Source organism: Faecalibacterium sp. i21-0019-B1 (assembly GCF_042852915.1).
GTDB classification, from domain to species: domain Bacteria; phylum Bacillota; class Clostridia; order Oscillospirales; family Ruminococcaceae; genus Faecalibacterium; species Faecalibacterium taiwanense.
The window spans coordinates 2,328,729-2,555,692 of sequence record NZ_AP031425.1 but is presented as its reverse complement, the minus strand read 5'-3'; the positions used below and the strand labels follow the sequence as shown (position 1 = coordinate 2,555,692).

The following is a 226,964-nucleotide window of genomic DNA, read 5'->3' as shown; positions in this document are numbered from 1 at the left end:
GTTGCTCACGACTTCCACGGCCATCTGGCACAGTGCGATTACTTTACGGTGGATGCCGTGGAGGGCAGCTTCAAGGATATCTGCGATGATGTTTCCTTTACTTCTCTGCTGATCCTGGAAGGAGAGGGGACCCTGACCGAGACCGCCACCGGCGAGAGCCTGCCCATCCAAAAGGGCGAGAGCTTCTTTATCCCGGCAGGCACCGGGGAATATACGGTGAGCGGCACGGATCTCAAGTGCCTGCGCACCCGCGTGTAAACAAAACTCCCGGATCGTATACACAGTCCGGGAGTTTATGCTATGATATAGCTATCAAGACTGAAACGAAAAGAGGACACTGCCATGGCATCCTACCGCTACGAACGCAACATTTCCCCCGAGGATCTTGTGCCGGAAAAACCCCGGGAGCTGACGCCCGCCGAAGCCCGCGCCAACTGGTGGCATTATCACTGGTATTATGTGGTGCTCATTGCCGCGGCGGTGCTGGCGGTCGGGTATTTTGTGTGGAGCCGTGTCACCGAGGTGAAGCCGGACTATACGGTAGCGGTCGTGGGGCGTATTGACCCGGACGCGGCGTTCCTGTCCGAGGTGGAAACCAAATTGGAAGCTGCGGCCGATGATGTGAACGGTGACGGGAAAGTAAAAGTCAACGTGAAGAGCATCTGGCTTGCGCTGGATTACGATGGACAGGATTCCTCCCTGCGCAAGCTGATGGAATCCAGTGAGGACAAGCTCAATTCGGATTTTTATCTCTGCGAGAGCATGATCTTCATCGTGGACGACCCGGCGGCAATGGAGCAGCGGTACGGCTGTTTCCGTCTGCTGGACGGTACTGACCCGCAGGAGGGCGACAGCCTGAGCGTTTCCGATTTTGCCGTGCTGCTGGACGACACCGCCCTTGCCGGAGTGCAAAGCGAAAGTGGCACAGAATGGTATGTGGCAAGGCGTCTGAGTGAAGGCGTGGAGGAAGAATCCCTCACCACAGGAGATGCGCTGTGGGAGAAGCTCATTTGATTTTCTGAATTCGTAGAAAGTCTTACTTCTACCGCTTTATCGTGATAAATTTTGCGAAACCATCTTGACGCACCTACACTTCCATGATACCCTTTATTCCAAATCCTGCTGACAAAAGTGGTGGTTCTCACCGTGATAACCACCACTTTCAGTGGATGATTGCCCAAAAGAACGTACCGCCCCGCAACACACCCGATTCATTTTGCCGCCGATTCACCCGACAAAATCATCGCTGCGCTACGTGGGCGGTATTTTTCTTTTTCACAAATAAAATCCTATGTGGTTGTTCAATCTTCCAAAACTTGTTTTTGGTTGTTGACCGTACAACCTCAAAGTGTTATTCTTGTGCTTGAAAGAAGCAGGCTGTAGTGTCCACACTGCTCCCGGCTTTCTTCATACCGAACCTTGAATCCTTCATAAGCCGTCTGAACGTGATATCGTGCCATGACCTCACACTTTCTGTGAGCGAGCCGGACAACGCCGCTGCACAAACAGGGGCAGGAACTTCGTTCGGAGCAAACGGTGACCCCATTACATGAGCAGCGGAACTCTCTACTTGTTTTTGCGTCTTAACAATTCGGAAACATTTGTTGAAAATGCGTTTTGAGCGCAGCGGTGGAGGGCAAGAACCGTCCCGTGGCCACAAATTTTCAATTCTTGAAAATGTTGTGCTCCACCGGGACTTCACTTCTTCAATGCATCTGCATTTCCGAAGTGATCTTGTTGGGGCGTGCCTGCCCCAAACCCTGCTCATATTCGCACCTTGCGGTGCGAAAGAACGGCGTGTCGTGCTTACATAGCTTCACCGAGAAGCTAGCAAGACGACAGGAGGTTCAATGAACAAAACGAATGTCAAAGCGAATCCCAGCACGACCCACCGCCACGACACGCCGAACAGCAAAACGCACATCATCAAGTTCCGTGTGACGGAAACTGAAAAGTTGGAACTTGAAAATACCGCAAAACTCCTTCATCTCTCCCTGTCCACTCTCATCCGCCGTGCGCTGCACAATGCAAAAATCGAGCGCACTGTTGTCGTTGCAGGCGGCGGCGAAGAAACCCTGACCGCCGTTTCCACCCTGCTTGCCCAGTGCAGCAAGGTGGGCGGCAACCTGAACCAGCTTGCAAGGCACTTCAATTCTGGCGGTGCGGACACCGAGCAGATCCGGGCGAAAATCCTTGACGAACTTGCAGACCTGACCGCATTTCGGCTCAGCGCCGAGGAAGTTCTGGGTGAACTGTATGGCAACGCTCAAGCATATCGCCTCTAAAAACTCGGACTACACCGCCATCGAAGCGTACCTGATCTACCAGCACGATGAATTCTCCGGCAAAGTAATTCTGGACGAACAAGGCAGGCCCATGCTGCGAGAATCGTATCTGCTCAACACCCTTGAGTGCGGCGATTTTTCGTTTGCAACTGCCTGTCTGCTGGCAAACCGCAAGTACGGCAAGAACACCCAGCATGGTGATATTAAGAGCCATCAATATTTTGACCCCAGAGATGCAGCCGACAACGGCTTGACCATGGAAAAAGCACAGGCTCTCGGCCTGAACTTCTGTAAAGAAAACTTTCCCGGTCATCCTGCCATCGTCTGCACCCACCCGGATGGGCATAACCATTCGGGAAATATCCATGTCCACATCGTGATCGGCAGCATCCGCACACGAGAAGTGGAACGCAAGCCCTATATGCAGAAGCCTCGTGACTGGCGTGAGGGCATGAAGCACTCCAGCACAGCCCAGACCATGCGGCACCTGCGTGTCGCAGTCATGGAAATGTGCGAACACGCTGACCTGCATCAGATCAATCTACTGGAAGCACAAGGCGACCGTATTTCTGAACGGGAATACTGGGCACGGCGGCGCGGGCAGCAATGTCTCGACCATGCCAACGCCAGATTGCTTGCAGAAGGGAAGGCTCCCAAGCAGACTGTTTACCAGACGGAACTGGAAACTCTGCGCAGGCAAATCGACTCCGTGCTGAAGAAAGCCACCACCTTCGATGAATTTTCTGCATTGCTCTTGCAGGAACATGGCATTGCCGTGAAAGAGAGCCGAGGGCGATTGAGCTACTGCCCGTCCAATCGGGTGAAATTCATCACCGCCCGGAAGCTGAGCAAGAAGTTTGAGAAAGAGCAGGTGCTTGCCGCACTCGCTCAGAACATCTGGCTTGCTCCGACCGTCCAGCCCATCGCAGCAGACAAGCCCAATAAGATTCAGAAACTGGTGGACATTCAGGCAAAGCTGAAGCAGGGCAAGGGCATCGGCTACGAGCGTTGGGCGAAAAAGCACAACCTCAAAGCCATGGCACAGACCTTGATCCTCTTGCAGGAAAAAGGTCTGCTTGACGAGGACGCACTCAACCAGAGAATCACAGAGCTTGACACCAAGTTCCACGAATCACTGGCCGTAGTGAAAGACCTCGAAGGTCGAATGAAAGCCAACAAAGATCTGCGCTATCACGTCGTAGCCTACACCAGCACCAAGAACATCGCACAGCAGTTAAAAGCTGCCAAATCCCCCGCAGCCTTTGAAGAACAGCATCGTGCAGCGCTGACAGCGTACCGGGCGGCAGCAGCCTATCTCAAGGCAAACAACATCACCAGCCTGCCCAGCCCGAACAAGCTGGAAGCGGAATACTGCGCGCTGGCTTCCGAAAAGGCACAGTTCTATGAGCAGTACAAGGAAGCTAAATCCGAACTGCTCAAGCTGAAAGACGCAAAGCAGAATGTTGCCCTGTTCTTCCGGGAGGACGAACGGACGCAGCAGGAGAGATAAAGGAGTGTGCGTATGATCAACTTGAAAATCGACCCGGAGTTTCAGAATCAGATTCCGCCGCTGACCGATGATGAATTTAAGCAGCTTGAAGAAAATATCCTCAGAGAGGGCAAGCTGCTCTCTCCTTTGATTGTTTGGAACAACACCCTTGTTGACGGTCACAATCGTTATGCCATCCTCCAGAAACACCCGGAGATTTATTTCTCCACCATGCCGCTCCGATTCGAGAATCGCGAAGAAGCCCTTGCGTGGATTTGCAGAAACCAGTTGGGGCGGCGCAACCTGAGCCCCGAACAGAAGCGTTATCTGATTGGCAAACAGTATGAAGCCGAGAAGAAAGCCGCAAAAATCTTTCGGGGCAACCAGTACACTTTAGCAAAGAAAAGTGGTGGTGCTCACGATGATAACCACCACTCCGGGAAGAAAACCTGCGACCGGATCGCAGAGGAAAACGGTGTCAGCCGTGCCTCTGTTCTCCGTGCCAGCCACTACACGCGAGGCATCGACATCGCAGATAATCTCTCTCCCGGCATCAAGCAGAAAGTCTTTTCCGGTGAAGTGAAGTTCACGAATGAAGAAATGTCCAAGCTCGTGCAGAGCAGTCCTGCCAAACGGCAAGACGTATTTGCCGAGATCATGCACCCGGAAATCACGAAAGCAATGGAGGCTGCAAATGCAGACCCCAAAGCAGACGTGCCGGTTCCGATGCCCACATCCGACCCCGAACAGTTCAAGGGATACCAAGTCCCGGACGAGTGCATGAAGGTCTACAAGACGCTGAGCATGGCCACGGAAATGATGCGAAACACATGGAAGCGAGTGCTCAAAAATAATCAGAGTTATCTTTCTGACCCGGAAAAGCAGAAGGTTCTCCGCTACGCCATGCAGCGGCCAGCCCACTATCTGAACGAGCTGGAAGCCTGCATGGAGCAGATTCTTTCTGAAACAATCGAAGAAGCTGAAAAGACCGCATAACGACAGGCACTTGTAAGCCATCAACAAGCCACCAGCCGCAAGTGCAAGGCAGAAAACTTCCGCGCCCTTGCGCCTGATAAAAATGGAGCTTTGATTTTCTTGCCCGGCTTTGCCATGGTGGGACGATTAAAGGAGCGTGCGTTTGAACAAAAAGAAAAAGTCCACAAACACTTCCCCCTACCCCGATGAAGTCATTGACTGTCTGGCACGGGCATTCTAACCGGCCATCCTTGCCTGCTGGAACAGCGAGGAAGGTCAACGGGAGTTTGCCGCGTGGCAGGCGGAGCAGGCTCATCTCTCCGGCAAAGAGAAACAGGAAGTTCCCGTGGGGGAACTCCCTGCCTTACTTATCGTGTGTGGATTTTGGCAGGGTGCGTCCGGCAGGGCGCACCCTGTTTTTGTGTTCAGTCCTCTAATCCGTGACTTGCAGCCGCATTTCTCAGATACTCCTCCGGCTCACCGTTCAGGATCAGTTCGGCATACGCCAGCGGGTCGTTATAGATGAGGTAGTCCAGTTCAGACCTCTGCGCCATGGTAACGTCCAGCGCATCCTCGACCCCAGTGCAGTCGATGGAAATTTTGTATCCATCTTTGAGCAACAGTTCCACACATCCGGTGTCCATGTTAAACTTGCAGGCTCTTTCATCGTACTTCATAATCATACCCTCCAAAGCTTGTTATTGGTTTACGGTCTATGACAAGGTATCGGAGTTTTGTATCTTCCACGGGAGCCTTCATTGTCGTACCCGAAGAAAATGAAAAATCCGAACCCTTCTCCAATCGGAAACAGGTTCGGATTTTTCTTGTTTGGTGGGCGCGGGTGGATTCGAACCACCGAAGCTGAAAGCAGCAGATTTACAGTCTGTCCCCATTGGCCACTCGGGAACACGCCCATATTCACTTTTTGTGTCCTTCGCCGGACGACTTGTTTATTCTATCATGCAGAAAGGCTTTTGTCAACTGTTTTTTTTACCTTTTTCTTCAAATGCGTTTTCCGTGCAGAGAAACGGCAGGAAAAGCCCTGCAGCCATGCAGGCACGGCAAAGTCGGAGAAAAAAGCCAGCCGGAAGAAATTGATAGGCAAAATGCAAGAAAAACTCGGGACAATATGTGAAAAGTGCAAGACTTTTTGTCTCTGCATTGAAAAACGCAGGAAGGCGTGATATATTAAAAACGCAACAAAGTGCAACAAAATGGATGGCGCTTTTGTCACTCTGTGGCAAACCAGGCGGGATAAGTAGAAAAAGAAAGGCATAGCGACAAACCATGACGATTCAGGAATGTTATAGACAGATGGGCGCAAATTATGAGGATGTGCTCAAGCGGCTTTACAACGAAGGCATGATCTGCAGATTTACGCTGATGTTTTTGAACGACGACAGCTATCCGAAACTGGAGCAGGCATTGAAGGAAGGAAATGTGAAGGAAGCATTCCGTGCGGCACACACGCTCAAGGGCGTGTGCCAAAACCTGGGCTTTACCAACCTGTATCAGCCCACCTACGATTTGACCGAGGTGCTGCGCACAGGCACACTGGAAGGTACCAAGGAGCTGTTTGACAGCGTGACCTGCCAGTACAAAATCACCATCAATGCGATCCGTGCGCTCCAGTAAGCTCCGCATTTGGCTCGATCTCCAAACGGCATCCTTCCTTATAAAAAGGCAGGATGCCGTTTTTTATTGCATTCTGCGCAGTTTTATGATATAATGCCGGACGAACTGAACAGAAAAACAGCAGGTGCCTTTTGCCGATGCACTGCACGGCGGAAAGGGTAAAAGGGAAGCGGGTGCAGATCCCGCACGATCTCGTCACTGTGATAAGGGAGTCCGCATCAGGGTGCTTTGCACCAGCCACTGGAGCTTTTGCTCTGGGAAGGAGATGACGGGCGGCGATCTTTCAGTCAGGAAACCTGCCTGCTGTTGGTACGGGGGTGCAAACCCCAGATCACGAGGAATTGGTTGTACCAAAAAGCCCTGAAACAACAGAGGTCTTTTTGTCATGCCATCCGCAGGACAGAAGGGCCTCTTCTTTCATCTTTCTTTCCTGTACCCTTTGTTTGGTTCAAACCGCAATTTATCCAGCAGGAAAGGACAAGAACAATGAGAAAGATCGAAACCAAAAAGCTGGCCGCAGCTGTTACGGCTCTGGCTCTGTGCGCCGGCGTGCTCACCGGCTGCGGCGGTGCTGCTTCCAGCACTGCATCCAGCACCGCTGCGTCTTCTGCTTCCAGCGAAGCGAGCAGCGAGGAGGCTGACGAAATGGCAGCAAAGAACGTGGCAGACCTGATCGATGCCATCTATGTGCAGGAGCGCAATGAGGATACCGATGCCCAGTGCGAAGCCGCCAAGGCTGCATGGGATGCCCTGACCGACACCCAGAAGGAACTGGTGGAAGGTGAGAATGCCGACCCCGACTACTTTGGCCGTGACACCGGCGATGCTTCCAAGGACGATGCCCGCAATCAGGACGACATTGGCGACAACGAGCTGCTGGTGGTCTCCTTCGGCACCTCCTTCAACGACAGCCGCGTGAAGGACATCAAGGGCATCGAGGATGCCCTGCAGGCCGCATACCCGGATTGGTCTGTGCGCCGCGCATTCACCGCACAGATCATCATCAACCATGTGCAGGCTCGTGACGGCGAAAAGATCGACAACATGCAGCAGGCCATGGACCGCGCTGTGGAAAACGGCGTGAAGAATCTGGTCGTCCAGCCCACCCACCTGATGCACGGTGCTGAGTACGACGAGATGATGGAAATGATCGACACCTACCGCGACAAGTTTGAATCTGTCGCTGTGGCTGAGCCCCTGCTGGGCGAGGTCGGTTCCGATGCCACCATCATCAATCAGGATAAGGAAGACGTTGCCAAGGCTGTCACCGCTGCTGCCGTGAAGGAAGCCGGCTACGACAGTCTGGATGCCGCTGCTGCGGACAAGGTCGCCTTTGTCTTTATGGGCCACGGCACCTCGCACACCGCAAAGGTGAGCTACAGCCAGATGCAGACCACTATGCAGACTCTGGGCTACGACAATGTGTTCATTGGCACCGTTGAGGGCAAGCCGGAAGAGACTGCCTGCGAGAACGTGATCGAGGCTGTTAAGGCTGCGGGCTACACCAAGGTCATTCTGCGCCCGCTGATGGTGGTTGCCGGCGATCACGCCAACAACGATATGGCCGGTGAGGATGCCGACTCCTGGCTGAGCCAGTTCAAGGCTTCCGGTGCTTTCGACAGCATCGACTGCCAGATCGCTGGTCTGGGTGAGATCGAGGATGTCCAGAAGCTGTATGTCGCCCACACCAAGGCGGCGATCGATTCTCTGAACGGTTGATCAAACGAACCCTCTCCGTCTCGCGGCCGCTTTGCGGCATCCGGTGGAGAGGGTTCATTTTTTATCTGAACAATGGTATAATAAAAGCTGATTTTTTATAATGTAGAGGTATTTCCTATGAAACGCGTTTTTTCCTGTGTTGTCGCTGCTTCTCTGGCACTGAGTCTGCTGGTGGGCTGCGGCGCTTCTTCCACGGCATCTTCTGCAGCTTCCAGTGCTGCTTCTTCCGAGGCGGCATCCTCTGTGGCTTCTTCTGCTGCTGAGACCGCCGCTTTGCCGGATGGTGTGTATACCGCCGTGTTTGACACCGACAGCAGCATGTTCCACGCCAACGAAGCCTGCGACGGCAAGGGCACCCTGACCGTGGAGAACGGCCAGATGACCTTCCATGTCAGCCTTGCTTCCACCCATATCGTCAACCTGTATCTGGGCAAGGCTTCCGATGCCGCCGACCACGAGGCCGACTGGCTGCAGCCCACCACAGATACCGTCACCTATTCCGACGGCACCTCGGAGGAGGTGTACGGCTTTGACATTCCGGTCACTGCTGTGGATACGGACTTTGACCTTGCCATTCTGGGCACCAAGGGCAAGTGGTACGACCATATCGTCAGCGTGCGTGATGCCGTGGAAAAGGCTGCGGAAGCCGAGACCCCGGCAGACGGCACCTACACCTGTGAGGTGACGCTGGAAGGCGGCTCCGGCCGTGCTACTGTAGAAAGCCCCGCCGCTTTGACCGTGGCTGACGGCAAAATGACTGCAACCATCGTGTGGAGCAGCCCCAATTATGATTATATGATCGTGGACGGCGAGAAGTATTTGCCCACCAACACCGAGGGAAATTCCACCTTTGAAATTCCGGTATCGGCGCTGGATACCGCACTGGATGTCACCGCCGACACCGTTGCCATGAGCACCCCCCACGAGATCGAGTATACGCTGACCTTTGATTCTGCAAGTCTGAAGGCTAACGATTGAGAATGCCCTCCGCTCACGCTCTGGGCATACTCAGCGGAAAATCAATTTTTTATTTCGCGTTTGTCGCGGCCCCGACGCTTGTCAGGGCAAAGCCCTTCCATCTGCTATCGCAGATCGCTCGCCTGCTTGAAAGACCCACTGGGGCTTTCATTGCTGCGCAACCGCAGGGCCGCTCCAAACGCCTTTTCACAAGAGGGGTCGGAACGACAAACGTCCGGATATTTGAATGAAAATCACTCGCAACCAATTTCTGAAACTGATCTCCGCTGCGGCGCTGACGCTGACCGGCTGCGGCAGCAAGGCTCAGCCTGCCAATATGGAAAGTCTTGTTTTCTCCCATCATTACAAGCTGGACTATGCACGGCAGTTCACAGCGGACTGCTATGAGGGCGGCTATACCATGCTGACCATCGCGGAGTCGGATGCACGGTTCCTTGTTGTGCCGGAAGATGCTGCGGAGGTGGACGGTCTGCCTGCTGATGTGACTGTGCTGCGCCAGCCGGTGGAGAATATTTATCTGGTCTCCACCTCGGTGATGGATCTGCTTTTGCATCTGGACGCACTGGACAGCGTGGCCTTTTCCGGCACCAAGGCCGAGGGCTGGTATCTGCCCGCGGTGCAGCAGGCCATGGAAGAGGGAAAAATCGCGTATGCAGGCAAGTACAGCGCCCCGGATTACGAGCAGATCCTGGCAGCGGGCTGCCGCCTTGCCATTGAGAATACCATGATCCTTCACACGCCGGAGGTAAAGGAGCAGCTGGAGCACTTTGGCATCCCGGTGCTGGTGGAGCGTTCCAGCTACGAGAGCGACCCGCTGGCCCGCATGGAGTGGATCAAGCTTTACGGCATCCTGCTGGGCAGGGAAGAACAGGCCGAGCAGGTGTTTTCCGCGCAGGAGACAGCCGTTCAGCCCATCCTCTCGCAGAAACCCACGGGAAAAAGCTGCGCCTTCTTCTCGCTGACCACCAACAACCTTGCCACTGTGCGCAAGGGCAGTGACTATGTGGCCCGCATGATCGAAATGGCGGGCGGCAGCTATGTCTTTGCGGACCTGACGGACAATGGCAACAGCCTCGCTACCATGAACCTGCCGCTTGAGGACTTCTATGCAGGTGCAAAGGATGCCGATGTGCTCATCTACAACAGCGCCATCGAGGGCATGATCGCATCGGTGAGCCAGCTGACCGAGCGTTTTCCGCTGCTGAACGAATTCAAAGCGGTGAAGGAAGGGCAGGTGTGGTGCACCACCCAGAGCCTGTTCCAGCAGAGCATGGAGCTGGCAGACCTGATCGTGGACATGAACCGGGTGTTTACCAAGGGCACACCTGCCGCCAGTACCCTGAAATTCCTCACCCATGTGGATTAAAGAAGGAAAATTTTACAGAAAGGAAAGCCTATGACCCGTACCAGACGCCTTGCAGCCGCCTATATTGCCCTTGCGGCAGCCGTGGCTGTGCTTTTTGCGCTGAACCTGTTCTGGGGCAGCGTATCCCTTGCACCGGGTTCGGTGCTGACGGCGCTGCTGGGCAAGGGCGGCGATGCGCTTGCGGGGAACATCATCCTGCAGCTGCGCCTGCCCCGCGCGGTCATGGCGGCGCTGCTGGGGGCAGCCCTCAGCGCAGCGGGATACCTTCTGCAGACCTTTTTTGCAAACCCCATTGCCGGGCCATTTGTTATGGGCGTTTCCAGCGGCGCAAAGCTGGCGGTGGCCCTGACCATGGTGGTGTTTCTGGACCGCGGGATGCTGACCAGCTCGGCCACGATGATCGCGGCTGCCTTTGCGGGTGCCATGGCTTCCATGGCCTTTGTGCTGGCGGTGGCCCGGCGGGTGCAGCGCATGAGCATTCTGGTCATCTGCGGTGTGATGATCGGCTATATCTGCTCCGCCATCACCGATATCGTGGTGGCCTTTGCGCAGGATTCCAACATCGTCAATCTGCACAACTGGTCGCAGGGCAGCTTTTCCGGCGTGACATGGGCCAATGTGCAGGCTGCGGCACTGGTGGTGCTGCCGGCGCTGGCGGCATCCTTTCTGCTTTCCAAGCCCATGGCCGCCTACCAGATGGGCGAAGCATATGCCCGCAGCGTGGGCGTGAATGTCAAGCCTTTCTCGGCAGCGCTGGTGCTGCTTTCCAGCCTGCTGGCGGCCTGTGTCACCGCCTTTGCGGGGCCAATCTCCTTTGTAGGCATCGCGGTGCCGCACCTTGTCAAGCAGCTGCTGGGCAGCGCAAAGCCGCTGTATGTGCTGCCGGGGTGCTGCTTGGGCGGTGCGGCTTTCTGCCTGTTCTGCGACCTGCTGGCCCGCAGTCTGTTCGCGCCCACGGAGCTGTCCATCAGCTCGGTCACGGCCGTGTTCGGCGCGCCGGTGGTCATCTGGCTGCTGGTGCGGCGCAATTCAGAGCGGGAGGGCGCATGATGAACGAAAAAGCACTTTGCACTGCGCGGGAGCTTGCCATCGGCTATGGCAAGACACCGCTGCTCTCGGATATTTGCCTCGGGGTGCAGCCGGGGCAGATCCTGACCTTGATCGGGCCGAACGGCGCAGGAAAATCCACCCTGCTCAAAACGCTGGCGGGCCAGCTGGCCCCCATGGGCGGCACGGTGCTGCTGGAAGGCAGAAACCTTGCCGATTACACCGGTACCCAGCGGGCGCAGAAGCTGGCCCTCATGGCCCCGCACAGCCGCCGGATGGAGCTGACCACCTGCTTTGACTTTGTTTCGGCGGGGCGCTATCCCTACACCGGACGGCTGGGCATTTTGTCTGCCGAGGACAGGCAGCAGGTGCACAGAGCTTTGGAGCTGGTGGGCGCAGCACACCTTGCAGACCGGGATTTTAACCGCATCAGCGACGGCCAGCGCCAGCGCATCCTGCTGGCCCGGGCACTGTGCCAGCAGCCGGAAGTGATCCTGCTGGACGAGCCGACTTCTTTTCTGGATATCAAGGGCAAAATTGAACTGCTCACCATCCTCGGAACGCTTGCACACACCCAAAAGCTGGCGGTGATCCTGAGCCTGCACGAGCTGGAGCTGGCCGAAAAAATAGCGGATACGGTGGTGTGTGTTTCGCCCGGCGGTGTTTCTGGCGTGCTGACCCCGGAACAGGCGTTTCAGCCGGAGAACATCCGCGCCCTGTACGGCCTGACCGAACAGCAGTACACGGCTCTGTTCGGCACACCGGAGCCGGAAGCCGAAAAGGCACCCGCCGGAAAACCTCAGTTTGAGCATTACGTCCGCAGCGGGCAGAAGTTGCTGCGCTGCGGCTATACCACCGGCACCTGTGCCGCGCTGGGGGCTGCAGGGGCGGCGCGTCTGCTGCTGACCGGCCGCGAACCGGAAACGGTGGCTCTGCGCACGCCCAAGGGCATTGTGGTGGAGGTGGCTCCCCTCTGGTGCCGCAGCACGGACACAGGTGCCGCATGTGCCATCCGCAAGGACGGCGGCGACGATGTGGATGTGACCACGGGCCTGCCGGTGATTGCATCGGTGGTGCTGGAACCGGATGCCCCCGGCGTGCGCATCTTTGGCGGCGAGGGGGTGGGCCGGGTGACGAAGCCCGGCCTTGACCAGCCCGTAGGGGAAGCCGCCATCAACCATGTGCCCCGCCGGATGATTGCCGAAGCGCTGGAACGGGAAGCTGAAAATGCTGCCTACACCGGCGGCTTTGCGGTGACCATCTCTGTGGAAGGCGGTGCCGAGACGGCAAAGCGCACCTTCAACCCGCACATCGGGGTGGAGGGCGGGCTTTCCATTCTGGGCACCAGCGGCATCGTGGAACCCATGAGCCAGCAGGCCATTCTGGATACCATCCAGCTGGAAATGAATCAGGCCGCACTGCGCGCAAAAAATGCCCCCGGCCCCCGGCGGCTGGTGCTGGCCCCCGGTAACTACGGGCTGGATTATCTGGCCAGCGCTCTGCCGCAGTTCGAGCGGTTCCCGGTGGTCAAGACCTCCAACTTCATCGGGGATACGCTGGATATGGCTGCCACGGCCAAATTTGAGGAAGTGCTTCTGGTAGGCCATGTGGGCAAGCTCTGCAAGCTGGCGGCAGGGGTCATGAACACCCACTCCCACACGGCGGATGGCCGCGCTGAAGTGTTTTGCGCCCATGCGGCGCTGTGCGGTGCCGCGCATGAGGTGTGCGCCGCCCTGATGGATGCCGCCACCACCGATGCCTGCCTTGACATTCTGGACGGCGCGCAGTTGCGTGCACCGGTGCTGGAAAGCATCCTTGCCGCCATCCAGATGCATCTGGACCGACGGGCAGGCGGGGCCTTCCGGGTGGGCGCGGTGCTGTTCTCCAACCAGCACGGCCCGCTGGGCGAGACAAAAACGGCAAAGGAGCTGATGCAGGAATGGCAGAACTGAAAGGTACATTTTACGGTGTCAGCGTCGGCCCCGGCGACCCGGAGCTGATGACGCTGCAGGCTGTGCGGCTCATCCGGCAGTGCCCGGTGCTGGCCGCGCCGCAGACTGCTTCCGGCCAGATGCTGGCGCTGGACATCGCCCGCAGTGCGCTGGGAGAAGCGCTGGACGGCAAGACCATCGTCCCGCTGTACTTTGCCATGAGCCGTGACCCGGCCGCGCTGGCGGCTTCGCACGAAAAAGCCGCCGCCGCGGTGCGGCAGTATCTGGATGCCGGGCAGGATGTTGCCATGCTGAACATCGGTGATGTTTCCATCTATGCCACCTTTGGTTACCTGCAGGAGATCTTGCAGGCCGGGGGTTATGCCACCGCCATGGCGGCAGGCGTGCCCAGCTTTTGTGCAGCGGCGGCGCGGCTGAATGTGCCGCTGACCGGCGGCATGGATACGCCGCTTACCATTGCGCCCGGCGGCTGGACAGACCGCGTGCTGGAAATGCCCGGCACCAAGGTATTGATGAAAGCCGGCAGGCAATTGCCTGTCTTATTGGATACCCTGCAGCAGGCAGATAAGCTGAAAAAAAGCGCACTTGTGTGCAACTGCGGTCTGCCGGACGAGCGGGTCTACCCGGATCTTTCCCTTGAGCGGCCGCAGGAACAGGCCGGTTATTTTGCCACCGTTTTGGTAAAGGAGTAACGTTATGGTACATTTTGTTGGTGCAGGCCCCGGCGCACCGGACCTCATCACCCGGCGGGGCGCGGCCCTGCTTCAGAAAGCCGACTGCATCATCTATGCGGGCAGTCTGGTGAACCCGGCCCTGCTGGGCCTTGCAAAGGCAGATTGCGCCATTTATAACAGCGCTGAAATGACGCTGGAGCAGGTGCTGGATGTGATGCGGCAGATGGAAGCTGCGGGTAAGATCACCGTGCGCCTGCACACCGGCGACCCCTGCCTTTACGGTGCCATCCGGGAGCAGATGGACGTGCTGGACGCCGAGGGCATTCCCTACGATGATACCCCCGGTGTGTCCAGCTTCTGCGGTGCAGCGGCGGCACTGAATGCAGAGTACACGCTGCCCACCGTGAGCCAGACCGTCATCATCACCCGCATGGAGGGCCGCACCCCGGTGCCGGAAAAAGAAAAGCTGGCAAGCCTTGCCGCCCACGGGGCAACGATGGTCATTTTCCTATCCATCGGCCTTGTGGACAAAGTACAGCAGGCGCTTCTGGCAGGCGGTGCCTATACGCCGGATACCCCGGCAGCGGTGGTGTATAAGGCCACATGGCCGGAAGAAAAAACGGTGCGCTGCACCGTAGGTACGCTGGCGGAAAGCGTTCATGCAGCGGGCATCACCAAAACGGCGCTCATCGTGGCAGGCGGCTTTCTGGGCCGGAACTATGAGCGCAGCAAGCTCTACGACCCGGCCTTTACCACCGAGTTCCGCAAGGGGACAGACCAGTGACCCGCGCCTATCTGGCCTTTACGGCAAAGGGCCTTGCACTGGCCCAAAAACTGGCGGCGGCATATCCCGGCAGTGTGACCCGCTGCGGCCATGAAGCCGGGCAGGTGCACCTTGCCGATTGGACGGCCCGCCAGTTTGCCGGGAGCGATGCCCTTGTTTTTGTAGGTGCTGTGGGCATTGCGGTGCGGGCCATTGCGCCCCACTGCCAAAGCAAGGCGCAGGACCCTGCCGTTGTGGTGCTGGACGAGTGCGGCCGCTTTGCCGTGCCCATCCTCTCAGGCCACCTGGGCGGTGCCAACGACCTTGCCCGGGCGCTTGCCGCTGTGTGCGGTGCGGTGCCGGTGATCACCACAGCCACCGACGCAAACGGTGTGTTTGCGGTGGACGAGTGGGCAAAGCACCAGAACTGCACCGTGCTGGAGCCGGAGCGCATCAAGCTTGTCAGCGGTGCACTGCTGGCGGGCAAAACGGTGCAGTTTGCATCCGACTGGCCCATTGCGGGTGCACCGCCTGATGGGATCACGGCGGGAGATGCCCCGGACTTTGCCCTCACCCTCTGCCCGGCGGGGGATGCGCTGCATCTGGTGCCGCGCATCGGCGTGCTGGGCGTGGGCTGCAAACGCGGCACCAGCGCCGAAACGCTGGCCGAAGCCTTTGCAGCTTTCTGTGCCCAGAACCGCCTTGCGCCGCAATGCATCACGGCGGCGGCAAGCATCGACTTAAAACAAAACGAGGCGGGCCTGCTGACCTTCTGTAAGAGCCACAGCTGGCCGGTGCAGTTTTTCACAGCGGAACAGCTGCGTGCCGCCCCCGGCAGCTTTACGCCTTCGGCCTTTGTGCAGAGCGTTACCGGCGTGGACAATGTCTGTGAACGGTCGGCAGTGCTGGCCGCAGGCGGGACACTCGTTTTTCACAAATATGCCCATACCGGCGTGACCTTTGCACTGGCCGTGCGGCCCTATGCCCCGGACTGGAGGTGGCAGAATGTTTGACCCGATGGAATTTGAGATCGACGAACCGGAAAAGGTAGTCTACGTGGTGGGCATTGGCCCCGGAGATGTTTACTACCTGACGCAGGAAGCCCAGAACGTTCTGGAACACGCAGATGCCATCTGCGGCTATAAACTTTATCTTGATCTGATCGAGCCGGAGTTCCCATGTGAGGAATATTATTCCACCGGCATGACCAAGGAGATCGACCGCTGCCGCTGGGCGCTGGAAAAGGCGGATACCGGCAGGCGCGTGGTGATGGTGTGCAGCGGCGACGCAGGCGTTTACGGCATGGCCAGCCCTGTGCTGGAACTGGCGCAGGATTACCCGGACGTTGCCGTAGAAGTGGTGCCCGGCCTTACGGCCGCCCTCAGCGGCGGGGCTGTGCTGGGCGCGCCGCTGGCCCACGATTTCTGCGTGATCTCCCTTTCCGACCGGCTTACCCCGTGGGAGGTCATCGAAAAGCGGCTGGCCTGCGCAGCGCAGGGAGATTTCTGTGTTGCACTCTATAATCCTTCCTCCAAGGGCAGGCCGGACTACCTGCAAAAGGCAGTGCGCATCCTGCGCGCAAACGGCAAGGCGGATGATACCGTCTGCGGCCTTGTGCGCAACATTGGCCGCGAGGGCCAGAGCGCCCGGGTGCTGACGCTGGCCGAGCTGGAAAACACGCCGGTGGATATGTTCACCACCGTGTATATCGGCAACAGCAATACCCGCGCCCTTTCGGGCCGGATGGTCACGCCGCGGGGGTACCGTAAGTGAAGGCGGTCGTGTTCAGCGGCACCACCGAGGGCCGTCGCTTTTCCAAAAAGCTGGCAGAGCTTGGCGTTGCGGTAACGGTGTGCGTGGCAACGCCGCTGGGGGCCGAGGAGCAGGGCGAAATGGCGGGCATCACGGTGCACGCCGGGCGGCTGCAGCCGGATGCCATGGCGGCATTGCTGGCGGGAGCTGATCTCTGCGTGGATGCCACCCACCCTTATGCAGTGGATGCCACCAGGAATATCCGCGCTGCAGCGGTGCAGGCGGGCGTGGAATACCGCCGCCTGCTGCGTGCGCAAAGCCCCTTGCCGCCCGGCTGTGCGGTGTTTGAAACAGCAGCGCAGGCTGCAGAATATCTGGCCGGGACAGAGGGCAATATCCTGCTTGCCACCGGTGCCAAGGAGCTGGCTGTGTTTGCCGGGCTGGAACCGGCGCGGCTTTACCCGCGCGTCCTGCCCACGCCGGAGGGCATTGCCGCCTGTGAAGCAGCCAATGTCCCGCACCGGAACATCATTGCCATGCAGGGACCGTTCAGTCTGGCGCTGAATAAGGCGTTGATAACACAGTTCCAGATCCGGTACCTCGTCACCAAGGACGGCGGCGCAGCGGGCGGCTTTGCCGAGAAGGTGCAGGCCGCTGCCGATACCGGCGCACAGCTGGTGGTGCTGCGCCGCCCGCCGGAAACTGGCGAGACGGAAACACAAATTTTAGCGTATTGCAAGGAGATTTTGCAATGGTCACACTGATCGGCATGGGCAGCGGAAAATGGGAAGCCCTTTCGGCGCAGGCACAGCAGGCTGTGCGCAGCGCGGGCCTTGTGTTCGGTGCAAAGCGGCTGCTGGCGGGCCTGCCTGCAGACTGCACGGCCCGGCAGTTCGCGCTCTACCAGCCCGCTGACATTCTGGAAACGCTGGCACAAAACCCTGGGCAGGATGCTGCCGTGCTTTACAGCGGCGATACCGGATTTTACTCCGGTGCGTCCGGTCTGCTCACGCCGCTGCGGGTGCTGGGCATCCCCGCGCGGGTGTATCCGGGCGTTTCCAGCATCCAGCTGCTTTCAGCGGCGCTGGGCCGACCGTGGCAGGACTGGAAGCTGGTCTCGGCCCATGGCTGCGCCTGCGACCCGGTGGCCGAGTGCATGATGAACCGTTCGGTGTTCTTCCTCACCGGCGGCACTGAAACGCCCGCCTCTCTGTGCCAGAAGCTGACCGATGCCGGTATGGGCGAAGCCCACGGCGTGGTGGGCGAAAACCTTGGCACCGAGGCGGAAGCCATCCGCTACGGCTCTGCTGCAGAGCTGGCGGGGCAGAGCTTTGCACCACTCAGCGTGCTTCTGGTGGAAAACTTTGATCTGCCGCAGCTGCGTGCGCCGGGCTTCCCGGACGAAAGCTTCATCCGGAGCGAGGTGCCCATGACCAAGCAGGAGGTGCGCGCTGCTGCGCTGGCAAAGCTGGCGGTAATGCCCACCGACACTCTGTGGGATGTGGGTGCAGGCACCGGCAGTGTGAGCGTGGAGCTTGCGCTGGCGGCACCCAAAGGCCGCGTTTACGCCGTGGAGTGTGAACCGGATGCCTGTGAACTGATCCGTAAAAACCGGGCAAAGTTCCATGCTTGCAACCTCATCCTCATCGAGGGCCGCGCACCGGATGTGCTGGCAGACCTGCCTGCGCCGGATGCCGTGTTCATCGGCGGCACCAAAGGCGGCATGGAAGCCGTGCTGGATGAAGTGCTCGGCAAGAATCCGAACGCACGCATCTGCATTTCGGCCATTGCGCTGGAAACGCTGGGCGCTGCCATTGCCGCCCTCACGGCCCGGGGCCTGACCGCAGAGGTAACGCAGATCGCCGTCAGCCGCACAAAACCGGCGGGCCGACTGCACCTGCTCATGGCCAATAACCCCATCTTCCTCATTACGGGTACACGCAAATGATGCAATTCCTCATCGCAGCGCCTTCTTCCGGCAGCGGCAAGACCACTGTTGCCTGTGCAGTGCTGGCGGCGCTGAAAAAGCGCGGGGCCGACCCCTGTGCGTTCAAAAGCGGGCCGGACTACATCGACCCCATGTTCCACCGCTCGGCTCTGCAGGTGGACAGTCACAATCTGGATCTGTTTCTTTCCAACAGGGATATGGTGCGGGCCATTTTTGCCCGCTATGCCGCCGGGCATGGTGCCGCCGTGTGCGAGGGCGCTATGGGCTTTTATGATGGTCAGGGCCTGACCACCCGTGCCAGCGCTTGGGAACTGGCGGATACGCTGGGCCTGCCGGTGCTGCTGGTGGTGCAGCCCGGAGGGGCCAGCGTGACGCTGGCCGCGCAAATTCAGGGCCTTATGAACTTCCGCAAAAACAGCCATGTTTCGGGCATCCTGCTCAATGATTGTTCCGAAAAGCTGTATAAAATGCTCAAGGCCCTGCTGGAAAGGGAGACCGGCCTGCCGGTGCTGGGCTATCTGCCCCATTTGCCGCAGGCAGCGGTAGAAAGCCGACACCTCGGCCTGAAGACTGCAGATGAAATTGCCGACCTGCAGGAAAAGATCGCTCTGCTGGCCGATGCACTGGTGCTGGATTGGCAGCGCCTTGCCGTGCTGACCGAAAAGCCTGCGCCGGAAGCTTTGCCGGGAGCAGCTGCACCCACATCCGTCCGCATTGCGGTGGCAAAGGACGAGGCGTTCTGCTTTACCTATGCCGAAACGCTGGACGCACTGCGGGATGCCGGGGCGGAGCTTGTGCTTTTCAGCCCGGTGCAGGATGCGGTTTTGCCGGAAAATATAGGCGGGCTGTATCTGCCCGGCGGCTACCCGGAGCTGTACGCCAAAACTCTGAGTGAAAACAAAACCATGCTGGCTTCCATCCGGCAGGCCGTGCAGGCGGGCCTGCCCACAGCGGCCGAATGCGGCGGCTTTTTGTATCTGGGCCGGAGCCTTGAGGATGCCGACGGTAAGGCGTGGCCCATGGCAGACGTTCTGCCGGGCGATGGCATCCGGGTGGGAAGGCTGGTGCGCTTTGGCTATGCCGAAATGACCGCCAAGGCAGACAGTATGCTCTTCTGCGCCGGAGAAACGCTGCCCATCCACGAATTCCACCACTGGGATTCCACCGCAAACGGCACTGCATTTACGGCCCGTAAAAACGAGAAAATGCAGTGGGAATGCGGCTTTGCAAACGAGAATTTCTATGCGGGCTTCCCGCATTTATACTGGGCGGGCACGCCCCTGCCGGGCCGCTTTGTGCGCGCGGCAGAACGATACAGCAAAACAAAAGGATGACCAAAATGACCGAAACGGAACTGAATGCACTTTTGGCGGGTATCACCCCTGCCAACGAAGCTGCCCGCGCGGCGGCACACGCCCACTGGGCCAGCCTTGCAAAGCCTCTGGGCGGGTTGGGCCGGCTGGAGACCATGCTGGAGGATGCCGCCGCCCTTACCGGCAGTGCGGAGCTTGATCTCTCCCGCCGGGTGGTGGTGGTGCTCTGCGCGGATAACGGCGTGGTGGCGCAGGGCGTGAGCCAGACCGGGCAGGAAGTGACCCGTGCCGTGGCCGAAAACCTTGCCATGCGGCGCACCAGCGTGTGCCAGATGGCCCGCACGGCCCACTGCGATGTTCTGCCCGTGGATATGGGCATGGCAGGCGAACCGGTGCCCGGCGTGCGCAGCTGCCGCATTGCCGCAGGCACGGCGGATTTTACCAAAGGCCCTGCCATGAGCCGGGCTGAGGCGGTGCAGGCCGTTGGGGAGGGCATTGCCCTTGCCCGGGAACTGGCAGAGGATGGCTACAGGCTCATTGCCACCGGTGAAATGGGCATTGGCAATACCACCACCTCCAGCGCGGTGGCGGCAGTGCTGCTGGGCCAGCCCGTGGAGCTTATGACCGGGCGCGGTGCGGGCCTCTCGGACGAAGGGCTTGCCCGCAAGGTGGATGCCATCTGCCGCGGCATCCTGAAGAATGAGCCGGATCCGGAGGACCCGCTGGATGTGCTTTCCAAGCTGGGCGGCTTTGACATCGCGGGCCTGTGCGGCATCTTTCTGGGCGGGGCGCTGGCCGGGGTGCCGGTGCTGGCAGATGGTTTTATCAGCGGGGTGGCCGCGCTGTGCGCCGTGCGGCTGTGCCCGGCGGCGGCAAAGGCTGTGTTTGCAAGCCACTGCTCGGCAGAGCCTGCCGCGCGCATCGTGCTGGAAGCACTGGGCAAGGCACCCATCATTACGGCGGGGCTGCATCTGGGCGAGGGCACCGGCGCGGTGGCCAGCATCCCGCTGTGGGATATGGCGCTGGCCGTATACGGCGGGTGCTACTCCTTTGCGGAGGGCGGCATTGCGCCGTATACGCCCCAATGTTGACGCTGGTTCTGGGCGGTGCGGCCAGCGGCAAAAGTGAATATGCCGAGAGCCTTGTGCTCAGGACCACTGGCCCCCGCTACTATCTTGCCACCATGCAGGTGTGGGATGCCGAGTGTGCCGCCCGGGTAGAAAAGCACCGCAAAATGCGGGCCGCAAAGCAGTTTGTGACGGTAGAGTGTCCCTTGCATCTGGACAATGTGCGCCTGCCTGCGCGGGGCACCGCCTTGCTGGAAGACCTTGGCAACCTTGCCGCCAACGAGCTGTACGACCCGGCGGGAGCAGGGGAAAACGCGGCCAAAGCCATCCTGCACGGGCTGGAAAGCCTTGCAGCCCAGTGCGAAAACCTCATCGTTGTTTCCAACGAGGTGTTCAGCGGCGGGGCCGACTATGCCGGTGACACAGGCCGCTATCTGCTGGCACTGGCGCAGGTAAACAATGCTTTTGCCGCCCGGGCAGATGCGGTGGTGCGGGTGGTATGCGGCATCCCTGTGTACTATAAAGGAGTGGAAAAATGATCGTTTTGCAGACCATTGCGGTGGCCTTTGCCATGTTTTCAGCCATCCCGGTGCCGCAGTTCGACTGGAACGAAAAGAATATGCGTTATGCCATGTGCGCCTTCCCGCTCATCGGTGCGGTGATTGGGGCGGCATGGTGCGTGTGCGGCGCGATGCCCCTGCCGGGCCTTGCCAAGGCGGCGGGCTTTGCGCTGATCCCGGTATGGATCACCGGCGGCATCCATCTGGACGGCTATGCCGACACCTGCGATGCCCTTTCCAGCTACGGCGACCGAGAAAAGAAGCTGGAAATATTAAAAGACCCCCACTGCGGTGCCTTTGCGGTCATCCGACTGTGCAGCTATTTTCTGGCCTATTTTGCCCTGTGCACCTGTGTGAGTTTTACACCCCGCGTGGGTGTGCTGTGGGTTCTGGCACTGGTGCTGGAACGGGCGCTTTCGGGCCTTGCGGTGGCATCGTTCCCCATGGCAAAAAACACCGGTCTTGCACACACCTTTGCCACTGCAGCAGACAAAACTGTGGTGCGCCGGGTGCTGGCGGTGCTGGCCGCAGTGCTGTGCGTGGGCATGGCGGCGCTGGGCGGCTGGGCGCTGGTGCTGGCAGCGCTGGCGGTGCTCTGGCGCTACCATGCCGTGAGTTGGAAGCAGTTCGGCGGCATCACCGGCGACCTTGCCGGGTGGTTTTTGCAAAAGGCCGAGCTCTGGATGCTGGCGGCGCTGTGTGCCTGCCAGTGGGGAGGGCTGCTATGATCTTTATTACCGGGCCGCTCTACAGCGGCAAGCGCACCTTTGCGCAAACACTTCCCGGCAAGCGTCTTTCGGACGTGCAGGTATTGGCTGCCGATGCCGCCGACCTGCCTGCCTTGGCAGACAAGCTTGCCCATGAATACGATATCCTCATCGCCACCGAGGTAGGCGGCGGTGTTGTGCCGATGGATGTCAAACAGCGCGCAGACCGCGAGGCGGCGGGCAGGCTTGCCTGCCTGCTGGCCGCACGGGCAGAGTGCGTGGTGCAGATGTTCTGCGGCATCCCCACGGTTTTGAAAGGAGAATTGTCTCAATGCTGATCTATCTTCTGCGTCATGGCCAGACGGAATACAACGCCCAGAAGCGTTATCAGGGCCAGCGCGATATCCCGCTCTCACCCGAAGGCGCTGCTCAGCTGCGCCGGGCAGATTTTGACCCCGATGTGGTCTATGTTTCCACCTTGCAGCGCACCAGCCAGACGGCGCGCATCCTGTTCCCGGAGGCAAAGCTTGTGCCGGTGGACGGCCTGAAAGAGATGTGCTTTGGCAGCTTTGAGGGCCGCAATTTCATCGAGATGGAAAAGGACCCCGAGTATCAGGCATGGGTGAAGGCCAACTGCGAAAGCCCCTGCCCGGACGGAGAGCGCAAGACAGATTTTTCAGACCGCATCTGCCGCACCGTGGCAGAGCTGATCGATAAAGCTCTTGCCGCAGGCGAAGAGCGGCTGGTCATTCTGGCCCACGGCGGCACCCAGATGGCCGCCATGGAGCGGTTTGCCGTCCCCCACAGGGACTATTACGCATGGTGCGGGCCCAACGCGGGCGGCTTTGTGCTGGATGCAAAGGACTGGACGGAAAAGCATCTGCTGTATCTCGTGAAGACCGTCCAGTACACAAAGGAGAGCAAGGCATGATCCTTCAGGCAGTTGTCGGCGGTTTTGTGCTGGACGCGCTCTTCGGCGACCCGGCGTGGCTGCCGCACCCGGTGGTGCTCATGGGCAGATGCATCTCCCGGCTGGAAAAATTCCTGCGCGCCCGCCTGCCCGGCACCCCGCAGGGCGAGCTGCTGGGCGGTGCCGTGACGGCGTTCTGCCTGCCGGTGGGCACCTTTCTGGTCACGAGCCTTGTGTGTCTGGCGGCGGCAAAGCTCAGCCCGTGGCTGGGCCTTGCCGTACAGATGTTCTGGTGCGGGCAGGCGCTGGCAGCCAAGGGCCTTGCGCAGGAGAGCACAAATGTGTATAACGAGCTGGTCCGGAACGACCTGCCCGCTGCCCGCAAAGCCGTGAGCCGCATCGTGGGCCGCGACACCCAGGACCTGACCGCCGAGGGCGTGACCAAGGCCGCGGTGGAAACGGTGGCCGAAAATGCCAGCGACGGCGTCATTGCGCCGCTGCTGTATATGCTCATCGGCGGGGCACCGCTGGCGCTGACCTACAAGGCTATCAATACCATGGACAGCATGCTGGGCTACAAAAACGAGAAGTATCTTTACTTTGGCCGCGCAGCCGCGAAGCTGGACGACCTTTCCAACTACATCCCCAGCCGCATTGCCGCCCTTTTGTGGGTGGCCGCTGCGGCCTTTACCGGCAACGATGCCAAGGGCGCATGGCGCATCTGGCGGCGGGACCGGCGCAACCACGCCAGCCCCAACAGCGCCCAGACCGAAAGCGCCTGCGCCGGTGCACTGGGCGTGCAGCTGGCCGGCCCGGCTTACTATTTTGGCGAATATTACCCCAAGCCTACCATCGGTGATGCCCTGCGCCCCATTGAACCGCAGGACATCCTGCGCGCCAACCGCATGATGTATGTGGCAAGCGGCTTTGCGCTGGCATGGGGTGCAGCAATACGGGGGTTCCTTGCATGAAACAATTGACCCATGGCGGCGACTGGGCGGGCTACCGCGCCGAGTTTGGCCGCGACCCGCTGGATTTTTCGGCCAATGTCAGCCCGCTGGGCCTGCCGGAAGGGGTGGCAAAGGCCATTACGGCAGCGCTTGCCACGGCAGACCGCTACCCCGACCCGCTGTGCCGGGCCCTGCTTGAAAAACTGGCGGTGGCTGAGGGAGTGCCCGCCGAATGGCTGCTGTGCGGCAACGGCGCGGCAGACCTCATCTTCCGGCTGGCGCTGGCTGCAAAGCCCCGTACCGCCCTTGTGACGGCACCCACCTTCGCCGAGTACGCCACCGCCCTTGAAACGGCAGGCTGCACGGTGGAACGGCATTTTTTGCGGGAAGAAAACGATTTTGCGGTGACGAAAGATCTCCTGAACGCGGTGCACCCGGGTACAAATATGGTATTCCTCTGTCAGCCCAACAACCCCACCGGCCAGCTGGCAGAGCCTGCCCTTGTGGAAGCGCTGCTGCGCAGATGCGAAGCCGTGGGTGCGGTGCTGGCCGTGGACGAATGCTTTCTGGATTTTCTGCCGGAGGGCGAAGGCCTTTCGGCAAAGCATCTGCTGAAAAACAGCAAAAAACTGATTATTTTAAAAGCCTTCACCAAGCTTTACGGCATGGCAGGCGTGCGTCTGGGCTATTGCCTGTGCTCTGATACAGAGCTGCTTGCCCGGATGCAGGCAGCGGGCCAGCCGTGGGCGGTTTCCAGTCTGGCACAGGCGGCGGGCATTGCTGCGCTGGACGAGACGGAATATGTGGCGAAGGTGCGTGCATTGATCGAAGCACAGCGGCCTGTGCTGGCAGACGGCCTGCGGGCGCTGGGCCTGCGGGTGATCGAGGGCCGGGCTAACTATCTGCTGTTCCGCGCGCCGGAAGCGCTGGGCGAAGCGCTGCGCCGCAAGGGTGCAGTACTGCGCAGCTGCGGCAATTATCCGGGCCTTGATGCCAGCTGGTACCGCACCGCCGTGCGCACAGAAAACGAGAACCGGCAGCTGCTTGTACTGCTGGCCGAAACCCTGCCGGAGGTGGCACAATGAGCAAGGCAAAATGCATTATGGTGCAGGGCACCATGAGCGGTGCGGGCAAAAGCCTGCTGTGCGCGGCGCTGTGCCGCATCTTTGCGCAGGATGGCTACCGCGTGGCCCCTTTCAAAAGCCAGAACATGGCCCTGAACAGCTTCGTCACCCGCAACGGTGCAGAGATGGGCCGTGCGCAGGTGGTGCAGGCACAGGCTGCAGGCGTGGAGCCGGATGTGCGCATGAACCCCATCCTGCTCAAGCCCAGCAGCGATGTGGGCAGTCAGGTGATCGTGAACGGCAAGGCCCGGGGCCAGATGTCTGCCGCCGATTATTTCAGGATGAAGCGCAGCCTTATCCCGGACATTCTGGAAGCCTACAACAGCCTTGCCGCCGAGAACGACATTATCGTGATCGAAGGCGCGGGCAGCCCGGCGGAGATCAACCTGAAAGCCGACGATATCGTCAACATGGGCCTTGCAAAGCTGGTGGATGCGCCGGTGCTGCTGGCGGGCGATATCGACCGGGGCGGCGTATTCGCCCAGCTGTACGGCACTGTGGAGCTGCTGGAAGCCGACGAGCGTGCCCGCATCAGGGGCCTGATCATCAACAAGTTCCGGGGCGATGTGGAGATCCTGCGGCCCGGCCTTGCCATGCTGGAAGAAAAAACACACCTGCCCGTGCTGGGCGTAGTGCCGTACCTGCGGGTGGAGATCGAGGACGAGGATTCTCTCTCCGACCGGCTGGATACAAAAGCTGCGGTCAAGCCGCTGGATATCGCCATCCTGCGCCTGCCGCATGTATCCAACTTCACCGACTTTATCCCGCTGGAACAGCACCCGCTGCTGGGCGTGCGGTATGTGCAGCGCACCCGCCAGCTGGGTGCACCGGATCTCGTCATCCTGCCCGGCACCAAGAACACCATGGACGACCTGCGCTGGCTGCGGGAAAGCGGACTGGAAGCGGCGGTGCTCAGGCTTTCGGCAGCCGGTACGCCGGTGCTGGGCGTGTGCGGCGGCTATCAGATGCTGGGCGAACAGCTCTGCGACCCGGCAGGGGAGGAGAGCGGTACCCCCTGCACCCTGCGGGGCCTTGGCCTGCTGCCCACCACGACGGTGTTCGGCACCGAAAAGCACCTGACCCAGACCGCAGCCTGTGTGACCACAGAACCCTTTGCAGGCGCAAAGCTGACGGGCTACGAGATCCACGCAGGCCGCACCGAGGTGCGGGGCAGTGCGTTCTGCATCCTTGCAGACGGCACGCCGGAGGGCTGTGTGCAGGACGGTGTATTCGGTACCTACCTGCACGGCCTGTTCGACACCGGCGAACTGACCGAAAAACTGACCGCATTTTTGTGCAAACGGAAGGGCATCGATCCGGCCGGGGCCGAGCTTATCCCCATGGAGCAGTACCGTCAGCAGCAGTTTGATCTGCTTGCCGATGGTGTGCGTGCGGCACTGGATATGCCCGCCATCTATGCCGCTATGGGAATGCAAAAAGGAGACAACACATGACACCGCAGCATCATCTGCCCGCCGACATTGAACGGACGAGCATCTCCATTATCACAAGGGAATTGGACGAGCTGGGCCTGACCCCGCCGCCGGAGACGGCTGCGGTGGTCAAGCGGGTCATCCACACCACCGCGGATTTCGACTATGCCAAAAATCTGCGCTTTACACCCGGCGCGGTGGAAGCCGCAGTCAAGGCCCTGCACGCGGGTGCTTTCATCGTTACCGACACCAATATGGCGCTGGCGGGCATCACAAAGCCGGGCCTGAAAAAACTGAACGGTGAAGCCATCTGCTACATGGCAGACCCCGCTGTGGCCGAAGCCGCAAAGCAGGCGGGCACCACCCGTGCCGTTGCCGCCATGCACCGCGCTGCCCGGGAGCACCCGGGGGCCATTCTGGCCATTGGCAATGCGCCCACGGCCCTTTTGACCATTGCGGAGGAAATGGAAGCCGGTCTGCGGCCTGCACTGGTCATTGGCGTGCCGGTGGGGTTTGTGAATGTGGTGGAAAGCAAGGAAGTACTGTTTGCCGCCTGCGAGCGATACGGCGTGCCTGCCATCGCCGCCATGGGCCGCAAGGGCGGCAGCAATGTGGCTGCAGCCATCTGCAACGCCCTCATTTACTCTGCCGCCGAAATGCTGGACCCCTCTGCCAGAGGGTGGAACGGATAAGGCGGAAACAGCATAACATCAAAAACCCGGAACCCTTTTTGAGCCGTTTTGGCCGAGAAAAGGTTCCGGGTTTTGTTCATGATTTTTTCAGAGAGCTATTTTGCAACAGCCCCATTTTCACGGAAAAGGTCCGAACCGAGCACGGCATCCACACTGCCGGCATCAGGCTGCGGGGAACGCCTTGTTCCACACTTCGATCACCTTGAACTTCGGGGTCCAGCCTTCGGGCTCAAAGCGGTCGCCCTTGGCAGCCATGGTGCCCTGCTCGGTGCACCACTGTGCGGCCTTGGCCATATCAGGGTCGGTCACATCCGCAAAGGCGGGTGCGCCTGCGGGTTCGGGCCTGCCTGCGGTGTTCCACACCAGCATCGAGCCTTTTGCATTGCTTCCCGTGATTGTAACATTGCGCATACCCGTAATGGTAAGGCCCAGGCCACCGTCCATTCGTGTATCATTGGTGCAGACCAGAACAATATCCGTGCTGTGTCCACCTTGAAAATACCATATTTCACCTTCTTTTTCAATAAAACCTGCGTGAAACGCCCCAAAACCTGCGTGAAAAACGTTTTGCACCGCTGTGCGCGCCTTTGCCCCCTCTTGCAATTTGTGCGCAAAGGGTGTAGAATACAGTCACAATCAAATACAGGGGAGCTTGTGAAGCAGGCTGAGAGGAAGTGCCCAAACTTCGACCCTTTTACCTGATGCGGATAATGCCGCCGTAGGAAGTCAGAATGGATGATTTTTTGCAGGAGGCACCGCGGAAGGTGTCTCCTGTTTTTTTGTTGTGTACCGATTACCATTAAGGAGGATGCCTTGTACTTTTCTGCGGAAGTGCCGCAGCGGGCTGAGGGGGAGCGCCCTGAGCTTTGTGACCGTCAGCGATGGGAAGCCGTGTTCCGGCGTGAGAGGAGACCAGCAAGTCTCGACCGCTTCTTATAGTTCCTGCGCCGGGTCTGGCACCGGGTGCGGGCTGTTTGCGGAGGCGCTGTATGGTTTTTGCTGCTTCCGCAGGTTTGGAAAGGAGCCTTGCCTTATGAAAAAAATCTCTGTGAAAAAGCTGGCGTTGGCCGGCATGCTGTGCGCTCTGTGCGTGGTGGGCAGCGTATTCAGCTTCCCCATGTTCGGCAGCAAATGTGCACCCATCCAGCACATGGTCAATGTGACCTGCGCGGTGCTGCTTGGCCCGTGGTGGGGCGTGGGCGTAGCCTTTGTGGCCTCGCTGCTGCGCAATCTGCTGGGTCTGGGCAGCCTGATGGCCTTCCCCGGCAGCATGTTCGGCGCACTGCTGTGCGGCCTTGTGTACCATAAGACCAAAAACATCCTTGCCACCATGGTGGGCGAGGTGTTCGGCACCAGCATTCTGGGCGGCCTGTGCGCTTACCCGGTGGCCATCTTCCTCATGGGCAAGAGCGCCGGCGACATCGCGTTCTATGCCTACATCGTGCCGTTCCTCATCTCCACTGCAGTGGGTTCCATCATTGCGGGCGTGCTGGTGTACAGCCTGCAGCGCTCCGGCGCTCTGCACAGCATGCAGAAGAGCCTTTCCTGACGGAGGGGCACCCGAATGTTCAAAACAGAATTCGAGAACCTGCGCCGCACCTGCCCGCTCATCCATAACATTACCAACTACGTCACCGTGAACGACTGCGCCAACATGGTGCTGGCCTGCGGTGCTTCGCCCATCATGGCCGACGATGCCGCCGAGGTGGAGGACATCACCACCATCTGCGGCGGGCTGAACATCAACATCGGCACCCTGAACAGCCGCACCATCACCAGCATGCTGCTGGCGGGCAAAAAGGCAAACCAGCTGGGCCATCCTGTGGTGCTGGACCCGGTGGGTGCGGGTGCGTCCCGCCTGCGCACCGACACGGCTTTCCGCCTGCTCCGGGACGTAAAGTTCACCGTGATCCGCGGCAACATCTCGGAGATCAAAACGCTGGCCTCCGGCGCGGGAACCACCAAGGGTGTGGATGCCGATGTGGCCGATAAAGTTACTGAGGAAAATCTGGATTCTGCCGTGGCCTTTGCCAAGGCCTTTGCAGCCCAGACGGGTGCCGTTATTGCCATTACCGGTGCCATCGACATCGTGGCCGATGCCGAAAAAGCCTACTGCATCCGCAACGGCAATGCCATGATGAGCAGCATCACCGGTACGGGCTGCCAGCTTTCGGCCCTGACGGCGGCGTTCGTCACCGCCAACCCCGGTCATCCGCTGGAAGCTGCTGCAGCTGCAGTGTGCGCCATGGGCCTTGCGGGCGAGACCGCCCACAAGCGCCTGACCCCGCTGGACGGCAACTCCACCTACCGCAATTATATCATCGATGCCATTTACAATATGACCCCGGATCAGCTGGAAGAAGGAGCAAACTATGAAGTGCGATAAGCAGAACATGCTTCTGTATGCCGTCACCGACCGCACATGGGTGGGCAAACAGACCCTCTATGAACAGGTGGAGAGCGCCCTGAAGGGCGGTGTCACCTGTGTGCAGCTGCGTGAAAAAGAGCTGGACGACGAAGCCTTTCTGAAAGAGGCTGTGGAGATCCATGCTCTGTGCCAGCGCTACGGCGTGCCGTTCTTTGTGAACGACAATGTGGACATTGCCATCCGCTGCCACGCCGAGGGTGTGCACGTGGGGCAGGAGGATATGGCCGCAGCGCAGGTGCGCGCCCGTGTGGGCGACGGTATGATGATCGGCGTTTCCGTCCACAGTGTGGAGGAAGCACGGGAAGCCGTCAAGCACGGCGCAGACTGCCTTGGCGTGGGCGCAGCCTTTGCCACCCACACCAAGACCGATGTGGATGTTCTGCCCCACGAGACCCTGAAGGCCATCTGTGATGCCGTGGACATCCCGGTGGTGGCCATTGGCGGCATCCACAAGGAGAACATCCTGCAGCTCAAGGGCACCGGTGTGGATGGCGTGGCCCTTGTGAGCGCCATCTTTGCAGCAGACGACATCGAGACCGAGTGCAAAGAGTTGAAAGCCCTGTCGGAGCAGATCATCTGACCGATCCTGCGGCAAACCGGGGACACCACCTTGGGCCGCGTTATAAAATTCATGGAGAAAACCAACATGAAAAGCGTATTTTGCGCAGGTGCCGGCATCCAGAACGTTCTGTTTTTTCTGAATGACGGCTGCCTTTCCCTACCCTTGTATGACCAGCACCCTGCTGTTCAGAGATAAACTGTCATTTGGAGGAACAGAGCGTATGCAGACTTATACTACCCAGATGGATGCTGCCCGCAAGGGCATCATCACGCCGCAGATGGAGATCGTGGCTAAAAAAGAGTATCGCACCACCGAGGAGATCCGCCAGTGGGTGGCCGAGGGCAAGGTAGCCATCCCGGCCAACAAGCACCACGAGTGTTTGAACCCCGAGGGTGTCGGCTCCATGCTGCGCACCAAGATCAACGTGAACCTTGGTGTCTCCCGCGACTGCAAGGACTACAACGTGGAGATGCAGAAGGTGATGAGCGCCGTCAACATGGGCGCCGAAGCCATTATGGATCTGTCCAGCCACGGCAACACCCAGCCCTTCCGCCAGAAGCTGACCCACGAGTGCCCGGTGATGATCGGCACCGTGCCGGTGTACGATTCGGTCATCCACTACCAGCGCGATCTGGCTGAGCTGACCGCACAGGACTTCATCGATGTGGTGCGCCTGCATGCAGAGGACGGTGTGGACTTTGTCACCCTGCACTGCGGCATCACCCGCAAGACCATCGAGCAGATCCGCAAGCACAAGCGCAAGATGAACATTGTCAGCCGCGGTGGCTCTCTGGTGTTTGCATGGATGAGCATGACCGGCAACGAGAACCCCTTCTACGAGCACTTTGACGAGATCTGCGAGATCTGCGCCGAGCACGATGTGACCATCTCGCTGGGCGATGCCTGCCGTCCCGGCTGTCTGGCTGACGCCACCGATGTGTGCCAGATCGAGGAACTGGTGCGTCTGGGCGAGTTGACCAAGCGCGCATGGGCACACAACGTGCAGGTGATGGTGGAAGGCCCCGGCCATGTGCCCCTGAATCAGGTGGCTGCCAACATGGAGGTGCAGAAGAGCATCTGCATGGGCGCACCCTTCTATGTGCTGGGACCCCTGGTCACCGATATCGCCCCCGGTTACGACCACATCACCGCTGCCATCGGCGGCGCTGTGGCTGCAGCCAGCGGTGCAGCTTTCCTGTGCTATGTGACCCCCGCCGAGCATCTGGCTCTGCCCAATGTGGACGATGTGAAGCAGGGCATCGTGGCCTCCAAGATCGCTGCCCACGCCGCCGATATCGCCAAGGGCATCCCCCACGCCCGGGACATCGACGATAAGATGGGCGATGCCCGCCGTGTGCTGGACTGGGATGCACAGTTCGCCTGCGCACTGGACCCGGAGACCGCAAAGGCCATCCGCGATGCCCGCCTGCCGGAGGACGACCACAGCGACACCTGCAGCATGTGCGGCAAGTTCTGTGCCGTGCGCAGCATGAACAAGGCGCTGGCCGGTGAGTACATCGACATTCTGTAAAAATCTTCTGTTTTGCGCGCAGCAGCGCGCATCTTCCTCCGCCGCCCGGTATGACCGCCGGGCGGCTTTTGTTGTAATTCCCAAAAGATTGTGTTAAAATAACAATAAGGCGCTGATTGCAAAATTGGTGGTCATGCTTTCTATCCCGTATCGCTGGTTTTTCTATTTCTACATAGAACAAGCAGAGGTCCGGGAGGAAACTTTTTTTGAAAGTACCCTGCCCGGAGCCTTGAAGGCGAAGGGAGGGATATCGAATGAATCTGCTGGAGACTCTCGCATTGCTCACGTTCATTCTCGCGTTGTTGAGCTTGGTCGTGGATGTGATCCGTCTGACCGTTGAGGTCATGGCAAAGTTTTCCCAGATAAAAAGCGATGATAACAAAAAAGATTGACCGCCTCACAGTTCCCCAACTCGAGCGGTCAATCTTTTTGACTAACGGGATGGAAAGCTGACCTTTGCAGTCAGCGCCCCTTCTGTTTGTAGTATAATCGAAGCTATGTGATTTGTCAAGTTATCCTGTTCCATCGATTATTTCTATCAATATTTTAGATTTTACAATTCTTCTGTACTGTACTATAATGAAGTTATCGTCTTCATTCCATTGATCTACAGGAGGAATCTGCCTTGCTGGTAAATCTTATCGAATCCGTCTATCGCCTGCTGTGGGGCGATCTATTCACCATCCCGCTGGGCGGCGGCATCGGCATTTCCTTCATGGTGGTGCTGCTGTTCACGGCGGGCATCTGGTTCACCTGCCGCACCCGTCTTTTGCCGGTGCGGCTGTTCCGGGATATGATCGCCGCCGTGTGCGAGAAAAAGCAAGGCAGGAACGGCCTTTCCTCCTTCCAGACGCTGGTCATTTCCACCGCCACCCGCGTGGGCATGGGCAATCTGGTGGGCGTGGTGGCCGCTGTTTCTGCAGGCGGTGCCGGTGCGGTGTTCTGGATGTGGGTCACTGCCATTCTGGGTGCGTCCACCTCCTTTATCGAATCCACCCTTGCCCAGAAATACCGCCAGCCCGACCCGCTGTACGGCGGCTGGCGCGGCGGACCGGCCTACTATCTGCATGTGCTGGCGGAGCGCAGGCGCGGCAAAAAGCTCAAACGCTCTGTGGTAGCGGCGCTGTTTGCGGTGTCTGGTCTCATCTGCTGGTGCGGTATCAGTCAGGTGATCTCCAACTCGGTCAGTTCTGCGTTTGAAAATGCGTTCCATATTCCGCCGCTTACTACCACACTGGTGCTCACGGCCATTGCGGCGGTGATCGTGCTGCGCAAGAATGCCACCGTGAAAAGTCTGGATGTGATGGTGCCCATCATGGCGGTGTGCTATTTTGTCATCACCGTGGGCATCGTGCTGTTCAACCTGCCCAAGCTCCCGGCGGTGTTCGGGCGCATCTTTGCGGAAGCGTTCGGTCTGCGGCAGGCCGTGGCTGGCGGCTTTGGTGCTGTGCTGATGAACGGTGTCAAGCGCGGCCTGTTCTCCAACGAAGCGGGCAGCGGTTCGGCACCCTGTGCAGCTGCCGCCGCAGAGTGCGACGATCCGGTCAAGATGGGCTTTGTGCAGGCACTGGGCGTGCTGATCGATACGGTGGTGATCTGCAGCTGCACGGCTTTTTTGATGCTGCTGGTGCCGCAGGAGATTACGGAAGGACTTGCGGGCATGGACCTTTTGCAGACTGCCCTGCAGTACCATCTGGGCGGCTTTGGTGTCGTGTTCATTGCGTTCACGCTGGCGCTGTTCAGCTTTTCCACCTTTCTGGGCGTTTTGTACTATGCCCGCGGCAATGTGGCCTATCTGTGCGGCGACAACTGGTGGAGCCAGACCGTGTATAAGCTGATCGCGCTGGCCATGCTGGTGATCGGTGGTATGCAGGCCTACACGGTGGTGTGGGATCTGGGCGACGTGGGCATTGGCCTGATGACCATTTTCAACATGATAGCCTTGGTGCCCATGGCAAAGGAAGCGCTTGCCGCCCTGAACGACTACGAAAAACGCAAAAAACTGCAGTAAATAGCAAAGGCCCGGCTCCCTGTAACATGGGAACCGGGCCTTTCAGGTTATTTTATTGCAGATCAGATTTGTTTAAAAGCAGCCCGCCTGCAAGCCCGGCCAGCGCAGGCAGCACCCAGCCAAAGCCCATGCTGCCCAGCGGCAGAGCGTTGGCGGCGGCAGATACTGCCCCCAGCGGCAGCGCAGCGGCGATGCTCTGCAGGGCGGTCAGGCCCATGCACAGCGGATACACCGCCCGGTGCTTTTCAAGGCCCGGCATAAAGGAAAGCAGGATCAGCACGATGGCTGCGGGATAAATGGCGTTCAGCACTGGAGTGGACAGCCGGATGATGGCAGCAAGGCCGAGGTTCGATACCAGCATACTGGCCACAGCAAAAAAAGCGGCAAGGGCAGGGTAGGGGATGCGGGGCAGAAGCTGATGAAAATACTGACCCACGCAGGCGATCAGGCCCACGCAGGTGTTGAAGCATGCGATCACAAAAATGGCCGCAATGAGCACAAGGCCCGCCCGGCCGAACAGCTGCTGTGCCAGAGCGGTGAGCACCTCGGCACCGGTGGCAAGGCCCGGATACACCGTGCCGGTCTCGGCCCCGGCGTGGCCCAGCATGGCGTAGACCACCAGCATCAGCCCGCCTGCAATAAAACCGGCCCGGATGGTGCCGCCTTCCACGGCACGGCTTTCTGTGACACCCCGGGCGCGGATGTTCAGGGCGATGACCGCGCCAAAGTTCAGCCCGGCCAGCGTGTCCATGGTCTGGTAGCCGTACAGGATGCCCTGCACAGCGGGCAGGGCTGCGTACTCTGCGCTGGGTGTGCCGTAGTGTGCCGCCAGCGGATGGATGAGACACCCGGCAAACAGCACCACGATGAGCACGATCAGGCAGGGGCAGAGGATGCGGCCCAGCCAGTCGGTAAGCTTTTCCGGCCGCAGCGCCACCAGAAAGGCCGCTGCAAAAAACAGCACCGAGTAGGCCAGCTGCAGCCCGGTACCGCCGCCTATCAGCGGCACCAGCATCTGGAAGGAGGTACTGGCGGTGCGGGGGATGGCAAGGCAGGGCCCGATGGAAAGATACACCAGAATGGTGAACACCATGGCGAACACCGGATGCACCCGGCCGGCAAGCTTGTCCAGACCGCCTGCCCGTGCCACAGCCACCACGCCCGCAATGGGCAGGCCGACGGCGCTGACGGCAAGGCCCGCAAAGGCGGGCCAAAGATTCACGCCCGCCTGCGCGCCCAGATGCGGCGGGAAGATCAGGTTCCCAGCTCCGAAAAACATGGAAAATAGCGTAAAACTGACCAAAAGCAGGCTTTTGCCGGAGAGCTTCTGCATAGGACAGACACCTCATTTCTTTCTTGCATCAAAGATGACAGAGATTTATACAGTTCAGTTTATCGTTTTATTGATTTCATGTCAAGAAAGAAAAACGTGAAGAAAAGTAATGACAGGCATGATAAGCTCTTATGCATCATGATGCACGGGTCATTGGAGTTTGGAAAGAGATATGGTATTATAATGTATAATGTAGAACTGGGCAGGCCATCAGGGCGCTTTCTCCGCGAAATTCGGGGCTTCCAACTCCCGCCCTGTTGCCTTATGGCAACAGGGTCCTATCCTCGGATCATTCGCTGAAGAAACACCCTGCCGTCCTGCATTTATTTGTAATCAGGAGCAGGTAAGTTTATGAAGCGACATAAACAATTTTTTCAGCGGCTGGGCGCTGCGGCCTTCTGGCTGGCGGTGTGGCAGTGCGCTGCCATGGCCGTGGGACAGGAGGTGTTTCTGGTCTCGCCGGTGCAGGCGCTGCGCACCCTTTTGCAGCTTCTGCCGCAGGCAGAGTTCTGGCAGCGGGTGGGTTTCAGCTCCGGACGCATCCTGCTGGGCTTCGGGCTGGGCGTGGTAGTCAGCGTGTTTCTGGCTGCGGCGGCGCAGGCGTGGCACGCGGCAGAGGTGCTGCTGGCACCGGTGCTGCAGCTGGTCAAGGCCACGCCGGTGGCAAGCTTCATCATTCTGGCGCTGGTGTGGGTGCGGGGAGCATCGCTTTCGGTGCTCATCAGCTTTCTGATGGTGCTGCCGGTGCTGTACGGCGCGGTGCGCACCGGCATCCGGAGCGCAGACCCTCAGCTGCTGGAAATGGCAAAAGTGTTCCGCATGCCGTTTGCCCGCCGCTTGCGGGCTGTGTGGCTGCCTGCGGTGCTGCCGGCCTTCCGGCAGGGATGCAGCGTGGCCCTTGGCATCTGCTGGAAGAGCGGTGTTGCCGCTGAGGTGATCGGCCTGCCCAATGGCAGCATCGGCGATGCACTCTACCGGGCCAAGATCACCCTTTCCACCGGAGAGCTGTTCGCATGGACGTTTGTGATCATCCTGCTCAGCGCCGGGTTTGAAAAGCTGTTCCTGCTGCTTCTGGACTGCGTGACCCGCGCCGTGACCGGGGAGGTGCCGCAATGCTGACCATCGAGCATCTGACAAAACAGTTCGGGGAGAAAACGCTGTTCCGGGATCTCTGCCTCACGGTGGAAGGCCCGGCGGTACTGTGGGCACCCAGCGGCTGGGGCAAGACCACATTGCTGCGCATCCTCATGGGGCTGGAAGAACCCACTTCTGGCATAGTACAGGGCGTTGGCCGGGTGGCAGCAGTGTTTCAGGAAGACCGGCTCTGCTCGCAGCTGACAGCTGTGCAGAACGTGACGCTGGTATTGCCCGGCAGTGCAGAACAATACAAGGAGCAAATCATAAAAGATTTTCAACAGTTTGGCATGGATGCTGCCGCACTGGCCCTGCCTGCAGCACGGCTTTCCGGCGGACAGAAGCGCCGCACGGCTCTGCTGCGGGCTTTGTGGGCCGCCAGCGATACGCTGCTGTTAGACGAACCCTTTACCGGCATGGACCCGGACACCCTTGCCGCTGCTGCGGCTCTGCTGCGGGAGCGCTGCGGAGAAAAGCCTGTCTTGCTGGCTACCCACGACCGCGAAGCCATCCGCCTTCTGGGCTGGCCGGTGGTTGAGCTGGAAAATGCCTGAGCCTGCATCTATCCTATAGAATGAAAAATCGGAAAGACCAGAACGGCCTTTCCGATTTTTTGCTGCTTGGAATATTTTACTGAAAAATACGCAGGGGATACGGCGAACTGCATCAGTTCAGCAGCTTTGCCGGGTCAAGGTACTGCTCACCCTGCAGTACTTCCAGATGGATATGCGTCTCCTCGGCGCATTCGTTGGGAATGCTGCCTGCACGGCCAAGTATCTGGCCCACACTCACTTCATCGCCGGTCTGCACCGTGGGGCCGGCAGTGCCGCACACCCGCCACAGGTGCCCGGCGCTGTCCTCGATGCACACCACACTGCCCCAGCGGCTATCGGTGTCCACGGCGGTCACCTTACCGGCGGCGGGAGCACACACCTGCGCATCCTGCGCACAGGCGTAGTCCACACCGTTGTGGGTGCGCCAGTCGCCAAGGGTGCTGCTGTACACCAGCTCATCGCCGCTGTAGGCGTTCAAGACCCTGCCCGAGACGGGCTGCGTGGAGGCAGGCGCAGCTGAACTGCTGGCAGGCGAGGATGCGCCCTGCAGTGCGGAGGGTTCGTGCACCAAACCAGAGCCAGACTGCGCCCCAGAAGAGGACGCAGAGGATGCGGGCTTGGGTACATTTGCCGCAGATTCTGCGGCGTCGGTCACGGGCTGCTGCCATACATCGTCCTCCTGTGGGTCAAGGGTGAGCTGCGGCTCCGGTGCAGGTTCTTCCTGCGGGGTCGTCAGGTCGTCGTAGCTCTTTTTCAGTTCATCCCGCACGGTGCGCACTGCCCACACGCCCGCCGCTGCGGCTGCGACGAGACAGGCCAGCAGTGCCAGTGTAAAGCCCCTGCTGCGCAAAAACTTTTTGATCTGCTCCATTGTCGTTACTCCCATCTGCTGCATTGTGTACGCATTGCTTCTGGGCTTAGTGTGGGACAGCAGGGCAGGTTTTATGCATTCTTTTATTTAAATGCCCTTCGCGTTGCTCTGGGCATATTTAGAGGAAATGATATTTTGTAATATAGCAGCCCAGCCAGACCTGCGGGTCTGGCTGGGCTGCACTTTCACAGGAAGGGCCGCAGCCGGAAAATGCATCTTCCCTCTGTGGCCTTCTGTGTTGATACCCAGAGCGAAGCGGAGGATATTCTAAATGATATTACCAAACAAAAAGGCCCTCCCTTTTCGGGAGAGCCTTTGCGGATCAAAAATCAGTTGCGGCGGCGGCTGTTCATGCCCAGCAGGCGCACAACATACAGGAAAATGTTGATGAAGTCCAGATACAACGTCAGTGCACCGTAAATGGAAGCCTTCTCGGCCAGCTCGCCGTCATAGGCGTAGTAGGAGAACATCTGGCTCAGTTTCTGGGTATCATAGGCGGTCAGCAGCATGAACACCACCAGACCGACAGCGCTGTACAGCACCGTGGTAAGGAAGCTCATGCCGAACAGCATGCCCACAAAGCCGGTGATGATGAGCGCGAACAGGCCCATCATCAGCTTGGGACCCCAGCCGGACAGATCCTTGTGGGTAGTAGTGCCGTAGACCGCCATCAGGCCGAAGTACAGCGAGGTGGCAAGGAAGGCCAGCACCAGGGTGCCCAGATCAAATATCAGGAAGTAGTAGCTCAGCACCATGCCGTTGAGCAGTGCATAGGCAAAGAAGGTGGCTCTTGCACCGCCCACCGACATGTTCTGCACGCGGGAGCTGAGCACATACACCAGCACCAGCTCTGCGATGGTGAACACCAGATACAGCGAGTTGACAACGTACAGCAGCGGGGTAGCGGCTGTAACGAACGCCGCGGCAAAGGTGATGAGCAGGCCTACCGCCATCCAGCGATAGGTGCGGTTCATATAGTCAGCCGAGGTCATGGCAGGCTCCGTGTAGCCTCGATCGTAACCATTGTAATTGTAATCCATATGGGACTCCTCCAGTCTCTTTCTGCCGGAACACTTTTTCCTTGCTCCGGTCTACGGAATATAGTATACTGCATAGAAATGAACGTTTCATGAAAAAGGCTGTGATATTGTATGTCTCTTGGGCTTTATTTACACATACCCTACTGTTTTTCCAAATGCAGATACTGCGATTTCTATTCCCATCCCGGTGAGCGCGGCGTGCCGGATGCCTATGTGGAGGCTCTTTTGCGGGAGCTTTCCCGCTTTGCGCCGGAAGCACCTCTGCAGCCGGACACCCTTTATTTTGGCGGCGGCACGCCCAGCCTGCTGCGCCCGGAGCAGGCAAAACGGCTGATCGATGCGGCCCGGCCGATGCCGGGGGCCGAGATCACACTGGAAGCAAACCCGGAGACGGTGACGGAAGAAAGTCTTGCAGGCTTCCGGGAGGCGGGCGTGAACCGCATCTCCTTCGGGGTGCAGTCTGCCCGGGATACCCAGCTGCGCACGCTGGGCAGACCGCATACAGCAAAGCAGGCGCGGGCTGCCTTTGCCGCCGCCCGGCGGGCAGGCTTTGCGAACATCAGCGGCGACATCATGCTGGCACTGCCCCACTACACCGAAGCTGAGTTTGACGAAACGCTGGAACTGATCGAGGGTGGTGGGGCTACCCATATTTCGGCATATCTGCTGAAGATCGAGCCGGATTCGGCCTTTGGTAAACATCCGCCCGAAGGCCTGCCCACCGGCGATGAAGCCGCCGATTTTTACCTTTATGCAGTGGAACAGCTGGAACACCACGGCTACAAACAGTACGAGATCTCCAACTTTGCAAAGCCCGGCTATGAGGGCAGACACAACCTCATTTACTGGGACTGCGGCGACTATCTGGGCCTTGGCCCGGCGGCGCACTCCTGCATGGGCGGCAGACGGTTCTACTACCCGCCGGACACCGCCGCTTTCCTGAACGATGCCGCCGCCCCGGTGATGGACGGCAGCTGCGGCGCAGAGGACTACCTTATTTTACAGCTGCGTCTGCGCAAAGGCCTTTCGCTGGATGCATACAAAAAACTTTACGGGAAAGAATTTTCCACCGCACAGCTGGCCTTTGTGCAAAACTGCGTCCGGGCGGGCTATGCAAGCTTTGACGGCCGCACCCTTGCCCTGACCCCGGCGGGTCTCATCGTGCAGAACAGCATCCTTGCCCAGCTGTTGTAATTGGCAGAAATACGGCAGAACATTGCTTTTGCGTGTCGATTCTGGTATGATATACTCGTATTATTAGGCGATGGGAGAGAAAACGGATGGCGAAAGTATTGATCGTCGGCGCAGGCGCGGCAGGACTGATGGCGGCGGGTGCCGCCGTGCGGCAGGGGCATCAGGTGACGGTATTGGAACACATGGACAAGCCCGGCCAGAAGATCCTTGTCACCGGCAAGGGCCGCTGCAATGTGACCAACGACTGCCCGGCAGAGGAGTTTCTGCGCCATGTGCGCACGAACCCGCGCTTTCTGTATTCGTCGCTGGGGGCCTTTCCACCGGCAAAGACCATGGAACTGTTCGAGGGCCTTGGCGTGGAGCTGAAGGTGGAGCGCGGCCGCCGGGTGTTTCCAGTATCGGACAAGGCCGAGGAGATCCGGCAGGCTCTTTTGCGCTATGCGCAGGATGCTGAACTCGTGCATGACGGCGCGAAAAAGCTGCTATTGGAAGAGGTAACACCGGAGCCGGAAGCAGCTCCCGCCGCACCGGAAAACCCGCGCCACCCCAAAAAGAAAAAGGCAGGTCCGGCACTGCGGTGCATCGGTGTGCGGGGCACCTCCGGCCGGGAGTACCGGGCGGATGCCGTGCTGGTGGCCACCGGCGGCGTGAGCTACCCCACCACCGGCTCTACCGGCGACGGCTACAAACTGGCCCAGCAGGCCGGGCACACCCTCATCGAGCCGGTGCCCAGTCTGGTCAGTCTTGTGAGCCATGACGCGGACTGCAAAAAGATGATGGGCTTGGCGCTGAAAAACGTCACCCTGACCCTGTTCGAGGACAGCAAGGCCATTTTTGACGAGCAGGGCGAAATGCTGTTCACTCATTTTGGCATCAGCGGCCCGCTGACTTTGAGCGCATCCAGCCATCTGGGCGACATGAAAAAACACAAGTATCATGCGGAGATCGACCTCAAGCCCGCTCTCAGCGAGGAGCAGCTTTATGACCGCATCACGCGGGATTTTGCCCTGCTGGCAAACCACGCGGCGCAGGGCGCACTGGTCAAGCTTTTGCCGTCCAGTATGCAGCCGGTGATGGTGGCGCGCTGGGGCATCGACCCGGCTACCAGGGCAAACCAGATCACCCGGGAGCAGAAGAGAGAGCTGGTGCAGCTGATGAAGCACTGGCGGGTGTCCATTGATGCCCGGGGCGATCTGGCCCACGCGGTGATCACCAGCGGCGGCGTGTCCGTGCGGGAGGTGGACCCCAAAACCATGCAGAGCAAAAAGGCGCTGGGCCTGTATTTTGCGGGCGAGGTGCTGGATGTGGATGCCTATACCGGCGGCTACAACCTGCAGATCGCCTTCTGCACTGCACAGGCATTTGCAAATCATCTGTAATTACAGATAAAACAATTTTAAATGCCCTCCGCGCTGCTCTGGGCATATTTATAGGAATAGATTTTTTTGATTTGTATTTTGAAAACGACTGCGGTCGTTTTCAAAATACGTTTTCACAAAAAGAGTTGTTGCCGGGATAGTCTCACAGACCGCTGCGCAACTGTTCCTGAAGGGAACGAGCAGCAATGCAGTTCTCCGTTACGACCCCATCCGGTGAAAATGTGTTTGGAGCGCTCCGCAGAGCGCAAAAATATTAAAATGATTTTCCGCTGAAGATGGCCACAGCGAATGCGGAGGCCATTTTAAATCGTTCAGTTTAAAAAGGAGAGATACAACATGGTATCTGTTGCGATCGACGGGCCTGCAGGTGCAGGCAAATCTACGTTGGCACGCCGTCTGGCGGCTGAAATGGGCTATATTTATGTGGATACCGGTGCCATGTACCGCGCCATCGGCCTGTATGCCCTGCGCGCAGGCAAGGACCCCAAGGACAACGCAGCGGTCAACGCGCTGCTTCCCCAGATCGAGCTGCGGCTGGCCTCCATTGAGGGCGAGCAGCACATTTATTTAAAGGAAGAGGATGTGAGCACCGCCATCCGCACCGAGGCCGCAGGTATGGCTGCCTCTGCCGTGGGCGCAAACCCGGCTGTGCGCGCCTTTCTGCTGGAACTGCAGCGGGATATGGCCAAAAAGCAGGACGTGCTGATGGACGGCCGCGACATCGGCACGGTGGTGCTGCCGGATGCCACGGTGAAGATCTTCCTCACCGCTACGCCGGAAGCCCGCGCCACACGCAGGTGGAAAGAGTATCAGGCCAAGGGCATCGATACTCCCTATGAAGAGGTGCTGGCCGACGTGAAGCAGCGGGACTATCAGGACACCCACCGTGCCGCTGCACCCCTGAAGCAGGCGGACGATGCCGTGCTGCTGGACACTTCGGAGCTGGATTTTGAACAGAGCCTTGCTGCAATGAAGAAGATCATTGCGGAGAAAGTGAATAAAACGATAAAATGATATTATATTACATCTTAGTGCCCTTTGCGTGGCTTTTGTGGCATATCGGCTTCCGCATCCATGTAGAGGGCCGCGAAAACCTGAAAAAGGTGCAGACAAAGGGCTGCATCCTTGCACCCACCCATGTCTCCGCCATCGACCCGGTGTTTATCGTGGTCACCCGGTGGGGCAGGCGGATGATCGTGTTCGCCAAGAAGGAACTGTTCGAGATCAACGCCCTGCTCACATGGTTCTTCCGCTGCTGCGGCGCGGTGTGCGTGCGCGGCACAAAGGATGAAATGGCTGCCATTGAGCAGACCGTAGAAAAGTGCAGAAACGGCGAAACACTGCTCATCTTCCCGGAGGGCACCCGCGAAAAGGACGGGAAGCTTCTGCCGCCCAAGAGCGGACTGTTCGTCATTGCGGCGGGGGCCGGGGTGGACGTAGTGCCCTGCCGCATCCTGTACGATACGCCGGATGGAAAAATGCACCTGTTCTGCAAAGTACGGGTGATCTACGGCGAGCCGATGCCTGCAGAGCAGTTTGCCATGGAGAGCCGCCGCGACACCAAAAAGCTGCGTGCCAACAAGCAGGCCCTGCTGGATGCGTGGGAAAAGATGGGGGCGTAAAAGATGGAGATCCGAGTTGCCAAAACGGCGGGGTTCTGCTTTGGTGTCAAGCGGGCGGTGGACCTGACCTATGGCCTGCTGAACGAAGGCTGCAAGGTGGCCACCCTCGGCCCGCTGATCCATAACCCGCAGGCTGTGGAGGATATGCAGAAAAAGGGTGCCCTTGTGGCGGATGCCATCGCCGATGTGCCCGCCGGGTACGAGGTGGTCATCCGCAGTCACGGCGTGCCGCGCACCGTGTACGACGAGCTGGATGCGCGCGGCATCACCTACCATGATGCCACCTGTCCCTTCGTGCAGAAGATCCAGCGCATTGCCGCCGAGGCCGAAAAGGCGGGGGCAGTGCTGCTTGTGGCAGGCGACAAGACCCATCCGGAGGTGCAGGGGATCGTGGGCCACACCCGCGGAGAGGTGTTCGTTTTTGCCGATCTGGCCGAGTTGAAGGCATGGAAAGGCCCCTCTGACCCGCAAAAACCCCTGTTTGCAGTTGCACAGACCACATTTCAGGTTACAAAATGGCAAGAAAGTTCGGAGTTTCTCAAAAAAGCCTATACAAACGCCCGAATTTTTGATACAATATGTAATGCGACGTGGGCGAGGCAACAGGAAGCGGAAGACCTCAGCCAAAAATGCGACATCATTGTTGTCATTGGCGGTCATCATTCTTCCAATACCCAAAAGCTGGTACAGGTCGCCGCAAAACACACGCGTGCCGTAACGGTCGAGACAGCGAGCGAACTTCGGCCGGAATGGTTTGCAGATGTTAAAGTGGCGGGCGTGACAGCCGGGGCTTCAACGCCATCGTCTATTATTGAGGAGGTACTTAACAGTATGAGCGCAGAAATCAATGACAGCATGAGCTTTGAGGAGATGCTGAATGCATCCGAGGAAAAGCGTGTTCATGCAGGCAGTATTGTGAAAGGAATCGTGACCAGCATCTCTGCCAACGAGATCCAGGTGGATATCGGAGCGAAGCAGACCGGCTTTGTCAAGCTGAGCGAGCTGACCGATGATTCCTCCGCCAAGGTCGAAGACCTGGTGAAGGTTGGCGATGAGCTGGACCTCATCGTCGAGAAGGTTATGGATCAGGATGGCGTCATCCAGCTCTCCCGCAAGAAGCTCGCATCTCGCAAGGGCATGGAAGAGATCGCTAAGGCCGCTGAGTCCGGCGAGGTCGTCGAGGGCGACGTCACCGAGTTCAACAAGGGCGGCGTTGTGGTCAACGTCAAGGGCGTCAAGGTGTTCGTTCCTCGTTCTCAGGCTACTATGCGCCGTGATGAGGACTACACCGCTCTGGTTGGCCAGCACGTTCAGCTGGTTGTCACCGAGTGCTCCGGCCGCAAGATCGTCGGCAGCATCAACAAGGTGACCGCTGAGCAGAACAAGGCAAAGCGTGAAGAGTTCTGGGCAAACGTTGAGGTGGGCAAGACCTACACCGGCGTTGTCAAGAGCCTGACTTCTTACGGTGCATTCGTCGATATCGGCGGTGTGGACGGTCTGTGCCACATCAGCGAGCTGAGCTGGAACCGCATCAAGCATCCCTCCGAGGTCGTCTCCGTTGGCGATACCATCGAGGTGTATGTGAAGGACATCGACACCGAGAACCACAAGATCTCTCTGGGCTACAAGAAGGCCGAGGACAACCCCTGGGAGCAGCTGAAGAACAACTACCCCATCGGCAGCACCTTCCATGCTCCGGTCGTCTCCCTGACCAAGTTCGGTGCATTCGTCCGCATCCTGCCGGGTGTTGATGGTCTGGTCCACATCAGCGAGATCAGCAATGACCGCGTTGAGAAGGTCTCTGACGCACTGAAGGTCGGCGATATGGTCGATGTGAAGCTGCTGGATGTCGACTTCGACAAGAAGCGCATCAGCCTGTCTATGAAGGCTCTGCTGAACGACAACGCTGAGTAATCAGCCTTTCGTTCGGAAGAAAAGCTTCTGACACAATGCGATCAACAGCCCCGTTGCCGGGAAAACGGCGGCGGGGCTGTTTTTGTTAAGGAGAGAACCCTCTCAGTCACCTGCGGTGACAGCTCCCCCGAAGGGGAGAGCTTTTGGCAAAAGAGGGCAGGCTCGCCGCGCCCGCAATAAAACCTCGCCCTTCGGGAGAGGTGGACGCGAGCAGCGCGAGCGGACGGAGAGGGTTTGACGAACTATGATAAATTTTTTCAAGAAACACTGGGAAGTGCTGAGCTATCTGGTTTTCGGCGTGCTGTGCACCCTGCTGAACATTGTGCTGTATGCGCTGTTCAACAAGCTGTTTGGCTATACAGCCGCCAACAGCTGGGGCAATGTGCTGGATAACATCATCTGCATCCTGTTTGCCTACTGCACCAACCGCGCCTTTGTGTTCCGCAGCAAAACGCAGGGCAAGGCCATGGCGAGAGAATTTGGTGCATTCGTCACCTGTCGTCTGGGTACAATGCTGCTGGACACTGCAATTATGCTGGTGCTGGGCAATCTGCTGGCTGCGCAGGGTGCAGCGCTGATGGACGAGCTGATGCAGGGGGTGCTGAGCGTGGTGGCCCACTGGCTTGGCCCGGATACGGCCATCCAGATGGCAGCCTCCTATGCAGGCACACCGGCGGGGGTCACGGATGGTTCTGCCGCTATTGCCGTCATCGGCGGTGCAGACGGCCCCACGGCGATCTTCGTTACCAGCCGCTACAATGCGCAGGCACTGTGGGGCCTTGCCGTGAAGGTCTTTTCCAATGTACTGGTGATCGTGCTGAACTATGTGTTCAGCAAGCTGATCATCTTTAAAAATCGCAAGTGAGATATTCTCTCCGCCGCAGGCGGAGAAAATATCCAATATAATTTAGGAGGTACGGTTTTATGAAGCGTGGTCTGAAAGGTTTTGCATTTCTGGTCTCCGGTCTGGTGCTGGGCATCATTGGTGCAACGGTCTCTGCAACTGCAATTGCCCTGAGTGCTGTCGGCATGGCAAAGGTGCGCCGTGCCAGCAAGTAAAAAGGAGAAAAAAACATGACTCGTGAAGAAATTCTCTCCCATGTCGATCACACCCTGCTGAAGCCGGAGGCCACCTGGCCCCAGATCCAGACCCTGTGTGACGAAGCCATTGCAAACCACACCGCATCCATCTGCATCAACACCTGCTACGTCAGGCAGGCGGTGGAGTATATGGCGGGCCGCATCCCGGTATGCTGCGTGGTAGGCTTCCCTCTGGGTGCCATGGATACCGCCAGCAAGGCGTTTGAAGCCAAGACTGCCATTGAGAATGGTGCCGCCGAGGTGGATATGGTTATCAACATCGGTCGCCTGAAGAACAAGGAGTACGATGCCGTGCGCGAGGACATCCGCGCCGTGAAGCAGGCGGTGGGCGACAAGGTCCTGAAGGTCATCATCGAGACCTGCCTGCTGACCGACGAGGAAAAGGAAAAGATGTGCGATATCGTCTGCGAGGCAGGCGCGGACTACATCAAGACCAGCACCGGCTTCTCCACCGCAGGCGCAAACTTCCACGATGTGGAGCTGATGGTCAAGGGCGTGCATGGCCGCTGCAAGGTCAAGGCTGCCGGCGGCATTTCTACCGTGGAGGACATGGAGACCTTCCTTGCGCTGGGTGCTGACCGTCTGGGCACCTCCCGCGCTGTCAAAATTCTGAACGGCGAGCAGGCAAAGGGCTATTGATCTTTCTGCGAAAAAATGCAATTATAAATAATATTTCCGCAGAACAGAACCAGAGCGCACGCGAAGGCTGTTCTGGATCGTCTGGTTTTCCCAAGGGCCGCTGCACAAATTGCTGTGCAGCGGCCCTTTTTGATGCCAAGCCTTGCAAGCAGGGCGCGGCAGGGTATATAATACAGATAGATACTGTATAAAACAGGGGCTGTCTGCCTTGTGGGATAAGGCGGGCAGGGGAGGAAATGCAATGAATATACCCGAGATCCTTGTGGCCAATGGCACAGGGGCGGTGCTGGTATGCTTTCTGTTTCTGCTGCGGGTGCGCGGCGAGAGTAAAAACAGTGTTGGAAGTGAGCTGTTCTGCCAGATGCTGGTGGTGACTCTGCTGGCACAGGCGACAGAGACGATCAGCTTTCTGCTGGACGGCGTGCCCGGCGCGGCAAGCCGGTTCTGGCTGTACCTCATGAACACCGTCTGCACCGGCGCTGCCGTGAGCGTGGGCTTTGCGTGGTGTTTGTATGTGGACTTCCGGGTCTACCGCAGCACCGGACGCCTGCGCAGAAGGCATCTGTTTCTGGGTGCGCCGCTGCTGGCTGTTCTGGCGCTGCTGGCGGCGAACCTTTTCGGCACAGGATGGATCTTTACCATCTCCGCGGACAACGTTTACCATCGCGGTCCGCTGAACAGTTTGCTTTACCTGCTGCTGTTCGGCTATTATGCCGAGAGCGTGTGGCAGGTGCATAAGGCCAAGCGCGATGGCGTTACGGTGGAGTTTTTCTCGGTGTACTACTTTGTGATCACCTGTGCGGTGGGCACGGTGCTGCAGGGTGCGTTCTACGGTATGGCCTTCGGCTGGCTGTCGGTGGCCATCGCCTTTGTGTTTGTGGACAGTCAGCTCCGCAGTCTGCGCAGCTATATCGACGAGCTGTCCGGCCTGTTTGGCCGCAAGTACATGAACTACTGTCTGGAGCGCATCCACGCCACGCAGGAAAAGGATATTTACGGCATCATGATGGACGTGAACTGCTTCAAGGAGATCAACGACACCTACGGTCATGGTGCGGGCGACCGCGCCATTCAGGAGATCGGTCACATCCTGTCCGGGGCCCTGGTGGCAAACTCGGTAGCTATCCGCATAAGCGGCGATGAGTTCATGGTGCTGATCCGGCACGGCTCGGAGGAGATCCTGAATAAGATCTGTGCCGCCATCGAGCAGCGGGTGCAGCGCTATAACGCCGCCGCCCCGGCGGGCAGTTTTCAGCTGTCTTTCTCCACCGGTGTGGCAAAGTATGAGGGCGGCAGCGTGGAGAAATTTCTGGTGGAACTGGACGAGCGGATGTATGCGGAAAAGCGCGCCTTCCACGCCGCCCGGAACGGCCATGCCGTACCAGAGCAGGGGAACGCTCCATCAATTTCAGAATAATGTCTAAAAAGAGTGATACTCTTCTTGACAATCTGACGAAGCAATGATAGAATACTGAACGTACCAACTGAATACCGACTTATCAAGAGCGGCTGAGGGGACAGGCCCTGTGAAGCCCGACAACCTGCGCGTGAGCGCAAGGTGCCAAATCCTGCGGGAAACCGAGAGATAAGAGTGCAACGCTCAGAGCTTTCGGGCTCTGGGCGCTTTTATTTTTCGCGCAAAAAAAGCTTGAACGGAATGTTGGAGCAAGAAATACACACCCTGCTGTAAAAACTTTAGGAGGCAAAACAAATGGCAAGACACCTGTTTACTTCTGAGTCCGTCACCGAAGGACATCCCGACAAGATCTGCGACCAGATCTCGGATGCGATCTTGGACGAGATCCTGACCCACGACCCCGATGCCCGTGTGGCCTGCGAGACCTGTGCATCCACGGGCCTTGTGCACATCATGGGCGAGATCACCACCAACTGCTATGTGGATTTCCAGAAGGTCGTCCGCGAGGTGGTGGCAGATATCGGCTACACCCGCGCAAAGTTCGGCTTTGATGCCGACACCTGTGCCGTCATCTCCAACATCGACGGCCAGAGCCCCGACATCGCACTGGGCACCAACGATCAGGTGGGCGGTGCAGGCGATCAGGGCATGATGTTCGGTTATGCCTGCGATGAGACCCCGGAGCTGATGCCTATGCCCATCAGTCTGGCTCACAAGCTGGCAAAGCGCCTGACCGAGGTGCGCAAGAACGGCGAGATGGACTATCTGCGTCCGGATGGCAAGAGCCAGGTCACTGTGGAGTACGATGAGAACAACAAGCCCGTGCGTGTGGATGCTGTGGTCATCTCCAGCCAGCACAGCGACAGCGTCAGCATGGAACAGCTGCGTGCAGACGTGATGGAAAAGGTCATCAAGGCCACCATCCCCGCCGAGCTGCTGGACGAGAACACCAAGTATTACATTAACCCCACCGGCCGCTTCGTTGTGGGCGGCCCGCAGGGTGACACCGGCCTGACCGGACGCAAGATCATCGTGGACACCTACGGCGGCTATGCCCGTCACGGCGGCGGCGCCTTCTCCGGCAAGGACCCCAGCAAGGTGGACCGCAGCGCTGCCTATGCGACCCGCTGGGTGGCAAAGAACATCGTGGCTGCAGGTCTTGCCAAGCAGTGCGAAGTGCAGGTGGCGTATGCCATCGGCGTGGCAAAGCCTGTGTCCATCATGGTGGACACCTTCGGCACCGGCACCGTCTCAGATGAGAAGATCGAGCAGGCTGTGGAGAAGGTGTTCGACCTGACCCCCGCCGCCATCATCCGCGAACTCGACCTGCGCAAGCCCATTTATCGCAAGCTGGCTGCCTACGGCCACATGGGCCGCGAGGATCTGGGCGTGAAGTGGGAGAACACCGACCGCGTGGATGCCCTGAAGGCTGCGGTCGCTGCCCTGTAAGCGGAACACAAAAACGTTTCCCTTCTGGATAGAAGGTAAGTGAAGAGAAGTCCCTCTGCCTGAAAAGGCAGGGGGGCTTTTTTGTGCACAGAGACGCCGGAAAGCAAAGAAACGGTAAAAATTTATAGCCGCAGGCAGAATTATCAGACGATTTTTTGCCAAATGTCAATAAATAGGTAAGTTGTTCTTGAAATACGGGGGGGGGTAGTGATATGATAGAATCAGTACAGCCGGAGAAGAGACGGCACAGCAAAAAGCCGGGGAGGTGAGGCGCAGGCGGGACTGAGATCAGACCGTAGAAGCCAATGAAAATGATAATGAGGAAAGGAATGAACGACTTTGAAACATAAGGGTAAAAATCGGGTATTGGCTGCCCTGCTGGCGGCGGCAATGATGTTTCAGATGCTTCCCCTGATGGTCTTTGCGGATGACGGCGCAGCATCGTCTGATGTGAAGATTGAAGGAAAAGAAGGAACCTATACATCACTCAAAGAAGCAGTGGAAAAAGCCGAAAGTGGCGACACCATCCTGCTGGGTGAAGGTAATTATACGCTGTATGGCATTTCAAGTGACGGTACAACCAAGGATAAAGACCTGACCTTTGTGGGGCTGGGGCCAGATAAGACGGCATGGAACATTGGTGCAAAAGTACTTAACTCCGGTGAGTGCGACACGACGTACAAAGACGACTTTAGCCTGAAAGGCTCAAAAAATGTGACTTTTAAAAATATGACGCTTCGCTCTGGTACGGCAAATTATCTTGGATTTAAGCATTCGAATGATACTGTCGTGGAGAATTGTGCGCTTTATGGGCGAACTACTTACTGGGGATATAATAGTGCAAAGTTTATTGGCAGCACTTTCTATGCACCAAATGGCGATTACGCAATCTGGACCTATTATTGCAAGGAAATGACCTTTGATAACTGCACCTTCAATACCAGCGGCAAGGTGGTCAATGTTTATTCAGACTTTGAGGCGGATCAGCGGGATTATACCATCAATTTCAATAACTGTACGGTGAACTCGACATCTTTTAATAAACAGGCACTGAATATCAATGACAGCAACAAAGGCACTCACAAGAACACAATCAATATCAATAACAGCACAGTTACTGCCGCCAGAGACCGGATTACCTGCTCGCAGATATTTGGCTTCGGCGAAAAATCTAAGTATAATGCAGGCAACACAGACGTTTATCTGAACGGCAAACTCGTGTGGAGCGAGGGCGAGATGAAGACCCATGACTACACCGACGGCGAAAAAGACAATGCATATACGATCGATCCTGTTTCTGAGTGGGAGAACAAGGGCGACCACTTCGAGCGCAAAGTGACCAAGACCTGCAATTACTGCAAACGCCAGTTCCCCAACGTAACAGAAAAGGGCTATCAGCTCAGTTATGACCTGAACGACGGCACCGGCGCAGCAGGCGTAGATTACGAAAGCAAGATCTACCCGGAAGGCGAAAAGGCCACCGTGGCAGCAGCCCCGGCGCTGAACGGCTACCGGTTCGTAGCCTGGCAGGATGAAGCCGACAACCGTTACCCCGTCGGCATGGAGCTGACCTTGACCGCCAACACAACGCTGACCGCGCTGTGGGAGTCTGTGGACAAACCAGAACCCGACCCGGGCCCCGGCCCCAGCCCTGACCCCGATCCGGAGCCGGGCGACGACGGCAGCGGCGCTGTGATCGGTGTGGTCATCGGCGGCGCAGCAGTCATCGGCGGCTATGAGCTCGCCACCCGCCTGTACCTGAAGCACCTCATCGGCGTGGTGCCCTCCACCCGCGGAGAGCTGGCCCTGCTGATGTGGGAGCACGCAGACAAGCCCGAACCCAAGACGGCGTTCACCTACAGCGACATCGATGAGGATGACACCGACCTGCAGAAGGCTGCACAGTGGTGCGTCGAGAACGAATATCTCCATGTCCGCGACAACGACAACGACCGCTTCCATCCCAACGGCTGGGTGCCCAAGCTCAAGGTCATTCAGGCCTGGGACAAGGCCTTCGGCCTGCAGGCAAAGGCGAATGCGGACAAGTAAAAGCGTCTCTTCATAAAGCTTCATCAACCATTGGAAAAAGCGCCCTGCCGCGAAAACGGCAGGGCGCTTTTTTGTGCAGAGACGCCGGAGAGCCCTCGGGGGAGCTTTCCACGCAAATGCAGCGGGCCATTCCATTGCCCGCCCTCCGGATCATTTGCTCAGGAAGCTCCCCGGGGGCTTGCGAAACGACTTCAAAAGTCCTACTTTTCTTGCAAAATCAGACGAAAATTGAGAAATGGCAAAGAATCGGCTGTCTTTTTGTCGAAAACACACATTCTCTTTGAGAAAAAAGAAAAACAGCTGTGCAAGGCGCAGAAAATCCTGACATGAAACAAATTGATATGGCAGAATCGACGAAATGTGATAAAATAAAACTAGATATGCGCTCTTGTGTGCATGATACGGATCGTAAACAGCAATAAGGAGTTATGACTATGTCTATTGAAATTTCCCCGAAGTCGTTCTTTGAGCAGCCCAGCGTGGCAGATATGCGGCTGATCTCCTGCCCCGGTGCAGAGGAACTGACCGGCCTGATCGACAAGCATCTGGTCCGCTGGGCCAAGGCTGCCGGAATTGACAAAGAGACCTTCATTATTCCTTGCGACTGCCCCCGCTTCCAGAGTGGCGATGCCAAGGGTCTGGTGAAGGAGTCGGTGCGCGGCGACGATATCTTCATCGTGGTCGATCCCGGCAACTACAGTGTGACCTACAAGCTGTTCAACTACGAGAACCACATGTCTCCGGACGATCACTTCGCCAACCTGAAGCGCTTGATCCAGGCAGTGGCCGGCAAGGCACACCGTGTGTCGGTCATTATGCCCAGCCTGTACGGCGGCCGTCAGCATCGCCGTGTGGTGCGCGAAAGTCTGGACTGCGCTGTGGCCCTGCAGGAGCTGCAGACCATGGGTGTGCGCAACATCATCACCTTTGATGCTCATGACCCTCGCGTGCAGAACGCTGTGCCGCTGATGAGCTTTGATAACGCAATGCCCACCTATCAGGTGCTGAAGAGCCTGCTGAAGAAGGACCCGGACCTGTCCTTTGATAAGAGCAAGTTTACCGTGGTCAGCCCGGACGAGGGCGCCATGAACCGCAACATGTACTTCTCCAGCGTGCTGGGCTGCAATCTGGGCATGTTCTACAAGCGCCGCGATTACACCCGCGTGGTGAATGGCCGCAACCCCATCGTTGCCCACGAGTATCTGGGCGAGAGCGTGGAAGGCAAGACCGTCTTTATCGCAGACGACATCATTGCTTCCGGCGAGAGCATGCTGGAGGTCGCCAGCAACCTGAAGGAGCGCGGCGCTGCCAACATCATCGCCAACGCCACCTTCCCCCTGTTCACCAGCGGTCTGGAGAAGTTCGACAAGGCTGTGGCCGAGGGCAAGCTGACCTATGTTGTGGGCACCAACCTGACCTACCGGATGCCTGAGCTGCTCACCCGCGACTGGTATGTGGATGTGGATGTTTCCAAGTACGCTGCATACTTTGTGGTGGCTCTGAACCACGACATGTCCGTTTCCAGCATTATCGACCCGCTGAAGAAGATCGAGAACCTGCTGGCAAGCCGCAAGTAAGTTTAATACGAAAAAGGCTCTGCATCCTTGCGATGCAGAGCCTTTTTCGTATCACAAATCAAATAAAACGATCATAATTCGTCTCCATGGCTGCGCAGATACCGAACCAGCATGGGCAGCTCGTAGAGCAGCATGACGACCCAGCCCACCGCATAGCTGTAAGGCAGAGCTTCGATCTCCATTTTCCACACCAGCACGAACACCGCAGCTGCCGCCACACGGAACACCATGTTGAAAGTGCTGGACACCAGCGTGACCTTCAGATCGCCAATGCCGCGGAAGAAGCCCTGAATGCCATTGGTGGCTGCGGGCATCAGGTAGAACAGGGAAACCGTGCGCAGGAAGCGCACGCCCAGATGGACGACCTCCGGGTCGGTGACGAACAGCTTCATGATAAAGGGCGCACCGGCAAAGCATGCAACGGCGATCAGCACGCCGTAAGCGGCTTCGATGCGCATACCGCAGTGGAAGCCCTGTTTCACACGGTCGTGCTTGCCGGCACCCCGGTTCTGCGCCATGAGGGTGGTCATGGCGTGGCCGATGTTCTGCTGCGGGGTATAGGCAAAGTCGTCAATGCGGGAAGCAGCGGTAAAGGCAGCCATGGCGTTGACACCCATGGTGTTCACGATGGCCTGCACCGCGATCTTGCCCAGCTGCACGGTGGCTTGCTGCATGGCGCTGGCCCAGCCGTAGCTGACCGTTTTGCGCAGCAGCTTGCCATCAAACACCAGCCAGCGCCTGCCCAGCTGCAGGATGGGCACCTTCCAGCGGATGTACAGTACGCACAGCACGCAGCACAGTGCTTCGCTGACCACGGTGGAAAGGGCGCAGCCGTTGCTGCCCCAGTTCAGCACCTGCACAAAGAACAGGTCGCCGCCGATGTTCAGCACAGAGCTGATCATCAGGAAATACAGGGCACTCTTGCTGTCGCCCAGTGCACGCATGGTGGCGGCAAGGAAGTTATAGAAGAAGGTGAAGATCAGGCCTGCAAACACGATGCGCAAGTAGCTGACCGCAATGGGCAGGATATCGGCGGGCACCTGCATCAGCTGCAGCAGGGGCGTGGCCAGAATGACGCACAGCGCCGAGAATGCCAGCGAGAACACGGTGCCTGCAATGGCGGTGGTGGACACCTGATGCTCCATCAGCTGGGTATTACCGGCACCGAATGCGGTACTGACCAGAATGCCGGCACCCAGACACATGCCGTTGATAAACAGGATGGCCAGAGTCATGAGCGGGTTGGAAGTGCCGACGGCGGCAAGAGCTTCCTCGCCCACGAACTTGCCCACGATGATGCTGTCGGCGGCGTTGTAGGTGAGCTGGAACAGGTTGCCAAGTACCAGCGGAATGGTAAAACGAATCAGGAGCGGTGTAATGGCTCCCTTTGTCATGTCGTTTGTCATGGGAACTCTATGATTTCTCCTTATAATGTATTTACGATCTGCCGTCCGGGCAGGATGGCAAGGGCAGAGCGGCTGGCTCCTACATGGATGAGCTGTGCGGCCGCCTGCAAAACGGCACCGGATGCCACCGAAGCCGGGATGGCATCGGTGCGCAGCACCTTTTGCGCGGCCCGCTGCGCGTCGGTGGTGTTCACCGCCACCACGTTGTCCACCACATAGGCGTTGAAGTTTTCCGGCACAAAGCCGTAGCCCAGATCGCTGATGCCGTGGGGGCCGGTCAGGCCGCCGCCCAGCGCCTGCGATTCGTAAGGCTCCACGGCGGCGATGCGCACATCGTTCGTCCATGCCTTGATGGTCTCGCCCACACCGGTCACGGTGCCGCCGCTGCCCACGCCGATCACGATAGCGTCCACGGCGCTTTTGCCCTCCCGCGCGATGCTCTGCACAATGGCAGGGCCGGTAACGCGGCGGTGGTACTCCGGGTTATCATCGTTGGCAAGCCAGTCCATGTAGTACCAGCCGTTGGCGGCGGCGGTCTGTGCCGCCAGACGGCGGGCACCGTTCACACCGCTGCGGGCCGGGCTGTGGCGGATCTGCGCACCCAGCCGCAGCAGGGTCTCCTGCCGCAGGGCGGGGGCATCCTCCGGCATCACCAGAACCACCGGGTGACCGGCGGTCAGGCCCGCCAGCGTGAGCGCAGCGGCAAACGGGCCGGAGGCCGCTTCAATGATGGGCTGACCGGAGATCAGCTTCTTTTTTTCAATGGCAAGGGCCAGCATCCCTTCGGCAAGGCCGTCCCGGGCCGTGCCGGTGGGGCCTGCAAAGTCCAGATAGGCATACAGCCGTCCCTTCAGCCCGCAGGCGGCAGCATAGCCGCGCAGCTCCACGATGGGGCAGGCGCTGAGCGTCTGGTAAAAATTGGGGTAGATCGGCACGAAGACCCTCCTTTCATGGGATACAACAATATTATCCTAACGCAAAAGGACTGCGCGCGTCAAGATGCCTTTTAGCAAAAACAGCGAATTTTTGGCGGATTTTCTGGAAAAATCTCCGAAAGGCTCTTGACAGGATGCGGTGCATCTGCTATACTTCATCCGTAAAGCAAATGAACTTTACATCACTTCTCGAAAGTACAGGCACAAAACCGGGGGATCAGAGGATGGCAAAAGATCTGGAAATGGGCTATCTGCTGGACTTTTACGGTGAGGTGCTCACCGAGAAACAGCGCGAAATGCTGCGCCAGTATTACAACGATGACCTTTCGCTGAGCGAGATCGGCGAGAACTTCGGCATCACCCGTCAGGGTGCGCGGGATGCCATCAAGCATGGCGAGAACGCGCTGAAGGAGCTGGAGGAAAAGGTCGGCTTTGCGGCGCGTTACCGCCGCGTGCAGCAGAAGCTGGAAGAGCTGGAGCAAATGGTGATCGATGCACGGTTCGAGTGCACCGGCCCGCAGGGCCTGACCACCACCGAGTACGAACACCAGCTGACCAAAATGTTAAAGCTCATCCGCTCCATCGACGAAGCGAACGAGAGCTGAAACCTGTGAAAGGAGCACCGTACAATGGCATTTGAATCCCTTACCGACCGCCTTGCCGGTGTGTTCAAAAAGCTGCGCGGTCACGGCAAGCTGACCGAGGCAGATATCAAGGCCGCGATGCGTGAGGTGCGCATGGCCCTGCTGGAAGCCGATGTCAACTATAAGGTTGCCAAGGACTTCTGTGCAAAGGTGTCCGAGCGCGCCATGGGTCAGGAGGTCATGGAAAGCCTGACCCCGGCACAGCAGGTGGTCAAGATCGTCAACGAAGAGCTGGTTGCCCTGATGGGCGGCAGCGAAGCGGCCCGCCTGAACATCAAGAACAAGGGCCAGACGATCATCATGCTCTGCGGCCTGCAGGGCAACGGTAAAACCACCCACGCCGCAAAGCTGGCAAAGTACTTTATCAAACAGGGCCGCCGCCCCATGCTGGTGGCCTGCGATATTTACCGCCCTGCGGCCATCGATCAGCTGCAGGTGGTGGGCAAACAGGCGGGCGCACCGGTGTTCACGCTGCCGGGCGCAAAGCCGCCGGAAATTGCAAAAAAGGCGCTGGCACACGCCAAGGATTACGGCAATGACATCGTGATCCTGGATACCGCCGGTCGTCTGCAGATCGACGATGTGCTCATGCAGGAGCTGGTGGACATCAAGGAAGCCGTTCCTGTGGACGAGACCCTGCTGGTGGTGGATGCCATGGCCGGTCAGGACGCCGTGAACGTTGCCAAGACCTTCAACGAGAAGGTGAGCATCGACGGCATCATCCTTACCAAGACCGACGGCGATACCCGCGGCGGTGCGGCACTTTCGGTGCTGGCCGTCACCGGGAAGCCCATCAAGTTCCAGGGCACCGGCGAAAAGCTGGACGATCTGGATGTGTTCCACCCGGACCGCATGGCAAGCCGCATCCTTGGCATGGGCGATGTGCTGAGCCTGATCGAGCGCGCGCAGGAGACGGCCGACGAAAAGGCTGCCGAAGAGACCGCCAAGCGGATGATGGAGAACAAGTTCGACATGAACGACATGCTGGACCAGTTCGCACAGATCCGCAAGATGGGCGGTGCAGGCGCGATGCTGAGCATGCTGCCCGGCGGCAGCGGCATCGATCCCAGTCAGGTCGATGAAAAGGCGTTCGACCGCATCGAGGCCATGATCTATTCCATGACCAAGGAAGAACGCGAGAAGCCCTCCATCATCAACCCCAAGCGCAAGCGCCGCATTGCAGCAGGCAGCGGTACCACCGTGGCCGACGTGAACAAGCTGCTCAAGCAGTTTGAAATGATGCAGAAGATGATGAAGCAGTTCAAGAAAAGCCCCAAGGGCTTTGCCCGCCGTCTGGGCGGCATGATGGGCAACCCCAATGCCTTCCGCGGACTGAAATAATTTTTGTGATACAACCCCCTTGCGGGTTTGTACAATATAATCAACATGCGCCCGCAAGGGCCGCACAAAACAATTTTTGGAGGATATTTACCATGGCAGTTAAGATTCGTCTGCGCCGCGTTGGCGCCAAGAAGGCTCCCTTCTATCGTGTTGTTGTTGCTGACAGCCGCTTCCCCCGTGACGGCCGTTTCATCGAAGAGATCGGCACCTACGATCCCAACAAGGAGCCTTCCGAGATTAAGATCGACGCTGAGAAGGCAAAGCAGTGGATCGCCAACGGCGCACAGCCCACTGATACCGTTCGCGTCCTGCTGAAGAAGTCCAACGTTCTGTAAGTAGGGAGGGCTGACTCATGCAGGAGCTGTTGCTGGCAGTTGCCCGCGGTCTCGTGGAGGATAAGGAAGCCGTTAAGGTCACGGTGGACGAGCCTCGCGAGGACGGCACCATCGTCTACCACCTGAGCGTGGCAGAGGGAGATATGGGCCGTGTCATCGGCAAGCAGGGCCGGATCGCAAAAGCCATTCGTGTGGTGATGCGCGCGGCTGCTGTGCGGGTCGATGAAAAGGTCCTTGTTGAGATCGACTGAGCACCCTACAGGCCCTTTGCCCTTGCGGCAAGGGGCCTTTTTGATTATAGGAGCAAGATTATGCAGCAATATCTGGAAGCGGGCAAGGTCGTGACCACCCACGGCGTGCGCGGCGAAATGAAGCTGGAGCTTTGGTGTGACGGCGTGAATTTTCTCAAAAAGGTGGGCAGGCTGTACCCCTCGGCACAGGGCGGCAGGGCCTATAAGATCGTGTCCATCCGCGCACAGGGCCAGATGGCTCTGCTGCAGCTGGAAGGCGTGGACGATATGGATGCTGCCCGTGCGCTGCGGGGGCAGGTGTTCTACTTTGACCGTAATGATGCCACCCTGCCCGCAGGCCGCTGGTATGTGGCCGACCTGATCGGGTGCGAAGTGCGGGATGCCGACACCGGCAGGGTGTACGGCGTTGTGACCAGCGTGAATCACCCCGGTGCACAGGATATCTACACCGTCAAAGCACCGAACGGCAAGGAATACATGTTCCCGGGCGTGGATGCTTTTTTGAAAGAGCGCAACCCGCCGGAGGGCTATCTCCTCGTCACCCCCATTCCGGGCCTGCTGGACGATGACTTTGACAGCGAACGGGAGGAAGAGTGAGCCATGGGAATGCGTGTGGACATCGTGACCCTGTTCCCGGAAATGTGCCAGCAGGTGCTGGATGCCAGCATCATCGGGCGCGCGGCAAAGAAGGGCCTTATTGAGACCCACTGCCACCAGATCCGGGACTACACCCTGAACAAACAGAAGCAGACCGACGATTACCCCTACGGCGGCGGCTGCGGCATGGTGCTGTATGCTCAGCCCATCGCAGACTGTCTGCGTGCTGTGCAGCAGGAAGTGGCTTCACAGGGCCGTCCGGCCCCGCATATCGTGTTCCTGACGGCAGGCGGCCAGCGCTACACCGAGGAGCACGCAAAGCGGCTGGCCCAGTACGATAACCTGACACTGGTATGCGGCCACTATGAAGGCATCGACGAGCGTGTGATCGATGCTTTTGCGGATGAAGAGATCTCCATCGGTGACTACATCCTCACCGGCGGCGAGCTGGCCAGCCTTGTGGTGGCGGACAGTGTGCTGCGCCTGAAGCCCGGCGTGCTGGCTGAGCAGAAGGGCTACGAGGAAGAAAGCTACTGGGACGGCCTGCTGGAGTATCCCCAGTACACTCGCCCCGAGGTGTGGGAAGGCCGCGCCGTGCCGCAGGTGCTGCTGGGCGGCGACCACCAGAAGATCGATGCATGGCGCGGGGAACAGAGCCGGGAGCGCACCCGCCTGCGCCGCCCGGAGCTGTACGAGAAGTGGTGTGAGACTCACCCTGTGACCGAGCTGCCCAAGTGGAAGCGCGGCGAGAACATGCGCCTTGTCAAGACCGACGAGCAGTTTGCTGCTGCCGCCCGCATCTTTGTGGAGGGACGGCGTGCGACCTGTGCCGAGAACTGGACCCCGGAATACTGTGCCAGCCTCAACGAGGAAGAATATCTTTTGCAGCTGCGGCAGGAAAAGGCCGCAGGCTGGGTGTGCTACCTGCACACCACCAAGGATGTGCCGGACGGCATCGTGAGCATCAACCACAAGGTGGGGCACATCGAACATCTGTTCGTCACTGAAAAAGCCCGCGGCAGGGGCATTGGCATGAAGATGCTGGACTTTGCCCGCAGGAAGCTGCCGGAGCACGAGCACCCGGTGCTGAGCGTGCTGAACACCAACACCCGCGCCATAGCGCTTTACACGCGCATGGGCTGGAAGCTGACCAGCGGCACCGAGCTGGAGTTCACGCCGGAGCAATATCCGGCTGTGGTGAAAAAGTGTGCTCTGGTCTGGATGCGGTACGAGGGCAGCGCACAGAAGTAACTCCGGGCGGCAGCTGCAGGTGCATTGGACAGCGAAAAAGGCACGAAAATGGATGCTCGGGCCAGAGGGTATGGTGCTGGAAACGCACAAAAACGGCCGAGATATTGCCCGATGGTCGAAAAAATGTTGAAAACTTTTGTATCTACCCTCTAACCTTCGGGGAATAATTTTATTATCTTTGTATAAATAATGAAAAATGGGCCGCTTTTCATTGGAGAAACCGCCAAAAATGCGCCGGGGGGCTGTACAACCGTTTCGACTTGCGCTAAAATAATCGTAACGCAACAGGCACAGGATACAGATTCTATACCCAAAACGATATTAGATAGGAGCGCTTTACTATGTACGTGAAAGAAGTTACCGTTGAAAATCAGGTTGGTCTGCACGCTCGTCCGGCTACCTTCTTCATCCAGAAGGCTAACGAGTTCAAGTCTTCCATCTGGGTCGAGAAGGAAGAACGCCGCGTGAACGCAAAGAGCCTGCTGGGCGTTCTGTCTCTGGGCATCGTGGGCGGTACCACCATCCGCATCATCGCTGACGGCGCTGATGAGCAGGCTGCTGTTGACGGCCTGATCAAGCTGGTGGAGTCCGGTTTTGCTGAGTAATTTGTGTCTATAAATGGAGCGGCGGGGGAACCTGCCGCTTTTTGTTTTTCAAGGAGAATCCATGACCAAAGCTGAACTGTATCAGAAAGCCTGTATGCTGCCGCTGCTGCCCGGCGTTTATATCATCCGGGATAAGACGGACACCATCATTTATATCGGCAAGGCAAAGCGGCTGCGCATCCGGGTGAGCCAGTACTTCCGCGAGGGCGTGCCCCATGACAACAAGGTCAGCCAGATGATCGCCCATGCCTATGCCTTTGACGTGATCGTCTGCCAGAGCGAGTTTGAAGCGCTGGTGCTGGAAGCCAGCCAGATCAAGGCTCACACGCCGAAGTATAACATCCTGCTCAAGGATGATAAAGGCTACAGCTATATCAAGGTGACAAAGGAGCCATGGCCCAGGCTCTCCTTCGTGCTGCAAAAGGAGGAGGACGATGCTGAGTATATCGGCCCCTATACCTCCAGCTTTGCGGCGCGGCAGATGGCAGAAACCGCCATGGATGCCTTTCTGCTGCCAAGGTGCAATAAGCGCTTCCCGCAGGAGATCGGCAAAGGACGGCCCTGCCTGAACGCCCACATCGGCAAGTGCATGGCAGTGTGCAGCGGCAGGATCAGCTGCGAAAACTACAATCAGGCCGTCAAGAGCGCTGTGCACCTGATCCGCTATGGCAAAAAGGACATCCTGAAGATCCTTAATGAGCGGATGCAGGAGGCCTCGGACCGGCTGGAATTTGAGACGGCGGCGCTGCTGCGGGACCAGATCGCAGCCATCACCAAGGTGAGCGCCGGGCAGAAGGTCATTGTGGACCCGGATGTGGAGATGGATGTGGTGGCGCTGGCAGGCACGCCGGACAGCGTGTGTGCGGCGGTGCTGCGCTTCCGGGACGGACGGCTGACCGATAAGCGGGAGTTTTTGTTCCACGATACTTCGGACATTGCCGCCGTGCGGGAGGAATTTCTGCCCCGATATTATCTGGATGACGAACAGATCCCCAAGATCATTGCGGTGGACGAGCTGCCGCCGGACAGCGACGCTTTGCAGCAGGCGCTGAACGAAAAGCGCGGCAGTGAGGTGCAGCTGTATGTGCCCCAGCGCGGCGATAAGGCCCATCTGGTGGAGATGGCCCACACCAACGCGGTGGAGCGTCTTGCCCGGGAGAGCGGCCGCTATGCCCGGGAGGAAAAGCTGCTGGACGAGCTGGCGCAGGTGCTGGGCCTTGCAAAGCCGCCCCGTGCCATTGAGAGCTACGATATCTCCAACTGGGGCGATGGCTCCAGCGTGTGCGGCATGGTCACCTTCAAGGACGGCAAGCCCTACAAGGCGGGCTACCGCAAGTTCAAGATGAAGACCGTTGCGGGCACTGACGACTATGCATCACTGGCAGAGACTGTCTCCCGGCGGGCGGCAGAGTACGAAAAGTACGCAGAGCTTGCAAAAAAGGGAGAACCCTGTAGCAACTGGTTCGGGCAGAAGCCGGATCTGCTTTTGATGGACGGCGGCAGGGGGCAGGTGAGCGCGGCAAAAGAAGCACTGGCCGGGACTGCCCTTGCGGATGTGCCGCTCTACGGCATGGTGAAGGACGACCACCACCGCACCCGCGCCATTGTGGACAGCGACGGCCGGGAAATTGCCATCAATATGAACCGGGGCACCTTTACCTTTATCACGGCCATTCAGGACGAGACCCATCGCTTTGCCAATGCCTACCGCAAGCAGCAGATGAAGCAGAAGAGCTATTCCTCCACCCTGACGGAGATCCCCGGCATCGGCCCCAAAACGGCCAAGGCGCTGATGGCCCAGTTCAAAAGCGTGGGTGCGGTGAAGGAAGCCACGCCTGACCAGCTGGAAAATACCCCCGGCGTGGGCAAACAGACGGCACAGATCATCTACGCATATTTTCACGCATAAAACCCTCTCAGTCATCGCTGCGCGATGCCAGCTCTCCCGAAAGGGAGAGCTTTTTGCATTCAGATGCAATGAATGTGCAGAGCTGAAAAAACGCGATTGATGCATTTGCCAGTTACGGCCCTTCCCGTGAAAAGGCAAACCCCGGCAGACCGCAGTCTGCCGGGGTTTGCAATATTAAAATAAATTTTTCGCTGAAAATGCCCAGAGCAAAGCGGAGGGCATTCAAATGATTCAGTTCTCCGCAGAAATATCCTGACCGAAATACTTCTCGCTCAGCTCTTTCAGGGTGCCGTCGGCACGCAGCTCGTCGATGGCGGTGTTGATGGCATCCAGCAGGGTGGCGCTGGCATCGCCCTTGCGCAGGGGGATGGCAACGTGGGATGCATCCTCGGTCTGGGCCACCAGCTTGAAATCTGCATCCGGATGGACGTTCAGGTAATCGTAGAAGGAGACATCAGCGTTCAGGGTGGCGTCGATGCGGCCTGCGGTGAGCAGCTGGATGGTCTCCTCCAGCGTGTCGATGCCCTGCACGGTGGCGCCATAGCTCTCGGCCAGCTCCATGTAGGTGGAAGCCAGACTGTTGGCGGTGGTCTTGCCCTTCAGGTCTTCAAAGCTGGTGATCTCGTCGTTATCCTTGCGGACGGCAAGGGCAGTGTGGATGTAGCCGTAGGGCTCGGTGAAATCATAGGTCTTGGCGCGCTCGTCGGTCACTTCCACGCCGTTGCACACGATGTCGTAGCGGCCTGCGTCCAGACCGGCAAACAGGCTGTCCCAGTCGCTTTCGACGTACTCCGGCTCCACGCCCAGCTTTTCGGCAATGGCGCGGGAGACTTCCACATCGTAGCCCACCAGAGTATCGGATTCGTCGTGGTAGCTCCAGGGCTGCCATGCGCCTTCCAGTGCAACGATCAGCTTGCCGCTGGACTGGATGTTGGACAGCTGGTCGCCAGCGGAGGGAGCCACAGATGCAGCAGTACCGGAAGCAGCGGTGCTGCCGGAAGAATTGGAGCAGCCGGACAGAGTCAGCACGCCGGCAGCGGCCATGACGCTCATAAGAGAAATAAAAGTTCTGCGTTTCATAGTTGGATTCCCTTTTCTCTATAAAAATATTTGTGAAATAAACTCCTTCAGGCAAAGAGGGAGACTTTCTGGTTTTGCCAAAGGCCCCATCCCGGAGGGGGCTGTCTGCGAAGCAGACTGGGGGAGTTGGTTAAACCTCACTCGGTGTGAGCGATCTTCCGCAAAAATTCGCGGGTACGCTCCTCTTTGGGGTTGGCGAAAAACTCATGCGAGGGAGCCTGCTCCACTACCACGCCGTTCTCCATGAAAACGGTCTTGGAGGAAACATTGCGGGCAAAGCCCATCTCGTGGGTGACAACCAGCATGGTCATGCCCTCTTCGGCCAGCTGCCGCATCACGGCCAGCACTTCGCCAGTCAGCTCCGGGTCAAGGGCCGAAGTCGGCTCGTCAAAATAGATGATCTCCGGGTCGGAGGCCAGTGCCCGGGCAATGGCCACGCGCTGCTGCTGGCCGCCGGAAAGCTGGCGCGGATAGTAGTCGGCTCGGTCGGCAAGGCCCACCTTTTCCAGCATCTTCATGCCAACGGTATCCGCCTGCTCTTTGGGCATTTTGCGGGCAATGATGAGGCCCTCGGTCACGTTCTGCAGGGCAGTCTTGTTGCGGAACAGATTGTAGCTCTGGAACACAAAGGCCGTCTTTTTGCGCAGCCGGGCAATGTCGGCACGGCTGGCCTGGGCAAGGTCGAACGTCTCACCGTCAAAGGTGAGCTGGCCTGCGTCGGCAGTCTCCAGAAAGTTCAGACAGCGCAGCAGGGTGGTCTTGCCGGAGCCGGAGGGGCCGAGGATGGCCACCACATCGCCCTTTTCCACGGTCAGGTCCACGCCGCGCAGCACCTGCAGCTCGCTGGTCACTTTGCGTGCACCGGGCCGGTGGAAGATGCTTGCCTGCAGGCGGGGCTTTGTGTAGGTGAAAAAGGATTTGTGGACGTTTTTGATCTCTAACATGGACATGGTTGCCACACTCCTTTCTTACTGGAAGCCGTGGGCGTTGAGCCGACGCTCCAGCAGTGCCTGCAGCTTGGTGATGACCGTGCAGAACAGCAGATACACCACGGCCACCTCACAGTAGATGGGCAGGAAGATGTAGGTGCGGGCGGCCACGCGCTGACCGGCCATGAACAGCTCGGCTACTGTGATATTGGACGCAAGCGAGGTGTCCTTGATCATGCCGATGAGCGAGTTGGAGAGGGCGGGCACTGCGGTGCGCAGGGCCTGCGGCAGCACGATGCGGCGCATGATCTGCCACCAGCTCATGCCCACGCAGTAACCGGCTTCCAGCTGGCCCTGCGGCACGCTTTCCAGTGCGCCGCGCATGGTCTCGGCACAGTAGGCACCCTCGTTGAAGGCAAAGGCGATGACCGCAGCAGGGAAAGCGTCCAGCATGATGCCCACGCTGGGCAGACCATAAAAGATGATGAACAGCTGCACCAGCAGCGGTGTGCCGCGGATGACCCAGATGTAGAACCGCGCGATCTGCCGCAGCACCGGCACATTGGCGTACTGCACCAGCGCAACGGCCACGGCAATGATCATGGCAAAAAAGAAGGAGACCAGCGTGAGCGGGATGGTCATGGTAAGGCCTGCCGTAAGGATACGGGGCAGGGCCTCCGCCAGCACGCTGACCGTACGGTTGGAAAGAAATGCTTCAAACATGAAAAATGTTCCCTCAGAACGGTATTCAAATACTCTGTAAATTGTAAGAACAAAGGTATTATAAGGCTTGGAGTGCGCTTGAAGTCAAGGGCTTTTTCTAAAATTCCTACAAAACCTACCAGAATACTATAGCATGAATCCGGATGGAGTGCAAACGGTTTGCTCAAAACGCGTGATGTGTACAAAAACGGACGACCCATCTGGAAAACTTTGTGCAATGCGGCAAGCGGTTGACGGCGCACCGGCTTTCGTGTACAATGAACATAACAACGCGCACCGGGCTTGGCCCGGCACAGGCGCAAATTCACCGCAGAGGGTGCAGTGCCCTTTGCGCGGTGCAGACACGGAGGACACGAACGTGACGAAGAAAAAAATTGGCGTTCTGGGTGCAGGTACCTGGGGCATGGCTCTGGCACGGATGCTGTGTGTCAGCGGCAATGATGTGCAGGTGTGGTCGGCGCTTCCGGCTGAGGTGGAGAACCTTTCCGCTACGCGGGTGCACCCCAATCTGCCGGGCATGAAGATCCCGGAAGAGCTGCAGTTTACCAAGAGCATTGAGGAAGTGTGCACCGGCAAGGATGTGCTGCTGTTTGCAGTGCCGTCGGTATTTGTGCGCTCCACCACGGCAAAGGCCCGGCCTTACATCCCGGACGGCCAGATCCTTGTGGACGTTGCAAAGGGCATGGAGCCGGACACCTTATATACCATGACCGAGGTCATCGCCGACGAGCTGAACCGTGAGGGCGGCCCCAAAGGGGTAAAGCTGGTAGCGCTCTCCGGTCCCACCCACGCCGAAGAGGTGGCGCTGGATCTGCCCACCACCATCGTTTCGGCCTGCCCGGATGAAGCCGCTGCCGAGTATGTGCAGGATGTGTTCAGCAACACCTGTATGCGTGTGTACACCAACGCCGACATCAAGGGCGTGGAGCTGAGCGGCGCGCTGAAGAATGTGATTGCGCTGGGTGTTGGCATCTCCACCGGCCTTGGCTACGGCGATAACGCCCGCGCAGCCCTCATCACCCGCGGCATTGCCGAGATCGCCCGGCTGGGCGTGGCCATGGGCTGCAACATCCACACCTTTGCGGGTCTGGCCGGTATCGGCGACCTGATCGTGACGGCGACCAGTATGCACAGCCGCAACAATCGTGCGGGCATTCTGATCGGCAAGGGCAAAAGCCCGGAGCAGGCCGTGAAGGAGGTCGGCATGGTGGTGGAGGGCATCAATGCACTGCCTGCCGCTATGGAGCTGGCAGCAAAGTACAATGTGGAAATGCCCATTGTGCAGACGGTGAACGCCATCGTGAAGGAGGGCATGAGTGCCAGCGACGCGCTGCGCACCCTGATGGACCGCAACCGGAAGAACGAGATGCCGCAGGGCTACGAAAAAGTCTGAATTTTAAGGGAGAAGGCACAGCTGTCTGCAGATGGCTGTGCCTTTTTTGCTGCGCGGCCTGCCCACTGGCCGAAAACACAAAATAATTCAAATTTTTTACCAAAATCAGACGTAAAAGGGTAGAAGGTCGGGAAACTTTCTGCTATACTGAAACAGAACGCAAAAACCGGGGGACGTTTTGTGCACCCTGTCGGAGAGAAAGAGAGGAATCTGCCATGCCGTCAACTTATGCGCACCGCCGCTTTGGCACCAATGTGCTGGAACATCTGCCGGATGAACTGCGTGCTCAGCTGGAACAGAACCGTGAGCTTTACGATATCGGCCTGCACGGGCCGGACCTTCTGTTTTATTACCATGCTGCCAAGTCCAACCCGGTGGGTGCGCTGGGCAATGCCATGCACGAGGAGCCGGGGCGGGTCTTTTTTGACCGGGCGCGCAGGGTGGTGCACTGCGAGACGGATCTGGATGCTGCGCTGGCCTATGCACTGGGTTTTGTCTGCCACTTTGCGCTGGACAGCACCTGCCACCCGTATGTGGAGCAGTTCACCCGGGAAAGCGGCGTGACCCACTGCGAGATCGAGACCGAGTTTGACAACATGCTGCTGCGCCGGGACGGATACGACCCGCTGAAGTTTTTCACAGCCAGCCATATCCACCCGTCGGAACAGAATGCAAAGGCGATCGCGCCCTTTTACGAGGGCATCTCGGAGCAGGTGGCGCTGGACTCGCTCAAGGGCATGATCTCAGTGCACAGGCTGCTGCAGGCATCCAATCCTGTCAAGCGCTGGGTGGTGCTGACCGGCATGAAGGTGGTGGGCAAATACGACATGCTGCACGGCCTTGTGGCAGATCCGCAGCCGAACCCGAAGTGCGTGGAGAGCGGCAAGCGGCTGGAAGAACTGTATGCGCAGGCGCTTCCGCTGGCAGAAACGCTGATCCTGGAATTTGTGGCAAAGCTGGACACGGACCAGCCCCTGAGCAAGGCCTTTGACCACACCTTCGGGGAGTTTTGAGCGGGCACAAAAAATGAGGGTGCACCGCCCGGCGGTGCAGGGAGAGAGTAAAAATGCAAAGCGAAAAATTCAAGGTGACCCCGCTGGAGCGGTCATGGATCCTGTACGATGTGGGCAACTCGGCCTTTGTGCTGATGATCGCCACACTGGTGCCCATTTTCTTTAATGCGCTGGCCGAGGCCGGGGGATTGAGTCCGGTGAACTATCTGGCCTACTGGGGCTATGCAAGCTCGGTGGTCACGGTGATCACGGCAGTGCTGGGGCCGATTTTGGGCACGCTGGCCGATACCAGAGGCTTTAAAAAGCCCATCTTCATGCTCTGCCTGTTCGTGGGCGTGGCAGGCTGCTGTGCCATGGGCCTTGCTACTACATGGCTGCCGTTCCTGATCATCTTCATCCTTGCAAAGATCGGCTTTTCGGGCAGTCTGGTGTTCTACGATTCCATGCTGGGCGATGTGACCACCCCGGAACGCATGGATGTTGTGTCTTCGCAGGGCTATGCATGGGGCTACATTGGCAGCTGCGTGCCCTTTGTGGTGTGTCTGGCGCTGGTGCTGGGCAGCGGGGCCATCGGCCTGAGCCAGATGACCGCCCTTTCCGTGGCGCTGCTCATCACCGCTGTGTGGTGGCTGGGCACCACCCTGCCGCTGCTGCGGAGCTATAAGCAGATCAACTATGTGGAGGTAGAGCAGCACGCCATCCGGCAGAGCTTTGTGCGCATCGGCCACACCCTCAAGCATCTGCGCGAGGATAAGCAGGTGTTCTGGTTCCTGCTGGCCTTCTTCTGCTACATCGACGGCGTGTATACCATCATCGATATGGCCACCGCCTACGGCACGGCACTGGGGCTGGAGACCACCGGCCTTTTGCTGGCCCTGCTGGTAACGCAGATCGTAGCCTTCCCTTCGGCGCTGATCTTTGGTCGGCTGAGTGCAAAATACCCGTCCAGCCAGCTTATCCCGGTCTGCATCGCGGCCTACACCGGCATTGCGGTGTTCGCCTTCTTCCTGACCAGCCAGTGGCAGTTCTGGGTACTGGCCGTGCTGGTGGGCATGTTCCAGGGCGGCGTGCAGGCACTGAGCCGCAGCCACTTTGCCAAGATCATCCCGGCTGAAAAATCCGGCGAATACTTTGGCCTGTTCGACATCTGCGGCAAGGGCGCGTCCTTCCTTGGCACCATGATCGTGAGCGTGGGCAGCCAGCTGACCGGCAGCGCCAATGTGGGCATTGGGATGCTGGCGCTGCTATTTGCAGTGGGCTTTGTGCTGTTCCGGGTGTCCTGCCGGACTGAGGGTGCAAAACAGGTGTAAAAAATACGATTTAAAATTGCCGATGCTTTCGCTTTGGCAATATCAGAGGAAATATTATTTTATAATTTTGCAAACAAGCCAGCCCTGCGGGGCCGGCTTGTTTCCTTTTTCACGGGAAGGGCGCAATGGCAAACGGCATATTGCTGCTGTCAGCTGCGCAGCAGATAAAGTACAAACTTACCCGTACAGCTCGTCGCGTAAGCGACTCGAAATCGGCGGAACACAAAAAATCCTTTAGCGAAGCGATTTGGATTTTTTGTATGGAGCCTAACAGCTTTGGGGTCTAAAAGGGGCGAGCAGCCCCTTTTTCATGGATCCAGCGCGTTGAAATCGCTGTGACCTTGCTGTGCTGAACACACAGCATTTGCTGCGCAAACCGGTCTGCGGCTTAAAAGCCCCACTGGGGCTTTCATGCCCTGCGGGCACCGCCGTCCTTTCTGGTTCTCTTTTGCAACCAAAAGAGAACATACCTGGCGGTAATGCTTTTTACAAAAGGCATTAAACTCAATCTACGCGAAAACGCTCTGTACGGGAAGCAAATGGTTGAAAATCGTCCTTCTGGTTATTATTAACAAACCGGTAATTGTCTTTTTGAGCGGCGAATGATACAATAGTGTCAAACGATTTCAAAACCACAAAGGAGAAAACGAAATGGAACGATTTCCCGGTTATACCCTCGTGCGTACCGAGGACTGCCCTGAACAGCACGGAACCCTGACCGTGCTTACCCACGATGTGAGCGGTGCCACGGTGCTGCTGGTGGAAAATGAGGATACCAACAAGGCGTTTGGCATCGGCTTTGGCACCTTCCCGTCCGATGACACCGGCGTGTTCCACATTCTGGAGCACTCGGTGCTGGCAGGCAGCGAAAAATACCCGGTGACCTCGCCGTTCTTGCAGCTGCTCAAAAGCAGCATGGCATCTTTCCTGAATGCGATGACCTTCCCGGATAAGACGGTCTACCCGTTCGCTACGCCCAATGAGACCGACTTCAAAAACCTGATGGATGTCTATCTGAACGCGGTGTTCTGCCCGCTGGCCATGGTGGACAAGAGCGTGTTTGAACAGGAGGGCTGGCACCGCAGTGCCGACGGCACCGTGAGCGGAGTGGTGTACAACGAGATGCAGGGCGCTCTGGCTGCACCGGATGCTCAGTTGGAAAATGCACTGGAACGGGCCATGTTCCCGGATACGGCCTACGGCTTTGTTTCCGGCGGCGACCCGGCCAGCATCCCGGCGTTGACCTATGAAAAGTATAAGCGGGTATATCACCGCCACTACAGCGCCGACAACTGCTGCATTACCCTCTATGGCAAAATGGATATGGCTGAAAAGCTGGAACTGCTGGACAGGGATTATCTCTCCAAAATGCCCAAGGGCACCAGCCGTCCGCAGCTGACCGTGCAGCACGAGCAGGCGGGTGCCTGCGTGGAACTGCCCTACTATACCGAAAACCCGGAGCCGGACGAGGTGCAGTGTGCTCTGGCATGGTACACCGGTGCCTTTGCAGACCGGGAGCGGCAGCTGGGCGTGGAGATCCTGCTGGATGCCCTGCTTGGCACCAATAACTCCCCGCTGAAGGCGGCACTGCTGGCCGAAAAGCTGGGCGCAGATATTGACATTGGCTTTGACGACAGCACCCTGCAGCCGGTGCTGGAACTGGTGCTGCGCGGTGCCACCGAGGAGAGCGCTCGCAAGTTTGCTGCCGCTGTGCGCAAGGCGGTGGACGGCATTCTGGCCGAGGGCGTCCCGCAGGAACTGCTGTTGGCTTCGCTGAACGCAGCAGAGTTTGCATCGCTGGAGCGCCCGGGCACCCTACCAGACGGCGTGCTGGATGCCATCAACGCTTCCACCGGCTGGCTGCACACCGGCGACCCCGCCCTGCTGCTGCACACGGACAGGCTGTTTGCTTCCCTGCGGGAAAAGATGGCCGCTGGCTGGTTCGATGAGCTGCTGCGTGAGCTGTTTGCACCGGCTCCGGTGCAGGTGGTGCAGGTGCCCACCCTGCCTAAAAAAGAGGAGGGCGAACCCATCCGCACCGATGGCAAGCTTGTGCTGGAGCACCCGCTGACCGTTGCCGACCTTGGCGACGGAGCAAGGACGGCCCCAGGCGAGCGGGAACTTCTGGCCGGTGCGCAGCTGGTGCATCACCCTTCGGCAGGCAGCCTGTACCTGAACTTCTACTATGACCTCGGTAATGTGAAGCCTGAGGACATGCCGTATCTGGACCTGCTGACCGATGTGCTGGACGAGCTGGACAGCACCGAACACACCGCTCAGCAACTGAACACTCTGCGCAGCACATGGCTGGGCGACAGCCGCACCCAGCTGGACATCTGGACTGGGCGGCAGGAGGGTGCACCCTGCCATGCCAAGCTGAGCCTGTGCCTGAGCCTGCTGGAACGCAGTCTGGAAAAGGCTGTGGAGCTGGGCGGCGAATGGCTGTATGATACCATCCTTACCGGCCCGGCGGCAGAAGCTGCTTTTGCACGGGTGCTGAGCCAGCAGAAGTTGAACATGGAACAGCAGTTCATCCAGCAGGGCAATGTATACGCAGCCACCCGCGCCAGTGCCCACTACACGGTGGACGGTGCGGTGAGTGAACGCTGCAGCGGTGTGAGCTATTACAAGTTCTTGTGCGGCGTGCAGGAGCGCGGCAATTGGGCAGCACTGGGTGAAAAGCTGGATGCCCTGCGCACAGAGGTGCTGCAGCACGCGGAGCTGACGGTCAGCCTGTACGGCAGCGAGGATGCCCTTGCAAAGCTGCGCACTCTGCTGCCGGACAGCCGCTTTGCTGCCGAGGGCCGCGCTGCGGCAAAGCCCTATGTGGAGCCGCTGACACCGCCGGTGAACGAAGCGTTTATCATTGACGGCGGTGTGAACTACGATGTACAGGTATGGCCCATGGAGCGCCGCAGCGACCGCAAGGCGCTGGCCCGCGTGATGAGCTACGAATACCTGTGGCACAACATCCGTGAGGTGGGCGGCGCTTACGGCACCGGAATGCTCTCCTCGGACGGCGTGGAATACCTGTACACCTACCGCGACCCCCATGTAAAGGAAAGCTACGACACCTTTGCAAAAGGTCCGGCAGAACTGGCAGCACGGGAGTACACCGAAAAAGACCTGAACGATTTTATTGTGGGTACTGTGGCCAAGCTGGACACCCCCCGCAAGCCGCGTGCTGAGGCCCGCGAGACGGACCGCCGGTATTTCTGCGGCATCACTGATGAAATGATGGCGGCAGACCGCAAGGCCCTGTGTGCGGTGGATGCCGCACTGCTGAAGGAGCAGGCCGCAGAGCTGGGTGCCGCCATGGCAAACGGCGTGCGGGTGGTGTTTGGCAGCAAGGATGCTGTGGAAGCCGCAAAAGACCTGTTTGATACGGTAGAGACCCTGTAAGCAAAGAGCCTTCCATCCCGCCCGGGACATGCTCTGACAGGATAAAAGTGCCTGATGATACGAAAAATGTCATCGGGCACTTTTACTTTTTGTAAAGAAACGGAAAAATTTAAAAAGCAGGGTTGACGCGGCAAAAAAGCAGTGGTAAAGTAATGGGCGGAAAAGGCAAAAAGTGTCTTTTTACAACAGGAAAACGAGGTGGTTGTCATGGAACCTGCTGGCAGTAGCAGCAGTCTTTCTCCCCGATTATTTTATATGATGGCAGCCGCCGTTTCTGCTTTGCGCAGACCCTGCTGTGTGTGAATGCACACGGTGCGTGTTTGCGTTCCCTGAAAAGAAGAAACGAGAGCTGCCACTGAAAAGGAGGCAGCTTTTTTATGTCTGAAATCTCGATCGATACCCTCAAGACCATGCTGGCAAATCTGGACGATGCCAAGAAATACCAGAGCCTGCGGGATGTGATGGAAACTCTGCCCGCGCCCGACCTTGCGGCGGTATTTGAGGATCTGCCTGCAGAAAAGCTCCCGGTGCTGTTCCGTCTGTGCCCGAAGGATCTGGCCGCAGATGTGTTCACCGAACTGACCCCTGAGACCCAGCAGAAGCTGATCGACGGCCTGACCGATACCGAGCTGAAGGCTGTTGTGGACGAACTGTTCGTGGACGATGCCACCGACCTTGTGGAGGAAATGCCTGCCAACGTGGTCAAGCGCATTCTGGGTCAGGCCGACCCCACCACCCGCCGCATGATCAACGAGCTGCTCAAGTACCCGGAGGACTCGGCCGGCGGCGTGATGACCACCGAGCTGATGGAGCTGCGGCCGGACATGACCGTGGCACAGGCTATGGAGGCCATCCGCAGGAATGGCTTTGACAAGGAGACCATCAACAACTGCTATGTGACCGATGACAGCCGCAGGCTGATCGGCGTGGTGTCCCTGCGGGCGCTGGTGCTGGCAAAGAACACAGAAGAGCCTATCAAGGACCTGATGGATTCCAATGTGGTCAGCGTGAGCACCACCACCGATCAGGAGGATGTTTCCAACCTGTTCGAGAAATACGGCTTTCTGGCTATTCCGGTGGTGGACGCCGAGAACCGGTTGGTGGGCATCGTGACCATTGACGATGCTATCAGCATCCTGCAGGACGAGGCCAGCGAAGATATTGCAAAGATGAACGCAATCGGCCCCTCCGACAAGCCCTACTTCAAGCAGAGCATGTGGGATCTGTATAAGAGCCGTGCGCCGTGGCTGCTGTTCCTGATGATCAGTGCCACCTTCTCCAGTCTGGTCATTCGCGGATACGAGGATGCACTGGCCGCTGTGACCGTGCTGACTGCATACATCCCCATGCTGACCGATGCAGGCGGCAACGCGGGCAGCCAGAGCACCTCCACCATCATCCGCGGCATGGCAGTGGGCGACATCCAGCCCCACGATCTGCCCCGCATCCTCTGGCGCGAGAGCCGCGTAGCCCTGATGTGCGGCGGCACGCTGGCCGTATGCAACTTTGTAAAGCTGCTGGTGTTTGACCGCATCGCGGCTCCGGTGGCGCTGGTGGTGTGCCTGACTTTGATCTGCACTGTTCTGCTCTCGCAGCTGATCGGCGGCATTCTGCCGGTGGCGGCAGAAAAGCTGCATGTGGATCCGGCCGTGATGGCTTCACCCCTGATCACCACCATTGTGGATACCACCACGCTGCTGATCTACTTCAACATTGCAAAGATGCTGCTGCATCTGTAAAAGATACTCGGATCGGGATGCCCGGAGGCTCAGGAAAGCTTCCGGGCATTTTCTTTGCAAAAGGCGGGCGGCAGGAACCGGGAATGACAGGCGATTTTCAGAAAATTGCAGAAATGAAGCGAAAAAATGCGGAAGAACAGGGATGAACTATTCCTGAAAATATTTTTCAAGATATACAAGAAATGAAAAAGCTGCAAAAACCGGACGATGCAACATTTTGTAATCTTTTTGAGAGAAAAATGACATAATTTTTTTGCTTTTGTAGGGAGGTTGCAAATGTATGAAAAATTGTGATGTTTCGAGAAAAGAAATTGGCGGGCCCAAAAAGCATTTGTTGAAATAGCACAAAAGAACTCCTTCAATCTTGTGAACTTGTTCTCTTGAACAGTGGGGTGCTGCAAGGGTATAATACGAACAGGAATTACAGGTGCATGCAAGATTGCTCCTGTGAAAATGCTGAGATACGAATTGAAGGAGAACATTATTATGAAAATGATTTCGCGTCGTGACTTCCTGAAGGCATCTGCTGTTGTGGGCGCTACCGCTGCTATGACCGCTTGCGGCGGCTCTTCCAGCACTTCTACTGCTGCTTCTTCTGTTGCTGCATCTTCTGCTGCTTCCAGCGCTGCTGCAACCAACGGTTCCGCAAACATCGGCGTGTGCATCTATCAGTTTGCTGATAACTTCATGACCCTGTACCGCTCCGATCTGGAAGAGTACCTGAAGGACATGGGCTACTCCGTCACCATCATGGACGGCAAGAACGACCAGAACACCCAGACCGAGCAGATCAACACCTTCCTGCAGCAGGGCGTGGACGTGCTGGTCATCAACCCCGTGCAGACCACTTCCGCACAGACCATCGTTGATACCGTCAAGCCCTCTGAGACTCCTATCGTCTTCATCAACCGTGAGCCCGACAAGAGCGTTCTGGACTCCTACGCAGACAAGTGCTGCTACGTTGGTGCTGACGCACGTCAGTCTGGTACTTATCAGGGCGAGCTGATCCTGGAGACCGAGACTCAGGGCGATATCAACGGCGACGGCAAGATCACCTACATTATGTGCAAGGGCGACCCCGAGAACATCGATGCTCAGTACCGCACCGAGTACTCCATCAAGGCCCTGACCGATGCAGGCAAGGAAGTTGAGTGCCTGTACGAGTACCTGGACAACTGGGATCAGACCACCGCTCAGCAGGACGTTGCAAACGCTCTGTCTCAGTACGGCGACAAGATCGAAGTTGTCTTCTGCAACAACGACGCAATGGCACTGGGCGCTCTGCAGTCCATCCAGCAGGCTAACCGCACCGTCGGCAAGGACATCTATCTGGTTGGTGTCGATGCACTGGCTGAGGCTGTTCAGGACGTTCTGGATGGCAACATGACCGGTACCGTTCTGAACGATGACGTGGGTCAGGCTACTGCAGCTGCTGAGGCTACCAAGCTGTACGTCGAAGGCTCCAAGGTCGAGCAGTACTACTGGGTCGACTATGTGAAGGTGACCAAGGACAACGCTTCCGAGTACGCGAAGTAAGACCAAAGTTTTCCTGAAACAATGCAAGGTGCGCAGTGGACCTTGACGGCTTGAGCAAAGCTATAAAGCGCGTGCGTGCGAGAAATATTCTCCGCGCACGCGCCTTGTTTTGAAAAAAGGTTTTTCTGCGGCCCGATGATAAACGACAAGGAGGCTCTGCGGAATGTCAGAATACCGTCTGGTAATGAAAGGCGTGGTCAAGACCTTCCCCGGCGTCAAAGCGCTGGATCACGCCCAGTTGGAGCTTCGCCCCGGTAAGGTCATGGCGCTGATGGGTGAAAACGGCGCCGGTAAGTCCACCCTGATGAAATGCATGTTCGGCATTTACAAGATGGACGAGGGCGAAATTGAATACGAGGGCGAAAAAGTTACCATCACCACCCCTCTGGATGCACTGAACCGCGGCATTGCCATGGTGCATCAGGAACTGCAGCCGATTCCGGCACGTACTGTGGCCGAGAACATCTGGCTGGGCCGCTACCCCACCAAAAAGTACGGTCCTATTACGGTGGTGGATCACGCCAAAATGTACAAGGATACGGAGGAGCTGCTGAAAAAGCTGAAGCTGGAGATCAATCCCCGTGCAAAGCTTGGCTCTCTGAGCATCGCACAGATGCAGATGGTGGAAATTGCAAAGGCTGTTTCCGCAAACTGCAAGGTGCTGATCCTGGACGAGCCCACTTCCTCACTGACCGCAAACGAAGTTGAGTCGCTGTTCCGCATCATGCGCGAGCTGAAGGCTCTGGGCGTGGCACTGGTCTATATCAGCCACAAGATGGACGAGATCAAGGTGATCGCGGACGAAGTCACCATCATGCGCGATGGCCAGTACATCGGTAAGTGGGACGTTGCCAACATGACCAAGGAAGAGATCATTGCAAAGATGGTCGGCCGTGAGCTGTCGAACCTGTATCCCCCGCTGGAGAACCATCCCTCGGACGAGGTGATGATGAAGGTGGAGGACTTTACATCCATTCATCCGCGCTCCTTCCGCCACTGCAGCTTCGAGATCAAAAAAGGCGAGATCCTGGGCGTGGCCGGTCTGGTGGGCGCACAGCGCACCGAGCTGATGGAAGGCATCTTCGGCCTGCGTGCCCATACCTCCGGTAAGGTGTGGATCAAGGGCGAAGAGGTGAACATCAAGCAGCCCCGCGACGCCATCCAGAAGAGCGTGGCTCTGCTGACCGAGGACCGCCGTGCCACCGGCATCATGGGTGTGCTGAGTGTTGCGGATAACATCTCCATTGCATCGCTGGATGCCCTGCGCAAGGGCCCCATCATGCTGGACGACAAGAAGATCCTGGATCTGGTGGCTACCAACAAGGAAAAGATGGCCATCAAGGTGCCCAGCCCCAAGACCCAGATCAAGAGTCTTTCCGGCGGCAACCAGCAGAAGGTGCTGATCGCCCGCTGGCTGGCCAACAACCCCGATGTTCTCATTCTGGACGAGCCTACCCGTGGCATCGACGTTGGTGCAAAGTACGAGATCTACTGCATCATCGCCGATCTGGCCAAGCAGGGCAAGAGCATTATCATGATTTCCTCTGAAATGAGCGAGATCATCGGTATGTCCAACCGTGTCATGGTCATGTGCGATGGCCGTATCACCGGCTTTATCGACGGCAAGGACGCTACGCAGGAGAACATCATGGCGCTGGCTACCCAGTTCGAGACCGCACCTGACGCAGCTGCGGCAAATCAGTAATTAAGGAGGCTGTCTATCGTGGAAGCTACCAAAAAATTGAATGGCAAGGCTGTGGGCAAGTGGCTCAGCAACAACGCCATTATTATGATGATGCTGGCCATCACTCTGATCGTTGGCATCATGCACCCCAACTTCTTCTCCGGCACCAACATGATCAACCTGTTCAAGAACGTGTCCATCCGCTACATCATCGCGCTGGGCATTTCCGGCTGCCTGATCACCACCGGTAACGACCTGTCGGCCGGTCGTCTGGCTGGTTTTGCCGCCTGCCTTGCCTGCATTTTTGCGCAGACCGAGGGCGCATCCGGTAAGTTCTACCCCAACATGCACACCCTGTCCACCCCCGTGGTGTTCATTCTGGTTATTGCCATCTGCGCCATCGTGGGTCTGTGCAACGGTCTGGTGGTCAGCTACCTGAAGGTGCAGCCCTTCATTGCTACCTTGGGTATGCAGCAGGTGGTCTACGGTATCTGCCTGGTGTACACCGGCGGTACCCCCATCGGCTCTTTGAACAAAAACTTCACCTCTCTGGCCTCCAACACCATCATCGGTGTGCCTGTGCTGATCTGGATCGCTCTGATCGTGGCCGGGTGCTTCTGGTTCCTGTACAACAAGACCCGTCACGGCAAGTACATGTACGCCATCGGCGGCAACGAAGCTGCTGCTGAGGTGGCCGGTGTCAACGTCAACGCCACCAAGATCCGCATCTACATCCTGGCTTCCTGCATGTTCGGTCTGGCAGGCTGCCTGCTGGCTGCAAAGTCCGGCGGCGCATCCGTCAACACCGCACAGGGCTATGAGCTGGACGCCATCGCAGCCTGCACCATCGGCGGTGTTTCCACCACCGGCGGTGTCGGCACTGTGCCCGGCGTTCTGGTCGGCGTTCTGGTCTTTGAGCTGATGAAGGTGGCGCTGCAGTTCATGAACGTGAACTCCTCCTACACCTACATCGTTCAGGGCCTTGTCATTATCGTGGCTGTGGCCATCGATATCCGCAAGTATCTGGCAAAGAAGTAAGAGCTTTTTCTGTGGGTCGTCTGCTTTTGGGCAGGCGGCCCGCTTTTTTTATTTGCATTTGTGTGGTATCATAAAGAAAAACACCATCAGGAGGTACGTTATGGCACAGGAAAAACAGACGCCCGAAGAGCGCGAGGCTGAGCTTGCCCGGCGGGAAGCTGCTCTTGCGGCCCGGGAAGCACAGCTTGCACAGGAGCAGGCAGAGTTGGCCGCGCAGAAGGTGGATTTTGAGGAAGGAAAAAAGAGCCTGCTCAACAACGGCGACAAAAACTTTGTGAATGCGAAAGAAAAGATGTACGATCATTTTCCGCTGACCGTGCACCAGATGGATATTATCATCGGAGTGCTGTTTGCACTGATCGCACTGTTCCTTGTGCTGGGGGTGACCCATACCAGTTTCTTCGGGCTGTTCGGAGGGTAAGTGCATTCCTTTTCTGCAGCAGGTGATTGCATTTCATCCGCAATATGCGTATAATTTAGGGTAAAAGCTCTGCCGCACTGCGGCGGCAGGAAGAGGAGTGGTGATCTTGAAAAAGAAATGGCTCGCGGCGGTGCTGGCCGGAGCTTTGCTGGCAGCAGCACTGCTGAGCGGATGCTCGTCGGTGGAGACCGTTAAACGGCTGCGCTTCGGTGTGGCTGGCGAGGGCGGCATCTACCGGGAGTTCGGTGAGCGGTTCGCAGCATTGGAAAACGAGACGGACAACGGGCAGGTGGAGCTGAAGGCTACCGCCGGTTCCGCAGCGAACCTGCGTCTGCTGGCCGGCGAATACCTGCAGCTGGCCATTGCACAGGCAGACCTTGTGCAGGATGCCTATGATCAGACCGGCATCTTTGCCGACGAGGAGGAAAGCCGGGGCTTTGGTGCCGTGGCGGCGCTGTACACCGAGACCTGTCAGGTGGTGGTGCGGGCGGATTCCGACATCCAGTCCATTGAGGACCTGCATGGCAGGACGGTGAGCATTGGCGCGGAGGAATCTGGTTCGGAGCAGAACGCGCGGCAGATCTTATCTGCCTATGGTCTGAACGACAAGATGGTGAGCATGGTAAACCTGAACTATGAGGATGCCGCTGCCCAGCTGAAGGCGGGCAGGGTGGATGCCATCTTTATGACAGTGGGCGCGCCCAGCCCGGTGCTGACCGCTCTGGCAGGCGAGTGCGGCATCCGGCTGCTGAACGTGGACGGTGCGGCAGCACAGCGCCTGCAGAGCGCTTACAGCGCCTACAGCAGCGTTACGCTGCCGGCAGGCACCTATCCCGGACAGACGGAGAAGGTGCAGACGGTGGGCGTGAAAGCCGTTCTGCTGGCCAGCAACGCGCTGCCTGCAAAGCAGGTGCAGCAGCTGACACAGCTTCTGTTCTCCAGCCGGGAAGGGCTGGAAGAGCAGCTGGGCATCCCGCTGGACCCGGAGGAAAACGCAGTAGAGGGCGTTGGCATCCCGTTTCATGCGGGTGCGGCCGCATATTATAAGGCGGCAGGAATTACGGTCGATGAAGCGGCTGGGAACTGAGGGAAAGTAGAGCAATGAAGATCGAATTGGATATGTATCAGACACTGGCCGTTGCTGTGCTGGTGCTGATGCTGGGCAAATTTTTGCGGGCAAGGGTGCAGGTGCTGGAACGTTTCTGCATTCCGGCTCCGGTCATTGGCGGCGTGCTGTTCGCCATTTTTACCTGTGTGTGCTATGTGACCGGCGTTGCCGAGTTTGCATTTGATGATATTCTAAAGGAAGTCTGCATGGTGATGTTTTTCACCTCGGTGGGCTTCCAGGCAAACCTCAAGGTGCTGAAAAGCGGTGGAAGAGCGATGATCGTGTTTCTGGGCGTGGTCATCGTGCTGATCGTCAGCCAGAACTTTGTAGCCGTGGGGCTGGCAAAGCTGCTGGGCGTGGATGCGCTGGTGGGCCTTTGCACCGGCTCCATCCCCATGGTGGGCGGCCACGGCACCGCCGGTGCCTTTGGCCCGGTGCTGGAGGACTTTGGCATTCAGGGGGCCACCACCCTGTGTACGGCAGCGGCCACCTATGGCCTGATCGCGGGCAGCATGATGGGCGGCCCCATCGGCAAGATGCTCATTGAGCGGCACAACCTGCTGGCCACGGTGGTACCGGAGGATGACAGCCTGCTGGTGGAAGAAGAAATGAAGCACGAGCGCCACACCACCATGTACCCGGCGGCAAGCTTCCAGCTGATCGTCGCCATGGGCATCGGCACGGTGCTGTCCAGACTTCTGAGCCTGACGGGCATGACCTTCCCCATCTATATCGGTGCCATGATCGCGGCGGCCATCATCCGCAATGTGGGTGAGTATGGCGGCGGCTACACCGTGTATATGGGCGAGATCAATGACATTGGCGGCATCTGCCTTTCGTTGTTCCTGGGCATGGCCATGATCACCCTGAAGCTGTGGCAGCTGGCAGAGCTGGCCCTGCCGCTGATCGTGCTGCTGGCCGGGCAGACCCTGTTCATGATCCTGTATGTGGTGCTGGTGGTGTTCAACATCATGGGCCGCGATTACGACGCGGCGGTGATCGTATCCGGCACCTGCGGCTTTGGCATGGGCGCAACGCCCAACGCTATGGCCAACATGCAGGCCATCTGCGATAAATATTCGCCCTCGGTCAAGGCGTATCTGCTGATCCCGCTGGTGGGCAGTCTGTTTGCGGACTTTCTGAACAGTCTGGTCATTACGGTGTTCATCAATTTTATCTGAAGCTGATCTTTACAGTTCGGGCGGGCTTCCGCACCGGGAAAGGAGACGTGCAATGTCGCTTTATCACCATCTGAAAACGTGGCTCGGAAAAAAGCGGGAGCATCCCCATGAGGAAGAAACCGTGGCCGTGCCGGAAATCCATACCGGCAAGGTGGCACATCATACGGATGCGGACGGCACTCCGGCGGCAGATAAGCCGATCCACTATGATAACGTGGCTATCCCGGAAGTGCATATCCACCCGCGGCGCAAATAACCCCGATTGCTAAAAAAGAATAGTTCCACGCCGGACAGCCCGGAGCGAATGCGCAGGCTGTTCCGGATCACAGGAAGCAGAAAAGCTCCCGTCCATCATCAGGACGGGAGCTTTTTTGCTTGCGGTAAGATCAGCGGCTTAGAGGAACACGTACTTGAGGATGAACAGCACGGTCAGCACATACATCAGGGGGCTGATCTTCTTTTCCTTGGCCTTGCCGGTGACGACGTTAATCAGGGTCCAGGAGATAACGCCGATGGCGATGCCCTCGGAAATGCTGTAAGCGGTGGGCATGGCCAGAATGGTCAGGAAGGCGGGGATGCCCTCGCTGGGGTCATTGAAGTCGATCTTGACGGCGGAACCCATCATGTAGAAGCCCACGATGATCAGGGCCGGAGCCGTTGCAAAGGACGGGATGGTGAGGAACAGCGGGCTGAAGATGGTGGCCAGCAGGAACAGGATGCCGGTGGTCATAGCGGTCAGACCGGTGCGGCCGCCCTCGGTAACGCCGGAAGCACTCTCGACGAAGGTGGTGGTGGTGGAAGTGCCCAGCACAGCGCCTGCGCAGGTGGCGATGGAGTCGGCCATCAGTGCGCCCTTGATGTGGGGCAGCTTGCCGTCCTCGTCCAGCATGTCGGCCTTGGAGGCAACACCGATCAGGGTGCCCAGAGTATCGAACAGGTCAACGAACAGGAAGGAGAACATGACGGCAAAGAAGTTCAGGATGCCAACGCCGGAGAAATCGGTCTTGAACACCTGACCAAAGGTCTTGCCCAGCGCGGAGAAGTCGAAGCTGACAAAAGCGGTGGGAATGACGGAGTACATGCCTGCATCGGGGTTGGGAACATAGATGCCGGCGATCTCGCAGAGGATGCCCAGCACCCAGGTGATAAGAATGCCGTACAGGATGCCGCCCTTGACCTTCTTTACCAGCAGGATGGCGGTGATCACGATACCCAACAGGGCAAGGATCGCGCCCATGCCCACGCTGGAGAAGGTGTCGCCCTTGAAGTGCTGGTAGGTGACGAGGGTGGAATCGCTGTTGACGATCAGCTTTGCGTTCTGCAGGCCAACGAAAGCAACGAACAGGCCGATGCCCACGCTGACGGCGCTCTTCAGGGTCATGGGGATGGCATTGAAGATGCCCTCACGGACATTGGTGAGGGACAGCACGATGAAGATGATGCCCTCTACAAAGACGGCCATCAGGGCCAACTGCCAGCTGTAGCCCATGGTGAGAACGACCGTGTAGGAGAAGTAGGCGTTCAGGCCCATGCCGGGTGCCAGTGCAAACGGATAGTTGGCAAGCAGAGCCATAAGCGCAGTGCCAACAAAGGATGCCAGCGCGGTGGCGATCAGAACGGCTTCCGAATCCATGCCGGAAGCAGAAAGGATGTTGGGATTGACCGCAAGGATGTAAGCCATGGTCATGAAGGTGGTGATACCTGCCATGATCTCGGTCTTGACATCGGTGTGGTTCTCCTTCAGATGAAAGATGTTTTCTAACATGAGGAACCTCCTGATTCAGATAAAACATCCCGTCCGTGCGTGGGACGGGAAAGAACAGAACCTATTGTAACATTTTACAAAAGCATTTGTCCACAGAATAAACACACTTTTTTCATTTTCTGTCCAAAAATCGCAAATGAGTATGACTTTGAAGGTTTTCTGCGGGTCTGCCACAAATTTTGATGGAGAAAAAACACTGCTTTTGAAAAGATACGAAACAGCGATGAATTATAAGGGATGAAAGTATACGAATCGGATTCTTAAATTCAAAATATACGCTATGGCCCTGTAAAAGTGCACACTGTCGGGAAAGCAGCACCAGTGGTATCCTTTTGCCATAGCCCAGCACACCAGGGCGGAAAGGAGCTGATACCCAACACCATGGGGCAGACAAAACAGGCCAGAGGGCTGGCCAGCCTGAGCCGAGCCACGGACACCCTGAGCACCCTGCTGGCACAGCAGGTGCGGGAACTGAATGCCCGGCAGAAGGCGGCAAAAAAGGAAGGCGCATCGGGAGCAGGCACCATGAAAGACCTCAAGGAGGCCACGGCGGTGCTCAAGGATCTGGCCGGTGTAGCCAAGACCCTGAACGATCAGGGGGCACAGGCAGAAGGAGCGGAGTGCGGCGTGGTGCTGCTGCCGACGGTGGAGGAAGAACCATGAGCATTGTACAAGCAAGAGTGCCGGTGGTCTGGCGGCCCCAGCCGCGGCAGGCCGAATTTATGAGCCGCCCGGAACCGGAAGCGCTGTACGGCGGTGCAGCAGGCGGCGGCAAGAGCGACGCGCTGGTGATCGAAGCGCTGCGGCAGGTGCACATTCCGCACTACCGGGCGCTGATCCTGCGCAAGACCTACCCGCAGCTTTCCGATCTGGTGGACAAGAGCCAGGTGTACTACCACAGGGCGTTCCCGCAGGCACAGTACAACGCCACGGCCCATGTGTGGAACTTCCCCAGCGGGGCAAAAATTTACTTTGGCTCCATGCAGTACACCAAGGACCGTACCAATTATCAGGGCAAGGCCTTCGATTTTATCGGCTTTGACGAGCTGACCCACTTTGAATGGGAAGAGTACAGCTACATGATGAGCCGCAACCGTCCCACCGGCCCGGGCACCCGGGTGTACATGCGGGCCACCACCAATCCCGGCGGCATCGGCCACGGGTGGGTGAAGGCACGGTTCATCACGCCCGCACCACCCGGTACGCCTATCACCGAAGAATACACGGTAAAGCTGCCGGACGGCACCGAACAGAAGCTGCAGCGGGCGCGGGTGTTCATCCCTTCCAGCATTTTTGATAACCCCGCCCTGCTGGCAAACGACCCCGGCTACCTTGCAAGCCTTGCCAGTATGCCGGAAGCAGAAAAGCAGGCGCTGCTCTACGGCAGCTGGGACAGCTTTTCCGGGCAGGTGTTTACCGAATGGCGCAACGACCCGGCCCGCTACGAAGACCAGCGCTGGACCCATGTGATCGCACCGTTCACCATCCCGAAACACTGGCAGATCTACCGCGGGTTCGACTTTGGCTTTTCCAAGCCGTTCTCGGTGGGGTGGTACGCAGCGGACGAGGAGGGGCGGCTGTACCGCATCAAGGAGCTGTACGGCTGCACCGGCAGGCCGAACGAGGGCCTGCGCATCGACCCGGTGGAACAGGCCCGGCGCATCCGTGAGGCAGAGCAGAACGACCCGCTTTTGCGCGGCAGGGTGATCCACGGCATTGCCGATCCGGCCATCTTTGATGAGAGCCGCGGCGAGAGCATTGCCGCTATGATGGAGCGCAGCCCGAACTTCCTGCGCTGGTCCCCCGGCGACAACACCCGGCTTGCGGGCAAGATGCAGTTCCACTACCGGCTGAATTTTGATGCGGACGGCAGGCCGATGTTTCAGGTGTTCAATACCTGCAAGCACTTTATCCGCACGATCCCGAACCTTGTGTACGACGAAAGCAACGTGGAGGACATCGACACCCGGCAGGAGGATCACATTTACGACGAGTGCCGCTATGTGCTGATGGAGAACCCTATCAGCCCGCCGGTGCGCTGTGCTGCGCCGCCCATGCCCGACGACCCGCTGAACCTGCACAAGCGGGCAAGATTTTACAGAATTTAAAGGAGAAACGCAATGGACGATTACGAGAACGAAGCTTTGCCCGTGGGTGAAGCACAGGTGGCCGAGGCCATGCAGACCTTGCAGCGGTACAAGGCGGGCAAGGCTGCGCTGGACAAGCGTATTGTGGATAACGAGCTGTGGTTCCGCATGGGCCACTGGAAGAACTACCAGAATCCCATGATGCCCGGCAAGGCTCAGCCTTCCAGCGGGTGGCTGTTCAACAGCATTGCCAACAAGCACGCCGATGCCATGGACAACTACCCGGAACCGAACGTGCTGCCCCGAGAGGCAGATGACGAGGACACCGCACGGGCACTTTCCAGCGTTTTGCCGGTGGTGCTGGAACAGGCTGACTACGAGCAGGTGTACAGCGACTGCTGGTGGCGCAAGCTCAAACAGGGCACCGGCGTGACCGGTATCTTCTGGGACCCTGCAATGCGCGGCGGCATTGGCGACATTGCGGTGCGCAGCGTGAACCTGCTGATGCTCTACTGGGAGCCGGGCGTGGCGGATATTCAGGCATCGCCGGACTTTTTCAGCCTGAGCCTTGAGGACACGGCCCGGCTGTGCGCGCAGTACCCGCAGCTGGCAGGACACACCGCTAGCGTGCTGGACGTGCCCCGGTACATCCACGATGAAGGGCAGGACACTAGCTCCAAGAGCGTGGTGGTGGACTGGTACTACAAGCGCCCGGATGAAACGGGGCGCATGGTGCTGCACTACTGCAAGTTCTGCAACGGCGTGGTGCTGTACGCCAGCCAGAACGACCCGGCGCTGGCAGAAAGCGGCCTGTACGACCACGGGCAGTACCCCTTTGTATTTGACCCGCTGTTCGTGGAGGAGGACAGCCCGGCGGGCTTTGGCTACATCGATGTGATGAAGGACTGCCAGACCGCCATTGACAAGATGAACCATGCCATGGACGAGAACGTGCTGCTGAGTGCAAAGCAGCGGTATGTGCTCAGCGATACGGCAGGGGTCAACGAGGAAGAGCTGGCCGATTTCAGCCGGGACATCGTGCATGTGGTGGGACGGCTCAATGACGACAGTTTCCGTCCGCTGCAGACGGCGGGCCTGCAGGGCAACAGCCTGAGTTACCGCCAGAGCCGCATTGAAGAGCTGAAGGAGATTAGCGGCAACCGGGACATGACGCAGGGCGGCACTGCCGGAGGTGTGACCGCAGCCAGCGCCATTGCGGCCTTGCAGGAGGCAGGCAGCAAACTCAGCCGCGATATGCTCAAGAGCGCCTACCGTGCTTTTGCAAAGCAGTGCTATCTCATCATCGAGCTGATGCGCCAGTTCTACGACGAGCAGCGGGTATTCCGCATCGTGGGCGAAAGCGGCGAGAGCCGGTTCGTGCCCTTCTCGGCGCAGGCGCTGCGGGCGGTGCCCGGCGGCAGCGTGGGCGGCGTGGAACTGGGCAGCCGGGAGCCGATCTTTGACATCGTGGTGAGCGCCGCCAAGAAGAGCACCTTCAGCCGCCTTTCCCAGAACGAGACGGCCAAGGAGTGCTATCAGCTGGGCTTTTTCAAGCCGGAAAATGCCGATGCCGCCCTTGCGGCACTGGAAATGATGGACTTTGAAGGCATTGAGAAGGTGCGTCAGAGGGTGCGGCAGAACGGCACCCTTGCCCAGCAGCTGGCTAGGATGCAGCAGCAGATGGCACAGATGGCGGCGGTGATCGCCCAGCAGGGCACCGGGCCTGACGAACCGGCCCGCAGTGCAGGCGGTGCATCTGCGCAGAAGGACGGGCAGGCGGTAAAGCTGGCGGGCCTTGGCAATGCCCTGCCGGTGGCCGCCGCTGCACGTGCCATGGACATCCATTAAAAAGGAGGTGAATTTTATGATGAAAGTTTGTTACAGCGAGATGGATACCCCCGCCGGGCTGAGCTGTCGGCTGGAAGCTGCCGGTCATGCAGGCTATGCGCCTGCCGGGCAGGACATCGTTTGTGCAGGAGCCAGCACCGTGATGCAGGGCCTTGTGTACCTGCTGGCCGGGGAAGAGAACGCCCACAGCGAAGCCTTTGATGAGCCGGATGGCCCGCGTCTGGCAGTGAGCGTGGATGCGCCCTGCGAAGAATGGGTGCGCGGTGCCTTTGAGCTGGCCAAAGCCTGCTTTGTGCTGCTGGCCGAACGCTACCCGGAGAATGTCCGCTTTGCAGATGTGAGCCGCAGAGGAAAGGAGAGCATGATGGATCTGCAGCTGTTTGCAGCGGAGGCGACCGCCGCCTGCGGCGGAAACAGGGAGCCGAGGCTGGGGCAGCGGCCAGCAGAACACGAGTGCCGCTCAAGGCACGAAGTGGACGCTGGGAGCCGCAACCCGTGGGGAGCCTTTATGCTACAGCTCTTTGCAGAGGGAGAAGCCGCTCCCCCTGCCCTGAGCGAAGCGCAGACCCGGCAGGCGGTGGCCTCCGGCACCATGAAGCCGGACGAGGCAAAAGCGCCCGCTGTGCCGCAGGCTTCGGCAGAGAAAACCGTAGAGCTGCAGCCGGAAAAGCCTCGGCAGGAACTGCCTGTGCAGCGCCCGGAACTGCCGCCGCTGTCCAGCTTTGCCCGCAGCACACAGGCTGCTGTGCACAGCCTGCATGCCCGCTGGGCGGCAGAGGAAGCGGCCATGCGCCGCAGCCAGCCGGACTTCGACCTGCAGGACGAGCTGCGCAGCCCGGAGATGCGCCGCCTGATGCAGCTGCCCGGCATGAGGGTGCGGGATGCGTACCGTCTGGCCCACTACGACGAAAACCTGCGCACTGCAGCGCAGGCTGTGGAGCAGGGCGTGGTGGAACGCATTCAGCAGCGGGCCGCACGGCCCACCGAAAACGGCATCCGGCCCGGCGGCGCGGCTACCGTCCGCCCGGATGTAGCCAGCATGACCCGCGCCCAGCGAGAAGCACTGGAACGCCGTGTGCTCCACGGAGCACAGATCGAATTGTGACTATTTTACAAGAGAAAGGAATATGAGCATGAACAAGAATTTCAACATCCAGCTGTTTGCGGAAAACCTGAACACCACCGCTACCATGTCGAAAGAGATGAAGACCTTCTATGAGAAGCGCCTCATCGATCAGGCAGAGCCGCGTCTGGTGCACGACCAGTTTGCGGACTACTACCCTGTGCCCCAGAACGGCGGCAAGACCATTGAGTTCCGCAAGTACGACAGCCTGCCCAAGGCATCCACTCCGCTGACCGAGGGCGTGACCCCGAACGGTCAGGCACTGAATGTGACCACCATCACCAGCGATCTGCACCAGTACGGCGGCTGGACTCCGCTGACCGACGTGCTGCAGATGACCGCCATTGACAACAATGTGGTGCAGGCCACCCGTGTGCTGGCAAGTCAGGCAGGCCGCACCATGGACAGCATTACCCGCGATGTGCTGGCGGGCGGCACCAATGTGATCTATGCGCCCAAGCTGGCCGCAGACGGCACCGAGACTGCCGTTGCCAGCCGCAAGGCACTGGACAAGACCTGCACCCTGACCCCGAAGCTGTTCTTTCAGGCAGCGGCACAGCTGGGCGCGATGAACGCCGACCCCATCGGCGACAGCTACATTGCCATCATCCATCCCTACGCCGCCTACGACCTGAAGACCAGCAAGGAGTTCATTGAGGTGCACAAGTACGCCGACCCGGACACCATGTTCCGCGGCGAGATCGGCAAGCTGGGCAACATCCGCTTCATCGAGACCAGCGAGGCCAAGATCTGGAAGGATTCCACCTGCCCGGACGGTCTGGCTGTGTTCGGCACGCTGGTGCTGGGTGCCCACGCCTACGGCGTGACCGAGCTGGAAGGCGGTGGTCTGGAGCACATCGTCAAGCAGCTGGGCTACGGCGACGACCCGCTGAACCAGCGCGCTTCCGTGGGCTGGAAGGGCATGCGTGCGGCAGAGCGTCTGGTGGAGCAGTACATGGTGCGCATTGAAAGTGCGTCCAGCTATTCCGCCACCGCTGCTGCAAACTGAGGAGGCGTGAGCCATGGCTGAAAAGAAAAATGTGCGCATCCGGCTGTTCAAGGATAACAGCCACTACAAGGGCGATCTGTTCGTGAGCGTGAACGGTGTGAACTATAAGATCCGCCGCGGCGTGGAGGTGGAAGTGCCGCCCGAAGTGGCCGAGGTGCTGGAGCACAGCCAGATGCAGGATGAGCTGACCGCCGCCCGCATTGCGGCGGCAGAGAACGCCGCCCAGTAAACCCGAAACAGACAAAAAGCCCGGCTGGGGAGCCTGCCCGGCCGGGCCTTTATAAAAAGGAGAGTGAACATATGACCGTAGGACAGGCGCTGGAACGCGCCGAAGAGCTGCGCCCGGGCAGCCGCATTGCGCTGGCCACCCGGCAGGCGTGGCTGAAGGAAGCAGACGCGATGCTGCGGGAACGCTTTTTTAAAAACAGCATCACAGATGCATACGACGATGTGGGCGCAGACCTTGCATGGGACGACAGCCTGCAGGACGACGATGTGCTGCTGGCACCGGCACCTTTTGATGCGCTGTATCCGCATTATCTGTGTGCCATGACCGATGCGGCCCTTGGTGAGACCGACCGCTACGTCGGGGAGCAGGCCCAGTACAACAGTCTGCTGGCAGATCTGGCGGCGTGGCTGCGGCGCAGCTACCCGACCCTGACGGGTGCCCAGTGGCGCTGGTAAGGAGGTGAGAGCATGGTTCTGGCAAACAGAGCGAAGCTGCAGAACAGCCGCAGTCTTGTGCGGGTATTCGGCGGGCTGAACGAGACCTATGCCTGCTCGGAAGCAGAGTACAGCGCGGGCGTGAATTTTTCTGCCCGGGATTTCCCGGCGCTGAGCACCCGCAAGCCGCGCCGCAAGCTGAGGGAGTTGACCGGGCTGAACGGCATGTATCACCTGAACGGGCTGCTGACCGTCTGCGGGAAGGATCTGATCTACACGCCGGATGCCGACGGCGCGAACCCGGTGACCTGCACCGAGGCAGTGACCGACGGCAAAAAGGCACTGGTGGGCATTGGTACAAAAATCCTGATCTTCCCGGACAAGGTAGCCTTTGATACAGCGGACGGAAGTGTTTCGGCACTGGGAGCTGTGTGGCAGGCAGAGGGACAGAGCGTGCAGTTTGCACCCTGCGATGCCGCGGGCAAGGCCTACGAGGTGAGCGGTTACGGCAAGGAGGAACCGGAGAAGCCTGCAGACGGACAGCTCTTTTTGAAGGTGGAGGACGAGGAGCACCCATGGGCCAGCACCAGCACACTGGAAGAGTACAGCGCATCCTCCGGCAGCTGGACGGCAGTGCCCCTGGAATACTGCCGCATCACAGCGGCGGGCGCGCAGAGGCTATTTGCCCAGTGGGACACCGTGACCGTGCAGGGCACGGCAGCACAGCAGGCTGGCATGTGGACAAAGCTGGACGGGGATCTGGTAGTTTACGATGTGCTGGAAAACGGGCTGCGCGTGCGGGTAAGCCCGGAGGGAGATCATGTTTACGGCACGCTGGTACAGAGCGCCGAGAGCGCCCAGTGGACCAGCTTGGACGGCAAGGAGACACGCAGCTTTGCGGTGAGCACGCCGGTGCGGATGGAACGCCGCGTGCCGGATCTGGACTACGTTACCGAGTGCGACAACCGGGTATGGGGCTGCAGCAGCAAGGAAAACGTGATCTATGCCTGCCGCTTAGGCGACCCCACCAACTGGTTTTCCTACCGGGGCATTGCGGCAGACAGCTACGCAGTGACGGTGGGCAGCGATGGTGCGTTTACCGGCGCGGCCACATGCATGGGCTATGCGCTGTTCTTTAAGGAGAACACACTGCACAAGCTCTATGGCTCCAAGCCTTCGGATTTTCAGCTCACCTCGCTGCGCTGCCGGGGCGTTGCCAAAAACGCGGCGCGCAGCCTGTGTGTGCTGAACGAGACGCTCTATTATCTTTCGCCGGACGGAGTGATGGCATGGGACGGCAGCATTCCAACAAAAGTGTCCGGCGCGTTGGATTCGGGCCGACTGGCCAATGTGCAGAGCGCGGTGGGCAGTGCGCTGGATGGTCGCTATTACCTGCATGTGGCCCGCACGGCGGCAGGCGAAAATACGGCAAGGCTGCTGGTGTACGATACCGAGCGCGCGCTCTGGAGCGAAGAAAACGTGTGCTCCTACGAGATGACCAGCACCGGCGGACAGCTTTATCTGTGGGACGGGCAGGCACTGTGGGCCGCAGATCCCAGCCGCGAAGCGGACTGGCAGGCCACCGACGGTGTGGAGGAAAAGCTGAACTTTGAGCTGACCACTGGTGACATTGGGCTGGACGGGGCCGAGGACCGGTATCTTTCCCGACTGACGCTGCGGCTGGATGCCGAGTGCAGCAGTACGGTGGAGGTGGCCGCCAGCTATGACGGCGGCCCATGGGAGACGGTGGCAAGCCTGACGGCACAGGACAAGCGGCGCAGCTTTGATCTGCCGTTCGTGCCCCGGAGGCACGGCACCCTGCGGCTGCGCCTGAAGGGCAGGGGACAGATCACCCTGCGCAGCATTGCAAAAACAATGGCCGCTGCCAAGGGCGGCATTGCAGGCGGGGAGGTGTGACGAATGGCAAGCGTGATGGGCATTAACAAGATCGGCCTGCCCAAGCTCAGCGAGAATATGGACCCGGAGGATGCCCGTGCCCTGCGCAGCTACCTGTACCAGATGCAGGAACAGCTGCAGTATGTGCTGAGCAATCTGGACGTTGAGAATATGTCCGACGAGATGCGCACGAAACTGCAGAATTTATAAGGAAAGGATCATATATGGCAAACAGAAAGAAAAAGGACGAAGCGCTTGCCGTTGTGCAGGCGCAGACGGAGGGCAGCGGCCAGCCTGCCGTGCAGAGCGGCTATTCGGCGGCAGGACTGGAAAGCCGCTCGGAGGTGGAAAACGCGCTGGCAAATTCCAGCTACAAGCCCAGCCAGACCGTGACGGATGCCGCAGATGCGCTGAAGGAGTGGCAGGCAAACCGCCCGGGCGATTATCAGAGCAGCTATCAGGAGCGGATCGACCAGCTTTTGAACCAGCTGCTGCAGCGTGAGAGCTTCCAGTACAGCTACACCAAGGATCCGCTCTACCGCCAGTACGAGCAGAACTATTTGCAGAACGCCCACAATGCCAGCGCAGATGCTGCGGCGCAGGCTGCAGCCCTGACCGGCGGTTATGGTTCCAGCTATGCCACGAGCGCCGCCCAGCAGGCGTATCAGCAGCAGATCGGTGCGCTGAGCAGCGCCATCCCCACGCTGTACAGTCTGGCACTGGATACGTATACAAGCGGCGGCAACGAGCTGGTGAGCCAGCTGGATCAGCTGAACAACAGCGAACAGGATGCCCAGCAGCAGTACAACAACAAGCTCTCGGACTACTACACCCAGCTGAAGCAGAAGGGCGAAGCATACAACAACGCCTATGCGCAGGACTACGGCGCGTATCAGGATTATCTGAGCCAGCTGGGCACCCTGCACGATTATTACTCCGCGCAGGAACAGCAGCAGGCAGCACGCCGCCAGCAGGTGTTCAGCAATGTGATGACCGTGCTGGGTGTGCTGGGCGATGCGGTGCAGATCGTTCTCAGCGGCACCACGGGCGTTGGCTCCATGCTGAGCGGCCTGCTGAATACCGGCTACAACATCTACTCCGGCAACCGTCAGTACGAGGCAGACCGTGCGGACACTCAGTGGAACCAGAAGCTGCAGGAGCGTCAGTATCAGGACAGCCTGAACCAGCAGCGCTACGAGAACGAGACGAGCGAGCGGGAGTATCAGGACAAACTCAACCAGCAGAAATTCAACAACGATGTCACAAGCCAGAAGCTGAACATCGCACTGGGCGAGTGGAACCTGAAAAAGTCCAATGCAGCGCAGAAAGCAAGCCGCGCTGGCAGCACGGCGGCAGGCAGTAAGACTGGCGGCACTGGCACGGGCAGTACGTCCTCCGGTACAGCCAACCGCAGCACGGGCACTGCCACCCGTCTGGGCAGTGACACCTCCCGGAATGTGACGGTGCCCTACATGGCCATGCTGATGCGCAGCCAGGGCAAGAGCGATACCAGCATCAGCACCGCACTGCGGCAGGATGGCTATTCCAGCGCAGAGATCGCACAGATCCTGCAGCAGATGAGGCGCTGACCGTTCGGGTGGATACCAAACAATAAAAAGCATGTGCAGAGCACACAGGAGCCGTTCCGGCCAGAGGTGTTCTGCACATGCTTTTTTAGCAGAAAATAATGGTGTGCTGTTCGAGTCCCACTGGGCACCCCGCCAAATAAAAAATCCGCCGATGCAAAGCATCAGCACAGCATTTGTCTTGGTAGACATTCCTACTGATTGGAACCCGCAGGCTAACCAACAGCCCACTGGGCTGTTGGTTGCTCTGCCGCTGATGCGTCAGAGCCGCCTTGTTCGAGCCCAACTGGGCACCCCGCCAAATAAAAAAATCCGCCGATGCAAAGCATCAGCGGATTTTTTGGTGGGGTGCCCAGTGGGACTCGAACCCACGGTCTCCAGATCCACAATCTGGCGCGTTAACCGACTACGCTATGGGCACCACATAGATGCGCCCGAAGGGACTCGAACCCCCGGCCCACTGCTTAGAAGGCAGTTGCTCTATCCACCTGAGCTACGGGCGCACGTTGTAATCCCATGGGTTCCATTATGGCGGCAGCTGTGTGTCGGCACACGCTGCGAGAAGTATAATACCATACAGGCCCCATTCTGTCAAGCAAAAAATGCAAAAATCTTTTTTCTTTTTTCAAAGCCCGCAAAGCACTGCTTTACAGCAGCCACATGCCCGCAAAGCCCAAAGCAAAGCCAAGCGCGGCTCCGCCCACGACATCGCGGATATGGTGCACGCCGGTCAGCACACGGCCAACACAGATGAGCACCGTGATGCCCACCATCACCCAGCCCGCCTTCGGGTAGAAATACATCCATGCCATGGCCAGCACGGAAGCGCTCAGCGCGTGGCGGGATGGGAAGGAGTGTCCCCGGGTCTCCTTGTGCCGCAGCGGTTCAAAGCCGGGCTGTTCATAGGGACGCGGCAGGTTCAGCCTGTCCCGCAGGATGGTGCCGCCCCAGAAGGTAAGCCCCGGCACGAACACCGTCCGCGCAATGACGGCGGTGAGGTCCAGCGCGGCTTGACGCTGACTGCCCAGCAGCCGAAACAGCCGGACGTTCAGCAGGCAGAGAAGCACCGGATAACATACAAAAGGGATGAGCGGCAGCCAGCGGTCCAGTGCCACCACACAGCGCTTGGCTGTGGGGTGGGCATCCATCCAGCTGTGCAGGGCGTGATAATGTTCTGCGGTCAAAAAAGATCCCTCCGCATCGAGCACCTGAAAAATTAAAAGCAGGTGTCCAGATAATTTTCCACATCAAAGGGTTCCGGGGTGGAATCCTTGCGCAGGTACAGCGGGTGGTGGGGGTGGCCCTTTTTGCTGCGCCTGCCAAAGGTGACCCACGGGATCTCCCGCTCCCGCGTCAGGGCCACCATCTCCCGCATCAGGCCGGGCAGATAGTCCCGCTTTTCGATCAGCGTGCCCCACGCTGCCCACATGGTGGGTTCGGTCTGGGCCAGAACGGCTTTGAGCCAGCGCAGGTTTTCGTCACACAGGGCGCGGTCCGGCACACGGTCCATATCGTTAGGGTCGGTGGCGCGCTGGGGATACACGTTGAACATGATCCAGCTGTCAAAGCCGTTGGCGGCGGCAAGGCGCTCCACACTTTTCAAGGTGGGATCCAGCGCACCGGGCTGGGCGGTGCTGGGGTTGATGCCAATGCATACCAGCGGGTGGGTGCCAACGCGGCCCAGTACGTAACGGTAAGGCTGATATGTATGCGGCTCGTAATACCAGATGCCGCCGGGATATTCGTCGGCCTTGAGTACGGGGATCTGTTCGGTCTGCATGGAAAGAATGCTCCTATCATTGTTTGCTTTCTATTATCGTACCTGAAACTGCAGGATAAATCAACTCTTTTGTGCGGAAAATCCTCCCATAAAATCAAATTTCATGGTATACTAAAGAAGGACGCTGCGGCAGCTGGCTGCAGCGCATTGCAGATGAGAAAAAGGAGCAACTATGCTGGAAGATTACAAGAACGCACTGAAGAGCGGCCAGCGTGCTTACCGTGCCTGTGTGGCGCGCGGCCAGTCGCCGTATCTTGCGGTGCTGGACGATATTCTGGTCAATGTGAACATCGTGGCGCAGGAGCCGCTGGGCCTTGTGGAGATCCCGGCGGAAAGCATCGTCGGCACAAAGACCAGCGGCCGTCACACCGCCTTTGCACCGAACTTTATGCCCCTGCTGGAGCCGGACACCGAGTTTGCAGGCAAGTGGTCAAACCTCTGCGATGCACATCTGGAAGAGGGCATCCACACCCCCATCATCGCCTACGAGTTCCTGAACAAATTCTATGTGCAGGAAGGCAACAAGCGGGTATCGGTGCTCAAGTATTTTGATGCGGTCAGGATCGCGGGCACGGTCACGCGGCTCGTCCCGGAACGGAACGACAGTCTGGAAAACCGTATCTACTACGAATTTCTGGATTTTTACAAGCTCTCCAAGGTCAACGATGTGCATTTCTCCCGTCTGGGGGGTTACGCAAAATTGCAGACGCTGGTGTGCAAGGCCAGCGGTGAAAGCTGGACGGATGATGACCGGCTGAGCTTTTCCTCCTTCTATACCATGTTCCGCCAGCAGTTTCTGGCTCTGGGCGGCGACGGACTGAATCTGACTGCCGGCGATGCCATGCTGGTGTATCTGTCGGTCTACCGTTACGCGGATGCCTGCGAGAGCACGCCCAGCCAGATGAAGCAGAATCTGGAAAAGCTGTGGGATGAGGTGAAGGTGCTCACCGAGCCGCAGGCCGTGGCCCTTTCGCTGGAGCCGAAGCAGGGCCCAGGCGAACCGCTGCTGGCAAAGCTGAACATCTTTACAAAGCCCAGCGAGCTGCGGGTGGTGTTCCTGCACGAGCACAACGCCGAAAACAGCGCATGGGTGCGCGCCCACGACAAGGGCATCGAAGCGCTACAGCAGGCGTTCCCGGACCGGGTATTCATCACCCGCAAAGAGAACATCGAGCCTGAGGTGGACGCGGAGCAGGTGCTGGAGGATGTGGCCCACGACAATGCCGACGTGGTGTTCACCTCAAGTGCCCGGATGCATACCGCCTGCCTGAAGGTGGCGGCCCAGCACCCCAAGACCCGCATCCTGAACTGTTCGCTCAACGCGCCGCACCCGCTGGTGCGCACCTACTATCCCCGCACGTATGAAGTGACCTATCTGCTGGGAATGCTGGCCGGCGTGATGGCAAGGACCGACCGCGTGGGCTATGTGGCGGCAAACCCGGTGTATGGCATCCCGGCGGCAGTAAACGCCTATGCGCAGGGTCTGAAGACCGTGCGCCCGGACGCAAAGGTGGTGCTGCGCTGGGCCTGCCTGCCGGACCCGGCACACCCGCTGGACTTCTCTGACCGGCCGGATGTGGAAATCTTCTATGCCCGCGATAACCGCGAGCCGGAAGGCACCCACCGGGATTACGGCCTTGTGCGCCGCATGCCGGACGGCAGTTTGCAGCCGCTGGGCCTGCCCGTGTGGCGGTGGGATACGTTTTATACCGAGATCATCCGCTCCATTTTTGACGGCGCGTGGGACAGCGATGCAGCGGGAGCTAGAGCCGTGAATTACTGGTGGGGCATGCGCAGCGGCGCAGAGGAAATCGATTACAGCAAAGACCTGCCCGCAGGCACTTTACAGCTGCTGGACCTGATGGAAAAGATGCTGCACGAGGATGACCTGCGCATCTTCCCGGAAGACCTGTACGCGCAGGGGCATGTGCTGCACTCGCCGGAGGCTGTGGTCTACAGCCCCAAGGAATTGATGGAGATGGACTGGCTGGACGAATGCGTGGAAGGTGCGCTGCCGCACTACGATGAACTGGATGTAAAAACGCATACGCTTATGGCGATCAACGGCCTCAATACCCTGAAAGGGTTTGTGAAATAAGCGGCCCTCAGGCCGAGAGAGAACGGAGCAAACCGATGTGAAAATTCTTGCAATTTCGGATGTGCCCTCTAAAGCACTGTGGGACTACGGTACCCGCGAACATCTGGAAGGCATCGACCTGATCCTTTCCTGCGGGGATCTGCCGCAGAAGTATCTGGAATATCTTACGAACTTTACGGCTGCGCCCATCTTGTATGTCCACGGCAACCACGACGGCAGTTACAGGGAAAATGAACCTGGCGGATGCATTTGTGTGGACGACAGCGTGTATGTGTGGAAGGGCCTGCGCATTATGGGACTGGGCGGCAGCATCCGCTACAATAACCGGGAGGACAGCTTCCAGTATACGGAAAGGGAAATGCGCCGCCGTGTGCGCAAACTCTGGCGCAAGGCCCATCATGTGGGCGGCATCGATCTGCTGCTCACCCACTCCCCGGCGGCTGGCCTGAACGACAGCACGGATCATGCTCACAAGGGCTTTGCGTGCTTCAATGATCTGATGGATGAATACGAGCCGCAGTGGTTCGTGCACGGCCATGTGCACCTGAACTATGATGCAAAGCTGCCGCGCGTGTGCACCCGCGGCAAGACCACCGTGATCAACGCTACCGAGCGCTATGTGTTCGAGATCCCGGACCCGGACCCCGTGATCCAGCATTATCCGTTCTGGAAAAGATGGTTTGATGTAAAATGAAAAGCTGCCTTGCATTTTTGGATGCAGGGCAGCTTTTTTACGGTTTAAAATGGAGCCTTGTGTGGGAACGGACAACCTGCCGCAAAACAGGTGCGGAGTGCTTTGCAGCAGGAGAAAAGAAGACAGGAAAAGTTACAGCTCCAGCTTGCCGGAGACTTTGTTGATCACGTAATAGGCAGCGTCTTCCTCGGGCTTGACGTATACCTTGCAGGACTGCACGCCAACCTTGTGGGTAGCGCGGTAATCGGCCTTGGCACGGTCAATGATATCGGTCACGTTGTACTGTTTGCCGCTGAACTCCACGTACAGCTCCGGTGCAAGCGGGGGACGGCCGCGGCGTGCAGGGGCCTTGGCAGATTTACGGGTCTTAGACTCCTTGGCCTCAGCGGCAGGAGCTTCCACAGCAGGAGCAGCCGCTGCGGTCTTTTTCTTTTCGGGCATAGATAAACCCCTCCTTGATCGTATTTGGATGCTGCACAGGGGGCTGCACAGCATTGGCTCCATGAAATATATTACTTATATAATATGTTTTTGGAAATGGTTTGTAAAGTCTTTTTTGCAAAAAACTTTCGGAAAAAGGCAGGAAATCGGGAAACAAACTGTCCGGAATGCTTTTTGCGGACGCAGTGCCGTGCAAATGCCGCCAAAGCACAGAAAAAGGCAGACTTTTCACAGCACTTCCGAGGAAGCCGAAAAGTACAAACCTTTCGGGTTAAAAACGCGGTTTCCGGGTGCCGATTTACTCCCGGCAAAGCTTTTGCGCGTGCTGCACTACGGGCAGAAGAAGCTCCTCGTCCCAGTCCTCGGCAAGGGTGAACAGCAGCTGATAAACGGCGGCCTGCGCCTGACCCTGCGGGCGCTTTTGGGCCAGCGCAAACGCGGCAGAAATCATTTGCAGCTTGAGGGTGCGGATACTCTCGGGCGCAGCCCACAGGCGGACAAAATCGTAATCGTTCGTGTTGCCGCAGGGCATGGCACAGGTGGCGCAGCCCGGGGCAACGCGGTGCTTTTCAGTCTGGACGATGGCAAGCATCCGCTGCAGCCTTTCCTCCGGTGCATCCGGCTGCGCGGCAAGGCGCAGACCGGCGTTCAGAACCACGTCGGTGTCGTCCGTTTTGGGCTCGCTGGTGGTGGCCCGGGCAAGCCCCACGAGGGCACCGAGAAGGGTATCTCTTGCCTGCTGAGCAGGGGTGACAGGCGCTTTTAAAAGTTCAGGCATGGCACAGTTCCTTTCAATGAATCTTTCTGCGGAAAGTATAGCCGATTCTGCTATGTTTTACAAGATGAACAAAACGGAAATTAAAAATAAAATATAGGCTGCTTGTGAGTTTGATGCCGTTTGTGGTTATGACCCTATTTCGTGAAAAAAAGTTCTCAAAAAGCCCGCAAGCTTTTTGAGAACCCAATAAAAATAATAATTCCGCTAAAGATGCTCAGAGCGGAGCTTTTAAAATCGTGCTCTGCTCAGATCAGGCCCGGTACTTCTTTGGCCAGCAGCTCCGCCAGCTGTGCGTGGCCCTTGCGGGTCAGGTGCATGAAGTCCACCTGATTGAACTCGCAGTCCTTTGCGTCCAGGAAGTGCACGCCCTGCCGCTCGCAGATGATGCGGAGCTGCCCGGCCACACCGGCGGATTTTTCCACACAGCCATCACCCATCACGGCGTCGTGGAAGCCTGCGCCGATGGGAGGAGGTGCCACCACCAGAATGTTGGGCTGTTTGGTGCCCCAGCAGTCCACGCTCTTGGCTTTGAGGATGAGCCGCTCCATGCCCGCAGCGATGCAGGCGGCGTTGGCACCAAAGCGCTCCTTGACATCGTTCGTGCCCAGCATGATGATGAGCAGATCGACGACTTCGTGGCTCTTGAGCAGGGCATAGATGACGCTGAGGGCATCCATGGATTCGTGGATGGGGTCCACAAATACGGTGGTTCGGCCGGAAAGTCCCTCTTCGGTCACAAGGTATTCGTCGCCCAGCGCCTTCTGCAGGCGGCAGGTCCAGCGCTCCTCTTCATTGAAGCGGATGCCGTGGTCGGCGCAGTCGTTCGGGTCGGCACAGTAGCCGTGGGTGTTGGAATCACCCAGACAGAGAATATGTGTTTTCATATACAATTACTCCTTTTCCATGGTCTGTCGGAAGTAGTACACTGCGCCCACCATACCGGCGTCGTTGTGCAGCTGAGCGGCACGTACTTCCAGCCCCTCTGCAAAGGCGGGCATGACCGATGCTTTCACCTTTGCGGCAATGGGTTCGATCAGCAGTTTCTGCTGCGCGCTCACGCCGCCGCCGATCAGAATGAGCTGCGGGTTGAAGATGTGCACCATGCCTGCAAGGCCCTGTGCGATCTCGTCCGTCCAGTGGTCCAGCAGGGCAAGAACTGTCTCGCTGCCTGCTTCGGCTGCGGCAAAGATGGCGCGGCCATCCTTCCAATCGGGGTCCTTTTCCTGTGCGGCGCGCACCAGCGCGGTGGTGGCAGCGTAGCGTTCCCAGCAGCCCTTTGCGCCGCAGGTACAGTCCACACCGTCCAGTGCGTGGGTGCGGTAGTGGCCCAGCTCACCGCCAAGGCCCCGTGCACCCTCTAACAAATGGCCTCCGGTCAGGATGCCGCCGCCTACGCCGGTGCCAAGGGTCACACCGATCACGTCCGTATAGCCCTGTGCAGCGCCGACCCACACTTCACCCAGTGTCATGCAGTTGGCGTCGTTGGCCACTGTGACGGGCAGGCCGAAGTCCTTTTCCAGCGCAGCCTTGATAGGGCTGCCGATGTAATTGGGAAAGTTGCCGCAGGTACCGGCCACGATGCCCTTGCGGCTGTCGATCTGACCGGTGGCCGAAACGCCGATGCCCGCAAGACTTTCCACCGGGATGGAATTTGCGGTCAAAAACTCCTTTGCGGCCCTGCGCACGGTGGTGAGAACAGGCGTCTGGTAGCCGTCAAAACTGACACTCTCTTCGCCCTTGAGCAGCACCCTGCCGGTCTCATCCACGATGCCCAGCTTGACGGCGGTGCCGCCGATATCAATGCCAAAATACTGTTTCATCCGGCACACTCCATTTTACTTTTTTGCGGCGTTGATGGCACCGGTAAAGCGGGCCGTGATCTCTGCCGGGCGGGTGATGGCACCGCCCACCACCAGTGCGAATGCACCGGCTTCCAGCGCCTTGACCGCCTGCTCCGGGTAGTGGATGTGGCCCTCGGCAATGACCTTTGCCGGGCACTCTGCGGCCAGCTTATGGACAAAATCAAAGTCGATATCGTCAATGCCCTTGGTCTCCGGGGTGTAGCCGCGCATGGTGGTGCCCACAAAGTCGGCACCGGCTTCGGCGCAGGCCATGGCATTCTCAAAGTTGTCGCAGTCGGCCATCACCAGCTGGTCGGGATACTTTGCCTTGATGGTGCGGATGAACTGGGCGGAGGTGGAGCCGTCCGGGCGCAGGGCACCGGTGCCCTGCACGGCAAGAATGTCCACGCCGCACTCCACCAGCTCGTCCACTTCCTTCATGGTAACGGTGATGTACATGGGCGTGCCGGGGTAGTCCTTTTTGATGATGCCGATGACCGGCAGATCCACCACCTGCTTGATCTGGGTAATGTCGCGCACGGTGTTGGCACGGATGCCCACAGCACCGCTCATGGCGGCGGCTTTTGCCATCAGCGGCATCACGCCGCCTTCTTTCGTGTACAGGGGCTCCGTCTCCAGTGCCTGACAGGAGACAATCAGACCACCCTTGATCTGAGCAAACAGCTTTTCCTTATCCATCGTTCAATCCTCCATCCGAATCTTTACAACAGCCTTGCGCACGCCCACACAGCCGTGCTGTACAAGGCCGGGTTTGTGCAGCTCCGTGGGGAAGAACAGCACAAAGCGTCCTTCGCCCAGTGCGCCGGTCACGACACTGGCGCTGTCCTGAAAACCGCAGTCGCCGGTAAAATCGCCGATCTCCCTGCCGGGATTTGTGGTAAAGCCCCAGCCCTCGCTGCCGGTGATGTCGAGCTGCAGGTCGGCGTACTTTTTGTGATATTCCGGGTGGTAGCCGTGGTCGGAATGGAGCGTGGCATCCATCGTGTTGATGAATACCTCCTCGCCATCCACCTCGGTGCGGCCCAGAGGCAGGCTGGCAGGGTCGTGGGTCAGCAGGTAATCAATGGCCGTGTCGAGATTTTTGCAAAGGCCCTTGTAGCGCGTCAGGTGCTGCAGGGTATCACAGATCATAAAACGTCCCTCCAAAAACAAGCGCCCGCTCTCCCCTCTGAAAAGAGACGGAGAGGGGCGCTGCTTCAATTTTACAGCTTTGCGATGGCAGCTTCGATCATGGCCTGTGCTTCGGTCACGATGGCTTCATCTTCCGGGATCAGGCCGGGCATCGGCTCGCGCACGCCGCCCAGCTCCAGACCGTACATCCGGCGCAGGATCTCCTTCTGCACGGCGTACAGGTTGCCGTGGGCTTCGCACATTTTGTAGATGATGCGGTCGGCATCGTACTGGATGGCGCGTGCGGCTTCGATCTCGCCCTTGTTGATGTGGTCGTTCATGGCCAGATACAGCTCCGGCATGACGGCGTAGGTGCCGCCGATGCCGCCGTCTGCGCCGATGACGCGGCCGGAAACGAACTGCTCATCGGGGCCGTTGAACACCACAAAGTTCCCCTCGCCGCGGGCGGCGATGCCGGCATCCTTGAACATCTGGATGTCCTGCGTGGGCATGGAGCTGTTCTTCACAGCCACTACATTGGGGTTCTTGAGCATTTCCTTCAGCAGGCTCATGGTCAGGCCGGTGCCTGCCAGCTGCGGGATGTTGTAGATGACGAACTCGGTGTTGGGAGCAGCAGCGGACATATCGTTCCAGTATTTTGCAATGGCGTACTCCGGCAGGTGGAAGTAGATGGGAGGAATGGATGCAATGGCATCTACGCCCACGCTCTCGGCATGGCGGGCCAGCTCCACGCTGTCGGCGGTATTGTTGCAGCCGACATGCGCAATGACGGTCAGCTTGCCCTTGGCTTCGCTCATCACGGCTTCCAGAACGGCCTTGCGCTCATCCACGTGCTGGTAGATGCACTCGCCGGAGGAACCGCCTACATACACGCCCTTGACGCCTTTGGCGATCAGATGGCGGGTAAGGGCCTTGACGCCCTCGGTGGAAATATTGCCCTCTGCGTCGTAGCAGGCGTAAAAGGCGGGGATGACACCCTGATATTTTTTGATATCTTTCATGTTCCAAACCCTTCTTTAAAAATAGTAATAAATACAGATGAAATGGTTTTGCATCAAGCTCGTACGCTTTCTGTTCCGGGCAGCGGCATCAGCGCCCTCTTGCGGTGCCCTGCATCCGCTTCGGCCCTTGGGCGGGCCTTGCGTCTTGCAGACCGCTGCGCCAAAAATCCCTCCCTGCATGCCCCTTTTTGTCGCTGCGCGACATCTTCCCCCGGCCGGGGGAAGTCTTTGCCCGCAGGCGGCGGTCGGGATTTTAGCCCTTAACAGCACCCATTGCGATGCCCTTGGTAAAGTACTTCTGGAAAATGAGGAAGATGATGATGATAGGCACAGCAGCCAGTGCGGCACCTGCCATGATCAGGCCAAAGTCGGTGCTGTTCTCAGCCTGCAGCTTTGCAATGCCCAGAGAAATGGTCAGGTTGCTGGTGCTGGACAGCATGATCAACTGCATGAAGTAGTCGTTCCAGCTGTTGATGAAGGTAAAAATGGCCAGTGCACCGATGCCCGGCTTGACCATGGGCAGCACGATGTCGATAAAGGTCTTGGCCTCGCTTGCACCGTCGATGCGGGCCGCTTCCAGCATCTCAGTGGGGATGCCCTCACTGAACTGCTTCATCAGGAACACACCAAAGGGCCAGCCCACGATGGGGAAGATGACGGCCCAGATGGTGTTGTACAGGTTCAGGCTGCTCATTTCGCGCAGCAGGGGGATCAGGATGACCTGCTTGGGCAGAGCCATTGCACACACGATGAGGGTGAACAGCAGCTTGCGGCCTACAAAGCGCTTTTTTGCCAGTGCATAGCCGGCCATGGCGGCTGTGATGCAGGTGAGGATCATGGACATGACGGCCATGAACACGGTGTTGATCATCCAGCGGATGGCAGCGGGAGCGGTGGGGCCTACCGAGAAGTAGATGGGCTCGCCGTTAGCGCTGAACTTGGAGCCAAAGGGCACAGCCAGCTGCCACAGCGGGGCGCTCTTGCCGGAGAACAGCTTCTGATAGTTGGTCAGCACCCACTGGCTGGGCCACCATTCGGGGGTGGTGGCGTTGATGGCGGCACCGGTCTTGAAGGAACCGGTGATGATCCAGTACAGCGGGAAGGCGAACAGCACCGCAACGATGCTGATGAGGATCAGCGTCAGGATCATGTAGGCGCTCATTCTCTTGAGCTTGCTGGGGTGACGCTTCAACGGTTTTTGCTTTTTTGCAGCGGCATTTGCACTCATTGTCCGGCACCTCCTTTAATTATCCTGGTTGCCCAGCTTGAACTGGACAGCCGACAGAATGGCGATGATGACTGCCAGCACCACACCCATTGCGTTGCCGTAGCCGTAGCGGTACAGCTTGAAGGCGGTGTAGTAGATGTAGTACATGATGGTATCGGTGCTGTGGTTGGGGCCGCCGGAAGTCAGCAGCTGGATCAGCGCAAAGCACTGGAAGGAGTTGATGGTGGTAATGACCAGAATGTACAGGGTGGTGGGCATGATGGCGGGCCACTTGATCTTCCAGAAACACTGGAAATCGGTGGCACCGTCCACTTCTGCGGCTTCCACGATGGACTGGTCCACATTGCCCAGAGCGGAAACGTACAGCACGATGGGCTGGCCCACAGAGGTGGTGAGCAGGATCAGGATGATGCAGCCCAGAGCAAAGCGCTCATCGCCCAGCCAGTTGATGTTTTTGTCAATGAGGCCCAGAGTCTTGCCCAGATAGTTGAAGATGCCATAGTAGTTGTTGTACATCCACTTCCACACCACGGTAACAGCCACAGAGCCGGTGACCACGGGCAGGTAGAACACGCAACGGAAAAGGCTGGTAGCCCACTCGGGCAGGTCTACGATGGCAGAGGAGACCCACAGCGAGAAGGCGCAGGTGACGGGCACGGACACCACCACGATAATGAAGGTGTTCTTTAAGGCACCCAGAAAGATGGGGTCTGTGAACAGTTCCTTATAGTTTGCAAGGCCCACAAAGATATCGGCACGGTTCATGGTGGAATCGAAGAAGCTGGTCACCACGCACAGCACCATGGGATAGATGACGAAGCCCAGAAAGAAGATCAGGCTGGGCAGCAGGAAGCAATAGGAAGCGAAGGTCTCGCGCCGTACCAGCGCACTGCTGCGCTTAGGCTCTTTGATCGCCGTTTTTGCAGCCAAGAGGATCACCGTTCCTTTCGGTTATGATTTTTTTTTTACAAATAAAGCCCCTCCCTCGTCGGGATCTTCGAGGAAGGGGCGAAGCGTCAATAATTATCTGCCCCCGGCAGAGTGGATGGGCTTATGCCTGTGCGGCAGCGTTTGCGTTGTCCACAAAGGTCTTGACGGCAGTCTCGACATCCTCACCGGAGCCGACGCGCTGCAGCATGTTCCACCACTCGGTACGTGCGGTTGCCCAGCCCGGAGTGATCTGGTAGTAGTCGCCCAGATAAGCCATGAACTTGCTGTACTCGCTCATGATCTCGTTGTCGGCGTAGATATCGCCCACGCTGGTGCGGACCGGGAAGTAGGTGGAAGCCAGCACACTGTCCTTGACCTGATCGGGGTCGGCAGCGATGAAGTCGATGAAGGTCCTGGCTGCTTCGATCTTGGCCTCGTCGCCGTTATCAAAGATGCCGAAGCCCCAGATGCCGCCGCACAGCTTCGGGTCGCCGCTGTCGGTGGGGAAGGCCATGGGGAAGATCTCGTCGCCATCGTTGGTCAGACCGGCGGCGTTGTTGTCGCTGTTGGCCTGCTGTGCAATGTTCCAGCAGAATGCCATCTGCAGGGTGCCGTTGCGGAACAGGGTGATCTCGTCGCCGCCTGCGATGGAAGCGTCAAAGTTGATGCCCTTGGTGTCGTGCAGGGTCTGGATCGCCTTGATGTTCTCGGCGGAGTCGGCAGTGTACTTGGTGTGGGCTGCATCGGTAAAGGTGCCGCCGTACATGTTGTTGATGATGGCGCGGGTGCCCTGGTCGCCGCCCTGACCTGCGCAGTAGATGGCTGCAACGTTCTCGTAACCGCCGTTGTACAGGGCATCAACGGTCTTCAGGAAGCCGTCGGTGCTCCAGGTATGCTTGTCGGTATCAATGTACTGGTCAGCGCCCACTTCCTTGACCTTGGTCATGTTCACGGCCATGCAGTGTGCGGTCATGCACAGGGGATACTCGTAGTAGTTGCCGGCAGTGTCCTTGCAGGCGGACTCAACGGACTCGTAAATGTCCTTCTTGGCATCGTCGGTCCACAGGTCGTTCAGCGGAGCCATAACGCCCTTTGCGCCCCAGTTTGCAACCAGACGCTCGGGACCTTCCATGATCAGATCAGGTGCGCTGCCACCCTCGATGGCGGTGTTCACCTGATCGTCGCCGTTGGTGTAGTCCAGATACTCCACAGTGACCTTGATGTCAGGATACTTTGCGTTGAAGCTGGAAACCAGACCCTGAACGGTCTCGTCATTGCCCCAGCCGCCGATGGGGTATGTCCACAGCTTGATGCTGGTGGAAGAAGCAGCTGCGCTTGCAGCGGTAGAACCTGCGGTGGAAGCAGCAGTGCTGGTGCTTGCAGAAGAGCCGCCGCATGCGGCCAGAGCGCCGGCTGCGCCCAGAATGCCAGCGGCCTTCAGGAACGAACGGCGGGAAATGCAGTTTTTCATAGTAGTTTCTCCTTCGCATTCAAGATGCTTCACGTTGTTGGCGGCCTGCCGTGCCAGCGGCCGCTCTTGATGGCTCCATTATAGAAAAATATTTTCATTTTGTCCATTCATGGTTTTCATAAATTTTCAGAATGACAGTGTGCATTGTGCACAAAAGTGTGGGATATATGTTGAAATGCAAAGAAAATCTTGCTTTACTCTTCTGAAACTATTACAAAATGGTACAAACCCACAAAAACGATAGTGAAAATGTTTTTCTAAACAAAAATGTAAAATTGAAAGATATTTTCACAAAATGGCCGTTTTTTCCGCCAAAACTGTGTGCTCTGCACAGAACTGCGGGCCAAAATGTGGGCAATGCGTCTCTTGCGAAGCGGGGACGATTCTTTTATACTTTTTATAAAGGTGAATGAAACGGTCGGCAGCTGATCCGGGTCGGTGGACTGCTGCGCCGGAAAAGAGGAAAAAGAAAAATGGCAACGAATTTTTGGGAGCTGCTGCAGCAGCATCAGGGCGACCTGACAAAATCGGGCCGCACCGTGGCGGACTATCTTGTGCAGCACGCGGCAGAGGCACAGTATCTGTCCATCTCCTCGCTGGCAAAGGAGTGCTGTGTGGCAGAGGCAACGGTGTTCCGCTTCTGCCGGGCGCTGGGGTTTGAGGGCTATCATGAAATGCGCATTGCGCTGGCGCAGGCCAACGCCACCGGTGCACTGGTCAACCAGCATGTGCCGGAGCCGGATGCCGACACGGCAACTTTGTGCGAGCACGCCAGCGCCCTGCTGATGACTACTATCAACGGCACCCAGAACAATCTTTCGCCGGAGGCGGTGGACAAGGCTTCGGAGCTGATGCACAAGGCCCGGCAGGTGTACTGCCTTGGTCAGGGCGGCAGCATGTATATTGCAAATGATATCTGCGCCCGCTTTGCCTGCATCTCCACCAAGTTCCGCACGGCAGGCGACAGCCATATGCAGCTGATCACGGCCAGCCTGATGACCCCGGAGGATGTGGTGCTGTTCGTTTCCTATTCCGGCGCTACCCGCGATATGCTGGAAACGCTGCGTGCGGCCAAGGCGGCGGGCGCAAAGATCATTCTGCTCACCCATTATGAGGATTCGCCCGGCGCAAAGCTGGCGGATATCGTGCTGCTGTGTGGTGCGCAGGAAAGCCCGCTGGACTCCGGCAACATCCCGGTCAAGGTGGCGCTGCTGTATGTGGCTGAAGTGCTGGTGCTGCGCTACACCATGGACGACCCCGAAAATGCCAACGCCGCACAGGATCGCACCAGTGAAGCACTGGCGGTCAAAATGCTGTAAAAATATTGCCCGCAAGGCCCCTGCAGATCCCGTGTTCTGTGGGGGCCTTGGCATATCCGGCAAAGGGTGCGTAAAATCTGTTTCTGATCTTTTTCTTCAAAAAAATAGACCTCATCTTTTTGATGAAGTCTATTTTTCTTTAGCCTCTTAACTTAACGGCATTGGGCGAATGCCTGATGGGCTTTTATGCCGGTGGTGGGGGTCTCCCGCGCACTGAGCAACAGCCCGCAGGGCTGATTGCTCCCCTGCTGTGCAGGGTCGAACCCACACGTGTTATTAGCACAAGGGATTTTGAGTTTTGAGGAGGGTTTTCCATTTGGTGTCATCTGGTGCCCGACTTTAAAGCGGAAAAGCAACAGTACATCGAATGAATTTTTGATAAATCTACGATTTTTCGTTACGTTTCCCCTCGGCTCCGATTTCTCGATTTGGAAGGCAAAAAAGGAAATTGGAGGGATGTTCAGGAGGAATGCAGAGCCTGCCATGCAGGACTGTGCACACAGGCTTTTTTCTTTTTTTGGAAAATATTTCAAACCCGTGCAATTCCGGGGGGCGGCTCATTCGTATCCAGAATGTAGCAACGAAAACCGGGTGCACACCCCGGCAGCGATCACACAATAAGCGGAAACATTTATTTTGATATTGCAAACAAGCCAGACCGGCGGGTCTGGCTTGTTTGCTGTTCCACGGAGTGGGCGTGGAGGAAAAGTGCTCCTGCGTTTCCAGCAGCTCGCCGATGGTATCGCACGCCGGAGGTGGCACGGCTGGGGTCCAGCTGGTGGGCGATCTTGTTGGTGCGGTTATAGAAAGCATCGTCATCCACGCTCTCGTTGATGTGCACGCCCCACAGGATGATACTGGGGTGATTGCGGTTCTGCAAGATTATCTCTTGTAACATTGCACAGGCAGCGTCTTTCCATGCAGCATAACCTCAAAGCTGTGAGCCTTTTTATTTGACTCGTCCCTTTCTCTGCTGTCACTCTGCCTGTATCTCTTCCACCAGCGGCAGATAGTCGGCACAGTATTTCCGGTATAGCGGCTGCACCAGCTGCCGGAAGTTCTGCATTTCTTCTTCGGGCAGCGGCAGTTCCTGGCACCCGCCAGCCAATGCCGCTTTTCGGGCAGCGGTTTCCTCCTGTGCCCAGAGTTGGCGCTCGTACTGCGCCGATGCCCGGGCGCATGCCTGCAGGGTCTTCCGGTATTCCTCCGGCAGTGCATCCCATGTGCGGCCGGAAGCCAGCTGCACCTCCGGTACGCGGCTGTGCTCATCGGCCATGTAGTACCGTGCCACCTTATAGTGCTCCATGGAATAGTAGGCCGGCCAGTTGTTTTCGGCGGCATCGATCTGCCCGGTCTCAAGCGCCGAGTAGACGTCGCTGTACGCCGTGGTCTCCGGCACTGCACCCAGCAGGCGGATCATGTCGATCACGATCTGCGAATCCTGCACGCGGATGGTCTTGCCCTGTAAATCGTTCAGGCTGCGCACCGGCTGACGGGCATAAAACGAGCGGGCACCCGCGTCGTACCAGCTCAGGCCTACCCGTCCCTGCGCGGTAAAGTCCTGCAAAAACTCAGCTCCGATGCTGCCGTCCAGCACGCGCCACATGTGGTCGGCATCCCGGTAGAGATACGGCAGCAGCAGCACGTTGAGCCGGGGCAGGTCGTCCGTGACCACCGAGAGCGACACACGGGCAAAATCTACGCCGCCAATGGCAAGCTGTTCCCACACCTGCTGTTCCGAGCCGTACTCGCCGTTCGCCTTGACCTGAATGACCACCTTGCCCCCGGTCTGCTGCTGCACAAGGTCTGCAAAATACTGCGCGCCCTGCGTAGTGGGGTACCCGGCGGGCTGGTTGTCGGCATAGGTCAGCACATAGTCCGGTGTGGTCTGCGGCTTTGCGGCACAGCCTGCCAGCTGCAAGGCTGCAAAGCCAAGCCCGGCTAAAAAAGTCCGTCTGCGCATGGTGCCTCCCTCCCTTTGCAGATAGTATAGCGCACAAGGCTGCCTTTGTGCAAGAGACAGAAAAAGGCGGTGCCCGCCGCAAAGCAGGTACCGCCTTTTTTAGGAGAAGAAGGGAATGTCTCAATTACATCAGGCCCATTGCCTGCGGCAGTGCGGTAGACACTGCCGGGATAAAGGTGACCAGCAGCAGGCCGCCGATGATGGCCACATAGTACATAAGCATGTACGGCATGACCTTGGAAAGCGAGGTGCGGCCCACCTTGATGCCCACGAACAGTGCGTTGCCCACAGGCGGGGTGATGTTGCCGATGCACAGGTTATACACGAGGATCAGACCGAACTGGATGGTGCTCATGCCAAAGCTCTGGCAGATGGGCAGGAACAGCGGGGTGAAGATGAGGATGGCCGGAGTCACATCCATAAAGGTGCCGGACACCAGCAGGATCACGTTCATGATGAGCAGGATGATGTACTTATTGCTGGTCAGGCTCAGCAGGGCTGCTGCCACAGCATCCGGGATCTGCAAAAAGGCCATGACCCAGCCCAGAATGTTGGAAACGCCTACAAGGAACACCACCATGCCGGACATCTTGGCAGAGTCCACGAGGATCTTCCACAGGCTTTTCAGGTTGATGGAGCGGTAGCAGAAGGCAAGGATCAGAGCATAGGCAACGGCAATGGCAGAGCCTTCGGTGGCAGAGAACACACCGCCGATGATGCCGCCGATGACCACGATGATCAGGGACAGCGAAGGCAGGGCGCGCAGGGTGCAGATGCCGAGATTTTTCCAGTCAAACTTGCCGGGGGTGCCTTTATAGCCCAGCTTGACCGCCAGCAGCACGCCCACCACGCAGCAGCACAGCGCCCAGATGATGCCGGGAATGTAACCGGCCATGAACAGCGCAGCCACAGAGGTGCCGCCGGATGCCAGAGAGTAGGTGATCAGGGCGTTGGACGGCGGGATCAGCAGGCCGGAGCAGGAGGAAGCGGCGTTGGTGGCAGCGGTCACGGCGGGGTCGTAGCCCTGCTCCTCGGCACCGTCGCGGATCATGGAGCCAACGGCAGCAGCCGCAGCGGATGCAGAGCCGGAGATGGCGCCGAACAGAGCGTTGGTGCCGATATTGGTCACCAGCAGTGCGCCGGGCATCTTGCCCAGAATGGCCATGACGAAATCCACCAGACGCTTGGCGATGCCGCCCTGATTCATGATGTTGCCGGCCAGAATAAAGAACGGGATGGCGGTCAGGCTGAACTTGCTCATGCCCACAAAGGTGCGCTGGGCAGCGGTCAGCACGGCTACGTTCAGATCGATGGAAGAAAGGATGGCAGTCAGAGAAGAGACTGCAATGGCGTACGAGATGGGCACGCCGAGAAACAGCAGCACCAGCAGCACTGCCAAAATTACGAGTAACGCTTGAATTGCCACAGCTTAGTCCTCCTTATTTTCCTTGTCGGCATCGGCAGCCATTTCGGCTTCCACTTTTGCAAAGTCTACATCCTCCGGGGTATCCAGACAGATGGAGCCGTTGGCAATGCCGATAATGTTCAGCACGGAATACACCAGAATGATCACGCCGCAGATGGGCATGACCCAGTAGAATACGCCCACGGCTACGCCCAGCGAGGAGGTCTGCTGTCCCATAGCCAGCTGGGACACCTGAAAACCGCCGAACACCAGAATGGTCGCAGAGAAGATGAAGGCGATGACCTCAGCAAAGATGTGGAACGCCTTGCGCATGGTGGGGTTGAACCGATCCACCAGCACGGGGATGTTCATGTGGCCGCGTTCGCCAGAGACGATGGTGGCACCCAGCATGGTGCTCCAGCCGAACAGATAGCCCACCAGTTCCTCCGACCATGTGGAGGGAGAGTTGAAGATGTAACGCACGATGACCTGATAGGTGGTCAGCACCACCATGACCGTCATGCTCAGACCTGCCAGCAGGTTGAGCACCTTGTTCAGGGTATTTCTCAGTTTTTCCATGATGCTCCTCCTCAGTCCGCAGTGTGGGCAGCGTTGTGCTGCTGGATCAGGTCATAAATGGGCTGCAGTTCCGGGTTTGCTGCCAGCACGGAATCGTGCAGGGGGGCCATAGCCTCCTGAAACGGTGCAGTGTCCGGGTAAATAAAGTTGACGTGCTGCTCGTTCTCGGCCTTATCTTTCGCCTCAGCCACAGCATCCTCCCAAGCATCCTGCTCGGTGCGCTTCACGATCTGGAAGCCCTCTTCAAAGATCGCGCGCTCCTCGTCGCTGAGCTCGTTCAGGAAGGCGTAGTTTGCAACCAGCAGATCCGGCACCATCTGGTGCATATCGTAGGAGTAATACTTGCAGATATCGCCGTGACCGTTATCGGTCAGAGCCAGCTCGTTGTTTTCGGCACCGTCCAGAATACCGGCCTGCAAGGCGGTGTACACATCGCCGAAGCCCATGGGCGTAGCGGTGCCGCCCAGCAGACGCATCATTTCCACGTTGGTGGGCGACTGCTGTACGCGGATCTTCAGACCCTTTAGGTCGGAGGGCTGGTTGATGGGGGTCTTGATGGTGTAGAAGTTGCGGGTGCCGGCATCCAGCCATGCCACCGTTTCCAGACCGGCCTTGGAAGTGGTCTTGAAAATGGGGTCCGTCACCTCGGGGTCGTCCATCGCCTCGTGGTAGGCTTCTACGCTGGAGAACAGGTAAGGCAGGTTGAAGATCTGGTATTTGGCACTGAAGGTCTCCATGATGGCAGTGGATGCCACCACAAAGTCGATGGCACCGGTCTGGGTCAGCTGCACCATTTCGGTCTGGGAGCCCAGCAGCTCGCTGGGGTACACCTCCACACGGTACTTATCGCCCAGCTTCTCGTTGATGTAGTTGGCAAAGGCTTCCAGTCCAAGATGATCCGGGTGGGTCTGGGACTGCACATGGCCGATGCGCACGATCTTGCGGTCGTCACCGGAGCCGGCACCGCAGCCGGTAAGCATCATGCTGCTGGTCAGTGCCGCCGCGCCCATCAGCGACAGAAACGTTCTTCTCTTCATGAATGGCATCCTCTCTTTTCACGTTTTTTCTATGATTATATTTTAACAACTCGTTCATTTTTGCGAAACCGGATTATTTTGTGAAACGTAGTACGATTTTGTCTTTGTTGTATCCAAGTACAATTTTTGTGTTTTTTGGACGAAAAAAACTGGCAAAAACAAAAAAGCACCCGTTCCTCTCCTGTTCACAGGCAGGAAAGAACGAGCGCTTCTTTTGAATCCGATTTATCCTTGTGCCGCTTTTTCCGCTGCGGCTACGCGGTATTCCGAAGGGGTCTGGCCGGTCAGGCGCTTGAACACCCTTGTAAAATAGTTGGCGTCGCTGTAACCCACAGCAGCGCCGATATCCTTCAGGCTCAGGCGCGGGTCCAAAATCAGCTGGCGCGCCTTGTTCACCCGGTATTCGTTCAGGTAGGCCGAAAAGTTTACCCTAAAGCACTGCTTGAACAACTTGCAGAAGTAGGCGTCCGAGTAGCGCAGCGCAGCGGCGGCATCCTGCATGGAGATATCCTCCCTATAATGAGCGTCGATGAAGCGGCTGATCTCGGCACGGATGATGGCGGTGCGCATATCCTCGTCCTCTTCCCGGCGGAGAGGCTCTGCAGGCGCAGGGGGCTGTGCCGGGCGGGCAGGCAGCGGCACCGACACCTGCCGGATGGCATCCTCCACCGCGAATACCAGTTCCTGCTCGTTGTAAGGCTTGAGCAGATAGTCCATCGCCCGCACAGAGATCGCCTGCCGTGCGTAGTCGAACTTATCAAAGCCGGTCAGGAACAGGATGGCGCAATTTTTGTCTGTTTCACGGATCTTGCGCGCCACCTCCAGCCCGGTGAGACCCGGCATTTCAATGTCCAGCACAGCCACCTGCGGCGCTTCGCGGGCAAAAATTTCCAGCGCTTCCCTGCCATTTTTTGCTTCGTACAGGCAGATCAGGTCTCCCAGATACTTCTGCAAGGTCCGGCACAGCACTTTGCGCTCGATCAATTCATCCTCTGCCACCAGCAATTTGCACTTCACGAGAGCGTCTCCTCCTTTTCTTCCGGCTGCTGCGTTTGCGGGAGCTCAAACCGCACCACAGTACCGCAGTCTGCGCGGCTGTATACCTGCATTTTACCGCCCGGATACAGCATCCCGATGCGGCGGGAAATATTGCCTAGGCCAATGCTGCGTCCGGTCTGCTCGCTCTGGGCAATTTTAGTTTGCACAGCGTCCAGTTCCTCTGGGGTCATTCCCTTGCCGTTGTCCGCGACCGTGAGCACCAGCACCTTGCCCTGCATCCATGCCCGCAGCAGGATGCGTCCGCCTTCCTCGCAGGACTTGAGCCCGTGCGAGTAAGCGTTTTCCACCACTGGCTGCAGCATAAAGGACGGCACCAGCACCGCCGCAGGCTGCACCCGGATGCTTTTTTCTACGGTAATGCGTCCGTCGAACCGCATTTGCTGCAAATAAATGTAGTCCTCCAGCCCGTCCAGTTCCTCCTCCAGCGTGATCTGCTGGCGCTTGGTGCGCAGATTGTGCCGGAACAAACTGCCCAGATGAACGATCATCTGGTCGGTGGTGGCAGCATCCTCCAGCCGTGCCATACAGGAGATCATGTTCAGGGTGTTGAACAGAAAATGCGGATTCACCTGACTTTTGAGCACCTCCAGCCGGGTGTGCTCCAGATCCTTTTCCAGTGCAAGGTTCCGCACCTCTTCCCGGTGCAAAGCCTGCTGGGTGGTCAGCTGCTGCGCCATGGCGTGCTTCATCTGGTTAAAGGTTCCCGTCAGCCGCCCCACCTCGTCGCTGCTTTTCACCGGTAGGTCCGGTCTGGAAAAATCGCCCTCGGCAATGCTGCGGGAAGCCTGCGCCAGCCGCAGCAGCGGACGCACAACAGCGCGGCTCAGCACCCGGATGAGCAGCAGCATTAGCGCGGCTGCCGTCAGGAACAGCCCCAGATACAGCCACGGCAGATGCCGGATGTGAGCCGCCGTGCTGCTGTAAAGGGCGTTTTCCTGTTCCAGCGTGGCCTGTGTCAGACGTAGCGCATACTCGGCAAGGTAGTCCTGCAGTGCCATCACATGGTACATCTGTTCAATATAGGTATCTGCCGAGGGGGAAAGCTGCAAAAAGGCATCCCGCTCCTGCCGATAGCCCGCATACCCTTGCAAAAGGTTCCATGTACGGGCATAGCGCTCCTCGCCGATGCGGGCATAATCGAAGGGCAGGGCCGCAAGGCTCTGCTCGGAAGCGGTGCAGGCGGCGGTATAGGCCTGTTCGGTTTCAGAAGTAGGCTGGCGCACATAGCGTGCAAAGGCCTGTGTTTCGTCCTTGAGTGCGTTCTGCATCGTGTAGCAGACGGCGTTGTCGGCCAGCAGCGTATCAAAGGAGCGTACCGTCCACTGACCTGCCATGGTAGCAATGCCAGTGGAAAGCATGGTGACCAGCAAAATCGCGGCAAGCCATGCCGTGACCTTGCGGCGCAGGGAGATACCACCCTGTGCGGTTTTGTTCCGTGCCATACGCTTTCCCTCCTGTCCTTGCAGCACCCGGCCTTTTTTATAAGTATAATAATCTCCCGGGGAAAGTGCAACTGCAAAAAAGCACCGGCTTTCGTAAGGGAGCCGGTGCTTGCAGGCAATGTGCCAGGCTGTCAGCGGGTCAACAACTGAAAATGATTCCGCATCTTCCCAGAAAACACCAAAGTATAAGAAACTGAGCAGAAAAAGAAAAGCAGCCCAAAACCTTTCGATTTCGAGCTGCTTGCTATGCCGGTGGTGGGGGTCTCCCGCGCACTGAGCAACAGCCCGCAGGGCTGATTGCTCCCCTGCTGTGCAGGGTCGTGCTGTTCGACCCGCTCACACGCCGCAGATAAAAAGAAAGCCCCCCAGACAAGCTGGAGGGCTTCCTTTTTATGCCGGTGGTGGGGGTCGAACCCACACGTGTTATTAGCACAAGGGATTTTGAGTTTTTATCCTCATCTTCCATCTGGTGTCATCCAGTGATATCTAGTGATATCTGGTTCCCACTGTGCAAAGGCAAAATTCACGCCTCAACGAACAATAATTTGAAATATCCACGATTTTTCGATGCGTTTTTCCTCTACTCTGTTTTTTCGGTTTGGACCGCCCAAATGGAAATTGGAGGGATGTTCAGGAGGGATGCAGGGCAAAACGCTCCTCTGCTTAGGCACAAAACGAAAGGAAAGTCAAGGATAATGAATCAAAATCAAGCAAAAGAGTATTATAAAAAATTATTTGTGAACTATCCTGATGTGCTGTCTGTCGAAGAAGCAACAACTTTACTCGGTTTCAAAAGCCAGACTGCCATCATCAGAAGAATCCATCAACATAGAATTCGCTGCCTGAAAGTCGGACGATCTTTCATGATTCCGAAAGAATATCTCATCGACTATCTTTTGGATAGCTAAATTATATAGCCATTATATTACATAGCGCACCACTTTTCAATAAGAAAAGAGTGCGCTTTTTATTTTCAAACGAAAGGCGGTTGATTTTTTGAACACAAGCTGGAGCAAAACGTTGAAAAAGCCACATGACCCTTGACTACTTTTACGGACAAGCCGGAGAACTGTTTTCATTCTACCGCATTCCCAAGGCTCTTTTTCAGGAGCCACGGTTCCAGAGTCTGTCCACCGATGCAAAAACCCTGTACGGCATCCTGCTGGACCGCATGAGCCTGTCTGTGAAAAACGGCTGGCTGGACGAGCAGAACCGGGTGTTCATCATCTTCACGATAGAGGATGTCAAGAGGGCGTTGTGTTGCGCAGACAACAAAGCGACCAAGCTGCTCCGGGAACTCGAAAAGTTTGGTCTGATTGAACGAAAACGCAGAGGTCTGGGAAAGCCAAGTTTGGTGTATGTGAAGAACTTTTCGGCAGAATCGTCAAAATCAATATTCCAAAATCGTGATTTTCACGATTCTGGAGGCTTCAAAAACGCAAGTCAAGACCCTTCAAAATCACGATGTAATAAGACTAAAGAGAATGATACTGAAATGAGTGAGACTGATCCATTCAATTCTGAAGAAGCGGATGGGATGAGCAAACGCACCCAACTGGAAGAATATTTTTCTCAGTCTTTGGAGATAGACCTTTTGCTCCGGCTCTGCCCGGATGACAAGGACATTATCTACCAGATCGTAGACTTGCTGGTGGACACCTGCGCTACCAACCGTAAGCTGCTGCACATTGCTGGGGACGATAAGCCCGCCGAGGTGGTATGCAGTCGGTTTATGAAGTTGAACGCCGACCACATCCGCTTTGTGCTGAAGTGCTTTGCAGAGAACAGCAGCCCGATCCGTAACATGAAACAATATCTGCTCGCTTCTCTGTACAACGCGCCCACCACCATGCAGCTTTCCTACCAGAACCAAACCAACCACGACTTAGCGAATCGGAGGTGATGAAAATTTCAAAGAAAGCAACCACGATAGCCATCGTCAACCAGAAAGGCGGCACCGGCAAGACCACCACCTGTGAAAATCTGGGCATCGGGCTGGCGATGGAGGGCAAAAAAGTTCTGCTGGTGGACACTGACCCGCAGGGCAGTCTTACCATCAGCATGGGCTGGCAGCAGCCGGACGAGCTGCCTGCCACATTGTCTACTCTGATGCAGAAAGCCATGAACGACCAGCCTATCCAACCCGGTGAGGGCATCCTGCACCATGCAGAGGGCGTAGACCTCATCCCTGCCAACATCGAATTGGCAGGATTGGAGGTGGCTCTGGTAAACAGCATGAACCGGGAAAAGATGCTCAAACAGGTGTTGGACGGAGCAAAACGGGAGTACGATTATATCCTGCTGGACTGTACTCCCTCCCTTGGTATGCTCACCATCAATGCACTGGCGGCGGCAGACACTGCTTTGATACCCGTACAGGCTCAATATCTTTCTGCCAAAGGTCTGGAGCAGCTTTTGCAGACAATCTGTAAGGTACACCGGCAGAAAATCAATCCGAAGCTGAAAATCGAGGGCATCCTGCTCACCATGACGGACAGCCGCACCAACTATGGAAAGCAGATCGACACTTTGATTCGTCAGGCATACGGTAGTAAAATCAAGGTGTTCGACCAGACCATTCCCCGGTCTGTTCGTGCTGCTGAAACCAGTGCCGCCGGCAAGAGCATTTTCCAGTATGACCCCAAGAGCAAGGTGGCAGAAGCCTATCAATCTCTTGCGAAGGAGGTGTTGGTGGATGCCGAAAAGCGGCTTAAACGTAGCACTGAAAGGTCTCGATGATATTTTTTCGACCGAAGAATCCCGGCAGGAAGAACAGCGGGAGCAGGTACAACAGATTCCCGTCAGCGAACTTTTCCCGTTCAAAAACCACCCGTTCAAAGTTCTGGACGATGATTCCATGACCCGGACGGTGGAAAGCATTTCGCAGTTCGGTGTGCTTGCGCCGCTGATTGCCCGCCCCAGACCAGAGGGCGGCTATGAGATCATCTCCGGGCATCGTCGGAAACACGCCGCAGAGCTTGCAAATCTGGACACCGTGCCTGTCATTGTGCGAAATATGGAGGATGATGCCGCCACGATATTGATGGTCGATTCCAATTTGCAGAGAGAACACATCCTGCCCAGCGAGCGGGCATTTGCGTACAAGATGAAGCTGGATGCAATAAAAAATCAAGGTGCTAGGTCAGATTTAACTTCGTCCCAAGTTGGGACGAAGTTGAGAGCCGATGAAAAAGTAGCAAAAGATTCAGGCGAAAGTCGCAATCAAGTCCAGCGTTTTGTGCGTCTGACGAACCTTGTCCCTGAATTGCTCGACATGGTGGACGAGAAAAAAATCTCTTTTAACCCTGCGGTAGAACTGTCCTATCTGGACGAAAAACAGCAACAGGATTTTTTAGAAGCAATGGATGCTTCCCAGAACGCACCATCTCTTTCACAAGCCATTCGGATAAAAAAGCTGGCGCAGCAGGGTGAGTTTGACTATGATGCAGTCTACAACATTATGAATGAGGAAAAGAAAAGCGAACTGGACACCGTGACCATCAAAAACGAAACCCTGCGGAAATACTTTCCACGCAATTACACGCCCCGGCAGATGGAAAGCATCATCATCAAGCTGCTCGACCAGTGGCAACTAAAAAAGCAACAGGCAAAACAGAAGAAGCAGGAAGAAGCGCGCTGATCGCAGACTGAACCAAAAGACCCAGTTCCGGGTCTTTTATTTTGCAAAAATTTTGGAGGAAACGTCTATGAACTTTACTACCACTCACATCCGTTCCGAGAAAGTCACCATTGATACTCGCATCTACACGATTCTGAACGGCAGAAAAAAGCCTGGTGAAGTCTATCTCGCTGCCATTGCCCCGGATATGGAGCTGACCATCATCACGCTGGACGAGGCTCCCGGCATCCTGCCCTGCTTTGAGGAGGATGATGCCTGCCTGAACCTTCCCAACACCTCGCTGCTGCTCTGCTACAACCCGGCGCAGGTGCTGAAGATGGGCGGAAAGCACTACCTGACCGGCCCGGTGATTCTTGTTCGCACCAACATGGACGGCGAGGTCATCTCGCTGACCATCGATGAAGTCTACCTGTTCCAGAAGTATCTGGCAAGCCACAGCATCACCCTGATGGCAGACGACCAGAAGCTTCCCTGCATCTGCATGGAGTGAGGTGTGCCATGCTGAACTTTTTTATCGGTTTCGCATTTTTTGAAGCCGGCGCTTTTTTCGGCTTCTTCGTGGCAGCTCTGTTGAACGCCGCCCATGCCTGGCAGGAGATCTCTATCAAATTCGAGGAGGACGATAATGGAACAGAACGAGAACACCTTGTCGGTGCTGAAAATTGCACCGGGACAGTATCCGCAGCAGGTCGAGATTGACAACAACCTGAAAGCCTTGCAGGAGGCGGTGGGCGGCACGATTGCTGCTGTTTACCCCTTTGCAGACCCAGTGGCTATCATCTGCAATGACGATGGTAAGCTCATGGGTCTGCCCCTGAACCGTGCTCTTCGGGATGAAAACGGAGAAATGTATGATGCCATTGCCGGAGACTTTCTAGTGGTGGGATTGGGCGAGGAGGATTTTGCATCCCTGACCCCAGAACTGGCGCAGAAGTACGAGCAGCTTTTCCATCAGCCGGAAGCCTTTCTGAAGCTAGGCAACCGTCTGTTGGTGCTGCCGGTGCCTGATGAACCTCCCGCAGAAAAGCCCCGCACCAAGCCCCCGGCAGAGCATGACCGCTAAAATCACCCTGCTGCACGGGAGGTGATGGCATTGCAGGAAGAAATCGAACAGAAGTCATTCAACATTATGATCTCCACCACAAAGCTGTCTGCCCGGACTGTCCTGCGGGCGATAAAAGCAGCGCTTCGGCTGTACCAGTCCAAGGCATCCCAAGGCAAGCAGAGCGTCCGCACCCTGTTACGGCAAAACCGGGGCGTGTCCAGCGTGGAGATCAGCAAGACCGGCATCCGTGGTCTGGAACGCTACGCCAAAAAGTACGGCATCGACTACGCCATCCGCAAGGACACCTCCGAGGTGCCGCCCCGGTATCTGGTCTTTTTCAAAGCCCCGGATGCAGAAGCGTTTCAATCGGCGTTCAAGGAGTATTCGGCTTCGCTGCTGAACAAGGATAAACGCCCCTCGGTGCTGGCACGATTGCATGAACTGGTGCAGGCGGCGGCAGAACTCCCCGGTAAAGTCCGGCACAAGGAACAGGAGCGTGGACTGTGACCACAAAAAAGCTGACAAAGCTGCTGGCTCTGTATCTGCCCTATATTTTGCTGGGATTGATTGCAACCAACTTTGGCGAAGCGTGGCGGCTTGCAGAGGGCAAAGAGTTGGGCGATAAGATCATGTCCATGATGGGCACCATCCCGGTAGCGTTTGCAAACCCGCTGCCCAGCCTGCATCCACTGGATTTGCTGGTGGGCTTGTGCTGCGGCGCAGGGCTGCGGCTGGCAGTTTATTTGCGTGGTAAAAACGCCAAGAAGTACCGCCACGGCATGGAGTACGGCTCTGCCCGGTGGGGTACACCCAAGGATATTGAGCCGTTCATGGCTCCAAAGTTTGCCGACAACATCATCCTGACCAAAACGGAACGTCTGATGATGTCCAACCGTCCGCCTGACCCCAAGAATGCCCGAAATAAAAACGTGCTGGTGGTGGGCGGCTCCGGCAGCGGCAAGACGAGATTTTGGCTTAAACCCAACCTTTTACAATGTCATAGTTCCTATGTGGTCACTGACCCGAAAGGTAGTATCGTGGTCGAGTGCGGGAACGCACTTCTGAAAAACGGTTACAAGCTGAAAATCCTGAACACCATCAACTTCAAAAAGTCCATGCACTATAACCCCTTCGCCTATGTCCACAGCGAAAAGGACATTCTCAAACTGGTCACAACCCTGATGACCAACACCAAGGGTGAAGGGTCCGGCGGGGACCCATTCTGGGAAAAATCGGAGCGTCTTTTGCTTACTGCCCTGATCGCTTATCTGCACTATGAAGCCCCGGTGGAGGAGCAGAATTTTGCAACACTGTTAGAAATGCTCAACACCATGCAAGTGCTGGAGGACGACGAGGAATACCAGAACCCTGTGGACTTGCTGTTTGAGGATTTGGGCAAGAAAAAGCCAAAATCCTTTGCCGTGCGGCAGTACAAACTTTACAAGCTAGCTGCCGGCAAAACGGCTAAGTCCATCCTTATTTCCTGCGGTGCCCGGCTCGCCCCCTTCGATATTCAGGAAGTCCGGGATGCCACCATGTACGATGAGCTGGAACTGGACAAGCTGGGCGACCGGAAAACGGCGCTGTTTCTCATCATGAGCGATACGGACAGCACCTTTAACTTCCTGATTTCCATGATCTACACCCAGCTTTTCAATCTGCTCTGCGACAAAGCCGATGATGTGTACGGCGGTAAGCTGCCTGTCCATGTCCGCTGCCTGATCGACGAGTGCGCCAACATCGGGCAAATCCCCAATCTGGAAAAGTTGGTGGCGACCATCCGCAGCCGTGAGATCTCTGCCTGCCTTGTTTTGCAGGCGAGAAGCCAGTTGAAAGCTATCTACAAGGACAACGCAGATACCATCGTGGGCAACATGGATTCTCAAATTTTTCTGGGCGGCTCCGAACCCACCACCCTGAAAGACCTGTCGGAAATGCTGGGAAAAGAGACCATCGACGCATTCAACACCTCGGATACCCGTGGCAACAGCCCCAGTTACGGCACTACGTTCCAGAAGATGGGGCATGATGTGCCATAATAACTCGTGATGAATTCAGTTGCCCTAAATTCATACGAGCAGGGACACGACCAACTGGATTCAGAGAATGAATACATACAGGAGGTTCTAGTATGAACAAACTGCTTTCTTGCCATTATAACATGGACACCAACCGAGTGGAAGCCCGGTTCGCAGATGGCACTACCCTTGCCATTGACTGCATCGCCATCGAGGATGAGTACGGAAACACTCCCGCACAGCGGGCAGAACTGGACTGGCTGCTGTATAATAAGCCCCTGGAGTATGCCCAGCTTGTGCTAGGTGGAGAGATTGAGCATTATCTCTTGCTCGGCTGTGACCACGGCAGACTGGAAGATTGATCTTTAATTAAAATACCCGAAGCAAAACAACAACCCTCTACTTGCAGTCGTTGCAGATAGAGGGTTATTGTTTTGATTTGATAATTAGTATTCTTTCAGGTTCAAATGAGATATACTTGCTTGATACTCAAGAAAACGAATCGTCCGATGTTCGATATCAAAATCACTTACTCCTCTTGCGATGGTAAGTTCCCACTGGAGTTTAGCACAATTAGAAACCATATAACCTGTTTCCTGTTCAAAAACCACATATATGTATGAATCTGAATCTGGAATATTGTAATATGGCGCATTTTGATCGGTATTTCGCAAATGATACAAACGAAACTTCAATTGGGTAGAATCAGTTATAGCTCCATTATTGAGAAGACAATTTAGTGCATTGTAGTTCAACATCTTGGCAAAAGCATCTGAAAAATCCGTCAATTTCACTTCTTCTATATCTGCTTTTTTGTTTAGCCATTCTTGAAGTTCGCCAACACTAAGAACATTATGATTAGAAGCCATCGTTATTTAACCCAAACCATTCCAGAAAATTCGATGCTTGACTGCCATGTCGCTTTGGTTAAGTTATAGGCTTGTAAGCTAGAAGACTTGACAATGACTTTGTTTATATCGCTGCTCAGTTTGAAATCACCAATTTTAACACTTCCGGTCATTCCCGCAGTCGCGGGACGTGTCACAAAATGTCTTCCCGTACCAAAAGTCGCATACGGTTTTTCATCACCCAACATACTAGTAGTTTTTACCGTTATTTGCTTATACCGGAATGAACTATATACAGCGTTTCCATCCCACTCGATATATAGTTCGCAGTCTTCACTACTTCCGCTTCGAACAACGGCTGCAGAGATAACGGCATTTCCATTTGCATGAGTGGAAACATCCGACTTCAACTGATTAAGATGCCGTTCATACGCTTCCGCACTATCAAAGTATAGCGTAGGAATTTCAACTGTGGAATTTTCTGCTGTTCTACTATCAAATGCAGCTGATGCCGCCAAAGCAGTAGAGATAGCCAGAACAATGGCCATAAGTGCCGATAAGAATTTCTTCATATTGATTTCTCCTTTTAATTTTTTAAACATATTTGAAACTTTGTAATAAAATCTCATTACCATGCATCGAGGAACATACCAACGATAAGCATTAACATTCCCAGAATAACTCGTGCGCCAAAAAGAGCACCATCTGCTTCATTTTTGTCGGTACTTTTAATTGCTTTCACTAAAAAACCGGGGAACATTGCGCCCAAAATTGCCATTAAAACAACTAAAACGTAGTGCATGACTTTCCTTTCTATGATATAAGTCAAACCGTTCCAGCGGTCTGATACCCTTGGCCGTTATATTTAAACGTTGCATTGCCTCTTGCAATAATTGTTGTCTTTTTTTGAGGAGTAAAGTTTATCGACATTCCAACTTGTTTCCACTGAAGCGCAACATCAGCGGAAAACGTTACGCTTACAGTTGAATGTGCATATGCAACGAAAATCTGAATTGTTTCCATATTTGAAGAATTCGATTGAGTACCCACGCCAACGGTTCCACTTATATGTTTTCCATAGGTAGATGTGTTCTGGTGATTGATAATAACAGGAGTTCCAACAACACCCCCACTTTGGCTTGTGTCCATATCCACACTACTGCTCAATCCAGCACTGTTTCCCGTGCTTGCGTAACAGTAGGATACTTCGCCTACAGCACTAGCCGTTTTCGTTGCAAGTTGATGTGAACTAGAGTCAGCTGCTATCCAACCGATGCCAAAACTATCAATGCCTACGTAGATAGGTCTCTCCGACCATTTTATATCATATGCAATTGTTACCTTCTGCCGACTACCACTTCCTGCAAGACCATAAAGGAACTTGACTGTTGCACTGGATCTTGCAATACCGGTTCTTTCATTTGGCGCATACAAATAATCAAATGCGTCTTCGATGCCATCGTACTCTTCAATTATCGCAATTTGCGATTCAGAGAATCCTCGCTCAACCAGTACGGAACTTGGCTGCTCAGCTAATTCAAGCAAATGTTGTTTCAAGTCCTGTGGCGTGAGTTCTCCAGAAGAAAGCATCTCCTCAATCATATCTTTTTCCGAGCCAAAGACTTCTTGAACATCATCAACATATTGTGTTATATCCGTGTTCTCAAAATCGAATATTCCGTCTTTGAGCAAAGGATAATCCGACAAATCTGTTGCCGATGCCGATGCGATAGGAAGTGACTGCAAAATTGGGATAGAAGCACTTACGCCGACCAGTTTCAAAAAATTCCTTCGTGCAATTTTTTTCATAGGAATACCTCATAAAAATTTGTCCCAATAGATGGTCTCACTTACATATTTTTGCTTTCTGCATCGGTAACACCTACTTTCAACCTAACTTTATTTTTTAATGTGTAGTCGTAGATGTGATAGTTTCACTCCGTCCATCAGAATAATTAAATGTTGCGGAATACTCCAGCTTGTAAGATTTTCCCGGTTTGGTATTGTAGTTACTGCTTGCCATGCAGTTCGAGGTCGTGCTTGTATTTGAACAGTTGCTTACTCTCTGCCATGTTCCAAAGGTTCCTTTTTCATAGAGAGTACCGGAAACGCTGATACTTTTTATGCCAGTTCTCGTTTGAGCATCAACCTGATAGTAGGTCTGGTAGATTGAACCGTTAACTGTGCTGTTTCCAATATACCGACCAGACTGCCCTACAGCCAAGGCAGAGCACGCTAGGCTCAAGATCATCACCGCTGAAAGAACAATAGACAAGAAACGTTTTTTCGACATAGACAATGTACCTCCAATTTTTTGCTCCCAATAGGAGCTTTTGCTTAGTCAACGTAATTCGCCTTGTATTTGTGACAGCTTTTTTGAAAAATTTTCTGGTTTTTGTTACATTTGTACACTTATATAAAAAAGCTCCATGCTATTTGTTAATTTCGACAAACAGCATGGAGCTTCATATTAAAATATGTTTTCAGCGATTCTCACGATCTCATCTCGTGAGATGTTTCCCATAATCGTGTTTGAAACGCCTCCTTGCTCCCAGCTTAAAATATAAACGGTATCTCCGCTTTCTCCTACGCTCGTTCCCAAAGTTGCGTCTGCATCTCCAACTTTTACATTCTTATATGTTGTATGCTCATTGTCAAATGAGGACTGTTGCCCCGGCTGTATAATGGAGCATCGAACGGTATATCCCTCACCGCTTTCTTTTGACGAGTAAACGTGCAAAAAGTTTTCAGCTCTTTCAAATTCCTGCTCACGATCTCGTTCAAATCCATCCGGCACATAATGGTCGCTGTATCCATTCGGGAGCTGTTCCAACGGCTCGCCATCTACCTGATATGTCAGCTGCATCTCAATGGGCAGGAACTTCTGAATCATCGTATAAACTGCCTTGCGGAAGTCTGCGCTTACTGCAAGCGCACCGAGGGTCAGAATTACCAGCGTCAGGGCCGCAACAAGCACTCGTTTTAGCACAGGGCGGCGTTTATGCAACGCCGCTTGCAGGCGAGCATCCCATCGGGAAGTATCCGGGTAGCGTTCTTTAAGCTGTGCCGGAGTTGGCAGCTCGTCCAGTTCTTTTTGTGCATCTGCACGGAGTGCCATCATCAACGCTGCATCAAAAGAAACTTCTGTCTGCTCACTCATGGCTGTTCAACTCCTTCCACAATAGTTTTCTTCCACGGAAAAGCCGCATCCGAACCACTTCATCCGTCAGTCCAAGCGATTCGGCAATCTCCCGGTTGGTATAGCCCATTGCCAAAAGGCGCAGTGGATCACGGTACATCGGTTTTATCTGCCCAATCAGTTCTGTCAGATGTTGGATGTTATCGGTGCTGACTACGGCATCATCCGGCACCGGGGCATCATCTGGTGCGTCCGGAACTTCTTCCAGTGGTTCTTCTCGCTGCTTGCGAAGCATATCGTATGCACGGCTTCTACTACAACTAACGAGATAAGCAGCGAGTTCGTGACAGTTTTCTCGATGAATTTTAGAAAAATTTTTGGCAACGTATAAAAACACCTCTTGCAGCACATCCTCTGCCAGATACGAATCGCCCATAATTTTGTAAGCGGTATGATAGACCAGCCGCTTGTAGGTATTATATACATCTATAAATTGTTCTTCATTGCTTTGATCGTCAAGAACAGCTAAGTACAGGGAAAGCAACACAATCACCTCTAACGGATTCGCATGGAATGGATGTAGTGTACCATGAACCAACAAAAATGTCGAATGCTATCCCTCAAAAATAGCAGAAGTCTTTTTAAGTTACTTGTGAATTATGTCAAGAGGGCTGGCACCGTCCAGCCCTCTGTCTTTTTGCCAAAGTTTTGGAAATGTTTTCTTGCACTCTGCCGAAAGTAGCGGATTTTCAAATTTTCTTGTTGACACGGCACGAATTTTATGGTAATCTATCCCAACAATTTAATATAACATATTTACTTAGAGTTTCAGCTCGGCTCCTGAAGGAGCCGGAGCAAGTTTTTAACTTTCTATCGCTACATAACGAACCCGAACCAAGGCCATCCCGGAAGGGATGGTCAGGTTTAGGTTGTTGTGTGGCGTTTTTTTATTGCCAAATCCAGCACCGAACCTTGACAACCGAAAGACCGTCTGCATGGGATACACGGCGATGACCCCGCAAGGGAGAGCCGGAAAACGTCGCCGAAAGGGGGCTGGAAAGCCATGCAGGGAGAACGGCACACTCAATATCAAGTGGTCAAAATGACCACCTGATTGGGGGAATAACACAAAACGTCATTCACCAGAAACATCTTCTACGTTACAGCTCATACCATGTGGACATTTTGACCACATGGAGTGAACTGACGTAGCCCAAGTCAATGTGTTCAAATTGAACACATTGACTCCATCCGTGTTACGCTTAACCTCGACTTGACATTTTGCCAAGCCACGGTCACTCTGTGCTGGGTTACGAAAACCGTAACTCACCACTTTTTTGAGGTAAAGTGGTAAGTGGACAAACTGTCCAGATACCACCTATCTGTAACGCGTAAATTTAGTTGGTGGTCATTTTGATCACCAACCAGACAATCGTAACGCTTTATTGTGTGAAAGTGGCCGTTACCATTTTGATAACCGCCACGCATCTGTAACATTTGGGGCGAATAATGCTTTTCATTATCCACCACACACCCGTAACAGCCAAAGGAGGATGCCTATGACAACTGAACAATGGGAACACGAAAATCAGGACACTCTGATGGAATATTTCATTGATGGCGACCCCAGTGTGCGCAGAATCCAGTGTGAACACTGCCGCAAAATTATCTACACTCAGACCCGAAACCGCAAATATTGCAGCTTCCAGACCTGCGGCCACAAGATGCTGAACTTACGCAAAAGCATCCGAAAGCGTATTGAGCGCGGAACGTACACCTGCCCTTGCTGTGGGGAGCAGTTCCTACCAATTCGGGCAGATGCCAGATATTGCAGCAATGCCTGTCGGCAGAAAGACTACCGCCAGCGCAAAACGAAGAGATACTCTGGCAACTGACAATTTTTGTCACTTGCCAGATTTCATGCTTCTCTTTGAGGAACTTGATAAAGATTGTCAAGTTCCTCACCCACGCTTACTTTTATAAAGTAAAGTGGTACTTCCCATTTTGGGAAGTACCAAAATACCGTAACGCTTAAATTTCTTGTTCCCAAATCCTCAAAATGGGAATTTGGGCTGCGCGGCTGAAATCAGGTTACGCTTTCCGTAACTTGATTTTAGCCGTATCAAAATCAGGTTATCAAAATGATAACTTGATTTCGTCCGTAACGAAGCCACCGGAGTTCTCATTTTGATAACTCCGGTTCTATCCGTAACACGGCAGCTTACACTATCGTAAAAATCAGGTTGCCAAGAAGACAATCTGATTCCATCTGTAACGCTTCAAGGTCTATTGGAAATCAGGCGCTGCCACCCGGCACTTGATTTTACCCGTAACAAAACCAGTGGGTCAAAATGGCCCACTGAAAAAGCCGGACGAGCTGATGGCAGGGATTCGCAAATCTTTGCTTGCCCGGTGCAGGAGTGCAGAGGGTGCAGCCCTTTGCCCCAGTGATATGATGCTGTGCGTCATACCCTACTGGGTATTATCTGGCGCAAAAAGGCGGCAGATTCAGCAGCTTCGCTGCTGCGTTCTCCCCGCCAAGATGTTGAAACGGAGGGATGTCTATCTGAAATTGACACGACACAACGGACGAGCCGGAACCCATGGCACCTATAACCCCAAGCACAATGACCGGAGTTTCAACCTTGCCAACAGCGAACACATCGATCAGGAACGCGCCAAGGGCAACATCTACTGGGACTGCTTCCACGGCTTCCGCTCGGTTCTCGCTCCACCCGACCCGGATGATCTGGCCGCGACCTTTTCGGATGTGGAACGGCGATTCTATGAAACCCACTACACGGCGTTTGTCGAAGGGCAGAATGAACGCAATGCCAAGAATCGGCACACAGAGCGCAACCGTTCCATTCCCGATTTGCTGTCCAGCCGCAAGACCTGCCCGGAAGAAACCATTTGCCAGTTGGGAACGCTGGATGAACACGCTTCGGCAGAGGATTTGCTGAACATCGTCACCGAGTTCATTGACGAGTTCAAGGCCAAGTTTGGCGACCACGTTCATGTGCTGGACTGGGCGTTGCATCTGGACGAAAGTACGCCCCACATCCACGAGCGTCATGTGTTCGACTGTGAGAACCAGTATGGCGAAATCGCTCCCCAGCAGGAAAAGGCACTGGAAGCGTTGGGCTTTGAGCTACCTGACCCGGCCAAACCTCTCAGCCGCCGCAACAACCGCAAGATCACCTTTGATGCTGCCTGTCGGAAAATGCTGTTCGAGATTGCCAAGCGGCATGGGCTGGATTTGGAGGAAGAAGCGGAGTACGGAAACCGCAAGTATCTGGAAAAGCAGGACTTCATCCTTGCCAAGCAGAAGGAGCAGCTTGCCGCCCAGCAGAGCAAGCTGGACGAGTTGACCCTCAAGGTCAACGACATGGAAACGCTGATTGACGAGGTTTCGGCTGCGGCCTACGACAAGGCGGTAGAGGTCGTGACGGACGTAGTGCGCACCGAGACCCGCAAGGAAGATATGAGGATGATCGAGGACACAAAGAAGTGGGTGCTGTCCCCGGAACGAAAGGCTGCACAGTCCACGAGAGAATATGCGGCTCATCGTCTGGACGATGTTCTGAACAAGTTTCTCAAGACCATGCAGACCACCGCCACCCGCTTGCAGGATAAGCTCCTGAAGCCGGAAGTCCGGCAGAAAGGCAAGGAACAGGTCAAGGAAAAGGCGCGGGATTCTGTTCTGCAACTGCTGAACCGTTTGCAGGCAGAGCAGATACAGCGAAAGCCATCTGTGCCACCCGTTGCCGAGAAATCAGAAACACGAGGTGATGTTTATTGAGCAAAGAAGTCAATCAGGAAGAATACGCGCCCCGAACCATTGCGGACGTGAAAGAAATGCTGAGCAAGCACTCCAACGGAGAAATTCAACGTACCATCAGAAACTGTGAATTGATACTGCAAAACGACCATGTGCTTGCCAATGCCATCCGGCTGAATCTGTTGAGCGAGCGCATCGACATTGTAAAGCCTGTGGGCTGGCCGCGTTCCGGCAAGGCGTTGAATGACACCGACATGAAGTATATCCTGCGGCGGATGGAGAAATACGGCATATCCAGCGAGAAGAAGATTGAATCTGCCATCCGCATTGTTGCCAATGAGAACCGCTACCACCCCATCAGGGACTATCTGAACAGCCTGAAATGGGATGGAACAGAGCGGATAGCCCACGTCCTGCACCATTTTCTCGGTGCTGCGGAGGACGATTACACTTGCGAGGCAATGAAGATATTCCTGCTGGGAGCCATCAAGCGTGTGTTCCAGCCGGGATGCAAATTTGAGACCATGCTCTGTCTGGTGGGCGGTCAGGGTGCTGGAAAGTCCACCTTCTTCCGGCTATTGGCAGTCAAGGATGAATGGTTCTCAGATGACCTGCGGCGGCTGGACGATGGCAATGTGTTCCGAAAGCTGCAAGGACACTGGATCATTGAAATGTCGGAGATGATCGCCACCGCCAATGCCAAGAGCATCGAAGAAATCAAGAGTTTTCTCAGCAAACAGAAGGAAACCTATAAAATCCCCTACGAAACCCATCCTGCCGACCGTCTGCGCCAGTGTGTCTTTGCTGGCACGACCAATCGGCAGGATTTTTTGTCCCGTGACCGCACAGGCAACCGCCGCTTTATTCCAATCCCGGTGGACGCGGAACTGGCCGAAGTTCACATTCTGGACAACGAGGATGAATCCCGCGCCTATATCGACCAGCTTTGGGCGGAAGCAATGACGATTTACAACAGCGGCAACTACAAGCTGGCATTCAGACCTGCCATGCAGGAAACACTGCAAGCCCATCAGCAGGACTTCATGCAGGAGGATGCGCAGGCTGGCATGATTTACGCCTTTCTGGAGGACTATGCAGGTGATCGGGTGTGTTCCAAACAGCTTTACGCGGAGGCACTGGGCAACACCAATATCCCGGCAGAATGGGAGACCCGTGCTATTTGCGAGATCATGAACACCGGAATTTCGCGCGGCGACATCCAAGGCTGGCAGGCTCATAAGACCGCCAAGCGTTACCCGAAGTACGGCGTTCAGAAAGGCTGGGAGCGCGTAACCAGCCCCGAAACCGGGGCTGAAGATTTCTCCGAAATAACGGATGCAGAAGCTCAGCAGATGGGCTTTCCCTTCTGACAGTCAGCGGTTACACGACTGGTTACAGATTCGGTTACGTTCCAGTTACGGCGAAAAATCCGCACAACTGCTGGATTTTCCGCTTTCTGTAACCATGTAACCTTAAAAGAACAAGAAAAAGTATAAAACGCACCGGATGCTCTGTGTGCAGAAAAAGAGAGTTTTCCTGCACGGTTACAGGCGTTCGGTTACAAGGATATGGAGGTCTGCCTATGAGCAATACGCCTGCGCACACCACGAAGCAGCAGACGAAGAAGAAATTTATTGTTTCCCGTGAGTTTTCTGGAAATCAGTCCATGCGGGAAGCCTTTGAACAGCTTATTGAGCGTCAGTCACACTCCCATTTTGAGGAGTGGCTGGAAAAGAAAGCAGGATAAGTTCAATTTGACCGTTGAAAGGCTCGCAGGGACATGGTATTATAATGGTGTCGTGTCCCTGCTCATAGAATAGGAGAAAAAACTATGAGCAGAAAGAAACAGAATATCCAGAAAATCACTGCCCTCTATTGCCGCCTTTCTTTGGAAGATGGGCGCGAAAATGAGAGCATGAGCATCAGCAACCAGAAGTTGATGCTGAAGGACTTTGCGGAAAAGAACGGAATGTTCCGCTACGAATACTATGTGGACGATGGCTACACCGGGCGCAATTTCAATCGTCCGGCGTTCCAGCGGATGATTGCCGACATCGAAGCCGGGAAAATCGACTGTGTTATCACGAAAGACCTTTCCCGGCTTGGCCGCAACTATATCGAAGCTGGCAGTTATATCGAGATTTTCTTTCCGAAACATCATATTCGATATATTGCTATCACGGATGGTGTGGACAGTCTGACCCGGCAGGAAATGGACATTACCCCGTTCAAGAACATCCTGAACGACATGTACAGCCGTGACATTTCCAAGAAAGTTCTGGCTGGCATCATGACCCGTTCCCGGCAGGGCAAGTTCTGCGGCGGCACTCCTCCCTATGGTTTGATGCGCGACCCGAAAGACAAAGGGCATCTTATCATCGACCCGGATGCAGCACCCGTTATCCGCAAAATTTACGACTACGCCCTTGACGGGATGGGCAATATGAGAATTGCCAAGAAGCTGCTGGAAGAGAAAATCCCCATTACCCGTGTGAAAGCAAATACAGCACTGGATGCCAACTACTACACATGGGGTACAGCAAGAATCGGCCACATCCTCCGCAACCCGTTTTACAAGGGCGCACACCTTGTGTGCCGGACACACCAAACGGGCATCCGTTCCGGTTCGTTCAAGTTCATCCCCCGTGAGGAATGGGAAATTATCGAAAATTGCCATGAAGCAATTGTGACCCCGGAAGAATGGGCGAAGGTACAAGAACTGATCGACCGCCGCCCGACCATTATGACGGGCAATGACTGCCCATACTACAACATCTTCCACGGCATCATTTACTGCGCCACCTGTGGGAAATCCATGCAGGCACGGTATGAAAAAGTCGGCAGAAAGGATGTCAACCGAACTACCAAGAAGAAGCGTGAACCCATCGACAAAGCATTTTTTACCTGTCAGACCTATAACCGAATCGGTTGCAAAGTATGTTCCAGCCACAAAATCGAAGCCCGTGACCTGCATGAGCTGGTTCTGAATGATATTCAAGAGTTGGCTGCACAGGCCATGAAAGATTCGGATGCTTTTTATCAGCGGTTGAGCCGCCGCATGGAGAACCAATACCGCACGGATACTTCTGCGGTTCGGACAGAGATTCGCCGTTTGGAAGAACGGAATCAGGAAATTGATGATGTGTTTCTGAATCTTTACACGGATAAGAGCAAAGGCATCATCTCGGAACAGCGTTTTCTGAAACTGACGGATGCTATGGAACAGGAGCAGAACAGCAACAAGGCGCGTTTAAGCGAATTGAATCTTCTTCTGCACCAGTCGGATGAACAGGAAAGCGATGTTCATGCCTTTATCGAGGAAATCCGCAAGTATGCCGCCATCAAGGAGCTGGACGAAGTTGTACTGAACCGTCTTATCAAGAAAATCATGATTGGCGAGGTTCAGAAGGTCGATGGGCAGAAAATTCAGGAAGTCAAAATCATCTACAATTTTGTTGGAGAAATTTCCGCCTAATCTAAAATTGAAAATTCACACGATATAACATTGATTATAGTGACCCTTCTCGTTTTTTTGACGGGAAGGGTCTTTTCTTTTGCGAATTCATCACTTGACTTTACGGCAGGGAACTTATGAGCCGGGATGAGCTGGCGGTGCTGGATGGCGGCAAGTGCATCTTGCAGCTGCGCGGTGTAAGACCCTTTCTGTCGGATAAATACGATCTGACCCAACATCCGAACTACAAAATGACATCGGATGCTGACCCCAAAAATGCTCTGGATATTGAAAAATATCTGAGCCATAAAGAAAAAATCCGCACGGACGACCAGTTCGTCCTCGTGGATGTTGATTCACTCCCGCCCGCCTGACAAAGACGAGCGGTTATTTTTTATCCTGACCCAAAAGGCGCACCAGAAAATCAGCCCTTGCCGCAGTTTACGGCAGTTCACAAGTAGGTTTCGGGTGTGCGCAGGGTCACTTTTTGCCAAACAAAGGAGACGAAATATGGAATTTTTCAATAGTGCAGTGGACGTTCTGAAGACTCTGGTCGTGGCACTGGGTGCCGGTCTGGGCGTGTGGGGTGCTGTCAACCTCATGGAAGGCTACGGCGGCGATAATCCCTCCGCAAATGCTCATGTACGGTAAAGAAGCAAGCAACCGAAAACAATAGATAGACCGCCAGCACTACACTATTCCGAACCAAAGACCAAAAGATAAGCATTTTGAGAAAATCTAAACTTTTGGATTTTCCTACAATGCCGACTACGGCGGAATCCCTCCCACTCCTTATATATTTCTTTCTGTATACATTGAATTTGTATTTAGTAAAATGCAGACAACACCACGGATCGGCTTTTGGCTGGACAATTCCAACCAAACACCGCAGCAGACAGTAGAAACCATTCTGAACGTTAGGAAGCCGGTATGATTGTTACATATAAGGGGAAGAAAAATTTCTTTTAGATACTTGTTTTCCTAAAACTGATGTGATATAATAATTCAATTCCAGAAAAGGAGTAAAAAATATGCGGCAAGGTATTCTTAAATAAAACTATAATCAAATAGTGGGAACAAAGGATTATGATAGTCCCTTTTGTAGGGGCTTAGTTTTTTGTACCCAATTTAAGAATACTTTTGCCTTATCAATTTTGACATATCCCCAAAAACAGCACTCACAAACAGGTGTATGCTGTATATGTGTATGTCCGCAAATTATCATCCCCAGTGGTAAAAGTATTTTACTGCTGGGGATTTTTATGCCCTTCGGGGCAGTAAAGGGAGGACAATCACATGAAAATAATCAATATTGGAATTCTTGCCCATGTAGACGCTGGAAAGACGACCTTGACGGAGAGCCTGCTATATGCCAGCGGAGCCATTTCAGAACCGGGGAGCGTCGAAAAAGGGACAACGAGGACGGACACCATGTTTTTGGAGCGGCAGCGTGGGATTACCATTCAAGCGGCAGTCACTTCCTTCCAGTGGCACAGATGTAAAGTCAACATTGTGGATACGCCCGGCCACATGGATTTTTTGGCGGAGGTGTACCGCTCTTTGGCTGTTTTAGATGGGGCCATCTTGGTGATCTCCGCTAAAGATGGCGTGCAGGCCCAGACCCGTATTCTGTTCCATGCCCTGCGGAAAATGAACATTCCCACCGTTATCTTTATCAACAAGATCGACCAGGCTGGCGTTGATTTGCAGAGCGTGGTTCAGTCTGTTCGGGATAAGCTCTCCGCCGATATTATCATCAAGCAGACGGTGTCGCTGTCCCCGGAAATAGTCCTGGAGGAAAATACCGACATAGAAGCATGGGATGCGGTCATCGAAAATAACGATAAATTATTGGAAAAGTATATCGCAGGAGAACCAATCAGCCGGGAAAAACTTGTGCGGGAGGAACAGCGGCGGGTTCAAGACGCCTCCCTGTTCCCGGTCTATTATGGCAGCGCCAAAAAGGGCCTTGGCATTCAACCGTTGATGGATGCGGTGACAGGGCTGTTCCAACCGATTGGGGAACAGGGGAGCGCCGCCCTATGCGGCAGCGTTTTCAAGGTGGAGTATACAGATTGCGGCCAGCGGCGTGTCTATCTACGGCTATACAGCGGAACGCTGCGCCTGCGGGATACGGTGGCCCTGGCCGGGAGAGAAAAGCTGAAAATCACAGAGATGCGTATTCCATCCAAAGGGGAAATTGTTCGGACAGACACCGCTTATCCGGGTGAAATTGTTATCCTTCCCAGCGACAGCGTGAGGTTAAACGATGTATTAGGGGACCCAACCCGGCTCCCTCGTAAAAGGTGGCGTGAGGACCCCCTCCCCATGCTGCGGACGTCGATTGCGCCGAAAACGGCAGCGCAAAGAGAACGGCTGCTGGACGCTCTTACGCAACTTGCGGATACTGACCCGCTTTTGCGCTGCGAGGTGGATTCCATCACCCATGAGATCATTCTTTCTTTTTTGGGCCGGGTGCAGTTGGAGGTTGTTTCCGCTTTGCTGTCGGAAAAATACAAGCTTGAAACAGTGGTAAAGGAACCCACCGTCATTTATATGGAGCGGCCGCTCAAAGCAGCCAGCCACACCATCCATATCGAGGTGCCGCCCAACCCGTTTTGGGCATCCATCGGACTGTCTGTTACACCACTCCCGCTTGGCTCCGGTGTACAATACGAGAGCCGGGTTTCGCTGGGATACTTGAACCAGAGTTTTCAAAACGCTGTCAGGGATGGTATCCGTTACGGGCTGGAGCAGGGCTTGTTCGGCTGGAACGTAACGGACTGTAAGATTTGCTTTGAATACGGGCTTTATTACAGTCCGGTCAGCACGCCGGCGGACTTCCGCTCATTGGCCCCGATTGTATTGGAACAGGCATTGAAGGAATCAGGGACGCAACTGCTGGAACCTTATCTCTCCTTCACCCTCTATGCGCCCCGGGAATATCTTTCCAGGGCTTATCATGATGCACCGAAATACTGTGCCACCATCGAAACGGTCCAGGTAAAAAAGGATGAAGTTGTCTTTACTGGCGAGATTCCCGCCCGCTGTATACAGGCATACCGTACTGATCTGGCCTTTTACACCAACGGGCAGAGCGTATGCCTTACAGAACTGAAAGGGTATCAGGCCGCTGTCGGCAAGCCAGTCATCCAGCCCCGCCGTCCAAACAGCCGCCTGGACAAGGTGCGCCATATGTTTCAGAAGGTAATGTAAAGATACATAATCGTCAAGACGGCAACAATCAGAAGTTATGGAGGGTAACAATGGAATATAGTAAGGAAGATTTAATGGAAGCAAAAAAGCAAATTTGGGGAGTGGGAGAGAACATGGGAACAGAGGAAAGTAAAAAAATCTGGGAGGAGAACGCACAATTTTGGGATAATGCAATGGGTGACGAATCTAATGAATTTCACAGAGAGGTAGTGCGTCCCAAAGTAACGGAACTTCTATCTCCTAATCCTGCGGATTACATTTTGGATATTGCGTGTGGCAATGGAAATTATTCTTCGTATCTTGCACAAAGAGGCGCTTCGGTTGTCGCTTTTGATTACAGCAAAAAAATGATAGAATTGGCTAAAAGACGGCGATCACAATATGCAAAACAAATTGAATTTTGTGTGGCGGATGCGACCGATAGAAAAAGTATATTAGAATTAAAAAGAAATCGAGCCTTTACGAAAGCAGTTTCTAATATGGCAATTATGGATATTACGGATATTGAACCACTTCTTATGGCTGTTTATGAACTGTTGGAGGAAAGCGGAATTTTTGTCTTTGCAACGCAACACCCTTGTTTTGTCACGTTGACTGAAAAATATATGACACCGCACAGTTACTATGATATAGCGATTGAAGGGCAACCGAAAGAGCAGATTTATTATCATCGTTCCATACAAGATATTTTTAACCTTTGTTTTAGAGCTGGATTTGTCATTGATGGATTTTATGAAGAATGTTTCAAAAACAACAAAGAAATTCCTATGGTAATGATAGTAAGGCTTAAAAAGGTAAAACGTGATAGCTTAAAATAAATTCAAGTTTGCCGGATAAATAGCAAACCTGGCCGAGCCAGTCAACGGTCAAGATGAACGGGCTTCGCCCGCCGTTGACAGCCCCGCCCGGTTTTGCAGTTAGGCAGTCAAGGAGCGACAGCCTAAAGTGCTGCCGCCCCTTACTATCATAAAAAGCAACTACTAACCAGCCACAGCCCTTTTGGGAGGAAAGGGGGATTTTCCATGACCTGTACAGAAGAATATCGGGAACATATCGAGTACACTTTCCATGCCTTTTGCAAAGTCGTTATCCGAAATGCAACGATCAACGCAGCGAGGACACGGAGCAGGAAGCACAAAAGAGAAATATCCCTTGAATACCTCACAGACGAAAAGCACTACCCTTTAGGCACGACAGATGAATATTTCCAAGCCCCGGAGCCGGACGAGGAATACATACTTACCCTTTGCGGCGATACGGTCATTTTCAGCAGCGGCTTACTTGCGGAAGCCCTGTCACGGCTGGACGAACGGGAGCGGGAAATGATTTACCTGTCCTTTTTCAAGCGTATTCCACAGCACGAAATTGGCAGACAGTACGGGCGCAGCCGCAGCACAGCGGGCTACCATATCCGAAAAGTCCTACGGCAGCTCCAAGCGGAAATGGAGGGAATGGCATATGAGAAATAATAGGCTTCTCCCCTATGAAACAATCGTCCAAGCCACCAGCGGGGAGCCGGAAGCGGTGGGAACTGTATTGCAGTATTACCGCCGCCGCATACAATGTGCCGCCCGTGTGAATGGACGGGTAGACCAAGATACAGAGGACTACATCACCCAGACGCTTCTCACAGCTATTTTCAAGTTCCGCTTTGGGAGATAGCCCTACCGCCTACAACTGAATAACCGCCGCTTCGCCGGCAACCAGAAAGCAGTAAATCTATTCAACAGATTTGCTGCTTTTTTTCGTTCCTGTTTGGCATTTTTGAAAATCCCCAGTATGAAAAAACAAAAGGGAAAATTGCCGCCGCAGTTGGCAAAATCCCTTACTTATCCGTGGAGGGTATCAAAGAAAAAAATACTGCCATTGTCCGCCTTTTTCGGCTTGCGTGGTGTTGTAGGGAATAAGGGGAAATTCTAAAAATCTCCGTCCATTTTGCTTTGCGTGGTGTTGTAGGTAGTGAAAGGAAAATTTTCAAGATATGCCGGAATAGCGGGTAGCAAAGCCCTTTTGAAACGTCTTGTTAGCGGAAAGTACGGAAGCCGGGGAACGCCGGAGTTTTTCAGAGCAAGATTCTACCGCAGTACCAAAATTCGCTTATCGCTCATTTTGCCCCTGCGGGAATCTTGTTGGGGAGTGCCTTCCCCAAACCCTGCTTATGCGGCTTACGCCGCTGGAAAATCCCTCAAAATAATTTTTCGGATTTTTCAAAAACAGTTCCGCTTTACACCCTGTTTTTCTCCTATTAGTGAGAGGACACCACGCACAGCCGAAGGAGGTTTTACCATGCGAAAACGATATAACACGCCGCACCGCAGCCGGGTAGTCAAGACACGCATGACCGAGGAAGAATACGCCGAGTTTGCGGAAAGGCTTTCTGCTTACAACATGAGCCAAGCCGAGTTTATCCGGCAAGCCATAACCGGGGCAGCCATACGCCCCATCATAACCGTTTCCCCCGTCAATGACGAGTTGCTTGCCGCTGTCGGGAAGCTGACCGCCGAATACGGCAGGATCGGCGGCAACTTAAACCAGATAGCCCGGACGCTGAACGAGTGGCACAGCCCCTACCCGCAGCTTGCCGGGGAGGTACGGGCGGCGGTTTCCGACCTTGCTGCCCTAAAGTTTGAAGTCTTGCAGAAAGTGGGTGACGCTGTTGGCAACATTCAAACATATCAGCTCTAAAAATGCGGACTATGGCGCAGCGGAAGCCTATCTCACATTTGAGCATGACGAGTTTACCATGAAGCCCACCCTTGATGAAAACGGGCGGCTGATACCGAGGGAGGATTACCGCATTTCTTCCCTCAACTGTGGGGGCGAGGATTTCGCTGTTGCCTGTATGCGGGCTAATCTCCGCTATGAGAAAAACCAAAAACGGGAAGATGTGAAAAGCCACCACTATATCATCAGCTTTGACCCACGGGACGGGACAGACAACGGCTTGACCGTAGACCGGGCGCAGGAGCTGGGCGAGCAGTTCTGTAAAGAGCATTTCCCCGGACACCAAGCCTTAGTCTGCACCCACCCGGACGGGCATAACCACAGCGGCAATATCCATGTGCATATCGTCATCAACTCCCTGCGGATTTATGAAGTCCCGCTTCTGCCCTACATGGACAGACCAGCCGACACACGGGAGGGCTGCAAGCACCGCTGCACCAACGCCGCTATGGAATATTTCAAGAGTGAAGTCATGGAGATGTGCCACCGGGAGGGGCTTTACCAAATCGACCTCCTAAGCGGCAGCAAGGAACGGATAACCGAACGGGAATACTGGGCGGCAAAGAAAGGACAGCTTGCCCTTGATAAAGAGAACGCTGTCAGAGAAGCCGCAGGACAGCCGACCAAGCCCACCAAGTTTGAAACGGACAAGGCGAAGCTGCGCCGGACGATACGGCAGGCACTTTCCCAAGCTGGCAGCTTTGACGAATTTTCTTCCCTTTTGCTGCGGGAGGGTGTGACCGTCAAGGAGAGCCGGGGGCGGCTTTCCTACCTCACGCCGGACAGGACAAAGCCTATCACAGCCCGGAAGCTGGGGGACGATTTTGACAAGGCTGCTGTCCTTGTCCTGCTTACGCAGAACGCCCACAGAGCCGCCGAGCAGACCGCAACCGTACCCGAATACCCCCGCAACATAAGGGAGCGTTTGCAGGGTAAAAAAGCTGTCCAAACCACCCCGGAAAAGGACGGTATTCAGCGCATGGTTGACCGGGCGGCAAAACGAGCGGAGGGAAAAGGCGTGGGCTATGACCGCTGGGCGGCAGTCCACAATCTGAAACAAATGGCGGCTACCGTTGCCGCCTACGGGCAGTACGGCTATTCGCCGGAGGAGCTGGACGCAGCCCTGGTATCTGCCAATGCGGATTTACAGGACAGCACCGCCAAGCTGAAAGCCCTGGACGCTGCTATCCGGGAGAAAAAGGAGCTTCAGACACAGGTGCTTGCCTATGCCAAGACCAAGCCTGCCCGTGACGGTCTGAAAGCACAGAAAACGGAGAAAGCCCGCAGCACCTATCGGGAACGGCACGAAAGCGATTTTATCATAGCGGACGCAGCCACCCGTTATTTCCGGGCGCATGGCGTTTCCAAGCTGCCAAGCCATAAAGCCCTGCAAGCGGAAATCGAGCAGCTTACCGCCGAAAAGAACGCCCATTACAACGAATACCGGGAGAAAAAAGCCCGTGTCAAGGAGCTGCATACCGTGAAAAGCAATCTTTCTCAAATCCTGCAAGGCGAGAAAGACAGAGAGAAAAAGCACGAACATGAGCGTTAAAAACCGCCCCGAAACGATACCAAAACAGGGATATGCCCTGCACCCTATCCGCAATACTGCCCACCTTTGAAACGGGGCGCACAGCGCAGGAAATCCCCGAAAATGACACCGAGAAACTACATTTTTACCGACCTATCCGCTTATACCAGCGGAAACGGCAGAAAGGAGCGAGAAATGCCACGTATGAGCAAAAAGCGGCGGTTGGAATGGAGCTTTTTCCTCAACCACCGAAACCGTATTACCTACAATGACCTTTGCCGGGGCTGCACACACGGCTGCAAGCAGAGCTTCCGGGCGATTATCGTCCTCTGCCCCCGGTATTTCTCTAAGAGATGGAAACACAGGGAGGACACCGCCAATGGCAGATAACCGCAAATATTACTACCTCAAACTGAAAGAAAACTTCTTCGACAGCGATTCCATTGTGCTGTTGGAGGACATGAAAGACGGGATTTTGTATTCCAATATCCTCTTGAAGCTGTACTTAAAATCGCTGAAAAATGGCGGCAGATTGCAGCTTGACGAGCATATCCCCTATACCGCCCAGATGATAGCCACGCTGACCCGTCACCAAATCGGGACGGTGGAACGGGCATTAGCCATCTTCCAGCAGTTAGGGCTTGTGGAGCAGCTTGACTGCGGGCTGCTTTATATGACCGACATCGAGCTGATGATCGGTCAATCCTCTACCGAAGCGGAACGGAAACGCGCCGCAAGGCTTGAAAATAAGGCACTTTTGCCGCCGCGGACAAATGGCGGACATTTGTCCGACATTCGTCCACCAGAGATAGAGATAAAGAAAGAGATAGATATAGAGTTAGAAAAAGAGGAAGAGTTAAAGGGACAAGCCCTCGCCCGCAGCTATGGCAGATATGAGAATGTATTTCTGACTGATACGGAGCTTTCCGAACTGCAAGCGGAGCTGCCCGAAAAATGGGCGTACTATATTGAGCGGCTTTCCGGCTATATCGCGTCCACGGGCAAGAAATATAAAAACCACGCCGCCACTATTCGCAGATGGGCGGCAGACGATACCGCAAAGGCTGCCCCGAAACAGGGCATACCCGAATACACCTGCAAGGAGGGCGAGAGCTTATGAGTAATCTGTTTACAGAACGAGTTTTGAATATGACGGCTGTTACCCCACAGCCGGAGGACTACATGGGCGAGGACGGACTGCTTTACTGCGGCAAGTGTCACACTCCGAAAGAAGCCTACTTCCCGGAAAAGCAAGCCGCCTTGTTTGGGCGTGACCGCCACCCGGCAGAATGTGACTGCCAGAAAGCCCAGCGTTTGGAGCGTGAAGCCGCCGAACAGCGCAGAAAGCACCTTGACACCGTGGAGGACTTGAAACGCCGGGGATTTACCAATCCTACCATGCAGGAATGGACTTTCGCCAACGACAACGGGAAATGCCCGCAAATGGAGATTGCACACTTCTATGTGGAGCATTGGGAAATCATGCGCGAGGAAAATATCGGCTATCTGCTATGGGGCAAGGTCGGCACAGGAAAAAGCTATTTTGCCGGTTGTATCGCTAATGCCCTCATGGAGCAGGAAGTCGCTGTCCGCATGACGAACTTCTCTGCGATTTTGAATGACCTGACCGCCAGCTTTGAGGGGCGCAACGAGTATATCGAGCGTCTTTGCCGTTTTCCTCTGCTTATCATTGATGATTTTGGAATGGAGCGCGGCACAGAGTACGGTTTAGAACAGGTCTACAATGTGATTGACAGCCGCTACCGCAGCCGCAAGCCCTTAATCGTTACCACCAATCTGACATTGGACAGCCTGCAAAATCCGCTGGACACCGCCCATGCCCGGATTTATGACCGCCTTTTGGAAATGTGCGCCCCTATCCTCTTTACGGGAGAGAACTTCCGCCGTGAAACGGCGCAAGCCAAGCTGAACAGACTAAAAGAATTGATGAAATGAAAGGAGTTGCCTATGGCAGAGAACAAGCAGAACACCACCCCGGAACGCCGCCCGGACTGCGTGACAGAGATCCGCATGGGCAACACCGTCCTTATCGTTTCCGGCTTTTTCAAAAAAGATACCACCGACACCGCAGCCGATAAGATGATGAAAGTGCTGGAGGCGGAAGCCGCCGCAGGACACAAAGCCCAGCTTTCGCCCTAACGCTACAAGCCGCACAGTAAAAAATCGTCATTTTGACAGGCGGTAAAGAAGCAGAAGCCGCTATACAGACAGCCGCCCCATGTGGTATAATCGAAATACGGAATAGTGGGGCTGGCTGTCGGAAACGGAGGATTTTATGTTAAGACAGACCACCCAGAAAATCACTGCCCTTTATCCAAGACTATCCCATGAGGACGAGCTGCAAGGCGAAAGCAATTCCATTTCCAACCAGAAGCGTATTCTTGAAACCTACGCAAAGCAGAACGGTTTTTCCAATCTGCGCTGGTACACGGACGATGGTTATTCTGGTGCGAACTTTGTTGAGGTAAGATAACGATACCTTTTTTGCAGAGGGTGTTATCTTACCTCTTTTTGATGTATGTTAGATAGCATAACTCTTTACGTCGGCTCCTATCTGTCTGAAATAGGAGATACTTTCGGTAGGCTTGTCACCTGTATCAACTCTGCCGACAAAGCTATAAAAGATTTCGATTTTGCGGGTGTTCGTTTCCTTATCCAGTTCGTGAATAAGAATACGGTCAATAAATTCATGGACGTTTTCGTAGGTCAGTTCTTCAATCGCTGTGTATCTGCGTACCAGTGCGACAAACCTTTTTACGTCCGCGCTGCGCTCGGTGGCGTTGTCGATTTCCTGTGACAGCTCCGCAATCCTCCGGGTCAGCGTCTTTTTTTCTTCATCATAGCCGGAAGTCAGAAAAGCAAATTGTTCATCTGAAAGTTTCCCTAAAGCGTTGTCCTCGTAGAGCTTGCGGAATAAGATGTTCAGCTCGTTAATACGGTTCTGCGCCTTGTCAAGCTCTTTCCGCTGCTGTGTCAGCGTCTTTTGTACTGCCTTTGCGCTGCACTCGTTGGCTGTTTCGATAAACTCCTGTTCATGCTCTTTCACATAAGACGTTACTCGCTGCAAGTCTGCAAGGACAAGTTCTTTCAATACGCTTTTGCGGATATAATGCGTAGTGCAGAGCATATCATTTCTTGCCCGGTTGCGGTAGTTGCCGCAAGTGTAGGCGTGTTTCCGTTCAAGCGTCCCGGCTCCGCGTACTGCATACATTTTGTAGCCGCAGTCCCCGCAAAAGAGCAGCCCGGAAAACAGGTCAATTTCATCAACCTTTGTCGGGCGTTGCCGGGTGGCAATCCGCTTCTGTGCAAGTTCAAAGGTTTCTTCATCAATCAAAGGTTCGTGAGTGTTGGGGAAGAAATACCTTTTTTCCTCCGGGTTCTTTTTCGTCTTTTTCGACTTATAAGATACCTTGTAGGTTTTCCCGGTTATGGTATGCCCTAAATATTCTTTCCTTGTCAGAATGTCGTACAGCGTCTTATCCGGCCAGTTGTACCATGCGTTGAGCTGTGGGCGGGGGTGGCGTTTGCTCCCTGTCCTGCGGTAGCGCAGTTCCCCGACGGTCAGTATTTCATTGTCCCGCAGCCAGTTCTGGATTTCACACATACGGTCGCCCCGTACATACATTGCAAAAATCTGTTTTACGACGTGCGCCGTTTCCGGGTCGGGTATCAGATGATTGCGGTTATCCGGGTCGATAAGGTAGCCGTAAGGAGCTTCGCCGTTGACGCGCTCGCCTTTCTGCGCCTTTGCCTGTTTGACAGCCCGGATTTTCTTTGAGGTGTCGCGGGCGTAAAACTCGTTGAACCAGTTCCGCAGAGGGGTAAACTCGTTATCTTCCCTTGCTGTGTCTACACCGTCGTTAATGGCAATGTAGCGCACTTCATATTCGGGAAAGACAATCTCTATCAGCTCCCCGGTTTTCAGATAATTACGTCCCAGACGGGAAAGGTCTTTTGTTATGACGGTCGCCACGTTCCCGGCTTCAACCTCATGCAGCATGGCTTGAAGCCCCTCACGCTCAAAGCTCACGCCGGAAAATCCGTCGTCTACGAAAAAGCGCGTGTTGAAAAAGTGGTGTTCGTCAGCATACTTTTGTAAAATCAGTTTTTGGTTCTGTATGCTCTCGCTTTCCCCGGCTTGCATATCTTCCTGGCTCAATCTGCAATATAAAGCGGTAATCTTGTCTGTCTGTAACATTTTGTCCTCCTTTCCGACGACAGACAAGCATGGTATTTGTACTGTCTATATTATACCACATACCGCTGCCTGTGTCATGTATAAAATGTGAAGAAACGCCCTATTTCCGGGCGTTTGCGGGGTTCAGTTCCATGTCTTTGCGAATGAGTTTTTTTATCTTTTTATCCAGTGTGTCCGTTGCGCGTTCACTTGCGGACGAACATACAAGGTAAGTAACTTTTCCTATTTTATGCTCCGTTGTGGTAACGGGCGTTTGGTTTTGCGTCAAAGAAAATCCCCCTTTCTTTCGCAAACATATAATATAGTCTATGAATAGCAGCAAGTCCACTATTCAATAAAACAAAGGCTTTAATCGGACGGTTATTAGCATAACCTCATGGGAATTTCACCCCGGCATGGTTCTCATGCCGCCCTACCCATTGCCTGCGACGCTCTTAACGCTCGGACTGTGGCTGTAAGGAAGTATCATTGTATATTCTGCGTGTCGTCGCCCGCAAGCCGCTACACTTGCTTTCCGGCGCGGTGTTGGTCGCTCGGCTGTCCGGGCGGGGATAACCTCACCCGGATAGCGTCATGGCGCACCCGCCGTATGGCTCGGCGCAAAAGGAACGTATCCGATTTGCCCTATGCTGCGCCGCCGTTATCTTGCGCCGCTTTCTTTGTCAAGGTTCAGAATGGCTTTGCTGCCGCGTCAGCAGCGGAACGGAAAAGGGGGAGAGAGAAAGCGTCCCGCCGCCGCTGCGGTTTATTCCTCTGCCTTAAAGGTGAGGACAGCCATCATCAGTTTTGCTTGCAGCCGTTCCCGAATGTCGTGGTCTACGCCAAAATAGACGTTCCCGCGCTCGTCGTACAGCTTCCGCATGGAGAGGCGGGCTATGTAGCCGCTGAAATGCTGCAAGACAATCTTCATGGCGTCCGGGTCGCCCTTTGTCGCTGCCACAATGACAGGATAAGGAACAAGGGCATTTTCCGGGTAGCCGGGTTCGTTACCATTCGTCCCATTCATCAGCATTTTCCTCCAGATATTTTCTTAATTTCTCAAAAGAGCTTGTCCGCCTGTACTGTATCGTGCTTCTCGACGTGTTGAACAGCTCCGCAATCTCGGTATCGTTCATTCCCTCGAAGTAATACAGCAATATGGCTTTGCGCTTTTCTTCCGGCAAAGTACGGATTGCTTCAAGAAGCAGCTTTGGCGTGATTTTCTTCCCGGCTTTCTCAAAGACGGTTTCGGCGGCTTCACGTTTGAAATATTCATCAAACGTATGAAGCTGCCGCGCTTCGTCTAAGGTCATGTCGGAAAAGGTCACTTCCTTTGCCTTGTGTCTGCGAAGTTCTCTATGGGTGTCGCAAGCTTCATTGTGCAATACCGTATTACAAAACTTCTGAAAAGCACACTGTTTGTAAAACTCCCTGCTATTAGGTTCCACATTCTCACCTCCTTTCTCGTTGGAAAGTTGGTGGTGCTTCCCCCCTTTTCGCGGGGCAATACGGCGTTTTTCAAAAACGCCGAAGATTTTTTGAAATTTCTTCAAAAATTTTTTGAACGTACAAAATGCGCCCGTCCGAAAAGCCCGGACGGGCGCATAGGCATTGTAAGCAGTATCCAGATGATTAGACAGTTCATATATATAAGCGTAGTTTCCCCCGGTGGTGGGCGGGCTTTTTTTGATAAGTCAATAACTGTCGGATTTTGTCGATATGCTTTTTGCTTCATGGCGGCTACCTCCTTTAGCCGCCGATTTCAACAGTGATACCGCGTCATTTCATTAGAAGATAAAAAGAAACGGCGGCTTTGATTTTTCAAAGCTGCTGCGGAAATCAAAGAACGACAAGCAACAGTTCTGATTTTGCTCCAATATGGTTATTAGGGGCACAAATTAAAATCAAAAAAGAGCCGATAACAGCAGTATTTCAAACTGCATATTATCGGCTCTGCGTCTGTGCGTCTGGCTCTTTTAATTAAATTATTTCTGTTGTTTTTTGGCTTTATTATATGTATTAGCTAACTGTCCACAAGCTGCTTTAATCTCTCTACCATGAGAAACTCTCATGGTAACTTCAAGTCCTGTTTGCTCTAATTGATGTTTGAACGCAACCATTTCTTGTTTTTGTGGTGCTCTAATTTTTGAATTACTCGTCGGGTTGTATTGCAGCACGTTAATCATAACATTTTTGCCCTTAAACCATTTTGCAAGTTGCCTTATATCTGAGGAACGGTCATTTATACCTGGTAAAAGCAAATACGCAAATACCACTTTTCGATTATGCCTTTGAGAATAGGACAATGCTTGCTTAACAACATCTTCAATAGCGTACATGTGCATATGAGGAATGATACAGTTTCTCGCAGCCTGTGTTGCTGCATGTAAAGATATTGTCAACTGAATTTTTAGATGTTCTTCGCGCAATTTTTTTAATTGATTAACTGGACCAACTGTTGATACGGTAATGCCGTCGGTTGGAAAGTTAAGTCCATTTCTATCTCGAAGAATATGGATTGCTGCAATCAAGTTGTCGTAATTGAATAAAGGTTCTCCCATTCCCATAAAAACGATACGATTTACTTTTTGACGTATCAATACAACCTGCTGCACAATTTCAGACGGTGTTAGATTACGAACAAAACCATTGCGTCCGGACTCACAAAAAATACAGCCAACAGAACAACCAACTTGCGTACTTACGCAAACAGTCCCACCATCTCGCCGTTTAATAAAAACCGTTTCAATATACCTGTTATCTTTCAATTCATAAACATACTTTTCAGTATCGCTACTTTTATAGACTTTTTTTGTTGATATTGATAGATTTTCTTTGTGAAATGGCTGTTTATACAATTCCGTATATAAGGCTCTTGCTTTATCCTCTCCAATTACTTCCGACATTTCTTTGTAAGTAAATCCGTATGGGTCATTCAATATTTCCGTAGGTGTACTTTTAGGTAAGTGTTTCATTTAAATATCCTTCCTTTTCAAAATTAAAAAGTTTGTTTTTCAGAGTTTTTGATTATGATTTCTAGTTTTTCAACATCAACGATATGCGTTAATTTACATTTAGGGCAGAAAAGAGGAAAATTTCTTAATACCGTATTATAAAATACTTGAACCCTCGTCTTTCCGTTACAAATTGGACATTTTATCCAATATTTTTCAAGCATAATATTTCTCCTTTTGCGCAAAAAAATGCAGGTCAATTCTCAACATGAGCATTGACCTGCATTTATACATATAATACTACAACAAAATTAAGGCATAGTTTTTATACTATGTCTATACGTCGTTAGTTTTGTTGTATAGCATACGCAAAATAAGCATGACAAAAAAGCCCATATTGAAAATGGGAAAAATCTTTTTTGATTTCAATGCTTATCGAATACGCATGCTATGTAACATAAACATTCCCCCCCTTTTATATAATATTATATACAAAAGCAGCTTGTTGTCAACATATATATATATGAATTATTTTGGCTAACTGATAGAACTACGTAGACATATCCAAGAAGAAAGGGGAACAGTAAAATGTAATAGGGTGAATAACTATGGCAAAAAGACCAGTACCACGATACGACTTTAAGGCTTTTGGGGCAGCGATAAAGGCAGCGCGTGAGGGATGCAAGGAGAGCCGCAAGAAAGTAGGCGACGAAATGTTTATCTCGCCGCGCTACCTTGCGAACATTGAGAACAAGGGGCAGCACCCAAGTTTACAGATATTCTTTGAGCTGATACAGCGTTACCATATATCCGTAGACCAATTCCTTTTAGAAACGCCGCCGGAGAAGAACACGCAGCGGCGGCAGCTTGACGCGCTTCTTGACGGTATGAGCGATACAGGCATACGGATTGTAACCGCAACGGCAAAGGAGATTTCCGAAGTCGAAAAAGAGGGCGAATAGGAATGTCCGACTTAAAACTGAACAGGATTTAGAAAGCGTTGTAATCTTTTTTGAGGTTGCAGCGTTTTTCTTTTGCGTAAGTTTGGCAAAATCGCTTTTTCTCCGTAGTAGGTGATAAGAGCCTAAAGGATAAAAACATTCGTAGCAAGCATAGGAAGCGGGTACCACTTCCGTATTTTCGCCCTCCCGCGCTGCGGCGCGTCGGTTGAAAATTGCTTGTTGGGAAGTGTCCCAAACCCTCGGAACGGAAAGGAAAGGAGCGAACACATGGACGGACGCAAAAGGACAGTGCAAATCAAATTCAGAGTGACGGAAGCGGAACGGGATTTAATACTGGAAAAAATGAAGCTCGTACCCACCCGGAACATGGCGGCGTATCTGCGGAAGATTGCCATTGACGGGTATATCATTCAGATAGACCACGCCGATATAAAGGCTATGACCGCAGAGATACAGAAAATCGGTGTCAACGTCAACCAGATAGCACGCCGCGTAAACGCGACGGGGAACGCATACCAAGAGGACATAGAGGAAATAAAGGGGGTGCTTGCGGAGATATGGCGGTTACAAAGATTAAGCCTATTAAAAGCACTCTAAGCAAAGCCCTTGACTATATCGAAAACCCGGACAAGACGGACGGGAAAATGCTTGTGTCCTCTTTCGGTTGCTCCTATGAAACGGCAGATATTGAGTTTGAATATACCCTGTCGCAAGCACTCCAAAAGGGGAACAATTTAGCCTTTCATCTGATACAGTCCTTTGAGCCGGGGGAAGTCGATTATCAGAAAGCCCATGAAATCGGAAAGCAGCTTGCCGACGCGGTAACAAAGGGGCAGCATGAGTATGTACTCACGACGCACATTGACAAAGGACACGTCCATAACCATATCATTTTTTGCGCGGTGAACTTTGTAGACCACCATAAATACAATTCCAACAAAAGGAGCTATTACGGCATACGGAACATGAGCGACAAGCTGTGCCGGGAAAATGGCTTGTCCGTTGTCGTCCCCGGCAAGGGCAGCAAGGGAAAGAGCTATGCGGAGTACCAGGCAGAAAAGACGGGTACAAGTTGGAAAGGCAAGCTGAAAACCACTGTTGACGCGCTTATCCCCCAAGTTTCCAGTTTTGAGGAATTGCTAACGCGGTTACAGGCGGCGGGCTATGAGATAAAGCCGGGGAAATATGTATCATGCCGCGCCCCCGGACAGGAACGCTTCACCCGCCTTAAAACCCTCGGCGCAGACTATACAGAGGAAGCCGTAAGGGAACGGATAGCGGGCAGACGGACAAAGGTGGCGAAAGCTCCCAGAGAGCAGCGCGGCGTGTCGCTGCTTATCGACATTGAGAACAGTATCAAGGCAGCGCAGAGTAAGGGCTATGAACAGTGGGCGAAAATCCACAATCTGAAACAGGCAGCTAAAACAATGAATTTCTTGACGGAACATAAGATTGAGCAGTACGCGGATTTAGTCAGCCGGATTGAGGAAATGGCAGCGGAAAGCGGACAGGCGGCAGACGCATTGAAGAACGCCGAAAAGCGGCTTGCGGAAATGGCGGTGCTTATCAAGAATGTTTCCACCTATCAAAAGACAAAGCCTGTCTATGACGCATACCGCAAGGCAAGGAACAGGGAGAAGTACCGCGCCGGACAGGAACAGGCAATTATCCTCCATGAAGCCGCCGTAAGGTCACTGAAAGCGGCGGGCATTGCGAAGCTCCCGAACCTCGCCGCGCTGCAATCGGAGTATGAAGCCCTCCAAGCGCAGAAAGAAGCCCTTTACGCCGACTATGGAAAATTGAAAAAGAAAGTCCGGGAATATGATATTATCAAGCAGAACATTGACAGCATTTTACAGGCAGACAGACAGCCGGAACGGGAAAAGGAAACAGAACGCGGATAAGGATAGCAAAATCCCCGCCGCTGTGCTATGATAGGGCTATCAAAAAGCAGAGGAGCGTTGAGCATGGAAAACCAGAAAATGCCGGAATATGAAACCATACGCGCCGCCGTTGCCGGGGAGAAATGGGCGGTGGAGAAAGTCGTGGATTGCTACAAGGACGAAATCGACAGGCTATCGACGGTAGCGGTCAGACAGCCAGACGGAAGCACGAAACAGGAAATCAACGAAGATATGCGCCAGTCTATCACAAAGAAGCTGATAGAAGCCCTCCCGCAGTTCCCGCTTGAAGAAATGGAAAAGGGAAATGTCAGATAGGCAAAAAAAGAACAGGGCGCGGAAGCCAGTATATGACTTCCGCGCCCTGTCTTTTTATGGGTGCTGTTTTCGTGAATGTTACGCAGTAGAACGCCATTTTCGGGGGTAAAGGTATAAAGTATCGCCTATCCGATTTTCACGCCCGGAAAGCCCTGTAAATCAAGGGATTTTCCGCACCTACTGCGTAACAGGGGTGCGTCTTTTCCTCATGCGCTCGGCAGCTTGTCTGCGGGTGATACGCTTCCGGCAGACGGGGCAGTATTTGACACTGTTAGAGGTTGACGCAAAGAACGCGCCGCACTCGGTACACTTCTTCTTGTCCCCTGTCTGGTAAAGCTCCGCATAGAGTAGCCTGTCGGCGGGAAGCACCGCAGCCCGGAACCACTTGCAGAGAAGCGAATAGGAAATGAGCTGCGGACAAACGCACTCGTCCCCGTCGTCCAGTAAGATACAGTTCCCGTTATCATAATTGCAGCACGTCCGGCGCACAAGGGCGTTGACTTTCCGGCTCTGGGGCGGCGTCAGCCGCTTAACCCCGTTCATACTTCATCAGCGGCGTAAATGGGAAGCTCTGCAAATTCCGCTTCGGTCAAAGCGTCCACTTTGGAAAGGGTGCGCTTTGCAAGCTCCCGCATATCCGCGTCCATGTAGGGCAGCGCGGCGTTGACATTCTCAATCAAAGCCCGCTTGCCGCCCTCGTTGTAAATGCTCAAAAGGTTTGTTTCTTCAACAGTCAGTCTAATCATGCTCATACCTCCATATCGTGATTTTTTGTTTTTGCCGCCGCCTTTTTCGGGGCGGTCTTTGCCTTGTCTGCTTTAAGCTGCGCCCGGATAGAGGGGCGGGGCTTCCTTATCTTCCTGTCCCGGTTCTCCCCCTTGTCAATCAGCGCATACGTCCCATGTCTGCCCTCGATTTTGGAAAAGGCAAGGGTCTTGTAGGGCAGCATGGAGAAAAGGCGGTCAGTGTCCTTTGTGGCTGCAAGCTGCATGAACGCCGGGGAAAGCTCTACCATGAAATGGGTCTTGTTGGGGCTGTTCGGCGTGTCGTGCCGCTTCATTTCCCGTACAATGCGCCGCGCTTCCGTTTCAATCAGCCCGTCCCGCAATGCGGCGATATGCGCCTTGAAATCCCCCGGCGGAAGCTGCTCCCGGCTGCGCCGTTCTTCCTGTAAGAGCGATTGCAGCGCGTCCGGGTCGTTGGGTACGGCTTCAAAGCGTTCAAACTTTCCAAGCTCATAATCGGGATTGCCGTTGAAAAACTGTCCGGCGGGTATCTCCCGTTCCCCATGCTCATAAATCAGCTTCACCGTATCGGCGGGCAGCTCCTTTTCCTTGACGCGCTCATAATGTTTAGCGTAGTCCAGTTCGTACAGATTGCCCTTGATTTTCCCGCGCTCCGTCCCCGTTAGCTCGATTGCATAGGCAAGGACGCGGTCGCTCGTCTGCTCCATGTAGAAACGCCATGTGTTGTGGGGCGCGGTGTCTTTGAGGAAAACGTCGCGCTCCCGGAAGCAATGCGTCCCGGACGGGCGGCAGAACCACAAAAGGGTCTTGTCCTCCTTGCGGGGGCTTGCCGCCGCCTTTGCGATAATCTCCTTGTCAATCTCCAAGTCGCTCTGGTAAAAGCCTGTGTTCTGCTTCATAACCGCATTGAGGGAAGCGAACAAATCCACGTTCTCAAATTTACTCTGTTTCGGCATGGGTCAGCTCCTTTCCAAATCCTGTAATTTCTGCTTTGCGTTTTTCTTCTGCGCCTTTTCCTTGTCAGCCCTAAGCTGCGCCCGGATAGAGGGCTTCTTTTCCGGCTTCGCTTCCTTGCCGCGCTCTTTGTCGGCTTTGACCGCGTTAGCCAGGTCAACAAGGGAAATTGTTTCTCCCGCCTTAACCTTTGCTTCCAGTTCGTCAACGGTAGGGGTGTTGTTGATGATACCGTCAAAGTTGTTGTCGTTCTGCTCTACGGTGTCCTCGATATGCTTCAAGGGGTTTGCCTTTTCCGGCTGCTCTGCGGCAACAGCAAACGCCCGCGTCCCGTTCCCCATAATCAGATACTTTCCGTCGTCCGACTGGTGGTGAAAGCCATATCCGGCGGCTTCTATCTGCTCCCGGCTCATGGCGGTCACATGGAAAGTCCCCCTCGGTGTCTGGATTGTTTCGCCCGTTGTCAGCTCGTCCGGGGTAAGCTGCTTCTGCTCCTGTAAAAACTCCGGCACTTGCCGGAAGCCTACGCTGTCAACGTAATGCGCGGTGTCCTGTCCGTTCTGATGAAGCACTACCACGTCCGAAACGGAAAGGCTGTGTCCCTTAAAATCTTTTGGGTGGTCGATATTGAAGCGGGTATAAATATCTTCAAGGGAAGTTTCCGGCGCAAGGGGCGCGGAATAGACAAGCTCATAGTTCGCTTTATCAACCACATTTCCCGCCGCCTGCAGGCGGTCGTAAGGCTCAAAGCGGAAGTCCCTTGTTTCGTCCCCGCCCTTTATCTGGTAAATGGAAAAGGTGTCCTTGTCCTGTCCGGTGGTCTGCGCCGTTTCCTGTGCCTTTGCGTAAAGCTGCTTTACGTCGCCCTCGGTCAGCTCGCCGCTTTTGAGCTGCCCCATAAGCTCGCGGCATTTCTCCGGCGTTCCCGTATAAAGCACGTCGCCCATTTTCGCCCGCCCGTTCTCCTGTGTCACATAGGCTTGCAAGAGGTGGCTGTTTTCCCGGCTGTCGCTGTAAGGGTTCCGGCGCACTCTGTAAATCGTTTCCGGGGTAAAGGCTTCTTTCGGGGCTGCTTCCGGCTTTTCTTTCCCGGCTGTATCTGCTTTTTTCGGGGCTTCCGGCTGTGGCGCGGCTTCTTGTCCCTCTCTGGTGGGCTGCTCCTGTCCGGCGGTCTGCTCCTTGTCCTGTGCCTTTTGCAGCTCCGCAAAATTCGCGTCTATGGAATTGATAATCTCGGCGGCTGCGCTGCGTATCGTTTCAAGGGAGCTTTTCAGCTCGGACAGCTCCCGCCCGCTGCTCCACCCGGCGACATAGCCGAAAGAATAGTCCGACGTGTCAAGCCCGTAATGTTGGCAGACGGTATAGGCGACGCTTTCCGCTTCGACTTCGCGGGTGCGGCGGTCAACGCGGGGTTGCTCGTCCTTTGGCGCGTTGAGGTCAATGTCGTGCAGCTTCGCATGGGCGATTTCGTGAATGGCGGTCTTTAAGGTCTGTAATTCGCTCATGCCCTCGTTGATAGCAATGCGCTTGTCCTCCAAGTGGTAGTAGCCATGAGAGCCGCCCTCGATATTCTCAAAGGCGATAGGAACGGGGGAAGTCTTTTCAAGGGCTGCGAAAAAGTCCTTATAGCGGTCAACGTCGCCTGTCAGTTCGTCAACGGCAATGTCCGGCAGTTCCTTTCCCTCGGTCTGGGAAACGTCAAAGACGGATACCACCTTGTAGGCGGGTATGGTGATTTCCTTTTCCTCGGTGACGGGCTTTCCGTCCTTGCCGATTATGGGCTTCTGCGTGTGCGGGTCGATTTTCTGCATTTCCTGTTTGATTTTATAGGGCGACGGGGCAATGATTTTAATTCCCTTTTGCCCTCTCATCACATTTCGCTCAAAGTTGTTCTTCCAAGCGGAAAAGCCCGCCAAAAGGGAAGCGTCCGGCTTCTGCATGGCGATAAGGACGGTGTTTCGGAAGCTGTAATTATGGAATTTTGACATGACTTTCAGATATTCCTTGTAACGCTCGCTGTCAAAGAGTTCCGTAATGCCCTGTTCCAGACGGTCGGTAATCTCTTTTAATTTCTCGGCGGGCTTCCCGGCTGTCAGCACGATAGGGATAACCGGGTGCGGCTCCTGTGGCTGCTCTGCGGCGGTTCGGGCGGTCTGCTCTGTGGCGGCTGCGTCCATAAAGGTCTTGTCCTGTCCGCCGCGTTCCGGCTGTGGGAAGCTCATAACGCGGTATTCTTTGGGTATCTCGTTTTCCGTTCCCCGATACCATTCGGTAAAGGTGTTCTGATTGTTATAGATATAGCCCTGTTCGGTAAACTGCCCCTTATCCTTGCTAACTGCGTCCCGCCCGTATTCTTCATACTTGAAATATTTCTTTGCTTCTTCGGGAAGCTCCAGCTCGTCCAGTTCGTCGATAAGATAATAACCGTAATCTTCTTCGCTGCGGACAGTGGGATAGAGCCAGTAACAGTCAAGGTTTTGTGCAAGGTTGATAAGGTCTTTCATGCTTCCGGCATACTCGCCATGTGTAACCGCCGCCGCAAATTTATCCTTGTCCCCGTCACTCTGCATTTCCAGAAGTTTTCCAAAATAATTCAGCTCGTCCATGCTTGCGCTTTGGATAACGGAAAGCGGCAAGTCAAAGGGGCAGTCCTCCGTAGAAGAATACCCGTTGATGAAAAAATCCTGCGGATTGTCTGCGGTAATGCCGACGCTTTCCATAGCCGCATGAAGCTGCTCTGTTGTGGTCGGCATGGGAAGCCACACGCCGCCCGGTTTGCCTGTTTCAAAGCGGCTGCGGCTGTCGATAAGAATTGAAAACTGCTCGTTTATGGTTTCACGCTCCTTTCTCTGTTCGGTGTCCTGTGGCGGCTCTGCTGTGGTGGGGGCTGCTTTTTCAGCGGTAGGCTGCGCCCGTTCCTCGCCCTCGATAGCATAGCCCGGTAAAAGCTGCCCGTTTACTTTGAAATGCTCTGCATACTCTGGCGGGATAGGCGGCGATACCTCGGTGAATAAATGCTGATAGGCTTTGATACGCCCATTCAGATATTTTTCCATAGCTGCCTTGTCTGCAAAGACTTTCCTTTCCTGTCCGGCGATTTTTGCCTGTCCGTAATTGTGGGGGCTGTTGGTGTAAATACTCCATGAAAGCGTCCACGAATAGGGAATGGATTTCTCTTTTTCCCTGTCATACCGGGTATTCTCGGATATGTGGTAGCGCATTTGGTAGACGCGGTTGCTGATGTGCTTCCCGTAGTCCGTAGCTTCCCACTGGTTCGCGGTATGCGTAGCTTCGGGTGTCCTCACATACTCAATGGCTTTGTCAATGGCAAGGGTCTTTCCCGCCTGTTCGTCCCATGCCGCCGCCTGTTCTTGCAAGGCTTCAAAAGCTGCCTGTTCAGCCGCCGCGTATTCTTCCCGCAATGCCTGTAACTGTTCTAAGGGCAGGGCGGTAAGCCCGGAAAGGTCAGCGGTCTGTTCCTCAAAATAAATATTTCGCTCTATCCGCATACTGTCAGCCGGGTCTAACTTGTCACGCTCAAACATGGAGTAACCTTTTTTCTTTTCCATTCATTCGCTCCTTTCTGAAATGGCGGCGCACCGCCGCGCTTTTGGGGTTCGCCCCGTACTACGGTGGGCTGTGCGTTATGCCAACAATTTTTTCATTTTTTTAGAGGGTTTGGGAAACTTCCCAACAAGCAAAATCCCCGTCCGGCGCGTCAGCGGCAGGACAGGGATTTACGGAAGTGGGTACCCGCTTCCTATGCTTGCTATTCAAGTTTTTAGTTCTTCTGTACTTCGATACGGTAGTTGACGTATTTCCCGCCAGTGTCAGCCAGAACGATAGTTCCGTCATAGGTCTTGCCTGTTTTCGGGGAATAGAGCTTCTTCACATTCACTTTGCCGGATTTAAGGAGCGCGGCGGCAATCTTCGCGGAAAAAGCGGTCTTGCGTTCCTCGAAAAAGCGGTCATTCTTCCACATGACAAAGGCACATTCTTTGTTGCTGCAATAATAGTTTTTCTTCCCCTCATGGACGGGGGAACCGCAACGGGGGCATTTGCCGACAGAGGGCTTTTCCTCCCGGAACAAATCCTTTTTCCCGTCCAGTGCTGCGGCGTGTGTCTGCACAAGCTCCCGCGCCATAGCTTCAATGCCGGACAGAAATTCGCCGGGGTCTGCGGCTCCCTTTGCTATCTGCGTCAGATTGTTTTCCCATTCTGCGGTAAGCTGCGGGGAAGTGAGCATATCCGGCAAGACTGATATAAGGGCGGCTCCGTTCTGCGTGGGGATAAGCTGCTTCCCCTTGCGCTCTGCAAAGCCGCCCTTTACCAGTTTTTCAATGACGGCGGCGCGGGTGGCGGGAGTGCCAAGCCCCCGGCGTTCCGCGTCCGGGTCGGTGTCCCCGTTCCCGGCTCGCTCCATAGCAGAGAGAAGCGACGCTTCGCTGTGGGGCTTCGGCGGCGTTGTGGTATGCTCCGTTACTTTTGCGGCGGGGTTAGGAAAGTTCTGTCCCTCGGAAAGCTCCGGCAGCGTCACGCCCTCATTTTCCCCGTCCTCTGCTTCGGGCTTATCTTTCAGCGTCGCCCGGTATCTGCGTTCAAGCTCTTTCCAACCCTCCGCAAGTACGGTCTTTCCCCTTGCGGTGAAGTCTGTCCCGGCGCATGAGAAAACCGCCGTAACCGCTTCATAAATATGCGGCTCGGCGGTGGCAAAAAGCAGACGCGCCCCCGCAAGGGTAAGGATATTCTTCTCGCTTTCCGGCAGCGCGTCCGGGTCAGCCTTTGCAAGCTCCATAGTGGGAATGATTGCGTGGTGGTCTGATACTTTCTTGCTGTCTAATACCTTTGCAATCTCCGGCGTGAAGTCCGCGCCCGCCATAAAGGGGAGCTTTTCGCAAAGCAGCGCGATAATGTCCGCTGCGGTGCCGCCCATGTCGTCAGTAAGAAAGCTGCTGTCCGTCCTCGGATAAGTAAGGAGCCGCTTTTCATAAAGGGATTGTGCAAGGTCAAGGGTCTGCTTTGCGGTGTAACCGAAAATGCGGTTCGTTTCCCGCTGCAAAGAGGTAAGGTCAAAGAGCTTTGGCGGGGCTGCGGTTTTCTTCTCTCTGGTAAGGGAAACGCATACCGCCTTTCCCGCTTCGCAAGCCCCTTTCAGCGCGTCGGCTTCTGCCTTGTCCGAAATCCTTTCGCTTGCCGCGTCCGCGCCGGATAAATCAAGGCGAACATGATAATATTTTTCTTTCTGGAAATGGGAGATAGCCGCGTCCCGGTCGGTGAGCATTTTTAAGGTCGGGGTCTGGACGCGCCCCACGTTCAAGGTCTTTCCATACAGGCAGGAGAAAAGCCGGGTGGCGTTAATGCCGATAAGCCAGTCAGCCTTTGCGCGGCAGAGGGCGGACGCAAAGAGCGCGCCATAGTCCCGCCCGTCTTTGAGGGAAGCAAAGCCCGCCTTAATCGCCCCGTCCTCCATTGAAGAAATCCACAAGCGGCGCATGGGCTTCTTGCAGCCCGCCACTTCGTAGACAAAGCGGAAAATCAATTCACCCTCGCGCCCCGCGTCACACGCATTTACCACTTCGGAAACGTCGGCGCGGTGCATAAGCTCTTTAATGGTTTTGAATTGCTTCCCCTTGTCCGGGTCAACGGCGTACTGCCATTCCTCCGGCAGAATGGGTAAGCTGTCAAAACTCCATTTTTTATATTGCTCCCCGTAGGCGGCAGCTTCCGCAAGCTGTACCAAATGCCCGACGCACCATGAAATGAGGTAGCCGCCGCCCTCGATATACCCGTCCTGTTTCCCCTTAATGCCAAGCGCGGCGGCGATAGTCTGCGCCACGCTCGGCTTTTCTGCAATCACAAGTCTAAATGCCATGAAAAAATCCTCCTTTCAGCGTTCCGGCGCGGTGTGCTTCTTCTCCTGTGCCTGTTTCAGACAATAGCCGATACAGGGGGATTGCGCCTTATAAGGGCAACGCATACACGCCGGGGATTTTGGAACGGGCGGCGCACTGTCACGCCGCCCGGTGGGTCTTTGTACCATCATTTTTTCTAAAGGGTTTTCGGTAAAAAGCGTCATGCTTCCTCGTCCTCCTGTTCTTCATCAGAAAGCCCGTCCCCCTCGTCCTCGTCGTAATCGTCAAAATCGAAATCTTCAAGGTCGGTGTCGCCCTTGACGTTCTGCTTTGGCTTCATAAACTTAAAATAATAGAACGCGCCCCCGCCGCCAAGAAGTGCCACGACAAGGAAAAGCACAAGCCCGCCTGTATTGCCTTTCTCTTTGGGCTGCTCTGTTGGTTTCTCGGTTTCCGGCTCCGCTTCCTTGCCGCTGCAAGCGGTCATGTTGTCCTTGCAGACAGGGCAGCTCACATTTACCTTTCCGGCTTCGCATTTATCGGTGCAACTGCAAACGGCGGGCGGGGCTGCTTCGGTGCTTCCGTCCTCCATGAGTGCCATAAGGTCGGCTTCGTCCACTTGATTAAGGAAATGTACGGTGTCCTCGCCCTCGTCGTCCCGGTCGATAAGGATATAAAAGTAATTGCCGTTTTTGGTCGTCACTGTGATAAGCTGCTTGTTGCCGCCGAAATCGTCTACAAGGGTCGCGTTCCCGTCCGGGGTAAGGGGTTCTTCCTTTTCGGGTTCCTCATAGACAACGCCGCTGTCGTCGGTCGCGTCCTGTCCCTCCGGGGTCTGTGCAAAGGCGGTGACGGAAAAGCCGCCCGTCAGCATGAGGGCGGCGCAGAGTGCGGTCAAGGTTCTAAGGATTTTCTTATTCATTCTCGGTGTCCTCCATTTCTTCGGTGTCGTGGTCTGCGGGTTCTGCGGGGTAGCCCGGCGCGGCTTCCATGCCCGGAATACCGCCGCCGGAAAGCATAGCGGAAAGCTCATGCGGGGAAAGGCGCATGGAGCGCACAAGCTGTACGATTTGCAGGTTTTCCGCTTCGGTTTTCTGCGCTTCAAGCCCCCTTAATCTGTTCTGGTACTCGGTGATTTTCTCGCGGGTCTTTGCAATCTCTTTGTCGATACGTTCAATTTTGTTCATAGCCATCAATAAATTTCTCCTTTCTTTGCTCAAAAATATGTTAATTCCAGTTCATCAGCCCATAGCCTTTGATACAGGAGTAATTGACGGGGTAGCTCTTTATCTTGCAGGCGTCGCCGGAATTGCCCTCGACGGTATAGACGCGCTCCCCGTCCGTTCCGATAACAAGCCCCACATGGTCTGCGCTCCCGTCCCCGTCCCAGTCGAAAAAGATAGCGTCGCCGGGGGCGATATTCTCATAGCCCCTCGCGCCCCATTGCCCGCGTGACTGGAACCAGGGTACGCCCTGTGACTGGCACCCGGCAAAGCGCGGCTCGCTCTTTCCGGCTTGATTGTAGCACCATGAAACGAAACAGGCGCACCATTCCACGCGGCTGTTAAATCCGTACCAGCTCCAAAAGGGTCGCCCGCCCACGTTGCCGACTTGCCGCTTCGCAAGGTCTACAACGGCGGTGTTGCCGGGGCGTGTGCCGTTTACAAGCTGTACGCCGCTTAAATCCTCGGACGCGCCCATATCGGGGGAGCCGCCGCCGAAAATCAGCGGTTTGTTTCCGCTTGTTTCCAGATAGACGCGGTACATTTCAAGCTGCTGTGGCGTTAGAAGTTCCTCCGCAATCTCGGAAATGGGCTTGTTCGTCAGCTTCACGTTGAGGATATGGTACTCGTAGGGTACTTCCTCGGTGGTTGTTTCCCCTGTTTCCGGGTCTGTGCTTGTTTCTGTGCGGTAGCGGATTTCCGTTTCTTCTGTCAGCGTCAAAGTGTACTGCATGGCAAAGACGCGATTTAGCTCTGCCTGTGCGCTCTGCGGGGTGTAGGTCTGTAAAAGGGCGGTGAGGTAGGACGCTAACTCATGGGGGTTATGCCCGATACTGTCAAGGTCATAGCGGTATTCGTCATAGCCGGGGTGGGTGCTTTCGATATTGTCAATCTGCTGCTGAAGCTCGTTTTCCTTTGCGGCGTAATTGTTCTCCGTCGCCACAAGGTCGCTGTCCTCCGACGTGTAGGAAGTCCCAAGTATGCCGTTCATCAAGCCGGAGAACATGGAACCGCAAGAGGAAAGCCCCGCCGATACCATGATGAATAAGAGTAGCGCGGCAACGGCGATACATACGCCCGCCGGGTGCCGCCCTACAAAAGCGATTGCCTTTTTTGTTTCCTCGGCGGTCTTTTTTGCCGCCTTGCGGGTGTTCTCTGCGGCTTTCTGCGCCGTTTTTGCGCCGCCTTTCCTTGCCGACTTTGCATACTGCCGCTTGATTTGCTGCTTCTGCATGAAGCGGGAAAGGGGATTGCCCGCAATCTGCGGATTGTCATGCAGGGCTTTATGGTACTGAAAATCCACATTCGCCTTGAACGCCGCTTTCTCTGCCTTTGCCGCCGCCCGGTAGGGTTTGAGCTTGTGGCTGTGGTAGCCCTCCTTGACTTTCCGCGCCCCGTACTTTGCGCCGCGCTCTGCCAGTTCTTCGGATTTGTGCGCCCCCTCAACGCCGGAATTGTCCTTTTCAACGGAATGTATCTTGTTGTGGACGAAAATACCCGCTTCCTGTGCGGGGCGGGATAGCGGGTTATTGTGGGGCTTATTCTTTCCTATGGGCTTTTCCTGTTCCTCAAAATGTAGGCGGGTCTTGCCTTTCCCGGTGGCTTCATCAAAGGTGCGCTCCCGTACAAGTTTCTTTTCTTTGGGGATAGCCGCCTTTGCCGCGTCCAGACGGTCGGCTGCTTTGTCCGATTTTCGGATATACCTTTCAAGCTCCGGCGTTGCCCGTTCCTCGTCGGTAAACTGCAAGCGGGAAGATTTTTCTTTTGCTGTGGCTTCTGCCTGTGCTTTCCTCGCCGCCTTTTTGCTCGCCTTTCTGGTACGCGCCCCGTCGATACGTTCCAAGACGCGCTCGGCTGCTGCGGTGTCCTGTTCCCGTTCTGCCCCCGGCGCATGGGGAAGCGGCGGCGTGTCGGTTAAGGGCGGGGAAGTTGCGCCGCCCGGTAGGGGCTGCGCTGCCTGTTCCGGCTGCGGTGGGGCTTCGGTCTTTGCAAAGTCCGCGTCCCTTATCCGCTTGCTGATACGTTTCTTTTTCCCGGTAGCGGCGTTTACCTCGACAGCCCCCTCGCGGGTCATTTTCTGCGTGACTTTTTCACGCGCCTTATATTGTTTTATGTGTCTGTCCCTCCAATCCGCGCCCTTGCAAGGGCGCAATACTCGGCGTTTATCTCAATGCCTATATAATGCCTGTCAAGCTGCTTTGCGGCTGCCCCCGTCGTGCCGCTGCCGAAAAAGGGGTCAAGCACAACGCCGCCTTTCGGACAGCCCGCCTTGATACAGGTTTCGGCAAGTTTTGGCGGGAACGCGGCGAAATGCCCGCCCTTGTAGGGAACGGTATTGATAAGCCACACGTCCCGCCTGTTCCGCATGGTCGGCATGAGGGCTTCGTCGTAGTAGCTGCCGCTTCGCGCCCGGTTAAGCCCCTGTACGTTCCCCTGTCCGGGTACTTCGTCCGCATATTTCTGTCCCGCGCTGCGCCCGGTGCGGTACCGCGCCGCCGTTGTGGGGGCTAACGGCTCGGCTATGGCGGCTGCGTCATAAAAATACTTCTTTGACTTCGTAAGCAGAAAGATATGTTCATAGCAGCGGGTAGGGCGGTCTTTCACGCTCTCCGGCATGGGGTTTTCTTTCTGCCAGATAATGTCGCTCCGTAAATACCACCCGTCAGCGCGTAGGGCAAAGGCTAAAAGCCAAGGGATACCGATTAAGTCCTTTTGTTTGCAGCCGGAAACGCGGTTGTTTCTTGCAATCTGCTGTCCGTTTCTGCCTTTCGGGTTCTTCGGGTCTGCATGGTAGCCTTTATTTCCTGTGCCGCAGTAGGTGTCCGCGATATTCAGCCAGAGCGTACCGTCAGAACGCAGTACCCGGCGCAGCTCGCGGAAAACCTCGGTCAGCCTGTCAATGTACTGCTCCGGCGTGTCCTCCCGCCCAATCTGCATATCAAGCCCGTAATCCCTAAGCGCATAGTAGGGCGGGCTTGTGACGCAACAGTGTACGCTTTCCTCTGGAAGCTCCCGCAAGGCATAGAGCGCGTCCCGGTTGATGATTGTGTCAGTTTTCAGCCCGTTCATGCTTCGCCCACTTCCTCCGGCTTCGTCGTCATTACCCGGTAAAGCTCGGTGTCTTTCGGGAAGCGGTCTACAAAGGGCAGCACCACGTTCCCGTAGAAGATAAGCCCCTCGCCCGCTTCGGTGTGGGTGACATACTTCATCTGCTGCGGGGAGATGTTGAGCTGCTTTGCAAGGATAGCCCGGTCGCCCGCCGCCTGATTGAGCATGAGGACAAAATCAGAGTTTTCAAAGATATTCTCCACTTCGCGGGAAGCAAGCAAATCTTTGACGTTCTGCGTGATTGCTGTGGGTATGCCGCCCCATTTTCTGAAACGCTTCCAGATTTCAACGGAATAGGCGGCGGTCTGTTCCTCTTTCAAGAGAAGATGAAATTCGTCCATAAAATACCGGGTGGATTTCCTTTCTGCCCGGTTGACGGTGACGCGGTTCCATACATGGTCCTGCACAATGAGCATACCTAATTTTTTGAGCTGCTTCCCAAGCTGCTTGATGTCAAAGCAGACAAGGCGGTTTGAAAGCTCTACATTCGTCCTGTGGTTAAAGACGTTAAGGCTCCCGGAAACATAAAGCTCCAACGCCGCCGCGATACGCGCCGCTTCCGGCTCCGGCTGCTTCAAAAGCTCGTTGTAGAGGTCGCCCAAGATAGGCATTTTCTCCGGGTCGGGGTCTGCAAGGAAAGGGCGGTACACGTTCCTAACAGCGCGGTCAATGACGGTCTTATCGACGGGCTGCAAGCCCTCCTTGCCGCCTATGACAAGCTCGCAGAGGGAGAGGATAAAGTCGGATTTCAGCGCAAGGGGGCTGTCGTCCTCGCTGTAATTGAGGTTAATATCCATAGGGTTCACATACTGGGGCTTCCCGTCAATGCCCTTGCCCGTAGGCGATAACCGTATCACTTGCCCGTCAAGCCGCTGCACAAGGGAAAAATACTCTGCTTCCGGGTCGCAGATAATTATGTCGTCGTCGGTAATGAGGAAAGCGTTTGTCATTTCCCGTTTGGCGGCAAAGGATTTCCCGCTTCCCGGCGTACCCAAGATTAAGCCGTTGGGGTTCTTTAGCTGCTTGCGGTCGCAGAGTATCATGTTGTTAGACAGGGCGTTTAAGCCGTAATACAAAGCCGCGCCCGTCTGAAAAAGCTCCTGCGTGATAAAGGGGATAAAGATAGCGGTGCTTGACGTGGTAAGCCCTCTTTGAATGGGGATAAGGTTCTCCCCAAGCGGTACAGAGGACATAAGCCCCGCTTCCTGTTGGTAGTCAAGGCGGGTTAAGGCGCAGTTGTTCTTCTGTGCAATGCCCGCCGCCGCGAATACGTCATTTTCCAGTTTCCTTTTTGTGTCTGCCATGTTCACCACAAGGAACGTCAAGAGGAACATTCTTTCATTCCGGCTCTGCAAGTCCTGTAAGAGGTTCTTCGCTTCGCTGCCGAAAGTGGCAAGGTCGGACGGGATTATATCCATGTCGTAGCCGCTGCGTACCGCTTTTTTCTGTTCTTCGATTTTCATTTTGTCAAGGTCGGTGATTTTCCGCTTGATTGTCTTTATGGCTTCGGTCTGGTCGATACTGTGGATATGCAGATTGACGATAACGCCCGTTTCCAAGTCCAGAATGTCAGATAAGATACGGTCGTTTAATTCCGGCGCAAGGATTTCAAGGAATGAAACCGCGCCGATTTTGCGCCCCATGCGGAAATACCGCCCCTCGCCAAAACGGAAAGAGGACGGGGCGATAAAGTCCTTTGTGGAAAGCCCGGACGGGGCAAGCCATGAAAAATCAAAGGCAAACTGCCCGCCCTCCGGGTGGAAAATGCCATGCAGCATTTTAAGGCGTTCATAGCCTGTCATGGGGCGGGCAGACACGCCCAAGAGCTTAAAGTTGTTGAGTACGTCCGTTTCGATACGGGCAAGGCGGGATTTCGCCGCGCCCAGACTGTCGGCTTCAATGGCAAAGGTGATATATTTTGCTTTGACAAGCCCGTTGTTGCCCTTTGCAAGCTGGTTTTTCAGCATATCCCGGTATTCTGTGCGGATAGAATTGAAAGCGTCCTCCTGTGCCGGGATATTGACCGCCTTTTCCGCTTCGCCGCGCTGCGTCCCCTGATTGATGAAAGAGAGCTGCACCGAAACGGAAGCGTCAAAGTAGTTGAGGAAGTCGCACCAGTTCTCAAAAATGGCGGTCTTGTCGTCTGCCTGTGCAAGCTGATAGTTAATATCTTCAAAGGCGACGGTCTTTGAGTATTTCCGTCCCGTAACCTTGCAGATACCGTCCGGGTACATCTGGATATAAGGGATTGTCTGCTGCGCGGTGTGCGCTTTCCCGTCGCCCTTTGCCTGTCTGATGATTTCCGCAATCTGCTTTTTCTCGGCGCGGGTGAGCTTGCGGGGCGGGTTAGGCTTTGCGCTTCCCGCCGCGCTGTTTCTTCGTGTTTCCTTTTGCAATCGCTGATACCTCCTTTTCAAGTTTTCTCTGCCGTTCTAAGACGGAATAAAAGTTGTCTGTCCTGTATGGTCGTTCTTTGGGGGCTATGAATTTCGTCTGAATGATGTTCTTCACCACCACTTCAAGGGGCTGTCCATGCTTCTCATACATGGCAAAGAGGAAACAGGGCAGCATGACGGCAATCATAGCCATAGACGCAAGGCTTGTGCCTGTGCTGTCTTTGAGCAGAAAGAAAAGCGGCAAGCCGAACAGGAGAGCCGCCGCAAAACATACAATCTGCCGTTTGGTAAGGTTGAACGCTACTTTTGTCTTGACTTTGGATAAGTCTTTGGGTACGGGTACATACGCCAAGTGAAAACCTCCTTTCTCTGGGTTTGGTGTTGCTGTAACTTCCCATAAGGGTAATCAAGGCAAAGGTCAATCTATGCCCTTTGCCCGCCCGTATTATATGGGGGTTATCCGCGTCAAGGTCGGGTCGTATTTTCGCCGCTTCGCTCTGAAAATCTCCACCCTGCCCTTGACACGCCGCTAATGCGCGGAGAATATCGACTTCGCCAGTGCGCCGGATTTGAACAGGGAGAAACAGAGGATAACGGTATAGGCTGCAAGGGAGAATATCGCGCTGTGCAGATTGTCCGCTATTATCATGTTGTTTACCAGAACCGCGTAAATGCCGACGCATATCATAATGAGGAAGCCTTGAAAACCGATAGCGAACAGGGATTTGAGGTAGTTGTTTCCTATCTGCCCCCATTCCCGGTTCGTCATTGTTGCAAACGGGATAGGCGATACCGAACAGTAAAGGTAAATCTCTATCATGCGCCCGTAGAGGATAACGGTTATCAGTACGGACATGATTTTCATGCACAAGCTCACAAGGCTTGTTTCCATGACAAGTAAGAGCAGTTCGGGGATTTCCATAGCGTCAAGCCCGTCCTGCATGGAAGCAAGGGCGGCGGCAACATCAATCTCTGTGCTGCCGCCGATTACCCCCGCCGCGCCGGAAACAACGTGCTGCGCCATATCGAACACCGCCATAGTGATGTCAAAGGTGTGCGTCACAAGGTAGACTGCCACAAACGCCTTGAACACCCACTTGAAGAACATGGAAGTGTCAACGTCGTGCATATTGTTCTTTTCCGTTACCATGCTGATAAGCTCATAGCATAGGACGTAGGTAATGACAAGCCCCGCAATGGGTACGATTACATTCTCACTAAGGGTCTGTATCATGGAGAATATATTTGCGTTCCACCCTTGCGGGGTCTGCCCTACCTCTGCGGCGATAGTGCCGACTTTCTCGTTTACGTCCCCGAACATAGTTGACAGATTACCGTTTATGGCTCCTATGAGGATTTCCTTTATCCATTCGTTAATCGCGTCAAGTATGCTCTGCATAAGCCTTTACCCGCGCTTCTTAACCGAACAAGCCGGAAAGCAGCGGTACAAGGGTCATGCCGATAAGGGCAACGCCGCCGCCCGCCATAAGCTGCTTCATGCCCTGGCTCTTCGCGCCCGGATTGTCGTTGCCGTAGCCCTCCATGAGATTGATAACGCCCCAGATACCAAGCCCGGCTCCAAGTGCTACAACAAGGGTCTGCAAAACGTCTACTGCGCTATTGAAAAATGCCATAAATAAATCCTTTCTGCCGCGTCTGCGGCTGTCCGGCAAGCGGACAAAAGGCGGTCAGCGTATGCCGCCGCATAAAAAAACCGCCCTCTGGTAAAGGCGGCTGTCCCCGCGCTGCGTAAGTTCTGCGGCGCGGCGGTATTCAGTTGTAGGGGGGTGCGGCTCCTGCCGCTGTGTGCTGCGCCGGAAAGTAGGGGCGCGTATCATGTAGCCGATATTGATATATGTGATTGCTTCGATTCCTCCTTTCGGTGTCCCGCTGTGCTGCCGGACGGGTATTATTCAGACTTGCGGGAAGTGAATAGCTTGCATAGCAAGGTGTTCGCTTCCCGCAAGTTCACAAAGGGGTAGCTGCCGCAAGGCAGCGTAGGGGAAGTGTAGCTTCCCCTGTCCCCCCCTCCCCGGCGGTCTGCCATGCTGTCACTGTTGAGGGATAAGCCCCCGGCGCGTGACATACTCCGTTGCAAAACGGCGGTGTTCCGCTTCCTTTTCCCGCCAATACTCCCATAATGCAGCGTCGGCGGCTTCCGCAACATTCATTAAAAACCGTTCAAGCTGCTTTTGTTTTTCCTCTGCGCTACGTTTCCTCATGGTCTGCGTCCTCCTGTAAGTCTGCTGCGTCAATCTCGTAATAGTCAAAAACCTCGTCGGGCTTGACAATGGCGGGGCGGCGTTTAAGGTGCTTTTCCATGTCAAAGGCGTTCTTCGGGTCTGCGTCGGATAGGTACTTGTATTTCGGGTGTTTCGTTATGTCGAATTTGTCCGAAAAGAACGGGCGCACCCCGCGTAGCTGCAAGATACATTTCCCTCCGTCCATGACTGCGATTTCATCTTCCGTCATAAGCTGCTTTCCCAATTTCTGATAGTTCAGCCCATGCGAAAGCTCCCGCCCCCTTGTTTCGGAAGTGTTGAAGCTGTCTATCGTTTCCTTGCCTAAAATCTCCGATATTTCTTTGAGCGTGGTTTTTTCCTTGCCGCCCAAGAAAAGCGTGGTGTCGCAGTTGCCGACTATGGTATCGGCGTTGTCCTTGTAGATTGCCTTTAGCTGTGACTGGCTCTGCAAGATGATTGACGCGGAGATTTCCCGGCTCCGTATGGTTGCGATTAGTTTCTCAAATTTGGGGATTTGCCCGATATTCGCAAATTCATCAAGTAAGCACCGTACATGGACGGGAAGCCGCCCGCCGTATTCATCATCTGCTTTGTCGCACAAGAGGTTGAATAGCTGTGTGTAGAGAATACTCACGACAAAGTTAAAGGTGTCGTCGGTGTCGCTGATAATCACGAAAAGGGCGGTCTTTCTGTCACCTATGGTGTCAAGCTCCATTTCGTCGGTTTCCATAAGCTCCCGCAGCTCCTTAATGTCGAATGGGGCTAACCTCGCGCCGCATGAGATAAGTATGCTTTTTGCGGTCTTGCCCGCCGCCAGTTTGTATTTTTTGTACTGCTTGACTGCAAAATGTTCCGGGTCTTTTTCTTCCAGACGTTCAAACATGAGGTCAACCGGGTTCTGGAAATCCTCGTCGTCCTCGCGGGCTTCCGACGCATTTATCATTTCAAGCAGCGTCGTGAAGTTCTTCTCGTCCTCTGGGGCTTCATACCAGATATAGCCGATTAGTGCGGTGTAGTAGAGCTTTTCCGCTTTCACCCAGAAATCCTCGCCGGATTTTTCCCCGTCGCCTTTGGTGTTGGCGATAATGGTATTGACTAATTTCAAAATGTCCTTTTCGCTCCGCAGATAGGCAAAGGGATTGTATTTCATGGATTTTTTGAAGTTAATCGTATTTAGCACTTTGATACGGTATTTGTACCGCTGCAACATTTTCCCGGTTTCCAAAATCAGTGTTCCTTTCGGGTCAGTGACGATATACGACGTTGGAAAATCCTTTGACGTACATTGCATGAGCGACGGTTTCACAAAGAACCGGGTCTTGCCGCTGCCGGAACCGCCGATTACAAGAATATTTTTGTTTCTTGCGTATTTCGGCTGCTTCGGGCGGCTGTTCATGGTGAGCCGTTCCGTCTGCGTTAAGGGGATATTGTTCTCAAATACCGGGTCTGTGTACGGCTTTATGTCGTCAGCCCCGCCCCAACGCGCCGAACCGTATTCTGTCCCGCGGCGGTATTTCTTCGCGTTCTTGCCTTTGGTGTAGATAATCAGCCGGACAATGACCGCCCCCGCAATGCCGATAAGTAAGTCTGCCGGGTGGAAGCTCGGCGCGATACTGGAAAAGGCGGTGGTAAAACCGTCCCCAAGATGTAGCAGCTTTGCGCTTGCGTCCGCGCCGGGGGATAGACGGACAGCCGCGCCCACTTTATCAAAGAGCCAGACAAAGAGCAGATACGGGAGATTTAGGATAAGCAGCTTCTTGATTTCCGGCTTCATAGCGATACCTCCCTGTCTTTGTTCTTGACCTTTGCCCGTTCCGCGTTCTTGCCCTGTGCAGCTTCTTTGAGGGTAGAGAGCAGCTTTCGGATTGAGGGCTTTTTCTCCTGTGTCAGCTTTTTTGCGGAAAATTCCTTAAAGGCTGCGGTCAGCACGTCCGCGTCCCGCCCCTTGAAGAAAACCAGATAGCGGGGCGGGCTTTCCGTCGCGTCCTTTTTCAGCGCAAAGTCGATACCGTACTTTTTCGCCGTACTCTCAAAGGCTTTGATATTGCCCTCGGTAATCTCAATGTTGGAAACGCCCGCGTTCTGCTTCATAAGCTGCTTTAAGCTCTGCTTGCCCTGTGGCGGTTTGGAAAGCTGCTTTTTTCCCTTTGACAGTATGGCTTTCATTGCCTTTTGGAGCGTCTGCGCGGTCAGCTTCCCGGTCTTGATGTAAAGGGCTATGGTCTTTTCGTTTACTTCGTCCTGCAATTTGTCGCGTCCTCCTTTCGCGTTTCTTTATGGGGCGGCGGTCAGATACGCACCCGCAGCCCGTTCAAGTCCTCGGCTCTGATACCCACAAGATACCAGTTGTCGCCGTACTCAATCCGGGTCGGCTTCCACTTGCCCCGCACGAATACGTCAAAGCACTCGCCGCAATGCAAGCCCCCGTAGTAGCTGTTTAAGTCAAAGCGGATGTCGTAACGGTCGGTGCGCTCGTCAAATACCAATGCTCCTGTCATTTTCTGTGCCATAATAAAATCCTCCTTTTGTTGTTTTACAGGCTTTCGCCCGGTTTGAATGAATAATAGTCCGGGTCGCCGTACTGCGGCTTCTTCGGTGACAGTGCGCCGCTTGCCATGTCATGGGCGACAAGGGAAGTGTAATAATTGCCGATAGTGGACGGGGCGTTGAAAAGGGCTGCTTTCAGATATTGCTTGATGTTGCGGATTTTCGTTGTGTTCTCCCGCATACAGTCAAGCACAAAGCGGATATGCTCGCCGTCCAGTTTCATAAACTTAGATTTCACAAGCTCTGCCGGGTAGTCGTCCCCCGCAATCCGTACCCGCTTTCTGGCGGTGCATACGGTTTCAAGCATGAGGTCTACAATCTCGTCAAGCCTGTCACTGTCAAACTTCATGTCCTGTTTGAGAATGTCGTAGTCGATATTGTCCTTGATGATTTCCCGGTATATATCAACTGCGCTCTGTGTTGTCGCTTCCGTTCCTTTCCGTTCCGGCGGCGCAGCCGCTTCTCTGCAAGGAGAGGGGTTAGGGGAAAGGATAGGAATGGAATGGGTACTTGATAAATCTGTATTTGATTTTTCTTTTTTTGGTAAGTCAGTTCTTTGTATATCTTTATTTAATTGCGTTGGATTTTCCAACGTAGGTTTTTCCAATGTTGGTTTTTCCTGCGTTGGATTATCCAATGTTGGATTTTCCAATGTAGGTAAATCCGGCGTAGGCGGCTGCGGCTGCTCGAATATCACATAGTCCGCGCCCCGCAAGCGTCCTTTCTCGTCGCGCTCCCTTGACCGAACGATATACCCGGCGCGTTCAAGCTCCTTAATGGCTTCGCGGATAGCGTCTATCTTCTCCCGGTTGATAAGGGATAAGCCTTTCAAGGTGTAGTCCCAATCTTCGGGGAGTGACAGCATTTGCGACAACAGCCCTTTTGCCTTTAAGGAAAGCTCCTTGTTGCGTAGGTGGTGGTTGCTCATTACGGTGTAGCCCTTGTTCCGTTCCACTCTGAAAACTGCCATAGTAAATCACTCCTTTTGCTGTGGATTTGTTACGCAGTAGAAGCGCGGTTTCGGGGGATAAGGTATAAATCCCTTGCCGCGCCAGATACGCGCCCGCAAAATCGCTTGTAGCAAGGCTTTTTCTGCCCCTACTGCGTAACAAAGGGCATAAAAAAGCGGCGTTCCTGTTCTCCCATGTAGAGAGTAAGAAACGCCGCTTCTGCGTCGTATTCAGTTTTTAGTACAATACCCTGCTTGTCCGTCGCTCGAAAAACCTTGATTTTCCAGTGTTTTCAAAAGTATCGTTATCTAACGTCAGCTTTCCAAAGACCGGGCTTTCAATCCATGCTTGCGGATATTGAAGCCGGGAAAGTGGCTACTGTTATCGTAAAGGATATGTCACGGTTAGGGCGAAACTACCTGCAGGTGGGAATGTATACCGAGATGATTTTCCCACAAAAAGGCGTCCGCTTTATCGCCATAAACGATGGAGTGGACAGCGCACAGGGCGACAATGATTTTGCCCCTTTGCGGAACATTTTCAACGAATGGCTGGTGAGAGATACGAGCAAGAAAATCAAAGCCGTAAAACGGTCAAAAGGCATGAGCGGCAAGCCTGTTACGAGCAAACCCGTGTACGGCTACCTCATGGACGAGGACGAAAATTTCATCATTGACGAGGAAGCCGCACCCGTAGTCAAGCAGATATACCGTCTGTGCCTTGCCGGGAACGGTCCGACCAAGATAGCCCGTATGCTGACCGAGCAGGAAATCCCAACGCCGGGAACGCTGGAATACCGCAGGACGGGCAGCACACGCCGCTATCACCCCGGCTATGAGTGCAAATGGGCGACAAATACCGTGGTGCATATCCTTGAAAACCGGGAGTACATGGGCTGTTTGGTGAACTTCAAGACGGAGAAACCGTCCTACAAGACCAAGCACAGCATAGAAAATCCCATTGAGAAACAGGCAATTTTCGAGAACCACCATGAGCCTATCATCGACACCCAGACATGGGAGCGTGTGCAGGAATTACGCAAACAGCGCAAGCGTCCGAACCGCTATGATGAAGTGGGCTTGTTCTCTGGTATGCTCTTTTGCGCGGACTGCGGCAGCGTCATGTATCAGCAGCGTTACCAGACCGATAAGCGGAAACAGGACTGCTATATCTGCGGGAACTACAAGAAGCGCACCCATGACTGCACCGCACATTTTATCCGCACCGACCTTTTGACTGCGGGCGTTCTCTCCAATCTACGGAAAGTGACGAGCTATGCGGCAAAGCATGAAGCCCGGTTTATGAAGCTGCTGATCGAGCAGAACGAGGACGGCGGCAAACGCCGGAACGCCGCCAAGAAAAAGGAACTGGAAGCTGCCGAAAAGCGTATCGGTGAACTTTCCGCTATTTTCAAGCGGCTGTATGAGGACAGCGTAAGCGGTCGCATTTCTGACGAGCGTTTCACGGAGCTTTCGGCAGACTATGAAGCCGAACAGCAGGAATTGAAAGAGCGTGTTGCCAGAATACAGGCGGAGCTTTCCAAAGCACAGGAAGCTACCGTAAACGCAGAAAAGTTTATGAACATTGTCCGCAAGCACATGAACTTTGAAGAACTGACCCACACCCTCTTGCGTGAGTTTGTAGAGAAAATCGTTGTGCATGAGTGCAGCTACGATGAAAACGGCACACGCAGACAGGATATTGAGATTTACTATTCTTTCGTCGGCAAGGTGGACTTGCCCGAATGACCGCCCGCCCTATCCGATACCAAAGACAAGTATCGGATAGGAAAGGCAAAATTTTTTACACTTCTATTACTTCTTTATCACACATAAGCAAAGAGTCAGGGGATGAAGCAGCTCATGGCTGGCGGCGGTGTTGCCCTGATTGGCATCACCCTGATCCCCCTGCTGAGCGGTCTGTTCGGCTGATCTTTTCCGGGCGGCGTTTGCCGCCCCGTACATATTTACTTGCAAGCATTTCCAGCCCCTCCGTGGCAAACGGATTCTTATTATAAAGAGGAAACGCATTGCAAATCGAATATTCACCTTTATTTTGAAAGGATGGTGCTATTATGCAGATTCTGACTCACCTTATTTTTCTGCTCAACCTGCTCAAGACCCTTATCAACCATTTTTCTTGATGGGTGGTGGCGCTGAGTGGAAACTGTTCTCAAAGCAATCTCCGATTGGATCAAGTCACTGCTGACAGCGGCGATCATGTCCAATCTCTCCGGCTTGTTTGATGACGTCAACACCCAAGTGGGCAACATCGCACAGCAGGTCGGCACCAAACCATCCAATTTTGAACCGCGCGTTTTCGCTATGATCGAGGCGTTGTCCCGGAACGTAGTGCTTCCCATTGCAGGCGTGATTCTGACCTTCATCGCCTGTTATGAGTTGATCGAGATGATCACACAGCACAACAACATGGCACAATTTGAGCCTGCGCTGCTGATAAAATGGATCTTCAAAACTACCATTTCGGTCTGGATGATCTCCAACACTTTCGATATCATCATGGCGGTGTTCGACGTGACTCAGCAGGTGGTGGCAAATTCCAGCGGCATCATCAGCGGCAACACAAGGGTCAACGATATCGGCTTGTCGATGCTGCAATCCAGCATGATGCAGATGGACGTAGGACCCCTGTTCGGGCTGTTCTTGCAGTCCTTCTTTATCGGCATCACTATGCGCATCCTGGCCATCGTGATTTTCGTCATCGTCTACGGAAGAATGATTGAGATCTACATGATGGTCAGCCTTGCCCCGGTGCCCATGGCAACATGGGGCAACCACGAGCAATCCCATGTGGGACAAAACTATTTGAAATCCCTATTTGCATTGGGGTTCCAAGGTTTCCTGATTCTGATCTGTGTGGCAATCTACGCGGTTCTGCTTCAGAATGTTGCCATATCCGGGGATGCCATCAACTCGATCTGGAGCATCGTGGGGTACACGGTGCTGCTCTGCTTCTCGCTGTTCAAGACCAGCTCTGTCGCCAAAACTCTGCTGGGTGCCCATTGATTCGGAGGTGAAATTTTGGCAGCTTATATTTCCGTGCCGCGCGATTTCAGCAAGGTGAAGTCCAAAGTAGCCTTCAATTTGACCGCCCGGCAGCTTATCTGTTTTGGTGCAGCGGCAGTCGTAGGCGTGCCGCTGTTCTTTATTCTGCGGGATACCGCAGGCAATTCCGGCGCTACCCTCGGCATGATGGCGGTCATGCTGCCCATGTTCTTTCTGGCCATGTATCAGAAGAACGGTCAGCCGGCTGAAAAGATCCTGCGGTACTACTTTCAGGCGCGCTTTGTTCGCCCGAAGGTGCGTCCGTACCAGACCCTCAATTACTATGCACTGCTTATGAAGGGAGATGACACCCATGATTCCGTTTCTGAAAAAGAATAAGGACGGCAAAAAGCCACCCAAGTCCACGGTGCCCCGCACGGCACAGGAGAGCATTCCGTTCCAGCGGATGTTTGAGGACGGCACCTGCCGTGTCCGTCCCGGTTACTACACCCGCACCATCCAGTATCAGGATATCAACTATCAGCTTGCGCAGCAGGAGGACAAGACCGCCATCTTTGAGGAATGGTGCTCTTTTCTCAACTTTTTCGACAGCTCTATCCACTTTGAACTGTCTTTCGTGAATACCGCCACCGATTCGGCAGACTTCGAGAAGTCCATCCGCATCCCGTACCAGCAGGATGGCTTTGATGATGTGCGAGCCGAGTACAGCCAGATGTTGCGGCAGCAGCTTTCCAAGGGCAACAATGGTCTGACCAAGACCAAATTCCTGACCTACGGCATCGAGGGCGACAGCATGGCGCAGGTCAAACCTCGGCTGGAGCACATCCAGAACGACCTGATGAACAACTTCCACCGGCTGGGCGTTCTGGCAAAGCCGCTGGACGGTACGGAACGTCTGCGGCTGATGCACGGGATGTTGAACATGGACGGTGCCAACAAGTTCCACTTCAACTGGAAAGACCTTGTGCCCAGCGGCCTGTCCGTAAAGGATGCCATTGCCCCCACTGCACTGGCGTTCAAGAACAGCCGTACCTTTCAGATGGGCGGCATTTTCGGGGCGGTCAGCTTCCTGAATATCACGGCTTCTGACCTGAGTGACCAGTTGCTGAAGGATTTTCTGGACATGGATTCCAGCCAGATCGTTACCATGCACATCCAGTCTGTTGACCAGAACAAGGCCATCAAAACCATCAAGCACACCATCACCGAACTCGACCGCAGCAAGATCGAAGAGCAGAAAAAAGCTGTTCGCGCCGGATACGACATGGACGTGCTGCCGTCTGATTTGGCGACTTATGGGCGGGACGCAAAAGCCCTGCTGAAAGAATTGCAGAGTCAGAACGAGAGAATGTTTTTGGTGACGTTCCTTGTCCTGAACACCGGCAAGACTGAGCAGGAACTGGAAACCAACGTGTTTCAGGCGGTCAGCATTGCGCAGAAGCACAACTGCGAATTATGCCGCCTTGATTTTCAGCAGGAGCAGGGGCTGATGAGCAGCCTGCCGCTGGCAGACTGCCAGATCGAGATCCAGCGCGGCCTGACCACCAGCAGTACGGCAATTTTTGTGCCGTTTACCACGCAGGAACTGTTCGATAACGGCAAGGAAAGCCTGTATTATGGCTTGAACGCCCTGTCCAACAACCTGATTATGGTTGACCGCAAAAAGCTGAAGAACCCCAACGGTCTGATTTTGGGCACTCCCGGTTCCGGTAAATCCTTCAGCGCAAAGCGTGAGATCTGCAATGCGTTCCTCGTGACGGACGATGATATCATCATCTGCGACCCGGAAGCAGAGTACGCTCCGCTGGTGGAGCGTCTGCATGGGCAGGTCATCAAAATCAGCCCCAACAGCACCCAATTTATCAACCCCATGGACATCAATGCCAACTACTCCGAGGAAGATAACCCGCTTTCCCTGAAAGCAGATTTTATCCTTTCCCTCTGTGAACTGGTGGTGGGCGGCAAGGAAGGTCTGCTGCCGGTGGAGAAAACCGTCATTGACCGCTGTGTGCATCTGATTTACCGCAAATATTTTGCGGACCCCTGCCCGGAGAATATGCCCATCCTTGAGGATCTGTACAACGCCCTGCTCCAACAGGACGAAAAAGAAGCCCACCATGTTGCTACGGCGTTGGAAATCTATGTGAAGGGCAGTCTGAACCTGTTCAACCACCGCACCAATGTGAACGTCAACAACCGCATCGTCTGCTATGACATCAAGGAACTGGGCAAGCAGATGAAGAAGCTCGGTATGCTCATCGTGCAGGATCAGGTCTGGGGGCGTGTCACGGCAAACCGCAGCAGCGGCAAGTCCACCCGATATTATATGGATGAGATGCACCTTCTCTTAAAAGAGGAGCAGACTGCGGCGTATTCCGTGGAGATCTGGAAGCGTTTCCGCAAGTGGGGCGGCATCCCGACTGGTTTAACGCAGAACGTGAAAGACCTTCTTTCTTCTCGTGAGGTCGAGAATATTTTTGAAAATTCAGACATGATCATCATGCTGAATCAGGCGGCAGGAGATCGGCAGATTCTCGCAAAGCAGCTCAACATCTCGCCCCATCAGCTTTCCTATGTCACCCACTCCGGTGAGGGCGAGGGACTGCTGTTTTTTGGCAATGTCATTCTTCCCTTCGTTGACCGTTTCCCCACCGATCTGGAACTCTACCGCATTATGACCACCAAGTTGGGTGAAGTTTCGGAGGGGCAGAAATGAGCAAGCCGAAACTGAACATCAAAGAGGAAACGTCTGCCAAAAAGACCCGTTCGCCCCCGAAAAAAGCCAAGGTGGAGCAGTCGGTGCCCAGAAAGAAGAAGCTGAAAACCGATGCAGATAAAGCTGCGGAAAAGGCACAGCATCTGCGGTTCGGCAAGGCAGAACTGACCCCGGACGAACTGAGCCGGTTGAGCAAGGCACAGAAGCGGGAAATGTACGCCGCCCATGCCGCCCGGTCTGCGGTACACAGGGAGGTTGACCAGTACGAAGATGACAATGTGGGCACACAGGCTCTGAGCGAGGGCGAAAAAGCGGCTGGAAATGTCCGGGATATTTCCAAGAGCAGATACGCCCGCAAACTCAAGAAGAAAGCCAAGATGCAGGGCAAAAAAGGCACCAAAACCGCTAAATCTTCCGCATCGGAGCCAACTGCGGCACAAGATGCAGGTGCATCCGGCACCGGCGAGGGCGGCTCCAACTGGCTCTCCCGATGGCGGCAGAAACAGGACATCCGGCAGAGCTACTATGCCGCCGCCCGGTCGGGCACGGCGGCGCAGACCGCAGGCGGCAAAGCGGCATCCAACGGTGCATCTGCCGCCCGGTCCGGCATGGAACAGGCGGTGGAGAAAGGCAAAACTGCCGTCAGCACCGCTGTGAAAGGGCTGGCGAATGCCGCCAAGAGCAACGCACACGTTCTGGTGATTGTGGGCGTTTTTCTTTTGCTCATTCTCATGGTCATGTCCGGCTTTTCCTCCTGCGGCATCCTCTTTTCCGGCGGCACACAGGTGTCCGGGCAGACCATGTATTCTGCTGAGGACCGGGACATCCGGGGCGCAGAACAGGACTACAAGAAGCTGGAAAAGGAACTGGACAAAAAGATCAAGCGCACTCCCACCGACCACCCCGGCTACAACGAGTACCAGTACCACCTCGACCCCATCGAGCACGACCCGTGGCAGTTGACCTCTTTTCTCACGACTCTGTATGACGATTACACCCGGTCAGAGGTGCAGGGCAAGCTGAAGGAGACCTTCAAAAAGCAGTACCAGCTGACCACATGGGTGGAGGTGCAGATACGGTATAAGACCGTGTGGGTCATCAGTCCGGCAGGAATCCCAGTTCCCACACAGGTGCCTTATGAGTACCGCATTTTTCACACAAAGCTGGTGAACCGTGGCTTGGAAGTGGTCATTCGGGAAGAACTGAATAACGACCAATGGAGACGTTACGAGATTTTCCAAGATACCTTGGGCGGTAGACCTTATCTATTCAACGGCGGATTGCCGCCCGGTGGTTCTGACGGCTCCGGCGCACCGGGTATTGATTATCAGGTTCCGGCAGAAGCCCTGACCGACAGCGAATTTGCCGCCATCTACAAGGAAGCCCAAAAGTATGTGGGTACGCCCTACGTCTGGGGTGGCTCCACCCCGGAAACCGGTTTTGATTGCAGCGGTTATGTCTGCTGGGTCTACAACCAGAACGGCTACGATGTGGGGCGCACCACCGCCAACGGTTTGTGGAACAAGAGCCAGCACATCAGCGAGGCAGAGGCAAAGCCCGGTGATTTGGTCTTTTTCAAAGGCACCTACGACACCCCCGGCATGAGCCATACCGGAATCTATCTGGGCAACGGCATGATGGTCAGTGCCGGAGACCCCATCAAGTACGCAAACATTCACTCGTCCTACTGGGAGAAGCATCTCGCTGGGTTCGGACGGCTTTCAAAATGACTGGAGGAGTTTTATGAGCGAAAAATCGGATAAGCTGCGGGCGATGCTGAAAAAAGAGAAGGAGCGCCGCATCAAATTGAACAACCGCATCGAGATTCTGGAGCGGCGCATTCAGGAGGAGGATTCCGCCGAGGTCAACGAGATGGTACGGACTGCAAAGGTCACGCCGGAACAGCTTGCCGCCCTGCTGCGGCAGTCGGCAACCGCCACCCCGAACCCGGCTGCGCTGTCTGCCGTGGGTGCAACTTTTGAGAAGGAGGTCGATGCTGATGAAGATTAAGAAACTGGGTGCGCTGCTGGTATCGGCGGTGCTGTGCGCTGGCATGGCAGCTCCCGCTTTTGCCTTTGAGGGCGAAGCCACCCCGGTGGAGCAGCCTATCCTGCCGGAGGTGGTGGAGGATGTTGTCACCGTCACGGATGAAACTTCTGGTGCTCTGACCCCGGAGGGCAACCTGACGCTGGTGGACGATTACCACACCGACTATTCCGATGGCAGCGGACAGCAGTTTATCACGTTGGTCAGCAAGTCGGGCAATACGTTCTATCTGGTCATTGATAGGAACAGCAAAGGGGCGCAGACAGTCCACTTTATGAACCTTGTGGACGAAGCTGATCTTCTGGCTTTGATGGAGGAAGAAGATGCAGATGCTTATACCGCTGAAAAGGAAGCGGCAGCGCAGGCGGAACAGGATAGGCTGAAAGCCGAGAAAGAAGCCAAGAAAGCTGCGGAAGAAGCGGCGGCATCTGGCACGGAACAGCCCAAGGAAAACAAGGTCACCAAGATCGCATCCGGCTTTCTGGGCGTGGTGGTGCTGATTGCGTTGGCAGCAGGCGGCGGCTTCTATTTCTATCGCCAGCAGATGCAGAAGAAAAAAGCCGAAAAAGAAGCCCTTGACCCCGATGCAGATTACACCGAGGACAAGGGCGATTTTGAAATTCCGACCGATGTGCCGGACGAGGACGAAGCCCCGGACGAGCAGGACACCGAACCTATCTGATTTTAAGGCGGCGTTTGCCGCCGTACATATTCAAATGAAAACAGATTGGAGGGAACGCTTATTTCAATTCTAGTTGTAGCAGAAAAATCCTCGGTTGCTATGTCCTATGCAAAAGTCCTTGGCGCAACCAGCCGCAAAGACGGCTACCTTGAGGGCAACAGCTATCTCGTCAGCTGGTGCGTGGGTCATCTGGTGGAGCTGGCTCCACCCAATGTTTACGATGCTAAGTACGTCAAGTGGAGTATCGCTGATTTGCCCATTCTGCCGGAAAGGTGGCAGTATCTGGTGTCTGCCAGCACCAAAAAGCAGTTTGGCATTTTGAAAAAGCTCATGCACCGCCCGGATGTGGACAGCGTGATCTGCGCTACGGATGCAGGGTAGTGCGGTTAGGTGACTCAAGAGAAAGAAAAAAGAGACCTCATCTCGTCAAAAATCAAATTTCAAAATCATTAAAGGAGCTATTCAAATGAAACGAAATCAGAATTTCGACCATAATCACTCTCAAAAACTGCTTTCCTTCCGCTACAACATAGACACCAACCGAGTGGAAGCCCGGTTCACGGATGGCTCTGCCGTCGCCAACAGGATGCCCAACTGCCTCAGAACATCCTCAACCCGCTACTTTACAGTGGGGTTGACACGGAGGATTGAGTGTCATCGTTTTTTCATGGCTACCGCCGAAAATCATTGTAACGTATTTTGTGTTACAAATTGGTCAAGCGAATGATTATGATTAAAATTCTCTTACTCGCACAATAAGTCATTTGATAAACTGGTTAAAATGCCAAATAATTTCAAATCATAGTCCAACACACAACAAATGTGGTATAATAACAATATATTTAATGCTTTAACTGTGTTTGCAAAAAGGAAAAGAAGATAAGTATGGAGATTACATGGTTGAAAAATGAAGATAATGCCATTCAATACGTCTATGCCTCTGCTGTTCCCCAAAAAATACCATTAGACATTTTTAAAGAAATTGTTCAGAGCAGTAAAGAAAACTGTCTACCTGAATTTTATGTGATATCTGAACAGGGAAAGTATATCGGATATATTTTATTATTGGCCGATAAAAAAGAAGACATCCCTAAACCTTTTACATTTCTTGCATGTCATAATGGCGATACTCTGCCAAAAGAAACTCACAAAAAAATATTGGAATTTATCGGCAAACGGTGTCGTGTAAACAACTGGAATAAACTCGCTTGGTTGGCCGAACAAGAAATCCAGCAATTGTGATATCATCGTTTTTTAAGCTATCTCTCTATAAAAACTCCTTAAAGACATAAAGGCAAACTTGAATAAATAAATTTATCTAAAAGCCCCACCTACAATAGATATTCCAAATCGAAGAATCTACTGCAGGTGGGGCTTGTTCTATGTGATAAGCTATTTTGTAAAAATCAAATACGTAGATTATATGGCAGAATCATTTGGTGACACTGAAAGCTAATGTTGCGCCATCAACGACACTATACATATCGCCGTTAGCCGCAGTAGCAATTCCAGTAAACTCAACCTCCCATTTTCCTTTAGAGAGTCCATATTTTACATCTTCCGTACCGATTGTGCCGTATGCAGAAATGGCATGATCAAAGGTTCCAAAGGGTGTACCAAGTTTATTGAAATGCAGGTTACCTTCAAAGGAAACAATTACTGCACCCGGAACGGTAATCGTCCATTGGATATACCCTTCAGACAGATAATCAAGTGTACATGAACCAGCATCGCCCCAGAAGGTTTCGCGAGAAATTGGGACAAGTTTGAATGTTGCAGAGTTTACAGTTGTTCCTTTATCAATTTCGATACTAGATTTTTTGGAAGAAAGTGCTACAACGCCTGGTTCAACTGCAACAGCAGCAGGCATCAAAACTGTGTTGAAAACAACCAACGCAGCACTCGTTCCAGCCATTTTAAGGAATTCATTTCGGGTCATCTTTTTCATGTCGATTTGCTCCTTATATTTTATTGACTGTTACAAGTCACCCAGCTACAATTTGGATTCTTTTTCGCTTAATTCTGCACTGGAATCACCTCTTACAAAATTTTAGTATATTGGCATCATCGTGATCAAAAGCAATATCACTAACAGCCACCTCATCACACTATAAAGCCGCAAATTTTCAACTCAGGTGTATGCTCATCGGCAAATAAATGTGAACCATACGAATGCCGCTGTTAAACAACCTGCCAAAACCACTAAAATACAACTTGCCAACTTTGGCTCAATAGCAACTTTTTGATTTTCGCACAGCGCAAATTTCTGAAGTTCCTGAAATGTTGTTTGATTGACATTGCCGTGTATTGCTTTCCATGCAACGAAATGATTTGTAATCAGAAGATAATCTGAAACGATTCCTACAAAAACAATGGCAAAAAATGCTGCGGAAAAGAACCACATTCCATCGCATTGATTCACCGTCAGGATATCCTGAAGGCTTGCTGGCTTCAATGCCCATAAAGCCACAACATATAGCAATACTTCGCAGAAATCTCTTTGGAGTGGCCCTTTTTGCTTAAAGAATCCCATTACATGTTCTCCCTGTTCTTTGAAGTCACTATCAGCCACCAATGGCCTGATAATAATCCGTTTTAGACCGAATCAAAGAGCCATTTGACTTATATTCCTTGACAGTTTGATGATAGCAATGTGTATAGTAGCTATTGTCATAGGAAAATAGGACTTCATACGTAATAGAAGATATTGTCACTTTATAGCAGTCCGAGGACATACTCTGAAGCATCTGATCGAAAATAAACGATGCTGTAGAAGAAATAACTGCTGCTGGTGTGCTTCCCCATGCAGTTGCTAAAATACTGGCTACATCAGATGCTTTTTTGCATTTACGCAAATCACTAGCATAAACCGTATCGGTTGCACTTGTGCCAACATAGCGGTGCTTGAACTGCGACCCTGTCACCTCGCTTCCAGTGAGTGCAGGAATTTGTGCCAGCTGTCCGTTTTTGTAATTTTGCTGATCTTGATAAATTTCATAGAACAAGCTATAGTCACTTCTTGCAGTTGATGTTGTTGATTCACCAGATGCACCTACAACAACAATGTCCATCACATCATTAGGATGCACCGTACGCGTAATTCGTGTGATACCTCCATCACGAATTGTAAGCTGTTCAACAACATCTTTTCCATTCATCGAGTACGAAACAGAATAATTTGATCCTGTCAAAAGAGATTCGCTATTGCCATGATTTGTTGAATCTGCAAAGGCAATGGGCATAATGGAAGCAACACAAAGCAGCACCGCTAACACGCAGGAAATATAACGCAAATATGTTTTTGTTTTCATTTTGTTTTTTCCTTTCATGCATTCCTATAGAACAACGGACTCTCATCTGTGCATCGGAAACACCTCCGAAGTACATTGATTATCGATGCTCTCACTTTTTCAAGAGATATTTTCCAAATGCAAGGACGCCTAGAATATAGAAAAGCTGACGAACAATCAACATAATGAATGAAAGCAGCTCCAACATAATCGAACAGTTCCTTTTAGAAAATTATCAAGAAATATATCCCGTAAGAGTATCGCTATCTTACCTTTCATATGAATTTCAGTCATGCTCAAGCGATTCCGGGACATCCGGCTGATATGCCGTAAAGCCACAGGTGCTGTTCACGCTCAAGACTGCGAGAGCCATTGCCATAATGCAAGTGACCTTGCTCAAGAGCAACATAATCTTTTTCATTTCTGTTACCTCCGTTTGATATTTTTTAGAGCATTCATCTTCTGAAAACACATGAACGCCCTCGTACCTTAGGATATCTTCGCTTGTTTCTGAAAAAACGGAATGATTGCAAAAATCACTAAAACCCATTTTGAAATGTAGTATACCGTTATACTGCGGGTGTCCGGAAGCACATTGAAAATGGCAAACAGGAAATCTATTGACGAAAGAACAGATGCGACCATCTTATAGCTTAACCGCTTCTTTTTGCCTAAAGGCTTATTCGTTGCTTCTATCGGAGAGAAAAAGATAGCGATGCCCATAAGAGCTGCTGTTGTCAGGATACGAAAAAGGTGATTGGCTGCAATTACTTTACTCAGCAAAATGCAGATAAGTGCCAGTCCGGTAAATGCCAGATAGCATCTGGTGTGCGACGTTGCATGATATCCACCAATGTAGATTCTCTGCGGGATAAACCCAATCAAAAATGAAAGTGAGTATCGAACATCACCACACACGGCAGAGACGAGGATGACAAGCAAAACACTTACAACAGACGATATGAGCAACTCGTACCCATAGACATACGCATCCGCTTTTGATTCGTCTACCACTTTTTGTTCGCAGAAAAGACGGACTAATTTCTGAGACAGCGTGCGTTCCCACATTGCAGTTGCGCCACCTTATCTTCTGATTTTTGCTTCACTGTATCATAAATTTCAACAAAATCAAGAGGTTTGGCAAAACTGGTCGTTCTGGTGACAAAAGTGGTAAGTCAGGCTACTTGTAAGGAGCCTTTGCACAGTCTATAATAGTATCAGAACATTATTTTGTGGAGGTTGTCGAAATGCTGAAGTACCACGTTGCAGTCTGCGATGATGAGAAGTCAGACCTTGATGGTATTGTTCAAAGCGTCCAGCGATACGATGTGCAAGGTTGCTTTGACATTGAAACTTACATGGACGGAAACGAACTTCTGAGCGAATTGCAAATGCAGAAGAAATCCTTCGATTTGCTGCTGCTCGACATTGAGATGCCATCCAACGGTTTTCAGCTGGCACAATCCCTGATTCAAATGGAGAAGCATCCCTTGGTGGTATTTGTCACGAAGCGGCACGAGTATGCTGTGCAGGGATATGGCATTGCATTCCGCTACCTTGTCAAACCTTTGGATCAGACGCTGTTCGCTGCGGCGATGGACGCTGTCCTTCAGGAACTGAACTCCAAACATTTCACAATCGAATACGATGGTGTCACCATGTCCTTGGAAACATCAGATATTTACTTTCTGGAAAGCCACGGACATAAAGTTCTGATCCACTGCAAGGAGCAAGACCTTACATTGAGAATGAGCATTCCTGAAGCCTTGGAGCAGCTTCCCAAACGATGCTTCGTGTCGCCACACAAAAGTTATCTTGTCAATATGGAACACATTGTTTACGCTACTGGAACCGCTGTTTTTCTTTCCAGCGGACATCAGCTACCGATCAGCAGGAGGAAGCGTCAGGAGTTCAATCAGAACTTTAACGCTTATTTGGGAAGATGATACTTTATTATTTCGTTGAGTTTGCAGGGAGCTTTGCCAACATCGCTCTGTTGCTGCTTTTTATCGGTCGGCTATTTCCTAAAAAGGAGCCCGTTTCAAAATGGTTCTATGTGTATGTTGTGCTTATGATCGCTGGCCAGTGTGCACTAAGCTTATTCCCGGACTGGGTAACGCAGCGCACGATCTATCTTTTAGTTGGCGGATTTTTCCTCGCACTGCTGTTTTACGAAGTGCGACCATGGCAGGCGGTTTTTGCAAGCGGAGCTTTCTTTACGCTGATTGCTTTGGTGGAAGTGCTTGCAATGCTCCTGATCGGGCTGCGCATCCCTGATACCGATATTCTGATGCAGGCTGGGGCAGCACGGTTGGTTTATGTTGTTTTTCAAACCTGATTCAAGTTCCACTTGTAGTCCTGATCTCACATTTTTTCAGTCGAAAGGGAAATGCTCTGCGCATCCTATGGCTGTTGCCAATTATTGCGATTCAAATCGCAAGCATCGCTGTCTGTTATGTGGCACAGTATCATGCTGCGGATGAGTATTTCCCGGATTATATGGTCGGCCTTATGGCTGTGCTTCTCCTTATAAACATCCTGATCGTGTTCTATGTGGAAGCTCTCCGGGAAAATGAACTGGAAAAATTCAAAGCCAAGTTCAATGAGCAGCAGTACAATCTTCAAATGGAATACTACCAGCAGCTCAAAGAACGTCAGGAAGAAGTCCGTTCTCTACGGCATGATGTGAAGAAATACATTCTGTCGATGCAGGCAGTTGCAGAACACGGCGATACCGAAGAACTTCACAAGATTGCACAAGCTGCCACGGATATTTTTGAGCGTTCCACAAATGTTTCTGCTGTCGGAAACCCTGTTGTTGATGCTCTTTTGAATTATTACCTACGCATCGCAGAGAAGAATAACATCAAGGTCAAACTGGATGTGACGATTCCTGAAGTTCTGACGATCTCATCGCTGTCTTTGAGCATCATCCTCGGAAATACATTTGACAATGCCATTGAAGCCTGTTGCAGTCTGCCAGCGGAACAGCGAACCATCCATTTACAGCTGCGCAAACAATATCGGAGCCTTTTCTATCGGCTGGAAAACCCATACAGTGATACTTCTCGCGGAATCCGCATCGGAGAACATCATGGTTACGGGCTAAAAAATATAAACCGTATCGTTCAGGAAAACCATGGTGACTTCTACACGAAAAAGAAAGACGGTGTATTTACGGTTCAAGTTCGCTTGAACTGCGAAAATTAAATATGTTTCCACAGCCAAATGATCAGCCTTTATACTGATTGTTTGGCTCTTTATTTTGTAAAGGAGCGTGATGCTATGACCCAGCCCAAATCCGACCTTGCCTATCTCCGCAGCGAAAAAGCCAAAGCGGAGCAGCAGCTACGCTACTACAAGCACCGTGAGAAAATTCTGGAACATCAGATACCGGAGCTGACCCGCAAAGCCCGTGTGCATCGTCTGTGTACCCGTGCCGGAATGCTGGAAAGTTTTCTGATTGCGCCGGAAGAACTCACCAACGATCAGGTGATGGAGCTGCTGAAAATTGCGTTCCGTCAACCAGAAGTTGCGCTGGCACTTGCAAAGATGATTCACGACTTGCAGGAACGCCGCAGCGTTTCAAACCCTTTAGAATAAAGGGCGCAATTATACACCGTTCCGGTGAAATTGCGGTCTTGCAGACGGCTCGATGAAATCGAAGCTGGCGTTTGTGCGCCAGCCCGATTCCATCCCAAAGAAAACTGCATTTTCCTTGCGCTGCTTTGCAGCTGTCCTTTTGCGGCTCCCGCCTAAGACCGAAGCGCACAGCACTCCGTTCCAAGGCGGCGAGCAAAACCGAATACGATTCCAGACCGTTCATCAAGAGCAATCTTGCTGGGCGGTCTTTTTGTTTGGGGGTGATGCCTATTCCGTGTCCGCATTTCAAAATCACCATCGTCAAGCGCAGCCAAGGACAATCCGCTGTTGCCGGGGCCGCTTACCAGAGCGGCGAACGGCTGTTCAGTGAGTACGACCAGAAAACGAAGTTCTACAACAAGAAGAAAGAACTTGTCCACGCCGAAGTCATGCTGCCGTCCCATGCACCACCCGGATTTGCAGACCGTGCAACGCTCTGGAACGCCGTAGAAGCCGTGGAGAACCAGTGGAACTCCCAGCTTGCCCGGCGCATCGTGCTGGCGTTCCCGGTGGAGGTGCCGAAAGAACAGTATCTGAAAATGATTCGGGAGTTTTGTCAGGAGCAATTCGTATCCAAGGGCATGATCGCCGACTTTGCCATTCACGACAAGGGAGATGGCAACCCACACGCCCACATTCTGCTGACGCTCCGGGCAATGGACGAACACGGAAAGTGGCTTCCAAAAGCCAGAAAGGTGTACGACCTTGATGAAAACGAAGAGCGCATCCAACTCCCATCCGGCAACTGGAAATGCCACAAAGAAAACACGGTGGACTGGAACGACCAGAAGTACGCCGAGGTCTGGCGGCATGGCTGGCAGACCATCACCAACCGCTATCTGGAAGCTGCAGGCAGACCGGAGCGTGTTGATCTCCGCTCCTTTGAGCGGCAGGGCATCCAGCAGATACCGACCGTGCATCTCGGTCCTGCGGCACACCAGATGGAAAAGCGTGGAGTGGAAACCTTTCTCGGAAATCTCAATCGGGATATTCGAGCCGCCAACAGCCTGATACAGTCCATCCGCAGTGCGATTCGTGGGCTGCAACGCTGGATCGCAGACCTGAACGAAAAGAAGCAGCTTCTTCTGGACGCTCTGGAAAAGGCGAAAGAACCCACGCTGTCCGACTTGCTGGTGGATTACTTCAACCTTCGCAATGATCAGCGGAGCGATTGGTCGAGCAGGGCGCAGATAAAATGTACTGCCCGTGACCTCAACGAAGTTATGCAGGCTGTTGATTATCTGAAAGCCCATTCTCTGAACATCATCGAGGATTTGGATACCGCAATTTCCAACCTGAACCAGACCATCGCCCCTCTCCGCAAGCAGTTGAAGCAGAACGAGAACCGTATGCGTTCGATTGCTCAAATCAAGGACGCTGCGGCCGTCCATGCCAAGCTGAAACCCGTCCACGACACTTTTATTAAGAAAAACTTTAAGCTGACCAAGGACGCTTACGCCGCCCAGCACAAGGACGAGCTGGACGCATTCAACAAAGCCGTTCGCACCCTGATGAAGCTGAACGGCAGCACAGCGGTGGATTTTTCGGCATTGGATGCCGAATTTTCTGCGCTGCAATCCAGCAGCGCAGAACTGCGTACCCAACTGGAAACCTTGCAGCCGGACATCTCCGCCCTGAAAAATATCCGCAAGTATATCGACATGGTGCTGAATAAGCAGCAGCTTTCCACACCGGGCGGCAAGCCCCCGGAGAAGGAATCGGTGCTGAAACAGCTGGAGCAGCTTCAGCAGAAAAAGTCCAACTACAAAACGATTTCTACCACCCCAAACCGCGAAGAATCGCTCTAAACGATCTTTCTGTCACCGATATGCCGTTGCAATCAGTGGCAGAAGTACATAATTCATTTGTTTTTTGCTGGCTTTTGGCTATTCTCGCTGGCTAGTGAGTAGAGGCGTACTTTTAAGGCAGAAATTTTCTCCAACACCCCCCATTTTAGGCCACTTTTTCTGTTAATAGTAGAAGCGCCTCTTTGAAAGCCGGTCATTTGTGACCTTTTTGTTAATTCTCAAAAAGATGGTTGTCTTTGGGCTGTTTTCGTTGCCTACCTATTGAGAGGATTTTTTCAAAAGCGGAGATTTGGTCTCAAGAATTACAATTCAATTACAAGTTTCTCACCAATGCTACGAAACAGGCGTTCTCGATGCCTACCAAGTGTAGGGCATCTTTTTCAAGACCATTCTCGGACTATTATGACGTTTTGTTTACAAAATTGCTTGCAATGCTACGAAATGGCCTTTTTCATCGGCTACCAAGTAGAAGGATGTTTTTCGTCCGTCAAAGTCCAGAAATCTTCCATATGTTCCTTGACAAGTGAATAGTTCAATCGTCCGGTACTTCACAAAAGGTACTTCTGTAACTCGCAGCCCGGTCATAACGAAGACGGGGTGGCTGAAATGCCAATGGTGCGGTGCAAGCCCGCCGCCGGACGATTCCCCACTCCTAGGGAAGTCGAGGACCAATATGGGAGACCTTAACTTATTAACGCAGTTGAGCACTTGTTTCGTGCTTTTCTGCGACTGGAGAATTGGAACCCTCCAATTCTCGTTACATACTCTTTGTTCCTGATTTCTGCTTCAGCTGGAGGTGATCAACATTTCAGAATATCTTACCACGCAAACTCCGCTGCCGCCGTTTCTCCCATACCCACGCTTCCTTTTGGAACTTGACCTGAGTCAGACTGCAAAAATGACTTATGTGTTGCTACTCGACCGTGCCACACTCTCGCAGAAAAATCTCTGGATAGATGAACGTGGATTCGTGTTTGTCATTTTTACGATTTGCTCTTTGGCTGAGCAGCTAGGGCGCAGCACTGTCAGTGTTTCCAGTGCGCTTAAGGAATTGGACGCTGCGGGATTGATTGAGCGCAGACGAACGCGGTTTTCTTCGCCCAATCACATCTTTGTGAAAATTCCAAATGTTGAATAGTTCTGCGTTTTTCACGATTCAAGAACCGCCAAAATCACGATTCTGTGATGCAGATTCTTAATGGCATCTGCAAAAGATATTTTTCCTATGCAGTATAGCAGCCTTTAAGACTGTATCGAAGAAAACTTTCACCTAACCAACGTAATAAAACAAAAAGAGAAAAACGAATAGAATCCATCCATTCCTTTCCGTATTTGCACCACATGAATGAGGAGGTCTGCCCTTGAACAAAGAAAAATCTGAGAAGAAGCCCACCACACGCAAACGTGCGCCGAGAAGTCCGAAGTCCGTGCGCCTGATCGTGGAACGCCATTATATCGGCAATGTGCCGATGAATACGCTTTTTCAGCGGCTTGTGGAAGAAGAAATTCGTAAAACTGCCGAATCGTATCTCGCCGCTGGCTAATTGGACGTTTTACTGCGGAAAAGGGCTTGCATCGTCACGCAGCATCCGCTACAATGTGATTGATGAGGTCTCTTTTCCATTATGGAGGTACACATGGAAAAGGACAAAAAAGTAACTGCTTTATACTGCCGACTGTCAAAAGATGACGGTTCAAACAGCGAAAGCCTGAGCATCCGCACTCAAAAGTCAATGCTTATGGAGTATGCCACACGCAACGGTTTCGGGAATTGCCAGTACTATGTTGATGATGGTTACAGCGGTACGAACTCTGACCGCCCTGCCTTTCAGGAACTTCTGGATGATATCCGGGAAGGAAAGGTGGCAACAGTCATTACCAAAGACCAGTCCCGACTTGGACGCAACCACATCGAAACCGGAACGTATATGGAAATCTTCTTTCCTGAACACGGTGTCCGCTATATTGCAATCAACGATGGTTATGATTCCAACGAGCAATCTCAGATGGATATTGCCCCGTTCCGAAACATCATCAATGAAATGTACGCCAAAGACACTTCCCGAAAGATCAAGAGTGCCCTTCGGACACGCAAGAAAAGTGGAAAGTATATCTCCAGCGGCGCACCGTTTGGCTACCAGAAAGACCCTGCCGACCACAATCACCTTGTGATCGACCCGAACACCGCCCCCGTTGTTGAGTATATCTATTCAATGGCAGAGGAAGGGCTGGGGCTTCACCGCATCGCCAAGCGGCTCCACGATGAAAAAGTCTTGAAGCCGTGTTACTACAAGAAAGAGATGTTTGGCCGCTTTATTGATGATGAAAAGATGTATGATTGGGACAGTGCCTATATCAGTCAGGTTCTGCACAGCCCAGTCTACGCCGGACACATCATCTACGAAGCCAAGCCCACCGTGTCCATGAAATCCAAAAAGCGGCGTTATATTCCGTTTGAAGAACGCGCTATCGTTCCGAATACACATGAAGCAATCATCCCACAAGACCGTTGGGAGAACGTGCAGCGAATCCTTTACAGCCGTTCCAGTAGTTTTATGTGCGATAAGACCGACTACGACAATATCTTCAAAGGCATCGTCCGCTGTGCAGACTGCGGCAGAACGATGTTAGTCAAGGTCGAGCACAGGCGCAAACGTAACAGTGTTCTGGATCAGACCTTTTATTGTTGCAGCACTTATCGGAAATATGGTGCGAAAGCCTGTGACTCGCATAATTTGGAAGCCCGTGTTCTGCATGAAGCTGTCTTTGCGGACATTCAGGCACACGCAAAGGCCGCTGTGAGCAATCGGGAAGCCCTTGTGAAGAAGATTGCAAATCAGATGCACCTCCGGGTGTCCTCTGACCGGGCGCAGCACAAACGGGATTTGAAGCAGTGTAAAGCACGAATCGCAGAAATCGAAGACCTGTATGCAAAACTTTATGAGGACGTATCAAAGGGACTTCTCCCGGAGAAACGTTTTCAAATGCTTGCAGATCGCTACGACAAAGAACAGGCTGAACTGACCGAGAAGATTGAGCAGTACGAGCGGGAAGGCCGTGCTGAACACGATCAGCTGGACAAGATTCAGGATTTTATTGATGAAGTCAGCAAGTACGCTGGTATCACCGAACTGAACTATAAGATTCTGCATCAGCTGATTGACAAGATTCTGGTATCCAGAGCGGAAAAGGTCGATGGCGAATACGTCCAGAAAATCCAGATTTTCTACCGCTTTATCGGCCCATTGGATGCCATCGAGTAACAAAGTCAGAAAAGTCACCTCCGAGAACTATCCTACAGATGCAGGACGCGAAGGAGAACTGATTTTTCGGCTTGTCTACCAGCAAGCCGGGTGCAAAAAGTCCTTTTCGCGGCTCTGGCTTTCCAGCATGGAGGACAGCGCGATCCGGGAGGGCTTTGCAAATCTGAAACCGTCAACCGAATATGATGCCTTGTATCAGGCTGCACTTTGCCGGGAACGTGCCGATTGGATGGTCGGTATCAATGCTTCCCGGCTTTTTTCGTGTCTGTACGGTCAACCTTTGGCGGTAGGGCGTGTTATGACCCCGGTGCTTGCCATGACGGTGGTGCGGGAAGCCGCCATCGCTGCCTTTGTGCCGGAGAAATTCTACACGGTGGATCTGGAACTGACCAGCGGCTGCACGGCATCCAGCCGCCGCATTCCTGAAAAATCCGTTGCAGAAAACCTGTTGAAAGCCTGCCGAAAGGAGATGGTGGCAACGATCCAGCGCATCACCCGCAAGGAAAAATCCGAGAATCCGCCGTCGCTGTACGACCTGACCACCCTTCAGCGGGACGCCAACCGCCTGCTGGGGTACAGCGCACAGCAGACGCTGGACTATGTGCAGAGCCTGTATGAGAAGAAACTTACCACTTATCCCAGAACTGATAGCTGCTATATCACCGACGATGACGAGGAAATGCTGGAGGAACTGACCGAGGAACTGGAAGGTTTTCTCGACATTACCCCGGAAGATGTGGACGAGGCGGTGCCCCGGACACGGCGCACCGTCAACCAGGAAAAAGTCACCGACCACCACGCCATCTTGCCCACCCGCAGTATGCTGCAAGCCGATTTGGAAGCACTGCCCAAGGGCGAGCAGAACGTCCTGAAGCTCATCATCGCCCGGACGCTGATGGCGGTGAGCAAGCCCTTCCGGTATCTGGAAACCCTGCTGACCACCGAGTGCGCCGGGGAGGAATTTACCGCCAAAGGCAAGGAGATTCTGGAGGAAGGCTGGAAAGCGGTGGAGCGCAAGGTGCTGGCAGACATCCTGAACCGGAAGCAAGAACTCACCGCCCTGCCCAATGCAGCGGAAAACGAGTGCGGCATCCTCAACGCAGAGCTGAAGGAGGGTCAAACGTCCCCGCCGAAGCATTTTACCGAGGACACCCTGCTGCACGCTATGGAAACCGCCAGTGCAGACAGTATGCCGGAGGGCGTGGAACGTCAGGGCATCGGCACTCCGGCAACCCGTGCTGCCACCATCGAAAAGCTGGTGCAGAAGGGTTTTCTGGAGCGCAAGGGCAACAAGAAAGCCAAGGTGCTGCTGCCCACGGATAAGGGAAAAGCCCTCATTACCGTAATGCCCGAAGAGATTCAGTCTGCGGATATGACGGCTGACTGGGAAGCGAAACTGCTGCAAATCGAGCGTGGCGAAATGGAGCCGAGCGAATTTATGACCGAGATCAATACGATGATTACCGAACTGGTAAAGAACACGGAAATGAAAAAAGGAGCGAATGCGCTTATGAAAAACAAAATTATTGGTGTCTGCCCGAATTGCGGTGCAAATGTTGTAGAGCGTGAAAAAGGCTGGTTCTGTGAATCCAACCCTTGCCGTTTCGTGCTGTGGAAGGACAATGCGTTCTTCAAGCGTCTGGGCAAGCGTCTGGACGCTCATGTGGCAGACAAGCTGCTGCGGGATGGGCGTGTCCGCCTGAAGGACTGCCGCAGCGCCAAGGGCAAGACCTACAATGCCACCGTGCTGCTGGGCACCGAACCCGATGGCCGCAGCAAGTTTTCGCTGGAATTTGAAGGGGGCTGCTGATGGAGCAGATAAAAGAAACGGTCTACCTTATCAATGATGAACGCTATCTGCATCTCCGGGAAAACGGTGCAGGGGTCGGCTTTGCCACCTATAACAAGGTAACTGGCGAGCCGCTGGAAAGTGGGCAGATCTCGGAAAAGAATCTGCCGCCAGATGGACAAAACATCATCCCTGCCGCCCGGAACTGGTATCTGTTTGAACTTTCGAACGATGACCGTAAGGCCATCCAACAGGAAAGCGTAAAGATCCTCGAAAACATCCCGCAGGCGGGCATCGGCAGGCGGCGCATCTGGGAGCCGGAAACGCTGCCGAAGGATATTCGTCTCATCAACAGCCACTATGATGACCTCTATCGCATTCCAGATGGCGGCGTGATTCAGGTGGATTACCCGGATGGGCGCAGCTTTACGGCACGGGTGGAACATCTGGATGATTACCACTTTGACATGGGCGGTCTGGGCAATGTGTTCCACATCTGCCAGTTTGCCGAGGTCATGGAACGAAACCATGCAGACTTCTACCCGGAGATTCAGACACAGGACGAGCAGGCTGCATGGGAACTGGGCGGCAAGGGCTATCTTGCTATCCAGTCCTGTGAGGATGGATGGGACTACACCCTCTACCACAGCGATTATTCTGTGATGGACGGCGGGCAGCTGAATGCCCCGGAACTGACCATTCAGGAAGCCCGTGAGCACATTCTGGAAGCACACCACATGGAAAAGGGCCGGCGGCTACTGCAGGACTACGATGCAGTCATGGATAAAGTTGCGGAAGCCGAGGAACTGAGTGCAGACCATCGCCCTTCCACACTGGAAAAGCTGGCAGAACTGGCAGGTGATACGTCTGCGCCAAAATCCTCTGCACATTCTGTACCGGAACTGTGAGGTGGACGATGCAGCAAAAATGGAACCAGAATTTTGACGGTGAACCCATGACGGACATCCCGCAGAAATTTCTGAACGCAGGGTGCGATGTTTATATGGTGATGCAGCTGCGGCATGACGAAAAAATCCTCAATGAAAGATTTGCTTCTATGCGGGAGTTGAATCGTCGAGGCAAAACGCCCGACCCGGAGCATTACGAGGTCACCTACTATGCTGATCTGCCCGCCATGTGGCAGGATGCTCCGAACAATGAAGTTTTGGAAGAGCTGTTTCAGGTGTTCAGCCTCTCTCGTCCGCAGGATTTTGAGGGGCACAGCCTGTCGGTCAGCGATGTAATCGCACTCAAACGCAATGGCGAGGTGTCTGTGCATTATGTGGACAGCATCGGCTTCAAGGACCTGCCGGGGTTTCTGGAAAAGCAGCCAGAACGCCCTTCGGTGCTGATGAATCTTAAAGAGAAGTGTGATGCCCCGGAGTGTAACCCCAGCGGATGTAAAAAAGAAAGGAGCGACCATGAACTTTGACCATGAAGAACTCCTGCTGATGATGCTCTACAATACCGGCACCCGGCAGGGGCTGGTGCGGGAGCTGCGGCTGATGCAGTGCTACCTGATGCCGGATGAAACTGCTTTGCGGGAACTGTCAGAGCAGGTCATTGAAAAGCTGAACCGGCTGACGGATGCCGAGTTTGCAGGACTGGAATTTCCAATGAACTGATTTTTGCCGCCCGCGGGCGGCGTACATAAGCTCTATTACAATGCTATTTAGTATGGTATATTGAACTCGACAACTCGGAACATACAAACTCTTGACAGTAAAACTCCTATATAGTATTATTAAAAAACTACTATATAGGAGCTTTTGCATGAAAACAAATGGCGGATTTCTTGTCACCAAAATAAAACAACTTGGAGACCGGATTTTTGAAAAAATTCTCAGCGAAAAAAATATTGATGCGTTTAACGGAGCTCAAGGGCGTATTCTTTATGTGCTGTGGCAGGAGGATGGTATCCCAATCAGGTCACTCTCGGTCAAATGCGGATTAGCGATAACATCTCTTACGACGATGCTGGAAAAAATGGAAAATCAAGGGCTGATAAGACGTGTTCAGTCTGAAACAGATAAAAGGAAAACACTCTTGTTTCTGACTGAGAAAGCACATTCCTTAAAGGGCGAGTACGATTCTGTATCTGACGAGATGGGAAGTATTTACTACAAAGGTTTTTCAGAAGAAGAAATTGCCCAGTTTGAGGAATACCTCGACCGTATCAGAAAAAATCTTGAGGGTTGGCAGGAATCATGAGCATTTGTATCAAAGATCAGATTCAGAACATGAATATCGTCATCGGCTGCACAGTGGGGTGTGCATATTGCTATGCCCACAATAATGTGAAACGCTGGCATATGATTGATGACTTCGCTGACCCTGAATTCTTTCCGGGTAAGCTCAAGATGATGGAAAAGAAACGTCCGCAGAATTTTCTTCTTACCGGCATGAGCGATCTCTCCGGATGGAAGCCGGAATGGAGAGACGAGGTATTTGCAAAGATCCGTGAAAATCCACAGCATCAGTTTCTGTTTCTGACTAAGCGCCCCGATCTGCTGGATTTTGATACCGAGCTGGAAAACGCATGGTTTGGCGTTACGGTGACGAGGAAAGCAGAACTATGGCGTATCGATGCCCTTCGGAAAAACGTCAAAGCAAAACATTACCATGTTACCTTTGAGCCGTTATTCGACGATCCCGGTGCAGTTGACCTTTCCAGAATCAACTGGATCGTTGTCGGCACCATGACCGGGGTTCAGAGCAGGAAGGTTCATACGGAGCCGGAGTGGGCATGGTCTCTGACGGACCAGGCAGATAAGCTCGGCATTCCGGTGTTTATGAAGGAAGACCTTGTCCCTATCATAGGGGATGAAAATATGATTCAGGAAATGCCAGAAGAATTCAATAAAGTGTTAGAGGTACAGAGATCATGGCAGAAGTAATTGATGGAATCCTCATTCGTGAGGTGGAAACAAAGAACATCATGACCAAGTCCAGTCTGCCGGTAGGCGGTTACTCGGTCAATCCCTATGTAGGCTGTACACATGCCTGCAAGTATTGCTATGCTTCTTTTATGAAGCGCTTTACCGGACACACGGAGGAATGGGGCACTTTCCTTGATGTGAAGCATTGGCCGGAAATTAAGAATCCGAAGAAATATGCCGGACAGCGGGTGGTCATCGGTTCTGTGACAGATGGCTACAATCCACAGGAGGAGCATTTTGGGAATACCAGAAAACTTCTGGAGCAGCTGATCGGCAGTGACGCAGATATTCTGATCTGTACAAAGTCGGATCTTGTGGTACGGGATATTGATCTGCTGAAGGAGCTTGGACGAGTAACCGTTTCATGGTCGATCAACACACTAGATGAAAATTTCAAGAACGATATGGACTCTGCTTCTAGCATTGAGCGCCGTATCGCTGCTATGAAGCAGGTATATGAAGCAGGTATCCGTACAGTCTGTTTCGTATCCCCGGTATTCCCCGGTATCACGGATTTTGAAGCAATCTTTGAGCGGGTAAAGGATCAGTGCGATCTGTTCTGGCTCGAAAATCTCAATCTTCGAGGCGGTTTCAAAAAGACAATTATGGATTATATCGCCGAAAAATATCCTGATCTTGTACCGCTTTACGATGAGATCTATAACAAGCATAACCGCAGCTACTTTGAAGCGCTTGAAGTAAAAGCTGCGGAAATGGCTAAGAAGTATGATTGTCCCTTTGTGGATAATGAAATGCCTTATGGCAGAGTCCCGCAGGGACATCCGGTAATCGTGGATTATTTCTATCATGAGGAAATCCGTGGGACAGAGAATACTGGAAAAAGAAATCGTTAAACAGAAATTAACCGTCTGCTGGAGATGGCAGAAAAGTTTACCGCAAAACACGAATAAAATACCATAGATTCCATAGCGAGTGACCTGAAAAGGCCGCTCGCTTTTTTGTTTACAACGAGATTGAAGGGAGGAACGCTATGCCAAGCAAAACCGAAGAATATCTCGCCCTTGCCCAGCGCACGGCAAATGGCTTAACCCGGTACTGGGAAAGTTGGACGGATTACCTGACCACCGCATCCCGGCTGTACAAGTACCCCTTTGCAGACCAGCTCATGATCTACGCCCAGCGGCCTGATGCCACTGCCTGCGCCAGCTTCGACATCTGGAACAATCGCATGAACCGCTATGTCCGGCGCGGCTCCAAGGGCATCGCACTGTTAGACCAGTCCAGCAGTGTGCCGCGTCTGCACTATGTCTTTGATGTGAGCGACACCGGGGTGCGCCGCAATTCCCGTGACCCGGAGGTGTGGCAGCTCGGCCCCGATCTGGTGCAGCCTGTGTCGGAAATGATTGCCAGAGAGTACGGCGTTTACCATGAAAGGCTCAGCCGGCAGATTTCTGACCTGACGGGCAAGCTGGTGGATTCCTATTGGGACAACAACGGTGGCGACATCCGTGCCATCGTTGACGGTTCGCTCTTGATGGATTATGATGAAGCCGGGGTGGAGATGCAGTTCAAAAGCGCAGCAGCAATGAGTGTCACCTACACGCTGCTGGAACGCTGCGGCTTTGAGCCTGCCGGGTGGTTTGACAAGGACGATTTTCAGGCAATCTACAACTTCTCCACCCCGGATGCCGTCTTTGCCCTCGGCGCAGCAGTCAGCGACATGAGCCGGGAGGTGCTGCGGAACATCGAGCGCACCATAAAAACAACCATTCGCCGCCGCAATGCAGAAAGGAGCCAATATGAATACGAACAGCAGGAACGTGACCTACTCTACCGTCGGGGACTACCAACTCCCGAACCTGACCCTCAGCCAGCCGAAGATTCCGTTGGGCAAGTACGGCAGGATGCGCCGGAACTATCTGAAGCAGCATCACCCGGTGCTGTACAACTCGATGCTCCTGAACGGAACGCTGTGCCCGCACCTAATGGAGGTGGAGCAGACGGCAGAGAGCCGGATGCAGCAGATGATGGCCGAACTGCTGAAGCAGAACCCAGCCCCGGACAAGGAGAAGAACCAGATGAGCTGGGTGAGGCACATGAACAGCCTGCGGGCGCAAACCGAGGAAATCATTCTGACGGAGCTGATCTACAGCTAAGTTTTCTGGATGCCGCCATCCCTACCGAAGCAGAACAGATTAAGAACATCAACCGAGCGGAGAGCGAGAAATCGTCCTCCGCTTTTGTTTTGTCGCAGGCTGAAATCGAGAACGAACTGCGTAAGCATGGTTCTGGGTTTACAGGTGGCAAGCAACGCATTATGGCACTGTACCAGACCCAGCCTGACCGAAAACTCCGTGCCAAGGCGTTGGCAAAGGAGTACGGCATCGGTGGGCATTCCCACGATTTTCTGGACGGCAGTCGAGGCTTTGTCAACCACGACGGGAGAGGAATGGAATTCGACCACTATCCCGACCACAAGAAATTCATCCTGAAATGGGCGCAGGTGGAAAAGTATATCGACCTGATGATCCAGTCCGACCGCTACCTGACCGACAAGGAAAAGGAGCATTATTCGCCGCCTGCGCCGGTCAGCGCAAAGCCGGATGGTGCCTTGACTCATGCCAAAAACCTGATTCGGGATTTCTGTTTGAAAGAATACGATTCCGAGCCGGACTTCTCTGACCTATCCAAGATTGGTATTGCCTACACCAACGCCACCGATGAGGATATTCCCATTCAAGTTAATGTGGATTTGGTGGGATACCGGGTGGAACGGTATCTGGGTGAAGTGCTGATCGACGAGCGGCAGTACGAAAGTCTGGAAGAACTGACCGAAACCGAGCTGGAAGCTTTGGACTTTTCGGAACTGGTCAGCGTCACGGATGAGGAATTGGAGCACTACCACAGCAAAGTGGAGGAACGCCCTGCACTGCTGCCGCTGGATGCCGCCACCGAGTACAATGCCCTGAAGGAGCAGCACCCGGATGCGCTGGTGGGCTTTGAGCAGAACGGACAGTTTGAGTTTTACGCAGATGACGCGCAAAAAGTCAGTGAACTTCTGGGCGGCAAACTGCTGGAAAAAGAAACTGCACTGGGCACCGTCCCGGTCACCGGCTTCCCCAGAGACCAGTGGGCGCACCGTGCCAAGCAGCTGTGGCAGTGTGGTGAGAACGTCTATCTTGCCGGGCTGAACGAGGACGGCACCCATCACCAGACCAAGTACCTGCGCCGAGAGGACTATCTGCCGCTGGGTGCTACCATCCACATGGAAGGGCGGGCTTTCCGAGTGGATACGGTAAACTATGATAGGGGTAGCGTGACCCTGCAGGATGTGGCACTGGCAGAAATGCGGATGCCAGTTTTCCGGGAAGAACCGCTGGCTATTGTCCGGGAGTTGTACGAGGAGCAGGATATGATGGAACCCCCCCTGCCCGATTATAAGGTCGGTGATAACGTTATCGTTGATCTTCCTACCCGAACCATCGAGGGAACCATCGGCTATGTAGGCGAAACGGATGTTCGCATCGACACCAGTGCGCACGGACAGTCGTGGGATAACGAAGTTATCAACAAACGACAATTCGAGGATGGCTTGCGGCAGAATGAACAGGTTACTACGCAGCCAGATGATACTGTAAAAACGGTTGCCATATACCCTGCTGAAGAAAACCGTATGCCTTATGATATTGTGATCCAGACGATTGGCTCAAAATCACCTACTCTGGATGCAGTTGAACCGGAACAATCCACACTTGAACTTGCCGGGAACTTCCACATCACGGATGATGATTTGGGTGTCGGAGGCCCCAAACAGAAATTCGCCCGGAACATCGAAGCTATCCGTACCCTGTTCAAGCTGGAAGAGGAGCACCGGGGTGCCACCGCCGAGGAGCAGCAGGTGCTTTCGCAGTATGTGGGCTGGGGCGGTCTGGCAGACGCTTTTGACCCCGGCAAAGATAATTGGGCAAAGGAATACGCCGAACTGAAAGGACTGCTTTCCGAGGATGAGTACGCTGCTGCCCGTTCCAGCACCCTGAACGCCCACTATACTAGCCCCACCGTCATCCGTAGTATCTACGATGCCGTGGAGCGCATGGGTTTCCACAACGGTAACATTCTGGAACCTAGTATGGGCGTGGGCAACTTCTTCGGAATGCTGCCGAACACCATGCAGGACAGTCGGCTGTACGGCGTAGAACTAGACAGCATCACCGGGCGCATTGCGAAAAAACTGTACCCGCAGGCTGACATTACCGTAGCCGGTTTTGAGACCATCGACAGGCGTGACTTTTATGATCTCGCTGTTGGCAACGTGCCTTTCGGTCAGTACAAGGTCAACGACAAAGCGTACAACAAGCTGGGATTCTCCATCCACAATTATTTCTTTGCGAAAGCCATCGACCAAGTGCGTCCGGGCGGCGTGGTGGCGTTCGTCACCAGCCGCTACACCATGGACAGCAAGGACAGCACCGCCCGCAAGCACATGGCAGAGCGTGCCGACTTGCTGGGCGCGATCCGTCTGCCGAATAATGCGTTCAAGGCGAATGCTGGCACCGAAGTGGTTTCGGATATTATCTTCCTGCAAAAGCGTGACCGCCCCATCGACCATGAGCCGGACTGGGTGCAGCTTGGCAAGACCGAGGACGGCTTTGCCATCAACCAGTATTTTGTGGACCACCCGGAGATGGTGCTGGGCGAGCTGACCACCGAAAGCACCCCATACGGACACGATCTGACCGTTGCGCCCATTGAGGGCGCAGTGCTGGCCGACCAGCTTGCCGAAGCGGTACAGCATATTGAGGGCCAGTATGTTGAAGTCGAGGTGGAAACACCAGATGTTGCGGATGCAGAAGTCGAGCGCAAGACGCTCCCCGCTGACCCGGATGTAAAGAATTTCTCCTATGCCGTGGTGGACGGTGAGGTGTACTACCGAGAAAATTCGATTATGACGCAGGTGGAGTTGTCCGATAATGCCAAAGCCCGTGTCACCGGCATGGTGGAACTGCGGCAGATCGTCAACCAGCTGATTCAGGAGCAGCTGGACGATTACCCGGATGAGGACATTAAGACAACCCAAGCAAAGCTGAACACAGCTTATGACGCTTTTACCGCAAAATACGGTCTGCTCAACGACCGCAAAAATGGGCGTTTGTTTGAGGATGATTCTTCCTACTATCTGCTCTGCTCTTTGGAAAATCTCGATGAGAATAAACAGCTCAAAAGCAAGGCGGATATGTTCACCAAGCGAACGATTCGCCCGGAGCGCACCGTCACCAGCGTGGACACCCCCAGCGAAGCACTGGCAGTGTCCATTGGAGAACATGGCCGTGTTGATCTGCCCTATATGGCGGAACTTCTCGGCTCTCCCGGCGATTATGAGCGTATTACCACAGAGCTGCAAGGCGTGATTTTCAAAGACCCTTCTGCGGATGCAGATGAGCCGGAAGCAGGCTGGCAGACTGCGGACGAGTATCTTTCCGGCAATGTGCGGAATAAACTGCGCATGGCTCAGCTTGCCGCTGAAAGCCACCCGGAGTTCAAGATCAATGTGGAGGCTTTGACCAAAGCGCAGCCGAAGGACCTTGAAGCATCAGAAATCGACATCCGACTGGGTGCCACATGGCTGAATCCCGCCATTGTGCAGCAGTTTATGATGGAGACTTTTCAGCCGCCCTACCGCATCCGCTATAACAACCTGATCCAAGTCCACTACTCTCCATTTACGTCCGAATGGCGCATCGGCAACAAATCTGCCGCCGGAATGTATGATATCATGTCCACCGAAACCTACGGCACCCACCGGGCCACCGCCTACAAGATTTTGGAGGACACCTTGAATTTGCGGGACTGCCGCATTTATGATACCATTGAGGAGGATGGTAAAGAGCGGCGTGTCCTGAACCAGAAGGAGACGATGCTTGCCCAGCAGAAGCAGCAGGCCATCAAGGATACCTTTGCAGGCTGGGTTTGGCAAGACCCGCAGCGGCGGAATCTGTTGGTGAAGCAGTATAACGAGTTGTTCAATAGTACCCGGCCCCGCGAGTATGACGGAAGCCATATCCATTTTGTCGGTATGAACCCGGAGATCAATCTGCGGGAACATCAGCGCAATGCAGTTGCTCATGTGCTTTATGGTGGGAACACCCTGCTCGCCCACGAGGTGGGTGCCGGCAAAAGTTTTGAGATGGCAGCTTCGGCAATGGAATCTAAGCGTTTGGGCCTGTGTCAGAAAAGCCTGTTCGTGGTACCCAACCATCTGACCGAGCAGTGGGCCAGCGAGTTCCTGCGGCTATACCCCAATGCAAAGCTGCTCGTTACCAGCAAGAAAGACTTTGAACCCGCCAATCGAAAGCGTTTTTGCGCCCGCATCGCAACCGGCGACTACGATGCCGTCATTATCGGCCACTCGCAGTTTGAGAAAATCCCTCTTTCTGCGGAACGGCAGGCACGGATCATCGAAGATCAGATCGAGGAAATCGAAAAAGCCATTGCAGAGGCCAAGGAACAGTCCGGTGAGCATTTTACCGTGAAACAGATGGAAAAGACACGGAAAACACTGGAGGTGAAACTGAAAAAGCTACAGTCCACCGATCGCAAAGATGATGTGGTCACATTTGAACAATTAGGCGTAGATAGGTTATTTGTGGACGAGAGCCAGAACTACAAGAACCTATATCTTTACACCAAGATGCGCAATGTTGCCGGCCTTTCTACCTCCGAAGCACAGAAGTCCAGCGATATGTTCGGCAAGTGTCGTTATCTGGATGAAGTGACTGGCGGGCGCGGCGTGATTTTCGCAACGGGAACGCCCATCAGCAACTCCATGACGGAAATGTACACACTGATGCGCTATTTGCAGTACAGCACTCTCCAGCAGAAACAACTGACCCACTTTGATGCATGGGCTTCTACGTTTGGCGAGACCACCACAGCCATTGAGCTTGCGCCGGAAGGAACCGGCTACCGTGCGCGCACACGTTTTGCCAAGTTCTTTAATCTGCCGGAGCTGATGAATATGTTCAAGGAGGCAGCGGACATCAAGACTTCCGACCAGTTGCATCTGCCTGTTCCGGAAGCCAAGTTTGAAACTGTCGTGGTCAAACCCTCGGAAATCCAGCAGGACATGGTGAAATCCCTGAGCGAACGCGCTGCTGAGGTGCATAGCGGTGCGGTTGACCCCTCGGTGGACAATATGCTGAAGATCACCTCGGACGGACGTAAAATCGGCCTTGACCAGCGGCTGATGAATCCGCTCACCCCGGATGACCCGGACAGCAAACTGAATGCCTGCGTCGACAATGTTCTGCGTATCTGGAACGAAACCAAAGAGGATAATCTGACGCAGCTGATTTTCTGCGATATGTCCACGCCCAAGGGAGACGGCTCGTTCAATGTCTACGATGATATTCGCACAAAGCTGCTTGCCGCCGGGGTGCCGGAATCGGAGGTCGAGTTCATCCACAACGCTGATACTGAAGGTAAGAAAGCGGATTTGTTCTCCAAAGTCCGCAGCGGCAAGGTGCGTGTCCTGCTGGGCAGCACTGCAAAGATGGGCGCAGGCACCAATGTCCAGACCCTGCTGGTGGCCGTGCATCATCTGGATGTAGGCTGGCGACCGTCCGATATGACCCAACGCAACGGCCGAATCATCCGTCAGGGCAACAAAAACAAACAAGTTTACGTCTATAATTACGTCACGGAGGGGACATTCGACGCCTACCTCTGGCAAACGCTGGAAAACAAGCAGAAGTTTATTTCGCAGATCATGACGAGCAAATCTCCGATGCGCTCCTGCGATGATGTGGATGAGCAGGCTCTTTCGTATGCCGAGGTCAAGGCCCTATGCGCAGGCGACCCGCGCATCCGGGAAAAGATGGATCTGGATGTGCAGGTAGCAAAGCTCAAGGTGCTGCGCTCGGATTACCAGAACCAGAAATATCGTCTGGAAGATAAGCTGCTCAAGCATTACCCGGAGGAAATTCAGAAAGCGAAGAACCGTATTGCGGCTCTGAAAAACGATGCCCAAATCGCAGACGCACACCCGCAGGATAAGGAGAACTTCTGCGGCATGACGATCAAGGGCATGGTGTTCGATGAGAAAAAAGCAGCTGGTGAGCGGCTGATGCTCGCCTGCAAGGAGATGCCGAATGCGGATATGATGCTGCTGGGCACCTATCGCGGCTTTGAGCTGAACATTCGCTTTGACAGTTTCAAGAATGAGCATCAAATCGTTCTCCGCGGCGAGCTGAGTTATCCGGTACCGCTGGGCGATGACCCTCGCGGCAACATCGTCCGTCTGGACAATGCCATCGGCAATTTTGCCGACCGCATTGCCGATGCTGATGCCGCACTGGATTCTCTGGAACAGCAGAAGCAGGCCGCAGAGGTTGAAATCGCCAAGCCGTTTGCGCAGGAGGAAGAACTGCAAACCAAATCTGCCCGCCTTGCAGAATTGGATGCGCTGTTGAACATGGAGCATCAGTCCAGCCGGACAGAACCCGAAGCGGAAGAAAAGCCGGATGCCCGCCCCTCTGTGCTGGCAGCTCTGGAAGAAAAGGCTGATAAAGTGGAGCCTGTCCGACCATTCAAATCTTACTTGGATAAGGATGGTGATGCCCGGTGACGGAGCGCCGTGACCAGCAGATCCATTTTCGTGTCAGCAAAGTCGAACTGGAACGCATTCGTCAGAAGATGGAAAGTTGCGGTATTTTGAGCATTGGCTCTTATCTGCGAAAAATGGCTCTGGATGGTTACTGCCTGAATCTTGATTTACCACAGCTGCGTCGGATGGCGTACCTTCTTCAGAATTGCAGCAACAACCTGAATCAGGTGGCGAAACGGGCCAGTGAAAGCGGGCAGCTCTATGCCGCCGATTTAGAGGACTTGCGTAGTCGGTTGGATGAGCTGATAGCTATTGGCAAGCAACTTCTCGCCAAACTCACCGAACTCTAAAAAATTTCCCGCAGTAGGAGGCTGCGGGTTTACATAACGGTTGACACCCTTGCAAGGCAAGGGGCGATACCTTTATAATAGGGGCGAAAAAGAAAGGCTGGTGTTTGATATGAGGTTTTTATTCAAGATGATGCTTGCCCCGATCTCTCTGTTCGTGGCTTTTCTGGCTCTGATGGCAAAGTGGCTGCTTACTCTGTCCAGCTATGTTGTCGCGCCGTTGATGCTGTATATCTTTGGCTGCGGCATCTACACCGTCTACCGCCAGACTTGGGATCAATTTCTGATTCTGCTGGTTGCCGAATTTCTCTGCTTTGTCCTTTTTGTCGGCGCAACTGCAATGGTGGAGGGCGTTGAGAAATTCAGCGGTTGGCTCCGGGACCTGATTTGATTTTGAATCTTCTTGCCGCCTTCGGGCGGCTTTTTCATTTAGGAGGTGATCTGCTCTGGCTGCTACTCGTCTGATCGCACTGCATCAGCACAAAGGAAAATCTATTGCCGCCTGCCTGAAAGACCGCACCAACTATGCACAGAATCCTGACAAGACTGAAAAAGGCGAACTTGTCAGCAGCTATCAATGCAGCCCGCTTACTGTGGACGAGGAGTTCATGCTCACAAAAAAGCTGTACGAGCAGGCCACCGGGCGCAGCCAAAAAAGTAACATTATCGCCTATCAGATACGGCAATCTTTCCGACCTGGTGAAATTACGGCTGAAGAAGCAAACCGCATCGGTTATGAGTTGGCCTCCCGGTTTCTGAAAGGCAAACACGCCTTTATCGTTGCCACCCATACCGACCGGGAACACATTCACAATCACATTATCTATAACTCGACCACTCTGGACGGCACAAGAAAATTCCGGGATTTTTTCTTTTCCGGTCTGGCAGTGCAGCGGTTGAGCGACCTGATTTGTCTGGAGCATCAGCTGTCAGTCATTGAAAAGAAGCCTTACCGGGAACGGCAGAAGCGCATCATTTACCCACCAAAGGAAAGCAACCGCGACCGGCTGTGCAGTGTAATCGACGAGATTTTGCAGCAGAAGCCCACCGACTACGAAGATTTTCTGCAAAAGCTGGAACAGCAGGGCTATGAAATCAAACGCGGCAAATACACTTCCGTTAAAGGCGCACGGCAGAAACGCTTTATCCGGTTAAAGACACTGGGTGCCGGGTACAGCGAGGATGAAATCAAAGCAGTCATTGCCGGAAAAGCCGAACACCGCCCACATCAGAAGCAACCTCCCAAAGAGCAGCCGTTCCAGTTGCTGGTTGACATTCAAGCAAAACTTGCCGAGGGCAAAGGTGGCGGCTACGAACGCTGGGCGAAGAAGTACAACTTGAAAGAGATGTCCAAAACGCTGATTTTTTTGCAGGAGCAGAAAATCGGCAGTGCGGATGACCTGAAAGAGCGTGCTGATGCTGCACTTTCTCGCTATCACAAACTGGGCGATTCCATCAAGGCCGCCGAGAAGCGTATGGCAGAAATCGCCGTCCTCCGGGCGCACATCGTCAACTATGCCAAGACCCGGCCTGTATACGATGCTTACCGCAAATCCGGGTACAGCTCCAAATTTTTGGAAGCGCACCGGGAAGAAGTCACGCTGCATAAGACGGCGAAAGCCGCTTTCAATGAATCCGGCCTGAAAAAGCTGCCCAAAGTGAAAGACCTGAATGCAGAGTATTCGGCTTTGCTCACCAAGAAAAAAGCACTCTACCCAGAGTACCGAAAGACACGGGATGAGATGCAGGAAATCGTAAAAGCACAGAAGAATGTGGAACTGTTCTTTGCGGAGGAAAAGGACTCCAAGCAAGTCGAGCAGATCCGATAAAACAATACGGCCCTGAGAACTTTGCCGCTTATCCGGCAGGGTTCTCAGGGCTTTTTTGCTTATTACTCAGTCTGTACTCAGAGCAGCGGTGATTTCAATTTGTTTAGCAATCATGCTTTCCAGTTCCTGCGTGATCGTTGCACAATTTGCAACACGATAATTCCAGAAGTAAGAAACGCCTTCACACTCCTCAACGGACAAATCGCTGTTGACCAAAAGCAGTCGGTCGGAGGTTACTTTCAGCTTTTCGCACAGAGCAGCATATTTTCCATAATCAATGCTTCGGCTGGACGATTTGGCTTCCACCCAGAAGAATTTTCCGTTGATGGAAAACGCAACATCCAGTTCATGCGTGCTCCCTGCGGATGCCGCTTCTGAAAGAATCACATTGGAGCAAAGCGAAACTTCTGCGCCCTGCTCCTCCTGATAGCGATTCAAAATCTGCTGAACCTGATGCTCCACAAAAAGTTCCAGCCACTTCCCGCTCAGGAAATGCCGGACAGTCTCATTTTGCGCAAGCTCATAGACGATATTCTGCGGATAGATCACAATGGATGCAAAAAGTCCCATTTTATCCCACGTCTGAGCGATTTCCGAAAGTGTGGCAAACGAATTCTTGGAAGTACCCTTTGGGATACGAAACGAAAAAGAACCGTCACTCTGCATATGTGTCCGAATAAACTGCAAGAAATCCACCACTACCGGGTCGCAAAGAGCTTCGCCTGTTTTCCATGCCATCCGCTGAACGGCAATCGGCGGAAGTTTTTTCGGTACGACCTGCTGAACGATTCTATACCCACAGCGTTCCAGATGCTCCAATGCGGTCAAAGGCTTCGGAGGGATTTTTTCTTTAACTTCGGACTTTTCTGCACCGGATGTATTCTCAGTCAGATAGTTAAACTTCCATCCGTATTCCCAAGCAGGCGAACGGGTCAACACACCAACTGCATGAAATCCGCTGTCCGGTTCCTCCATCGGAAATGTGATTTTGTTCTTTTGGATATTGATTTGGAGCGTTTTATTTTTCAGCGCTATCTGATAAGCGTCAAGAAGGAATTCCTTTCCCTTATATGTCAGCTCACTGGAACTATTTGCAGAAAGGCCAGCATTTTTTGCCAAAGAGAGAAGCAGACAGGTCGCTTTGGGCAGCTCAAGGATATGCTCCATCTGCGCAGCGTCCGGAATCACTTCCGCATTTGCGTTATCGGGCTGCGGCAATTCGTCTGCCGGAGTCTCCTTTGCTGGTGCAGAAACTTCGGGTGTCATTTTTGAAGCAGCCTCAGATTTTCCAGACTTGGGCAAAGGTTTCGGCTCCGTATAGACCTCAGCAATAAATAATTCATAGGAATCGATGCACGAAAGTTTTCCTGCCGCTGCAAGTCCCACATAAATCGCAGCCGCCCGCGAGGAATCGCCATAATACTTTTTAGAATCCGCTGCGGCAGCAATATCAGAAAAAGCATTATATCGGCTCAGCGGCTCCGCCTTTTCCGGGAACTGCTTCAATGCACGGCAGTAGAGCCATTCAAAAAACGAATCCATGTACGGCTCTGTCGGATACTCGTTTCCTTCCAGCGAGTAACGAAGCAGCTCTCCACTGGTTCTCAGCCGGGTGTCTTTATGAACCTTGGGCGGTTCGCAGGTCAAAAGGTCAGCAAATGGCCCACCATGTTCAAACACTTTGGTGGCTTCAAAAACCGTGCTGATGGGTACATCCTGCGCAACAGAATCCAGATGCAGCAAAAGCCGCAGAGAAGAAACAGCTTCACCCTCCGGCTGAACGGATGCAGAGCTGACTTCCAGAATCGAAACATCAGGGTCTGTTGTATGGACGGCATCATGGACGGCACGGATATTCTGCCGCTTGCTGCCTTTTATCCATGTGAATGTCACCGGCTGTTCTCTGCAATAGGGATAGCCGGATATGGGAAAACAAATGGTTCGTGTTGCCATGAACACCTCCAACTTTTTAGGACAAACAAGTTTATGTAAATCAAGTATAGCACAATCCCGGATGTGCTGCATAGCACTATTTTCTGCTTCCGGGAATCCATCTGTGCAAAAAGTGCCGATACCACAGGCATCGGCACTCAGATTAAAAAGCATTTTTCAAAAATGTGCAGCCTGCATCCACTGGATGCAGAACACAAGGGGTTTGGGCACAGCCCAACAAGCATTTTGAATTTGATTTTTAGAAATCGGATTCAAAAATTGCAAGTTGGTACCAGCTTGCACTGCTTGCCACAACAATGCGTCCTTTTTGTCCGCAATTTGTAATTTTCAGATTGGAGAAAAACGCCATGGCAAAGACGAAGGCTGAAGAACAAGCTCTCAACCTTGATTAGATTTTGTTTAACTGCCGGGATTATCTGCGCGCTGCGCGCAACTCCGGCTCGTTCTTTGAAAAGCGTGATATCCCCCGCAGTACAGCCCCGAAGTTCTCAAAAAGGTCATGGAACAGGTAGAGAACTTTGAGGAGAACAATTAAGCATTTTCTCGTTTTAACGTGGGATTAGATTGCTGTAGACCTTAATACAAAAAGATAGATAATGAAAATCTGGTGTCTGCTGGTACCAAAAAGCAGTTTGGCATCCTGAAAGACCTGATGAACCGCTCCGACGTGGATATCATCGTCAATGCCTGTGATGCAGGGTAGTGCGGTTAGGCGACTTAAGAGAGAAAAAAGAGACCTCATCTCGTAAAAAAGTCAATGCGGTCGTCTGCTTCTGTATTGAAATACAGTGGACGACCGCGTTGATCTTTGATGAGCAAGTACTGCCATGCCCCACACAGCGGGCAAAACTGGATGCGCTGCTGTATAATAATCCTTTGGAGTACGCCCAGCTTGTGCTGATTGGTGAGATTGAGCACTATCTCTCACTTGGTTGTGACCACGGTAGAATGGAAGACTAACCTTTAATTAAAATATCCAAAGCAGACAAAACAGCCCTCTACTTGCAGTCGTTGCAAATAGAGGGCTGTTGCTTAGTTAGCAGTTTAGGTCAGTTTACAAGGAACTACACGCAGACCACGAAACGGGGGGCTGCTGACAACAAATAAAGGCTGAATATCAAGCACCGGGGAAGTGCGAGATATTCAGCCTGTTTTGTTGTTTGGGGTTTCCAAAGGGTACCCCTTTGGCACACGACTTTGCTTGCAAAGTGTAGTGTGTTATACGCTCTGTCGGCGTTGCTGCAAAAATGCGGTTGCCACAGGAAAGGGCAAGAACATTTGAAGCAGCAGGAAAACAGGGCTGTGATTGCGTGGCGTGGAGCCGCAAGCGCAGGACTGGTTTCATCAGCAGACAGGGCGTATATGAATGCCCCCGTCCCTCGTCTTACGCTGGACTATGGGACAAAGTGTCCCAGACGGATAGCCACACTTACGAAAAAGCAGACGGATTTTTCTCTCAAAATTGAAATGGGCGGGAAGCCATTTTAGGGCTTTCCCGCCTTGATTGCCCATCAGCAAAGGCGGGCGGGGCTGTCAATGGCGGCGCATTTGTGCGCCGTTCATCTTGACCGTTGACTGGCTCGGCTGGCTTTGCTATTTTCCCGGTAAGTGAGAATGGGAATAGGTATGTATCATATTATTTTATCATAATTCCATCTGGCAAAATAATATCGCCATCATCTCCACTCACATCAAAAAATCCAACCTTGTGTTTTTGAGCTAAACTACGCATAAGTTCATACGCCTCGTCTGCCACCGACCAAGAAAACGCAGCGTAAATTACATTATACCCAATACTGTAATCAACCATATGCAACTCCAAATTTTCATCGTCATCAAGAGCATCGTCATTCGGTGCATATTCCCCATTCATGGGCGGGAATTTTTCTTTCATTTCCATAAACCAGTTTTGTAAAGCCGGAGAAGAAACACTAATCGTTTGGTAATCATGTTCTTCCTCCCATTCCATTTGCTTTTCATACCATGCCATAAACTCTTTTTTTGTGGTAGGTGCTTTTGTTCTCTCAAAAACCATCAAATCATAACTCATATTGATAACTCCTTTCAGATTTCTTGTTTATCGCTCTCTTATTTTCTCCCCCGCTGCGGGTTTGGATTTTTCAGCAAGTCCGACTTCTGTGCAATCTTTTTCAGCCACTTCTTTTCTTCCTCGGACAGCTTTTTCAAATTCAGCTTGAGCCGCTTACAGATAAACGCCAAAGCCGCTTGCTCCGGGTCGCTGTCTGGACTGGCAGTTTCCTCGGCGGTCTGCAAGAAATCCTCCAGCGGATTGTCCTCCGGAACGCTGAAAAAATCGTCCTTATGGGCTTCCCGCAGGTCAAGGGCTATCTTGTTTATGTCTTGCTGTATCACATAGCGGCAAAAGCTGTCATCGTCAATATGGGCGGCGACAAGCTGCCTTAACTGCGGGTCGGACAAGCCGGGATTGTGCTGCTTCATAATGGTTGCGCTCATAATATCCACAATGGCATTTGCGCTCTGTACCTGCTTGACTGCCGTTCCGTTCACATAGATTTCAAGGTCAGCCATTAGCCGGGGGAAATCCGGGTGTACCGCCAGCTCACACAAGAGGGAAGTATCCACCCGCCCACTTTTCAATAGTTCAATCATATCATCACTCAAGCGCAGGTCTGCAAGATCGGCGTTTGGGTGATTTCTTGTTTGGGACAGCCCCAGCAGATAATCGGCAGTCACGCCGTAAAACTTCGCCAGCTTGATAATGGCATAGTGGCTGATGTCCTTGAAGTCCTTTGCTTCATAACTGCCCAGTGCAGACTTGGAGAGATTTACCTGTTCCTCAAGCTGCTCCAGCGTCAGCCCACGCTCCACACGCAGGTCTTTCAATCGTTCTTGTATGGATAGTTCCATGCTCCCCCTCCTTGTCTGCTTGATAGTCAAAAATATTTCTAATTTTCTCGCAGATAATTCACTGATATTGTCAACTGCTCATTTTACTCGGTAGCACAAAGCTCATTCATTTTTGGAATCAGTAATTTATCCATCCACTGACAAACAATCTCAAAGGTATTATCAATTTTTTCTTCATTTCCTATGTCAAGATATATTTCATTGTCTCTTAAACTGTAAAACAGCGGTTGTGTGTTGAGGTCTGGTTTGGCATAACCATAAGGGTCGTATGGACGAGTGTTGATTATATAGCAAACCTCTATACTTATGCTATCCTTTGTGTTCCCGCCGAATGAGGAAAACGCAATCATATAGGTGAAATTTTTACTGTGCCTCGTAAGTGTTTTGTCAGATTTTTTATACTTAAAGCCTAAATGTCCGTACTTTCCTTGCAACTTGTTTCCAAGTATTTGCATTGCTTCGTTAAAGTTCATTGTGCCTCCTCCATTTTTCCATCGTGAAAATGAATATATCTTTTCAAATATCCATTTATAAAGGCTTTCCTATCTCCTATTTATCACTCATTATTTCTATTCTACCACAATTCCGAGAGCGTGGAAATAGAAAGTTTTCCGGGCTGATTTCCGACTTTATGGATATACGGGGCGGGCGGTCATTTAGGTGTAGACTTATCTTAGTTCATCGATGAGCCGCACCTTGAAAAATGAATGACCGTCCGAAAAGGAATACCCCGGCAGGGGAAGCACCGCTACGAGCCACTTCGGGACAAAATGTCCCGAAGTCCGGGGAGCGTGCCTCGTCGCCACAAGCTGCGTATCATTCGCTTCCGCCAAATGGCGAAAGCTCACTCGCTCCGCTGTGGCTCCTCTCCCCACAAAGTCCAACGACTTTGTGGGGGCCCCTGTTGGGAACACGCCGCAGGAATGGGGCAGGAAGCCTTTTTGGGGAGAACGGCAACAGAAAAATGGAGGGAACACATGAGAGAGAACCCATATAAACGACTGCCGCCCATAGAGCGCAAACCGGACGGCTCCCTCTACCGTATGACGCCGGCGCAGCGGAAACAGGCAAACAGCCTGATACGCCGGGAGTGCTGCTGTTATGAGGACGGGAACTGTATGTTCCTTGACGATGGGGACACCTGCACCTGTCCGCAGACGGTTTCTTTCTCGGTCTGCTGTAAGTGGTTCCGCTGGGCGGTCTTGCCGCTGGACGGGACGCTGGAAGCGGAGATTTTCCGGGATAAGGACTTGAAACGCTGTGCGGTCTGCGGCGGTGTGTTCGTCCCTAAATCCAACCGGGCAAAATACTGCCCCGGCTGTGCCGCCAGAGTTCACAGGCGGCAGAAAACAGAAAGTGAACGGAAAAGGAGGTCTTGTGTGGACAGTTAGGGGCTGAAAAGTCCTTGATTTACAAGGCTTTGCAAGCACAGAACAGGGGCAGGCAATAGAAACTACCGTCTGCCCCCGGAAACGGGCTTCTAACCGTCCACAAAACACGATATGACAAACACTATTTATATCCATCAGCCGGAAAAGGCGGTCAGCTTTACCCGGCTTCCCAATTTCCTTTTTGAAGCCCCCACATTCACGCCACTGTCCAACGAAGCAAAGGTACTGTATGCCTTTATCCTGCGCCGGACAGACCTGTCCCGGAAAAACGGCTGGGCGGACGAATATGGGCGCATTTACCTCTACTATCCCATCAATGAGGTGGTGGAGCTGCTCCACTGCGGGCGGCAGAAAGCAGTCAACACTCTGCGGGAACTGCAATATGCTGGACTGGTGGAGATCCAGAAGCAGGGCTGTGGAAAACCCAACTGCATTTACCCAAAATCCTACGAAGCGGTTCCAAACACCGACTTCAAGAAATCCGGTTATGGAACGCCGGAGGACTGAAAACCGCACTTGACAAGTACGAAAATCAACCCTCTTGGAGTACGAAAACCGGACGGTATATAGAAATACAGAGATTAAAACGATTTTATTTATATCTTATCCATTCCTATCCTATCTGAGATATTTTCTGCGGGATTTTCCTGTGGAAAAGTCCCGGAAAGGAACGGAATGGGGAAAGGAGCAGAATGGCACAACACGCAATTTTGCGGTTTGAGAAACACAAGGGCAACCCGGCAAGGCCGCTGGAAGCCCATCACGAACGGCAGAAAGAGCAATACGCCAGCAACCCCGACATTGACACCAGCCGGAGCAAATACAACTTCCATATCGTCAAGCCGGAGGGCAGGTACTATCATTTTATTCAAAACCGTATCGAACAGGCCGGTTGCCGTACAAGGAAAGACAGCACCCGGTTTGTCGATACGCTCATTACCGCCAGCCCAGAGTTTTTCAAGAAGAAGTCGCCAAAGGAGATACAAGCGTTTTTCCAGAGGGCGGCAGACTTCCTCATCGGGCGGGTAGGCAGGGAAAATATCGTGTCGGCCGTGGTACACATGGACGAGAAAACACCCCACCTGCATTTGGTCTTTGTCCCTCTGACAGAGGACAACCGCTTGTGTGCAAAGGAGATTATCGGCAACCGGGCAAACCTGACAAAATGGCAGGACGATTTTCACGCTTATATGGTGGAGAAATATCCCGACTTGGAGCGTGGGGAAAGTGCCAGCAAGACAGGCAGGAAGCATATCCCCACCCGTCTGTTCAAGCAGGCGGTCAATCTATCCAAACAGGCCAGAGCCATTGAAGCCACGCTGGACGGCATTAACCCGCTGAATGCCGGAAAGAAAAAAGAGGAAGCCCTCTCCATGCTGAAAAAGTGGTTTCCGCAGATGGAGAATTTCTCCGGGCAACTGAAAAAATACAAGGTCACAATCAATGACCTGTTAGCGGAAAATGAAAAGCTGGAAGCAAGGGCAAAAGCCAGTGAAAAAGGCAAGATGAAAGATACGGTGGAACGGGCAAAGCTGAAAAGCGAACTGGACAATTTACAGCGGCTGGTTGACCGTATCCCGCCGGATATACTGGCGGAGCTGAAACGGCAGCAGCGGCAGCATGGAAAGGAAAGGTGATTTTATAAGCAGATTTTTACGCCGTCCCTGTGCGGCATTGTACCTTGAAAATTGAATACAGGAGGTTCTATGGAGCATATCAGATACAAAAAAGAAACAGAGGTCGTGACTTTTCAGGGAAAAGAAATCACGCTGGAAAATCTCTCCCCGGTGTTCACGCCGGATCAGGAAGTGGCAAAACGTCGGGAACTGGAGCAGCAGCTTTATGAGGTGTTCCGCAAATATGCCGATAAGCGGCAGAAAGAGGAAGCCGGGGCGTAAGGTTTTCCGAAGCCATCGTTGATTTGCGGGGCTGCTGGCGGTATAATAAAACTGTCAGCAGCTCCGTTTCTTTTTTGAGAAAAGGAGCGACAATATGAACAATCGAATAGACGCAATCTATGCAAGGCAATCGGTAGACAAAAAGGACAGCATTTCCATTGAAAGCCAGATTGAATTTTGCAAATATGAGTTGAAAGGCGGTAACTGCAAGGAATACACAGACAAAGGGTACAGCGGCAAGAATACAGACCGTCCAAAGTTTCAAGAACTGGTGCGGGACATCAAGCGGGGCTTAATTGCAAAGGTCGTGGTTTACAAGCTCGACCGTATCAGCCGTTCCATTCTGGACTTTGCCAATATGATGGAACTGTTCCAACAGTACAATGTAGAGTTTGTGTCCTCTACGGAAAAGTTTGATACCTCCACCCCGATGGGGAGGGCTATGCTGAATATCTGTATCGTGTTCGCCCAGCTTGAAAGGGAAACGATACAGAAGCGGGTGACGGACGCTTATTATTCCCGCAGCCAGCGAGGGTTTAAGATGGGTGGAAAAGCCCCTTACGGCTTCCATACAGAGCCAATCAAGATGGACGGTATCAACACAAAGAAGCTGGTGGTAAACCCAGACGAAGCGGCAAATATCCGGCTGATGTTCGAGATGTACGCCCAGCCCACAACCTCCTACGGGGACATTACCCGGTACTTTGCCGAACAGGGAATTTTATTCAACGGCAAGGAACTAATACGCCCCACGCTGGCGCAGATGTTACGCAATCCTGTCTATGTGCAGGCAGACCTTGATGTGTACGAATTTTTCAAAAGTCAAGGGACAATCATTGTCAATGACGCTGCCGACTTTACGGGGACAAACGGCTGTTATCTGTATCAGGGACGGGATGTGAAGCCCAGCAAGAAAAACGACTTGAAAGACCAAATGCTGGTGCTGGCTCCCCATGAGGGCATTGTCCCGGCGGATATATGGCTGGCCTGCCGCAAGAAGCTGATGAACAACATGAAAATCCAGTCCGCCCGGAAAGCCACCCATACATGGCTGGCGGGAAAAATCAAATGCGGGAATTGCGGGTATGCTCTTATGAGCATTAACAATCCTGTGGGAAAGCAATATCTCCGCTGCACAAAACGGCTGGACAATAAAAGCTGTGCCGGGTGCGGGAAAATCATCACTTCGGAGCTGGAAGCGGTTGTTTATCAGCAGATGGTGAAGAAGCTGGCAAGCTACAAAACGCTGACGGGCAGAAAAAAAGCGGCAAAGGCAAACCCGAAAATCGCCGCCCTGCAAGTGGAGCTTGCCCATGTGGACAGCGAGATTGAAAAGCTGGTGGACAATCTGACGGGCGCAAACAATGTGCTGCTCTCCTATGTGAATGTGAAGATAGCGGAACTGGACGGACGCAAGCAGGAACTTCTGGCGAGGATAGCGGAGTTGACGGTGGAAGCCATCAGCCCGGAACAGGTCAATCAGATTTCCGGCTACCTCGACACATGGGACAATGTATCCTTTGACGACAAGCGGCGGGTGGTGGATTTGATGATTACCACCGTTGCCGCTACAAGCGATAGTTTGAATATCACATGGAAAATCTGACGGGCGGAACCCCTCCCGTCAGATACCTACCCTGTGTAGTCCCTTGTAAACTGTACTTTAGCCTATTATAGTAATCATCTGAAAATACTGATACTGATATTCGTCTTCTAATACCGCTTGCATTTCTTCCATGTATAGCGGGTCTTTCAACAGTTTGGGATGAAATGCTCGCTCTCTCCAGAGTCGGACTCCAATTTCGGGAAAAATATATTCCGTTCCCAGTTGCAAGTCCTTTTCGTTGCAAATAACGTTGTCCTTTTTCATTAAGCTATCAATAATACACTCGGCGGTTGTATTAAACATATCCATCCCGAACAATTTTATTGATGCCACCTTAGACAAATCTCGCTGGATGCCGATTTCAGTAGCTTTTCCGTTCCGATACTGCACAAGAAAGAACAAATCATTATCCATATATCGTCCGGTTATCAAATTAGGATCATCGGTTTCCGCACAACATTCCATTTGCATTGCTTCATCAGAAGAATTCGACCACTGTTTCTTCATTTGTAGAAGAGCATTTTCTAGCTCATCTGATGTCATGCCTAATTTTAATTGTCCAATTCCAATATCTTGCTTATATTGTATATCGAACATCTGTTCACTTCAAGGATAAAAATTTCATTTGAAAAGAGGTGTTAAAAATCAATAACACCTCTTTTGCGCTATATAAATTCCTGAGCGATTTGCTGCATTTCCGTAATGCACTCTTTGGGAGAGAGAATTTTTATTTTCCCTTTGAATTTGAATATCCAGCCATAAAAAGTTCCACTGGGGTTCACTTCAATTTTGGCTGTGAAGTGTGTATCATCATACCTATCAACAGCAGCATCTTCTCCATAATGATCTATGATTACTCTCATCAATTCGTTTTCACATAGAAGGGTTACTTCCTTCGATGACTCCGATGTAAACATATCAACCATTTTATTTGTATAGGAGGCTACATCAAATCCCTCTATCGGCATAAAGTAAGTTTCCAGATTTTCTACACTTGTTAGCCGATCTACACGGAAGTGAGCAATTTTCTGATGCTTCAGAGAAAATCCAATCAAATAGTAATGGTCATTTTTCCATTCAAGCGCATAAGGATTTACGACATAATAATATCCATCATGCTTTAAGATTTTCTTTTTTTCTTGAGTATATTCATAGTATTGGAACCGAATTTGCTGATGGTTTCCAATCGCTGTTTGGATATTGTCAATGATGTAGTAAACCTTTTCATTATGCGGTTTGACACGGCTGGATAAAGCAGCAAATTTTTGAAGCTGCTTTGCCTGATGTAGACTGGTCAGACGGCATAATTTCTGCACCAGCTCCTCAGACTTCTTGGCAGAAATGATCTTCGAGGATGCTACTGCGTCTGTCAGCATTTTCAGTTCTGGATACTCAAACAGGCGGTTTCCCATAAAATATTGGTTTTGGGTACTCTTGACCACCACAATATCAATCCCTGCATCGATCAGCGCATTGGTATCTGCGTAAACAGTCTGCCGCACTGCCTGAATTCCTTTTCCATTCAGATGGGCAATGATGTCAGATACTGTGGCGGGATGGTTTTCATCGGTCCGCTCATAGAGAAACCGGAGTAATTCCAGTATCCGCATATTTGTTGAATTCTGCATACTTCACCTCCTCGATTCTTAAAATGGCCTATTTTGTATGGTGTCCAGCCCCAAAGACCAGAAGCAGGGCGACAGCACAGAGAAGCAGGCCGATCCAATTTCGATCTATAATCAGCTTGATCACCGCCACAAGCAGAAGTCCGCCTACCAGGAGCACAACGCCATTCATTCAGCGTCCTCCCGAAGCATAGTTTCCCATGTTGATGTCCAGCACCCCTCTGGGCGGCTGGATCAAGGCATCTTCATATTGGCACTTCCACTGGATCTCCCGGCACATCTGGCCATCCGCCACGCCGTCTATGGTTTCCCCATCCTCAATGGGGTTATCATGCTCCAGAATATAGGACGCTGCATTATAGGCGTGGTTTACCACCCAGTTGGGGTCCATGCCGTGGAAGTGGTACTGGAGATCCGGCAAAAACAGGGTGCTCATGCCCACCGTGTCGATGAGCATATCCTCCGTGCCCTCGATGTTGAAGAAACGGACATTGACGCCAAAGCGGATGAACCGATCCGGCCCCTCAATCAGATGGGAGCGCACATCCTCTGCCAGAAACAGCTTACCGCAGTTCTGGAAATAGAACGCCTCACAGGTGGGGTACAGCTCTGCCAGAGCCTCCAGAAAGTCGGCATCCAGGTTGGCACGCTCCAGCGCTGGAAGCGCCGCAGTCAGCATATCGGTGGCCACCACCTGATATTTGCACTCCCGGAAGATCCGGTCACGGTCCTCCTGGCAGTCCCACATCTGGCTCATCAGAAAGGCATCAAAGCCTTTGCCCTTGAACTTGTCGCATTTCATCACCATCAGCTGTACCGGGCACTTGCCGTCCTGAAATTCCGCGACATGATCCAGGGCGGCAAAGCCGGCCATTTTCTTATCATAACAGAAGCACTCTGTTGATCCGATGTGCTTCTCCATTATGGCAGTCATTTTTTCTTTATCCGGCATTTCTACCGGCTCTTTGAACAGCATCTGAATGAGATAGGGACCTCCGGGCTGGGGGCCTTTTTTGTCGTCCAGATTTTGCTGGAAAGCTTTATTGCTCATTTGGTTTCCTCCTTCTTTTCTGGGAACAGTTTCCACCGAAACTCCAGCTCTTTCTGGACAAACTCTTTCGGCAGGCCGCGGGGGTTGGCGATGAGATACCATACCCGAAAGGTGCGCTTCTTCGGATCTGTTTCCTGCCGGTAGAGCTGATAGCCCGCCTCATCCTCCTGTGTCCACTGTCCTGTCTGCCGCTTGGCCTGCACAAAGGGTTCCACCACCTGGTCCAGTTCCTCTCTGGTGCGGCTTGAGGCCCAGGCTTGATCCACATCATTGGCGTGGGAGAGGTGGAACAACATCGAACCCATCCAGTTCTTTGCCTTGTGTCCAGGCGTTCCGCGCAATTCCGCCTGACGGCGGTACTCCTCCATCTGCTCCGCCGTTCCGTACCGTTCCACCATCTGCTCCCGCACATAGATGAACCAGCTGTAGTCCTCCGCCTCGGTGAAGGGGGCGCAGACCGGCTGTAATGCCTCCACGGGGTCTGCCTCGAAGCGGTCGATGAAGTCGAGGTAGTTGGCTTTGACCAGGGGCAGAAAGGTGTCCAGCAGCCCGGTGTTCAGCCGCAGGTCCTCTGTCAGCATCCGAAAGAATGAACCGCCTGTTGTGGGTTCAATTCTGAAAGAGTAGAGGTAGTCATCTCCCTGCTTTATGATACAGCTGAAGCCCACCTCCACATTCCCATGGCCGATTTCGTAGTCTATGTAGTTGTAGCGGCTCCGGTCAAACCAGATCTGATAGGTCAGCCCGTTTTTCATTTTCTTTTTGAAGTCGCCCTTTTTCAGACGCTTCCAGCCCTTTTCTTCCAGGCCCAGGCCGTTCCACAGGTAGTCCAGAAGTTCCTGAATTATATCTGCCGGCCGTTTTTGTTCCACGGTCTCCACCCCTTGACGAATTCTCTTTAATAGTCAAGCAGGATGGGCACCTGCTGTTCCTCGGCAAACCGCATGGCCCGCCAGAACATGGAGAAGGCAAACTTGGCAAGGGATTGAGTGTCATACTGGGTGTGTTCCGGGATGTCTGCCTTGCTGTACTGTCCATCTGAGTCTACGGTTCCGTCTACCGGGTATCCCTCCGTGTCTGCCCAGCCAAGGATAGTGTCCTCATCGGCCTGCCACGCCAGCTGGTTCAGCTTTTCCAGCTCCTTCCGCAGTCCGCCCAAGGTGGCGATAGCGGCGGTGTCATCGGTAGGCAAGGACCCTTGGAACAGAAAGCTGTCAGAAAGAGGGAGCCACCAGGTAGCCCCACGAAACAGGGACCACACCCGCTCCTCATCTGATGCAAGGCGGGCGACCAGAGGATGCTCCCCGAAGATCCAGTCCTTCTCCACGGTGGAAGGCACCGGTTCCTCGTATGTACGACAGGCGGCCACCAGCAGCATAGCGCCGAAGGCATCCCAATCCGGCTTGTCGGTGTAATAAGGTTTCTCATTATCTTCAAGCCAGGGAGCGTAGGGGGGCTGGCCCGGCTGAGAAATGGCGCTCAAGATCTGATCCCGCCAGTTCTCCACCGCCGCCTGGACCTCAGCCGGGGACATTTCTTCCTCGTTATCAGCAGGTTCCCCGTCCGGGGTGATGCGGTTGAAAGAGTATCCGTTTTCCTCCGCCCACTGCTGCACAACAGTTTTCCAGTTGTGAGAATAGTACCGGGTCAGCGTCCCGGCGTAGATGTCAAGTCCCATAGTAATGTCTCCTTTTCTGTTATGCAGTCATTCTTTTGCTGGAGCGAACATCTGGTCAATCTTCTCCAGATCGTATTCCAAAATCCAGTCATGAAATTGATGATAGAGAGGCAATAGCAGCTTCTGTGAGCCGCCCAGCACATCCAGCCCACGGTCATCGTACAAATGGTAGAGGAACGGCCCCGGCCCAGCCAGATAGACGCTGGACACAAAGCCGTTCCAGCCGCCGATGTCCCCCAGAATGATTTCCCGAAGAAGCAGCTCTGGTTGAAAGCTGATCTTGCTGAGATCCCAGTAAAACTGCACTTGTGCATGGGTATCCCCATCTTCATCCTGCTCTGTGGCCGAAAGTTGTTCATCGGGAACTGGGAGGCCCACTCGCTGCCGGATAACGGTCAGCAGGGACTCGGCGGGTTCTTCATCGGGATACCCGTCGATCCGCAGAAGGTCCGGCACCGCCGGAAGTGCCCGATAGATCGCGGCGGCTCGGTCCAGCGCCCCCTGAACATAAGCGGGGTTGGTTTTCAGCTTCGCCGCACGCCTATCCAGATAGATTGGTTCCTCCCCGCCGATCTTAAAACGAATGCCCACCGGTGCATGGTAGAACAGAGGGTGTTCCAGCCCAGCCATGCCCAGATCATGTAAAATGTGTTCAAACCGCTTTGCCAGCATGGTATCCCTCCGTTCTCATGTCATTTCATACAGCAGAGCAGCATCGCCCTGCACCAGTTCCAGATGGGAGCGCAGCGTATTAAGCCCGCTTTGCACCGCCTCGGTGGGCAGATCCCAGTCCGGGGCAATTTCAGCGGCCAGCTCCGGGAGATCCTGCTCCCGCAGAGCTGCCAGCAGTTGAGACGCCAGCTCTCCCTCCAGCAGAGCGCAGTCCAGGGTGTCTTCCGTCTGGGGAGCAGGAAAACGGACATCCAGATCCAGTTCGCTCTCACACCAGTCCCAGATGGCCATATAGACCGCGCCGGAGCAGTCACCGTCGGACAACTCCTGCCGCTGGTTATTTTTTATCAGATAAAAGGACGCGATCTGTGACATGGTGGTTCCTCCTAAATGTTATTCGCTTCCATCAGCCCTTCGGCCTGCAACCGGATCACATAGAAAGCCCGCACCCAGTCCAGTTCCTGCTCCATGGAGTCCTCCAAAGCCAGCAGGCGGCGCTTGCCAAGCCTGCGATCCAGAAGGGCAAAGATACGGACAAGGGGATTCTCGCTGACAAGGCTTTTCTCGATGCTCTGGTTGTCAAAGATCCCAAACGCCTCATAGAACACCTTTTGGTCAAAGGTGCCCTGCTCCAGCGCATAGGCATGAGCCTGATTGATGGCCTCTTTTGCGGAGTCGTGATCTTTCAGCGTGGTGGAGCGCAAGTGATGAAATTTCGTCCACACATTTTCAAAATAGGTGTAGTAGTTGCTCCGCAGCACTTCCACGCCGTCCACACGAATGGCGGCCCGGCCCTCATGGTCGGCGCTTTTGCTGTAACTGGTGGCAAAATACTGGATGTGGCCCCGGAGTGCCGGGCACAGGTAGTCATTCTCCAATTTGTTCCGGATTCCACTCCAAGTGGATACTCTACTGTTTGACATAGGTGTTGTTTCCTTTCTGCTGATTCCTACTGCTTTTGGAGATACTCCCGGAAGCATTCGATGAACTCCCGATTCCGCTTAGGGACATCGAACCCCTTCCGATGGGGGAAGAACCCCTCCTGTTCCACATCGTCCAGCAGCTTGGGCAGATTGGAAAACCGGGCAAAGAATGGTAGTGCATAGTCCTGGATCTGCCCGGAAATTTCCTGGATAGAGCGTTCCCGCTCCAGCAGAGTAGATACCTCATAGCGGGGGAAGTCATCATACCGGTGGGTCAGCCGGGCGATGGAGGTACCCACGATACCATCATAGGTTTCCTCCGTCCCTTCCTGCTCACTGCGCCACTGGGCAATCACCGGGGAACTCACATCGAAGAAGGCAGTAAAAGTGGTGGAGCCAAAGCGGATGGAGGGGGAAAAGTAAAAGGAGAACACAAAGATGCCGTCTTTTTTGTAGATGTCATTTTTGCTCTTGCGGTATTTGTAGCCCAGCGGGTTCAAAGGCTCCGCGATCCGCTCACAGGTATAGACGAAGATCTCACGGGGCTTGGTTCCCTTGGGAAAATCCTTCTTCTCCATGTTGCCACCTCAATCAAAATCCATCCAGACCAGGTGTTTTCCGCAGTGGAGGCACTGGAACAGATAGCATTGCAGATGCCCGCCATTGACGGATTCCTGAATCATTTTCTTCTGTTCGTCATCCCACATGGAATCGTCCAACACTTCCTCGAGCACACCCAGCGCCCGCAGTTCTCTGGCACCCACATGGCCCAGGTAGGCGCAGTAGTCGCCACAGTGGGCGCGCCAGTATTCCTGCTGCCAACCGGAGTAGCCGGGAGTTCGGTGGATGAGCTCGTCCAGCTTCTCTGGATCGTCTACACCATTATCCAGAGAGCAATCGTCCTGGAAGCAGCCGTCATATTTCCGGGCTGCTTCGCCACTGGAGATACACTCCGGGCACAGATACTCAATATCCTCCACAGCGTAAAAGGGGCCTGTATAGAAAATATGGGTCGTCTTGCCGCAGCAGTCGCAGACAACGCCGTCTGCGGATTCCTCAAAAGCCCCAGTTTCCAGAGGGTTTGGGTGATACCGGAAGGCAGGCAGGCCCAGCTGGGCCTGCCGTTCCTTTTCTTTCTGCTTTTCCTCCGGCGTTTTGGGCTTGGGGAGAGCATAATGATTGCCCCAGTTTTCCGCATAGTCCTTCAGCGTGCCCAGCCGCTTGAGGGTCTTTTTATCGGAACGATTTCCGATTTGGCAGAGCAGTTCATAGGCATCCTTCTTGAAGTCCAGTAGATCATACATATCCACCAGCACTTCCTTGGCCTGCTGATCCTCACTCTGCTCAAGTTCTTCCTTGAAGGTATATAGAGCGCGGACATTGTCTGGACCTTCATTGGTCGCAACAAACTGTTTTTTTAGTTCGATATAGGTTTTCTGATATTCTGTCATTGGTCGCACCTCCCATCAATCCCACCAGAAATACCAGACAGTGGACTGCCACAGGACATCTGCCAAGGAGCCAATGCTTCCATCCTCATTCTGATCCAGATCTGGGCAGAAACCATATTGCTCCACAGCCACCTCCATAGCTCTTTCCTTGGAGATCGGAGTTGGAAGTTCAAACTCCAATTCATCGTGGCTCATGGCGGCAGGGATGGCACCATGTTGCTCGAACCAGTATTTCGCCACTGCCATCAGGTCCGGTGTGTCGGGACACTCATTCCAATTTCCAAAGGGCAGATAGGCGAAGATCTCCCAGGGGTTCTTTACCGGAATTTTAGCCAGAATGAGCGGATATGTCATTCCGGTATCATCGTTCCAATAGTTTGCGAAGCGGTCGTTGGGTTCTCCGCCCTCCATCTCGCCCAGGACTTCCTCCTCCCAGTCCAGATCATCGTCCTCGGCTTCTTCCTTGCGCTGGCCGGTCAATTCCTCCAAAATCGCCTTTCCGTCCTTAACAGGAGCGGAGAGCATCTTCTTCCGGTACTCCTCTACCGTTTTGAGGTCAAATTCATAGCAGTCCGCATCATGCTCCGGGTCGGCGTTCATCACCAGACACTCCAACAGCGTTTCATCATCCGCCTTGATGAGCACGGGAACAAAGCCCTCCCGTACCCCCAGCCGCTGGGCGTAGCTGTATGCCGACATGATGGGGTCATCATCTGCCATGGATGGGAAATAGGTACACTCGCAGTCCAGATACTCCATGATGGCCTGAGCAACCTCGGAAGGCTCCAGCGTATCCTCGTCGAAGTCCTGTCCCTGCCAGTTTTCAAAGCGTTCCTCAATCACTTGAGCCATGGTCTGATAGTATTTCTCATCAAATGGGATGAATAAGTATGCCTCCTGTTGAAATTCATTGGAGTGGTATCGGGACGGACCAAAATATTTCAGGGCATAGTCATCAATGTCGGCAGGATAGTAGGGGCTGTCGCCCTCTCCGTAGTAATAGCCTGCAAAGGCACGGCCTTGCTGATTGAACAGCACAGAGAACAGACAGCCGTCCAGCTCATCCCGGATAAACTCCCTCAGATCCACATTGGCAGGATCAGCTTTGACCTGTTTGGTCACTTCGCTGTATTCTTTCAAGAAGTCCTCGCCCATCAGGTCGTGCTCCATACACCAGCGCAGGTAGATGGCCATGTGGTTATAAGCATTGATGGGGTCAATAGGCAGTTCCTTCTCCTCAATGCTCTCGATATGATAGGAAGCGTCGTCCATCTCACCGTCAAAATTATCATTGGAAAGGGTGCCACGGGTGATCGCATTCTGGCGAGTGGGGTTTACAACAAAACTGATCCCCCTCATCTTGTTCAGCAGAGCGTCTACATCATGTTCCAGTTTATAGTCCAACTCGTCCTCATAAAGCGGAATGACCTGATAGAAGTTGACCTCCTCGCCGCCCGGCAGGGTGCAGACCTCGCCGCCCTCCTCTGTACTTTGGGGGCCGGTGAGAATGGCGGCACACAGCTTCGTATTTTCCGCAAAGTTCTCCTTGTTATCCATGGTATGTCCAAAGCCCAGCCATGTATCGCTGGCAATGGGAAGGCGGGCCAAGGATTTCAGCAGGCGGATGGGCCAGTACCACTTTTCGTCTTTCATGGACTCCTGATCCAGCTTCCAGTCCGCAGGCAGGGCAATGGCCAGCTCCGCCCGCTCCAGCTTATATTCCGCCAGTTCCTCCGGCACATTCATCCGGTGAGCGCCCATGCCCATGGTGACCAGGGTGCAGTAGTCCCGCTCCTCAGAGGGCGGCACCACGCAGATGTCCACATGGATGTCGGGAGAAACCAGCTCATGGAACACATTCTCGAACTTGCCGAAATACTGCTCAATGTGCCCCTCGACGGCTTCCATCTCCTCCTCGGTGTAGACTTCGGGATTACTGAATTCTTCCTCATCCTGCGTGTCATCATTGTCTGAGTGGTCGCAGCTGTCATCCTCCGGATCTCCCTTTATAGGCTCGTAACCGATCTTCAGGGTCATCTGTTCCTCCGGCAGGGAGACGCCGGGGCTGCGGGTGATGGTGTGCTTATCGTCCGCAGAAAAACCGATGGTCTCGCCGTCTTGCAGTGTCACATCACACGCCAGCACATAGGAGGCAAGGCTGGCCAAAAAGTCCCGCAGTTCCTCCGGCTCAGCGTCGGTGTTCAACACCTCCATTTCCTCCTTGCCAAACACATCCATGCCGTAGGTGTAGCCGTTTAGGCCCCCCTCGCTCCGGTACAGGCCGAACCAAACCCAGTTGAAGATGGGCAGTTCGTCCTCTTTGAGCATATCGGCAAGGCCCTCATAGAAACGAGGCTCAAATACCACGCCGCTGGTGTAGACACCGGTGGCATATTTCTGCTTGCAGCACACTGCCATCGCCTTAGTGAACAGCTTACCCCGTTCCAGCAGTTTTTCCTCCTCGCCCAATACAGCCACCACGATATGGGCCTTGTGCGCTTTGGCCACCTCTACGGCCTCTGGCCACATATAGTTGTTTTCGGCGTTGATCTCCGCTTCATTGTCCGGGATGTGACCGTGGAAGAGTGTCACGATCAGCATCATGCCGCCGACCCGCATTACCACAGCGTCATCGCTGTTCTCATCATCTTCGTCGCCCTCATCCGGCTCCTCATCTACGATGCCCCATTCTTCCCGCAGATTCCGGATCAACTGCTCCTTGTCCCATTCCGCTTTGGAGAGGAGCACAGACCCGGCAAAGGAGCCCTTACGGTCAGTTTTCTCCTCGTCGGCGTCATCCTCAAGACCCTCTGCATCTTCATCCAGATCATAGAGGGATTCATGTTCCAGTCCACAGATGAATTCCTCAAAGCTGTCTGCCAGATGGGTGATTTTATAGTCATTTTCCTGATCCACATGGACCACCGCAGGCTCTCCCTGGGGGCCGCAGGCACGGTAGTCCAGGAAAA

Annotated in this window: 225 protein-coding genes, 3 tRNA genes, 8 pseudogenes and 3 riboswitches (2 of these 239 cut by a window edge); of the genes and pseudogenes, 150 read left to right on the top strand and 86 right to left on the bottom strand. The window is 54.4% G+C overall.

Annotation, left to right across the window (positions count from 1 at the left end):
• The 5 genes from ACGHP1_RS12765 to ACGHP1_RS12745 all read left to right on the top strand — a co-directional run.
• A protein-coding gene (locus tag ACGHP1_RS12765; protein ID WP_390509568.1) for a type I phosphomannose isomerase catalytic subunit crosses the window boundary here: on the top strand, nt 1-258 show its end. The gene continues 657 nt to the left of window position 1, outside the view; only the last 258 of its 915 coding nucleotides appear in the window; its start codon lies beyond the left edge, outside the window; its stop codon occupies nt 256-258.
• 84 nt (nt 259-342) lie between these two features.
• Entirely contained in the window at nt 343-1,014 is a 672-nt protein-coding gene (locus ACGHP1_RS12760) for a hypothetical protein (RefSeq protein WP_390509566.1), read from the top strand.
• Between the two features lie 836 nt (nt 1,015-1,850).
• Nucleotides 1,851-2,285, top strand: a complete 435-nt coding sequence (locus ACGHP1_RS12755) for a plasmid mobilization protein (protein ID WP_390509564.1) — start codon at nt 1,851-1,853, stop codon at nt 2,283-2,285.
• Nucleotides 2,257-3,795 carry a relaxase/mobilization nuclease domain-containing protein gene (locus ACGHP1_RS12750; protein WP_390509818.1) on the top strand — a complete coding sequence of 513 codons (1,539 nt, stop codon included), beginning with the start codon at nt 2,257-2,259 and terminating at the stop codon, nt 3,793-3,795. The genes ACGHP1_RS12755 and ACGHP1_RS12750 overlap by 29 nt, the downstream gene beginning before the upstream one ends.
• A 12-nt stretch (nt 3,796-3,807) precedes the next feature.
• Entirely contained in the window at nt 3,808-4,770 is a 963-nt protein-coding gene (locus tag ACGHP1_RS12745; RefSeq protein ID WP_390509563.1) for a hypothetical protein, read from the top strand.
• 404 nt (nt 4,771-5,174) lie between these two features.
• Here the strand turns inward: ACGHP1_RS12745 and ACGHP1_RS12740 are convergent, their stop codons facing one another.
• Nucleotides 5,175-5,426 carry a DUF6061 family protein gene (locus ACGHP1_RS12740; RefSeq protein WP_390509562.1) on the bottom strand — a complete coding sequence of 84 codons (252 nt, stop codon included), beginning with the start codon at nt 5,424-5,426 and terminating at the stop codon, nt 5,175-5,177.
• 152 nt (nt 5,427-5,578) lie between these two features.
• Nucleotides 5,579-5,663, bottom strand: a tRNA-Tyr gene (locus ACGHP1_RS12735).
• Between the two features lie 400 nt (nt 5,664-6,063).
• On the opposite strand from ACGHP1_RS12735, the gene ACGHP1_RS12730 reads away from it, so the two are divergent.
• The 22 genes from ACGHP1_RS12730 (at nt 6,064) to ACGHP1_RS12625 (ending at nt 27,339) form a co-directional block, all read left to right on the top strand.
• The gene (locus ACGHP1_RS12730) at nt 6,064-6,384 is read left to right on the top strand and encodes an Hpt domain-containing protein (protein ID WP_338428051.1); all 321 of its coding nucleotides are present in this window, start codon (nt 6,064-6,066) and stop codon (nt 6,382-6,384) included.
• 105 nt (nt 6,385-6,489) lie between these two features.
• A riboswitch (cobalamin riboswitch) is annotated at nt 6,490-6,703 on the top strand.
• Between the two features lie 167 nt (nt 6,704-6,870).
• Nucleotides 6,871-8,103: a sirohydrochlorin cobaltochelatase gene (locus ACGHP1_RS12725; RefSeq protein ID WP_097776334.1), complete on the top strand. Its 1,233-nt coding sequence runs from the start codon at nt 6,871-6,873 to the stop codon at nt 8,101-8,103.
• Between the two features lie 117 nt (nt 8,104-8,220).
• The gene (locus ACGHP1_RS12720; RefSeq protein ID WP_390509561.1) at nt 8,221-9,081 is read left to right on the top strand and encodes an iron transporter; all 861 of its coding nucleotides are present in this window, start codon (nt 8,221-8,223) and stop codon (nt 9,079-9,081) included.
• Nucleotides 9,082-9,307: 226 nt separating this feature from the next.
• A complete protein-coding gene (locus ACGHP1_RS12715) occupies nt 9,308-10,447 on the top strand; it encodes an ABC transporter substrate-binding protein (protein WP_390509559.1) in 1,140 nt (379 codons plus the stop codon).
• A 30-nt stretch (nt 10,448-10,477) separates the two neighbouring features.
• Nucleotides 10,478-11,497, top strand: coding sequence for a FecCD family ABC transporter permease (locus ACGHP1_RS12710; protein ID WP_390509558.1), 1,020 nt, complete (start codon nt 10,478-10,480; stop codon nt 11,495-11,497).
• The gene (gene cbiD, locus ACGHP1_RS12705) at nt 11,494-13,446 is read left to right on the top strand and encodes a cobalt-precorrin-5B (C(1))-methyltransferase CbiD (protein WP_390509556.1); all 1,953 of its coding nucleotides are present in this window, start codon (nt 11,494-11,496) and stop codon (nt 13,444-13,446) included. The genes ACGHP1_RS12710 and cbiD overlap by 4 nt, the downstream gene beginning before the upstream one ends.
• Nucleotides 13,434-14,138 (top strand): precorrin-2 C(20)-methyltransferase, encoded by a 705-nt coding sequence (gene cobI, locus ACGHP1_RS12700; protein WP_097781487.1) that lies wholly within the window; start codon nt 13,434-13,436, stop codon nt 14,136-14,138. The genes cbiD and cobI overlap by 13 nt, the downstream gene beginning before the upstream one ends.
• Before the next feature lie 4 nt (nt 14,139-14,142).
• Nucleotides 14,143-14,904, top strand: coding sequence for a precorrin-4 C(11)-methyltransferase (gene cobM / locus ACGHP1_RS12695; protein ID WP_097775026.1), 762 nt, complete (start codon nt 14,143-14,145; stop codon nt 14,902-14,904).
• On the top strand, nt 14,901-15,896 hold the full coding sequence (locus ACGHP1_RS12690; protein ID WP_390509555.1) for a cobalt-precorrin 5A hydrolase: 996 nt from the start codon (nt 14,901-14,903) through the stop codon (nt 15,894-15,896). Before cobM ends, ACGHP1_RS12690 begins: the two co-directional genes overlap by 4 nt.
• Entirely contained in the window at nt 15,889-16,656 is a 768-nt protein-coding gene (cobJ, locus tag ACGHP1_RS12685) for a precorrin-3B C(17)-methyltransferase (RefSeq protein WP_390509554.1), read from the top strand. Before ACGHP1_RS12690 ends, cobJ begins: the two co-directional genes overlap by 8 nt.
• On the top strand, nt 16,653-17,399 hold the full coding sequence (gene cobK, locus ACGHP1_RS12680) for a precorrin-6A reductase (protein WP_097781490.1): 747 nt from the start codon (nt 16,653-16,655) through the stop codon (nt 17,397-17,399). Before cobJ ends, cobK begins: the two co-directional genes overlap by 4 nt.
• The gene (gene cbiE, locus ACGHP1_RS12675; protein ID WP_154256021.1) at nt 17,387-18,583 is read left to right on the top strand and encodes a precorrin-6y C5,15-methyltransferase (decarboxylating) subunit CbiE; all 1,197 of its coding nucleotides are present in this window, start codon (nt 17,387-17,389) and stop codon (nt 18,581-18,583) included. The genes cobK and cbiE overlap by 13 nt, the downstream gene beginning before the upstream one ends.
• Complete coding sequence (locus ACGHP1_RS12670; protein WP_390509553.1) at nt 18,580-19,917, top strand: cobyrinate a,c-diamide synthase; 1,338 nt, start codon at nt 18,580-18,582, stop codon at nt 19,915-19,917. Before cbiE ends, ACGHP1_RS12670 begins: the two co-directional genes overlap by 4 nt.
• Before the next feature lie 5 nt (nt 19,918-19,922).
• Complete coding sequence (gene cobT, locus ACGHP1_RS12665; protein WP_207698402.1) at nt 19,923-20,987, top strand: nicotinate-nucleotide--dimethylbenzimidazole phosphoribosyltransferase; 1,065 nt, start codon at nt 19,923-19,925, stop codon at nt 20,985-20,987.
• On the top strand, nt 20,981-21,502 hold the full coding sequence (locus tag ACGHP1_RS12660; protein WP_390509552.1) for a bifunctional adenosylcobinamide kinase/adenosylcobinamide-phosphate guanylyltransferase: 522 nt from the start codon (nt 20,981-20,983) through the stop codon (nt 21,500-21,502). The genes cobT and ACGHP1_RS12660 overlap by 7 nt, the downstream gene beginning before the upstream one ends.
• On the top strand, nt 21,499-22,251 hold the full coding sequence (locus ACGHP1_RS12655) for an adenosylcobinamide-GDP ribazoletransferase (protein WP_390509550.1): 753 nt from the start codon (nt 21,499-21,501) through the stop codon (nt 22,249-22,251). Before ACGHP1_RS12660 ends, ACGHP1_RS12655 begins: the two co-directional genes overlap by 4 nt.
• The gene (locus ACGHP1_RS12650) at nt 22,248-22,568 is read left to right on the top strand and encodes a bifunctional adenosylcobinamide kinase/adenosylcobinamide-phosphate guanylyltransferase (RefSeq protein WP_005943245.1); all 321 of its coding nucleotides are present in this window, start codon (nt 22,248-22,250) and stop codon (nt 22,566-22,568) included. Before ACGHP1_RS12655 ends, ACGHP1_RS12650 begins: the two co-directional genes overlap by 4 nt.
• Nucleotides 22,562-23,161, top strand: coding sequence for a histidine phosphatase family protein (locus ACGHP1_RS12645; RefSeq protein ID WP_207698399.1), 600 nt, complete (start codon nt 22,562-22,564; stop codon nt 23,159-23,161). Before ACGHP1_RS12650 ends, ACGHP1_RS12645 begins: the two co-directional genes overlap by 7 nt.
• Nucleotides 23,158-24,111, top strand: a complete 954-nt coding sequence (cbiB, locus tag ACGHP1_RS12640) for an adenosylcobinamide-phosphate synthase CbiB (RefSeq protein WP_390509548.1) — start codon at nt 23,158-23,160, stop codon at nt 24,109-24,111. The genes ACGHP1_RS12645 and cbiB overlap by 4 nt, the downstream gene beginning before the upstream one ends.
• Nucleotides 24,108-25,175, top strand: a complete 1,068-nt coding sequence (locus ACGHP1_RS12635; RefSeq protein WP_332376614.1) for a threonine-phosphate decarboxylase — start codon at nt 24,108-24,110, stop codon at nt 25,173-25,175. Before cbiB ends, ACGHP1_RS12635 begins: the two co-directional genes overlap by 4 nt.
• Nucleotides 25,172-26,668 (top strand): cobyric acid synthase, encoded by a 1,497-nt coding sequence (locus ACGHP1_RS12630; protein WP_390509547.1) that lies wholly within the window; start codon nt 25,172-25,174, stop codon nt 26,666-26,668. The genes ACGHP1_RS12635 and ACGHP1_RS12630 overlap by 4 nt, the downstream gene beginning before the upstream one ends.
• Entirely contained in the window at nt 26,665-27,339 is a 675-nt protein-coding gene (locus tag ACGHP1_RS12625) for a precorrin-8X methylmutase (RefSeq protein WP_097781499.1), read from the top strand. Before ACGHP1_RS12630 ends, ACGHP1_RS12625 begins: the two co-directional genes overlap by 4 nt.
• Nucleotides 27,340-27,501: 162 nt before the next feature.
• Here ACGHP1_RS12625 and ACGHP1_RS12620 read toward each other — a convergent pair whose 3' ends face one another.
• The gene (locus ACGHP1_RS12620; RefSeq protein WP_097776355.1) at nt 27,502-27,783 is read right to left on the bottom strand and encodes a hypothetical protein; all 282 of its coding nucleotides are present in this window, start codon (nt 27,781-27,783) and stop codon (nt 27,502-27,504) included.
• Between the two features lie 190 nt (nt 27,784-27,973).
• Nucleotides 27,974-28,081, top strand: a riboswitch (TPP riboswitch).
• 291 nt (nt 28,082-28,372) lie between these two features.
• Here ACGHP1_RS12620 and thiW point away from each other — a divergent pair.
• The 6 genes from thiW (at nt 28,373) to ACGHP1_RS12590 (ending at nt 33,871) form a co-directional block, all read left to right on the top strand.
• Nucleotides 28,373-28,888 carry an energy coupling factor transporter S component ThiW gene (gene thiW / locus ACGHP1_RS12615; protein ID WP_005943210.1) on the top strand — a complete coding sequence of 172 codons (516 nt, stop codon included), beginning with the start codon at nt 28,373-28,375 and terminating at the stop codon, nt 28,886-28,888.
• 15 nt (nt 28,889-28,903) lie between these two features.
• Nucleotides 28,904-29,725 (top strand): hydroxyethylthiazole kinase, encoded by an 822-nt coding sequence (gene thiM, locus ACGHP1_RS12610; protein WP_207698394.1) that lies wholly within the window; start codon nt 28,904-28,906, stop codon nt 29,723-29,725.
• Nucleotides 29,712-30,347 (top strand): thiamine phosphate synthase, encoded by a 636-nt coding sequence (gene thiE, locus ACGHP1_RS12605; protein ID WP_390509546.1) that lies wholly within the window; start codon nt 29,712-29,714, stop codon nt 30,345-30,347. The genes thiM and thiE overlap by 14 nt, the downstream gene beginning before the upstream one ends.
• A gap of 202 nt (nt 30,348-30,549) precedes the next feature.
• Nucleotides 30,550-31,860, top strand: a complete 1,311-nt coding sequence (thiC, locus tag ACGHP1_RS12600; RefSeq protein WP_044953845.1) for a phosphomethylpyrimidine synthase ThiC — start codon at nt 30,550-30,552, stop codon at nt 31,858-31,860.
• A 254-nt stretch (nt 31,861-32,114) separates the two neighbouring features.
• Nucleotides 32,115-32,252, top strand: a complete 138-nt coding sequence (locus tag ACGHP1_RS12595; RefSeq protein ID WP_294648096.1) for a hypothetical protein — start codon at nt 32,115-32,117, stop codon at nt 32,250-32,252.
• Between the two features lie 233 nt (nt 32,253-32,485).
• Complete coding sequence (locus ACGHP1_RS12590; protein WP_390509545.1) at nt 32,486-33,871, top strand: alanine/glycine:cation symporter family protein; 1,386 nt, start codon at nt 32,486-32,488, stop codon at nt 33,869-33,871.
• Nucleotides 33,872-33,923: 52 nt separating this feature from the next.
• Here the strand turns inward: ACGHP1_RS12590 and brnQ are convergent, their stop codons facing one another.
• Nucleotides 33,924-35,204 carry a branched-chain amino acid transport system II carrier protein gene (brnQ, locus tag ACGHP1_RS12585; RefSeq protein ID WP_390509544.1) on the bottom strand — a complete coding sequence of 427 codons (1,281 nt, stop codon included), beginning with the start codon at nt 35,202-35,204 and terminating at the stop codon, nt 33,924-33,926.
• A gap of 351 nt (nt 35,205-35,555) precedes the next feature.
• Here brnQ and ACGHP1_RS12580 point away from each other — a divergent pair, with 351 nt between their 5' ends.
• Nucleotides 35,556-36,323 (top strand): ABC transporter permease, encoded by a 768-nt coding sequence (locus ACGHP1_RS12580; RefSeq protein WP_390509542.1) that lies wholly within the window; start codon nt 35,556-35,558, stop codon nt 36,321-36,323.
• Complete coding sequence (locus ACGHP1_RS12575; RefSeq protein WP_097781505.1) at nt 36,317-36,892, top strand: ATP-binding cassette domain-containing protein; 576 nt, start codon at nt 36,317-36,319, stop codon at nt 36,890-36,892. Before ACGHP1_RS12580 ends, ACGHP1_RS12575 begins: the two co-directional genes overlap by 7 nt.
• Before the next feature lie 112 nt (nt 36,893-37,004).
• Here the strand turns inward: ACGHP1_RS12575 and ACGHP1_RS12570 are convergent, their stop codons facing one another.
• Entirely contained in the window at nt 37,005-37,763 is a 759-nt protein-coding gene (locus ACGHP1_RS12570) for a peptidoglycan DD-metalloendopeptidase family protein (RefSeq protein WP_390509540.1), read from the bottom strand.
• Nucleotides 37,764-38,092: 329 nt separating this feature from the next.
• Nucleotides 38,093-38,803, bottom strand: coding sequence for a Bax inhibitor-1/YccA family protein (locus ACGHP1_RS12565; RefSeq protein ID WP_097775049.1), 711 nt, complete (start codon nt 38,801-38,803; stop codon nt 38,093-38,095).
• Between the two features lie 111 nt (nt 38,804-38,914).
• On the opposite strand from ACGHP1_RS12565, the gene hemW reads away from it, so the two are divergent.
• The 12 genes from hemW (at nt 38,915) to ACGHP1_RS12505 (ending at nt 53,144) form a co-directional block, all read left to right on the top strand.
• On the top strand, nt 38,915-39,997 hold the full coding sequence (hemW, locus tag ACGHP1_RS12560; protein WP_154258969.1) for a radical SAM family heme chaperone HemW: 1,083 nt from the start codon (nt 38,915-38,917) through the stop codon (nt 39,995-39,997).
• Nucleotides 39,998-40,083: 86 nt separating this feature from the next.
• On the top strand, nt 40,084-41,376 hold the full coding sequence (locus ACGHP1_RS12555; RefSeq protein WP_291012104.1) for an NAD(P)/FAD-dependent oxidoreductase: 1,293 nt from the start codon (nt 40,084-40,086) through the stop codon (nt 41,374-41,376).
• A gap of 336 nt (nt 41,377-41,712) precedes the next feature.
• Nucleotides 41,713-42,390: a (d)CMP kinase gene (gene cmk / locus ACGHP1_RS12550; RefSeq protein ID WP_097781510.1), complete on the top strand. Its 678-nt coding sequence runs from the start codon at nt 41,713-41,715 to the stop codon at nt 42,388-42,390.
• The gene (locus ACGHP1_RS12545; protein ID WP_005944723.1) at nt 42,387-42,998 is read left to right on the top strand and encodes a 1-acyl-sn-glycerol-3-phosphate acyltransferase; all 612 of its coding nucleotides are present in this window, start codon (nt 42,387-42,389) and stop codon (nt 42,996-42,998) included. Before cmk ends, ACGHP1_RS12545 begins: the two co-directional genes overlap by 4 nt.
• A 3-nt stretch (nt 42,999-43,001) precedes the next feature.
• Nucleotides 43,002-44,912, top strand: coding sequence for a bifunctional 4-hydroxy-3-methylbut-2-enyl diphosphate reductase/30S ribosomal protein S1 (locus ACGHP1_RS12540; RefSeq protein WP_390509539.1), 1,911 nt, complete (start codon nt 43,002-43,004; stop codon nt 44,910-44,912).
• 244 nt (nt 44,913-45,156) lie between these two features.
• Nucleotides 45,157-45,777, top strand: coding sequence for a GtrA family protein (locus ACGHP1_RS12535; protein ID WP_154258975.1), 621 nt, complete (start codon nt 45,157-45,159; stop codon nt 45,775-45,777).
• Nucleotides 45,778-45,836: 59 nt separating this feature from the next.
• Complete coding sequence (locus ACGHP1_RS12530; protein ID WP_005944717.1) at nt 45,837-45,971, top strand: hypothetical protein; 135 nt, start codon at nt 45,837-45,839, stop codon at nt 45,969-45,971.
• Nucleotides 45,972-45,986: 15 nt separating this feature from the next.
• On the top strand, nt 45,987-46,652 hold the full coding sequence (gene deoC / locus ACGHP1_RS12525; protein WP_005944715.1) for a deoxyribose-phosphate aldolase: 666 nt from the start codon (nt 45,987-45,989) through the stop codon (nt 46,650-46,652).
• A 241-nt stretch (nt 46,653-46,893) separates the two neighbouring features.
• Nucleotides 46,894-48,069 (top strand): GGDEF domain-containing protein, encoded by a 1,176-nt coding sequence (locus ACGHP1_RS12520; protein ID WP_371289823.1) that lies wholly within the window; start codon nt 46,894-46,896, stop codon nt 48,067-48,069.
• 76 nt (nt 48,070-48,145) lie between these two features.
• Nucleotides 48,146-48,244: riboswitch (SAM riboswitch) on the top strand.
• A gap of 119 nt (nt 48,245-48,363) precedes the next feature.
• Nucleotides 48,364-49,518 carry a methionine adenosyltransferase gene (gene metK / locus ACGHP1_RS12515; RefSeq protein ID WP_005944710.1) on the top strand — a complete coding sequence of 385 codons (1,155 nt, stop codon included), beginning with the start codon at nt 48,364-48,366 and terminating at the stop codon, nt 49,516-49,518.
• Between the two features lie 339 nt (nt 49,519-49,857).
• Nucleotides 49,858-51,567 (top strand): right-handed parallel beta-helix repeat-containing protein, encoded by a 1,710-nt coding sequence (locus ACGHP1_RS12510; RefSeq protein ID WP_390509537.1) that lies wholly within the window; start codon nt 49,858-49,860, stop codon nt 51,565-51,567.
• 434 nt (nt 51,568-52,001) lie between these two features.
• A complete protein-coding gene (locus ACGHP1_RS12505) occupies nt 52,002-53,144 on the top strand; it encodes a ribose-phosphate pyrophosphokinase (protein ID WP_044954082.1) in 1,143 nt (380 codons plus the stop codon).
• A gap of 71 nt (nt 53,145-53,215) precedes the next feature.
• On the opposite strand, the gene ACGHP1_RS12500 is transcribed toward ACGHP1_RS12505, so the two are convergent.
• On the bottom strand, nt 53,216-54,550 hold the full coding sequence (locus ACGHP1_RS12500; protein ID WP_390509535.1) for an MATE family efflux transporter: 1,335 nt from the start codon (nt 54,548-54,550) through the stop codon (nt 53,216-53,218).
• Between the two features lie 20 nt (nt 54,551-54,570).
• Nucleotides 54,571-55,485: a pyridoxal-phosphate dependent enzyme gene (locus tag ACGHP1_RS12495; protein ID WP_097781517.1), complete on the bottom strand. Its 915-nt coding sequence runs from the start codon at nt 55,483-55,485 to the stop codon at nt 54,571-54,573.
• 224 nt (nt 55,486-55,709) lie between these two features.
• Between ACGHP1_RS12495 and ACGHP1_RS12490 the strand changes: the two genes are divergently transcribed.
• The 8 genes from ACGHP1_RS12490 to uvrC all read left to right on the top strand — a co-directional run bounded on the left by ACGHP1_RS12490 (nt 55,710) and on the right by uvrC (nt 62,418).
• A complete protein-coding gene (locus ACGHP1_RS12490) occupies nt 55,710-56,090 on the top strand; it encodes a sigma factor-like helix-turn-helix DNA-binding protein (protein WP_097775061.1) in 381 nt (126 codons plus the stop codon).
• Between the two features lie 24 nt (nt 56,091-56,114).
• Nucleotides 56,115-57,470, top strand: a complete 1,356-nt coding sequence (gene ffh / locus ACGHP1_RS12485; RefSeq protein WP_120080934.1) for a signal recognition particle protein — start codon at nt 56,115-56,117, stop codon at nt 57,468-57,470.
• Between the two features lie 92 nt (nt 57,471-57,562).
• Nucleotides 57,563-57,805 carry a 30S ribosomal protein S16 gene (gene rpsP / locus ACGHP1_RS12480; RefSeq protein WP_005944692.1) on the top strand — a complete coding sequence of 81 codons (243 nt, stop codon included), beginning with the start codon at nt 57,563-57,565 and terminating at the stop codon, nt 57,803-57,805.
• 17 nt (nt 57,806-57,822) lie between these two features.
• Entirely contained in the window at nt 57,823-58,056 is a 234-nt protein-coding gene (locus tag ACGHP1_RS12475) for a KH domain-containing protein (protein WP_005934928.1), read from the top strand.
• A gap of 60 nt (nt 58,057-58,116) precedes the next feature.
• Nucleotides 58,117-58,653, top strand: coding sequence for a ribosome maturation factor RimM (gene rimM / locus ACGHP1_RS12470; RefSeq protein ID WP_390509533.1), 537 nt, complete (start codon nt 58,117-58,119; stop codon nt 58,651-58,653).
• Nucleotides 58,654-58,656: 3 nt separating this feature from the next.
• Nucleotides 58,657-59,904, top strand: coding sequence for a tRNA (guanosine(37)-N1)-methyltransferase TrmD (gene trmD, locus ACGHP1_RS12465; protein ID WP_390509532.1), 1,248 nt, complete (start codon nt 58,657-58,659; stop codon nt 59,902-59,904).
• 341 nt (nt 59,905-60,245) lie between these two features.
• Nucleotides 60,246-60,509, top strand: coding sequence for an HPr family phosphocarrier protein (locus ACGHP1_RS12460; protein WP_005920365.1), 264 nt, complete (start codon nt 60,246-60,248; stop codon nt 60,507-60,509).
• Nucleotides 60,510-60,570: 61 nt separating this feature from the next.
• Entirely contained in the window at nt 60,571-62,418 is a 1,848-nt protein-coding gene (gene uvrC / locus ACGHP1_RS12455; RefSeq protein WP_390509531.1) for an excinuclease ABC subunit UvrC, read from the top strand.
• A gap of 231 nt (nt 62,419-62,649) precedes the next feature.
• Here uvrC and ACGHP1_RS12450 read toward each other — a convergent pair whose 3' ends face one another.
• From ACGHP1_RS12450 to ACGHP1_RS12440, 3 genes are all read right to left on the bottom strand, one after another.
• Entirely contained in the window at nt 62,650-63,498 is an 849-nt protein-coding gene (locus ACGHP1_RS12450) for a transporter substrate-binding domain-containing protein (protein ID WP_390509530.1), read from the bottom strand.
• Nucleotides 63,499-63,635: 137 nt separating this feature from the next.
• On the bottom strand, nt 63,636-64,448 hold the full coding sequence (locus ACGHP1_RS12445; protein WP_223388895.1) for an amino acid ABC transporter ATP-binding protein: 813 nt from the start codon (nt 64,446-64,448) through the stop codon (nt 63,636-63,638).
• Between the two features lie 18 nt (nt 64,449-64,466).
• Nucleotides 64,467-65,150 (bottom strand): amino acid ABC transporter permease, encoded by a 684-nt coding sequence (locus ACGHP1_RS12440; RefSeq protein WP_097775067.1) that lies wholly within the window; start codon nt 65,148-65,150, stop codon nt 64,467-64,469.
• 217 nt (nt 65,151-65,367) lie between these two features.
• Between ACGHP1_RS12440 and ACGHP1_RS12435 the strand changes: the two genes are divergently transcribed.
• The 12 genes from ACGHP1_RS12435 (at nt 65,368) to ACGHP1_RS12380 (ending at nt 81,231) form a co-directional block, all read left to right on the top strand.
• Nucleotides 65,368-66,543, top strand: coding sequence for an NAD(P)H-dependent glycerol-3-phosphate dehydrogenase (locus ACGHP1_RS12435; RefSeq protein ID WP_097775068.1), 1,176 nt, complete (start codon nt 65,368-65,370; stop codon nt 66,541-66,543).
• Between the two features lie 215 nt (nt 66,544-66,758).
• Nucleotides 66,759-67,556, top strand: a complete 798-nt coding sequence (locus ACGHP1_RS12430) for a zinc dependent phospholipase C family protein (RefSeq protein ID WP_390509529.1) — start codon at nt 66,759-66,761, stop codon at nt 67,554-67,556.
• Nucleotides 67,557-67,609: 53 nt separating this feature from the next.
• Complete coding sequence (locus ACGHP1_RS12425) at nt 67,610-68,866, top strand: MFS transporter (RefSeq protein ID WP_154256043.1); 1,257 nt, start codon at nt 67,610-67,612, stop codon at nt 68,864-68,866.
• 651 nt (nt 68,867-69,517) lie between these two features.
• Nucleotides 69,518-72,268, top strand: a complete 2,751-nt coding sequence (locus ACGHP1_RS12420; protein ID WP_390509527.1) for an insulinase family protein — start codon at nt 69,518-69,520, stop codon at nt 72,266-72,268.
• A gap of 377 nt (nt 72,269-72,645) precedes the next feature.
• Nucleotides 72,646-74,007, top strand: coding sequence for a magnesium transporter (gene mgtE / locus ACGHP1_RS12415; protein WP_390509526.1), 1,362 nt, complete (start codon nt 72,646-72,648; stop codon nt 74,005-74,007).
• Nucleotides 74,008-74,493: 486 nt separating this feature from the next.
• Complete coding sequence (locus ACGHP1_RS12410) at nt 74,494-75,543, top strand: substrate-binding domain-containing protein (protein WP_044954073.1); 1,050 nt, start codon at nt 74,494-74,496, stop codon at nt 75,541-75,543.
• A 163-nt stretch (nt 75,544-75,706) separates the two neighbouring features.
• On the top strand, nt 75,707-77,248 hold the full coding sequence (locus ACGHP1_RS12405; protein WP_390509525.1) for a sugar ABC transporter ATP-binding protein: 1,542 nt from the start codon (nt 75,707-75,709) through the stop codon (nt 77,246-77,248).
• 18 nt (nt 77,249-77,266) lie between these two features.
• Nucleotides 77,267-78,265 carry a beta-methylgalactoside transporter gene (locus ACGHP1_RS12400; RefSeq protein ID WP_097775075.1) on the top strand — a complete coding sequence of 333 codons (999 nt, stop codon included), beginning with the start codon at nt 77,267-77,269 and terminating at the stop codon, nt 78,263-78,265.
• 100 nt (nt 78,266-78,365) lie between these two features.
• Nucleotides 78,366-78,686, top strand: a complete 321-nt coding sequence (locus ACGHP1_RS12395; RefSeq protein ID WP_120080910.1) for a hypothetical protein — start codon at nt 78,366-78,368, stop codon at nt 78,684-78,686.
• 100 nt (nt 78,687-78,786) lie between these two features.
• Nucleotides 78,787-79,773, top strand: a complete 987-nt coding sequence (locus ACGHP1_RS12390; protein WP_390509524.1) for a TAXI family TRAP transporter solute-binding subunit — start codon at nt 78,787-78,789, stop codon at nt 79,771-79,773.
• Nucleotides 79,774-79,787: 14 nt separating this feature from the next.
• A complete protein-coding gene (gene gltS, locus ACGHP1_RS12385) occupies nt 79,788-80,975 on the top strand; it encodes a sodium/glutamate symporter (RefSeq protein WP_097775078.1) in 1,188 nt (395 codons plus the stop codon).
• Nucleotides 80,976-81,027: 52 nt separating this feature from the next.
• Nucleotides 81,028-81,231, top strand: coding sequence for a hypothetical protein (locus ACGHP1_RS12380; RefSeq protein WP_097776394.1), 204 nt, complete (start codon nt 81,028-81,030; stop codon nt 81,229-81,231).
• A 138-nt stretch (nt 81,232-81,369) separates the two neighbouring features.
• On the opposite strand, the gene ACGHP1_RS12375 is transcribed toward ACGHP1_RS12380, so the two are convergent.
• A complete protein-coding gene (locus ACGHP1_RS12375) occupies nt 81,370-82,740 on the bottom strand; it encodes an NCS2 family permease (protein WP_223388913.1) in 1,371 nt (456 codons plus the stop codon).
• 381 nt (nt 82,741-83,121) lie between these two features.
• Here ACGHP1_RS12375 and ACGHP1_RS12370 point away from each other — a divergent pair, with 381 nt between their 5' ends.
• From ACGHP1_RS12370 to ACGHP1_RS12325, 10 genes are all read left to right on the top strand, one after another.
• Complete coding sequence (locus ACGHP1_RS12370) at nt 83,122-83,403, top strand: chemotaxis protein (protein ID WP_097775081.1); 282 nt, start codon at nt 83,122-83,124, stop codon at nt 83,401-83,403.
• On the top strand, nt 83,400-84,848 hold the full coding sequence (locus ACGHP1_RS12365; RefSeq protein WP_097775082.1) for a phage terminase large subunit: 1,449 nt from the start codon (nt 83,400-83,402) through the stop codon (nt 84,846-84,848). Before ACGHP1_RS12370 ends, ACGHP1_RS12365 begins: the two co-directional genes overlap by 4 nt.
• 12 nt (nt 84,849-84,860) lie before the next feature.
• The gene (locus ACGHP1_RS12360) at nt 84,861-86,675 is read left to right on the top strand and encodes a hypothetical protein (protein ID WP_120020516.1); all 1,815 of its coding nucleotides are present in this window, start codon (nt 84,861-84,863) and stop codon (nt 86,673-86,675) included.
• A gap of 16 nt (nt 86,676-86,691) precedes the next feature.
• Nucleotides 86,692-87,780, top strand: a complete 1,089-nt coding sequence (locus tag ACGHP1_RS12355; protein WP_390509522.1) for a ribosomal-processing cysteine protease Prp — start codon at nt 86,692-86,694, stop codon at nt 87,778-87,780.
• A gap of 22 nt (nt 87,781-87,802) precedes the next feature.
• Nucleotides 87,803-88,807: a N4-gp56 family major capsid protein gene (locus ACGHP1_RS12350; protein WP_005944630.1), complete on the top strand. Its 1,005-nt coding sequence runs from the start codon at nt 87,803-87,805 to the stop codon at nt 88,805-88,807.
• 13 nt (nt 88,808-88,820) lie between these two features.
• A complete protein-coding gene (locus ACGHP1_RS12345) occupies nt 88,821-89,036 on the top strand; it encodes a hypothetical protein (protein WP_390509521.1) in 216 nt (71 codons plus the stop codon).
• Nucleotides 89,037-89,107: 71 nt separating this feature from the next.
• Nucleotides 89,108-89,491 carry a hypothetical protein gene (locus ACGHP1_RS12340; RefSeq protein ID WP_005944627.1) on the top strand — a complete coding sequence of 128 codons (384 nt, stop codon included), beginning with the start codon at nt 89,108-89,110 and terminating at the stop codon, nt 89,489-89,491.
• A gap of 12 nt (nt 89,492-89,503) precedes the next feature.
• Nucleotides 89,504-91,387 carry a hypothetical protein gene (locus tag ACGHP1_RS12335; RefSeq protein WP_097776398.1) on the top strand — a complete coding sequence of 628 codons (1,884 nt, stop codon included), beginning with the start codon at nt 89,504-89,506 and terminating at the stop codon, nt 91,385-91,387.
• Between the two features lie 3 nt (nt 91,388-91,390).
• A complete protein-coding gene (locus tag ACGHP1_RS12330; protein WP_005944623.1) occupies nt 91,391-91,576 on the top strand; it encodes a hypothetical protein in 186 nt (61 codons plus the stop codon).
• A gap of 14 nt (nt 91,577-91,590) precedes the next feature.
• On the top strand, nt 91,591-92,955 hold the full coding sequence (locus ACGHP1_RS12325) for a cell envelope biogenesis protein TolA (protein WP_390509520.1): 1,365 nt from the start codon (nt 91,591-91,593) through the stop codon (nt 92,953-92,955).
• A 341-nt stretch (nt 92,956-93,296) separates the two neighbouring features.
• On the opposite strand, the gene ACGHP1_RS12320 is transcribed toward ACGHP1_RS12325, so the two are convergent.
• From ACGHP1_RS12320 to ACGHP1_RS12305, 4 genes are all read right to left on the bottom strand, one after another.
• A tRNA-His gene (locus ACGHP1_RS12320) sits at nt 93,297-93,373 on the bottom strand.
• Nucleotides 93,374-93,381: 8 nt separating this feature from the next.
• Nucleotides 93,382-93,455 (bottom strand) — tRNA-Arg (locus ACGHP1_RS12315).
• Nucleotides 93,456-93,599: 144 nt separating this feature from the next.
• Nucleotides 93,600-94,136, bottom strand: a complete 537-nt coding sequence (locus tag ACGHP1_RS12310) for a phosphatase PAP2 family protein (protein ID WP_243138972.1) — start codon at nt 94,134-94,136, stop codon at nt 93,600-93,602.
• A 32-nt stretch (nt 94,137-94,168) separates the two neighbouring features.
• Nucleotides 94,169-94,732 carry a DUF1643 domain-containing protein gene (locus ACGHP1_RS12305; protein ID WP_005944615.1) on the bottom strand — a complete coding sequence of 188 codons (564 nt, stop codon included), beginning with the start codon at nt 94,730-94,732 and terminating at the stop codon, nt 94,169-94,171.
• A 172-nt stretch (nt 94,733-94,904) separates the two neighbouring features.
• Here ACGHP1_RS12305 and ACGHP1_RS12300 point away from each other — a divergent pair, with 172 nt between their 5' ends.
• Entirely contained in the window at nt 94,905-96,830 is a 1,926-nt protein-coding gene (locus tag ACGHP1_RS12300) for a BMP family ABC transporter substrate-binding protein (RefSeq protein WP_390509518.1), read from the top strand.
• Between the two features lie 37 nt (nt 96,831-96,867).
• Nucleotides 96,868-97,524, top strand: a complete 657-nt coding sequence (locus ACGHP1_RS12295; RefSeq protein WP_005944611.1) for a metallophosphoesterase family protein — start codon at nt 96,868-96,870, stop codon at nt 97,522-97,524.
• Between the two features lie 132 nt (nt 97,525-97,656).
• On the opposite strand, the gene ACGHP1_RS12290 is transcribed toward ACGHP1_RS12295, so the two are convergent.
• The 10 genes from ACGHP1_RS12290 to ACGHP1_RS12245 all read right to left on the bottom strand — a co-directional run bounded on the left by ACGHP1_RS12290 (nt 97,657) and on the right by ACGHP1_RS12245 (nt 106,366).
• Entirely contained in the window at nt 97,657-97,965 is a 309-nt protein-coding gene (locus tag ACGHP1_RS12290; RefSeq protein ID WP_005944609.1) for a DUF6465 family protein, read from the bottom strand.
• Between the two features lie 298 nt (nt 97,966-98,263).
• Nucleotides 98,264-98,743 (bottom strand): hypothetical protein, encoded by a 480-nt coding sequence (locus ACGHP1_RS12285; RefSeq protein WP_390509517.1) that lies wholly within the window; start codon nt 98,741-98,743, stop codon nt 98,264-98,266.
• A gap of 245 nt (nt 98,744-98,988) precedes the next feature.
• Complete coding sequence (locus ACGHP1_RS12280; protein ID WP_390509516.1) at nt 98,989-99,627, bottom strand: GDSL-type esterase/lipase family protein; 639 nt, start codon at nt 99,625-99,627, stop codon at nt 98,989-98,991.
• A gap of 6 nt (nt 99,628-99,633) precedes the next feature.
• A complete protein-coding gene (locus ACGHP1_RS12275) occupies nt 99,634-100,563 on the bottom strand; it encodes an ROK family protein (protein WP_390509515.1) in 930 nt (309 codons plus the stop codon).
• 15 nt (nt 100,564-100,578) lie between these two features.
• A complete protein-coding gene (locus ACGHP1_RS12270) occupies nt 100,579-101,283 on the bottom strand; it encodes an N-acetylmannosamine-6-phosphate 2-epimerase (RefSeq protein ID WP_207698364.1) in 705 nt (234 codons plus the stop codon).
• 3 nt (nt 101,284-101,286) lie between these two features.
• On the bottom strand, nt 101,287-101,736 hold the full coding sequence (locus ACGHP1_RS12265) for a YhcH/YjgK/YiaL family protein (protein WP_097781540.1): 450 nt from the start codon (nt 101,734-101,736) through the stop codon (nt 101,287-101,289).
• Nucleotides 101,737-101,807: 71 nt separating this feature from the next.
• Nucleotides 101,808-102,737, bottom strand: coding sequence for a dihydrodipicolinate synthase family protein (locus ACGHP1_RS12260; RefSeq protein WP_223388949.1), 930 nt, complete (start codon nt 102,735-102,737; stop codon nt 101,808-101,810).
• A 253-nt stretch (nt 102,738-102,990) separates the two neighbouring features.
• Nucleotides 102,991-103,965, bottom strand: a complete 975-nt coding sequence (locus ACGHP1_RS12255) for a carbohydrate ABC transporter permease (RefSeq protein ID WP_005944590.1) — start codon at nt 103,963-103,965, stop codon at nt 102,991-102,993.
• A 15-nt stretch (nt 103,966-103,980) separates the two neighbouring features.
• The gene (locus tag ACGHP1_RS12250) at nt 103,981-104,904 is read right to left on the bottom strand and encodes a carbohydrate ABC transporter permease (protein ID WP_005944588.1); all 924 of its coding nucleotides are present in this window, start codon (nt 104,902-104,904) and stop codon (nt 103,981-103,983) included.
• Nucleotides 104,905-105,016: 112 nt separating this feature from the next.
• Nucleotides 105,017-106,366, bottom strand: coding sequence for an ABC transporter substrate-binding protein (locus ACGHP1_RS12245; RefSeq protein ID WP_120080885.1), 1,350 nt, complete (start codon nt 106,364-106,366; stop codon nt 105,017-105,019).
• 473 nt (nt 106,367-106,839) lie between these two features.
• On the opposite strand from ACGHP1_RS12245, the gene ACGHP1_RS12240 reads away from it, so the two are divergent.
• Nucleotides 106,840-107,685: a MurR/RpiR family transcriptional regulator gene (locus ACGHP1_RS12240; RefSeq protein ID WP_097775097.1), complete on the top strand. Its 846-nt coding sequence runs from the start codon at nt 106,840-106,842 to the stop codon at nt 107,683-107,685.
• 631 nt (nt 107,686-108,316) lie between these two features.
• Here ACGHP1_RS12240 and ACGHP1_RS12235 read toward each other — a convergent pair.
• The 7 genes and pseudogenes from ACGHP1_RS12235 to ACGHP1_RS12205 form a co-directional block, all read right to left on the bottom strand.
• Nucleotides 108,317-108,595 (bottom strand): annotated as a pseudogene (locus ACGHP1_RS12235) (glycoside hydrolase family 2 TIM barrel-domain containing protein); the annotation flags it as partial.
• Nucleotides 108,596-108,661: 66 nt separating this feature from the next.
• Nucleotides 108,662-109,648: a TRAP transporter substrate-binding protein gene (locus ACGHP1_RS12230; protein ID WP_390509514.1), complete on the bottom strand. Its 987-nt coding sequence runs from the start codon at nt 109,646-109,648 to the stop codon at nt 108,662-108,664.
• Nucleotides 109,649-109,772: 124 nt separating this feature from the next.
• Nucleotides 109,773-111,074, bottom strand: coding sequence for a TRAP transporter large permease (locus ACGHP1_RS12225; protein ID WP_120080881.1), 1,302 nt, complete (start codon nt 111,072-111,074; stop codon nt 109,773-109,775).
• 3 nt (nt 111,075-111,077) lie between these two features.
• Entirely contained in the window at nt 111,078-111,632 is a 555-nt protein-coding gene (locus ACGHP1_RS12220) for a TRAP transporter small permease (protein ID WP_390509513.1), read from the bottom strand.
• 11 nt (nt 111,633-111,643) lie between these two features.
• Nucleotides 111,644-112,678, bottom strand: coding sequence for a TRAP transporter substrate-binding protein (locus ACGHP1_RS12215; protein WP_005931718.1), 1,035 nt, complete (start codon nt 112,676-112,678; stop codon nt 111,644-111,646).
• Nucleotides 112,679-112,894: 216 nt separating this feature from the next.
• On the bottom strand, nt 112,895-113,686 hold the full coding sequence (locus ACGHP1_RS12210) for a response regulator (protein ID WP_390509512.1): 792 nt from the start codon (nt 113,684-113,686) through the stop codon (nt 112,895-112,897).
• A complete protein-coding gene (locus tag ACGHP1_RS12205; protein WP_390509511.1) occupies nt 113,683-115,170 on the bottom strand; it encodes a histidine kinase in 1,488 nt (495 codons plus the stop codon). The genes ACGHP1_RS12210 and ACGHP1_RS12205 overlap by 4 nt, the downstream gene beginning before the upstream one ends.
• A 392-nt stretch (nt 115,171-115,562) precedes the next feature.
• Between ACGHP1_RS12205 and ACGHP1_RS12200 the strand changes: the two genes are divergently transcribed.
• From ACGHP1_RS12200 to ACGHP1_RS12155, 10 genes and pseudogenes are all read left to right on the top strand, one after another.
• Nucleotides 115,563-116,078, top strand: coding sequence for a helix-turn-helix domain-containing protein (locus tag ACGHP1_RS12200; RefSeq protein WP_097776410.1), 516 nt, complete (start codon nt 115,563-115,565; stop codon nt 116,076-116,078).
• Between the two features lie 125 nt (nt 116,079-116,203).
• Nucleotides 116,204-117,073: a DUF6017 domain-containing protein gene (locus ACGHP1_RS12195; RefSeq protein WP_117475934.1), complete on the top strand. Its 870-nt coding sequence runs from the start codon at nt 116,204-116,206 to the stop codon at nt 117,071-117,073.
• Nucleotides 117,073-117,909, top strand: a complete 837-nt coding sequence (locus ACGHP1_RS12190; protein ID WP_117475933.1) for a ParA family protein — start codon at nt 117,073-117,075, stop codon at nt 117,907-117,909. Before ACGHP1_RS12195 ends, ACGHP1_RS12190 begins: the two co-directional genes overlap by 1 nt.
• Entirely contained in the window at nt 117,866-118,810 is a 945-nt protein-coding gene (locus tag ACGHP1_RS12185; protein WP_097791889.1) for a ParB/RepB/Spo0J family partition protein, read from the top strand. The genes ACGHP1_RS12190 and ACGHP1_RS12185 overlap by 44 nt, the downstream gene beginning before the upstream one ends.
• A gap of 67 nt (nt 118,811-118,877) precedes the next feature.
• On the top strand, nt 118,878-119,300 hold the full coding sequence (locus ACGHP1_RS12180) for a hypothetical protein (protein WP_097839639.1): 423 nt from the start codon (nt 118,878-118,880) through the stop codon (nt 119,298-119,300).
• Nucleotides 119,301-119,308: 8 nt separating this feature from the next.
• Nucleotides 119,309-119,509: a hypothetical protein gene (locus ACGHP1_RS12175; RefSeq protein WP_117536130.1), complete on the top strand. Its 201-nt coding sequence runs from the start codon at nt 119,309-119,311 to the stop codon at nt 119,507-119,509.
• A complete protein-coding gene (locus ACGHP1_RS12170) occupies nt 119,436-119,873 on the top strand; it encodes a DUF3846 domain-containing protein (RefSeq protein WP_097839637.1) in 438 nt (145 codons plus the stop codon). The genes ACGHP1_RS12175 and ACGHP1_RS12170 overlap by 74 nt, the downstream gene beginning before the upstream one ends.
• A gap of 24 nt (nt 119,874-119,897) precedes the next feature.
• Complete coding sequence (locus tag ACGHP1_RS12165; protein WP_390509510.1) at nt 119,898-120,362, top strand: PcfB family protein; 465 nt, start codon at nt 119,898-119,900, stop codon at nt 120,360-120,362.
• A pseudogene (locus ACGHP1_RS12160) lies at nt 120,359-121,888 on the top strand (VirD4-like conjugal transfer protein, CD1115 family); the annotation flags it as partial. The gene ACGHP1_RS12165 and the pseudogene ACGHP1_RS12160, both read left to right, overlap by 4 nt.
• Nucleotides 121,889-121,986: 98 nt before the next feature.
• Entirely contained in the window at nt 121,987-122,235 is a 249-nt protein-coding gene (locus ACGHP1_RS12155; protein WP_055191781.1) for a DUF6061 family protein, read from the top strand.
• An 84-nt stretch (nt 122,236-122,319) separates the two neighbouring features.
• On the opposite strand, the gene ACGHP1_RS12150 is transcribed toward ACGHP1_RS12155, so the two are convergent.
• The 7 genes from ACGHP1_RS12150 to ACGHP1_RS12120 all read right to left on the bottom strand — a co-directional run bounded on the left by ACGHP1_RS12150 (nt 122,320) and on the right by ACGHP1_RS12120 (nt 126,407).
• On the bottom strand, nt 122,320-122,742 hold the full coding sequence (locus ACGHP1_RS12150; RefSeq protein WP_097777319.1) for a hypothetical protein: 423 nt from the start codon (nt 122,740-122,742) through the stop codon (nt 122,320-122,322).
• 2 nt (nt 122,743-122,744) lie between these two features.
• A complete protein-coding gene (locus ACGHP1_RS12145) occupies nt 122,745-123,293 on the bottom strand; it encodes a hypothetical protein (protein WP_055191783.1) in 549 nt (182 codons plus the stop codon).
• Between the two features lie 56 nt (nt 123,294-123,349).
• Entirely contained in the window at nt 123,350-123,523 is a 174-nt protein-coding gene (locus ACGHP1_RS12140; RefSeq protein ID WP_155515300.1) for a hypothetical protein, read from the bottom strand.
• A 23-nt stretch (nt 123,524-123,546) separates the two neighbouring features.
• Nucleotides 123,547-124,530: a hypothetical protein gene (locus ACGHP1_RS12135; RefSeq protein WP_055191785.1), complete on the bottom strand. Its 984-nt coding sequence runs from the start codon at nt 124,528-124,530 to the stop codon at nt 123,547-123,549.
• A gap of 97 nt (nt 124,531-124,627) precedes the next feature.
• On the bottom strand, nt 124,628-125,014 hold the full coding sequence (locus ACGHP1_RS12130; protein ID WP_242852844.1) for a hypothetical protein: 387 nt from the start codon (nt 125,012-125,014) through the stop codon (nt 124,628-124,630).
• A 177-nt stretch (nt 125,015-125,191) separates the two neighbouring features.
• Nucleotides 125,192-125,881, bottom strand: a complete 690-nt coding sequence (locus ACGHP1_RS12125; protein ID WP_055191787.1) for a DUF4367 domain-containing protein — start codon at nt 125,879-125,881, stop codon at nt 125,192-125,194.
• Nucleotides 125,874-126,407, bottom strand: coding sequence for an RNA polymerase sigma factor (locus ACGHP1_RS12120; RefSeq protein WP_242852845.1), 534 nt, complete (start codon nt 126,405-126,407; stop codon nt 125,874-125,876). The genes ACGHP1_RS12125 and ACGHP1_RS12120 overlap by 8 nt, the downstream gene beginning before the upstream one ends.
• 1,012 nt (nt 126,408-127,419) lie before the next feature.
• On the opposite strand from ACGHP1_RS12120, the gene ACGHP1_RS12115 reads away from it, so the two are divergent.
• The 18 genes and pseudogenes from ACGHP1_RS12115 to ACGHP1_RS12030 form a co-directional block, all read left to right on the top strand.
• Nucleotides 127,420-127,755: a hypothetical protein gene (locus ACGHP1_RS12115; protein ID WP_055191791.1), complete on the top strand. Its 336-nt coding sequence runs from the start codon at nt 127,420-127,422 to the stop codon at nt 127,753-127,755.
• A gap of 557 nt (nt 127,756-128,312) precedes the next feature.
• A complete protein-coding gene (locus ACGHP1_RS12110; RefSeq protein ID WP_081027741.1) occupies nt 128,313-129,662 on the top strand; it encodes a hypothetical protein in 1,350 nt (449 codons plus the stop codon).
• 56 nt (nt 129,663-129,718) lie between these two features.
• On the top strand, nt 129,719-131,011 hold the full coding sequence (locus tag ACGHP1_RS12105) for a VapE domain-containing protein (protein ID WP_390556636.1): 1,293 nt from the start codon (nt 129,719-129,721) through the stop codon (nt 131,009-131,011).
• 212 nt (nt 131,012-131,223) lie between these two features.
• Nucleotides 131,224-131,388: a hypothetical protein gene (locus ACGHP1_RS12100; protein WP_172678653.1), complete on the top strand. Its 165-nt coding sequence runs from the start codon at nt 131,224-131,226 to the stop codon at nt 131,386-131,388.
• Nucleotides 131,389-131,472: 84 nt separating this feature from the next.
• Complete coding sequence (locus ACGHP1_RS12095; RefSeq protein WP_390509508.1) at nt 131,473-133,116, top strand: recombinase family protein; 1,644 nt, start codon at nt 131,473-131,475, stop codon at nt 133,114-133,116.
• Nucleotides 133,117-133,220: 104 nt separating this feature from the next.
• A pseudogene (locus tag ACGHP1_RS12090) lies at nt 133,221-133,469 on the top strand (type IV secretory system conjugative DNA transfer family protein); the annotation flags it as partial.
• A 136-nt stretch (nt 133,470-133,605) separates the two neighbouring features.
• A complete protein-coding gene (locus tag ACGHP1_RS12085) occupies nt 133,606-133,746 on the top strand; it encodes a Maff2 family mobile element protein (protein ID WP_005924798.1) in 141 nt (46 codons plus the stop codon).
• Nucleotides 133,747-134,391: 645 nt separating this feature from the next.
• Nucleotides 134,392-136,311, top strand: coding sequence for a tetracycline resistance ribosomal protection protein Tet(W) (gene tet(W) / locus ACGHP1_RS12080; protein ID WP_005924790.1), 1,920 nt, complete (start codon nt 134,392-134,394; stop codon nt 136,309-136,311).
• 50 nt (nt 136,312-136,361) lie between these two features.
• Entirely contained in the window at nt 136,362-137,129 is a 768-nt protein-coding gene (locus ACGHP1_RS12075; RefSeq protein WP_390509507.1) for a class I SAM-dependent methyltransferase, read from the top strand.
• A 204-nt stretch (nt 137,130-137,333) separates the two neighbouring features.
• Nucleotides 137,334-137,780, top strand: coding sequence for an RNA polymerase sigma factor (locus tag ACGHP1_RS12070; protein ID WP_003505338.1), 447 nt, complete (start codon nt 137,334-137,336; stop codon nt 137,778-137,780).
• Nucleotides 137,770-137,973 carry a helix-turn-helix domain-containing protein gene (locus ACGHP1_RS12065; protein WP_003505336.1) on the top strand — a complete coding sequence of 68 codons (204 nt, stop codon included), beginning with the start codon at nt 137,770-137,772 and terminating at the stop codon, nt 137,971-137,973. Before ACGHP1_RS12070 ends, ACGHP1_RS12065 begins: the two co-directional genes overlap by 11 nt.
• A gap of 624 nt (nt 137,974-138,597) precedes the next feature.
• Entirely contained in the window at nt 138,598-138,996 is a 399-nt protein-coding gene (locus ACGHP1_RS12060; protein ID WP_002569238.1) for a plasmid mobilization protein, read from the top strand.
• Nucleotides 138,968-140,587, top strand: coding sequence for a relaxase/mobilization nuclease domain-containing protein (locus ACGHP1_RS12055; protein WP_390509505.1), 1,620 nt, complete (start codon nt 138,968-138,970; stop codon nt 140,585-140,587). The genes ACGHP1_RS12060 and ACGHP1_RS12055 overlap by 29 nt, the downstream gene beginning before the upstream one ends.
• Nucleotides 140,588-140,761: 174 nt before the next feature.
• Nucleotides 140,762-140,956, top strand: a complete 195-nt coding sequence (locus tag ACGHP1_RS12050) for a hypothetical protein (RefSeq protein WP_006573562.1) — start codon at nt 140,762-140,764, stop codon at nt 140,954-140,956.
• Nucleotides 140,946-141,686 carry a phage replisome organizer N-terminal domain-containing protein gene (locus ACGHP1_RS12045; protein WP_005933730.1) on the top strand — a complete coding sequence of 247 codons (741 nt, stop codon included), beginning with the start codon at nt 140,946-140,948 and terminating at the stop codon, nt 141,684-141,686. The genes ACGHP1_RS12050 and ACGHP1_RS12045 overlap by 11 nt, the downstream gene beginning before the upstream one ends.
• The gene (locus tag ACGHP1_RS12040) at nt 141,683-142,522 is read left to right on the top strand and encodes an ATP-binding protein (RefSeq protein ID WP_054324685.1); all 840 of its coding nucleotides are present in this window, start codon (nt 141,683-141,685) and stop codon (nt 142,520-142,522) included. The genes ACGHP1_RS12045 and ACGHP1_RS12040 overlap by 4 nt, the downstream gene beginning before the upstream one ends.
• A 12-nt stretch (nt 142,523-142,534) precedes the next feature.
• Nucleotides 142,535-142,726: a transposon-encoded TnpW family protein gene (locus ACGHP1_RS12035; protein ID WP_005932101.1), complete on the top strand. Its 192-nt coding sequence runs from the start codon at nt 142,535-142,537 to the stop codon at nt 142,724-142,726.
• 136 nt (nt 142,727-142,862) lie between these two features.
• Nucleotides 142,863-143,045 (top strand): annotated as a pseudogene (locus ACGHP1_RS12030) (recombinase family protein); the annotation flags it as partial.
• Between the two features lie 63 nt (nt 143,046-143,108).
• On the opposite strand, the gene ACGHP1_RS12025 reads toward ACGHP1_RS12030, so the two are convergent.
• From ACGHP1_RS12025 to ACGHP1_RS11995, 7 genes are all read right to left on the bottom strand, one after another.
• Nucleotides 143,109-144,785 carry a recombinase family protein gene (locus ACGHP1_RS12025; RefSeq protein WP_002569190.1) on the bottom strand — a complete coding sequence of 559 codons (1,677 nt, stop codon included), beginning with the start codon at nt 144,783-144,785 and terminating at the stop codon, nt 143,109-143,111.
• Between the two features lie 100 nt (nt 144,786-144,885).
• On the bottom strand, nt 144,886-145,113 hold the full coding sequence (locus ACGHP1_RS12020; protein ID WP_004613661.1) for a transposon-encoded TnpW family protein: 228 nt from the start codon (nt 145,111-145,113) through the stop codon (nt 144,886-144,888).
• A gap of 417 nt (nt 145,114-145,530) precedes the next feature.
• Entirely contained in the window at nt 145,531-145,791 is a 261-nt protein-coding gene (locus tag ACGHP1_RS12015; RefSeq protein WP_002569189.1) for a helix-turn-helix domain-containing protein, read from the bottom strand.
• Entirely contained in the window at nt 145,772-146,212 is a 441-nt protein-coding gene (locus tag ACGHP1_RS12010; RefSeq protein ID WP_002569188.1) for an RNA polymerase sigma factor, read from the bottom strand. Before ACGHP1_RS12010 ends, ACGHP1_RS12015 begins: the two co-directional genes overlap by 20 nt.
• Nucleotides 146,213-146,313: 101 nt before the next feature.
• Complete coding sequence (locus ACGHP1_RS12005) at nt 146,314-146,499, bottom strand: hypothetical protein (protein WP_009243795.1); 186 nt, start codon at nt 146,497-146,499, stop codon at nt 146,314-146,316.
• 250 nt (nt 146,500-146,749) lie between these two features.
• Nucleotides 146,750-147,739 carry a 23S rRNA (adenine(2503)-C(2))-methyltransferase RlmN gene (rlmN, locus tag ACGHP1_RS12000; protein WP_002569187.1) on the bottom strand — a complete coding sequence of 330 codons (990 nt, stop codon included), beginning with the start codon at nt 147,737-147,739 and terminating at the stop codon, nt 146,750-146,752.
• Between the two features lie 23 nt (nt 147,740-147,762).
• Nucleotides 147,763-147,942 carry a cysteine-rich KTR domain-containing protein gene (locus ACGHP1_RS11995; RefSeq protein WP_002588768.1) on the bottom strand — a complete coding sequence of 60 codons (180 nt, stop codon included), beginning with the start codon at nt 147,940-147,942 and terminating at the stop codon, nt 147,763-147,765.
• A gap of 384 nt (nt 147,943-148,326) precedes the next feature.
• Between ACGHP1_RS11995 and ACGHP1_RS11990 the strand changes: the two genes are divergently transcribed.
• The 4 genes from ACGHP1_RS11990 to ACGHP1_RS11975 all read left to right on the top strand — a co-directional run bounded on the left by ACGHP1_RS11990 (nt 148,327) and on the right by ACGHP1_RS11975 (nt 150,899).
• Entirely contained in the window at nt 148,327-148,680 is a 354-nt protein-coding gene (locus tag ACGHP1_RS11990; RefSeq protein WP_002569186.1) for a helix-turn-helix transcriptional regulator, read from the top strand.
• A 267-nt stretch (nt 148,681-148,947) separates the two neighbouring features.
• Nucleotides 148,948-149,277, top strand: a complete 330-nt coding sequence (locus tag ACGHP1_RS11985) for a plasmid mobilization protein (RefSeq protein ID WP_002569185.1) — start codon at nt 148,948-148,950, stop codon at nt 149,275-149,277.
• The gene (locus tag ACGHP1_RS11980; RefSeq protein WP_002569184.1) at nt 149,238-150,584 is read left to right on the top strand and encodes a relaxase/mobilization nuclease domain-containing protein; all 1,347 of its coding nucleotides are present in this window, start codon (nt 149,238-149,240) and stop codon (nt 150,582-150,584) included. The genes ACGHP1_RS11985 and ACGHP1_RS11980 overlap by 40 nt, the downstream gene beginning before the upstream one ends.
• Nucleotides 150,585-150,647: 63 nt before the next feature.
• Complete coding sequence (locus tag ACGHP1_RS11975; protein WP_002569183.1) at nt 150,648-150,899, top strand: helix-turn-helix domain-containing protein; 252 nt, start codon at nt 150,648-150,650, stop codon at nt 150,897-150,899.
• Nucleotides 150,900-151,076: 177 nt separating this feature from the next.
• Here ACGHP1_RS11975 and ACGHP1_RS11970 read toward each other — a convergent pair whose 3' ends face one another.
• The 19 genes from ACGHP1_RS11970 to ACGHP1_RS11880 all read right to left on the bottom strand — a co-directional run bounded on the left by ACGHP1_RS11970 (nt 151,077) and on the right by ACGHP1_RS11880 (nt 170,938).
• A complete protein-coding gene (locus ACGHP1_RS11970) occupies nt 151,077-151,442 on the bottom strand; it encodes a cysteine-rich VLP domain-containing protein (RefSeq protein WP_002569182.1) in 366 nt (121 codons plus the stop codon).
• Nucleotides 151,439-151,645: a transposon-transfer assisting family protein gene (locus ACGHP1_RS11965; RefSeq protein ID WP_002569181.1), complete on the bottom strand. Its 207-nt coding sequence runs from the start codon at nt 151,643-151,645 to the stop codon at nt 151,439-151,441. Before ACGHP1_RS11965 ends, ACGHP1_RS11970 begins: the two co-directional genes overlap by 4 nt.
• Before the next feature lie 2 nt (nt 151,646-151,647).
• A complete protein-coding gene (locus ACGHP1_RS11960) occupies nt 151,648-152,601 on the bottom strand; it encodes a hypothetical protein (RefSeq protein WP_002569180.1) in 954 nt (317 codons plus the stop codon).
• 3 nt (nt 152,602-152,604) lie between these two features.
• Nucleotides 152,605-156,168, bottom strand: a complete 3,564-nt coding sequence (locus tag ACGHP1_RS11955; protein WP_002569179.1) for a YodL domain-containing protein — start codon at nt 156,166-156,168, stop codon at nt 152,605-152,607.
• Nucleotides 156,169-156,380: 212 nt separating this feature from the next.
• A complete protein-coding gene (locus ACGHP1_RS11950) occupies nt 156,381-158,471 on the bottom strand; it encodes a DNA topoisomerase 3 (protein ID WP_002569178.1) in 2,091 nt (696 codons plus the stop codon).
• Nucleotides 158,472-158,486: 15 nt separating this feature from the next.
• The gene (locus ACGHP1_RS11945) at nt 158,487-158,675 is read right to left on the bottom strand and encodes a hypothetical protein (protein ID WP_002569177.1); all 189 of its coding nucleotides are present in this window, start codon (nt 158,673-158,675) and stop codon (nt 158,487-158,489) included.
• Nucleotides 158,672-159,373, bottom strand: coding sequence for a DUF4366 domain-containing protein (locus ACGHP1_RS11940; protein ID WP_002569176.1), 702 nt, complete (start codon nt 159,371-159,373; stop codon nt 158,672-158,674). Before ACGHP1_RS11940 ends, ACGHP1_RS11945 begins: the two co-directional genes overlap by 4 nt.
• A complete protein-coding gene (locus ACGHP1_RS11935; RefSeq protein ID WP_002569175.1) occupies nt 159,366-159,644 on the bottom strand; it encodes a DUF4315 family protein in 279 nt (92 codons plus the stop codon). Before ACGHP1_RS11935 ends, ACGHP1_RS11940 begins: the two co-directional genes overlap by 8 nt.
• A gap of 34 nt (nt 159,645-159,678) precedes the next feature.
• Entirely contained in the window at nt 159,679-161,748 is a 2,070-nt protein-coding gene (locus ACGHP1_RS11930) for a CHAP domain-containing protein (protein WP_002569174.1), read from the bottom strand.
• Nucleotides 161,749-161,783: 35 nt separating this feature from the next.
• Nucleotides 161,784-162,743, bottom strand: coding sequence for a site-specific DNA-methyltransferase (locus tag ACGHP1_RS11925; RefSeq protein ID WP_002569173.1), 960 nt, complete (start codon nt 162,741-162,743; stop codon nt 161,784-161,786).
• Nucleotides 162,740-165,178, bottom strand: a complete 2,439-nt coding sequence (locus ACGHP1_RS11920) for a VirB4-like conjugal transfer ATPase, CD1110 family (protein WP_390509503.1) — start codon at nt 165,176-165,178, stop codon at nt 162,740-162,742. Before ACGHP1_RS11920 ends, ACGHP1_RS11925 begins: the two co-directional genes overlap by 4 nt.
• Nucleotides 165,129-165,530, bottom strand: coding sequence for a PrgI family protein (locus tag ACGHP1_RS11915; protein WP_002569171.1), 402 nt, complete (start codon nt 165,528-165,530; stop codon nt 165,129-165,131). The genes ACGHP1_RS11920 and ACGHP1_RS11915 overlap by 50 nt, the downstream gene beginning before the upstream one ends.
• Nucleotides 165,531-165,707: 177 nt before the next feature.
• Nucleotides 165,708-166,577: a VirB6/TrbL-like conjugal transfer protein, CD1112 family gene (locus tag ACGHP1_RS11910; protein ID WP_002595174.1), complete on the bottom strand. Its 870-nt coding sequence runs from the start codon at nt 166,575-166,577 to the stop codon at nt 165,708-165,710.
• Between the two features lie 19 nt (nt 166,578-166,596).
• On the bottom strand, nt 166,597-166,812 hold the full coding sequence (locus tag ACGHP1_RS11905) for a Maff2 family mobile element protein (protein ID WP_002569168.1): 216 nt from the start codon (nt 166,810-166,812) through the stop codon (nt 166,597-166,599).
• A 417-nt stretch (nt 166,813-167,229) separates the two neighbouring features.
• Nucleotides 167,230-167,400 carry a hypothetical protein gene (locus tag ACGHP1_RS11900; protein WP_002569167.1) on the bottom strand — a complete coding sequence of 57 codons (171 nt, stop codon included), beginning with the start codon at nt 167,398-167,400 and terminating at the stop codon, nt 167,230-167,232.
• Nucleotides 167,387-169,195, bottom strand: a complete 1,809-nt coding sequence (locus ACGHP1_RS11895) for a VirD4-like conjugal transfer protein, CD1115 family (protein ID WP_002569166.1) — start codon at nt 169,193-169,195, stop codon at nt 167,387-167,389. Before ACGHP1_RS11895 ends, ACGHP1_RS11900 begins: the two co-directional genes overlap by 14 nt.
• On the bottom strand, nt 169,192-169,668 hold the full coding sequence (locus ACGHP1_RS11890) for a PcfB family protein (protein WP_004607524.1): 477 nt from the start codon (nt 169,666-169,668) through the stop codon (nt 169,192-169,194). Before ACGHP1_RS11890 ends, ACGHP1_RS11895 begins: the two co-directional genes overlap by 4 nt.
• A 41-nt stretch (nt 169,669-169,709) precedes the next feature.
• Nucleotides 169,710-169,931, bottom strand: a complete 222-nt coding sequence (locus ACGHP1_RS11885) for a DUF5348 domain-containing protein (RefSeq protein ID WP_002569164.1) — start codon at nt 169,929-169,931, stop codon at nt 169,710-169,712.
• Nucleotides 169,932-169,954: 23 nt separating this feature from the next.
• Entirely contained in the window at nt 169,955-170,938 is a 984-nt protein-coding gene (locus tag ACGHP1_RS11880; RefSeq protein ID WP_390509502.1) for a DUF6017 domain-containing protein, read from the bottom strand.
• Between the two features lie 285 nt (nt 170,939-171,223).
• Between ACGHP1_RS11880 and ACGHP1_RS11875 the strand changes: the two are divergent.
• From ACGHP1_RS11875 to ACGHP1_RS11825, 11 genes and pseudogenes are all read left to right on the top strand, one after another.
• Nucleotides 171,224-172,666: pseudogene (locus ACGHP1_RS11875) on the top strand (recombinase family protein); the annotation flags it as partial.
• Between the two features lie 87 nt (nt 172,667-172,753).
• Nucleotides 172,754-172,849: pseudogene (locus ACGHP1_RS11870) on the top strand (Maff2 family mobile element protein); the annotation flags it as partial.
• A 228-nt stretch (nt 172,850-173,077) separates the two neighbouring features.
• Nucleotides 173,078-173,944, top strand: a complete 867-nt coding sequence (locus ACGHP1_RS11865; protein ID WP_390509501.1) for a VirB6/TrbL-like conjugal transfer protein, CD1112 family — start codon at nt 173,078-173,080, stop codon at nt 173,942-173,944.
• A gap of 15 nt (nt 173,945-173,959) precedes the next feature.
• Nucleotides 173,960-174,322, top strand: coding sequence for a PrgI family protein (locus ACGHP1_RS11860; protein ID WP_390509500.1), 363 nt, complete (start codon nt 173,960-173,962; stop codon nt 174,320-174,322).
• Entirely contained in the window at nt 174,297-176,660 is a 2,364-nt protein-coding gene (locus ACGHP1_RS11855; RefSeq protein WP_390509499.1) for a VirB4-like conjugal transfer ATPase, CD1110 family, read from the top strand. The genes ACGHP1_RS11860 and ACGHP1_RS11855 overlap by 26 nt, the downstream gene beginning before the upstream one ends.
• Entirely contained in the window at nt 176,657-178,390 is a 1,734-nt protein-coding gene (locus ACGHP1_RS11850) for a CD1108 family mobile element protein (protein ID WP_390509498.1), read from the top strand. The genes ACGHP1_RS11855 and ACGHP1_RS11850 overlap by 4 nt, the downstream gene beginning before the upstream one ends.
• Nucleotides 178,391-178,403: 13 nt before the next feature.
• Nucleotides 178,404-178,670, top strand: coding sequence for a DUF4315 family protein (locus tag ACGHP1_RS11845; RefSeq protein ID WP_317333191.1), 267 nt, complete (start codon nt 178,404-178,406; stop codon nt 178,668-178,670).
• Complete coding sequence (locus ACGHP1_RS11840) at nt 178,654-179,388, top strand: DUF4366 domain-containing protein (RefSeq protein WP_317333189.1); 735 nt, start codon at nt 178,654-178,656, stop codon at nt 179,386-179,388. Before ACGHP1_RS11845 ends, ACGHP1_RS11840 begins: the two co-directional genes overlap by 17 nt.
• A 66-nt stretch (nt 179,389-179,454) precedes the next feature.
• Nucleotides 179,455-179,766: pseudogene (locus ACGHP1_RS11835) on the top strand (toprim domain-containing protein); the annotation flags it as partial.
• Nucleotides 179,767-179,854: 88 nt separating this feature from the next.
• Entirely contained in the window at nt 179,855-180,115 is a 261-nt protein-coding gene (locus ACGHP1_RS11830; RefSeq protein WP_081028504.1) for a DUF6061 family protein, read from the top strand.
• A gap of 173 nt (nt 180,116-180,288) precedes the next feature.
• Nucleotides 180,289-180,630, top strand: a complete 342-nt coding sequence (locus ACGHP1_RS11825) for a hypothetical protein (protein ID WP_133300986.1) — start codon at nt 180,289-180,291, stop codon at nt 180,628-180,630.
• 190 nt (nt 180,631-180,820) lie between these two features.
• On the opposite strand, the gene ACGHP1_RS11820 is transcribed toward ACGHP1_RS11825, so the two are convergent.
• The 5 genes from ACGHP1_RS11820 to ACGHP1_RS11800 form a co-directional block, all read right to left on the bottom strand.
• Entirely contained in the window at nt 180,821-181,336 is a 516-nt protein-coding gene (locus ACGHP1_RS11820) for a hypothetical protein (RefSeq protein WP_055187025.1), read from the bottom strand.
• Nucleotides 181,337-181,531: 195 nt separating this feature from the next.
• Entirely contained in the window at nt 181,532-181,921 is a 390-nt protein-coding gene (locus tag ACGHP1_RS11815; protein ID WP_055187026.1) for a hypothetical protein, read from the bottom strand.
• Nucleotides 181,922-181,952: 31 nt separating this feature from the next.
• Nucleotides 181,953-182,699 carry a hypothetical protein gene (locus ACGHP1_RS11810; protein WP_133300985.1) on the bottom strand — a complete coding sequence of 249 codons (747 nt, stop codon included), beginning with the start codon at nt 182,697-182,699 and terminating at the stop codon, nt 181,953-181,955.
• A gap of 265 nt (nt 182,700-182,964) precedes the next feature.
• Nucleotides 182,965-183,099 (bottom strand): cyclic lactone autoinducer peptide, encoded by a 135-nt coding sequence (locus ACGHP1_RS11805; protein WP_165852945.1) that lies wholly within the window; start codon nt 183,097-183,099, stop codon nt 182,965-182,967.
• Between the two features lie 68 nt (nt 183,100-183,167).
• Nucleotides 183,168-183,746, bottom strand: coding sequence for an accessory gene regulator B family protein (locus tag ACGHP1_RS11800; RefSeq protein WP_097783063.1), 579 nt, complete (start codon nt 183,744-183,746; stop codon nt 183,168-183,170).
• Nucleotides 183,747-183,925: 179 nt separating this feature from the next.
• Between ACGHP1_RS11800 and ACGHP1_RS11795 the strand changes: the two genes are divergently transcribed.
• From ACGHP1_RS11795 to ACGHP1_RS11700, 20 genes are all read left to right on the top strand, one after another.
• Nucleotides 183,926-184,624 (top strand): LytTR family DNA-binding domain-containing protein, encoded by a 699-nt coding sequence (locus tag ACGHP1_RS11795; RefSeq protein ID WP_097783064.1) that lies wholly within the window; start codon nt 183,926-183,928, stop codon nt 184,622-184,624.
• The gene (locus ACGHP1_RS11790; protein ID WP_390509497.1) at nt 184,621-185,016 is read left to right on the top strand and encodes a hypothetical protein; all 396 of its coding nucleotides are present in this window, start codon (nt 184,621-184,623) and stop codon (nt 185,014-185,016) included. The genes ACGHP1_RS11795 and ACGHP1_RS11790 overlap by 4 nt, the downstream gene beginning before the upstream one ends.
• Before the next feature lie 119 nt (nt 185,017-185,135).
• A complete protein-coding gene (locus ACGHP1_RS11785; RefSeq protein WP_390509496.1) occupies nt 185,136-185,888 on the top strand; it encodes an ATP-binding protein in 753 nt (250 codons plus the stop codon).
• 75 nt (nt 185,889-185,963) lie between these two features.
• Nucleotides 185,964-186,281, top strand: coding sequence for a DUF3847 domain-containing protein (locus ACGHP1_RS11780; protein ID WP_055185906.1), 318 nt, complete (start codon nt 185,964-185,966; stop codon nt 186,279-186,281).
• Nucleotides 186,282-186,550: 269 nt separating this feature from the next.
• Complete coding sequence (mobQ, locus tag ACGHP1_RS11775; protein WP_390509816.1) at nt 186,551-188,128, top strand: MobQ family relaxase; 1,578 nt, start codon at nt 186,551-186,553, stop codon at nt 188,126-188,128.
• Nucleotides 188,129-188,924: 796 nt separating this feature from the next.
• On the top strand, nt 188,925-189,266 hold the full coding sequence (locus ACGHP1_RS11770; protein ID WP_005924687.1) for a replication initiator protein A: 342 nt from the start codon (nt 188,925-188,927) through the stop codon (nt 189,264-189,266).
• A gap of 223 nt (nt 189,267-189,489) precedes the next feature.
• Nucleotides 189,490-189,672 (top strand): hypothetical protein, encoded by a 183-nt coding sequence (locus tag ACGHP1_RS11765; protein WP_005945116.1) that lies wholly within the window; start codon nt 189,490-189,492, stop codon nt 189,670-189,672.
• Nucleotides 189,673-189,753: 81 nt separating this feature from the next.
• Nucleotides 189,754-191,391 (top strand): recombinase family protein, encoded by a 1,638-nt coding sequence (locus tag ACGHP1_RS11760; protein WP_097773931.1) that lies wholly within the window; start codon nt 189,754-189,756, stop codon nt 191,389-191,391.
• Complete coding sequence (locus tag ACGHP1_RS11755; protein ID WP_390509494.1) at nt 191,378-193,201, top strand: DNA topoisomerase; 1,824 nt, start codon at nt 191,378-191,380, stop codon at nt 193,199-193,201. Before ACGHP1_RS11760 ends, ACGHP1_RS11755 begins: the two co-directional genes overlap by 14 nt.
• Nucleotides 193,201-194,088, top strand: a complete 888-nt coding sequence (locus tag ACGHP1_RS11750; protein WP_227623002.1) for an LPD16 domain-containing protein — start codon at nt 193,201-193,203, stop codon at nt 194,086-194,088. Before ACGHP1_RS11755 ends, ACGHP1_RS11750 begins: the two co-directional genes overlap by 1 nt.
• 8 nt (nt 194,089-194,096) lie before the next feature.
• The gene (locus ACGHP1_RS11745) at nt 194,097-194,612 is read left to right on the top strand and encodes a YodL domain-containing protein (RefSeq protein WP_227623001.1); all 516 of its coding nucleotides are present in this window, start codon (nt 194,097-194,099) and stop codon (nt 194,610-194,612) included.
• Nucleotides 194,602-194,805, top strand: coding sequence for a transposon-transfer assisting family protein (locus tag ACGHP1_RS11740; RefSeq protein WP_227623000.1), 204 nt, complete (start codon nt 194,602-194,604; stop codon nt 194,803-194,805). The genes ACGHP1_RS11745 and ACGHP1_RS11740 overlap by 11 nt, the downstream gene beginning before the upstream one ends.
• 148 nt (nt 194,806-194,953) lie before the next feature.
• On the top strand, nt 194,954-195,391 hold the full coding sequence (locus ACGHP1_RS11735; protein ID WP_097782517.1) for a radical SAM mobile pair system MarR family transcriptional regulator: 438 nt from the start codon (nt 194,954-194,956) through the stop codon (nt 195,389-195,391).
• Nucleotides 195,388-196,077, top strand: a complete 690-nt coding sequence (locus tag ACGHP1_RS11730; protein ID WP_317333925.1) for a radical SAM mobile pair protein A — start codon at nt 195,388-195,390, stop codon at nt 196,075-196,077. Before ACGHP1_RS11735 ends, ACGHP1_RS11730 begins: the two co-directional genes overlap by 4 nt.
• Nucleotides 196,065-196,973, top strand: coding sequence for a radical SAM mobile pair protein B (locus tag ACGHP1_RS11725; protein WP_317333928.1), 909 nt, complete (start codon nt 196,065-196,067; stop codon nt 196,971-196,973). The genes ACGHP1_RS11730 and ACGHP1_RS11725 overlap by 13 nt, the downstream gene beginning before the upstream one ends.
• 906 nt (nt 196,974-197,879) lie before the next feature.
• A complete protein-coding gene (locus tag ACGHP1_RS11720) occupies nt 197,880-198,236 on the top strand; it encodes a TnpV protein (protein WP_317333930.1) in 357 nt (118 codons plus the stop codon).
• Between the two features lie 161 nt (nt 198,237-198,397).
• Nucleotides 198,398-204,703 carry a DEAD/DEAH box helicase family protein gene (locus ACGHP1_RS11715; protein WP_390509492.1) on the top strand — a complete coding sequence of 2,102 codons (6,306 nt, stop codon included), beginning with the start codon at nt 198,398-198,400 and terminating at the stop codon, nt 204,701-204,703.
• On the top strand, nt 204,700-205,032 hold the full coding sequence (locus ACGHP1_RS11710; protein ID WP_390509491.1) for a plasmid mobilization protein: 333 nt from the start codon (nt 204,700-204,702) through the stop codon (nt 205,030-205,032). Before ACGHP1_RS11715 ends, ACGHP1_RS11710 begins: the two co-directional genes overlap by 4 nt.
• A 109-nt stretch (nt 205,033-205,141) precedes the next feature.
• Entirely contained in the window at nt 205,142-205,420 is a 279-nt protein-coding gene (locus tag ACGHP1_RS11705) for a hypothetical protein (protein WP_117506243.1), read from the top strand.
• Nucleotides 205,421-205,475: 55 nt separating this feature from the next.
• On the top strand, nt 205,476-206,858 hold the full coding sequence (locus ACGHP1_RS11700) for a relaxase/mobilization nuclease domain-containing protein (protein ID WP_390509815.1): 1,383 nt from the start codon (nt 205,476-205,478) through the stop codon (nt 206,856-206,858).
• A 66-nt stretch (nt 206,859-206,924) separates the two neighbouring features.
• Here the strand turns inward: ACGHP1_RS11700 and ACGHP1_RS11695 are convergent, their stop codons facing one another.
• Nucleotides 206,925-208,811, bottom strand: a complete 1,887-nt coding sequence (locus tag ACGHP1_RS11695; protein ID WP_390509490.1) for a DUF6977 family protein — start codon at nt 208,809-208,811, stop codon at nt 206,925-206,927.
• Nucleotides 208,812-209,418: 607 nt separating this feature from the next.
• On the opposite strand from ACGHP1_RS11695, the pseudogene ACGHP1_RS11690 reads away from it, so the two are divergent.
• Both ACGHP1_RS11690 and ACGHP1_RS11685 read left to right on the top strand, forming a co-directional pair.
• Nucleotides 209,419-209,511: pseudogene (locus ACGHP1_RS11690) on the top strand (DNA topoisomerase III); the annotation flags it as partial.
• Nucleotides 209,512-209,588: 77 nt separating this feature from the next.
• Nucleotides 209,589-209,771 (top strand): DUF6061 family protein, encoded by a 183-nt coding sequence (locus ACGHP1_RS11685; RefSeq protein ID WP_242889553.1) that lies wholly within the window; start codon nt 209,589-209,591, stop codon nt 209,769-209,771.
• A 676-nt stretch (nt 209,772-210,447) separates the two neighbouring features.
• Here ACGHP1_RS11685 and ACGHP1_RS11680 read toward each other — a convergent pair.
• The 3 genes from ACGHP1_RS11680 to ACGHP1_RS11670 all read right to left on the bottom strand — a co-directional run bounded on the left by ACGHP1_RS11680 (nt 210,448) and on the right by ACGHP1_RS11670 (nt 212,173).
• Nucleotides 210,448-210,861: a hypothetical protein gene (locus tag ACGHP1_RS11680; protein WP_002566031.1), complete on the bottom strand. Its 414-nt coding sequence runs from the start codon at nt 210,859-210,861 to the stop codon at nt 210,448-210,450.
• 38 nt (nt 210,862-210,899) lie between these two features.
• A complete protein-coding gene (locus ACGHP1_RS11675; protein WP_117502928.1) occupies nt 210,900-211,700 on the bottom strand; it encodes a helix-turn-helix domain-containing protein in 801 nt (266 codons plus the stop codon).
• A gap of 83 nt (nt 211,701-211,783) precedes the next feature.
• The gene (locus tag ACGHP1_RS11670) at nt 211,784-212,173 is read right to left on the bottom strand and encodes a hypothetical protein (RefSeq protein ID WP_117502927.1); all 390 of its coding nucleotides are present in this window, start codon (nt 212,171-212,173) and stop codon (nt 211,784-211,786) included.
• Nucleotides 212,174-212,677: 504 nt separating this feature from the next.
• On the opposite strand from ACGHP1_RS11670, the gene ACGHP1_RS11665 reads away from it, so the two are divergent.
• From ACGHP1_RS11665 to ACGHP1_RS11645, 5 genes are all read left to right on the top strand, one after another.
• Nucleotides 212,678-213,091 carry a cysteine-rich VLP domain-containing protein gene (locus tag ACGHP1_RS11665; RefSeq protein WP_117502926.1) on the top strand — a complete coding sequence of 138 codons (414 nt, stop codon included), beginning with the start codon at nt 212,678-212,680 and terminating at the stop codon, nt 213,089-213,091.
• Nucleotides 213,092-213,202: 111 nt separating this feature from the next.
• Nucleotides 213,203-213,598: a replication initiator protein A gene (locus ACGHP1_RS11660; protein WP_117502925.1), complete on the top strand. Its 396-nt coding sequence runs from the start codon at nt 213,203-213,205 to the stop codon at nt 213,596-213,598.
• 185 nt (nt 213,599-213,783) lie between these two features.
• The gene (gene mobV, locus ACGHP1_RS11655) at nt 213,784-214,728 is read left to right on the top strand and encodes a MobV family relaxase (RefSeq protein ID WP_390509489.1); all 945 of its coding nucleotides are present in this window, start codon (nt 213,784-213,786) and stop codon (nt 214,726-214,728) included.
• Between the two features lie 69 nt (nt 214,729-214,797).
• Nucleotides 214,798-214,989: a hypothetical protein gene (locus ACGHP1_RS11650; RefSeq protein ID WP_390509488.1), complete on the top strand. Its 192-nt coding sequence runs from the start codon at nt 214,798-214,800 to the stop codon at nt 214,987-214,989.
• A 94-nt stretch (nt 214,990-215,083) separates the two neighbouring features.
• A complete protein-coding gene (locus tag ACGHP1_RS11645) occupies nt 215,084-216,595 on the top strand; it encodes a recombinase family protein (RefSeq protein ID WP_390509487.1) in 1,512 nt (503 codons plus the stop codon).
• Nucleotides 216,596-216,652: 57 nt separating this feature from the next.
• Here the strand turns inward: ACGHP1_RS11645 and ACGHP1_RS11640 are convergent, their stop codons facing one another.
• From ACGHP1_RS11640 to ACGHP1_RS11590, 11 genes are all read right to left on the bottom strand, one after another.
• A complete protein-coding gene (locus ACGHP1_RS11640; protein ID WP_097775137.1) occupies nt 216,653-217,192 on the bottom strand; it encodes a hypothetical protein in 540 nt (179 codons plus the stop codon).
• Nucleotides 217,193-217,260: 68 nt separating this feature from the next.
• Nucleotides 217,261-218,223, bottom strand: coding sequence for a YafY family protein (locus ACGHP1_RS11635; protein ID WP_006773000.1), 963 nt, complete (start codon nt 218,221-218,223; stop codon nt 217,261-217,263).
• Between the two features lie 169 nt (nt 218,224-218,392).
• Nucleotides 218,393-219,271: a DUF4261 domain-containing protein gene (locus ACGHP1_RS11630; protein WP_317332888.1), complete on the bottom strand. Its 879-nt coding sequence runs from the start codon at nt 219,269-219,271 to the stop codon at nt 218,393-218,395.
• Nucleotides 219,268-220,143 (bottom strand): spondin, encoded by an 876-nt coding sequence (locus tag ACGHP1_RS11625; protein WP_117440301.1) that lies wholly within the window; start codon nt 220,141-220,143, stop codon nt 219,268-219,270. Before ACGHP1_RS11625 ends, ACGHP1_RS11630 begins: the two co-directional genes overlap by 4 nt.
• A 26-nt stretch (nt 220,144-220,169) precedes the next feature.
• Nucleotides 220,170-220,949, bottom strand: a complete 780-nt coding sequence (locus ACGHP1_RS11620) for a hypothetical protein (RefSeq protein WP_002576912.1) — start codon at nt 220,947-220,949, stop codon at nt 220,170-220,172.
• Between the two features lie 27 nt (nt 220,950-220,976).
• A complete protein-coding gene (locus tag ACGHP1_RS11615; protein ID WP_008723402.1) occupies nt 220,977-221,621 on the bottom strand; it encodes a DUF3885 domain-containing protein in 645 nt (214 codons plus the stop codon).
• A gap of 15 nt (nt 221,622-221,636) precedes the next feature.
• A complete protein-coding gene (locus tag ACGHP1_RS11610; RefSeq protein ID WP_006059613.1) occupies nt 221,637-221,996 on the bottom strand; it encodes a hypothetical protein in 360 nt (119 codons plus the stop codon).
• 11 nt (nt 221,997-222,007) lie between these two features.
• Complete coding sequence (locus ACGHP1_RS11605; protein ID WP_006059612.1) at nt 222,008-222,544, bottom strand: hypothetical protein; 537 nt, start codon at nt 222,542-222,544, stop codon at nt 222,008-222,010.
• Between the two features lie 26 nt (nt 222,545-222,570).
• Nucleotides 222,571-223,122 carry a DUF4304 domain-containing protein gene (locus ACGHP1_RS11600; RefSeq protein WP_006059611.1) on the bottom strand — a complete coding sequence of 184 codons (552 nt, stop codon included), beginning with the start codon at nt 223,120-223,122 and terminating at the stop codon, nt 222,571-222,573.
• A gap of 9 nt (nt 223,123-223,131) precedes the next feature.
• Entirely contained in the window at nt 223,132-223,995 is an 864-nt protein-coding gene (locus tag ACGHP1_RS11595; RefSeq protein WP_390509486.1) for a CbrC family protein, read from the bottom strand.
• A 15-nt stretch (nt 223,996-224,010) separates the two neighbouring features.
• Nucleotides 224,011-226,964: the final stretch of a DUF2185 domain-containing protein gene (locus ACGHP1_RS11590; protein WP_390509485.1), read on the bottom strand. The gene runs 3,736 nt beyond the window's last position; only the last 2,954 of its 6,690 coding nucleotides appear in the window; the start codon falls outside the window, past its right edge — the gene reads right to left on this strand; the stop codon is at nt 224,011-224,013.

Excerpts from the sequence above, each read along its gene's own strand:
- ACGHP1_RS11805 (WP_165852945.1), bottom strand. The coding sequence starts at position 183,099 with ATGAAAAAGATTATGTTGCTCTTGAGCAAGGTCACTTGCATTATGGCA.
- ACGHP1_RS11595 (WP_390509486.1), bottom strand. The coding sequence starts at position 223,995 with ATGACAGAATATCAGAAAACCTATATCGAACTAAAAAAACAGTTTGTT.
- ACGHP1_RS12230 (WP_390509514.1), bottom strand. The coding sequence starts at position 109,648 with ATGCGCAGACGGACTTTTTTAGCCGGGCTTGGCTTTGCAGCCTTGCAG.
- ACGHP1_RS11820 (WP_055187025.1), bottom strand. The coding sequence starts at position 181,336 with ATGAAAAAGATGACCCGAAATGAATTCCTTAAAATGGCTGGAACGAGT.
- ACGHP1_RS12325 (WP_390509520.1), top strand. The coding sequence starts at position 91,591 with ATGGCAAACAGAAAGAAAAAGGACGAAGCGCTTGCCGTTGTGCAGGCG.
- ACGHP1_RS12165 (WP_390509510.1), top strand. The coding sequence starts at position 119,898 with ATGGCATTGCAGGAAGAAATCGAACAGAAGTCATTCAACATTATGATC.
- ACGHP1_RS12635 (WP_332376614.1), top strand. The coding sequence starts at position 24,108 with ATGAAACAATTGACCCATGGCGGCGACTGGGCGGGCTACCGCGCCGAG.
- ACGHP1_RS12520 (WP_371289823.1), top strand. The coding sequence starts at position 46,894 with ATGAATATACCCGAGATCCTTGTGGCCAATGGCACAGGGGCGGTGCTG.
- ACGHP1_RS11695 (WP_390509490.1), bottom strand. The coding sequence starts at position 208,811 with ATGGCAACACGAACCATTTGTTTTCCCATATCCGGCTATCCCTATTGC.
- ACGHP1_RS11885 (WP_002569164.1), bottom strand. The coding sequence starts at position 169,931 with ATGGCACAGAAAATGACAGGAGCATTGGTATTTGACGAGCGCACCGAC.
- ACGHP1_RS12580 (WP_390509542.1), top strand. The coding sequence starts at position 35,556 with ATGAAGCGACATAAACAATTTTTTCAGCGGCTGGGCGCTGCGGCCTTC.
- ACGHP1_RS11965 (WP_002569181.1), bottom strand. The coding sequence starts at position 151,645 with ATGATTAGACTGACTGTTGAAGAAACAAACCTTTTGAGCATTTACAAC.
- ACGHP1_RS12345 (WP_390509521.1), top strand. The coding sequence starts at position 88,821 with ATGGCTGAAAAGAAAAATGTGCGCATCCGGCTGTTCAAGGATAACAGC.
- ACGHP1_RS11905 (WP_002569168.1), bottom strand. The coding sequence starts at position 166,812 with ATGGCATTTTTCAATAGCGCAGTAGACGTTTTGCAGACCCTTGTTGTA.
- ACGHP1_RS12150 (WP_097777319.1), bottom strand. The coding sequence starts at position 122,742 with ATGGCTTCTAATCATAATGTTCTTAGTGTTGGCGAACTTCAAGAATGG.
- ACGHP1_RS12145 (WP_055191783.1), bottom strand. The coding sequence starts at position 123,293 with ATGAAGAAATTCTTATCGGCACTTATGGCCATTGTTCTGGCTATCTCT.
- ACGHP1_RS12395 (WP_120080910.1), top strand. The coding sequence starts at position 78,366 with ATGGCACAGGAAAAACAGACGCCCGAAGAGCGCGAGGCTGAGCTTGCC.
- ACGHP1_RS12445 (WP_223388895.1), bottom strand. The coding sequence starts at position 64,448 with ATGTCCATGTTAGAGATCAAAAACGTCCACAAATCCTTTTTCACCTAC.
- ACGHP1_RS12435 (WP_097775068.1), top strand. The coding sequence starts at position 65,368 with ATGCGGCAAGCGGTTGACGGCGCACCGGCTTTCGTGTACAATGAACAT.
- ACGHP1_RS12125 (WP_055191787.1), bottom strand. The coding sequence starts at position 125,881 with ATGAGTGAGCAGACAGAAGTTTCTTTTGATGCAGCGTTGATGATGGCA.
- ACGHP1_RS11970 (WP_002569182.1), bottom strand. The coding sequence starts at position 151,442 with ATGAACGGGGTTAAGCGGCTGACGCCGCCCCAGAGCCGGAAAGTCAAC.
- ACGHP1_RS11750 (WP_227623002.1), top strand. The coding sequence starts at position 193,201 with ATGGAGCAGATAAAAGAAACGGTCTACCTTATCAATGATGAACGCTAT.
- ACGHP1_RS11960 (WP_002569180.1), bottom strand. The coding sequence starts at position 152,601 with ATGCCGAAACAGAGTAAATTTGAGAACGTGGATTTGTTCGCTTCCCTC.
- ACGHP1_RS11675 (WP_117502928.1), bottom strand. The coding sequence starts at position 211,700 with ATGGAACTATCCATACAAGAACGATTGAAAGACCTGCGTGTGGAGCGT.
- ACGHP1_RS12625 (WP_097781499.1), top strand. The coding sequence starts at position 26,665 with ATGACACCGCAGCATCATCTGCCCGCCGACATTGAACGGACGAGCATC.
- ACGHP1_RS12255 (WP_005944590.1), bottom strand. The coding sequence starts at position 103,965 with ATGAGTGCAAATGCCGCTGCAAAAAAGCAAAAACCGTTGAAGCGTCAC.
- ACGHP1_RS11895 (WP_002569166.1), bottom strand. The coding sequence starts at position 169,195 with ATGAAGCCGGAAATCAAGAAGCTGCTTATCCTAAATCTCCCGTATCTG.
- ACGHP1_RS12450 (WP_390509530.1), bottom strand. The coding sequence starts at position 63,498 with ATGAAACGCAGAACTTTTATTTCTCTTATGAGCGTCATGGCCGCTGCC.
- ACGHP1_RS11745 (WP_227623001.1), top strand. The coding sequence starts at position 194,097 with ATGCAGCAAAAATGGAACCAGAATTTTGACGGTGAACCCATGACGGAC.
- ACGHP1_RS12595 (WP_294648096.1), top strand. The coding sequence starts at position 32,115 with ATGAATCTGCTGGAGACTCTCGCATTGCTCACGTTCATTCTCGCGTTG.
- ACGHP1_RS12350 (WP_005944630.1), top strand. The coding sequence starts at position 87,803 with ATGAGCATGAACAAGAATTTCAACATCCAGCTGTTTGCGGAAAACCTG.
- ACGHP1_RS11810 (WP_133300985.1), bottom strand. The coding sequence starts at position 182,699 with ATGAAAACAAAAACATATTTGCGTTATATTTCCTGCGTGTTAGCGGTG.
- ACGHP1_RS12575 (WP_097781505.1), top strand. The coding sequence starts at position 36,317 with ATGCTGACCATCGAGCATCTGACAAAACAGTTCGGGGAGAAAACGCTG.
- mobV (WP_390509489.1), top strand. The coding sequence starts at position 213,784 with ATGGCACAACACGCAATTTTGCGGTTTGAGAAACACAAGGGCAACCCG.
- ACGHP1_RS12075 (WP_390509507.1), top strand. The coding sequence starts at position 136,362 with ATGGAATATAGTAAGGAAGATTTAATGGAAGCAAAAAAGCAAATTTGG.
- ACGHP1_RS12475 (WP_005934928.1), top strand. The coding sequence starts at position 57,823 with ATGCAGGAGCTGTTGCTGGCAGTTGCCCGCGGTCTCGTGGAGGATAAG.
- ACGHP1_RS12490 (WP_097775061.1), top strand. The coding sequence starts at position 55,710 with ATGGCAAAAGATCTGGAAATGGGCTATCTGCTGGACTTTTACGGTGAG.
- ACGHP1_RS12380 (WP_097776394.1), top strand. The coding sequence starts at position 81,028 with ATGTCGCTTTATCACCATCTGAAAACGTGGCTCGGAAAAAAGCGGGAG.
- ACGHP1_RS12070 (WP_003505338.1), top strand. The coding sequence starts at position 137,334 with ATGACCTGTACAGAAGAATATCGGGAACATATCGAGTACACTTTCCAT.
- ACGHP1_RS12730 (WP_338428051.1), top strand. The coding sequence starts at position 6,064 with ATGGGCGCAAATTATGAGGATGTGCTCAAGCGGCTTTACAACGAAGGC.
- rimM (WP_390509533.1), top strand. The coding sequence starts at position 58,117 with ATGCAGCAATATCTGGAAGCGGGCAAGGTCGTGACCACCCACGGCGTG.
- ACGHP1_RS11790 (WP_390509497.1), top strand. The coding sequence starts at position 184,621 with ATGATACTTTATTATTTCGTTGAGTTTGCAGGGAGCTTTGCCAACATC.
- ACGHP1_RS12725 (WP_097776334.1), top strand. The coding sequence starts at position 6,871 with ATGAGAAAGATCGAAACCAAAAAGCTGGCCGCAGCTGTTACGGCTCTG.
- ACGHP1_RS12185 (WP_097791889.1), top strand. The coding sequence starts at position 117,866 with ATGCCGAAAAGCGGCTTAAACGTAGCACTGAAAGGTCTCGATGATATT.
- ACGHP1_RS12065 (WP_003505336.1), top strand. The coding sequence starts at position 137,770 with ATGAGAAATAATAGGCTTCTCCCCTATGAAACAATCGTCCAAGCCACC.
- ACGHP1_RS12720 (WP_390509561.1), top strand. The coding sequence starts at position 8,221 with ATGAAACGCGTTTTTTCCTGTGTTGTCGCTGCTTCTCTGGCACTGAGT.
- ACGHP1_RS11780 (WP_055185906.1), top strand. The coding sequence starts at position 185,964 with ATGACCCAGCCCAAATCCGACCTTGCCTATCTCCGCAGCGAAAAAGCC.
- ACGHP1_RS12405 (WP_390509525.1), top strand. The coding sequence starts at position 75,707 with ATGTCAGAATACCGTCTGGTAATGAAAGGCGTGGTCAAGACCTTCCCC.
- ACGHP1_RS12095 (WP_390509508.1), top strand. The coding sequence starts at position 131,473 with ATGAGCAGAAAGAAACAGAATATCCAGAAAATCACTGCCCTCTATTGC.
- ACGHP1_RS12425 (WP_154256043.1), top strand. The coding sequence starts at position 67,610 with ATGCAAAGCGAAAAATTCAAGGTGACCCCGCTGGAGCGGTCATGGATC.
- ACGHP1_RS11845 (WP_317333191.1), top strand. The coding sequence starts at position 178,404 with ATGAGCGAAAAATCGGATAAGCTGCGGGCGATGCTGAAAAAAGAGAAG.
- ACGHP1_RS12195 (WP_117475934.1), top strand. The coding sequence starts at position 116,204 with ATGACCCTTGACTACTTTTACGGACAAGCCGGAGAACTGTTTTCATTC.
- ACGHP1_RS11600 (WP_006059611.1), bottom strand. The coding sequence starts at position 223,122 with ATGGAGAAGAAGGATTTTCCCAAGGGAACCAAGCCCCGTGAGATCTTC.
- cbiE (WP_154256021.1), top strand. The coding sequence starts at position 17,387 with ATGGTCACACTGATCGGCATGGGCAGCGGAAAATGGGAAGCCCTTTCG.
- ACGHP1_RS12100 (WP_172678653.1), top strand. The coding sequence starts at position 131,224 with ATGAGCAATACGCCTGCGCACACCACGAAGCAGCAGACGAAGAAGAAA.
- cobM (WP_097775026.1), top strand. The coding sequence starts at position 14,143 with ATGGTACATTTTGTTGGTGCAGGCCCCGGCGCACCGGACCTCATCACC.
- ACGHP1_RS12375 (WP_223388913.1), bottom strand. The coding sequence starts at position 82,740 with ATGTTAGAAAACATCTTTCATCTGAAGGAGAACCACACCGATGTCAAG.
- ACGHP1_RS11945 (WP_002569177.1), bottom strand. The coding sequence starts at position 158,675 with ATGACGCTTTTTACCGAAAACCCTTTAGAAAAAATGATGGTACAAAGA.
- ACGHP1_RS11730 (WP_317333925.1), top strand. The coding sequence starts at position 195,388 with ATGAGCATTTGTATCAAAGATCAGATTCAGAACATGAATATCGTCATC.
- ACGHP1_RS11755 (WP_390509494.1), top strand. The coding sequence starts at position 191,378 with ATGCCATCGAGTAACAAAGTCAGAAAAGTCACCTCCGAGAACTATCCT.
- ACGHP1_RS11990 (WP_002569186.1), top strand. The coding sequence starts at position 148,327 with ATGGCAAAAAGACCAGTACCACGATACGACTTTAAGGCTTTTGGGGCA.
- ACGHP1_RS11660 (WP_117502925.1), top strand. The coding sequence starts at position 213,203 with ATGACAAACACTATTTATATCCATCAGCCGGAAAAGGCGGTCAGCTTT.
- ACGHP1_RS12460 (WP_005920365.1), top strand. The coding sequence starts at position 60,246 with ATGTACGTGAAAGAAGTTACCGTTGAAAATCAGGTTGGTCTGCACGCT.
- ACGHP1_RS12570 (WP_390509540.1), bottom strand. The coding sequence starts at position 37,763 with ATGGAGCAGATCAAAAAGTTTTTGCGCAGCAGGGGCTTTACACTGGCA.
- ACGHP1_RS12110 (WP_081027741.1), top strand. The coding sequence starts at position 128,313 with ATGATGCTGTGCGTCATACCCTACTGGGTATTATCTGGCGCAAAAAGG.
- ACGHP1_RS12545 (WP_005944723.1), top strand. The coding sequence starts at position 42,387 with ATGATATTATATTACATCTTAGTGCCCTTTGCGTGGCTTTTGTGGCAT.
- cobT (WP_207698402.1), top strand. The coding sequence starts at position 19,923 with ATGACCGAAACGGAACTGAATGCACTTTTGGCGGGTATCACCCCTGCC.
- ACGHP1_RS11830 (WP_081028504.1), top strand. The coding sequence starts at position 179,855 with ATGAAACGAAATCAGAATTTCGACCATAATCACTCTCAAAAACTGCTT.
- ACGHP1_RS12655 (WP_390509550.1), top strand. The coding sequence starts at position 21,499 with ATGATCGTTTTGCAGACCATTGCGGTGGCCTTTGCCATGTTTTCAGCC.
- trmD (WP_390509532.1), top strand. The coding sequence starts at position 58,657 with ATGGGAATGCGTGTGGACATCGTGACCCTGTTCCCGGAAATGTGCCAG.
- ACGHP1_RS11650 (WP_390509488.1), top strand. The coding sequence starts at position 214,798 with ATGGAGCATATCAGATACAAAAAAGAAACAGAGGTCGTGACTTTTCAG.
- ACGHP1_RS11645 (WP_390509487.1), top strand. The coding sequence starts at position 215,084 with ATGAACAATCGAATAGACGCAATCTATGCAAGGCAATCGGTAGACAAA.
- ACGHP1_RS11930 (WP_002569174.1), bottom strand. The coding sequence starts at position 161,748 with ATGACCCGCGAGGGGGCTGTCGAGGTAAACGCCGCTACCGGGAAAAAG.
- ACGHP1_RS12340 (WP_005944627.1), top strand. The coding sequence starts at position 89,108 with ATGACCGTAGGACAGGCGCTGGAACGCGCCGAAGAGCTGCGCCCGGGC.
- gltS (WP_097775078.1), top strand. The coding sequence starts at position 79,788 with ATGAAGATCGAATTGGATATGTATCAGACACTGGCCGTTGCTGTGCTG.
- ACGHP1_RS12670 (WP_390509553.1), top strand. The coding sequence starts at position 18,580 with ATGATGCAATTCCTCATCGCAGCGCCTTCTTCCGGCAGCGGCAAGACC.
- ACGHP1_RS12045 (WP_005933730.1), top strand. The coding sequence starts at position 140,946 with ATGGCAGATAACCGCAAATATTACTACCTCAAACTGAAAGAAAACTTC.
- ACGHP1_RS12085 (WP_005924798.1), top strand. The coding sequence starts at position 133,606 with ATGGAATTTTTCAATAGTGCAGTGGACGTTCTGAAGACTCTGGTCGTG.
- ffh (WP_120080934.1), top strand. The coding sequence starts at position 56,115 with ATGGCATTTGAATCCCTTACCGACCGCCTTGCCGGTGTGTTCAAAAAG.
- ACGHP1_RS12175 (WP_117536130.1), top strand. The coding sequence starts at position 119,309 with ATGCTGAACTTTTTTATCGGTTTCGCATTTTTTGAAGCCGGCGCTTTT.
- ACGHP1_RS12365 (WP_097775082.1), top strand. The coding sequence starts at position 83,400 with ATGAGCATTGTACAAGCAAGAGTGCCGGTGGTCTGGCGGCCCCAGCCG.
- ACGHP1_RS11610 (WP_006059613.1), bottom strand. The coding sequence starts at position 221,996 with ATGTCACAGATCGCGTCCTTTTATCTGATAAAAAATAACCAGCGGCAG.
- thiW (WP_005943210.1), top strand. The coding sequence starts at position 28,373 with ATGAAAAAAATCTCTGTGAAAAAGCTGGCGTTGGCCGGCATGCTGTGC.
- thiM (WP_207698394.1), top strand. The coding sequence starts at position 28,904 with ATGTTCAAAACAGAATTCGAGAACCTGCGCCGCACCTGCCCGCTCATC.
- ACGHP1_RS12305 (WP_005944615.1), bottom strand. The coding sequence starts at position 94,732 with ATGCAGACCGAACAGATCCCCGTACTCAAGGCCGACGAATATCCCGGC.
- ACGHP1_RS12440 (WP_097775067.1), bottom strand. The coding sequence starts at position 65,150 with ATGTTTGAAGCATTTCTTTCCAACCGTACGGTCAGCGTGCTGGCGGAG.
- ACGHP1_RS12190 (WP_117475933.1), top strand. The coding sequence starts at position 117,073 with ATGAAAATTTCAAAGAAAGCAACCACGATAGCCATCGTCAACCAGAAA.
- ACGHP1_RS12430 (WP_390509529.1), top strand. The coding sequence starts at position 66,759 with ATGCCGTCAACTTATGCGCACCGCCGCTTTGGCACCAATGTGCTGGAA.
- ACGHP1_RS12005 (WP_009243795.1), bottom strand. The coding sequence starts at position 146,499 with ATGAAGCAAAAAGCATATCGACAAAATCCGACAGTTATTGACTTATCA.
- ACGHP1_RS11840 (WP_317333189.1), top strand. The coding sequence starts at position 178,654 with ATGCTGATGAAGATTAAGAAACTGGGTGCGCTGCTGGTATCGGCGGTG.
- uvrC (WP_390509531.1), top strand. The coding sequence starts at position 60,571 with ATGACCAAAGCTGAACTGTATCAGAAAGCCTGTATGCTGCCGCTGCTG.
- ACGHP1_RS12500 (WP_390509535.1), bottom strand. The coding sequence starts at position 54,550 with ATGACAAACGACATGACAAAGGGAGCCATTACACCGCTCCTGATTCGT.
- ACGHP1_RS11640 (WP_097775137.1), bottom strand. The coding sequence starts at position 217,192 with ATGTTCGATATACAATATAAGCAAGATATTGGAATTGGACAATTAAAA.
- ACGHP1_RS11635 (WP_006773000.1), bottom strand. The coding sequence starts at position 218,223 with ATGCAGAATTCAACAAATATGCGGATACTGGAATTACTCCGGTTTCTC.
- hemW (WP_154258969.1), top strand. The coding sequence starts at position 38,915 with ATGTCTCTTGGGCTTTATTTACACATACCCTACTGTTTTTCCAAATGC.
- ACGHP1_RS12060 (WP_002569238.1), top strand. The coding sequence starts at position 138,598 with ATGCGAAAACGATATAACACGCCGCACCGCAGCCGGGTAGTCAAGACA.
- ACGHP1_RS12530 (WP_005944717.1), top strand. The coding sequence starts at position 45,837 with ATGAAGCGTGGTCTGAAAGGTTTTGCATTTCTGGTCTCCGGTCTGGTG.
- ACGHP1_RS12205 (WP_390509511.1), bottom strand. The coding sequence starts at position 115,170 with ATGGCACGGAACAAAACCGCACAGGGTGGTATCTCCCTGCGCCGCAAG.
- ACGHP1_RS12130 (WP_242852844.1), bottom strand. The coding sequence starts at position 125,014 with ATGTCGAAAAAACGTTTCTTGTCTATTGTTCTTTCAGCGGTGATGATC.
- ACGHP1_RS11740 (WP_227623000.1), top strand. The coding sequence starts at position 194,602 with ATGAACTTTGACCATGAAGAACTCCTGCTGATGATGCTCTACAATACC.
- ACGHP1_RS12040 (WP_054324685.1), top strand. The coding sequence starts at position 141,683 with ATGAGTAATCTGTTTACAGAACGAGTTTTGAATATGACGGCTGTTACC.
- ACGHP1_RS12270 (WP_207698364.1), bottom strand. The coding sequence starts at position 101,283 with ATGGATAAGGAAAAGCTGTTTGCTCAGATCAAGGGTGGTCTGATTGTC.
- ACGHP1_RS12535 (WP_154258975.1), top strand. The coding sequence starts at position 45,157 with ATGATAAATTTTTTCAAGAAACACTGGGAAGTGCTGAGCTATCTGGTT.
- ACGHP1_RS11680 (WP_002566031.1), bottom strand. The coding sequence starts at position 210,861 with ATGAGTTATGATTTGATGGTTTTTGAGAGAACAAAAGCACCTACCACA.
- ACGHP1_RS12285 (WP_390509517.1), bottom strand. The coding sequence starts at position 98,743 with ATGCCTGAACTTTTAAAAGCGCCTGTCACCCCTGCTCAGCAGGCAAGA.
- ACGHP1_RS11975 (WP_002569183.1), top strand. The coding sequence starts at position 150,648 with ATGGAAAACCAGAAAATGCCGGAATATGAAACCATACGCGCCGCCGTT.
- ACGHP1_RS11935 (WP_002569175.1), bottom strand. The coding sequence starts at position 159,644 with ATGGCTATGAACAAAATTGAACGTATCGACAAAGAGATTGCAAAGACC.
- ACGHP1_RS12155 (WP_055191781.1), top strand. The coding sequence starts at position 121,987 with ATGAACAAACTGCTTTCTTGCCATTATAACATGGACACCAACCGAGTG.
- ACGHP1_RS11720 (WP_317333930.1), top strand. The coding sequence starts at position 197,880 with ATGAATACGAACAGCAGGAACGTGACCTACTCTACCGTCGGGGACTAC.
- cbiD (WP_390509556.1), top strand. The coding sequence starts at position 11,494 with ATGATGAACGAAAAAGCACTTTGCACTGCGCGGGAGCTTGCCATCGGC.
- cmk (WP_097781510.1), top strand. The coding sequence starts at position 41,713 with ATGGTATCTGTTGCGATCGACGGGCCTGCAGGTGCAGGCAAATCTACG.
- ACGHP1_RS12715 (WP_390509559.1), top strand. The coding sequence starts at position 9,308 with ATGAAAATCACTCGCAACCAATTTCTGAAACTGATCTCCGCTGCGGCG.
- ACGHP1_RS12710 (WP_390509558.1), top strand. The coding sequence starts at position 10,478 with ATGACCCGTACCAGACGCCTTGCAGCCGCCTATATTGCCCTTGCGGCA.
- ACGHP1_RS12650 (WP_005943245.1), top strand. The coding sequence starts at position 22,248 with ATGATCTTTATTACCGGGCCGCTCTACAGCGGCAAGCGCACCTTTGCG.
- ACGHP1_RS12015 (WP_002569189.1), bottom strand. The coding sequence starts at position 145,791 with ATGAATGGGACGAATGGTAACGAACCCGGCTACCCGGAAAATGCCCTT.
- ACGHP1_RS11605 (WP_006059612.1), bottom strand. The coding sequence starts at position 222,544 with ATGTCAAACAGTAGAGTATCCACTTGGAGTGGAATCCGGAACAAATTG.
- thiC (WP_044953845.1), top strand. The coding sequence starts at position 30,550 with ATGCAGACTTATACTACCCAGATGGATGCTGCCCGCAAGGGCATCATC.
- ACGHP1_RS12330 (WP_005944623.1), top strand. The coding sequence starts at position 91,391 with ATGGCAAGCGTGATGGGCATTAACAAGATCGGCCTGCCCAAGCTCAGC.
- cobI (WP_097781487.1), top strand. The coding sequence starts at position 13,434 with ATGGCAGAACTGAAAGGTACATTTTACGGTGTCAGCGTCGGCCCCGGC.
- mgtE (WP_390509526.1), top strand. The coding sequence starts at position 72,646 with ATGTCTGAAATCTCGATCGATACCCTCAAGACCATGCTGGCAAATCTG.
- ACGHP1_RS12420 (WP_390509527.1), top strand. The coding sequence starts at position 69,518 with ATGGAACGATTTCCCGGTTATACCCTCGTGCGTACCGAGGACTGCCCT.
- ACGHP1_RS12265 (WP_097781540.1), bottom strand. The coding sequence starts at position 101,736 with ATGATCTGTGATACCCTGCAGCACCTGACGCGCTACAAGGGCCTTTGC.
- rlmN (WP_002569187.1), bottom strand. The coding sequence starts at position 147,739 with ATGAAACACTTACCTAAAAGTACACCTACGGAAATATTGAATGACCCA.
- cobJ (WP_390509554.1), top strand. The coding sequence starts at position 15,889 with ATGTTTGACCCGATGGAATTTGAGATCGACGAACCGGAAAAGGTAGTC.
- ACGHP1_RS12505 (WP_044954082.1), top strand. The coding sequence starts at position 52,002 with ATGTCTATTGAAATTTCCCCGAAGTCGTTCTTTGAGCAGCCCAGCGTG.
- ACGHP1_RS12645 (WP_207698399.1), top strand. The coding sequence starts at position 22,562 with ATGCTGATCTATCTTCTGCGTCATGGCCAGACGGAATACAACGCCCAG.
- ACGHP1_RS12360 (WP_120020516.1), top strand. The coding sequence starts at position 84,861 with ATGGACGATTACGAGAACGAAGCTTTGCCCGTGGGTGAAGCACAGGTG.
- ACGHP1_RS11950 (WP_002569178.1), bottom strand. The coding sequence starts at position 158,471 with ATGGCATTTAGACTTGTGATTGCAGAAAAGCCGAGCGTGGCGCAGACT.
- ACGHP1_RS11615 (WP_008723402.1), bottom strand. The coding sequence starts at position 221,621 with ATGCTGGCAAAGCGGTTTGAACACATTTTACATGATCTGGGCATGGCT.
- metK (WP_005944710.1), top strand. The coding sequence starts at position 48,364 with ATGGCAAGACACCTGTTTACTTCTGAGTCCGTCACCGAAGGACATCCC.
- ACGHP1_RS12050 (WP_006573562.1), top strand. The coding sequence starts at position 140,762 with ATGCCACGTATGAGCAAAAAGCGGCGGTTGGAATGGAGCTTTTTCCTC.
- ACGHP1_RS12180 (WP_097839639.1), top strand. The coding sequence starts at position 118,878 with ATGAACTTTACTACCACTCACATCCGTTCCGAGAAAGTCACCATTGAT.
- ACGHP1_RS11620 (WP_002576912.1), bottom strand. The coding sequence starts at position 220,949 with ATGGGACTTGACATCTACGCCGGGACGCTGACCCGGTACTATTCTCAC.
- ACGHP1_RS11910 (WP_002595174.1), bottom strand. The coding sequence starts at position 166,577 with ATGCAGAGCATACTTGACGCGATTAACGAATGGATAAAGGAAATCCTC.
- ACGHP1_RS12620 (WP_097776355.1), bottom strand. The coding sequence starts at position 27,783 with ATGGACGGTGGCCTGGGCCTTACCATTACGGGTATGCGCAATGTTACA.
- ACGHP1_RS11715 (WP_390509492.1), top strand. The coding sequence starts at position 198,398 with ATGGCACTGTACCAGACCCAGCCTGACCGAAAACTCCGTGCCAAGGCG.
- ACGHP1_RS11855 (WP_390509499.1), top strand. The coding sequence starts at position 174,297 with ATGATTCCGTTTCTGAAAAAGAATAAGGACGGCAAAAAGCCACCCAAG.
- ACGHP1_RS12755 (WP_390509564.1), top strand. The coding sequence starts at position 1,851 with ATGAACAAAACGAATGTCAAAGCGAATCCCAGCACGACCCACCGCCAC.
- ACGHP1_RS12140 (WP_155515300.1), bottom strand. The coding sequence starts at position 123,523 with ATGCACTACGTTTTAGTTGTTTTAATGGCAATTTTGGGCGCAATGTTC.
- ACGHP1_RS11955 (WP_002569179.1), bottom strand. The coding sequence starts at position 156,168 with ATGGAAAAGAAAAAAGGTTACTCCATGTTTGAGCGTGACAAGTTAGAC.
- ACGHP1_RS11940 (WP_002569176.1), bottom strand. The coding sequence starts at position 159,373 with ATGAATAAGAAAATCCTTAGAACCTTGACCGCACTCTGCGCCGCCCTC.
- ACGHP1_RS11665 (WP_117502926.1), top strand. The coding sequence starts at position 212,678 with ATGAGAGAGAACCCATATAAACGACTGCCGCCCATAGAGCGCAAACCG.
- ACGHP1_RS11925 (WP_002569173.1), bottom strand. The coding sequence starts at position 162,743 with ATGAACGGGCTGAAAACTGACACAATCATCAACCGGGACGCGCTCTAT.
- ACGHP1_RS12245 (WP_120080885.1), bottom strand. The coding sequence starts at position 106,366 with ATGAAAAACTGCATTTCCCGCCGTTCGTTCCTGAAGGCCGCTGGCATT.
- ACGHP1_RS12745 (WP_390509563.1), top strand. The coding sequence starts at position 3,808 with ATGATCAACTTGAAAATCGACCCGGAGTTTCAGAATCAGATTCCGCCG.
- ACGHP1_RS11795 (WP_097783064.1), top strand. The coding sequence starts at position 183,926 with ATGCTGAAGTACCACGTTGCAGTCTGCGATGATGAGAAGTCAGACCTT.
- ACGHP1_RS12025 (WP_002569190.1), bottom strand. The coding sequence starts at position 144,785 with ATGTTACAGACAGACAAGATTACCGCTTTATATTGCAGATTGAGCCAG.
- ACGHP1_RS12220 (WP_390509513.1), bottom strand. The coding sequence starts at position 111,632 with ATGGAAAAACTGAGAAATACCCTGAACAAGGTGCTCAACCTGCTGGCA.
- ACGHP1_RS12200 (WP_097776410.1), top strand. The coding sequence starts at position 115,563 with ATGCCGGTGGTGGGGGTCGAACCCACACGTGTTATTAGCACAAGGGAT.
- ACGHP1_RS12760 (WP_390509566.1), top strand. The coding sequence starts at position 343 with ATGGCATCCTACCGCTACGAACGCAACATTTCCCCCGAGGATCTTGTG.
- ACGHP1_RS12170 (WP_097839637.1), top strand. The coding sequence starts at position 119,436 with ATGGAACAGAACGAGAACACCTTGTCGGTGCTGAAAATTGCACCGGGA.
- ACGHP1_RS11760 (WP_097773931.1), top strand. The coding sequence starts at position 189,754 with ATGGAGGTACACATGGAAAAGGACAAAAAAGTAACTGCTTTATACTGC.
- ACGHP1_RS11980 (WP_002569184.1), top strand. The coding sequence starts at position 149,238 with ATGGCGGTTACAAAGATTAAGCCTATTAAAAGCACTCTAAGCAAAGCC.
- ACGHP1_RS11995 (WP_002588768.1), bottom strand. The coding sequence starts at position 147,942 with ATGCTTGAAAAATATTGGATAAAATGTCCAATTTGTAACGGAAAGACG.
- thiE (WP_390509546.1), top strand. The coding sequence starts at position 29,712 with ATGAAGTGCGATAAGCAGAACATGCTTCTGTATGCCGTCACCGACCGC.
- ACGHP1_RS12660 (WP_390509552.1), top strand. The coding sequence starts at position 20,981 with ATGTTGACGCTGGTTCTGGGCGGTGCGGCCAGCGGCAAAAGTGAATAT.
- ACGHP1_RS12355 (WP_390509522.1), top strand. The coding sequence starts at position 86,692 with ATGATGAAAGTTTGTTACAGCGAGATGGATACCCCCGCCGGGCTGAGC.
- ACGHP1_RS12240 (WP_097775097.1), top strand. The coding sequence starts at position 106,840 with ATGGCAACGAATTTTTGGGAGCTGCTGCAGCAGCATCAGGGCGACCTG.
- brnQ (WP_390509544.1), bottom strand. The coding sequence starts at position 35,204 with ATGCAGAAGCTCTCCGGCAAAAGCCTGCTTTTGGTCAGTTTTACGCTA.
- ACGHP1_RS12540 (WP_390509539.1), top strand. The coding sequence starts at position 43,002 with ATGGAGATCCGAGTTGCCAAAACGGCGGGGTTCTGCTTTGGTGTCAAG.
- ACGHP1_RS11670 (WP_117502927.1), bottom strand. The coding sequence starts at position 212,173 with ATGAACTTTAACGAAGCAATGCAAATACTTGGAAACAAGTTGCAAGGA.
- ACGHP1_RS12300 (WP_390509518.1), top strand. The coding sequence starts at position 94,905 with ATGCTGGAAGATTACAAGAACGCACTGAAGAGCGGCCAGCGTGCTTAC.
- ACGHP1_RS11705 (WP_117506243.1), top strand. The coding sequence starts at position 205,142 with ATGAGGTTTTTATTCAAGATGATGCTTGCCCCGATCTCTCTGTTCGTG.
- ACGHP1_RS11850 (WP_390509498.1), top strand. The coding sequence starts at position 176,657 with ATGAGCAAGCCGAAACTGAACATCAAAGAGGAAACGTCTGCCAAAAAG.
- rpsP (WP_005944692.1), top strand. The coding sequence starts at position 57,563 with ATGGCAGTTAAGATTCGTCTGCGCCGCGTTGGCGCCAAGAAGGCTCCC.
- ACGHP1_RS12115 (WP_055191791.1), top strand. The coding sequence starts at position 127,420 with ATGACAACTGAACAATGGGAACACGAAAATCAGGACACTCTGATGGAA.
- ACGHP1_RS11630 (WP_317332888.1), bottom strand. The coding sequence starts at position 219,271 with ATGAGCAATAAAGCTTTCCAGCAAAATCTGGACGACAAAAAAGGCCCC.
- ACGHP1_RS11800 (WP_097783063.1), bottom strand. The coding sequence starts at position 183,746 with ATGTGGGAACGCACGCTGTCTCAGAAATTAGTCCGTCTTTTCTGCGAA.
- ACGHP1_RS12750 (WP_390509818.1), top strand. The coding sequence starts at position 2,257 with ATGGCAACGCTCAAGCATATCGCCTCTAAAAACTCGGACTACACCGCC.
- ACGHP1_RS12565 (WP_097775049.1), bottom strand. The coding sequence starts at position 38,803 with ATGGATTACAATTACAATGGTTACGATCGAGGCTACACGGAGCCTGCC.
- ACGHP1_RS12555 (WP_291012104.1), top strand. The coding sequence starts at position 40,084 with ATGGCGAAAGTATTGATCGTCGGCGCAGGCGCGGCAGGACTGATGGCG.
- ACGHP1_RS11815 (WP_055187026.1), bottom strand. The coding sequence starts at position 181,921 with ATGGGATTCTTTAAGCAAAAAGGGCCACTCCAAAGAGATTTCTGCGAA.
- ACGHP1_RS12335 (WP_097776398.1), top strand. The coding sequence starts at position 89,504 with ATGGTTCTGGCAAACAGAGCGAAGCTGCAGAACAGCCGCAGTCTTGTG.
- ACGHP1_RS11725 (WP_317333928.1), top strand. The coding sequence starts at position 196,065 with ATGGCAGAAGTAATTGATGGAATCCTCATTCGTGAGGTGGAAACAAAG.
- ACGHP1_RS12740 (WP_390509562.1), bottom strand. The coding sequence starts at position 5,426 with ATGAAGTACGATGAAAGAGCCTGCAAGTTTAACATGGACACCGGATGT.
- cbiB (WP_390509548.1), top strand. The coding sequence starts at position 23,158 with ATGATCCTTCAGGCAGTTGTCGGCGGTTTTGTGCTGGACGCGCTCTTC.
- ACGHP1_RS12035 (WP_005932101.1), top strand. The coding sequence starts at position 142,535 with ATGGCAGAGAACAAGCAGAACACCACCCCGGAACGCCGCCCGGACTGC.
- ACGHP1_RS12630 (WP_390509547.1), top strand. The coding sequence starts at position 25,172 with ATGAGCAAGGCAAAATGCATTATGGTGCAGGGCACCATGAGCGGTGCG.
- deoC (WP_005944715.1), top strand. The coding sequence starts at position 45,987 with ATGACTCGTGAAGAAATTCTCTCCCATGTCGATCACACCCTGCTGAAG.
- ACGHP1_RS12260 (WP_223388949.1), bottom strand. The coding sequence starts at position 102,737 with ATGAAAGATATCAAAAAATATCAGGGTGTCATCCCCGCCTTTTACGCC.
- ACGHP1_RS12370 (WP_097775081.1), top strand. The coding sequence starts at position 83,122 with ATGGGGCAGACAAAACAGGCCAGAGGGCTGGCCAGCCTGAGCCGAGCC.
- ACGHP1_RS11985 (WP_002569185.1), top strand. The coding sequence starts at position 148,948 with ATGGACGGACGCAAAAGGACAGTGCAAATCAAATTCAGAGTGACGGAA.
- ACGHP1_RS11880 (WP_390509502.1), bottom strand. The coding sequence starts at position 170,938 with ATGGCAGTTTTCAGAGTGGAACGGAACAAGGGCTACACCGTAATGAGC.
- ACGHP1_RS12215 (WP_005931718.1), bottom strand. The coding sequence starts at position 112,678 with ATGCCATTCATGAAGAGAAGAACGTTTCTGTCGCTGATGGGCGCGGCG.
- ACGHP1_RS12135 (WP_055191785.1), bottom strand. The coding sequence starts at position 124,530 with ATGAAAAAAATTGCACGAAGGAATTTTTTGAAACTGGTCGGCGTAAGT.
- ACGHP1_RS12105 (WP_390556636.1), top strand. The coding sequence starts at position 129,719 with ATGCTGAGCAAGCACTCCAACGGAGAAATTCAACGTACCATCAGAAAC.
- ACGHP1_RS11735 (WP_097782517.1), top strand. The coding sequence starts at position 194,954 with ATGAAAACAAATGGCGGATTTCTTGTCACCAAAATAAAACAACTTGGA.
- ACGHP1_RS12290 (WP_005944609.1), bottom strand. The coding sequence starts at position 97,965 with ATGCCCGAAAAGAAAAAGACCGCAGCGGCTGCTCCTGCTGTGGAAGCT.
- ACGHP1_RS12275 (WP_390509515.1), bottom strand. The coding sequence starts at position 100,563 with ATGAAACAGTATTTTGGCATTGATATCGGCGGCACCGCCGTCAAGCTG.
- ACGHP1_RS11900 (WP_002569167.1), bottom strand. The coding sequence starts at position 167,400 with ATGAGGAAACGTAGCGCAGAGGAAAAACAAAAGCAGCTTGAACGGTTT.
- ACGHP1_RS12410 (WP_044954073.1), top strand. The coding sequence starts at position 74,494 with ATGAAAATGATTTCGCGTCGTGACTTCCTGAAGGCATCTGCTGTTGTG.
- ACGHP1_RS12280 (WP_390509516.1), bottom strand. The coding sequence starts at position 99,627 with ATGAAAACACATATTCTCTGTCTGGGTGATTCCAACACCCACGGCTAC.